The sequence below is a fragment of the Streptomyces sp. NPDC001220 genome, assembly GCF_053597895.1.
Map to the genome: position 1 here is coordinate 355136 of NZ_JBSFJE010000005.1, position 170098 is coordinate 525233.

Sequence of the window (170098 nt, forward strand, 5' to 3'; positions counted from 1 at the left end):
GCTCGGTGCCGAGGGCGTCTTCGTCGGCTCCGGCATCTTCAAGTCCGGCGACCCGGCCAAGCGCGCCGCCGCCATCGTCAAGGCGACCACCTTCTACGACGACCCGAAGATCATCGCCGACGCGTCCCGCAACCTCGGCGAGGCCATGGTCGGCATCAACTGCGACACCCTCCCCGAGACCGAGCGCTACGCGAACCGGGGCTGGTGATGACCACTCCCGTGGTCGGCGTACTCGCGCTCCAGGGCGACGTACGGGAGCACCTCGTCGCCCTGGCCGCGGCCGACGCCCTGGCCAGGCCGGTCCGGCGCGCCGAGGAACTCGCCGAGGTGGACGGCCTGGTCATCCCGGGCGGCGAGTCCACCACCATCTCCAAACTGGCCGTCCTGTTCGGCGTGATGGAGCCCCTCCGCGCGCGCGTGCGGGCCGGAATGCCCGTCTACGGCACCTGCGCAGGCATGATCATGCTCGCCGACAAGATCCTCGACCCGCGCTCGGGCCAGGAGACGATCGGCGGCATCGACATGATCGTGCGCCGCAACGCCTTCGGCCGGCAGAACGAGTCGTTCGAGGCGGCGGTCGACGTCAAGGGCGTCGCGGGCGATCCTGTAGAGGGCGTGTTCATCCGCGCCCCCTGGGTCGAGTCGGTCGGCGCCGCGGCCGAGGTGCTCGCCGAACACGAGGGCCACATCGTCGCGGTCCGCCAGGGCAACGCGCTCGCCACGTCGTTCCACCCGGAACTGACCGGCGACCACCGTGTGCACTCCCTGTTCGTCGACATGGTGCACGCGAACCGGGCGACGGAGTCCTAGTAGGATCTCTGGCGTTCGTTGCAGAGATGGGTTACGCGAAGGAGACAGGCAGATGTCCGGCCACTCTAAATGGGCCACGACGAAGCACAAGAAGGCCGTGATCGACGCCAAGCGCGGCAAGCTCTTCGCGAAGCTGATCAAGAACATCGAGGTCGCCGCGCGGATGGGCGGCGTCGACATCGAGGGCAACCCGACGCTTTACGACGCCATCCAGAAGGCGAAGAAGCAGTCGGTCCCGAACAAGAACATCGACTCCGCGGTCAAGCGTGGCGGCGGTCTCGAAGCCGGTGGCGCCGACTACGAGACGATCATGTACGAGGGCTACGGCCCGAACGGCGTCGCGGTGCTCATCGAGTGCCTCACCGACAACCGCAACCGCGCCGCCTCCGACGTCCGTGTCGCCATGACCCGCAACGGCGGCTCCATGGCCGACCCGGGCTCGGTGTCGTACCTCTTCAACCGCAAGGGCGTCGTGATCGTCCCCAAGGGCGAGCTGACGGAGGACGACGTGCTGGGCGCGGTCCTCGACGCGGGCGCCGAGGAGGTCAACGACCTCGGCGAGTCCTTCGAGGTGCTCAGCGAGGCCACCGACATGGTCGCGGTCCGCACCGCCCTGCAGGACGCCGGCATCGACTACGACTCCGCCGAGGCCAACTTCGTCCCGACCATGCAGGTCGAGCTGGACGAGGAGGGCGCCCGGAAGATCTTCAGGCTGATCGACGCCCTTGAGGACAGCGACGACGTGCAGAACGTCTTCGCCAACTTCGACGTCAGCGACGAGGTCATGGAGAAGGTCGACGCGTAACGCCGCCGTGGGCCGAGCGATTTCGGCGGGCCGGAGGGACACGTCCCACCGGCCCGCCGCTGTTGTCGGTGGCACCGGATAGCCTGCATGAACTGGGGGTACCGCCCAGCGGTGGCTGGGGGAGGACGACGGGAGGGGCGCGGTGCGTGTACTCGGGGTGGACCCCGGACTGACCCGATGCGGTGTCGGGGTCGTCGAAGGCGTCGCCGGACGGCCGTTGACCATGGTCGGTGTCGGAGTCGTCCGCACGCCCGCGGACGCCGAACTCGGCCATCGCCTGGTCGCCATCGAGCAGGGCATCGAGCAGTGGCTGGACGAGCACCGGCCCGAATTCGTCGCCGTGGAGCGGGTGTTCAGCCAGCACAACGTACGGACCGTGATGGGCACCGCCCAGGCCAGCGCCGTCGCCATGCTGTGCGCCGCCCGCCGGGGCATCCCGGTCGCCCTGCACACCCCAAGCGAGGTCAAGGCCGCCGTCACCGGCTCGGGGCGCGCCGACAAGGCCCAGGTCGGCTCCATGGTCACCCGGCTGCTGCGGCTGGACGCGCCGCCCAAGCCGGCCGACGCCGCCGACGCCCTCGCGCTCGCCATCTGCCACATCTGGCGGGCCCCCGCCCAGAACCGGCTCAAGCAGGCCGTCGCCCTGCACGCAGCCAACGCAACGAAAGGCCGTACGGCATGATCGCCTTCGTGAGCGGCCCGGTCGCCGCCCTCGCCCCGGACTCCGCGGTCGTCGAGGTGGGCGGGATCGGCATCGCGGTCCAGTGCACGCCCAACACCCTGTCCGGGCTGCGGATGGGCCAGCAGGCCAAGCTCGCCACCTCCCTCGTCGTCCGGGAGGACTCGCTCACCCTGTACGGCTTCGCCGACGACGACGAGCGCCAGACCTTCGAGCTGCTGCAGACGGCGAGCGGGGTCGGACCCCGGCTCGCCCAGGCCATGCTGGCGGTGCACAGCCCCGACGCGCTGCGCCGGGCCGTCGCCACCGGCGACGAGAAGGCCCTCACCGCCGTCCCCGGCATCGGCAAGAAGGGCGCCCAGAAGCTGCTCCTGGAGCTCAAGGACCGGCTCGGTGAACCCCTCGGCGCCCCCGCGATCGGCGCGCCGGTCAGCCAGGGCTGGCGCGACCAGCTGCACGCCGCGCTGATCGGCCTCGGCTATGCGACCAGGGAGGCCGAGGAGGCCGTCACCGCGGTCGCCCCGCAGGCCGACGCCGCCGGGGGGACCCCCCAGGTCGGCCAGCTGCTCAGGGCGGCCCTGCAGACCCTCAACCGCGCCCGCTGACCCCACCACCGCTGAGGCACATCACTTATGAACTGGGACGACACGACCGACACCGGCGCCGACGCGGAGCGGCTGGTGGGTGCTGTCGCCGACCGTGAGGACCAGGCCGTCGAGGCCGCCCTGCGCCCCAAGGACCTCGGCGAGTTCATCGGCCAGGAGAAGGTCCGCGAGCAGCTGGACCTGGTCCTGCGGGCTGCCCGCGCGCGCGGCGCCACCGCCGACCACGTGCTGCTCTCCGGCGCCCCCGGCCTGGGCAAGACCACCCTCTCGATGATCATCGCGGCGGAGATGGGCGCCCCGATCCGCATCACTTCGGGCCCCGCCATCCAGCACGCCGGCGACCTGGCGGCGATCCTCTCCTCCCTCCAGGAGGGGGAGGTGCTCTTCCTCGACGAGATCCACCGCATGTCCCGGCCCGCCGAGGAGATGCTGTACATGGCGATGGAGGACTTCCGGGTCGACGTCATCGTCGGCAAGGGCCCCGGCGCCACCGCCATCCCCCTCGAACTCCCGCCGTTCACCATGGTCGGCGCCACCACGCGGGCCGGCCTGCTGCCGCCGCCGCTGCGTGACCGCTTCGGCTTCACCGCGCACATGGAGTTCTACGAGCCGCGGGAGCTGGAGCGGGTGGTGCACCGCTCGGCGAACCTGCTGGACGTCGAGATCGACCCGGCCGGCGCCGCCGAGATCGCCGGCCGCTCGCGCGGTACGCCCCGGATCGCCAACCGGCTGCTGCGCCGCGTCCGCGACTACGCGCAAGTGAAGGCGGACGGACTGATCACCCGCGAGATCGCGCACGCGGCACTGGCCGTCTACGAGGTCGACGAACGCGGCCTCGACCGGCTCGACCGCGCGGTCCTGGAGGCCCTGCTCAAGCTCTTCGGCGGCGGCCCGGTCGGTCTGTCGACGCTGGCCGTCGCGGTGGGGGAGGAGCGCGAGACCGTCGAGGAGGTCGCCGAGCCCTTCCTGGTCCGCGAGGGCCTCCTCGCCCGCACCCCACGCGGCCGCGTCGCCACCCCCGCGGCCTGGGCGCACCTGGGCCTGACGGCCCCCCGGGGGACGGGACCAGGCCAACAGGACCTGTTCGGCACGTGACCCGGGCGGCCGCCCGGACGCGGACCCGCCCCACCAACGCCGCCCCCACACACGGCCCCGAACACACCGCCCCCGGCCGCCCCACCCACCACCGGATGCGCCGCGCCCGGCCGTCGGCTGTGCGGTGCCGGGGGCTGTGTGGCCGGCGTCGGACCTGATGTGTCCGGCGTCGGACATGCCGTGCCCGGTCTGCGTGTCTGCGGCGGGATGTGTCCCGTCTCTCCCTTACCCCTGGCCCCGGTACTGGGCCGCCCGCCCCGCGGGGCCCGTGGGCAGACGTGATCTCTTCGTGACGGCGGGGCATTGGCGGGCGCAGGAACCCAGGTGCCATGCTGAGCGTTGTTCCATGCGCGCGGACTCGCTTAGACTCCGCCGATGCTGCCTTTGCGGGCGGCGCCGACCACACCCCCATCATCCAGGCCGCTCACCGCCGCGGCTGCGCGAAGGAAATTCCGTCTCGTGAATACCTTGCCTCTTCTCTTCTTCATCGTCCTTATCGCAGCCATGTTCCTGATGACGCGTTCCAACCGGAAGCGCCAGCAGCAGGCGAAGCAGATGCGGAACGAGATGCAGCCCGGCAGTGGCGTCCGCACCATCGGGGGCATGTACGCGACGGTCAAGGAAGTCAACGAGGACACGGTCCTCCTCGACGCCGGCCCGGGCGTCGACCTCCTCTTCGCGAAGAACGCGATCGGCGCCGTGCTCACGGACGACGAGTACAACCGCATCGTGCACGGCATCGAGCACGACCTGAAGTCCGACACCGACATCGTTCCGGACGACGCCTCCTCCCTCACCGAGACCGACGACGAGCCCGCCGGCGCTGCCGCCGCCTCCGGCGACAAGGCCGTCGACTTCGGCAAGAAGGACGTGGCCGAGGAGAAGGCCGACGAGAAGGCCGAGGACACGGTGGAGGCCAAGGCCGAGGAGGCGGAGCCCACCGAGGCGAAGGCCGACGAAGAGCCGAAGAAGACCGACGGCGACTCCGACACGAAGTAGCCGTGTCCCGGGGAGCACGGCGCGCATCACTCGCGCCGGCCGCACCCCGGGCGCGTCTGTTTCCCGGACGGGATCCCGACACCATGTCATGGCCGACCGCGCCGACCAGGCGCGCGGCGGCCCGAGAGGGAGTACGAGAAGGTGGCAGCACCTAAGAGGGGCCGGAGCGCGAGCGCCCAGAGCAAGCCAGGGCGCTCGCTGGCCTTGATCCTGATCGCCATCGTGGCGCTCACCGGAGGGATGTTCCTCTCCGGCAACACCACCCCGCGCCTCGGTATCGACCTGGCCGGTGGTACGAGCATCACGCTGCAGGCGAAGGCCGACCAAGGGTCCGCGATCAACAAGGCCAACATGGACACCGCGGTCGAGATCATGAACCGCCGTGTCAACGGCCTCGGTGTCTCCGAGGCGGAGGTGCAGACCCAGGGGACGAGCAACATCATCGTCAACATCCCCAAGGGCACCAACTCCGAGGAGGCCCGCCAGCAGGTCGGCACCACCGCGAAGCTGTACTTCCGTCCGGTCCTGGCCAGCGAGGCCAGCGCCGGCGCCGCGGCGACCGGCTCCCCGAGCGCGTCCGCCAGCGGCAGCTCCACCGCCTCCCCGAGCACGAGCGCGAGCCCGTCGAGCAGCGCGTCGGGCTCCCAGAAGGCGTCCGGGTCGTCCTCCGCCTCGCCGTCGTCGTCCGCCACCTCCCAGGGCCGCGCCGTCACGGACGCCCTGAAGGCCGACTCCACGCCGTCCTCGTCGGCGTCCGCGAGCTCGTCGGCGAGCCCCTCCGCCTCCTCCTCGGCCGATGCGGGCGCTTCCGCCGCGGCCAGCAAGCTGGAGGCCGAGTACACCGCGCTGGACTGCTCCAAGGACGCCCAGCGCGCCACGGCCGGCAAGAGCGCCAAGCCCACCGACTCGACGGTGGCCTGCGGCAAGATCTCCGGCGTCTGGTACAAGTACGTGCTCGGCCCGGCCGCCGTCGACGGCACCGAGGTCAAGAAGGCCCAGGCCGTCTTCGACACGCAGACCGCCGCCGGCTGGCAGGTCCAGATGAACTTCAACTCCAGCGGAGCCAAGAAGTTCGCCGACATCACCGCCCAGCTGGCCAAGAACCAGCAGCCGCAGAACGAGTTCGGCATCGTCCTGGACGGCGAGGTCGTCTCCAGCCCGTACGTGAGCCAGTCGATCACCGGCGGCCAGGCGGAGATCTCCGGCAGCTTCACCCAGGAGGAGGCCCAGAGCCTCTCCAACATGCTGTCGTACGGCGCGCTCCCGCTCTCCTTCAAGGAGCAGAGCGTCACCACCGTCACCGCCGCGCTCGGCGGCGAGCAGCTGCACGCCGGTCTGCTGGCCGGTGCCATCGGCCTCGCCCTGGTCGTGGTCTACCTGGTGGTCTACTACCGGGGTCTGTCGCTGGTCGCGATGGCCTCGCTGCTGGTCTCCGCGATCCTGACCTACGTGCTGATGGCGCTGCTCGGCCAGGCCATCGGCTTCGCGCTGAACCTGCCGGCCGTCTGTGGTGCGATCGTCGCGATCGGTATCACAGCGGACTCGTTCATCGTGTTCTTCGAACGCATCCGGGACGAGATCCGCGAGGGCCGCACGCTGCGTCCCGCCGTCGAGCGGGCCTGGCCGCGGGCCCGGCGCACCATCCTGGTCTCCGACTTCGTGTCGTTCCTGGCCGCCGCCGTGCTGTTCATCGTGACCGTCGGCAAGGTCCAGGGCTTCGCGTTCACCCTCGGTCTGACCACCGTGCTCGACGTGGTCGTCGTCTTCTTCTTCACCAAGCCGCTGATGACGATCCTCGCCCGGCGTAAGTTCTTCGCGAGCGGCCACAAGTGGTCCGGGCTCGACCCGAAGGGTCTGGGCGCCAAGCCCCCGCTGCGCCGCACCCGCCGTCCCGCCGGTCCTGTCGCCGGCCCTGTCGACCCGAAGGAAGCGTGAGCGATGTCGAAACTCGGCAGCCTCGGCGCCCGACTCCACCGCGGCGAGATCAGCTACGACTTCGTCGGCAAGCGCAAGATCTGGTACGGCGTCTCCATCCTGATCACCATCACGGCCATCGTCGGCCTGGCGGTGCGCGGCCTGAACATGGGCATCGACTTCCAGGGCGGTGCCGTCTTCACCACCCCGAAGACCAGCGTCTCGGTCTCCCAGGCACAGACCTACGCGACGGAGGCGGCCGGCCACGACGCAGTCGTGCAGAAGCTCGGCTCCGGAGGTCTGCGTATCCAGATCGCCGGCATGGACACCGAGAAGTCGGACGCCACCAAGGCCGAGCTGGCCAAGGACATGAAGCTGGACCCCGAGTCCATCGCCGCCGACCTGGTCGGCCCCAGCTGGGGTGACCAGATCGCCAACAAGGCCTGGGAAGGCCTCGGCATCTTCATGGTCCTCGTGGTGATCTACCTGGCGATCGCCTTCGAGTGGCGGATGGCGATCGCGGCCCTGGTCGCGCTGATCCACGACATCACGATCACGACCGGTATCTACGCCCTGGTCGGCTTCGAGGTCACGCCCGGCACGATCATCGGTCTGCTGACGATCCTCGGTTACTCGCTCTACGACACGGTCGTCGTCTTCGACAGCCTCAAGGAGCAGACCAAGGACATCACCAAGCAGACCCGCTTCACCTACAGCGACATCGCCAACCAGTCGATCAACGGCACCCTGGTCCGTTCGATCAACACCACGGTGGTCGCGCTGCTGCCGGTCGCGGGCCTGCTGTTCATCGGCGGTGGCTTCCTCGGCGCGGGCACGCTCAACGACATCTCGCTGTCGCTGTTCGTCGGTCTGGCCGCCGGTGCCTACTCGTCGATCTTCATCGCCACGCCGCTCGTCGCCGACCTCAAGGAGGCCGAGCCGCAGATGAAGGCGCTGCGCAAGCGCGTCCTCGCCAAGCGGGCCCAGGCCGCCGCCGAGGAGGAGTTCGCCGAGGCCCGGGTCGGTGGCCCGGAGGGACCCGAGGACGCCTCTCCGGCCGTCGTCGGCCCGCGCAACCAGCCCGCCTCCCCCCGCAACCGGGGCGGCCGCGGGCGTCCGTCGGGGAAGCGCCGATGACGGACATCAGGGAGCTGCTGCTCAGCCGCATCCGGGACGTCGCGGACTATCCGGAGCCGGGCGTGACGTTCAAGGACATCACCCCGCTCCTGGCGGACCCGGCCGCGTTCACCGCGCTGACCGACGCCCTCGCGGAGATCGCCGGGCGCACCGGTGCCACCAAGGTCGTCGGCCTGGAGGCCAGGGGCTTCATCCTGGGCGCCCCGGTCGCCGTCCGGGCCGGCCTCGGCTTCATCCCGGTCCGCAAGGCGGGCAAGCTCCCCGGGGCGACCCTGAGCCAGGCCTACGACCTGGAGTACGGCTCGGCCGAGATCGAGGTGCACGCCGAGGACCTCGGCGAGCACGACCGGATCCTGATCGTCGACGACGTGCTCGCCACCGGCGGCACCGCCGAGGCCTCGATCCGGCTGATCCACCGCGCCGGCGCCGAGGTGGCGGGCGTCGCGGTCCTGATGGAGCTGGGCTTCCTGGGCGGCCGCGGCCGCCTGGAGCCGGCCCTGGACGGAGCGCCGCTGGAGGCCCTCCTCCAGGTCTGAGCGTCGTACAGCTGATCGAACGGCCGTCCCTGGGGGGCGGCCGTTCGCGTTTGCCCGAGGCTCTGGCAACCCCCAGGACACCCGGGTGGAATCCCTCGGCAGCCTCCCGTGTTACCGGGGTATACGGTTCTCGGTTCGGCCTGCAGGCGATGACATGGCGCAGGATCGCTACCATGGGCACTCCGGAGCCTGACCGGGGGACCCGGATCGCGCACGAGGAGCCCTCTTGCCAGACGAGGCCCAGCCACTGACCGCCGCCAAGCCCGAGCCTGCCTCGGCGCCCGCGGCCAAGCCCGCGCCGAACGTGTCGCAGACGAAGAACGACACCCGTGGGCCGGTCGAGCACGCCCAGTCCGCGCCCGCCGAGAAGTCGGCCGAGACCTCGCGCCCCAAACCGGCCCCGGCCGAGCGTCCCGCGACCCGCCCCAACAGCGGCCAGCCCGCGCGCACCGGCTCCTCCAACCGCGTCCGTGCCCGCCTCGCCCGTCTCGGCGTGCAGCGCGCCAACCCGTACAACCCGGTCCTGGAGCCGCTGCTGCGCATAGTCCGCAGCAACGACCCCAAGATCGAGAACGCCACGCTGCGCCAGATCGAGCGCGCCTACCAGGTCGCCGAACGCTGGCACCGCGGCCAGAAGCGCAAGAGCGGCGACCCGTACATCACCCACCCGCTCGCGGTGACCACGATCCTCGCGGAGCTGGGCATGGACCCGGCGACGCTGATGGCGGGTCTGCTGCACGACACCGTCGAGGACACCGAGTACGGCCTGGAGGACCTGCGCCGCGACTTCGGTGACGTCGTCGCGCTGCTCGTCGACGGCGTGACCAAGCTGGACAAGGTCAAGTTCGGCGAGGCCGCGCAGGCCGAGACCGTGCGCAAGATGGTCGTCGCCATGGCCAAGGACCCGCGCGTCCTGGTCATCAAGCTCGCCGACCGCCTGCACAACATGCGCACCATGCGCTACCTCAAGCGCGAGAAGCAGGAGAAGAAGGCGCGCGAGACCCTGGAGATCTACGCGCCGCTCGCCCACCGCCTGGGCATGAACACCATCAAGTGGGAGCTGGAGGACCTCGCGTTCGCGATCCTCTACCCCAAGATGTACGACGAGATCGTCCGGCTGGTGGCCGAGCGGGCGCCGAAGCGTGACGAGTACCTGGCCATAGTGACCGACGAGGTCCAGGCCGACCTGCGCGCCGCCCGTATCAAGGCGACCGTCACCGGCCGCCCCAAGCACTACTACAGCGTCTACCAGAAGATGATCGTCCGCGGCCGCGACTTCGCGGAGATCTACGACCTGGTCGGCATCCGCGTCCTGGTGGACACGGTCAGGGACTGCTACGCCGCCCTGGGCACGGTGCACGCGCGATGGAACCCGGTCCCCGGCCGGTTCAAGGACTACATCGCGATGCCCAAGTTCAACATGTACCAGTCGCTGCACACCACGGTCATCGGCCCCAACGGCAAGCCCGTCGAACTCCAGATCCGCACCTTCGACATGCACCGCCGCGCCGAGTACGGCATCGCCGCGCACTGGAAGTACAAGCAGGAGGCCGTCGCCGGCGCCTCCAAGGTCCGTACCGACGTGCCGAAGTCGTCCGGCAAGGGCAAGGACGACCACCTCAACGACATGGCGTGGCTGCGGCAGTTGCTGGACTGGCAGAAGGAGACCGAGGACCCCAGCGAGTTCCTGGAGTCCCTGCGCTTCGACCTGTCCCGCAACGAGGTCTTCGTCTTCACCCCCAAGGGCGACGTCATAGCGCTGCCGGCCGGGGCCACCCCGGTCGACTTCGCGTACGCCGTGCACACCGAGGTCGGCCACCGCACCATAGGCGCGCGGGTCAACGGCCGCCTGGTGCCGCTCGAATCCACCCTGGACAACGGCGACCTGGTCGAGGTCTTCACCTCCAAGGCACCCGGCGCGGGCCCGTCCCGCGACTGGCTGGGCTTCGTCAAGTCACCGCGCGCCCGCAACAAGATCCGCGCCTGGTTCTCCAAGGAGCGCCGGGACGAGGCGATCGAGCAGGGCAAGGACGCCATCGTCCGCGCGATGCGCAAGCAGAACCTGCCGATCCAGCGCATCCTCACCGGCGACTCGCTGGTCACGCTCGCCCACGAGATGCGCTACCCGGACATCTCCTCGCTCTACGCGGCGATCGGCGAGGGCCACGTGGCCGCGCAGAACGTCGTGCAGAAACTGGTGCAGGCGCTCGGCGGCGAGGAGGCGGCCACCGAGGAGATCGACGAGGCGGTCCCGCCGTCCCGCGGCCGCCGCAGCAAGCGGCGCAGCAGCCAGGACCCCGGTGTGGTGGTCAAGGGCGTCGACGACGTCTGGGTCAAGCTCGCCCGCTGCTGTACGCCCGTACCCGGCGACCCGATCATCGGCTTCGTCACCCGCGGCAGCGGTGTCTCGGTTCACCGCAGCGACTGCGTCAACGTGGAGTCACTGTCCCGGGAACCGGAGCGCATCCTCGACGTCGAGTGGGCCCCCACCCAGTCCTCGGTCTTCCTGGTCGCCATCCAGGTCGAGGCCCTGGACCGGTCCCGGCTTCTGTCGGACGTCACCCGCGTCCTGTCCGACCAGCACGTCAACATCCTCTCCGCGGCCGTCCAGACCTCCCGCGACCGGGTGGCCACCTCCCGTTTCACCTTCGAGATGGGCGACCCCAAGCACCTGGGCCACGTCCTGAAGGCCGTACGGGGCGTGGAGGGCGTCTACGACGTCTACCGGGTCACGTCGGCCCGCAACCGGTCGTAACGCCCGGCATACGACGAGAGGGGCCCCGTACGCCGTGTACGGGGCCCCTCTCGTCGTATGCGCTCGCGCTCAGCCGCCGAACTCCTGCAGGCCCTTCAGAGCCTGGTCCAGGAGCGCCTGGCGGCCCTCCAGCTCACGCTCCAGCTTGTCCGCCCTGGACGTGTTGCCCTGGGCGCGGGCCTGGTCGATCTGCGTCCTCAGCTTGTCCACGGCCGCCTGCAGCTGGCCGGTCAGACCCGCGGCACGCGCGCGTGCCTCCGGGTTGGTCCGGCGCCACTCGGCCTCCTCGGCCTCCTGGATGGCCCGGTCGACCGTGTGCATCCGGCCCTCGACCTTGGGACGCGCGTCGCGCGGCACATGGCCGATGGCCTCCCAGCGCTCGTTGATCGAGCGGAAGGCGGACCGCGCGGACTTCAGGTCCGTGATCGGCAGGAGCTTCTCGGCCTCGCCGGCCAGCTCCTCCTTCAGCTTCAGGTTCTCGGTCTGCTCCGCGTCCCGCTCGGCGAAGGCGGACCCACGGGCCGCGAAGAACACGTCCTGGGCGCCGCGGAAGCGGTTCCACAGGTCGTCCTCGTGCTCGCGCTGGGCGCGGCCCGCGGCCTTCCACTCCGTCATCAGCTCGCGGTAGCGCGCGGCCGTCGGGCCCCAGTCCGTCGAGTCCGACAGCGACTCGGCCTCGGCGACCAGCTTCTCCTTGGCCTTGCGGGCGTCCTCGCGCTGCGCGTCCAGCTGCGCGAAGTGCGCCTTGCGGCGCTTGGAGAACGCCGACCGGGCGTGCGAGAAGCGGTGCCACAGCTCGTCGTCCGACTTGCGGTCCAGGCGCGGCAGCCCCTTCCAGGTGTCCACCAGCGCGCGCAGCCGCTCACCGGCCGACCGCCACTGGTCGGACTGGGCCAGCTGCTCCGCCTCGACGACCAGGTCCTCCTTGGCCTTGCGGGCCTCGTCGGACTGCTTGGCACGCTGTGCCCGACGCTCCTCGCGACGCGACTCCACGGTCTTCACCAGCTCGTCGAGCCGGCCCCGCAGCGCCTGCAGATCACCGACCGCGTGGTGCGCCTCCACCTGCTCGCGCAGATGGTCGATGGCGGCCTGCGCGTCCTTCGCGGACAGGTCGGTGGTCCGTACTCGCTTTTCGAGGAGGCCGATCTCGACAACCAGGCCCTCGTACTTGCGCTCGAAGTAGGCCAACGCCTCGTCAGGGGAGCCGGCCTGCCAGGAACCGACGACCTGCTCGCCGTCGGCCGTACGCACGTACACGGTCCCCGTCTCGTCGACGCGGCCCCACGGGTCGCTGCTCACAGCGCCTCCTCCACATGATGCCCGCGAGGGGCCTCAGCGCCCCCGGGCATCGTCCACAGTTTCGTCACGGCCAACATAGGCGACCGGCGGGTTGCCTGTCCGCATCCCGCGCGACCGAAGTTTCGCAGTCGGACCTCAGGATTTCGTGACCGTCGCCTTGTTGATGACGACCGTCGCGTTCGGGGCTCCGTCACCGGCTCCGGTGCTCTCGCCTGCGGCCGCGATTTTCTTGAGGACCTTGAGTCCGGCGGCGTCCACCGTGCCGAACGGGGTGTAGCTCGCCGGCAGCTGGCTGTCCTGGTAGACCAGGAAGAACTGGCTGCCGCCGGTGTGCTTCTGACCGGTGTTGGCCATCGCGATCGTGCCCGCCGGGTAGACCCCGCCGGCCAGGCTTTTGTCCTTCAGGTTCTCGTCGGGAATCGTGTACCCGGGACCGCCGCTGCCGGTGGCCGTCGGGTCGCCGCACTGCAGGACGTAGATGCCGTTGGTGGTGAGCCGGTGGCACTTGGTGTGGTCGAAGTACCCCTTCGCCGCGAGGAAGTCGAACGAGTTGACCGTGTGCGGGGCGGCCGCCGTCTTCAGGGCGATGCCGATGTCACCGCAGGTCGTCGACAGCTTCATGGTGTAGTTCGCCGACGTGTCGATCGTCATCGCCGGCTCCTTCTTCCAACTCAGCTTCTTCACCGAGCCGGCGGCGGCCTTCTCGCACGGGTCCGGCGCCTTGCTGGCGCTGGGCGTGGCGCTGGGCGTCGTCTGCGAGCTGGCGTTCGCCTTGTCGTCGCCCTTCAGGAAATTGGTCGTGTACAGCAAGATGCTGCCGATCACGATCACGCCGAGCACGGACGCGATCACGGAGTTGCGCATGCGTGACTTGCGACGTGCGCTGGTACGCCGCTGCTGCTGCCGCAAGAACTTCTCCCGGGCGAGCTGACGCCGCCGCTGCTCCTGGGTGACCACCGGGTTCTCTCCTCATGCGTGTCGTATGTCGACCGGTACGCGTGCGTCCTGTGCGCTGTGTGAGCCGACCACTGCGTGTAGCCCCGTACCGTATATGGGTTCGCTGAGGAAACGGCAGCGCCGGTAGGCTCTGGACCACAGCTTGTAGCCACCCGAATCGACACAACGAAGGACGATCGTGCTCATTGCCGGGTTCCCCGCCGGGGCCTGGGGGACGAACTGTTATCTCGTCGCCCCCGCCGCCGGCGAGGAGTGCGTGATCATCGACCCCGGCCACCAGGCCGCCGAAGGCGTCGAGGAAGCACTCGAGAAGCATCGGCTCAAGCCCGTCGCCGTCGTCCTCACCCATGGCCACATCGACCATGTGGCCTCGGTCGTCCCCGTGTGCGGAGCGCACGACGTGCCGGCCTGGATCCACCCCGAGGACCGGTACATGATGAGCGACCCCGAGAAGGCGCTCGGCCGGTCCATCGGCATGCCGCTGATGGGCGAGCTGACGGTGGGGGAGCCGGACGACGTGTTCGAACTGGCCGACGGCGCGAAGCTGGAGCTGGCCGGACTCGAACTCTCCGTCGCGCACGCACCGGGCCATACCAGGGGGTCGGTGACCTTCCAGATGCCGGAGACGGACGACATCCCCTCGGTCTTCTTCTCGGGCGATCTGCTCTTCGCCGGCTCCATCGGACGCACGGACATGCCGGGCGGCTCCATGGACGACATGCTGGCCTCGCTGGCCCGGGTCTGCCTGCCGCTCGACGACTCCACCGTGGTGCTGTCCGGCCACGGCCCCCAGACGACCATCGGCCAGGAGCGCGCCACCAACGCCTATCTGCGGCAGGTGGCGGCCGGCCTCGGGAGCGCGGACGCTCCCCGACGAGGAATGTGACGAGAGAGCTTCGTGAGTACCTTCCAGGCCCCCAAGGGCACCTACGACCTGATCCCGCCGGAGAGCGCCAAGTACCTGGCCGTCCGTGAGGCGATCGCCGCGCCGCTGCGCGACTCCGGCTACGGCTACATCGAGACCCCCGGCTTCGAGAACGTGGAGCTGTTCGCGCGCGGGGTGGGCGAGTCGACCGACATCGTCACCAAGGAGATGTACGCGTTCGAGACGAAGGGCGGCGACAGGCTGGCGCTGCGCCCCGAGGGCACCGCGTCCGTCCTGCGTGCCGCCCTGGAGGCCAACCTGCACAAGGCCGGCAACCTGCCCGTCAAGCTCTGGTACTCCGGCTCGTACTACCGCTACGAGCGCCCGCAGAAGGGCCGTTACCGTCACTTCTCGCAGGTCGGTGCCGAGGCGATCGGTGCGGAGGACCCCGCGCTCGACGCCGAGCTGATCATCCTGGCCGACCAGGCGTACCGCTCGCTGGGCCTGCGCGACTTCCGCATCCTGCTGAACAGCCTGGGCGACAAGGAGTGCCGTCCGGTGTACCGGGCCGCGCTCCAGGACTTCCTGCGCGGTCTGGACCTCGACGAGGACACCCTCCGCCGAGCGGAGATCAACCCGCTCAGGGTCCTGGACGACAAGCGGGAGTCGGTCCAGAAGCAGTTGGGCGACGCCCCGCTGCTCCGTGACTACCTCTGCGACGCCTGCAAGGCGTACCACGAGGAGGTCCGCGAACTGATCACGGCCGCGGGCGTGGCCTTCGAGGACGACCCGAAGCTGGTCCGCGGCCTGGACTACTACACCCGTACGACCTTCGAGTTCGTCCACGACGGTCTGGGATCCCAGTCCGCGGTGGGCGGCGGCGGCCGCTACGACGGCCTGTCCGAGATGATCGGCGGTCCCGCGCTGCCGTCGGTGGGCTGGGCGCTCGGCGTCGACCGCACGGTCCTCGCCCTGGAGGCCGAGGGCGTGGAGCTGAACCTGCCCTCCGCCACCAGCGTCTTCGCGGTCCCGCTCGGCGAGGAGGCCCGCCGGGTCCTGTTCGCCAAGGTCACGGAACTCCGCCGGGCGGGCGTCGCGGCGGACTTCTCCTACGGGTCCAAGGGCCTCAAGGGCGCGATGAAGAACGCCAACCGCAGCGGGGCCCGCTACGCGATCGTCGCCGGCGAGCGCGACCTCGCCGAGGGCATCGTCCAGCTGAAGGACATGGAGTCCGGCGAGCAGACGCCGATCGGCGTGAACGAGATCGTGGCGGAGCTGGAGTCGAGGCTGGGCTGAGCGCGCGGGAGTGAGGGGGCGCGAGTCCCCTCACTCCCGTACGTCCTTATGTCCACCGAACGGTGGACAGGGCGCCTCGTGCGGCACAATGGCCCCTGCCCGAAGAAGTTCCAACTCTCAAACAGACGGAATCGGCGTGATGAGCAAGACGACAGTCAACGACGTCTCCACCGAGCCCGGGCCCGAGCACGCCTCCGCAGCACCGCGCACCGAGGGCGGCAGCATCGCCTTCGGACTGCTGCTGATCATCACCGGCGCCGCCGGCCTGCTGGCCGCCTGGGTCATCACGATCGACAAGTTCAAGCTGCTGGAAGCCAAGGTCGAGGGCAAGACGTTCACCCCCGGGTGCAGCCTCAACCCGGTCGTCTCCTGCGGCAGCGTCATGGAGTCCAAGCAGGCCGCCGCCTTCGGCTTCCCGAACCCGATGCTCGGCCTGGTCTGCTACGGCATCGTCATCTGCGTCGGCATGAGCCTGCTGGCCCGCGCCCGCTTCCCGCGCTGGTACTGGCTGACCTTCAACTTCGGCACCCTCTTCGGTGTCGGATTCTGCACCTGGCTGCAGTTCCAGTCCCTGTACCGGATCAACGCGCTGTGCCTGTGGTGCTCGCTGGCCTGGGTCGCCACGATCACCATGTTCTGGTACGTGACCTCCTTCAACATCCGCAAGAGCTTCCTGCCGGCCCCGAACTGGCTGAAGTCGTTCTTCGGCGAGTTCACCTGGGTGCTGCCGGTCCTGCACATCGGCATCATCGGCATGCTGATCCTGACCCGCTGGTGGGACTTCTGGACCAGCTGACAGCGCGCGCCGCGTTGTCAGTGCCGTGATTTAGGGTTTCAGCGTGGAACCCGACCTGTTCACCGCAGCCGCAGAAGAACGCCAGGAGAAGGACCCGACCGGCAGCCCCCTGGCGGTACGGATGCGCCCGCGCACCCTCGACGAGGTGGTGGGCCAGCAGCATCTGCTGAAGCCGGGATCACCGCTGCGCAGACTGGTCGGCGAGGGTTCCGGCGGCCCGGCCGGCCCCTCCTCGGTGATCCTCTGGGGCCCGCCCGGCACCGGCAAGACGACCCTCGCGTACGTCGTCTCCAAGGCGACCAACAAGCGGTTCGTGGAGCTCTCCGCGATCACCGCCGGCGTCAAGGAGGTCCGCGCGGTCATCGACGGCGCACGCCGCGCCACCGGGGGATACGGCAAGGAGACCGTCCTCTTCCTCGACGAGATCCACCGCTTCAGCAAGGCCCAGCAGGACTCCCTGCTCCCGGCCGTCGAGAACCGCTGGGTCACCCTGATCGCCGCGACGACGGAGAACCCGTACTTCTCGGTGATCTCCCCGCTGCTCTCCCGCTCCCTGCTGCTCACCCTCGAACCGCTCACCGACGACGACGTCCGCGGGCTGCTCAGAAGGGCCGTGACCGACGACCGCGGCCTGAAGGGCTCCGTCACCCTCCCCGAGGACACCGAGGAGCACCTGCTGCGGATCGCCGGCGGCGACGCCCGCCGCGCCCTGACCGCCCTGGAGGCCGCCGCCGGAGCCGCCCTCGACAAGGGCGAGACGGAGATCGGCCTGGGAACCCTGGAGGAGGTCGTCGACCGGGCCGCGGTCAAGTACGACCGGGACGGCGACCAGCACTACGACGTCGCCAGCGCCCTCATCAAGTCCATCCGGGGCTCCGACGTCGACGCGGCCCTGCACTACCTGGCCCGGATGATCGAGGCCGGCGAGGACCCGCGCTTCATCGCCCGCCGCCTGATGATCTCCGCCAGCGAGGACATCGGGCTCGCCGACCCCAACGCGCTGCCCACAGCGGTGGCCGCCGCCCAGGCCGTCGCCATGATCGGCTTCCCCGAGGCCGCCCTCACCCTCAGCCACGCCACCATCGCCCTCGCCCTGGCCCCCAAGTCCAACGCCGCGACGACGGCGATCGGCGCCGCCCTGGAGGACGTACGCAAGGGACTGGTCGGACAGGTGCCCCCGCATCTGCGGGACGGTCACTACAAGGGCGCCGCCAAGCTGGGGCACGCACAGGGATACGTCTATCCGCACGACCTGCCCGAGGGCATCGCCGAGCAGCAGTACGCCCCGGACCCGATCAAGGACCGCGAGTACTACACCCCGACCCGGCACGGCTCCGAGGCCCGCTACGCGGACGCGGTCGAGTGGACCAGGAAGCACCTCGGTCGCAGGCGGTCCTGAGCAGCCTGTAGAATCCCTCGCAGCGCTGAGCCCCGCGCTGTCAGAGCGGGACAGTCGGCCGGAGCCTCCGCAAGGGGGTTCCAGGAGCGTCGCGCACCGTCGAACGGTGTCGCGGGCAGCCCACCACCACTCGCCGCACGGCGGGACCGGCCGGTGGGCCACTCGCGTGCTGCACGTATGTGCCCAGACCAGGGGAGCGGCTGCCCACCAGGCCCGGCAACGGGTTCCGGCGGGTTTCCCCGGCTGCGGATTGCGACCTCCCTTAACCCTGACGAGCCGGATATCAGAAGGAAGAAAGAGACAAGTGGCGAACCAGTCCCGCCCCAAGGTCAAGAAGTCGCGTGCCCTCGGCATCGCGCTGACCCCGAAGGCCGTCAAGTACTTCGAGGCCCGTCCCTACCCGCCGGGTGAGCACGGCCGCGGCCGCAAGCAGAACTCGGACTACAAGGTCCGTCTGCTCGAGAAGCAGCGTCTGCGCGCGCAGTACGACGTGTCCGAGCGCCAGCTCGTCCGCGCCTACGAGCGTGCCTCCAAGGTGCAGGGCAAGACCGGTGAGGCCCTGATCATCGAGCTGGAGCGTCGCCTCGACGCGCTGGTCCTGCGTTCGGGCATCGCCCGCACGATCTACCAGGCCCGCCAGATGGTCGTCCACGGCCACATCCAGGTCAACGGCCAGAAGGTCGACAAGCCGTCCTACCGCGTGCGTCCGGACGACGTCATCCAGGTCCGCGACCGCTCGAAGGACAAGACGCTCTTCCAGATCGCCCGTGAGGGTGGCTTCGCCCCCGACGGCGAGATCCCGCGCTACCTGCAGGTGAACCTCAAGGCCCTGGCGTTCCGCCTGGACCGCGAGCCCAACCGCAAGGAAGTTCCGATCATCTGTGACGAGCAGCTCGTCGTCGAGTACTACGCCCGCTGATCCCAGCCCCGGCGCAGCACTCCAGCGTCAGCCCGTCGTCTCCCCGCCCTTGCGGGTGGGGGAGGTGGCGGGCTTTCGCATTGCGGCACCGTCCCCCCGCTGCCGTACCGGCCCGCGCGGCGACGGCAGCCCGTCCAGCGGCCGTACCCCGAAGTACTCCAGCGCCCGGGCCACCGCCGCCTCCCGGTCCAGCCGGGCCCCCTGCCGTACGCACTCCGCGTACCGCTCCTCGCCCAGCGCCCGCCGGGCCGTCGCCTCGCACAGCTCGTGCGGGGCGTTGTAGTGGGCCGAGCCGAACAGCGGCAGCCCCACCGACGGCCACATCCGCCCCGCCGCGCCCTGCAGTACGGCCGCCTCCGCCGGATCGCCCTCGGCCACCGTCACCAGGGCCAGCAGCTCGATCGACAGCACCGAACCCAGCAGATCGTGGAAGCCGTGCGCATGGCCGAGGCAGTCGGTCAGCAGCTCGCGGGCGCCCGCGTGGTCGCCGTCCCGCCAGGCCGCGTACGCCAGCACGTACAGCGCGTACGACCGGGCCCAGTGCTCGCCGTGGTCCTCGCACACCCGGCGCACGTCCTCGCACAGCCGTACCGCCTCCGGCAGATCGCCGAGGAACGCCCGGGTCATCGCCAGCTCGACCTGGCCCATCAGGACGTTGCTGTTGAGCTCGCCGATCTCCCGGTAGCGGCCGAGCGCCGAGCGCAGCAGCGTTTCCGCGCGGGCCATGTCATCGGTGACCAGGGCCAGACAGCCGGTGCGGTGCTCCGCGTACGCCACCGCCGTGGGGTCGGCGACCAGCTCGGCCTCCTCCCGGCACTCCTGGAGCGCGGCCAGCGCGGGCACCGCGTCGCCCTGCAGGATCGTCACGTAGCCGAGCACCCACAGCGCCTTCAGCCGGGACCGCGGGTACTCCGAGTCCAGCTCCAGACTGAGCTCCAGCCAGCGCCGCCCCTCCGAGAGCCGCCCGCAGCCCGCCCAGTAGAACCACAGCGACCCCGCCAGATACTGGCCCAGATGCGCCTCGTCCGGCTCGGTCAGACAGTGGTCCAGGGCGGCCCGCAGGTTCGGCAGCTCGGCCTCGACACGCGCGGCCACCTCGCCCTGCCGCGGCGAGAACCAGTCCAGTTCGCACCAGGTCGCCAGCCCCATGAACCAGTCGCGGTGCCGGCGCCGCAGCCGCCCCGCGTCCCCCGTCGCCGCCAGCCAGTCGGCGCCGTACGCCCGTACGGTGTCGAGCATCCGGTAGCGCACCCCCGTCGGGGTCTCCTCCCGGGACACCACCGACTGTGCGAGCAGCTCCGCCAGCACGTCCAGGACGTTCTCGGACGACAGCCCGTCCCCGCCGCACACGTACTCGGCGGCCTCCAGGTCGAAGGTCCCCGCGAACACCGACAGCCGCGCCCACAGCAACCGCTCGGCGGGGGTGCACAGTTCATGGCTCCAGCCGATCGCCGTACGCAGCGTCTGATGACGGGGCAGGCCGTCGCGCCCGCCGCCGGTCAGCAGCCGGAACCGGTCGTCGAGCCGTTCCAGGAGCTGCCCCGGCGACAGCGCCCGCAGCCGGCCCGCCGCCAGCTCGATCGCCAGCGGGATCCCGTCAAGGCGCCGGCACACCTCCCGTACCTCCGCACGGTCCCGGATCTCCAGCCCCTGCCGCCCGGCGCGCTCGGTGAACAGTTCCACCGCCTCCTCCTCGCCGAGCGGTGCCAGCGACAACAGCCGCTCGCCGGCCACGCCCAGCGGCCGCCGCCCCGCCGCCAGCACGGTCAGGTCGGGCAGCCGCCGCAGCAACTCGGCCACCAGGTCCGCGCACCCGTCGACCAGGTGCTCGCACCCGTCGAGCAGCAGCAGGCAGCGGCGGCCGGCCAGGTGCGCCAGGAGCGTCTCGCGCGGCAGCCGGGTGGTGTGGTCGGTCAGACCCAGCGCCTCCACGACCGCGTACTCCACGAACTCGGGATCGCGCACCGCGGCCAGCTCCACCCGCCACACACCGTCCCGGGGCGCCGCCGCGGCGGCCGCCCGGGCCGCCAGCCGGGACTTGCCGACCCCGCCGACCCCGGTCACCGTCACCAGCCGGCCGGACTCCAGGGCCCGGGCCAGCTCGCCGAGTTCGGCCGAGCGGCCCACGAACGCGGTCAGTTCCAGGGGCAGATTGCCGTCCGCCGAAGAGCCGGGGCGCTGAGGACCTCGCATGGGACACGGAGCGTACTTAACCGTATTCAGTCCGTACAATCGATTCCCGGAACTCAGCCGCTCGCACGCGGTAATCCGGTACGGAGCCCGACGCCCCGCGCGATAGGCTCAGTGCTCAGTTGACTTTCGCGGAAGAGCGGGAAGCAGGTGCGCGCAGTGTCCGGTGGAGAGGTGGCCGGGATCCTGGTGGCCGTCTTCTGGGCGATCCTGGTCTCCTTCCTCGCGGTGGCTCTCGTGAGGCTGGCCCAGACGCTCAGGGCGACCACCAAACTCGTGGCGGACGTGACCGACCAGGCCGTCCCGCTGCTCGCCGACGCCTCCGCGGCCGTACGCTCCGCGCAGACCCAGATCGACCGGGTCGACGCGATCGCCTCCGACGTCCAGGAGGTCACCTCCAACGCCTCCGCGCTGTCGACCACCGTCGCCTCCACCTTCGGCGGCCCGCTGGTCAAGGTCGCGGCGTTCGGCTACGGCGTGCGCCGGGCACTGACCGGCCGCAAGGCGGACGTGCCCGCCCGGGAGGCCAGGCGTACCGTGATCGTGGGCCGGACCGTGCCCGCCGCACGGCGGAAGAACCGGGGAAAGTAGGAGCCAGGCAGATGTTCCGCCGTACGTTCTGGTTCACCACCGGTGTCGCCGCCGGTGTCTGGGCCACCACCAAGGTCAACCGCAAGCTCAGGCAGCTGACCCCCGAGAGTCTCGCCGCCACCGCCGCGAACAAGGCGCTGGAGACCGGCCACCGGATCAAGGACCGGGCGATCGGCTTCGCGCTCGACGTCCGCGAGAACATGGCTCAGCGGGAGGAGGAGCTGGGAGACGCGCTGGGCATCAACGCGGACCCCGAACTCCCCGCACCCCGGCGGCTCACCGCCATCGAGAACAACCGCAGCAACCCGAAGTACATCGAGAACACGACGTACTCGTACGACCGGAATGAGGACCACTGATGGAGTCGGCAGAGATCCGCCGCCGCTGGCTGAGCTTCTACGAGGAGCGCGGTCACACCGTCGTCCCTTCGGCGTCGCTCATCGCGGACGACCCGACTCTGCTCCTCGTCCCGGCCGGCATGGTGCCCTTCAAGCCCTACTTCCTCGGCGAGGTCAAGCCGCCGTGGGCGCGCGCCACCAGCGTGCAGAAGTGCGTGCGCACCCCCGACATCGAAGAGGTCGGCAAGACCACCCGGCACGGCACCTTCTTCCAGATGTGCGGCAACTTCTCGTTCGGCGACTACTTCAAGGAAGGCGCCATCAAGTACGCCTGGGAGCTGCTCACCACGCCCCAGGACAAGGGCGGTTACGGCCTGGAGCCGGACCGGCTCTGGATCACCGTCTACAAGGACGACGACGAGGCCGAGCGCATCTGGCAGGACGTCGTCGGCGTGCCGAAGGAGCGCATCCAGCGCCTCGGCATGAAGGACAACTACTGGTCCATGGGCGTCCCCGGACCCTGCGGCCCCTGTTCCGAGATCAACTACGACCGCGGCCCCGAGTTCGGCGTCGAGGGCGGCCCGGCCGTCAACGACGAGCGCTACGTGGAGATCTGGAACCTGGTCTTCATGCAGTACGAGCGCGGCGAGGGCATCGGCAAGGACAACTTCGAGATCCTCGGCGAACTGCCCAGCAAGAACATCGACACGGGCCTCGGCCTGGAGCGTCTCGCCATGATTCTGCAGGGTGTGCAGAACATGTACGAGATCGACACCTCGATGGCGGTCATCGAGAAGGCCACCGAGCTGACCGGCGTGGCCTACGGCGACGCCCACGGCTCGGACGTCTCGCTGCGCGTGGTCACCGACCACATGCGGACGTCGGTCATGCTCATCGGCGACGGCGTCACCCCCGGCAACGAGGGCCGCGGCTACGTGCTGCGCCGCATCATGCGCCGCGCCATCCGCAACATGCGGCTGCTCGGCGCCACCGGCCCGGTCGTCCTCGACCTGATCGACACCGTGATCCGGATGATGGGGCAGCAGTACCCGGAGCTGGTCACCGACCGCGAGCGCATCGAGAAGGTCGCCGTCGCCGAGGAGAACGCCTTCCTCAAGACGCTGAAGGCCGGCACCAACATCCTCGACACCGCCGTCACCGAGACCAAGGAGTCCGGCGGCACGGTCCTCGCCGGCGACAAGGCCTTCCTGCTCCACGACACCTGGGGCTTCCCGATCGACCTCACCCTCGAAATGGCCGCCGAGCAGGGCCTCGCGGTGGACGAGGACGGCTTCCGCCGCCTGATGAAGGAGCAGCGGGACCGCGCCAAGGCCGACGCCCAGGCCAAGAAGACCGGGCACGCCGGTGCCGGCGCCTACCGCGAGATCGCCGACAAGACCGGCGAGACCGACTTCATCGGCTACTCCGACACCGAGGGCGAGACCACGATCGTCGGCATCCTGGTCGACGGCGTCTCCTCGCCGGCCGCCACCGAGGGCGACGAGGTCGAGATCGTCCTGGACCGCACCCCGTTCTACGCCGAGGGCGGCGGTCAGATCGGCGACACCGGCCGGATCAAGGTCGACTCCGGTGCCGTCGTCGAGATCCGCGACACCCAGAAGCCGGTCCCGGGCGTCTACGTCCACAAGGGCGTCGTCCAGTTCGGCGAGGTGACGGTCGGCGCCAAGGCCCACGCCTCGATCGACCAGCGCCGCCGCACCGCCATCGCCCGTGCCCACTCGGCCACCCACCTCACCCACCAGGCGCTGCGCGACGCCCTCGGCCCGACGGCCGCCCAGGCCGGTTCGGAGAACCAGCCCGGCCGCTTCCGCTTCGACTTCGGCTCGCCGTCCGCCGTTCCGACGGCCGTGATGACCGACGTCGAGCAGAAGATCAACGAGGTGCTCGCCCGCGACCTGGACGTGCGCGCCGACATCATGGGCATCGACGAGGCCAAGAAGCAGGGCGCCATCGCCGAGTTCGGCGAGAAGTACGGCGAGCGGGTCCGCGTGGTGACCATCGGCGACTTCTCCAAGGAGCTGTGCGGCGGCACCCACGTGCACAACACCGCCCAGCTGGGCCTGGTGAAGCTGCTCGGCGAGTCGTCGATCGGCTCGGGTGTCCGCCGTATCGAAGCCCTCGTCGGCGTCGACGCCTACAACTTCCTGGCCCGTGAGCACACGGTCGTCGCCCAGCTCCAGGAGCTGATCAAGGGCCGTCCGGAGGAGCTTCCGGAGAAGGTCTCCACCATGCTCGGCAAGCTGAAGGACGCCGAGAAGGAGATCGAGAAGTTCCGCGCCGAGAAGGTGCTGCAGGCCGCCGCCGGTCTCGTCGAGTCCGCCAAGGACGTCCGCGGGATCGCCGTCGTCACCGGCCAGGTCCCGGACGGCACCACCCCGGACGACCTGCGCAAGCTGGTCCTCGACGTGCGCGGCCGCATCCAGGGCGGACGCGCCGCCGTGGTCGCCCTGTTCACGGTCAACAACGGCAAGCCGCTCACGGTCATCGCCACCAACGACGCCGCCCGCGACCGCGGCCTCAAGGCCGGTGACCTGGTCCGCACCGCGGCCAAGACGCTCGGCGGCGGTGGCGGCGGCAAGCCGGACGTCGCCCAGGGCGGCGGCCAGAACCCGGCCGCCGTGGGCGAGGCCATCGACGCCGTCGAGCGTCTCGTGGCCGAGACCGCCAAGTAAGAAACGGTAAGAAGATGCGCAGAGGGCGTCGGCTCGCCGTCGACGTCGGGGACGCCCGGATCGGGGTCGCCTCGTGCGACCCCGACGGGATCCTGGCCACCCCCGTCGAGACCGTCCCCGGCCGGGACATCCCGGCCGCCCACCGCCGGCTGCGGCAACTGGTCGAGGAGTACGAACCGATCGAGGTCATCGTCGGACTCCCGCGCTCTCTCAAGGGAGGAGAGGGCCCGGCCGCCGTCAAGGTCCGGGCCTTCGCCCAGGAGCTGGCCAAGGGCATCGGGCCGGTGCCGGTCCGGCTGGTCGACGAGCGGATGACGACCGTGACGGCCAGTCAGGGACTGCGGGCCTCGGGGGTGAAGTCCAAGAAGGGCCGCTCGGTCATCGACCAGGCGGCCGCGGTGATCATCCTCCAGCAGGCGCTGGAATCCGAACGGGTGTCAGGTAAACCACCCGGCGAGGGCGTCGAAGTAGTCATCTGATCGCGATACGGTAACGTTCCGCGCGATGCGATGGTTTTCGAACAGCCACCGCACAGCAAGAGGCGGAACGGTCAATCGGCCCACCAGCCGCGTGACGCGCCGCCTCGCGGCTCTAGGGGATCGATGACTGAGTATGGCCGGGGCCCAGGCTCCGAACCGTGGCATCCGGAGGACCCGTTGTACGGGGACGACGGATGGGGAGGACAGCAGGCCCACGTGGGTCAGCAGTCCCCCTACGGCGGCCAGCCGCAGCACTACCCGCAGCAGTCGCAGCAGCAGTACGGCGACTGGAGCCAGCACCCCCAGGGCGGGTACGACCAGCACCACGGCCAGCAGCAGTACGCGTACTACGACGAGCAGGGTCAGCTTCGGTACGCCGACGGGCAGGGTCAGCAGCAGTACGACCAGCAGTACGTCGGCCATGCCCAGCAGCAGTACCACCAGGGCGGCTGGGACGCGACCGGCACCCACGGCCAGGTGCCCTACGCCGCCGATCCGGGCGACCCCTACGGCCAGCAGCCGGTGGCGTACGGCGGGGAGCAGCCCGACTTCTACGGCACCGAGGACGCCTATCCGCCGCCGGAGCCGCCCGGCCGCAGGCGCCCGGAGCCGGAGCCGCAGCCGGAGCCCGCCGTCGAGGAGGAAGAAGAGCAGCACCCCTTCTTCACGGGTGCGGACGACGGTGACGACGAGGATGACGACGACCCGAAAGGGCGCCGCGGTGGTGGCCGCGGCAAGGAGGCGAAGGGCGGCAAGGGGGCCAAGAAACGCCGCAACGGCTGCGCCTGTCTGGTGGTCTGCCTGGTGTTCGGCGGCGGTGCGGCCACGGTCGGCTATTACGGCTGGCACTTCTACCAAAATCGTTTCGGCGCGGCCCCGGACTACGCGGGCGGCGGCAACGGTTCGGTGACTGTCGAGATCCCGAAGGGCGCGGGTGGCTATGACATCGGCCGGCGTCTGAAGGAGGCCGACGTCGTCAAGAGCGTCGACGCGTTCGTGGCCGCCCAGTCGCAGAACCCGGACGGAAAAACGATTCAGGCAGGCGCCTATCTCCTGAAGAAGGAGATGTCCGCCGCGAGCGCCGTGCAGCTGATGCTCGACCCGAAGAGCAAGGCCAATGTGGTGGTCACCCCGGGCGAGCGCGCGACGGCCGTCTACGTGGACCTCGACAAAAAGCTCGGCCTTTCCTCGGGCACCACCAGGAAGGTCGCGAAGGCCGAATACAAGAGCCTTGGTCTGCCGAGCTACGCGAACACCAACAGCAAGATCATGGACCCGCTGGAGGGCTTCCTCTTCCCGGGTACCTATCCCGCGGCCAAGGGCATGAAGCCCGACGCGATCCTGAAGCAGATGGTCGCCGCGGCCAAGGAGGAATACGCCACCTACGACCTCGCGGCGCAGGCCAAGAAGTACGACCTGGACAACCCGCTGCAGCTCATCACGGTCGCGAGCCTCGTCCAGGCGGAGGGCAAGACGCACGACGACTTCCGCAAGATGGCGGAAGTGATCTACAACCGTCTTGAGCCCACGAACACCGAGACGAACCGGTTGCTCCAATTCGACTCGACCTTCAACTACCTGAAGGGCACGAGCAACATCCACATCAGCGAGTCGGAGATCAACAGCAACCGGAACCCGTACAACACCTACACCCAGAAGGGCCTCCCGCCGGGTCCGATCGGCAACCCCGGCGACGAAGCGCTGAAGGCGGCACTGAATCCGACCGACGAGGGCTGGATGTATTTCGTGGCGACCGACGGCGTAAACAACACCGAATTCGCCAAGACCAATGCCGAATTCGAAAAGCTCAAGGAAAAGTTCAATGCCAACTCGGGCCACTGACGCCCGTCGGGCCGCCGTGCTCGGTAAGCCCATCGCACACTCGCTCTCGCCGGTGCTGCACCGGGCCGCGTACGACGAACTCGGGCTCACCGGGTGGTCGTACGAGCGCTTCGAGGTCGACGAGACCCGGCTGCCCGGCTTCCTCGGGCAGTTGGGGCCGGAGTGGGCGGGGCTGTCGCTGACCATGCCGCTGAAGCGGGCGGTCATCCCGCTGGTCGACGAGATCAGTGAGACGGCCGCCTCGGTCGACGCGGTCAACACGGTCGTCTTCACGGAGGACGGCCGGCGGCTCGGGGACAACACCGACATCCCGGGCATGGTCGCCGCGTTGCGTGAGCACGGCATCGAACAGGTCGACTCCGCCGCGATCCTCGGCGCGGGAGCCACCGCCTCCTCGGCGCTGGCCGCGCTCGCCCGGATCTGCACCGGCGAGGTCGTCACCTACGTCCGCAGCGAGGAGCGCGCCGCCGAGATGCGGCACTGGGGCGAGCGGCTCGACGTCGAGGTCCGCACCGCCGACTGGGCCGACGCCGAACAGGCCCTGCACGCCCCCCTGGTCATCGCCACCACCCCGGCCGGCACCACCGACGCCCTCGCCGCCGCCGTTCCCGAGCGCCCCACCACCCTCTTCGACGTCCTCTACCACCCCTGGCCCACGGCGCTGGCCGCACGCTGGTCCATGTTCGGGGGAGCCGTGGTGGGCGGCCTGGACCTCCTGGTGCACCAGGCCGTGCTCCAGGTCGAACAGATGACCGGCCGCGCCCCGGCGCCGCTGGACGCGATGCGCCGGGCCGGGGAGAAGGCGCTCGCCGAGCGCTGACCCGGTCCACCTCCGCGTCCGTCTGCTGGACCGGCGACCGGGTTCACCGCCCGGACGTGGGAGGATCGGAGACGGCGGACCGGGGCCGCGCACCCGGTCGGGCCGTCGCCGTACGCGAGGACGCGCGTACGCAGGGCAGTACCGGGGCGCGAGCACTGAGGAGCATCGTTGAGCAGGCTGCGTTGGCTGACCGCGGGGGAGTCCCACGGTCCCGCACTTGTCGCGACGCTGGAGGGCCTTCCCGCCGGCGTGCCGATCACGACCGAGATGGTCGCGGACCATCTGGCGCGGCGGCGGCTCGGTTACGGACGCGGTGCGCGCATGAAGTTCGAGCAGGACCAGGTCACGTTCCTGGGTGGTGTGCGGCACGGTCTGACGCTCGGTTCCCCGGTCGCGATCATGGTGGGCAACACCGAGTGGCCGAAGTGGGAGCAGGTGATGGCGGCCGATCCGGTCGACCCGGAGATCCTGGCGGGGCTCGCCCGCAATGCTCCGCTGACCCGTCCCCGTCCTGGTCACGCCGATCTGGCCGGTATGCAGAAGTACGGCTTCGACGAGGCCCGGCCGATCCTGGAGCGTGCCTCCGCGCGGGAGACGGCGGCCCGGGTGGCGCTGGGCGCGGTGGCCCGGTCGTACCTGAAGGAGACGGCCGGCATCGAGATCGTCTCGCACGTGGTCGAGCTGTGCTCCGTGAAGGCCCCCAAGGGTGTGTACCCCACCCCGGCCGACGTCGAGAAGCTGGACGCGGATCCGCTGCGGTGTCTGGACGCGGACGCGTCGAAGGCGATGGTCGCGGAGGTCGACCAGGCCCACAAGGACGGCGACACTCTCGGTGGTGTGGTGGAGGTGCTGGCCTACGGCGTGCCGGTCGGCCTGGGCTCGCACGTGCACTGGGACCGCAAGCTGGACGCCCGCCTCGCGGGGGCGTTGATGGGCATCCAGGCGATCAAGGGTGTCGAGATCGGTGACGGTTTCGAGCTGGCGCGGGTGCCGGGCTCGCAGGCGCATGACGAGATCGTCGGCACGGACGAGGGCATCCGGCGCGTCTCCGGCCACGCCGGCGGCACCGAGGGCGGCCTGTCCACGGGTGAGCTGCTGCGGGTGCGGGCGGCGATGAAGCCGATCGCGACGGTGCCGCGCGCCCTGCGGACCGTGGACGTGGCCACCGGCGAGGCCACCCAGGCCCACCACCAGCGCTCCGACGTCTCCGCCGTGCCGGCGGCCGGCATCGTCGCCGAGGCGATGGTCGCGCTCGTCCTCGCGGACGCGGTCGCCGAGAAGTTCGGCGGTGACTCGGTGCCCGAGACCCGCCGCAACGTCCGGTCGTACCTCGAGAACCTGGCGATCCGGTGAGCGGCGCACCGCTGGTGGTGCTGGTCGGACCGATGGGCGTGGGCAAGTCCACGGTCGGGGAACTGCTCGCCGGGCGGCTCGGCGTCGGCTACCGCGACACCGACGAGGACATCGTCACCGCCGAGGGCCGTGCCATCGCCGACATCTTCGTGGCGGAGGGCGAGGCCGTCTTCCGTGAGATGGAGAAGCGGGCGGTGCGGGTGGCGCTGGCCGAGCACGAGGGCGTCCTCGCGCTCGGCGGGGGCGCGATCCTCGACGCGGACACGCGTGCGCTGCTGGCCGGCCGGCGGGTGGTCTACCTCTCGATGGACGTCGAGGAGGCCGTGAAGCGCACCGGCCTGAACGCGGCCCGGCCGCTGCTCGCCATCAACCCCCGCAAGCAGTGGCGGGAGCTGATGGAGGCACGCCGGCACCTGTACGAGGAGGTCGCCTCGGCCGTCGTCGCGACCGACGGGCGTACGCCCGAAGAGGTCACCCAAGCAGCGCTGGACGCACTGGAGTTGAAGGAAGCATGAGCGAGGCAGTCACCCGGATCCAGGTGGGCGGCACGGCGGGCACCGAGCCGTACGAGGTCCTGGTGGGCCGTCAACTGCTCGGTGAGCTGGGCGGGTTGATCGGTGAGAGGGTCAAGCGGGTCGCGGTGATCCACCCCGAGGCGCTCGCCGAGACCGGAGACGCGCTCCGCGCCGACCTGGCCGGGCAGGGCTACGAGGTCGTCGCCATCCAGGTGCCCAACGCGGAGGAGGCCAAGACCGCCGAGGTCGCCGCCTACTGCTGGAAGGCGCTCGGCCAGTCCGGGTTCACCCGCTCCGACGTCATCGTCGGCGTGGGCGGCGGGGCGACGACGGACCTGGCCGGTTTCGTGGCCGCCACCTGGCTGCGCGGAGTCCGCTGGATCGCCGTCCCGACCACCGTCCTCGCCATGGTCGACGCGGCCGTCGGCGGCAAGACCGGCATCAACACCGCCGAGGGCAAGAACCTGGTCGGCGCCTTCCACCCGCCCGCCGGTGTGCTGTGCGACCTGGCCGCGCTGGACTCCCTCCCGGTCAACGACTACGTGTCCGGGCTCGCCGAGGTCATCAAGGCCGGCTTCATCGCCGACCCGGCGATCCTGGAGCTCATCGAGTCCGACCCCGAGGCCGCGCGCACCCCGGCCGGCCCGCACACGGCCGAGCTGATCGAGCGCTCCATCCGGGTCAAGGCCGAGGTCGTCTCCTCCGACCTCAGGGAGTCGGGCCTGCGGGAGATCCTCAACTACGGCCACACGCTCGGCCATGCCATCGAGAAGAACGAACGCTACAAGTGGCGGCACGGTGCCGCGGTCGCCGTCGGCATGCACTTCGCCGCCGAACTCGGCCGGCTGGCCGGACGCCTGGACGACGCGACGGCCGACCGCCACCGCGCGATCCTCGAATCGGTGGGCCTGCCGCTGCACTACCGCTACGACCAGTGGCCCAAGCTGGTCGAGACGATGAAGGTCGACAAGAAGTCCCGCGGCGACCTGCTGCGGTTCATCGTCCTCGACGGCCTCGCCAAGCCCACCGTCCTGGAGGGCCCGGACCCGGCCGTGCTGCTCGCCGCCTACGGCGAGGTCGGGCAGTAAGTCCGCAGCTGTTCCTTCCGCCCGATTCGCCGCCTGGCTCGGGCACTTCGTACCGCCCCCGGCCGTTTCACCAAACGACGACCGGGGGCGGTACCGTTCGGTAACGAGCGCAGCCGCACATGACGAGACGGAGTGGCACCGGATGCAGCACGCAGTGGGATCTCCGCTGCCGCCGCCCCATCAGCCGGGGCAGGGACCGACCGGCTGGCCGCCGGCCGCACACCATCCGGGAGCGCCGCAGGGCCCCGCGCCCGTGCCGCCGCCACCGGCCGCGCCCCCGCAGCCGTCGGTTCCGCCGCCGCCGACCCTGCCCTCGGCCCCGCCGCCCCCCGACGCCACGGGCCATGTCCCGCTGCCGCCGGGCGCCCCGGTGGGCATCCCCACCGCACCCCCGGCCGCGACCACCGCGCCCGACCCGACCAGCACCACCCTGGCCGTCCTGCTCATCGGCCCGGCGGGCGCGGGCAAGACCAGCGTGGCCAAGTACTGGGCCGACCACCGCAGGGTCCCCACGGCCCACATCAGCCTCGACGACGTCCGCGAATGGGTCCGCTCCGGCTTCGCCGACCCCCAGTCCGGCTGGAACGACAACTCCGAGGCCCAGTACCGCCTGGCCCGCCGCACCTGCGGCTTCGCCGCGCGCAACTTCCTGGCCAACGGCATCTCGTGCATCCTCGACGACGCGGTCTTCCCGGACCGCCCGGTCGTCGGCCTCGGCGGCTGGAAGCGGCATGTCGGCCCCGGCCTCCTCCCGGTCGTCCTCCTCCCCGGCCTCGACATCGTCCTGGAGCGCAACGCCGAACGCACCGGCAACCGCCGCCTCACCGACGAGGAGGTGGCCCGCATCCACGGCCGCATGGCGGGCTGGTACGGCTCGGGCCTCCCGATCATCGACAACTCCCAGCTGGACGTACCCAGCACGGCCCGCGTACTGGACGAGGTCCTGGCGAGGGCGATAGCGAGCCCCCCGAGCTGGTAGAAGGCGGCCCGGGCGCCGCATCGATCTGCGGGCTCCACCGGGAGCACGCGAACGCCCCACCGGTCCGCAGCCGAAGGACGACCGGTCACTTGAGGGGCGCGGGGGGCGCCGCATCGATCTACGGCTCCACCGGGTGGACGCGAACGCCCCACCGGTCCGCAGCCGAAGGACGACCGGTCACTTGAGGGGCGCGGGGAACTGCGCAAAGAAGTCCCACGGACCCGCACCCCACAATGGCGCCCCGCCACCCCACTCGGCCCCCCTCAACCGGCACAAACCGCCCGCGACTCCTACGCTCGACTCATGTCAGACGTGTACGCGACCCGCCGAACCAGGCTGAGGGAACGATGCAACGCGGCCGGCTGCCAGTCCGCCCTCGTCTCGCGCCCGGCCAACGTGAGATACCTCGCCGGCGCCGCCCCCGCCGGCTCCGTCCTGCTGCTCGGCCGACGCGAGGACCTCCTCGTCAGCCCCGGCCCGCAGGACGACCGCCCCATCGAGGCCCGCCCCGACGACGCCCTCCGGCAGCACCTCCTCGAAGGACCCGGCGGTGACCCCGCCGTGGCCGCCGCCGACTTCGCCGCCGCCCAGGACGCCGACGCCCTCGCCGTCGAGGAGCACCACCTCACGGTGACCCGGCACCGCGCCCTCTCCTCGGTCGCCCCGAGCCTGCGCCTCACCGACCTCGGCAGCGCCGTCGAGCAGCTCCGGGTCGTGAAGGACGAGGAGGAGATCTCGTACCTCCGGATCGGCGCCGAGATCGCCGACCAGGCCCTCGGCGAGCTGCTGGAGTCGATCCTCGTCGGCCGCACCGAACGGCACCTCGCGCTGGAACTGGAGCGCCGCCTGGTCGACCACGGCGCCGACGGCCCGGCCTTCCCCACCTCCGTGGCGACCGGACCGAACTCGGGCCGCCGCGGTCACCGCCCCACCGACCGGCGGGTCGAGGAGGGTGACTTCCTCTCCGTCTGCCTCGGCGCCACCTACCGCGGCTACCGCTGCGAGATCGGCCGGACCTTCGTCATCGGCACCTCGCCCGCCGACTGGCAGATCGAGCTCTACGACCTCGTCTTCGCCGCTCAGCGGGCCGGCCGCGAGGGTCTCGTACCGGGAGCCGCCTACCGCGACGTGGACCGCGCCGCACGCCACGTGCTGGACTCCGCGGGCTACGCCGAGGGGCTGCAGCCCCTCACGGGACACGGTGTCGGACTCGAAATCGACGAGGACCCGCAGCTCGCCCCGTCGTCCATGGGTAAACTGGACGCTTGCGTGCCGGTCACCGTCGAACCGGGGGTTCACCTCCCGGGCCGGGGCGGTGTCCGGATCGATGACACGCTCGTCGTACGCCCTGAGGCGGACGGCGGACCCGAGCTACTCACCATCACGACCAAGGAGCTGCTCGCGCTGTAGCGCGTGACCCGGGGTCGTACGTCAGTCCAGGAGATTCCGCAACCGTGGCTTCCACGAACGACCTCAAGAACGGCCTGGTGCTCAAGCTCGAAGGCGGCCAGCTCTGGTCCGTCGTCGAGTTCCAGCACGTCAAGCCCGGCAAGGGCCCGGCCTTCGTGCGCACCAAGCTGAAGAACGTGCTGTCCGGCAAGGTGGTCGACAAGACCTTCAACGCCGGCGTCAAGGTCGAGACGGCCAACGTCGACAAGCGCGACATGCAGTTCTCGTACATGGACGGCGACTACTTCGTCTTCATGGACATGGACACGTACGACCAGCTGCACATCGACCGCAAGACCGTCGGTGACGTCGCGAACTTCCTGATCGAGGGCTTCGAGGCCATGGTCGCGCAGAACGAGGGCCAGGTGCTCTATGTCGAGCTGCCGGCCGCCGTCGAGCTGACCATCGCCGAGACCGAGCCGGGCGTCCAGGGCGACCGCTCCACCGGCGGCACCAAGCCCGCCAAGCTGGAGACCGGCTACGAGATCCAGGTCCCGCTCTTCATCACCTCCGGTGAGAAGATCAAGGTCGACACCCGCACGGGCGACTACCTCGGCCGGGTGAACAGCTAACCGTGGCTGCCCGCAACACGGCCCGCAAGCGCGCCTTCCAGATCCTCTTCGAGGGCGACCAGCGCGGGGCCGACGTCCTGACCGTTCTCGCGGACTGGATCAGGCTCTCCCGGGACGACACCCGGCAGCCGCCGGTGAGCGAATACACGATGCAGCTGGTCGAGGGCTACGCCGAGCACGAGCGGCGGATCGACGAGCTGATCGCCCAGTACGCGGTCGGCTGGACGCTCGACCGGATGCCGGTCGTCGACCGCAACATCCTGCGCCTCGGGGCGTACGAGCTGATCTGGGTCGACGAGACGCCGGACGCGGTCGTCCTCGACGAGATGGTTCAGCTGGCGAAGGAGTTCTCGACGGACGAGTCGCCGTCGTTCGTCAACGGACTGCTGGGGCGGCTGAAGGAGCTGAAGCCGTCGCTGCGCCGGGAGGCGTGAGCCGACAAACGCCGGAGGGCCTGCAGCGTGCGCCTGCTGCGGGCCCTCCGGCGTTCGTGTGCCCAATGGGGTGGGTGGTGCGGTTGTAGGGCGGCTGCGGGCCGTGTGTGGCTTGTTGCGCCCATGCGGCGGAGCCGTATATCGATACAGCCCCGCGCCCCTGGGTACGTCCTGGTTCCGCGCCGGGAAGCTCGTGCCTCTGATCGCAAAAAGGAACCGCCGAGCCGACCGGAACCATCGGGTTCCGGTCAGTCCGGCGGCACGTTTCTGCTAAGGCGTTGTGGGGGTCAGGCGTCCTCGTGGGTGGCGACCGCGCGGCGCGCGTCCGCGTCCAGGACGCCCCAGCTGATCAGCTGCTCGGTGAGGACCGAGGGGGACTGGTCGTAGATGACGGCCAGTGTGCGCAGGTCGTCCTGGCGGATCGACAGCACCTTGCCGTTGTAGTCACCGCGCTGGGACTGGATCGTCGCCGCGTAGCGCTGCAGCGGGCCCGCCTTCTCGGCCGGCACGGTGGCCAGCCGCTCCAGGTCCAGGACCAGCTTCGGCGGGGGCTCGGCGGCGCCGCCAGGGGTGGTGCCCGGCAGCAGCTCCTGCACCGGAACCCCGTAGAAATCCGCCAACTCGGCAAGGCGCTGCACGGTCACGGCACGGTCGCCGCGCTCGTACGAACCGACCACCACGGCCTTCCAGCGACCCTGGGACTTCTCCTCGACACCGTGGAGGGAAAGGCCCTGCTGGGTGCGGATGGCCCGGAGCTTGGCCCCGAGCTGTTTGGCGTATTCGCTGGACATATAGCTCCCCGGACACTGTGTCGACGCGGCCGGCCTTTGGTTCCCGCCGCGCGGCTGGTAACTCACTGTGAGGTTACGCAGCGTTACTCTCTCGCGTCAAGCCGAATGGTCCGCACCGACTCTTCCGCGGTGGCGATGGCCGATTACGCCAAGGGGGTGATCGGGGGCCTCTCCGGCACCTGATAGCGTGGATGGCGCAAATCCGACGTCCTTTAAGGTCCGTCCCGTGAGGCGGAGAAGGGGGTCCGTTTCGTATGGACAAGCAGGTAAAGCCCGACCTTCCGGCATCCGATGCCCGGCCCGTGCTCGAAGGGCCCGACATCGCGCGGGTACTGACCCGCATCGCCCACGAGATCGTCGAGCGCGCCAAGGGCGCCGACGACGTGGTGCTCCTCGGCATTCCGACCCGCGGTGTCTTCCTCGCCCGGCGGCTCGCCGCCAAGCTGGAGGAGATCACCGACCGCAAGATGCCCGTCGGTTCGCTCGACATCACGATGTACCGCGACGACCTGCGCATGCACCCGCCGCGTGCGCTGGCCCGCACCGAGATCCCCGGTGACGGCATCGACGGCAGACTGGTCGTCCTCGTCGACGACGTGCTGTTCTCCGGCCGCACCATCCGCGCCGCCCTCGACGCCCTGAACGACATCGGGCGCCCGCGCGCGGTCCAGCTCGCGGTCCTCGTCGACCGCGGCCACCGCGAACTGCCCATCCGCGCCGACTACGTCGGCAAGAACCTCCCCACGTCGCTGCGGGAGACGGTCAAGGTCCTGCTCACCGAGGAGGACGGTCGCGACACCGTGCTGCTCGGTGTGAAGCCGACCCCGTAGCAAGCCCAGGGGCCCGCACCGCACCGGTGCGCCCACGCTTGCCCGTAACCTCCCGATATGTGAACTGCCTTACGGAGCCTGACAGATGCAGCGTCATCTCATCTCGGCCGCCGACCTCACCCGCGACGACGCCGTCCTGATCCTCGACACCGCCGAGGAGATGGCCCGGGTCGCCGACCGGCCGATCAAGAAGCTGCCGACCCTGCGCGGCCGCACCGTGGTCAACCTCTTCTTCGAGGACTCGACCCGGACCCGGATCTCCTTCGAGGCCGCCGAGAAGCGGCTGTCGGCGGACGTCATCAACTTCACCGCCAAGGGGTCCAGCGTCTCCAAGGGCGAGTCCCTGAAGGACACCGCCCAGACGCTGGAGGCGATGGGTGTCGACGCCGTCGTCATCCGGCACGGCGCCTCCGGTGCCCCCTACCGCCTCGCCACCTCCGGCTGGATCGACGCCGCCGTGATCAACGCCGGCGACGGCACCCACCAGCACCCCACCCAGGCCCTCCTGGACGCCTTCACCATGCGCCGCCGGCTCGTCGGCCGGGACGCCGGGATAGGGCAGGACCTGGCCGGCAAGCGCATCACGATCGTCGGCGACGTCCTGCACAGCCGGGTCGCCCGCTCCAACGTCGACCTGCTGCACACCCTCGGCGCCGAGGTCACCCTGGTCGCCCCGCCCACCCTGGTGCCGGTCGGCGTCGGGAACTGGCCCTGCGAGGTGTCGTACGACCTCGACGCCGTCCTCCCCAAGTCCGACGCGGTGATGATGCTGCGCGTCCAGCGCGAGCGCATGAACGCCGCGTTCTTCCCGACCGAGCGCGAGTACTCACGGCGGTACGGCCTCGACGGCGACCGCATGGCGCGGATGCCCGAGCACGCCATCGTGATGCACCCCGGCCCGATGGTCCGCGGCATGGAGATCACCGCCGAGGTCGCCGACTCCGACCGCTGCACCGTGGTCGAGCAGGTCGCAAACGGAGTCTCCATCCGGATGGCCGTTCTCTACCTCCTGCTCGGCGGCAACGAACCCGCCGTCAGCCACGCCCGCACCACCGAGGAGAAGTAAAGCCCATGAGCAAGATCCTGATCCGTGGTGCGAAGGTGCTCGGCGGTGAGCCGCAGGACGTCCTGATCGACGGTGCGCTCATCGAGGCGGTGGGCAGCGGGCTGTCCGCCGAGGGCGCCGAGGTCGTGGAGGCCGCCGGCAAGGTGCTGCTGCCGGGCCTGGTCGACCTGCACACCCATCTGCGCGAGCCCGGCCGCGAGGACTCCGAGACCGTGCTGACCGGCACCCGCGCGGCTGCCTCCGGCGGCTACACGGCCGTGTTCGCCATGGCCAACACCTTCCCGGTCGCCGACACCGCCGGTGTGGTCGAGCAGGTCTACCGGCTCGGCCAGGAGCACGGTTACTGCGACGTCCAGCCCATCGGCGCCGTCACCGTCGGCCTCGAGGGCAAGAAGCTCGCCGAACTGGGGGCCATGCACGAGTCGGCCGCCGGGGTCACCGTCTTCTCCGACGACGGCAAGTGCGTCGACGACGCCGTGATCATGCGCCGCGCGCTGGAGTACGTGAAGGCCTTCGGCGGCGTCGTCGCCCAGCACGCGCAGGAGCCGCGGCTGACCGAGGGCGCCCAGATGAACGAGGGTGTCGTCTCCGCCGAGCTGGGCCTCGGCGGCTGGCCGGCGGTGGCCGAGGAATCGATCATCGCCCGGGACGTCCTGCTCGCCGAGCACGTCGGCTCCCGCGTCCACATCTGCCACCTCTCGACCGCCGGATCCGTCGAGATCGTGCGCTGGGCCAAGTCCCGGGGCATCGACGTCACCGCCGAGGTCACCCCGCACCACCTGCTCCTCACCGACGAACTGGTGCGGTCGTACGACCCGGTCTACAAGGTCAACCCGCCGCTGCGCACCGAGCGCGATGTCCTGGCCCTGCGCGAGGCGCTCGCCGACGGCACCATCGACATCGTCGCCACCGACCACGCCCCGCACCCGCACGAGGACAAGGACTGCGAGTGGGCCGCCGCCGCCATGGGGATGGTGGGGCTGGAGACCGCGTTGTCGGTGGTGCAGGAGACCATGGTGGACACCGGCCTGCTGACCTGGGCCGGCGTCGCCGACCGGATGTCCGTCAAGCCCGCGCGGATCGGACAGGCCGCCGGACACGGCCGTCCCGTCTCGGCAGGTGAGCCCGCCAACCTCACGCTCGTCGACACGGAATACCGTGGCGAGGTGGACCCCGCGGGCTTCGCCTCGCGCAGCCGCAACACCCCGTACGAGGGACGCGAGCTGCCGGGCCGTGTCACCCACACGTGGCTGCGGGGCAAGGCGACGCTCGTGGACGGGAAGCTGACGTGACACCTCTGATCCTGCTGGCCGACGACAAGAAGTCGGCCGCGGTCACCGACTGGTCCGCGCGCATCGGCTGGCTCGTCGGGCTCGCCCTCTTCGTGGCGCTCGTCTACTGGCTGATGCGCGAGGGCTGGAAATGGCGCGGCACCCTCCAGGGGGACCTGCCCGAGCTGCCCAGCGCGCCGGACGACCCCGGCGCGGCCAGACTGACGATGAGCGGCCGCTACCACGGCTCCACCACCGCCGGGCAGTGGCTGGACCGCATCGTGGCCCACGGCCTCGGCTCCCGCAGCCGGGTCGAGCTCACCCTGACCGACGCGGGCCTGGACGTCGTACGCCCCGGCGCGACCGACTTCTTCATCCCCGCCGACGCGCTCCGGGAGGCCCTGCTCGGCAAGGGCATCGCGGGCAAGGTCCTCACCGAGGGCGGACTCCTCGTGGTGACCTGGGCGCACGGCGACAAGCTGATCGACTCCGGTTTCCGCTCCGACCACGCGGCCGAGCACACCGAGTGGGTCGACGCCATCAACTCCATGATCAAGACACCCAGCACGGAAGGCGCCGAACGATGACGACCTCCACAAGGGGAGCCGCCAAGGCTCCCGCCGTACTCGTCCTGGAGGACGGCCGGATCTTCCGCGGCCGCGCCTACGGGGCCGTGGGGGAGACCTTCGGCGAGGCCGTGTTCTCCACCGGCATGACCGGCTACCAGGAGACCCTCACCGACCCGTCCTACGACCGCCAGATCGTGGTCGCCACCGCCCCGCAGATCGGCAACACGGGGTGGAACGACGAGGACGACGAGTCCAGCCGCATCTGGGTCTCGGGCTACGTCGTGCGCGACCCCTCGCGCGTGCCCTCCAACTGGCGTGCCCGGCGCTCGCTGGACGACGAGCTGGTCGCGCAGGGCGTGGTCGGCATCTCCGGGATCGACACCCGCGCCCTCACCCGCCACCTCCGTGAGCGCGGCTCGATGCGCTCCGGCATCTTCTCGGGCGAGGCGATCGCCACCGACTCCGAGCTCCTCGCGCGCGTGCAGGCCCAGCCGCACATGAAGGGCGCCTCGCTGTACGAGGAGGTCGCCACCAAGGAGGCGTACGTCGTCCCGGCCGTCGGGGAGAAGCGATTCACCGTCGCCGCCATCGACCTCGGCATCAAGGGCATGACCCCGCAGCGCATGGCCGAGCGCGGCATCGAGGTACACGTGCTGCCCGCGACCGCCACCGTGGACGACGTCTACGCCGTCTCCCCGGACGGCGTGTTCTTCTCCAACGGCCCCGGCGACCCGGCCACGGCCGACGGCCCGGTGGCCCTGATGACCGCCGTCCTGGAGCGGAAGACCCCCCTGTTCGGCATCTGCTTCGGCAACCAGATCCTCGGCCGCGCGCTCGGCTTCGGCACCTACAAGCTGAAGTACGGCCACCGGGGCATCAACCAGCCGGTCCAGGACCGTACGACCGGCAAGGTCGAGGTCACCGCGCACAACCACGGCTTCGCCGTGGACGCGCCGCTCGACCAGGTCAGCGACACGAAGTTCGGCCGCGCCGAGGTGTCCCACGTCTGCCTGAACGACGACGTCGTGGAGGGGCTGCAGCTGCTCGACCAGCCCGCCTTCTCCGTCCAGTACCACCCCGAAGCGGCAGCCGGCCCGCACGACGCCGCCTACCTGTTCGACCGCTTCACGTCTTTGATGGACACAGTCCTGATGGAGGGCCAGCGTGCCTAAGCGCACCGATATCCAGTCCGTCCTGGTCATCGGCTCCGGCCCGATCGTCATCGGCCAGGCCGCGGAGTTCGACTACTCCGGCACCCAGGCCTGCCGCGTGCTGCGCGCCGAGGGCCTCAGGGTCATCCTGGTCAACTCCAACCCGGCGACGATCATGACCGACCCGGAGATCGCCGACGCGACCTATGTCGAGCCGATCACCCCGGAGTTCGTCGAGAAGATCATCGCCAAGGAGCGCCCCGACGCCCTGCTGCCCACCCTGGGCGGCCAGACCGCGCTCAACACCGCCATCTCGCTGGACGAGAACGGCGTCCTCGCCAAGTACGGCGTCGAGCTGATCGGCGCCAATGTGGCGGCGATCCACAAGGGCGAGGACCGCGACCAGTTCAAGGACGTGGTCGCGGAGGTCCGCCGCAAGACCGGGTACGGCGAGTCCGCGCGCTCGGTCATCTGCCACACCATGGACGAGGTCATCGCCGGTGTCGAGGAGCTCGGCGGCGGCTACCCGGTCGTGGTCCGCCCCTCCTTCACCATGGGCGGCGCCGGCTCCGGCTTCGCCCACGACGAGGAGGAACTGCGCCGGATCGCCGGCCAGGGCCTGACCCTCTCGCCCACCACCGAGGTGCTCCTGGAGGAGTCCATCCTCGGCTGGAAGGAGTACGAGCTGGAGCTGATGCGCGACAAGCACGACAACGTCGTGGTCGTCTGCTCCATCGAGAACTTCGACCCCATGGGCGTGCACACCGGTGACTCGATCACCGTCGCCCCGTCGATGACGCTGACCGACCGCGAGTACCAGATCCTGCGGGACATCGGCATCGCCGTGATCCGCGAGGTCGGTGTCGACACGGGCGGCTGCAACATCCAGTTCGCGGTGAACCCCGAGGACGGCCGGGTCATCGTCATCGAGATGAACCCGCGCGTGTCGCGGTCCTCGGCGCTCGCCTCCAAGGCCACCGGCTTCCCGATCGCGAAGATCGCCGCCAAGCTGGCCGTCGGCTACACGCTCGACGAGATCCCCAACGACATCACGCGGGAGACCCCGGCCTCCTTCGAGCCCACGCTCGACTATGTGGTCGTCAAGGCCCCCCGCTTCGCGTTCGAGAAGTTCCCGCAGGCCGACTCCACGCTGACCACGACCATGAAGTCGGTCGGCGAGGCGATGGCCATCGGCCGCAACTTCCCCGAGGCCTTCCAGAAGGCGCTGCGCTCGCTGGAGAAGAAGGGCAGCCAGTTCACCTTCGTCGGCGAGCCCGGCGACAAGGAAGCGCTGCTGCACGAGGCGGTACGGCCCACCGACGGCCGGATCAACACCGTCATGCAGGCCATCCGCGCGGGCGCCACCCCCGAGGAGGTCTTCGCGTACACGAAGATCGACCCGTGGTTCGTGGACCAGCTGTTCCTGATCAAGGAGATCGCGGACGAGCTGGCCGCCGCCGCCGAACTCACCCCCGACCTGCTCGCCGAGGCCAAGCGGCACGGCTTCTCCGACCAGCAGATCGGCGAGATCCGCGGGCTGCGCGAGGACGTCGTCCGCGAGGTCCGGCACGCGCTCGGGGTCCGCCCGGTCTACAAGACGGTCGACACCTGCGCGGCCGAGTTCGCCGCGAAGACGCCGTACTTCTACTCGTCCTACGACGAGGAGACCGAGGTCGCCCGGCGCGAGAAGCCGGCCGTCATCATCCTGGGCTCCGGTCCCAACCGCATCGGCCAGGGCATCGAGTTCGACTACTCCTGCGTACACGCGTCCTTCGCGCTGTCGGACGCCGGGTACGAGACCGTGATGGTCAACTGCAACCCGGAGACCGTCTCCACCGACTACGACACCTCCGACCGGCTGTACTTCGAGCCGCTCACCCTGGAGGACGTGCTGGAGATCGTCCACGCCGAGCAGCAGGCCGGTCCGGTCGCCGGCGTGGTGGTGCAGCTGGGCGGGCAGACCCCGCTGGGTCTGTCGCAGGCGCTGAAGGACAACGGGGTGCCGATCGTCGGCACGTCCCCCGAGGCCATCCACGCGGCCGAGGACCGGGGCGCCTTCGGCCGGGTCCTCGCGGAGGCGGGTCTGCCGGCCCCCAAGCACGGCACCGCCACCGAGTTCGCCGAGGCGAAGGCCATCGCCGACGAGATCGGCTACCCGGTGCTCGTCCGGCCGTCGTACGTCCTCGGCGGGCGCGGCATGGAGATCGTCTACGACGAGACCCGCCTCGCCGCCTACATCGCCGAGTCGACCGAGATCAGCCCCTCCCGGCCGGTGCTCGTCGACCGGTTCCTGGACGACGCGATCGAGATCGACGTCGACGCGCTGTACGACGGTCAGGAGCTGTACCTCGGCGGCGTCATGGAGCACATCGAGGAGGCCGGCATCCACTCCGGCGACTCGGCGTGCGCCCTGCCGCCGATCACGCTGGGCGGCTTCGACATCAAGCGCCTGCGGGCCTCGACGGAGGCCATCGCGAAGGGCGTCGGCGTGCGCGGTCTGATCAACATCCAGTTCGCGATGGCCGGGGACATCCTCTACGTCCTCGAAGCCAACCCGCGCGCGTCCCGTACGGTCCCCTTCACCTCGAAGGCGACCGCGGTGCCGCTGGCGAAGGCCGCCGCCCGGATCTCGCTGGGCGCGACCGTCGCCGAGCTGCGCGCCGAGGGCCTGCTGCCGGCCCGCGGCGACGGCGGCGAGCTGCCGTTCGACGCGCCGATCTCCGTGAAGGAGGCGGTCATGCCGTGGTCGCGGTTCCGCGACATCCAGGGCCGCGGCGTCGACACCGTGCTCGGCCCGGAGATGCGCTCCACCGGCGAGGTCATGGGCATCGACTCGGTCTTCGGCACGGCGTACGCCAAGTCCCAGGCGGGGGCGTACGGGCCGCTGCCGACCAAGGGCCGTGCGTTCATCTCGGTCGCCAACCGCGACAAGCGCTCGATGATCTTCCCGGCGCGTGAGCTGGTCGCCCACGGCTTCGAACTGCTCGCCACGTCCGGCACGGCCGAGGTGCTCAAGCGCAACGGCATCAACGCGACCGTCGTGCGCAAGCAGTCGGACGGCATCGGGCCGAACGGCGAGCGGACGATCGTCCAGCTCATCCACGACGGCGAGGTCGACCTCATCGTCAACACCCCGTACGGCACGGGGGGTCGCCTGGACGGGTACGAGATCCGGACCGCCGCGGTGGCCCGGTCGGTGCCGTGTCTGACGACGGTGCAGGCGCTGGCGGCGGCCGTCCAGGGCATCGATGCGCTGAACCACGGGGACGTGGGGGTGCGGTCGCTCCAGGAGCATGCGGAGACGCTGACGGCCGCGAGGGGCTGAGAGGCCGTGCTTTGGCTGCGGGCCGGTGGGGGCCGGCCGCGCCAACGCGGCGGAGCCGCATATTGAGTACCGCCCCGCGCCCCTTCGGGGGCGCGTTGCCCAGCTGTCGGTATGGGGGGCACCGTACATCGGTGTCCCCCTTCGCATGAGGACTCCATGTACAAGATCTTCTTCAACCTCGTCTTCCAGCGGATGGACCCGGAGCAGGCCCATCACCTCGCCTTCCGGTGGATCCGGCTCGCCGCTCGCGTTCCCGTGCTGCGTGCCTTCGTCGCCGCCGCGCTCGCGCCGCGCTACAAGGAACTGCGCACCGAGGCCTTCGGGCTGCGGATGCACGGGCCCTTCGGACTGGCCGCGGGATTCGACAAGAACGCCGTCGCGATCGACGGGATGTCGATGCTCGGGTTCGATCACGTCGAGATCGGGACCGTGACCGGTGAGGCGCAGCCCGGGAATCCCAGGAAGCGGCTGTTCCGGCTCGTCGCCGACCGGGCGCTGATCAACCGGATGGGGTTCAACAACGACGGATCGCTGACCGTCGCCGCGCGGCTGGCGACCCGTGAGCCCGTCTTCAGGACCGTCGTGGGCGTCAACATCGGCAAGACCAAGGCCGTACCCGAGGCGGAGGCGGTCCGCGACTACGTGAAGTCCGCCGAGCGGCTCGCGCCGTACGCCGACTACCTGGTCGTGAACGTGTCGTCGCCGAACACGCCGGGACTGCGCAACCTCCAGGCCGTCGACCATCTGCGTCCGCTCCTGACGGCCGTGCGGGAGGCCGCCGACCGTGTGGCGGCGAACCGGCGGGTGCCGCTGCTGGTGAAGATCGCGCCGGACCTCGCCGACGAGGACGTCGACGCGGTCGCCGACCTGGCCGTCGAGCTGGGGCTCGACGGGATCATCGCGACCAACACCACCATCGCGCGGGAGGGCCTCGGGCTGCGCTCCGACGCCGAGCTGGTGAAGGAGACCGGAGGGCTCTCGGGGGCGCCGCTGAAGGCGCGGTCCCTGGAGGTCCTGCGGCGCCTGTACGCGCGCGTGGGCGACCGGATCACCCTGGTCGGTGTCGGCGGCGTCGAGACCGCCGAGGACGCCTGGCAGCGCATCCTGGCCGGTGCCACGCTGGTCCAGGGCTACAGCGCCTTCATCTACGAGGGGCCCTTCTGGGGCCGCGCCGTCCACAAGGGGCTCGCGGCCCGCCTGCGCACCAGCCCGTACGCCACGCTCGCCGACGCGGTCGGCGCCGATGTGAGGAAGACCGTATGAGCCCGTTGGAACCCTTCGGCGCGCGGCTGCGCCGTGCGATGGACGAGCGCGGTCCGCTGTGCGTCGGCATCGACCCGCACGCCTCGCTGCTCGCCGAGTGGGGCCTGAACGACGACGTGGCGGGGCTCGAACGGTTCAGCCGTACCGTCGTGGAGGCGGTGGCCGACCGGGTCGCGGTCATGAAGCCGCAGAGCGCGTTCTTCGAGCGGTTCGGCTCGCGCGGGGTGGCCGTCCTCGAGCGGGTGGTGCAGGAGGCACGGGACGCCGGGACGCTGGTCGTCATGGACGCCAAGCGCGGCGACATCGGCTCCACCATGGCCGGGTACGCGGAGGCCTTCCTGAGCAAGGACGCGCCGCTGTTCTCGGACGCCCTCACCGTCTCGCCGTACCTCGGCTACGGCTCGCTCAGCCCGGCCGTGGCGCTGGCCCGGGAGAGCGGGGCCGGCCTCTTCGTACTGGCGCTGACCTCGAACCCGGAGGGCCCGGAGGTACAGCACGCGGTGCGCGGCGACGGCCGGACGGTCGGCGCGACCATGCTGGCCCACCTGGCCGCCGAGAACGCCGGGGAGGAGCCGCTGGGCTCCTTCGGCGCCGTCGTCGGTGCCACGGTCGGCGACCTGTCGTCGTACGAGCTCGACATCAACGGCCCGCTGCTCGCGCCGGGTGTCGGGGCGCAGGGGGCGACGGCCGCCGACCTGCCCGCGGTCTTCGGGACGGCGGTGCGCAACGTGGTTCCAAACGTGAGCCGAGGTGTTTTGCGTCACGGTCCCGATGTCGGGGCCCTGAGGGTGGCCGCGGAGCGGTTCGCGAGCGAGATCCGGGATGTCCTCGCAGGTCGGTGAGGGCTCCGAGAAGTGCTCCGGTGAGCACTTCGGCGAGGGCCGGAGCGTGAATACATCCTCAAATCCGGGGCAGTATGTCTGAAATGTCTGGCCTGACGGAGGCTGACCAGGACTTTTCCGCTGTTCTCGCTGACTCCGGCGGACTTGCCCGCTAGTCTCCGAGCAGAGTCAACGGGCAAGCGTGTTGCTCGTAGCTCCCCAGGTGTGGGCCGACTAGGTTCCTCACCGGTCCGTATCCGACAGTTCGACATCCGAGGTGACGTAGGCGTGGCTCTTCCGCCCCTTACCCCTGAACAGCGCGCAGCCGCGCTCGAAAAGGCCGCCGCGGCTCGCCGGGAGCGGGCCGAGGTCAAGAATCGACTCAAGCACTCCGGCGCCTCTCTCCACGAGGTCATCAAGCAGGGTCAGGAAAACGACGTCATCGGCAAGATGAAGGTCTCCGCCCTGCTCGAGTCCCTGCCGGGCGTGGGCAAGGTCCGCGCCAAGCAGATCATGGAGCGACTCGGGATCTCCGAGAGCCGCCGGGTGCGTGGCCTCGGGTCCAACCAGATCGCGTCCCTGGAGCGCGAGTTCGGCAGCACCGGCTCCTGATCACCGGGCCGCCCGGGACGCACGTCCCGGGCAACCTGCGATTGCTGGAATAATCGCTGCATGGCTGCAACATTCCGGGGGACGACCCCCGAGCCCCCGGACGTACGTCCGCGGCTGACCGTGCTCTCCGGCCCCTCCGGGGTCGGCAAGAGCACGGTCGTCGCCCATATGCGCAAGGTGCACCCCGAGGTCTGGCTCTCGGTGTCGGCGACCACCCGCAAGCCCCGCCCGGGCGAGAAGCACGGAGTGCAGTACTTCTTCGTCTCCGACGAGGAGATGGACAAGCTCATCGCCAACGGCGAGCTCCTGGAGTGGGCCGAATTCGCGGGCAACCGCTACGGCACCCCGCGGCAGGCGGTGCTGGAGCACCTGGAGTCCGGTGTGCCGGTGCTGCTGGAGATCGACCTCCAGGGCGCCCGGCAGGTCCGCGAGTCCATGCCGGAAGGCCGGCTGGTGTTCCTGGCGCCTCCCTCCTGGGAGGAGCTGGTGCGCAGGCTCACCGGACGGGGCACCGAGCCGCCCGAGGTGATCGAGCGCCGTCTGGACGCTGCCAAGATCGAACTGGCGGCGGAGCCGGAGTTCGACGAGACGCTGGTCAACACCTCCGTCGAGGACGTGGCGCGCGAGCTGCTAGCCTTGATGGACGTTGTGTGATCGTCTCTGATCATTCAGACTGAATCTTTCCCATCCATCGGAAGGCAGAGCGTGTCCTCTTCCATCACCGCGCCCGAGGGCATCATCAACCCTCCGATCGACGAGCTCCTCGAGGCCACCGACTCGAAGTACAGCCTCGTGATCTACGCGGCCAAGCGTGCCCGCCAGATCAACGCGTACTACTCGCAGCTCGGCGAGGGTCTCCTGGAGTACGTCGGTCCGCTCGTCGACACCCACGTCCACGAGAAGCCGCTCTCCATCGCCCTGCGCGAGATCAACGCGGGCCTGCTGACCTCCGAGGCCATCGAAGGCCCGGCGCAGTAGTGCTGCGGTAGTACTTTCGTATTGCAGGTGACTTATCCACAGGCCCGGCAGCCGACTGTCGGGCCTGTGGTGTGTGATGGAGTCGTGCGCCGGAGCCGGTGCACGGGAGCCGAGTGCGGGGAGAGACGGTGGACAAGCCGAAGGTCGTGCTGGGGGTCAGCGGTGGCATCGCCGCCTACAAGGCCTGCGAGCTGCTGAGAAGGTTCACCGAGTCGGGCCATGACGTCCGGGTCGTGCCCACCGCCTCCGCGCTGCACTTCGTCGGCGCCGCCACCTGGTCCGCCCTGTCCGGCAACCCCGTCTCCACCGAGGTCTGGGACCACGTCGAAGAGGTCCCGCACGTCCGGATCGGCCAGCACGCCGACCTGGTCGTGGTCGCCCCCGCCACCGCCGACATGCTCGCCAAGGCGGCCCACGGCCTTGCCGACGACCTGCTCACCAACACCCTCCTCACGGCCCGCTGCCCGGTCGTCTTCGCCCCCGCGATGCACACCGAGATGTGGGAGCACCCGGCCACCCAGGAGAACGTGGCCACGCTGCGCCGTCGCGGCGCCGTCGTCATCGAACCGGCGGTCGGCCGTCTCACCGGCGTCGACACCGGCAAGGGCCGGCTGCCCGACCCGACGGAGATCTTCGAGGCCTGTCGCCGCGTCCTCGCGCGGGGCGTGCGGGAGCCCGACCTGGCCGGCCGCCACGTCGTCGTCTCCGCAGGCGGTACCCGGGAGCCCCTCGACCCGGTCCGCTTCCTCGGCAACCGCTCCTCCGGCAAGCAGGGCTACGCCCTCGCCCGCACCGCCGCCGCGCGGGGCGCCCGCGTGACGTTGATCGCGGCCAACACCACCGGCCTGCCCGACCCGGCAGGCGTGGACGTCGTCCCGGTCGGTACGGCCGTGCAGCTGCGGGAGGCCGTGCTGAAGGCGGCTGCCGACGCCGACGCCGTGGTCATGGCCGCCGCCGTCGCCGACTTCCGCCCCGCGGTCTACGCGGCCGGGAAGATCAAGAAGAAGGACGGCCAGGATCCCGAGCCGATCGTCCTGGTGCGGAATCCGGACATCCTCGCGGAGATCTCCGCCGACCGGGCGCGGCCCGGACAGGTGATCGTGGGCTTCGCCGCCGAGACCGACGACGTCCTCGCCAACGGCCGCACCAAACTGGCGCGCAAGGGCTGCGACCTGCTCGTGGTGAACGAGGTGGGGGAGCGCAAGACCTTCGGCTCCGAGGAGAACGAGGCCGTGGTGCTGGGCGCCGACGGCAGTGAGACGCCTGTGCCGCACGGGCCCAAGGAGGCCCTCGCCGACATCGTCTGGGACCTGGCCGCGGCCCGATTGGGTTAACGTTTTCCGGCCATTTGTCAACTCTCCCCGACGCCGCATTAGGGTGTGGGGGCCCTGTTCAACGCCGCCGGTCATTGGGCACAATGCCCGTGCCGCAGGTCACAGCACTTCCGAGTGTCGAGACAGGTGGGCCGGCGGCGGAGTACGACCGATAAACTGTTCTCGGACGATGCCGGGCGCAGCTCCCCGTGTCGTCCGCCAATGATCAGCCAGCAGCCGCTGCAACCCCAGGGAGCGTTGTGTCCCGTCGCCTGTTCACCTCGGAGTCCGTGACCGAGGGTCACCCCGACAAGATCGCTGACCAGATCAGCGACACCATTCTCGACGCGCTTCTGCGCGAGGACCCGACCTCCCGGGTCGCCGTCGAGACGCTGATCACCACCGGCCTGGTGCACGTGGCCGGTGAGGTCACGACCAAGACGTACGCGGACATCGCGACGCTGGTCCGCAACAAGATCCTCGACATCGGCTACGACTCGTCCAAGAAGGGCTTCGACGGCGCCTCCTGTGGCGTGTCCGTGTCGATCGGCGCGCAGTCCCCGGACATCGCGCAGGGCGTGGACACGGCGTACGAGAACCGGGTCGAGGGCGACGACGACGAGCTCGACAAGCAGGGCGCCGGCGACCAGGGCCTGATGTTCGGTTACGCGACCGACGAGACGCCGACCCTGATGCCGCTGCCGATCTTCCTGGCGCACCGCCTGTCCAAGCGCCTCTCCGAGGTCCGCAAGAACGGCACCATCCCCTACCTGCGCCCGGACGGCAAGACGCAGGTCACCATCGAGTACGACGGTGACAAGGCCGTCCGCCTCGACACGGTGGTCGTCTCCAGCCAGCACGCCTCGGACATCGACCTGGAGTCGCTGCTCGCCCCCGACATCCGCGAGTTCGTCGTGGAGCCGGAGCTGAAGGCCCTGCTGGACGAGGGCATCAAGCTCGACACCGAGGGCTACCGCCTCCTGGTCAACCCGACCGGCCGCTTCGAGATCGGCGGCCCGATGGGTGACGCCGGTCTGACCGGCCGCAAGATCATCATCGACACCTACGGCGGTATGGCCCGCCACGGTGGCGGTGCCTTCTCCGGCAAGGACCCGTCCAAGGTCGACCGTTCCGCCGCCTACGCCATGCGCTGGGTCGCCAAGAACGTCGTCGCGGCCGGCCTGGCCTCCCGCTGCGAGGTCCAGGTCGCCTACGCGATCGGCAAGGCCGAGCCGGTCGGTCTGTTCGTGGAGACCTTCGGCACCGCCAAGATCGACGCCGAGAAGATCGAGAAGGCGATCGACGAGGTCTTCGACCTGCGTCCGGCCGCGATCATCCGCGACCTCGACCTGCTCCGCCCGATCTACGCCCAGACCGCGGCGTACGGCCACTTCGGCCGCGAGCTCCCCGAGTTCACCTGGGAGAAGACGGACCGCGTGGACGCCCTGCGCAAGGCCGCGGGCCTGTAGTCCCGGAGCCACCTCGACGAAGGCCCGGCTCCTCTTCGGGAGAGCCGGGCCTTCGTCGCGTCCGCGGGCGCGGAAATCGGTGGCCGCGGTGGCGGGGTGATCAGTACGGTGGTGCCGTCCCGGTGCGAGGGCTGCGGTTACTTCCGTGGAGTGTGCCTCTGGGCGCGCGGTGAAGCTGGTGTGTTACGACCGCTGCCGGGCTGATCTCGGGACACCGGCGCCGCCCGGTGCGCAGGTCTCGGATACTTTCTTCCGGGTGATCCCCCGCAGGTTCGAATCCTGCTGCCGGTTCTGGACCGGTATGGCCGAGTGGCCCAAGGCAGAAGACCGCCTTACGGCGGTCCGCGACCGGAACGATCTCGGGCGGCGTCGGTTGTCAGTGGCGTTTGGTAAGAATGCAAGCGTGAGCAGCGACAACGGGCAGGGGGGCGGGGGCGCCGAAGGGGCGCCGCCGGAGCAGCTCGCGCTCATTCGGGAGAGTGTGCGGGGGGCCAAGGTGCCCCGGGCCAAGCCGCGGACCTGGCGCGGGGCCGCGCTGGCCGAGCGGCTGCCGGTCGCCCGGGTGCTCGTGGACAAGGGCGTGCTTCATCTCGACCGGTACTTCGACTACGCCGTCCCGGCCGAGCTGGACGCCGACGCACGGCCGGGGGTGCGGGTGCGGGTGCGGTTCGGGGCCGGCCGGCACCGGGTGCGGGACGGGCGCCGGGAGGGCGGGGGGCTCATCGACGGGTTCCTCGTGGAGCGGCTCGACCAGTCCGACTACGCGGGGCCGCTGGCCGCGCTGGCCCAGGTGGTGTCGCCCGAGCCGGTGCTGAGCGAGGAACTGCTGCGGCTCGCCAGGGCCGTCGCCGACCGGTACGCGGGCAGCCTCGCGGACGTGTTGCAACTGGCCGTGCCGCCGCGCAGCGCACGGGCCGAGAAGCGGCCGTCCCCCGAGCCGTTGCCGCCCCCGCCGGTGCCCGAGGCCGGATCCTGGACGCGGTACGAGCACGGGGCCGCCTTCGTCGAGTCGCTGGCCTCCGGCGGCGCGCCGCGTGCGGTGTGGAACGCCCTGCCGGGGCCCGGGTGGAGCGGGGAGATCGCCCGGGCCGTCGCCGCCACGCTCGCCTCGGGACGCGGCGCGCTCGTCGTCGTACCGGACGGGCGGGCCGCCGCGCGGGTCGATGCCGCGCTGACCGCGGTGCTGGGCGAAGGGCGGCATGCGCTGCTCACGGCCGACGCCGGGCCCGAGAAGCGGTACGCGCAGTGGCTCGCCGTCAGCCGGGGTGCGGTGCGGGCGGTGGTGGGGACCCGGGCCGCCATGTTCGCGCCGGTACGGGACCTCGGGCTCGTCGCGATCTGGGACGACGGGGACGACAGCCACAGCGAGCAGCACGCCCCGCAGCCGCATGCCAGGGATGTGCTGCTGCTGCGCGCCGCCCTGGACAAGTGCGGCTTTCTGCTGGGGGGTTGGAGTTGCACCGTGGAGGCCGCGCAGCTCGTGGAGAACGGCTGGGCGCGGCCCCTGGTGGCGGGGAGGGAACAGGTGCGGCGGGCCGCGCCGCTGGTCAGGACGGTCGGTGACGGCGACCTGGCGCGGGACGAGGCCGCGCGCGCCGCGCGGCTGCCGACGCTCGCCTGGCAGGCCGTGCGGGACGGACTGCGGCACGGGCCGGTGCTGGTGCAGGTGCCCCGGCGGGGGTATGTGCCGCGGATGGCCTGCGACCGGTGCCGGGCTCCGGCACGCTGCCGGCACTGCGCCGGTCCGCTGGAGGCGCGGGACGCCGGGATGCCGGTGTGCGGGTGGTGCGGGCGGGCGGAGAGCGACTGGCACTGCCCCGAGTGCGGTGGCTCCCGGCTGCGGGCCCAGGTGGTCGGGGCCCGGCGGACCGCCGAGGAGCTGGGGCGGGCGTTTCCCGCCGTGCCCGTACGGACCTCGGGGCGCGAGCAGGTGCTGGACACCGTGCCGGAGACGCCCGCGCTGGTCGTGAGCACACCGGGCGCCGAGCCGGTCGCCGAGGGCGGCTATGCGGCCGCCCTGCTGCTGGACGGCTGGGCGATGCTCGGACGGCCCGACCTGCGGGCCGGCGAGGACGCGCTGCGGCGCTGGATCGCGGCCGGGGCGCTGGTGCGGCCGCAGGAGGAGGGCGGCACCGTGGTCGTCGTCGCGGAGCCGACGCTGCGGCCCGTGCAGGCGCTGGTGCGCTGGGATCCCGTCGGGCACGCGGTACGGGAGCTCGCCGAGCGGGCCGAGTTGGGTTTTCCGCCGGTGTCGCGGATGGCGGCGGTGTCGGGTCCGGCGGAGGCGCTCGCGGAGTTCCTCGCGTCGGCCGAACTGCCCCCGGACGCGGAGGTGTTGGGGCCGGTTCCGGTGCCCGAGGTGCGGACCGGGGCGCCTCGGCGGCCGGGGGCGCCGCCGCCCGGGGAGCACTGGGAGCGGGTGCTGGTACGGGTGCCGCCCGGGAGCGGTGCCGCGCTGGCGGCCGCGCTGAAAACGGCTCAGGCCGCGCGGATGGCGCGGGGTAACGGGGAGGCCGTACGGGTGCGGGTCGATCCGCCGGACATCGGCTAGCGGGAAAGCGAGCGACGCGGGGGCGAGGTGAGGGAGGGGCGAGTGCGGCGGCCGGGCAGACGGCTGCCCTCCCGGGTGTTCACCGGGAGGGCAGAGGGCGGGTCAGCGCCTTGAGGGCAGCCGTGGTGACCGGGGCAGCCGTTGTCCGGATCAGGTGTTGTCCGAGCCGGGTGTGGCTGAGCCGGGTGTTGTCCGAGCCGGGTGTGTCCGAGTCAGCCGTTGCGGGGGCCGGGGAAGGCGGTTGGCCTCGCCTCGTCGCGGAGGGTGGGGCTGCCCGCGGTCGGCTGGGTCGGCATGGAACGGGCGGCCGGGACCGTGGGCACCGAGGGCAGGCCGACGCCCATGTTGAGGGCGCGGGCGCCGGACGGCTCGGTCGGCCGTTCGGTCTCGGCGGCCGGCGCCGACTGGGCCGTGGCGCGGCGGGCGCCGTAACGGCGGTGCACCGCCTGCTTGGTCACCCCGAGCGCGGAGCCCACCGCGTCCCACGAGAAGCCGAGTGAGCGGTCGAAGTCCACGGCGGCCGTGACCAGGGTTTCGACACTGTCCCGGAGTTCCTGGGCGAGGCGGACCGTCGGGGCGGGAGCGCGTCCGTAGACGACGAAGCCCGTGGACGGGCCGGAGCGGCGCGGGCGGTAGACGTTGCCCAACTGGGCGGTGAGCGTGCGCAGTGCGTCCACCTGCCGGCGGACCCGCTCGATGTCCCGCACCAACAAGTGCAGGCTGGCCCGGGCCTGGGCGTCGTGGGTTGCGTGGTCGGCCATGAACAAGCCTCTCGAACCGGCGTTGAAAGGAATGGGCCGCGTATGCGGCCCGTTGTGGTCAACTCTTTCTTGACCAACGCGTGGGCGCGCCGCTGGTCACGGTGTGGGGGCGTATGGGCATATGCGTACGCCGTGTTCTCCCGCCCGCGCACCGGTCGTTCGGTCGGCAGAGAGGCCGGGTGACCCATGGGGGTGATCGCCGTCGGCGGCTCGCGGTTCGCGGCATAGACTTGTGTGTTGCCCGCGTTCGTCGTCTCCGAGAGGCCCTCAGTCGCCCATGAAGCTTGTCTTCGCCGGTACCCCCGAAGTCGCCGTTCCCGCTCTGGACGCCCTCATCGCCTCCGGGCGGCATGAGGTGGCCGCCGTGGTCACGCGGCCCGACGCGCCGGCCGGGCGGGGCCGCAGGCTGATCGCTTCGCCGGTGGCCGAGCGGGCGATGGAGGCCGGCATCGAGGTGCTGAGGCCGCTGAAGCCGCGCGATCCGGAGTTCCTGGAGCGGCTGAAGGCCATCGCGCCGGACTGCTGCCCGGTGGTGGCGTACGGAGCACTGCTGCCGCGGGTCGCGCTCGACGTGCCGGCCCACGGGTGGGTCAACCTGCACTTCTCGTTGCTTCCGGCGTGGCGTGGGGCGGCGCCCGTCCAGCACTCCCTCATGGCGGGCGACGAGATCACCGGCGCGTCCACCTTCCTGATCGAGGAGGGCCTCGACTCGGGGCCCGTCTACGGGACCGTCACCGAGGAGATCCGGCCCACCGACACCAGCGGTGACCTGCTGACGCGGCTCGCGTTCGCCGGGTCCGGGCTGCTCGCCGCCACCATGGACGGCATCGAGGACGGCACGCTCAAGGCCGTACCGCAGCCGGCCGAGGGCATCACCCTCGCTCCGAAGATCACCGTCGAGGACGCCCGGGTCGACTGGTCGGCGCCCGCGCTGCGGGTCGACCGGATGGTGCGCGGCTGCACTCCCGCTCCCGGTGCCTGGACCACCTTCCGGGGTGAGCGGCTCAAGCTGATCCATGTCGCGCCGGTGCCCGAGCGGACCGATCTCGCCCCGGCCCAGATCGCCGTCGGGAAGAACAGCGCGCACGTGGGGACGGGGTCGTACGCCGTGGAACTGCTCTGGGTGCAGGCCCAGGGCAAGAAGCCGATGCGGGCGGCCGACTGGGCGCGCGGCGTGCGCATCGGCGCCGGAGAGACCCTCGGCGACTGAGCCGCCCCTTCTCGGCAGCGGCTTTCCGGTGTGCGCGGCGTACGCTGGGAGTCGCATCATTCTCATACCCGGAGCACCTTTTTCGTGAGCCAGCAGTCCAGGGGGCCGCGTCGGCCCACCAAGCCCTACCGCCGTCCCCAGAAGGACCCCGTCCGTCTCCTCGCCTTCGAGGCGCTGCGCGCCGTGGACGAGCGGGACGCGTACGCCAACCTCGTGCTGCCGCCGTTGCTGCGCAAGGCGCGGGAGAAAGGCGACTTCGACGGGAGGGACGCGGCCCTCGCCACCGAGCTGGTCTACGGGACGCTGCGCCGGCAGGGGACGTACGACGCGATCATCGCCGAGTGCGTGGACCGGCCGCTGCGCGAGGTCGACCCGCCGGTGCTGGACGTGCTGAGCCTCGGCGCGCACCAGCTGCTCGGCACGCGGATCCCGTCCCACGCCGCCGTCTCCGCCTCCGTCGAGCTGGCCCGGGTGGTGCTGGGCGACGGGCGTGCCAAGTTCGTCAACGCCGTGCTGCGCAAGGTCGCGCAGGACGATCTCGACGGCTGGCTCGCGCGGGTCGCACCGCCCTACGACCAGGATCCCGAGGACCATCTCGCCGTCGTGCACTCGCACCCGCGGTGGGTCGTCTCCGCGCTCTGGGACTCGTTGGGCGGGGGCCGGGCGGGGATCGAGGAACTGCTGGCCGCCGACAACGAACGGCCCGAGGTGACGCTGGTCGCCCGGCCCGGGCGGGCCACCCCCGAGGAACTGCTCGGCGAGGAGGCGGCCGTACCGGGGCGCTGGTCGCCGTACGCGGTGCGGCTCAGCGAGGGCGGGGAGCCCGGCGCCATCGAGGCCGTGCAGGAGGGGCGCGCCGGCGTGCAGGACGAGGGCAGCCAGCTGGTGGCCCTCGCGCTCGCCAACGCCCCGCTCGAGGGCCCCGACGCGACCTGGCTCGACGGCTGCGCCGGGCCCGGCGGCAAGGCCGCGCTGCTCGCCGCGCTCGCCGCGGAGCGCGGGGCCGTGCTCCTCGCTGCGGAGAAGCAGCCGCACCGGGCCGGTCTGGTCGAGAAGGCACTGTCCGGCAATCCGGGTCCGTACCAGGTGATCACCGCCGACGGCACACGGCCGCCGTGGCGGCCCGGCACCTTCGACCGGGTGCTGATGGACGTCCCCTGCACCGGTCTCGGCGCCCTCCGCAGGCGCCCGGAGGCGCGCTGGCGCCGTCGGCCCGAGGACCTCGACAACTTCGCTCCGCTGCAGCGTGCGCTGCTGCGGACGGCGATCGACTCGGTGCGGGTGGGCGGGGTCGTCGGGTACGCCACGTGCTCGCCGCATCTCGCGGAGACGCGGGCGGTGGTCCAGGACGTGCTCAAGCAGCGGCCGGAGACGGAGCTGCTGGACGCGCGTCCGCTGCTGCCGGGCGTTGCCGCCCTGGGGGAGGGCCCGGACGTCCAGCTGTGGCCGCATCTGCACGGCACGGACGCGATGTACCTGGCGCTGATCCGGAGGACGGGCTGACGGCGCCTCCCGGGAGACGCGGACGGGCAGCGCCCCGGAAGGGGCGCGGGGAACTGCGCGACCAGCCCCCGCCGGCCCGCGGTCGACGGTTGTCCGCAACCAGCCCGAACCCCACGCGGCTCCACCCGTCAGGGCATGGCACGCTTGACGCATGGCCGCGCAGATCAACCCCAGCATCCTGTCCGCCGACTTCGCCCGCCTCGCGGACGAGGCCAAGGCGGTCGAAGGCGCCGACTGGCTCCACGTCGACGTCATGGACAACCACTTCGTCCCGAACCTCACGCTCGGCGTGCCGGTCGTAGAGTCCCTGGCCCGGGCCACGGACACCCCGCTGGACTGCCATCTGATGATCGAGGCCCCCGATCGCTGGGCACCGCAGTACGTCGAAGCGGGTGCCTCGTCCGTCACCTTCCACGTGGAGGCGGCGGCGGCCCCGGTGCGGCTCGCGCGCGAGATCCGTGCGAAGGGCGCCCGCGCCTCCATGGCGCTCAAGCCCGCGACGCCCATCGAGCCGTACGAGGACCTGCTCCCCGAGCTGGACATGCTGCTCATCATGACGGTGGAGCCGGGCTTCGGCGGCCAGGCGTTCCTCGACATCATGCTGCCGAAGATCCGCCGCACCCGGGAGTTGATCAGCAAGCACGGGCTGGAGCTGTGGCTGCAGGTCGACGGCGGAGTTTCGGCGTCGACGATCGAGCGGTGCGCGGACGCCGGAGCCGACGTTTTTGTGGCAGGTTCCGCGGTGTACGGGGCAAACGACCCGGCAGAGGCGGTACGTGCACTACGCACCCAGGCCGAGACGGCCACGGCTGCCGCGTCCTGGGCGTGCGACCACTGAGGTACGGGAACGTGAACGGCTCCGATCAGGGCTGATCGACTGCGCCGGATCTGCAAGGATGAACGGCGTATCCAGAGTGTGAACAGCAGTGAGGAGATGGCCGTGTCGGGTATGTCGGCGGGCCGGTCAGCCATGCGGATGGGACCCGCTGAGCTGGTGCAGGCGGCGGCCATGGCCCGCCGCTTCTACCTTGAGGGCAAGTCCAAGATCCAGATCGCTGAGGAGTTCGGCGTCAGCCGCTTCAAAGTGGCCCGGGTACTGGAGACTGCCCTCGAAAGGGATCTCGTACGCATCGAGATCCGTGTTCCGGCCGAACTGGACGCCGAGCGCTCCGACGCGCTCCGCGCCCGCTACGGCCTGCGGCACGCCGTGGTGGTCGAGTCCCCGGCCGAGGCGGAGGAGACCCCCGACCCCGAGAACCTCGGAGAAGTGGCCGCCGACCTGCTCGGCGAGCTGGTCAACGAGGGCGATGTGCTCGGCCTCGCCTGGGGCCGGTCCACCATCCACATGGCGGCGGCGCTCGACCGGCTGCCGCCGTGCACGGTGGTGCAGCTGACGGGTGTCTACGACGCCGGGACCTCCGAGCGCGGTTCGGTCGAGGCCGTCCGGCGCGCCGCCCAGGTGTCCGGCGGCGACGCGCACCCCATCTACGCGCCGATGCTGCTGCCGGACGCGGCCACCGCGGCCGCGCTGCGCAACCAGACCGGCATCGCCCGGGCCTTCGAGTACTTCGACAAGGTCACGGTCGCCTGCGTCTCCATCGGCTCCTGGGAGCGCGGCATCTCGACGGTGCACGACATGCTCAGCGACGAGGAGCGTGCGCACTACGCCACGCTCGGCGTCGCCGCCGAGATGGCCGCGCACCTCTTCGACGCCGAGGGCCGCCGGGTCGGACGCGACCTGGGGGAACGATGCATCACGGTCAAGGCCGACCAGCTGCGTCGTATCCCCGAGGTCGTCGCGATCGCGGGCGGGCAGCGCAAGGCGGCCGCGATCGACGCGGTGCTGAGGTCGGGGCTGGTCACCAGCCTCGTCACCGACACCTCGGCCGCCGACTACCTGATGACGGCGGGGCCGACGCCCAAACCGACGCTGAACCGTTCCGACCCCGACGGTTCCTGACGGGGATCGCCGCGGCGGCACCGCTGACAACGCTGCCGCGGTGGTCTCCGCTGCCCCGCTCCGTGTCGGGCGTCGGTCGTCAAACGGGCTCCGCGCAACCGGCGGCCAGCGCCGCGTCGACCAGGACGGCGGCGGCCTGCCGGGCGACCGCACCCGCCGACGGGTCGCGGTCCATCCGTGCGGACAGACCGCCCCCGTCGTACAGCAGGTGGAGCTGGCGGGCGAGGTTCTCGGGATCCGGGGCGCCGGCCTCCCGGGCGAGGTCGGTGAAGAACGCCCGGACCCAGGCGCGGTAGGTGTCGGAGACCTCTTCGATTGCGCTGCCGTGCTTGGCCTCCGCGCTGGCCGCCACGAAGGCGCACCCGTGGTAGCTCTGCTCGGCGAAGAGCGCGGCCTGCGCGTCGAAGACGGCCAGCAGCCGCTCCCGCGGATCGTCGGTGCCTTCGACGGCGCGCAGCAGGCGGGCGGACATCCGGGCGTACCGCGAGTCGAGATAGGCGCGGACGAGCTGTTCCTTGCCGCCGAAGGTGTTGTACAGCGAGGCCTTGGCGACCCCGGCGCGCTCGATGATCCGGTCGATGCCGACCGTCTGCACGCCCTCCGCGTAGAACAACTCGTTCGCGGCCGACAGCAGTCGCTCCCGGGCCGTGGGAGCCTTGGCAGTCGACGTCTTCGTCATGCCACCCACCTTCTCGACACTTCCACTCTACGACTGACCAGACCGGTCTACTCAGTCACCGGGACGCCGTGTCGGCACGCTCGGACTCACGGGCCTCGACGGCGGGCGAGCCTCCGGCCGCCACCAGGACCCCGGGCGCGCTCCGCGGGCCGCGGCGCAGCAGCAGAGCGGCGAGGGCCAGCAGCGCCAGGGCGATGACCACCGCGCCGTACTCCTCGGAGGTCGGGACCAGCCCGCCGCCGTGCACCACCAGCGTTCCGGCGACGACGGAGGGGACGCCCATGCCGAGGTAGGCGACGACGAACAGCAGGGACAGCACGCCCGAGCTCTCGTGCGGCCTGGTCAGCGGCAGCACGGTGCGGATGCCGCCCTGGAAGCCGCTGCCGAAGCCGAAGCCGGCGACGGCCGTACCGACGAAGAACAGCACCGGTGCGCTCTGGGCGACGGCCAGCAGGGTGACGGCGACGCCGACGACCAGCGCTCCGATGCCGGTGTACATCACGGTCGTCGCCGTGGCACTGCGCAGCACGAGGACGGAGGCGGCCGCCACGAAGGCGAGGACGAAGAGGCCGAGGCCGCCGTAGACGGCGGAGTCGGAGCCGACCAGGGTGCGGACCAGGGCGGGGCCGAGGGAGCCGTAGAACCCGGCGAGGGCCCAGACGGCGAAGATGACCGGGGCGGCCGCGAGGGCGGCGCCGCGGACCGTGCGCGGAAGCTTGATCTCGGGCACCAGGCTGGCCAGGGCGCCGGGCTCACGGGTGACGGTCTCGTCGATCAGGGCGATGGCCACGGCCTGGGCCACGAACACACCCAGCAGGCCCAGGTAGATCGTGTGGGTCGGGGCGGGCAGGTACTGCACCACGAATCCGCTGACCAGGGCGCCTGTCGCGGTGCCCAGGCCGGGGGCGAAGGCGTTCGCCACGGTGCCCCGGGAGCGGTTGATGTCCATCATCGCGGCGCCGACAGCGCCGAGCGCGGCGCCGGTGGACAGGCCCTGCACGACTCGGGCGGCGAGCAGTTCGCCGACGCCTCCGGCGGTGGAGAACAGCACCATCGCGACGGCCTGGGCGGCGATCGCGGTGATCAGGACGGGGCGGCGGCCGACGTGGTCGGACAGCTTGCCGAGGACCAGCAGACCGGAGAGCACGGCGATGGCGTAGATGCCGAAGACCACGGTGGTGGTGATCGGGCTGAAGCCCCATTCGGCCTGGTAGGAGGCGTAGAGGGGGGTGGGCGCGCTGGAGGCTGCGAGGAAGGAGACGACGACGGAGGCGAGCACGTAGAACGCCGCGCGCGGCGGGATCGGCTTGCTCGCCGGCTTGGTTCGCTCGTGCGGTGCGAGGTGGTTCATCGGGGAGATCCTTCGCGGGGCCGGGGCCGGAGACCGTCGGTTGACAGATGGTGAGTGGGTAGACCGGTCTGTCTACATGTCCTGGGCAACCGCATAGACAGGTCTGTCTATTCCGGCGCAGCGAAAAGATTTCCGTACCGCCGGAACTCTCGGTACCGCCGGAACTCTCGGCACCGCCGGATCTCCCGGTACCGCCGGAACTCTCGGCACCGCCGGATCTCTCGGCACCGCCGGATCCAGGAGGACGGCTCCCGCGTCGCGGACCTCCTCCGGACTCCGTAGCGCACTCCGCGCAGTGCACTCCGCGAGCCGATCTCGACGCCGTCGCGTGGAGCGTCTGCGCCGACCGGGCGCCGCCGACCCCGATTATGTGTACGACATACGTGTACGACCTACGCGCGCGGCTCATGTGTACGACGGGCCGAGCGCCGATCGCATCGGGAGGACGCGGTGAGCACTGAACCCCAGCCCGCACGGGAAGCCGAACCACAGCCGGTGCTAGGACCGTTGACCACCGCCGCGATCTTCCTGGTGGTCACCGTCCGCCCCGGACACGAGGAGCGGGTACGGGAGGTGCTGGGCGATCTGAGCTCGCTGCGGCGCAGTTTCGGCTTCGGTGCCCCAGAAGCCGCCCTGAGCTGTGTCGCGGGGATCGGCTCCGAGGCCTGGGACCGGCTGTTCGACCATCCGCGCCCGGCCGGACTGCATCCCTTCCGGCCCCTGGAAGGCTCCCGGCACACCGCGGTCGCCACCCCCGGCGACGTCCTCTTCCACATCCGGGCCGGCCGCTTCGACCTCTGCTTCGGGCTGGCCGCCGAGATCATGCACCGGCTGCGGGACGCGGTGACCGTCGAGGACGAGGTGCAGGGCTTCAAGTACCACGACGCCCGTGACCTGCTGGGCTTCGTCGACGGTACCGAGAACCCGGTCGGCGCCGCCGCCCGCGGGGCCGTCCTGATCGGCGCGGAGGACCCCGCGCACGCCGGCGGCAGCTATGTGATCGTGCAGAAGTACCTGCACGACCTGGACGCCTGGAACGCGCTGCCGGCCGAGACACAGGAGCGGATCATCGGCCGTACCAAGGCCACCAACATCGAGCTGGAGGAGCCGGGCTCGCACGTCGACCTGAACACCGTCACCGGACCGGACGGCGAGGAGCAGGACATCCTGCGCGACAACATGCCCTTCGGCAGCCCCGGCCGGGGTGAGTTCGGCACCTACTTCATCGGGTACGCCCGCACCCCGGACGTCATCGAACGCATGCTGCGCAACATGTTCCTCGGCACGCGGGACGCCACCCACGACCGGATCCTCGACTTCTCCACGGCGGTCACCGGCACGCTCTTCCAGGTGCCGTCCGGCGACTTCCTCGACGACCTGCCCCCGGCTCCCGGGAAGGCATGACGCCGGTGCGCATTGTCACGCGGCGCACCGGTGGGATCTACTACACCGTGATCCCTACAACTCCTCCCGGGCGGTGCTGAGATGACGACGAGTCCGCATCTGGTCGTAGTCGACCTCGCCGGGGTCGAGGACAAGGCCGGTCTCATGGACCGCGCCGTCTCCGCCCTGAGCCTGCCCGACTGGTTCGGCCGCAACTGGGACGCCCTGGCCGACAGCCTGCGCGACCCCTCGGTCTGGCCGCCGGAGGCGGTCGAACGCGGCCTCCTCCTGGTCGTGACCGGCTGGCAGGGCTACGCGGGGACCCGGCCGGACGAGTGGAAGACGGCCCTGGACGTGTTCGCCCAGGCCTCGGAGGGCGAACCGGGACTCACGGTGGCGCTCGCCCTCGGCTGAGGCGGGCAGCCGTGCGCACCGCCCTTGGAGGTTCCTCCTAACCGCCGCTGACCTGCCTGGACGTTCGTCCCGGGCACCGCATACCGGTCGCCATGGGACAATGAAGTACGTGCTTTTCCCCCTGGCCGGCCGGTCCGGGGGTCACCTCTGATCGACCGGGATGTGCGGCACGTGCGTTTCCTCAATGACATCCAGCCCGCGTACGACCTGACGTACGACGACGTCTTCATGGTGCCGAGCCGCTCCGCGGTCGGCTCGCGTCAGGGCGTGGACCTCGACTCGCCGGACGGCACGGGTACCACCATCCCGCTGGTCGTCGCCAACATGACCGCGATCGCGGGCCGGCGGATGGCCGAGACGGTGGCCCGGCGCGGCGGACTCGTCGTGATCCCGCAGGACATCCCGATCGACGTGGTCACCGACGTCATCACCTGGGTGAAGAGCCGCCACCTGGTGCTGGACACCCCGATCGTGCTGGCCCCGCACCAGACCGTCGCCGACGCGCTGGCCCTGCTGCCCAAGCGGGCGCACAACGCGGGTGTCGTCGTCGACGAGGACGGCCGCCCCGTCGGCGTCGTCACCGACCGTGACCTGAACGGCGTCGACCGCTTCACCCAGCTGGCCGAGGTCATGTCCCGTGACCTGCTCCTGATCGACGCGGACATCGACCCGCGCGAGGCGTTCAACAAGCTGGACGCGGCCAACCGCCGCTACGCGCCCGCCGTCGACCGGGACGGCAAGCTGGCCGGCATCCTCACCCGCAAGGGCGCCCTGCGCGCCACCCTGTACACCCCGGCCACCGACGCGCAGGGCAGGCTGCGGATCGCCGCCGCCGTCGGCATCAACGGGGACTTCGCCGACAAGGCCAAGCAACTGCTCGACGCGGGCGTCGACACGCTCGTCATCGACACCGCGCACGGCCACCAGGAGTCGATGATCAGCGCGATCAAGCTGGTCCGCGGCCTCGACCCGCAGGTCCCGATCGCGGCCGGCAACATCGTCTCCGCCGAGGGCGTCAAGGACCTCGTCGACGCGGGCGCGGACATCATCAAGGTGGGTGTGGGCCCGGGCGCCATGTGCACCACCCGCATGATGACCGGCGTCGGCCGGCCGCAGTTCTCGGCGGTGCTGGAGTGCGCCGCGGAGGCGAAGAAGTACGGCAAGCACGTGTGGGCCGACGGGGGTGTCCGGCACCCGCGGGACGTCGCCATGGCACTGGCCGCGGGCGCCTCCAACGTGATGGTCGGCTCCTGGTTCGCCGGCACCTACGAGTCTCCGGGCGACCTCCAGCAGGCCGCCGACGGGCGGCTGTACAAGGAGTCCTTCGGCATGGCGTCCGCGCGTGCGGTGCGCAACCGGACATCCGACGAGTCGGCCTACGACCGGGCCCGCAAGGCGCTCTTCGAGGAGGGCATCTCGACGTCCCGGATGTTCCTCGACCCGGCCCGGCCGGGCGTGGAGGACCTGATCGACTCGATCATCGCGGGCGTGCGGTCCTCGTGCACCTACGCCGGTGCGGGGTCCCTGGAGGAGTTCGCCGAGAAGGCGATCGTGGGGATCCAGAGCGCGGCTGGCTACGCGGAGGGCAAGCCGCTGCACGCGAGCTGGAGCTGACCGAAAGAGGGTGCCTCGCCGTCTTCGGGTGCGGGGCCGTTGTGGTTGCTCGCGCCCGCGCGGCGGAGCCGCATGCCGATACGGCCCCACGCCCCTGTAAGGGGCGCGTTGCACCCGGGGTGCAATGAATATGCACCCCGCGACCACACACGCAATGATCTTGCGTGTACGAGCAAGGTTGCTGCATTACGCCCGTGAAGGGCTGGCTCATAGGGTCATGCGCTGTACGTGGCGTGGCCGGGACCCCGCTCGGTGGGGCCCGGCGGGATGGGCGCCGCCGGTCCCGGCCGCCCAGACCCGCAGCGACGAAGGAGCCGCGCGTGCTTGACCAAGGCGCACCCCCACGAACCGACGTTTCCCCCTCCGTCGGTGCCCGACTGATGCGGCGGAAGCCCGTCGAGCGGCTGGTGGCCGAAGGCGGGCAGGGTGAGGGGGGCACGCTCCGGCGTTCCCTCGGGCTCTGGCAGCTGACGATGATCAGCATCGGCGCCACCCTCGGCACCGGCATCTTCGTGGTCCTCGGCGAGGCCGTCCCCAAGGCCGGCCCGGCCGTCACCCTCTCCTTCGTGATCGCCGGGCTGACCGCGCTCTTCTCGGCGCTCTCCTACGCGGAGCTGGCGGGCACCATCCCGGTCGCCGGCTCCTCGTACTCGTACGCATACGCAACGATGGGCGAGCTGATCGCCTGGATCTGCGGCTGGTGTCTGCTCCTGGAGTACGGCGTCTCGGTCGCCGCGGTCGCGGTCGGCTGGGGCGAGTACCTCAACGAGCTGCTCGCCGGGACCATCGGCGTCACCCTCCCGAAGGCCCTGTCCGCGCCGCCCGGCGTCGACGGCGGTGTCTTCAACCTGCCCGCCCTGATCGTCGTGCTCCTCGCGATGGCGTTCCTGCTCGGCGGCGCCAAGGAGTCGGCGCGCGCCAACACGATCATGGTGTGTGTGAAGATCGCCGCGCTGGTGCTGTTCTGCGCCATCGGCTTCATGGGCTTCAGGTCCGGCAACTACGCGCACTTCATGCCGCTGGGCATGGCCGGCGTCAGCGCGGCCGGGGCGACGCTGTTCTTCTCGTACATCGGGTTCGACGCCGCCTCCACCGCAGGCGAGGAGGCGAAGAACGCGCAGCGCGACCTGCCCCGGGCCATCATGCTGTCGCTGGTCATCGTGACGGCGCTGTACGTCCTCGTCGCGGCCGTCGCCGTCGGTGCGAAGCCGTGGCGGCAGTTCAACGACTCCGAGGCCGCCCTCGCCCAGATCATGCGGGACGTGACCGGCCAGAGCTTCTGGGGCACCCTGCTGGCCGCCTGCGCGGTCGTCGCCATCGCCAGCGTCGTCCTGACCGTGCTCTACGGCCAGACCCGCATCCTCTTCGCGATGTCCCGGGACGGCCTGGTGCCCAAGGTGTTCGCCAAGGTGCACCCGAAGACCGGCGCGCCCCGGGCCAACACGGTGATCGTCTCCGTCTTCTGCGGGGTCCTGGCCGCCGCGATCCCGCTGGGACAGCTGGCCGACGCCACCAGCATCGGCACGTTGTTCGCCTTCGGCCTGGTGAACATCGCGGTGGTGGTGCTGCGCCGGACGCGTCCCGCGATGCCCCGTACCTTCCGCGTCCCGCTGTCCCCGCTGCTGCCCGCGCTGGGCTTCGGCTTCTGCGTCTGGATGATGGGCAGCCTCTCGGCCGTCACCTGGGTGGTCTTCGGAGTCTGGATGGCGGTCGGGCTCGTGTTCTACTTCGTATACGGCTATCGCCGGTCCCGTCTTGCAACACCTGAAAGCTGAACGACCCCTTGCTGAACGATCTCGACGAACGCATCGTGCACGCCCTCGCCGAGGACGCCCGCCGCTCCTTCGCGGACATCGGACAACTGGTCGGCCTGTCCGCGCCCGCCGTCAAACGGCGCGTGGACCGGCTGCGCGCCACCGGAGCGATCACGGGTTTCACCGTGCGGGTCGATCCTGCGGCCCTCGGCTGGGAGACGGAGGGGTTCGTCGAGATCTACTGCCGGCGCAACACCTCACCGGAGACGATCCAGCGGGGGCTGGAGCGGTACCAGGAGGTGGTGGCCGCGTCCACGGTCACCGGTGAGGCCGATGCGGTCGTGCAGGTCTTCGCGTCGGACATGCGGCACTTCGAGAGGGTGCTGGAGCGGATCGCGGGGGAGCCGTTCGTGGAACGCACCAAGTCGGTACTGGTGCTGTCGCCGCTGCTGAGGAGGTTCTCCTCAGGGGCACCGGGGTGAGTGCGGGACCGGTCTCGGGGGTGCGGATGCGTTGCCGGGTGCCGGTGCGTGGGGATTGCTCGCGCAGTTCCCCGCGCCCCTGAAGGCAGCTCAGCTGGTCCCACCTAGAAGGGGCGCGGGGAACTGCGCGATCAGCCACGCACCACCGGCACCCGGCAACGCATCCGCACCCTCCGCCCCCTATCCCGCGGTCATCCGCGCCAACGCGTTGCTGTCGATGGAGTTGTGCACGCTGAAGCTGACCGCGTCCGACCGGTACCGGTCGTCCGACCACTCCACCGGGCGCCCTTCCCGTGTCGTCGTCACCCGCCGCACCCGCAGCAGCGGGCTCGACCGGCGGACCCCCAGCAGTTCGGCGTCCCGCGCGCCGCAGGCGACCGCGTCGATGACGTGCTCGCCGTACGCGAAGACCAACCCCGTGTCCTCGTACAGGCGTTGAGTCACCGACGGGCACTCCGGCTCTATCGCCGCCACCGCCGGCGAGATCCAGTCCGCGTACACCGTCCGCTCCAGCAACACCGGTTCGCCGTCCAGGCCGCGTACCCGGAGTACGTGCAACACCGGTGTGCCGAGGGGGAGTTGGAGGCGTACCACGTCCTCCTGGGTGGCGGGGCGGTACTCCTGGGACACCACGTGTCCGGTCGCCTCGCGGCCCATCGACCGCGCCCACTGCGCGAAGCTGCGCAGCTCCGCGAAGCTCTGGCTGCGGCGGCTGGCCAGCACCACCCGGCGGGCGCCCTGGCGGGAGCCGATCAGCCCCTCGGAGGTGAGCGCGGCGACGGCCTGGCGGACGGTACCGCGGGACACGCCGTACTGCGCCGCCAGCTCCGTCTCCGAGGGCAGCCGGCTGCCGACGGTGTACTCCTCACGGTCGATGGCGCGCCGCAACTCGTCGGCGATCTCCTCGTGTCGCGCCGTCATGCTTCCCCTCTGATCAGGCTGTTGTGCACAGCGTGACCAGCCTAATCGACGTTCTCGGGTGATTCGTGTCAGCCGTGAATGTGCAGGGAATCAGGGGTCGGTGTTTGTGCTGTGTTCATGAACAGGTCACTCACGCCGGGCGTACTGGGGCCGACTTGTTCAGACAAGTTCGGTCGGCGCCGGCCACCGCGCCGCCCACCGCGCCACCCACCCTCGTGCGTACTCCCTGGAGAGACCGTGACCGTGTCCCTGCCGAGAACCGCCGTCCTTGGCGGCTCCCTCGCCGTCGTTGCCGCGCTCGCCCTGAGCGCCTGCGGCGCCGCCCCCGACAACGCGTCGTCCACCACCTCCGACGGCAAGAACGCCGCCACCGCCACCTCCGCCGCCGACCTCGGCGGCATGGACAAGCTGGTCGCCGCGGCGAAGAAGGAGGGCACGCTGCACATCATCGCCGTGCCCCGCGACTGGGCCAACTACGGCGCCATCATCGACGGTTTCAAGAAGAAGTACGGCATCAAGATCGAGGACGAGAGCCCCGACGGCTCCAGCCAGGACGAGATCACCGCCGTGACCTCGCGCAAGGGCCAGGACCGCGCCCCGGACGTCCTCGACCTCGGTTCCTCCTTCGCGCTCAGCGCGGCCCAGCAGGGGCTGCTCGCGCCGTACAAGGTCACCTCGTACGCCGACATCCCCACCGGTCAGAAGGACCCGCAGGCCCGCTGGTACAACGACTACGGCGGCTACATCTCCATCGGCTGCGACGCCAAGCGCGTCAAGACCTGCCCGACCACCTTCGCCGACCTCCTCAAGCCGCAGTACAAGGGCCAGGTCGCCCTCAACGGCAACCCGACCAAGTCCGGCTCCGCCTTCGGCGGCGTGTACGCGGCCGCGCTCGCCAACAAGGGCTCCTTCGACGACATCCAGCCCGGCCTCGACTTCTTCGCCGAGCTGAAGAAGAACGGCAACTACACGCCCGTCGAGTCCACCCCGGCCACCGTCGAGAAGGGCGAGACGCCCATCTCGATCGACTGGGACTACCTGAACGCCGGGTACGCCGACGAGTTCAAGTCCAAGGGCGTGGACTGGAAGGTCACCATCCCGACCGACGGCCAGTACGCCCAGTACTACTCCCAGGCCATCAACAAGGACGCCCCGCACCCGGCGGCCGCCCGCCTGTGGCAGGAGTACCTGTACAGCACCGAGGGCCAGAACCTGTGGCTCAAGGGCTACGCCCGCCCGGTCCTGATGACCTCCATGGAGTCGGCCGGCTCGCTGGACAAGACCGCCGCCGCCAAGCTGCCCGCGGTCACCGGCACGCCGTCCTTCCCGACCGAGGCCCAGCAGGACAAGGCCAAGACGGTCCTCGCGACGGGCTGGTCGAAGGCCGTCTCCGGATGACGGCCACGCTCACGCGGGCCGACGTGGCGTCCGCCGCTTCCCAGAAGCGGCGGCGCCGCGCCCCCGGCTGGCTGGCCGTCGTCCCGCTGCTCGTCTTCACAGCCGTCGCCTTCGGGCTGCCGGCCGTGGCCATGCTGAACGGCGCCTTCACGGTCAAGGACCCGGCGAGCGGGGTGTCCTCGTACACCGGGCGGAACCTCACGGACTCGCTCCAGGGGCCGTACCTCACCGCCCTCGTCGGCAGCGTCAAGCTGTCCGCGCTCTCCGCCCTGATCGCCGCCCTGCTCGGACTGCCGCTCGCGCAGGCCGTGGTCAGCTCGCGCTCCCGGGCACTGCGCGAGGCCGTGCTCACCGCCTCAGGCGTGCTCGCCAACTTCGGCGGTGTGCCGCTGGCCTTCGCGTTCGTGGCGACCCTCGGCAACGCCGGTGTGCTGACCACGCACCTGCACCTCACGGACCACGGCTGGAACCTGTACAGCTTCTGGGGCCTGGTCCTCGTCTACCTCTACTTCCTGATCCCGCTGATGGTCCTCACCATCACCCCGGCCCTGGACGGACTGCGGACGCAGTGGCGAGAGGCCGCGCGCAACAACGGCGCCACCGGGTTGCAGTACTGGCGGTTCGTGGCGCTGCCCGTGCTCGCGCCCTCGCTGCTCGGCGGGCTCGTGCTGCTCTTCGGCAGCGCCTTCGCCGCCTACGCCACCGCCGCCGCGATGGTCGGCAGCGCGGTCCCGCTGGTCACCCTGCAGATCGCCGACGCCCTCTCCGGCAACGTTCTGGTCGGCCAGGAGAACGTGGCCCTCGCCCTGAGCCTCGACATGGTGCTGGTGGCGGGCGTGGTGATGGCCGTGTACCTGCCCCTGCAACGACGGAGTGCCCGATGGCTCGACGCCTGACCCCCTGGCGCTGGGCCGTCCTCGGCCTGGCCGCCCTGTACTTCCTGGTCCCGCTGGGCGCCTCCGTCGTCTTCACCGTCGACGTGCCCGGCCAGGGCGTCACCTTCGACGCCTACACCCAGATCCTGTCCGCCGACGGCTTCCTCTCCAGCCTGCTGCTCTCGCTGGAGCTGGCCCTCGCCACCATCGTCGTCGTGCTGCTGCTGATGGTGCCCGCCGTGGTCGCCCTGCGGCTGAGCGCGCCGAAGCTGCGCCCCGTGGTCGAGATCGTCTGCTCGCTGCCGCTGGTGGTGCCGCCGATCGCGTTCGTCGCCGGCATCGCCAGCGTGCTCAAGTGGGGGCCGGACCACCTCTCCCGGACCCCCCTGTTCGAGACGTTCGTCGCCATCCAGAACCCGGACTTCCCGGTCGTCCTGGTCCTCGCGTACGTCGTGATGGCGCTGCCCTTCGTCTACCGGGCGCTGGACGCCGGACTGCGCGCGATCGACGTGCGCACCCTCGTCGAGGCCGCCCGCAGCTGCGGTGCCAACTGGCCGCAGGCCCTGGTCCGGGCCGTGCTGCCCAACCTGCGCGGGGCACTGCTCAACGCGGCCTTCCTCACCCTGGCGCTGGTGCTCGGCGAGTTCACCGTCGCCCGGTTGCTCGGCTTCCAGCCCTTCGCCGTGTGGATCTACAACGTCGGCGGCTCGCAGGCCCAGATGTCCGTCGCCGTGTCCGTGCTCAGTCTCCTGGTGACCTGGGCCCTGCTCCTCGCGCTCGCCGGTGCCGGCGGCCGTGACCGTACCGCTTCCTCCCGGGGATGAACCATGAGTGTCAGCACGCCTGAGAAGGCCACCACCGCCGCAACCGTCGAATTCCGGTCACTGCGACGGGAGTTCGGCGCCACCGTCGCCCTCGACGGACTCGATCTGACCGTCCGCCCCGGGGAGTTCCTGGCCCTGCTCGGCCCGTCCGGCTGCGGCAAGACCACCGCGCTGCGCATGCTCGCCGGGTTCGAACACCCCGACTCCGGCGCGGTGCTGGTGGACGGCGAGGACGTCACCTCGGTCCCGGCCCATCGCCGTGACGCCGGGATGGTCTTCCAGTCGTACAGCCTCTTCCCGCATCTGAACGCCGTCGACAACGTGGCGTTCGGGCTGCGCATGCGCAAGGTGCGCACCAGTGAACGGCGCACCCGCGCCGCCGAGTTGCTGGATCTCGTCGGGCTCGGCGACAAGGGGGAGCGGTTCCCGCACCAGCTCTCCGGCGGTCAGCAGCAGCGCATCGCGCTCGCCCGCGCCCTGGCCCTGCGGCCCCGGGTGCTCCTCCTCGACGAGCCGCTGTCGGCCCTCGACGCCAAGGTCCGGCTGACCCTCCGCGAGGAGATCCGCCGCCTCCAGCAGGAGCTCGGCATCACCACCCTGTTCGTGACACACGATCAGGAGGAGGCGCTGTCCGTGGCCGACCGGGTCGCCGTGATGCGCGCCGGGCGGCTCGAACAGTGCGCCGAACCCGCCGAGCTGTACGGCCGTCCGGCCACCGCCTTCGTCGCCGAGTTCGTCGGCACGATGAGCCGGATCCCCGGCACGGTCAAGGACGACCGGGTCGAGGTGCTCGGGCAGCGGCTGCCGGTCGACGGACAGGCTCCGGACGCGAGCGAGGTCGACGTGCTCGTACGGCCCGAGGCGGTCCAGGTGCGCGCGGACGGCACCGGTACGGCCACCGTCGTCGCCACCGCCTTCCTGGGCGCGGTCGTCCGGGTCACCGTACGGCTCGCCGACGGCACCGAGGCCAAGGCCGATCTGCCCGCCCACGAGGCCGCGGGTCTGGGCGCCGGAGCCGCGGTGAGCGTGTCGCTGCCCGAACGGCCGGTGCTCGTGGCGGACCGTACCCAGAAGTAACGCTTCCGGAAGTCCGGAAGCGTCCAGAAGCCCAGCAGTAAGGAATGACGACAACGTGACCCCCCACCCCCGACTCCCGCTCCAGGCCGTCCTGTTCGACATGGACGGAACGCTCGTCGACACCGAGCGACTGTGGTGGGAGGCGGTGGAACGCGTTGCCGGGCGGGCGCTCGGCGAGGCCGACGAACCCGATGTGCTCGGCCGTCCGGTCGAGTACACCGCCCAGTGGCTGGCCGGCAGCACCGGCAGGTCCGGCGCCGATCTCGCGGCCGAGCTGCACCGTGAGTTCGCGGACCGCGTCCGCACCGGCATCGTGCCCCGCCCCGGCGCCCTCGACCTGCTGGACGCGCTCGCCGCGGCCGGCGTTCCCACCGCCCTGGTCACCGCGTCCCCACGCGCGGTCGCCGACCTCGTGCTCGCCGCGCTCGGCGCCGGCCGGTTCGCCGCCTCCGTCACCGCCGACGACACCGGCCGCACCAAGCCCGCCCCCGACCCGTACCTCGCCGCCTGCCGGGCCCTCGGCGTCGACCCGGCGGCCTGTGTCGCCGTCGAGGACACCGAGACCGGGGTGGCCTCCGCGGAGGCGGCCGGCTGTGCGGTGCTCGCCGTGCCCTCGCTCGCGCCGATCGGCGGCGCACCCGGCCGGACCGTCCGGGACACCCTCGTCGGGGTCACGCCGAAGCAGCTGAGCGACATGGCGGTACCCGAACTGCGGGTCATGTCCTGGAACCTGTGGCTCGGCGGCAGCCGGATCGACGACCACCGGGCCAAGCAGGTCAAGGCCGTCCTGGACGCCGGCGCGGACGTCGTCGGACTCCAGGAGACCGCCGGCACCTCGGCGCGGGAACTCGCCGAGGCCCTCGGCTGGCACCACCACACGGCCGGCGAGAACCTCGGGATCATCAGCCGGTACCCCATCACCGCCCGCCTCGGCGACCCGGAGGTCGGTTTCTACGGAGCCGCCGGGGCGCGGATCGCCCTGCGCCCCGGACTCGAGGTCGACATCTGGACCGCGCATCTGCACTACACCCCGTACGGGCCCTACGAGTTCCACTTCGACGGGCTCGGGGCGGCCGAGCTGATCGCCCACGAGGAGGTGCGGCTCGGGCAGCTGCGCGAGGCGCTGCGGCGGATCGGGGACGGTCCGGTGCCGGTGGTGCTCGTGGGGGACTTCAACTGCCCGTCCCACCTGGACTGGACGGACGTCGAGTGGCCGGTGACCAGGGCCGCCCAGCAGGCCGGGTTCCGCGACTCCTACCGGGAGGTCCACCCGGATCCGGTGACCGCGCCGGGACACACCTGGTCGCCGATCCACCCCGTGCGGGAGGACGGCAGCGGGCGGCCCGAGCCGCAGGACCGGATCGACTACGTGCTGCACAGGGGGCTGCGCGTACTCGACTCCCGGACCTACGTCAGCGGCATCCCCGCGCCCTGGCCCGAGGTGGCGGGCAACGACTGGCCGTCCGACCACGCGGCCGTCGTCAGCACCTTCGCCGTGGGGTCCTGACTCGGGGTTACCGGGGGCAACCATTGCGGTCATCGGGGGCATCCCGTAGGTTGTGCCGGGCTCCTTACTCGCTGGTAACACCGGTAGGCAACCCATGCGCTGGCCCTCCGCCACCCTCCGGCCGGGGGGACCCCGATCCCGCTTCGCGCGCCGACCCACCACCGTGCGCGCGCGGATCGTGGCGCTCGCCCTCGCCCCGGCCGTCGCGCTGACGGCACTGTGGAGCTTCGCCATGGTCTCCGTCACCGCCGAACTCCGCGCGCTGATCAGGCTCCAAGGGGTGTACGACGACTACGGCACCCCCGTCGACACCGCCGTCGGGCAGATCCAGATCGAACGGCGGCTGTCGGCGGCCTACCTGGGCGCCCGGCTCGACACGGCGACCGCCGCCGACCTGCTCGCCCAGCAGCGGCGCACCGACCGGGCGGTGGACGCCATGCGGGACGCGGTCCGCGGCGGTGACCGCGGCCGGCTCAGCGACCGGCAGCGCGCCGCCCTCGACGCGATGGTGACCGCCACCGGCAGGCTGGAGGGACTGCGCGAGCGGGTGCTGGCCCGGAAGATCACCTGGGACGGCGCCGTCACCGGCTACAGCGCCCTGGTGGAACCCGGCTTCGACGTCGAGTCCACCCTCACCGCCCTCCAGGCCGGACAGCTGGCCCGGGAGTCGCAGGTCGTCGTCGAGCTGGTGCGGGTACGGGAGTTCGTCTCGCGCGAGGACGCGCTGGTCGCGGGGGCCCGGGCCGCCGGAGGGCTCACCGAAAGGCAGTACGGCAGCCTCACCGCGACCATCGAGGACCGCCGTGTCTTCCAGCGGACCTACGTCCCCGATCTGCCCTCCGACTCGCGGGAGCTGTTCGAGCGGTTCCAGCGCGGCGGGCTGTACGGCTCGCTGGTGCGCGGCGAGGACGCGCTGCTGCGGGCCGGTGCGGACCGGGCCGGTGCGGCCGTCGCCGCGGACACCTGGCGGTCGACCACCGACCGGGCCGTCAAGCAGTACATGCTGCTGTGCACCGACTCGGCGCGGAACTCCGCCGCGCGCGGACGGGCCTTCGCCTACCGGGAGCTGACCAAGGCGGCCGTCGTCGGTGTGGTCGGGCTGGCGGCGGTGGGGCTCTCGCTGTGGTTCGCGGTACGCGGGGCGCGCCGCATCTCACGCCGTCTGGAGATGCTGCGAGACGCGGCCGACCTGCTCACCGCACACCAACTTCCCACCCTGATGAGCCGCTTGAGCGCCGGTGAGGACGTGGACGCGGTCGCCGAGGCGCCGCCGCTGGCCGCCGGGGAGGCCGGTCGCGACGAGATCGGGGACGTCGGCCGGTCGTTCAACAGGGCGCGGCTGGCCGCCGTCGAGGCCGCGGTGAAACAGGCCACGCTGCGCAGGGGCCTGTTCGCGGTCCTCCTCAACATCGCGCGCCGCAACCAGGCCCTCGTCCACCGCCAGCTGAAACTCGTCGACACCCTGGAGCGGCGCACCGACGACCCGGCCGTCCTGGGCGAGCTGTTCCGCATCGACCATCTGACCACCCGGATGCGCCGGCACGCGGAGAGCCTGATCATCCTCTCCGGCGCGACGCCCGGGCGGCGCTGGCGGCGGCCCGTTCCCATCGCCGACGTGGTGTCCTCGGCGGTGGGTGAGATCGAGGACTACCCACGGGTCGTGGTGCCGCCGATGCCCGAGGTCGGGGTCGCCGCGGACGCGGTCGCCGACGTCGTGCACCTGGTCGCCGAGCTGCTGGAGAACGCCACGGTGTTCTCGCCGCCGCACACCCAGGTCACCCTGCGCACCGGCCGGGTCGGCCACGGCTTCACCCTGGAGATGGACGACCGGGGCCTCGGCCTGGACGCCGACCAGCTCGCCGAGGCCCACCGCACCCTCACCGACCCGGAGGCCTTCGACCCGACCCGCCACGACCGCCTCGGCCTCTACGTCGTGGGCCGCCTGGCCGCCCGGCACGGCATCGAGGTGACCCTGCGGGAGTCGCCGTACGGGGGCACCACCGCGGTGGTGCTGCTGCCGGCGGCGGTGCTGGCGGAGGTGGAGCCGGAGAGCGGCCGGCGGGGAGGCGAGCGAGGGCGGCGGGCGTCCGCGGAGGACCACGGCAGCCGGCCCACGCGTCCGGAGGGCCGACCCGCGTCGGCGGTCGGCGTCCTGCCGCCCCACGGCGGCACGGCGGTCGCGGGGGAGGCCCCGGCGCCCGGCGGAGCGGCCGCGCCGGTGCCGGCCGGCGGGGCCGGAGCGGGCCACGACACGGAGCCCCGGCCGAGCCGGACCGAGGATCCCGCCCCCGACGTGCCCCCGGCCCTGCCCACCCGTACCCGCCAGGCCTCCCTCGCCCCCGAACTGCGCGCCGCCGGCCCGCCGGCCCCGGCCCCGCCCGCCGGGCGCGATCTGGACGCCGACGAGATGCGGGCGGTCTTCGGAGCCTTCCAGCGCGGCCTGGACCGAGGGCGCAGGGGGTTGCCGACCGGACCCGAGGAGCCGGACCACACCGAGGAAAGGACGCGCGCCGACCATGACCAGTGACCCCCAGCCCCAGCCCCCAGACCCGGCCGCCGCCCCCGACTCGGCCCCGACCCCCAGCTCGCCCCCGACCCCGGCCTCCGGCTCGGCCCCAGGCCCTGGCTCGGCTGCGGGCCTTGGTTCGGCTGTCGGCCCTGGCTCGGCCGCTGGTCCCGACTCGGCTGCCGGTTCGGGTTCGGTTGCGGGCCTTGGTTCGGCTGTCGGCCCGGACTCGGCCACTGGCCCGGGCTCGGCTGTCGGCCCGGACTCGGCCACTGGCCCGGGCTCGGCTGTCGGCCCGGACTCGGCCGCCGCCCCCAACCCGGCCGCCGGTTCCGGATCGGTCGTCGGTTCCGGATCGGTCGTCGGTTCCGGTGGCGCGGCCTCCGTTTCACGGGCCGGCGGCGGCCCGTCGGCTGCTGTCGGCTCAGGGCCCGGCGCCCAGCCCGGCAGTGATCTCGGCTGGCTTCTCGATGATCTCGTCGCCCGGACCGACCACGTCCGGCAGGCCGTGCTGCTCACCGCGGACGGGCTTCCGCTCAGCCACTCCGAGGGCATGCGACGGCGGGACATCGAGCATCTCGCGGCCGTCTGCTCCGGCTTCCACAGCCTGGCCCGCTCGGCGGGGGACCGGTTCGGCGCCGGCGAGGTACGGCAGACCATGGTGATGCTGGACGACGCCTACCTCTTCGTGACGCCGGCCGGGCACGGCAGCCGGCTCGCCGTCCTCAGCGACGTCCGTACCGACGTCGGCCAGCTGGCCCACGAGATGGCCCTGCTCGTCCGCCGCCTCGGCCGCCACCTGGACGCGGCCGCACGCTCGGCCCCCTGACCCTCCGGTGAGCGACGAGCACTGGTACGAGGACGAGACCGGCTCGCTGGTCCGCCCCTACACCGTGACCCGGGGCCGTACCGAGCCCTCCGGACGGCACACCATCGACCTGATGTCCCAGGTCACGGCGGTGGACGCGGACCCGGCCGAGCCGGATGTCGACCATGCCCGGACCGCCCTGCTCGCCCTGGTGCGGCGCGGCGCCCGGCCCGTCGTCGAGCTCGCCGCGGACGCCGACCTGCCGCTCACCGTCGTACGCGTCCTGCTCGGCGACCTCGCCGAGGCCGGCCTGGTCCGCATCGACCGGCCGCACCGCGTGGCGCCGGCAGGCCCGGGCGCCGACCCCGCGCTGCTGAAGGAGATCGTCGAGCGGCTGAGGGAGCTCTAGCGGTGCGTCCGGCGCAACGAATCGCCGCCGGACACCTGTATGACGCAACGAACCGCCCGGCCACGCGCAACGGCTCCTCCTTGTCCGGCCCGATCCGCCGACTTACCGTCTAAAGGGCCCCAGAGACCCCTTCCGTACCCGGTGAGGACCCGTATGCGCACCGCCCTGCTCCAGAGCTCCGGCCGCCCCGGCTCGACCGTCGAGAACCTCAAGGCGCTCGACGAGGCCGCCGGCCGGGCCGCCGCCGCGGGCGCCGCGCTGCTCGTCGCACCCGAGATGTTCCTGACCGGCTACGCGATCGGCGACGACATCGCCCGTCTCGCCGAGCCCGCCGACGGCGACTGCGCGGACGCGATCGCCGAGCTGGCCCACCGGCACGGGCTGGCGATCGCCTACGGCTACCCGGAGCGCGCAGGCGACGCCGTCCACAACTCCGCCCAGCTGATCTCCGCCGACGGCACCCGGCTGGCGAACTACCGCAAGACCCACCTCTTCGGCGGCTTCGAACGCGACCACTTCACGCCCGGCGAGCAGCCGGTCGTCCAGGCCGAGCTGAACGGCCTCACCGTCGGGATCATGATCTGCTACGACGTGGAGTTCCCCGAGCTGGTCCGCGCCCACGCCCTGGCCGGTACCGACCTGCTCCTCGTCCCCACGGCGAACATGCACCCGTTCCAGCTCGTCGCCGAGTCCCTGATCCCGGTGCGGGCCTGGGAGAACCAGATGTACGTGGCCTACGCCAACCGGGTCGGCCACGAAGGGGAGTTCGAGTTCTTCGGGCTCTCCACGCTGGCCGGACCCGACGGGGTCGCCCGCACCCGCGCCGGCCGCGGCGAGGAACTCGTCCTCGCCGACCTCGACCCCGCCCTCCTCGCCGCCTCCCGCGCGGCGAACCCGTATCTGAAGGACCGCCGCCCCGGCCTCTACGGGTCCCTGAGCTGACCTCCACCCCCCCCCGCTCTTCTCTACCTCTTTCAGCTTTTCGCAAGGAGCCCGTACCCCATGACGTCCACCGTGCCCAACGCCGTCGAGCACGCAGACGAGCAGCAGCCGCCGATCACCATGTTCGGGCCGGACTTCCCGTACGCGTACGACGACTTCCTCGCCCACCCGGCGGGCCTCGGCCAGATACCCGCGGCCGAGCACGGCACCGAGGTCGCGGTCATCGGCGGCGGGCTGTCCGGCATCGTGGCCGCGTACGAGCTGATGAAGATGGGCCTGAAGCCGGTCGTGTACGAGGCCGACCAGATCGGCGGACGGCTGCGGACCGTCGGCTTCGAGGGCTGCGACCCCTCGCTGAGCGCCGAGATGGGCGCGATGCGCTTCCCGCCCTCCTCCACCGCCCTCCAGCACTACATCGACCTGGTGGAACTGGAGACCCGGCCCTTCCCCAACCCCCTCGCGGAGGCGACCCCTTCGACCGTCGTCGACCTCAAGGGCGAGTCGCACTACGCCGAGACGGCCGCCGACCTGCCGCAGGTCTACCGTGACGTCGCCGACGCCTGGAACAAGTGCCTCGAAGAGGGCGCCGACTTCTCCGACATGAACCGCGCCATGCGCGAGCGGGACGTGCCGCGCATCCGCGAGATCTGGTCCCGGCTCGTCGACAAGCTCGACAACCAGACCTTCTACGGCTTCCTCTGCGACTCCGAGGCCTTCAAGTCCTTCCGGCACCGGGAGATCTTCGGCCAGGTCGGTTTCGGCACGGGCGGCTGGGACACGGACTTCCCGAACTCGATCCTGGAGATCCTGCGGGTCGTCTACACCGAGGCCGACGACCACCACCGCGGGATCGTCGGGGGCAGCCAGCAGCTCCCGGTCCGGCTCTGGGAGCGCGAGCCGGAGAAGATCGTGCACTGGGCGTACGGCACCTCGCTCGCGAAGCTGCACGCGAACGGCGCACCCCGCCCCGCCGTGACCCGGCTGCACCGCACCACCGGCAACCGGATCACCGTGACGGACGCGAACGGCGACATCCGCACCTACCAGGCGGCGATCTTCACCGCCCAGTCCTGGATGCTGCTCTCGAAGATCGCCTGCGACGACTCGCTGTTCCCGATCGACCACTGGACCGCGATCGAGCGCACCCACTACATGGAGTCCTCGAAGCTGTTCGTGCCGGTGGACCGGCCCTTCTGGCTGGACAAGGACGAGGAGACCGGCCGGGACGTCATGTCGATGACGCTCACCGACCGTATGACGCGCGGGACCTACCTTCTCGACGACGGCCCGGACAAGCCCGCCGTGATCTGCCTGTCCTACACCTGGTGCGACGACAGCCTGAAGTGGCTGCCGCTGTCCGCGAACGAGCGGATGGAGGTGATGCTGAAGTCGCTCGGCGAGATCTATCCGAAGGTCGACATCAGGAAGCACGTCATCGGCAACCCGGTGACCGTCTCCTGGGAGAACGAGCCCTACTTCATGGGCGCGTTCAAGGCCAACCTGCCCGGCCACTACCGCTACCAGCGGCGCCTGTTCACGCACTTCGTGCAGGACCGGCTGCCCGCGGACAAGCGCGGCATCTTCCTCGCCGGCGACGACATCTCCTGGACGGCGGGGTGGGCCGAGGGCGCCGTCCAGACCGCGCTGAACGCGGTCTGGGGCGTCATGCACCACTTCGGAGGCGAGACCGACCCGGCCAACCCGGGCCCCGGTGACGTCTACGACGAGATCGCGCCGGTCGAACTCCCCGAGGACTAGACCCCGGCCGCCCGGGCCTTCTCGTACACCTCCGCGGCGACTTCCTTGAGTTCCTGAGCGTCCCGCGGAGTGGTCTGGAGGTCGACCAGGATCTCCTCCAGGCCGACCGCCGCGTGCGCCACCAGGTCCTCCACGATCTGGTCGGCGCTGCCCTGGAAGGGCTGGCGGTCCGGGCCGTCGTAGGGCTTGGCCGTGTACACGGCGTTGACCCGCACGACCGTCCGGATCGGTTCCGTGCGGCCGCGTTCGGCCGCCAGTTCCTGCAACTCCCGCCACTGGGACGCCAGCTGCTCGGCGCCCATGCCCACCGGCAGCCAGCCGTCGGCGTGGTCCACCAGCCGCCGCCGGGCCTTCTTGTTGCCCGCGGCCAGCAGGATCGGGATCGGCCGGGCGGGCTTGGGACCGACCACGGCGGAGGCGATCTTCGTCAGCCGGCCGTCGTACTTCACCGGGTCCGGGCCCCACACCGCCCGGCACACCTCGATCAGTTCGTCGAGCACACTGCCGCGCTCCTCGAACGGCCGGATTCCGGCGGCCGCGTACTCGTCGAGCGACCATCCGGTGCCCAGGCCCGCGATCACCCGGCCGCCGCTCGCCGCGTCCAGCGAGGCCAGCGACTTGGCCAGCTGGAAGGGGACGTGCAGCGGCGCCACCAGCACACTGCTGCCCAGCCGCGCCCGCTCGGTGGCCGCGGCGGCGAGGGCGAGCGTGACCAGGGGCTCGGCCACGTCCCGGTACGCGTCCGGCCAGGCGAGGCCCTCGATGCCGTACAGGCCCTGGGTGGCGGGCTCCGGGAAGAGGGCCCGCTCGAAGACCCACAGGCTGTCGTAGCCGATCTCCTCGGCGGTACGGGCCACGTCGGGAACGTCCGTGCCGATGGAATACTGCCGCATCTGGGGGAGGCTGAGGCCCAGCCGAGTCGCCATACCGGTGCTCCTTCGCAATCGGGTGCGTGCCGTCAACGTAAGGCGATCACAAGGGGATCCCGAGGCGGCTCGCACAGGGATCGGATCAGGCCACCTCAGCCGCGCAGCGGGGTGAGCAGCATGCGGCCCGCCAGCCCCACGGCCGCGTCCAGCCGCTCGGTGAACTCCTCGGCCAGATCCCCGAACCGGCGCAGCGCCCACAGCGCCCGCGCCGCCGACCAGGTCGCGTCCCGGGCCCGCTCCAGGCTCCAGGAACCGAGCAGATGGGTCAGCGGATCGGCGATCTGGAGCAGGTCGGGACCCGGCATCAGATCCTCGCGGATGCGCTCCTCCAGCGAGACGAGGAGCTCGCCCACGCGGTCGAACTCGTCCTCCAGGTCCGCCGGTTCGCAGCCGAGCGTACGACAGCTGTCCACCACGGCCAGCGCCAGGTCGTGCCCGATGTGCGCGTTGATGCCCGCGAGCGCGAACTGCAGCGGCCGTACACCGGGATGCCGGCGGAGCTGGAACAGCGGCCGCCAGCAGGCCGGCGGACGGCGGTCGCCGGCGGCCGCGTCCACGGCGGCCAGGTACCGCTCGGCGAACCGCACGTCCAGCGTCGCCGCGGCTCTCGGGTCCCCGAACCGGCCCGCTTCCAGCCGCCGTTCGACCTCCTCCGTGACGGAGAGGTAGACACGGTTGAAGACCGCGACCCCGTCCCGCCCGGGCAGGGCCGCGTCCAGCGCGCGCATCCGGGAGACGACGGTGGCGACCGGGGCGGTGAGGTGTTCCGTCTGGGACATGGGGGAAGGGTCCCAGCCCTAGGCTGCCGAGCGCGCCGACGGGCCCGGCGCGTCCCCGGAACGGGGGACGGACCCGTCGCACGGGAGGGGGAGCGCAGCGTGCCTGGCTCACATGCGCGGCCCGGCGGTGAGGGCAGGCGGGCGGTCGTGCTCGCCGTCGCCTCGGTCGTGGCCGCCGTCGGCACCGCGACCGGGATGCTCTCGGCGCTCGGCGAGGACGGCGGCGGGAGAGCCGGTCAGGCCCGGCCGGCGGTGGTGCGTACGACGGGGGAGAGTACGACGGGGGAGAGTACGACGGCGGTGCGTACGACGGGGTCGGTGCCCCGGGACTCGGTGCCACCGGAGACGGCGTCGTCCCGTCCGCCGTCCGCCCCGCAGCCCGCACAGACTCCCCGGCGGACCACGGCGACCCCGGCCGCTCCCGAGGTGCGCGGGCAGCGGGCGCCCCGCCTGTACCGCCACCCCGACTCGCAGGTCGCCGACTGGGTCCGCGCCCACCCGGACGATCCGCGCGCCGCCGTCATCGCGAACCGCATCGCCGACCGGCCGGCCGCCGTGTGGTTCGCCGACTTCGCCCCGGCGACCGTCGCCTCGCGGGTCCGCGCCGTCACCTCGGCGGCCTCCGCCCAGGGCCGCGTCCCGGTGCTGGTGCCGTACGCGATCCCGGACCGGGACTGCGGCGGGGCCTCGCAGGGCGGCGCGCCGGATCTGCGTGCGTACGACCGCTGGATCGACGCCTTCGCGCGCGGGCTCGGCTCCGGCGAGGTGATCGTGATCCTGGAGCCGGACTCCGTCGCCCAGTCCGGATGCCTCTCCGCCGCCCGCCGCGCCGCCCGGTTCGCCGCACTGGCGCGCGCCGGCCGGGTGCTGAAGGCGGCCGGTCCGAGGACCCGGGTCTACTACGACGCCGGGCACTCCGGCTGGAACCCGGCCGCCCGGCAGGCGGCCCTGCTGCGGCAGGCCGGAGCCAGGTCGGGCGACGGCATCTTCAGCAACGTCTCCAACTTCCGTACCACCGCCGACGAGATGGCCTACGACCGTGAGGTGCTCGGCGCCCTCGGCGGCTCGGCCTCGCTCGGCGCGGTGATCGACACCAGCCGCAACGGCAACGGCCCCCCGGCGAACGGTGCCTGGTGCGACCCGGCGGGGCGGCGGATCGGGCAGGCGCCCACGCTCCACACCGGTCAGGCGCGGATCGACGCCTACCTGTGGGTGAAGCTGCCGGGGGAGTCCGACGGCTGCAAGGGCGCCGCCGGGACCTTCACGCCGTCGTACGCCTACGACTTGGCGTCGTCGTAGGAGCTGGTGCCCTCGTCGAGCAGCGGTTCCGGCCCCTTGAGGTGGGCGGGGGCGAGGGCGCGCAGGACGTGGTAGCCGACGATGACGACCAGCGTGCCGAGGGCGATGCCGCTGAGGGAGAAGCTGTCGGTGAACTTCATGCTGACGTTGCCGACGCCGATGATGATGCCCGCGGCGGCCGGGACCAGGTTCAGCGGGTTGCGCAGATCGACCTTGGCGTGCAGCCAGATCTGGGCGCCGAGCAGACCGATCATGCCGTACAGGATGACGGTGATGCCGCCGAGCACCCCGCCCGGGACCGCGGCCACCACCGCGCCGAACCTGGGGCAGACGCCGAAGAGCAGCGCGAAGCCGGCGGCGGCCCAGTAGGCGGCGGTGGAGTAGACCCGGGTCGCGGCCATCACGCCGATGTTCTCGGAGTAGGTGGTGTTGGGCGGGCCGCCCACGGCGGTGGAGAGCATGGAGGCGACCCCGTCCGCCGAGATCGCCGTGCCGAGCCGGTCGTCGAGGGGGTCGCCGGTCATCTCGCCGACGGCCTTGACGTGCCCGGCGTTCTCCGCGACCAGGGCGATCACCACCGGGAGGGCGACGAGGATCGCCGACCACTGGAAGGACGGTCCGTGGAAGGACGGCAGCCCGATCCAGTCCGCCTTGCCGACACCGGAGAGGTCCAGCCGCCAGTGGTCGGTGACCTTGCCGCCCGGGCCCGTGGAGTGGATCCTGCCGAAGATCCGGTCGAGGGCCCAGGACAGGACGTATCCGAAGACCAGGCCCAGGAAGATCGCGACACGTGACCAGAAACCACGCAGACAGACGACGGCCAGACCGGTGAAGGCCATCACCAGCAGCGCGGTCCACTGGTCCTGCGGCCAGTAGGTGGAGGCGGTCACCGGGGCCAGGTTGAAGCCGATCAGCATCACGACCGCGCCGGTGACGATCGGCGGCATCGCGGCATGGATGATCCGGGCGCCGAAGCGCTGGACGGCCAGACCGACCAGGAAGAGCGCGGCGCCGACCACGAAGACCGCGCCGGTCACGGTGGCGCTGGTGCCGCCCTGGGCGCGGATGACGGCCGCGACCCCGACGAAGGACAGGGAACAGCCCAGGTAGCTGGGGACCCGGCCACGGGTCGCGAGCAGGAAGATCACGGTCGCGACGCCGGACATCATGATGGCGAGGTTGGGGTCCAGGCCCATCAGCACCGGGGCGACGAAGGACGCGCCGAACATGGCCACCACGTGCTGGGCGCCGAGCCCGATCGTGCGGGGCCAGGAGAGCCGTTCGTCGGGGCGTACCACCGCTCCGGGCGCGGGCGTGCGCCCGTCGCCGTGCAGTTTCCAGCGCACGCCGAGATCCATGGTGGGGGTTCGCTTTCTTCGAAGTGCCGTGAGGACGGCTTCGTACGTGAAGACGGTCCGAACCATTGTCATGGCTACGTGGCGGTCCTACGCTCGCACGGTCCCACTCGTGAACCAAGTTCACATATCTGATTACCGGCTGCTTCCTGTCCGATCGGAGTGCTCGATGAGTGGAAGATCCCGCGCGGCCGTCGTCCTGACGGCTCTGGCGGCCATCGGGGCCGTCCTCGTCCCCTCCGCCCATGCGACCGCGAGGGCCCCGAAGGCGCCCGACACCGCCGTGCTCGACGGCGCTCGCCTCCAGCGGGCCAAGGCTGATCTCGACCACGGCGACCCCCGACTGCGCCGTGCTGTCAAGGACTTGACGGCCCGCGCCGACGCCTGGCTGGGCCAGGGCCCCTGGACGGTCGTCGACAAACCGAAGCCCGCGCCCGGCGGAGACGTCCACGACTACCTGAGCCAGGCCCCCTACTGGTGGCCCACCACCACCCCCACCGCCGACAACCCCTGGGGCTGCCCCTACGTCCAGCGCGACGGCCAGCGCAATCCCGAGGTCGACACCGGCACCGACCGCCAGGACGTCGAGAAGGTCTTCGACTCGACCTACGACCTCTCCCTGGCCTGGTACTACACGGGCAAGCGGCAGTACGCGGAGAAGGCCGGACAGGTCCTGCGCACCTGGTTCCTCGACCCGGCGACCCGGATGAACCCGAACCTCGACCACGCCCAGTTCATCCCGTGCAAGTACGACGGCCGGGCCATCGGCATCATCGACTTCTCCCAGTCGTACACGAGCGTGGTCGACGCCCTCGCCATCCTCGCCACCGGCGCACCCGGCTGGAGCGCCGGGGACCGTGCCGGGATGCGCAGTTGGAACACGGACTTCCGTGACTGGCTGGAGAACAGCGCCTTCGGCAAGGAGGAGGGCGCCGCCGCCAACAACCACGGCACCTTCTACGACATGCAGCTCGCCGCCCTCGCCTACGCGACCGGCGACCGGGCACTGGCGAGGAAGACCGTGCTGGACGCCCGGGCCCGGCGGATCGACCCGCAGATCGCGGCCGACGGGAGCCAGCCGCAGGAGCTGGCCCGGACCAGGAGCTGGCACTACTCGACCTTCGACCTGGTCGCCTACACCCGGCTCGCGGCCATCGGCCGGCATGTCGGGGTGAACCTCTGGACCTACCGGGGGCCGGACGGACAGAGCCTGTTCAAGGCCGTGGACTATCTGCTGCCCGCCGCGACCGGGGCCACCGCCTGGTCCCATCCCGAGCTGGAGTTCCACCGCTACGCGGCGTCCGACGTCGTCCACGCGGCGGCCGACGCCGGCGACAAGGCGGCCCAGCGGGCGGTACGACAGCTGGAGGCCCCGCCCGGCGGCGACCTCTGGGCGCTGCGGCCGGCCGCCGAGCAGCTGGACTCGATCGCGGGCTGAGGCCGCCGACGGGGCTCCTGAGCGCTCGCTTAGACTGGCGTCAGCTGAAGGTCAGCGAAATGCCAGCAACGCCCAGGAGCCCCACCCGTGACCGCCGAAGCCCCGACCGCCCCCGCCCTGTCCTACGGCCGGCTGATCCCCGTCACCGTCCACTTCGACGACCTCGACGCGCTCGGGCTGCTCCACAACGCCCGCTACCCGGTGATGGTCGAGCGGGCCTGGGCCGAGCTCTGGCAGGGGCACGGCTTCGCCTTCGAGGGCGACTGGGCCGCGGCCGAGGACGCCTGCAACGCGGTCAAAGAACTCCGGATCGGCTACGAGGCGCCGGTCACCCGGCCGGGCGCCTACGCCGTCCACCTCTGGCTGGAACGGCTCGGCAACACCGGCCTGACCTACGGCTTCCGGTTCTGCTCGGCGGACGGCGCGACCACCTACGCGCACGGCACCCGGGTCCTGGTCCGGCTGGACGCGGCCACCCTGCGCCCCGCCCCCTGGAGCGAGCGCTTCAGGGCCGCGGGTCGGGAACTGCTGCGGCCGGCGGGCTGACCTCCGCCCGCACCCCGCGTTCCCCTGCCCGCAGCACGCCCGCGAACACCACCAGACCGCAGGTCAGCGCCGTCACCACGCCGAACGACACCACCAGGCTGGTGGCCTGGGCGACCCCGCCGATCAGACTGGGTGCGACCAGCCCCGACGTGTAGGTGATGGTCGCGACGCCCGCGATGGCCTGACTCGGGTTGGGCCCGGCGTGCCCGGCCGCCGCGAAGCACAGCGGTACGACGACGGCGATGCCGAGGCCCATCAGCGCGAACCCGGTCATGGCCACCGCCGGATGCCCGGCGAGGACGATCAGCAGCCCGCCGAGCGCGGCCAGCACACCCCCGGCGCGCACGGTACGCACCGTGCCGAAGCGGTTCACCACCGCGTCCCCGCTGATCCGGGCGATCGCCATGGTCAGCATGAACCCCGTGGTGGTGGCGGCCGCGAGCCCCGCCGAACTGGCCATCCGGTCCCGCAGGAACACCGCAGACCAGTCCAGGCTCGCACCCTCCGCGAACACCGCGCAGAAGCCGACCGCGCCGATCAGCAGCGCCGACCGGGGCGGCAGCGCGAACCGCGGCGGCGGCTCCTCGTCCTCGGCGGGCTGTACGTCCAGCACCCAGCCGGCCGCCAGGACACCCAGCACGGTGAGGGTGACGGCGGCCAGCGCGAAGTGCAGCCGGGCGTCCGAGCCGAGATGCGCGGCGAGGGTGCCCGCCGCCGAGCCGATCAGGGCGCCCGCGCTCCACATGCCGTGCAGACCCGACATGATCGACTTCCCGAGCAGTCGCTCCACCTCCACGCCGAGCGCGTTCATCGCGACGTCGGCCATGCCCGCGCTGGCGCCGTAGGCGAACATCGCCAGGCAGAGCGTGTACAGGTTCGGCGCGAGGGACGGCAGGACCAGCGACAGCGTCCACATCGCGATCAGCCCGCGCAGCGCCGTACGGCTGCCGAAGCGATGGCTGATCCGGCCCGCCAGCGGCATCGAGCAGGAGGCGCCGAACGCGGTGAAGGCGAGCGCGAAGCCGAGCTGGCCCGCGCTCAGGCCGGCATGGTCCTGGATCCAGGGCACCCGGGTCGCGAACGAGCCGGTGACGGCACCGTGCACGGTGAACACGGCCGCCACGGCGTACCGCGCCCGCTTCACCTCGTGCTGCTCGTAGCCCACGTCTCTCATGGCTTTCATGGTCCTGCCCCTCCCCGGGTGGGTGCCGCCCCGCTGCCGCGCCGTAAACTATCAGGGACCCTGCCTGATAGATAGGTAGTGACGTGGCCGTCCTGGGCCGCGTCGATCTGGGAGGATGCCCGTCATGCCCGCATCACCGAGCACCGCCCGGGCCATCAACGACCGGCTCGCGCTGACCCTGCTCCAGCAGGAAGGCCCGCTGACGGCAGGGCAGTTGAAACAGCTGACCGGGCTGTCCCGGCCCACCGTCGCCGACCTCGTCGAGCGGCTCGCCGAGTCCGGCCTGATCGCGGTGGTCGGCGAGTCCGGCGAACAGCGCCGGGGGCCGAACGCCCGGCTGTACGGCATCGTCGCCGACCGGGTCTGTCTGGCCGCCCTCGACGTGCGCACCGAAAGCGTCTCGGTGCTGGTGTCCGACCTGGTGGGGCGGGTGCTGGCCGAAGGGGCGGTGCCGGTCGGGCCGGAGGCGGGAAAGGCGGCCGCGGGGGAGGCGGCGGCCGTCGAGCAGGCGGTGGAGCTGGTCGAGCGGGCGGTCAAGGAGGCGGGGGCCGCCGGCGGCGGGCGGTTGCACACCGTCGGCATCGGGGCGCCGGGGCTCATCGACCCGGCGAGCGGCGAACTCCGCGACTCGGCGGGCCTGCCGGCCTGGCACCGCCGGCTGGTCGCCGCCGTGCAGGAGCGGTTCCCGCAGGCCCGGGTCGGCGTCGAGAACGAGACCAATCTGGCCGCCGTCGCCGAACAGCGGGAGGGTGCCGCCCGCGACCGCGACACCTTCGTGCTGCTCTGGCTGGGACACAGCTGCGGCGCCGCCGTCGTCCTGGACGGCAGCCTGCGCCGGGGCGCCTCCGGCGGCACGGGCGAGATCGGCTTCCTGCCGGTGCCGGGCACCCGCGCCCTGCCCTCCGCGACGGACTGCGCCGGCGGCTACCACTCCCTGGTGGGCGCGGCGGCGATCGCCGAACTCGCCGGGCAACACGGTCTCCCCCCGGCCGAGTCGAGGGGCCCCGAGCCCGCGGCGGCGTGGCTGGTGGGGGAGGCGGTCCGGTTCGGGGGAGCGCTCCGAAGGGGCGCGATGAACTGCGCGACCAGCCCGATCGGACCCGCAGACGACCATCGAGGCCGCCCGGCGGACTCCGCCCTCTTCCTCGACGCCCTCGCCGACCGCATCGCCGTGGGCGTCGCTGCCGTCGTCGCCATCCTGGACCCCGGCTGCGTGGTCCTCGGCGGCGAGATCGGCTCGGCCGGCGGCGCCACGCTCGCCGCCGGTGTCGAGGAGCGGCTGCGCCGGATGTCCCCGCTGGCCACCGAGGTGCGCGCGAGTGTCCTCGGCGGCGGGGCCGTGCTGCGCGGAGCGCTTCTGACGGCACGGGAGCGCGCGCAGGACGAACTGTTCGCGCCGCAGGGCCGCTGACCCGACCGGCCCGGTGGGTGACCCGGCGACGGGCAAGGGCCGTCGTCACCGCCGCCGGGCTCGCTCGAACGATAAATGGACTAGACCAGTAGGGTCAATAGCTGCGGATCGAGTCAAGATGCCTGGTCCGAGGGCCCGTTGGGCGCCGCTCGTGCATATGACGTCCCGTCAGGCAAGTCCAGCGACCCGGTCTGTGAGGCAGCCCACACGGTTCCCCTGCATGGACCACTCCCGGGCGTGGCAGACTGGCCGTGTACCAGAAGCAGCGCACTCCGGGGTCGGTGAAACTCCGAACCGGCGGTTACAGTCCGCGACCCGTCCGCTTCCAGCGGCCGGTTGACCAGGTGAAATTCCTGGACCGACGGTTAAAGTCCGGATGGGAGGCAGTGCGCGGCGGGCGAGCATGTATCTGTGCGCGCCGCCGTATCTGGTCTCGTCCGTCACGGACGGGACCTTGTCGGCGTCGCTCCCGGTGTGCTCTTCCGTCCTTTCTGTCGTTCGTCGACAGGCCCCGGAGTCCGTGCCCCGTTGAGGCAGGAGGACCCGGGAAGTGTTCACCGGAATCGTCGAAGAGCTGGGTGAGATCACCGCCGTCGAGAACCTCGGCGACGCCTCCCGTTTCCGGCTCCGTGGCCCCGTAGTGACCGAGGGCGCACAGCACGGCGACTCCATCGCCGTGAACGGCGTCTGTCTGACCGTCGTGGAGCACGAGGGCGACGAGTTCACCGCCGACGTCATGCAGGAGACCCTCAAGCGCTCCTCCCTCGGCGCGCTGGACGTCGGCTCCCGCGTCAACCTGGAGCGCCCCACAGCCGTCGGCTCCCGGCTCGGCGGCCACATCGTGCAGGGCCATGTCGACGGCACCGGTCAGGTGCTGGCGCGCACGCCCTCCGAGAACTGGGAGATCGTCAAGGTCTCGCTCCCGGCCGACCTCGCGCGGTACGTCGTCGAGAAGGGCTCCATCACCGTCGACGGCATCAGCCTCACCGTCGTCGAGGCCGGCCCCGACTACTTCACCGTCAGCCTCATCCCGACCACCCTCGACCTGACCACGCTCGGCCGCAAGCAGCCCGGCGACCCGGTCAACCTCGAGGTCGACATCGTCGCCAAGTACGTGGAGCGGCTGCTCGCGAGCGCGCAGGGAGCGGGCAAGTGAACTCGCTGAACTCCGAGGCCTTCGTCCTGTTCGGCCAGCACATCCTCTGGTCGGACATGATCGGCAATATCCTCGGCCTGGCCGCCCTCGCCCTCGGCTGGCGCCGCAACCTGTGGAGCTGGCCGGTCCAGTTCGCCTCCGGCCTCATCCTCTTCGGCGCCTTCTACGGCCACCTCACCGGCAGCGCCGGCAAGCAGGCCGTCGTCATGGTCGTCGCGCTGTACGGCTGGTGGCAGTGGAACCGCAACAGGGGCCGGGCCGAGGACGGCGGTGACGGCCACATCGCCCCCCGGTTCGCCACCTGGCGCGAACGCGGCGCGATGGCCGCCGCCGCGGCCGTCGGCACCGTGGCCGTCGCCGTGCTCTTCAAGGCCTACCCGTCCCTGTCCTGGGACCCCTGGCCGGACGCCTACATCTTCGTCGGCACCGTCGTCGCCATGTACGCCCAGGCCCGCGGCATGGTCGAGTTCTGGATCGCCTGGCTGCTGGTCGACCTGGTCGGCGTCCCCCTCAACTTCGCCAACGGCTACGCCTTCTCCGGCTTCGTCTACGTCATCTACGGCGCGCTCGTCCTGTGGGGCATGCGCGACTGGTGGCTGCGCTCCCGCCAGGGCTCGCGGCCCGCTCTGGAAGGGGCACCCGCATGACCGCGGCACCGATTCTCTACCGCACCGACGGCGTCGAGGACCTCACCCTCGACCCGGTCGAGCAGGCCATCGCCGACATCGCGGCCGGCCGCCCGATCGTGGTCGTCGACGACGAGGACCGCGAGAACGAGGGCGACCTCGTCATCGCCGCCGAGAAGGCCACCCCCGAGATCATCGCGTTCATGATGAGCGAGTGCCGCGGCCTGATCTGCGCCCCCATGGAGGGCGCCGAACTCGACCGGCTCCAGCTGCCGCAGATGGTCGAGGACAACACCGAGTCCATGAAGACCGCGTTCACCGTCTCCGTGGACGCCTCCGCCGCGCACGGCGTCACCACCGGCATCTCCGCCGCCGACCGCGCCACCACGCTCCAGCTGCTGGCCAGCGGCGGCGCCGAGCCGACGGACTTCGTCCGCCCCGGCCACGTCTTCCCGCTGCGCGCCCGCTCCGGCGGCGTCCTCACCCGCAACGGCCACACCGAGGCCGCCGTCGACCTGGCCCGGCTCGCGGGCCTGCGCCCGGCCGGCGCCATCGTCGAGATCGCCGGTGAGGACGGCCGTATGCTCCGGCTCCCCGAGCTGATCCCGTTCGCCCGCAAGCACGGCCTGACGATCATCTCCATCGCCGACCTGGTCACCTACCGCCGCTCCGCCGAGCCCACCGTCCGCCGCGAGGCCGAGGTCAACCTGCCCACCAAGCACGGGACCTTCACGGCGTACGGCTACCGCTCCACCACGGACGGCGTCGAGCATGTCGCCCTCGTCCACGGCGAGATCGGCGACGGCGAGGACGTCCTGGTCCGGGTGCACTCCGAGTGCCTCACCGGAGACGTCTTCGGCTCCGCCCGCTGCGACTGCGGCCCCCAGCTGGACGCCGCCCTGGACCGCATCCAGGACGAGGGCCGGGGTGTCGTCGTCTACCTGCGCGGACACGAGGGACGCGGCATCGGCCTGCTGTCCAAGCTGCGCGCCTACGAACTCCAGGAGCGCGGCCGCGACACCCTCGACGCCAACCTCGAACTCGGCCTGCCCGCCGACGCCCGGGACTACGGCGCCGGCGCCCAGATCCTGGCGGACCTCGGCGTGCACAGCGTGCGCCTGATGACCAACAACCCCGACAAGAGCGACGCGCTGCTCAGCCACGGCCTCAAGATCAGCGGCCGGGAGCCGATGCCCGTACAGGCGGGCGAGCACAACCTCCGCTACCTGCGCACCAAGCGGGACCGGATGGGCCACGACCTGCCCTGGCTGGACACCCCTGCCGTGTCCGGCTGCGGCAACCAGTAAAGAAACAGCACTGAGGAGAGACGTGAGCGGCAAGGGTGCACCGGAGTTGTCCGTACGCAATGTCAGCGACCTGCGGGTCGCCGTCATCGCGGCCCAGTGGCACGAAAAGGTGATGGACGGTCTGGTGGACGGCGCCCTGCGCGCCCTGCGTGACCTGGGGATCGACGAGCCGACCCTGCTGCGGGTCCCCGGCAGCTGGGAGCTCCCGGTCGCCGCCAAGGTCCTCGCGGGCCGCGGCTACGACGCGGTGGTCGCCCTCGGCGTCGTCATCCGCGGCGGCACCCCCCACTTCGAGTACGTGTGCCAGGGCGTCACCCAGGGCCTCACCCAGGTCTCCGTCGAGACCGGTGTCCCGGTCGGCTTCGGCCTGCTCACCTGCGACAACGAGGAGCAGGCCCTGGACCGGGCCGGCCTGGAGGGCTCCAACGAGGACAAGGGCCACGAGGCGGTGACGGCGGCGGTCGCGACGGCGGCCACCCTCCGCTCAGTATCTGAACCCTGGCACTGAGCGACGCCGCGTTTGGCGTAGTCTGGCGCTCACCATGTCCAACAAGACTTTCGAGGAGCTCTTCACCGAGCTCCAGCACAAGGCCGCCCACGGCGACCCCGCCACGTCCCGCACCGCCGAGCTGGTCGGGAAGGGGGTCCATGCCATCGGCAAGAAGGTCGTCGAAGAGGCCGCCGAGGTCTGGATGGCCGCCGAGTACGAGGGCAAGGAAGCAGCCGCCGAGGAGATCTCGCAGCTGCTGTACCACGTCCAGGTGATGATGGTCGCCCGCGGAATCTCGCTGGACGACGTCTACGCCCACCTGTAGAATCTTTCCGACAAATCCCCCTTTTCGAGCAAAGGAAGCCGACCTCATGCTGCGCATCGCCGTCCCCAACAAGGGTTCCCTCTCAGGCCCTGCGGCGGACATGCTGCATGAGGCCGGCTACCGGCAGCGCAGGGAGTCCAAGGAACTCCGCATCGTCGACCCGGTCAACGACGTCGAGTTCTTCTACCTGCGTCCCCGGGACATCGCGATCTACGTCTCCTCCGGCCGCCTCGACATCGGCATCACCGGCCGGGACCTGCTCGTCGACTCCGGCGCCCACGCCGAGGAGATCCTGCCGCTCGGCTTCGCCCGCTCCACCTTCCGCTTCGCCTCCAAGCCGGGCGCGGCCGACGGCCTGGCGGACCTGAAGGGCAAGACGGTCGCCACCTCCTACGAGGGCATCGTCGCCAAGCACCTCGCCGACAGCGGTGTCGACGCCTCCGTCGTCCACCTGGACGGCGCCGTCGAGACCGCCATCGAACTGGGTGTCGCCGAGGTCATCGCCGACGTCGTCGAGACCGGCACCTCGCTGCGCAACGCGGGCCTGGAGGTCTTCGGCGAGCCGATCATGACCTCCGAGGCGATCGTCATCCGCCGGGCCGGCGCCGACATCGAGGAACCCAAGGTCCAGCAGTTCCTGCGCCGTCTCCAGGGCGTCCTGGTCGCGCGGACGTACGTGATGATGGACTACGACTGCCGGGTCGAGCAGCTGGAGAAGGCCGTCGCCCTCACCCCGGGCCTGGAGTCCCCGACCGTCTCCCCGCTGCACAACGAGGGCTGGGTCGCCGTCCGCGCCATGGTCCCCACCAAGGACGCGCAGCGGATCATGGACGACCTGTACGACATCGGCGCCCGCGCCATCCTGACCACGGCCATCCACGCCTGCCGCCTCTGAAACGCCCGCGAGAGATGTCCGAGCTTCCTTCCCTTCCCGTCACCTTCCGGCCGGGCCACACCCGCGTGATCCTGCTCACCGCGGGCGCCGCCATGTTCGCCACCATCTCCGGGGTCGCGCTGCTCCTCGAGCAGCTCGGCCCGGGGGAGCAGCTCAGCTTCGTCCTCACCGGCGCGCTGATCTTCTGGGTGCTGGCCCAGCTGGCCCGGGTGAAGGTGGTCGCCGACGAGTCCGGGGTCACCGTCGTCAACATCGCCAGCAAGCGGCGTCTGGAGTGGGCGGAGATCGTCCAGGTGAACCTCCGCCCGGGTGACCCGTGGGTGTTCCTGAACCTCAGCGACGGCACCAGCCTGCCCGCGCTCGGCATCCAGCCGGGCATCGCCAAGCAGCGCGCCATCGCCGACGCCAAGGCCCTGCGGGCCCTCGCCGAGGCCCACGCGATCCACGACCCCGAGCAGCACCAGGGCTGAAATCACGCAACTTCGGGGCCACCTCGGGGTCGCCCACTCTGCCGTTGTGGGCCCTGTCTTGATTAATCTGTTGGCGGAGGCTTTTCACGTCCCGCCTCCACCCCTGTCGCGCGCCCTGCGCACAGGGGTTCCTGCTACCCGAGGAGTGACCCTCTCCGGCGATGGACGGATCGTCCTGTAGTACCTGCGCCGCCCCCTCCCGACATACCGCGGACCCCCGATTCGGGGTCCGCGACGCATCGGAGGCGGCGGCATCATGACCACCCCCCTGCTGCTCCTGGCAGCCGCGTTCCTGCTCATCCTCGCCAACGGCTTCTTCGTGGCCGCCGAGTTCGGCCTGGTGACCGTGGAGCGACCCGAGGCCGAGAAGGCCGCCGCCGACGGCGACAAGCGCGCCGGTACGGTCGTCGAGTCGCTGAGGGAACTGTCCTTCCAGCTCTCCGGCACCCAGCTCGGCATCACCATCACCTCCCTGGTCGTCGGTATGCTCGCCGAACCGGCACTGGCCCAGCTGCTGCGCGGCCCGTTCACCGCTCTCGGCCTGCCCGAGGGCGCCGTCTCCGGTGTCTCGGTCGTCATCGGCATGCTGCTGGCCTCGGCGATCCAGATGGTGATCGGCGAACTCGTGCCCAAGAACTGGGCGGTCTCCAAGCCGCTCCAGGTCGCGCGCTTCGTCGCCGGCCCGCAGGCCCGCTTCTCGCGCCTGTTCCGCCCGGTCATCGCCGCGCTGAACACGGTCGCCAACCGGCTCGTCCGCGCCCTCGGCGTCGAACCCGCCGAGGAACTGGCCTCCGCCCGCACCCCGGGCGAGCTGGTCTCGCTGGCCCGGCACTCCGCGCAGGCCGGCGCGCTGGAGCAGGACACGGCCGACCTGTTCGTCCGCACCCTGTCCCTGGGAGAGCTGACCGCGCAGCACGTCATGACCCCCCGAGTGAAGGTCAGCGCGCTCCAGGACTCGGCGACCGCCGAGGACGTGGTAAACCTCACCCGGGCCACCGGCCTGTCCCGCTTCCCGGTCTACCGGGAGAAGATCGACGAGATCGTCGGCATGGCCCACCTCAAGGACGCCCTGGCGGTCTCGGTCCACGACCGGCTGCGCACTCCCGTCGGCCGCATCGCCCGCAAGGCGCTGCTCGTCCCCGAGACCCTGCCGGTCCAGCCGCTGCTCGCCCGGCTCCGCTCCGAGCAGCCCATCGCCGTCGTCGTCGACGAGTACGGCGGTACGGCCGGGGTGGTCACCCTGGAGGACATCGTCGAGGAACTCGTCGGCGAGGTCCGCGACGAGCACGACAGCCCGGACGCGCCGGAACTCGCGGCCGCCCCGCCGCAGGACGGCAAGCCCGCCTGGGACGTCGACGGCAGTGTCCGCGTCGACATCCTCCAGCGGATAGGCCTCGACGTGCCCGAGGGTCCGTACGAGACGGTCGCCGGCCTGGTCGCCGACCTGCTCGGCCGGATCCCGGCGCCCGGCGACCGGGCCGAGCTGCCCGGCTGGCGGCTGTCGGTCCGCCGGGTCGGCCACTACCGCGCCGAGCGGGTCCGCCTGGTCCGCACCGCCCCCGCCGTCGCGGAGGCCGTCCGATGAGCGTCCTCCAACTGGTCTTCGCCGCCCTGTTGGTGCTCACCAACGGCTTCTTCGTGGGCGCGGAGTTCGCCCTGGTCTCGGTCCGCCGCAGCCAGATCGAACCGCTGGGCACGGCCAGGGCGCGCCAGGTCCTCTACGGCCTGGAACGCCTCCCGCAGATGATGGCCGCGGCCCAGTTCGGCATCACCGTCTGCTCGCTGACGCTGGGCGCGGTGGCCGAGCCGACCGTGGCGCATCTGCTGGAGCCGGTGTTCGAAGCCGTGCACCTGCCCGAGGGCGTGATCCACCCGCTGGGCTATGTGATCGCGCTGGCCGGAGTCGTCTTCTTCCACCTCGTCATCGGCGAGATGGTGCCGAAGAACCTGGCGATGGCGGCGCCCGAGAAGGCGGCGCTGTGGCTGAGCCCCGGCCTGGTGGCGTTCGCCCGTGTGTGCCGGCCGATCACGGTCGCCCTGGGCGCCTGTGCCCAGGGCATCCTGAAGCTGTTCCGGGTGGAGCCGAAGGACGAGGTCGAGGCCGTCGTCACCAGCGAGCAGCTCAACCGGCTGCTCGAGGACTCCGGCCAGGCGGGCCTTCTCGATCCGGAGGAGCAGGAGCGGCTGGAGGACGCGCTGGAACTGGGCTCCCGCCCGGTGACGGACGTACTCCTGCGCCGCGAGTCCCTGATCACGGTCCCTCCGTCCGTCACCCCGGGCCAGATCGTCGAGCTCACCGCCCGCACCGGATACTCCCGCTTCCCGGTCTCCGCCGAGTCCGGTGCCTTCATGGGCTACGTGCATGTGAAGGACGTACTCGACCTGGAGGACTCGGACCGGGCGGTGCCGCAGCAGCTGTGGCGCCCGATGACGACCCTGCGGGCCGAGCTGCCCCTCGACGACGCGCTCACGGTGATGCGCCGTGCCGCGACGCACCTCGCGCAGGTGGCCGACGGCCACGGCAGGGTCCTGGGGCTGGCGGCGCTGGAGGACGTGCTGGAACTGCTGGTGGGCGAGGTGACGGACCCGGCACACCGGGAGGAACGGCCGACCAGGGCGCCCGAGCCCCGGGCCAGCGGCGAGCCGGAGGAAGTCGCGGTGGGCTGAGCATCACGGGGAGCCGCGTCCCGGCGACGGCCGGTCACGCGGCTCCCCGCGTCCCACAAGGGGCACCGCGCCTCGACGTCGTGGAGGTACCGACGTCGGGCCGCCCATGAGCGCTGCCGTCAGGGCATACGCGAGCCCGAACCGTCACCCGCCCCCTCCGTGGGCGCACGCAGGTATGCCGCGTTTGCAATTAACCGGCGTCTGCAATTAATGTAGTCATGTCTTCGGCACCCCCGAATGCGTCATCGAAGGCCTGCCGCCCGACGTCGCCGCAGGCTTCGGCCGCACCCCGCGCCGCCGCGCAGTCCGCGCTCCGGCCACGGGCGGACACCCGTCGCCGCGCACCACTGGCCGCGCGCCGACGACGAACAACACGGACCATCGACTACGTACCCACGGACGATCACCCCGGCGCCTTTGGCGACCCGTGTGATCGAAAAGGACAGGGAGAACATCGTGACCTCCATCCCCGCCGTCACCCTCAACAACGGCGTCACCATGCCGCAGCTCGGCTTCGGTGTCTTCCAGGTCCCCGACGAGGAGACCACCGCCGCCGTCGCCGGCGCCCTGCGGGCCGGCTACCGCAGCATCGACACGGCCGCGATCTACGGCAACGAGCGCGGCGTGGGACAGGCGCTCGCCGACTCCGGCATCGCCCGCGACGAGCTGTTCGTCACCACCAAGCTGTGGAACACCGACCAGGGCTACGACAGCACGCTCGCGGCCTTCGACGCCTCCCTGGACAAGCTCGGCCTGGACCACGTCGACCTGTACCTCATCCACTGGCCGACCCCGGCCCGTGACCTCTACCTCGACACGTGGCGTGCGCTGGAGAAGCTGTACGCCGACGGGCGCACCCGCGCCATCGGAGTCTCCAACTTCCAGCCCGCGCACCTGGAGCGCCTGCTCGGTGCCGCTACCGTCGTCCCGGCCGTGAACCAGATCGAGCTCCACCCGGGCCTCCAGCAGGCCGAGCTGCGTGACTTCCACGCCCGGCACGGCATCGTCACCGAGGCGTGGAGCCCGCTCGCCCAGGGCGCCGTCCTCGATGACGAGGCGGTCACCGCGATCGCCGCCGCGCACGGCAAGAGCCCGGCCCAGGTCGTGCTGCGCTGGCACCTGCAGATCGGCAACGTGGTCATCCCGAAGTCGGTCACCGAGACCCGTATCCGCGAGAACTTCGACGTGTTCGACTTCGAGCTCGGCCCGCAGGAGATCGACGCGCTCACCGCGCTCGACCGCGGCCTGCGCACGGGCCCGGACCCCGACACCCTCAACTAGCCGGCCACCCGGGCCGACGCCCCACCACCAGCGACGCCCCCGCTTCGTACCCCCCACGCAGCAACGCAGATTGAGGCACCACCATGAGCATCCGCTCCCTCCTGCCGGGCCGCATCGGCTTCGGCACCGCACCGCTCGGCAACATGTTCCGCGCCATTCCCGACGACGAGGCCGCCGCCACCGTGCAGGCCGCCTGGGACCAGGGCATCCGCTACTTCGACACCGCGCCCCTGTACGGTGCGGGGCTGGCGGAGATCCGGCTCGGCGGGGTCCTCGCCGACAAGCCGCGCGATGAGTACGTCCTGTCCACCAAGGTCGGCCGGGTCATCCTCGACGAGGTCGAGGACCCCGCGAGCCGTGAACTCGGCGAGAAGGGTGCTCTGTTCGAGCACGGCCGCCCCAACAAGATGGTCAACGACTACAGCGCGGACGCGACGCTGCGCTCCGTCGAGGACAGCCTGAAGCGCCTCAGGACGGACCGCCTCGACATCGTCTGGGTGCACGACGTCGCCCAGGACTTCTACGGCGACGACTGGGTCGGCGTGTACGAGAGCGCCCGCACCGGTGCGTTCCGCGCCCTGACCCGGCTGCGTGACGAAGGCGTCATCAAGGCCTGGGGCCTCGGCGTCAACAAGGTCGAGCCGCTGGAGATGACGCTGGACCTGGACGAGCCGCAGCCCGACGCGTTCCTGCTGGCCGGCCGCTACACGCTGCTCGACCACTCGCGAGCCCTCCAGCGCCTGCTGCCGGCCGCGGCCGAGCAGAACGTCGACATCGTGGTCGGCGGCCCCTACAGCTCCGGCATCCTCGCCGGCGGCAGCCACTTCGAGTACGCCGAGGCGCCCGCGCACATCGTCGACAAGGTCGGCCGGATCAAGGCGCTCGCGCAGCAGCACGGCATCGGCATCAAGTCCGCCGCGCTCCAGTTCGTGCTGGCCCACCCCGCCGTCGCCGCGGCCATTCCCGGCGCGACCCGGCCCAGCCGCATCGCCGAGGACCTCGCCGCGCTCGTCGAGCCCGTCCCGTACGGCTTCTGGAAGGCCCTGCGCGAGCAGAAGATCATCGCGCACGACGCGCCGGTCCCCCTGAAGGACGCCTCGTGACCGCCGCCCGCGCCACCCTCGACGTGCGGCAGTCCGCCGACCGGGTCTGGCAGCTCATCGGCGGCTTCCACGCCCTGCCCGACTGGCTGCCGTACATCGCGCGGAGCCGGTCGAGCGAGGGTGGCCGGCTGCGCACGCTGACGAACGCCGAGGGCGCCGTCATCGTCGAACGCCTCCAAGCCTTCGACGAGACAGCCCGCAGTTACACCTACTCGATCGAGCAGGCCCCCTTCCCCGTCACGGACTACCGTTCCACGCTGCAGGTCGTGGACCGCGGCGGCGACGGATGCCGGGTGGAGTGGTCGGGCACGTTCACCGCGGACGGTGTCACCGACGCCGAGGCGACCGCGCTCTTCGAGGGCATCTACCGGGACGGCCTGGCCGCCCTGGCGGAGACCCTCGCCGCCTGACCGGGGCGGGCGCCGGCCGCCGAGAGCAGCCGGGATCCCGGCGATCCCGGCCCTCCCGGTCGCACGCCCCGGCCGCGGCGGCGGAGCGAGGCTCATACCGGCGTGGCCGTGTCACCCGGAGGCCGGCGGAGCAGGTGCAGACAGACGACCGAGGCCACGACGGTCCGTCGGTCGGAGGCGTCCAGGCGGGCGTCCACTTCGACCACGTACTGCTGCAACCCGATCCACGAGTCGATGGTGCTCACCGTGACCCGGCCGAGGATCTCCGGCGCCGGGCCTCCTTCCGGATCGGACTCCGTGAGATGCCACTCGGCGTACAGGAGGCCGGGCCGCGCGAGGAGGAGCCGGCGTCCCCGCTCCGTCCGGAGGTCCAGTCGGCGGGACTTGACGAGTCCATGAGCGTCGACGGTGCCGACCTCCCGGTCCGCGGCATCGACGAAGCGGAACCGCGCCGGTCCGAACTGCTCGATACGGACGATGAACTCCCCGGACGTCCCGGTGAGGACGGAGCGCGCGTCGTCGGTGTACGTGACCTGGCCGAGCGGGGCCCCCGTCGCGGTGGACAGGACCAGCCCGGGCCCCGTGTATCTGCGCCACCACGACCGCTTCGGCTGCCCCACCACGACGGTCTCCAGCCCGAACAGACCGGCCGGCGGCATCGGTCCTTCTCCGCCCTCCACGGCATCCCCCTCGACCCGGTACGTCTCCCGCCACCCGGCAGCGCACCCCGAGCGGGCGGTGCCTGGGCGGTGGCGCAGGAGACGCGCACCTACATACCGGCCGGATCCTGCGGTCCCCGTCCCGACAGCACTTCCCCGTACGCCTGCATCAGGTCCGGCAGCCGCAACGTCGCCAGGTCGTCCCGCGACAGCACCCCCGGATACACCGACAAGCGCAGATCCCGGTACGCACAGCTCTTCTCGTACAGCGTCCGCAGGAACCGCCCGTTGCCCAGCTCGTCGATCCACCCCTGGTCGACCACGTGCCCGGCGATCGACCGCAGCTCCTCCAGCGCCTCCTCGTCCCACGCGTCACCGTTCTCCGTGGCCAGCACCTCGCCGATCGAGGTCAGCTCCAGGGGCCGGTAGGAGGGAAAGTCCACGCGGGTCGTGAAACGGGAGGAGAGACCTGGGTTGGCGGCCAGCAGCCGGTCCATGCCCTCCGGATAGCCGGCCAGGATCACCACCAGGTGGTCGCGGTTGTCCTCGGCCCGCTTCAGCAGCACTTGCAGGGCCTCGTCGCCGTACGCGTCCCCCTTGCCGTAGCCGGAGTTGGACAGCGAGTACGCCTCGTCCACGAACAGCACCCCGCCGATCGCGGAGTCGATCAGCTCGTTCGCCTTCACGGCGGTCTGGCCGAGGTACTCGCCCACCAGATCGGCCCGCTGCGCCTCCACCAGGTGGTCGCCGCCCAGCAGCCCCAGCGCGTAGAACACCCGCCCGAGGATCCGTGCGACGGTGGTCTTCCCGGTGCCCGACGGCCCGGAGAAGACGAAGTGGCGTTTCGGCGGCTGCACCGGCAGCCCCTGACCGGCCCGCAGCCGGGCCATGTTCAACTGTGCCGACAGCGCCTTGACCTGCCGTTTCACGGGCTCGAGCCCGACCATGCGCTCCAGTTCGGCGAGCGCCTCCTCGAGTAACGCGGGGTCGGTCGGCCCGGCCGGCAGCGGAGGCGAGGGCGCGACCTTCTCGCGCACCGCCGGATCGACCACCGACGGCATCGCCCCCGCCGGCGGCTCCGCCTCCCCGAACCGCAGATCGCGACCCTCCGCGCCGAAGAGCGGGTCGAGCATGTCCGGCCCGTCCACGACGTCCTGACCGGCGCCGGTGAGCGTGATCGCCGCGAGGTCGGCGCTGTCGTCGTACCCGTCGCCCTCGGCGATCGCGGCCAGCCGCGCCGAGGTGTCCATGAACGCGGGGTCGACCCGGTGCACGGCCCGGTAGAGGGGGAGCGCGGCGGCGCTGCGCCCGGTGCCCTCGTGCGCCCGCGCCAGCCAGTAGCGCAGTTCCTTGCGCTGCGGCTGCTCGCTGCGGCAGCGCATCAGCGCCGCCGACAGCAACGGCTCGGCCTGGCCGTACATTTCGAGGCGGACCCGGGCCATGCCGCCGAAGAGGCCCGCCTCGATGCCCAGCATGGGATCGTCGAGGAGCGGGTCGGTGTGCCGTACCAACTGCTCCCAGTCCTTGACCAGATAGGCCCGGCAGGCGTGCAGGAAGCGGACCTGGGGGTCGGCGTCCACGGGCGGCAGCCCGGCGAGGGCCCGGTCGAGTTCCGGGACGTGCCGGCCGTCCAGCCAGTGCGAAGCGTGGGCGAGCAGCAGATCGCGTGGGTTCTCCAGGACCGGCTGCACCCACCAGCCCAGCCAGTACCAGGAGTTGAGCGCGCGGCGGTGCCGGGCGCGCTGATCGCCGAAGCGGTCCCGGTGCCGGAACATTCTGAGCAGCGCGGTCGTCGTGTCGACGCGCAGCGCGTGCAGCCCGAGCCAGGCGTCGGCCATCCCGGGATCCATCCGTACCGCGGCCCGGAACTCCTCCTCCGCCTGCGGATAGGCGCCCATCGTGTAGGCGTCCACGCCTCGCAGCCAGGCGAGGTCGGCCGGGGCCTCGAGGCCCTGCGTGCCGAATTCCATCACGTCCCCCACAAACCGTGCCCCCGTGGTTGGCCCCCGGGCTCCCCCCGATGGCCGCCGTTGGTCGAACCGCTGTGCCGCGGACCGGAGTTGCAGATGCGCGAAGCAGCCGTTCGAAGGTCGCACCGAGGGCATCGTACCTGCGGTTCCACCGCCCGCCGAAGGGTGCCGCACAGGCCGTTTGGCGAGGTGGGAGCAGACCGGGTGAACGCCGCTCGGTGACCGAGGGTGAGCGAGGAGGCGCACGCGGCGCACACAAAAGGGGTAAAGGGCAGAACGAAGCCCCCGATCACGGGGGAACAACCGGGGGCTTCGCGTCTGTGGGGCGGCTCCCTAGGGCCGCTCATTCAGAACGTAAGTCCTGTACGGCCCTTGGGTCAAGCCGAGTTGAGGTACTGAGGCAACTTCTTCAGGGTGCGTCTTCACAAGTTCAGCACACCGCCGACGGCCCGTCACGGTGGGTGACCGACTGGTCCGGTCCAACGGTGTTCTCGTGTCCCGAAAGTACCTCGTACCCCTTCTGTGACTGTGTTACCAAGAGGTCGGCGTAGGGCCTGGAGGGGTCCTCGGCGAAGTGCGCGCGTTCCGCCCTGACCCATTCGACCCAGAAGTCCCGCTGTTCCGCCCCGTCCCGCAGCCTGCCCCGGGTCCAGGACTCCTCCGGCCGCATCTCCATCCACAGCAGCCGTGCCAGGAACGGGCGCAGCGCCCGGCGCCCGGCGCCGACGCCCTCGACGAGCACCACGGGGGCCGGCGGCAGCGGTCGGGGCGGCCCGAAGGCGCGGGCGCGCCAGTCGTAGGGCCGGTAGTGGGCGGTGTCGCCGCGGCCGAGCGGCTCGATCACCTGGGTCAGCAGCCGTCCGGTCCAGGCGAACAGCTCCTCGTGGCTGGCGATGTCGTCGAGGTGGAGCACCGGTGCCCCGCCCAGCGCGGTGGCCAGCCGCCCGGCGAAGGTGGTCTTCCCGGAGCCTGCGTGCCCGTCGACGGCGACGAGACGGACCGGGCCGCAGGAGGGCGGCAGGCTCTGGAGTGCGGCGGCGAGGCGGTGGATGACGATTCCCGGGGTGTGCTGAGGTGCTGTGTGGTGTGGTGTCGCGTGGTGTGGGGCGTTTTCCGGAAACATTCTAGTAGTGCGGCGCATAGCGGGCGTTTACGGCCTCCTGGAAGTAGCGGCTTGAACTAATTTCGAGCCGTTCTCCAGCATCCTCGTTAATATTTCCGACTCGCTGACCGATATGTCGAAATCGGACGTTCCCGGTGCGTCCGCCGCTGAGTAGGGTGCCTTCTGCGCGACTGCGAAGCGTCGAACGGGGACGGACAGGGGAAGATGGCCGCGGAGTTATTCGAGGGGCAGTACGTATGGCATCCGGCGGCCGATGACCGCTTGCTCGCGAGCGTTTGCGTGGATGTGCGCGCCGGGAGATATCGCAGCGCCCGCGAGGCCCTGGCCGAGACCCGTGCCGACTTCGCCCTGCGCGCCCACCGTTCCCTGGTCCTGGCCTCCGAGGCGGCCGGCACCGACCTGGTCGAGCGCTGGCTGGCCGAGGAGCCGAGCCCCGAGTCCGCGCTGATGTGGGCCCGGGTGGCCGTGCAGCGGGCGATCCGGGCGGCCGACGCCCGCGACGAGCGCGCCGAGGCGCTGGAGCGGATCGCCCTCGCCGCCTGCGACCGGGCCTCCACCATGAACCCCGCCGATCCCACACCCTGGGCCGCCAAGCTGGCCATGGCCCGGCTGCACCGCCCGCACGACCCCGCCCCGAGCGGCCTGCTGACCTCGCCGCCCGGGCCCTGGCGGCTGTTCGCGCACACGCTCGCCCTCGACCCCTGGCACCGCGAGGCCCACCACCGTTTCCTGTCCTTCTTCTTCACCCGCTACGGCGGTTCGGTCAACGCCGCCTGGGACGTCGCCGCCTTCCTCGCCCAGCGGGCCCCCGCCGACTCGGCGATACGGCTGCTGCCCCTGGTCGCGCTGGTGGAGAGCCACAACCCCACCCAACTGCTCGCCGAGCGGGTCTGGGAACAGCCGCAGTGGCGCGCCACCGCACTGTCCATCTACCACAACTGGCAGCCCGCGGCCGCCGGCTACCGGTTCACCCCGGTGCTCGACCTGGCCTACCTCGCGCACGCCCTGGTCATGGCCCAGCGTGAGTTCGAGGCCCGGGCGGTCTTCACGGCCATGGGGCGGTACGCCTCACGGATGCCCTGGAGCGTCTTCGGAGAGCCCGCCGAGCAGCTCTCCCGGGCCCGCCGAGCCTGCGGCCTGCCCACCCCCTCGTAGAGAGACCCTCACAGACCTCGCAGAGAGACCTTCACAGACCTCACAGAGAGACCCTCACCGAGAGAAAGGCCGGTACGTGTCAGAACGCACAGCGGACCCCGTCACCCTCGACGACGATGCGACCCTGCATGCGATGGGTTATCCGCGGAAACTCACCCGCCGATTCCAGGCGTTCGACAATTTCGCTATCTCCTTCACCATCATCAATATTCTCTCCGGGATCTTCTCGTCCTTCGGATTCGGTATGAACGCGGGCGGCCCCCGCATTCTCGTGTTCGGCTGGATCGGCGTCTGCGTGATGGTGCTGTGCATCGGCGCAGCCATGGCGGAAGTCGCCTCCGCCTATCCGACGAGCGGCGCGCTTTATTTCTCGGCCGGCAAACTCGCCAAACGGCACAAGGGCGCCTGGTCCTGGTACACGGGCTGGCTGAACTTCGTGGGCCAGATCGGCGGTACCGCGGCCACCGGATACGCGGCCGCCACCTTCATCCAAGCCTTCGTCGCCCTGCAGTGGTCCTCGTACACGCCGACCGCCCACCAGACGGTCCTGATCACGGCCCTGATCACCGTGGTCCAGGGGCTCGCCAACACCTACACCGTCCAGCTCGTCGCCGTACTGAACCGGATTTCCGTGTGGTGGCTGCTGATCGGACTCGTGGTGATCGTGAGCACACTGATCGTGATGCCCGCCCAGCATCAGTCGGCATCCTTCGTGACGCATTTCGTGAACAACACCGGCTTCACCAACGGCCTTTACGGCGGCATGCTCGGCCTGCTGGTCACCAGCTGGACCTTCACCGGCTTCGACGGCAGCTTCCACATGTCCGAGGAAACGGTCCGGGCGACCGTGAACGCCCCCAGGGGGATCATCCGCTCGATCGGCTATTCGGCGATCACGGGTCTCGTCCTGATGCTCGCGCTGGTGTACAGCATCGGCGACTACGACAAGGTGGCGAGCTCTTCCGCGCCGCCCGTCCAGATTCTCATCGACGGACTCGGCATGGGCTGGGCGAAGGCGATGCTGCTCGTCGTCATCGGTGCCATGCTCTTCTGCGGTCTCGCCAACCTCACCAGCAACACCCGGCAGATCTTCGCCTTCTCCCGGGACGGCGCCATGCCCGGCTCCCGCCTGTGGCACTCGGTCTCGCCCCGCACCCGTACCCCCGTCAAGGCCGTATGGCTCGCGGTGGCCTGCTCCCTCGCGCTGATCGTGCCGGGCTGGTGGTCGCACACGGCGTTCACCGCGATCGTCAGCGTCAACGTCGTCGGGCTGTTCCTCGCCTACGCCGTGCCGGTGTTCCTGCGGCTGCGCCTGGGCGACGAGTTCCAGCCGGGGCCGTGGAACCTGGGCCGCTGGAGCAGGCCGGTGGGCTGGCTGGCGGTCGCCTGGATCCTGCTGAGCAGCGTCCTGTTCATGCTGCCGCAGGCCTCGCCGATCACCGTCGACACCTTCAACTACGCGCCGATCGCCCTGGCCGTCGTCCTGGTCGTGGCCACCGCCTGGTGGTTCGCCACCGCCCGCCGCCGCTTCCAGGGTCCGGTCAGCTACGGCCGCCCCGACGAGGTCGCCGCGATGGACCTCATCTGACGGCGGTGCGGGAGGCCCCGGTGGAGGGGGCCCCGGCGCCGGGTGCCGGGCCCTTTCAGCGGACGAGACCAATATTGGTGGGCGTGGCATGGGCGGAAGTGCTGGCAGGGGCATGCCCCCTGCTCCATAGTTGGCGCACCGGACCAGCAGCGTCGCGCACACCTGGGGGTCTTCCACCCATGAGCAGAGCCGAACAGCCCTCCCGCAGAACAGTTCTGGCCGCCGCGGCCTCCGTCGCGGCGGCCGCCGTCGCCCAGGGAATGGTCCCGGCGGTCCCCGCGGCCGCGGCGTCGGACACCGACACCGAGGACACCGGCCGGGCCCGGGCCCGGCCGGTCGACTACCACTCGTGGACCACCTACAGCGACTGGCGGACCGGCACCGCCAAGGGCGTCCGCGCCGTCTCCGGGCGCCGTCCCGGCGTGGTGATCGGCACCCCGGCCGGCACCACCTCCTACACCGACCCGCACACCGGCACCACCGCCGACTGGGAGTACGGCACCTGGACCGGCCCGGTGCGCCGGCTCACCGTGCCCGCCACCGAGACCATCGCCTCCTGGAACGCGGACACCCCGGCCGGCACCTGGATCCAGGTCGAACTGCACGGCACCTACTCCGACGGCACCGCGACCCCCTGGTACGTGATGGGCCGCTGGGCGGCCGGCGACCAGGACATCAGGCGGACCTCGGTGGACGGCCAGACGGACGGCAAGAGCACCATCTGGACGGACACCTTCGCCATCGACGACGCCACCACCGGCCTGCGTCTGACCTCGTACCAGCTGCGCCTGACCCTCTACCGCAAGCCCGGCACCAAGCTCACCCCGACCGTCTGGCGGCTCGGCGCCATGGGCTCCGACATCCCGGACCGCTTCACCGTCCCGGCCTCCGTCCCGGGGCTGGCCCAGGAGCTGAAGGTCCCGCGCTACTCGCAGGAGATCCACAAGGGCCAGTACCCCGAGTACGACAACGGCGGCGAGGCCTGGTGCAGCCCCACCTCCTCGCAGATGATCGTCGAGTACTGGGGCGGCCGGCTCACGCCCGCGCAACTGGCCTGGGTCGACCCGTCGTACGCCGACCCGCAGGTCTGCCACGCGGCCCGCCACACCTACGACTACCAGTACGCGGGCTGCGGCAACTGGCCGTTCAACGCCGCCTACGCGTCCACCTACAAGGACCTGCAGGGCGTGATAACGCGACTCGGCTCGCTCACCGACCTGGAGACGCTGATCGCGGCCGGCATCCCGGCCATAACGTCCCAGTCGTTCCTGGCGAGCGAGCTGACGGGCGCCGGCTACGGCACCTCGGGGCACCTCATGACGGTGATCGGCTTCACCGCGGACGGCGACGTGATCGCCAACGACCCGTGCTCGGCCGACGACGACGCGGTCCGCCGGGTCTATCTGCGGCGGGAGTTCGAAAACATCTGGCTGCGGACCAAGCGGTACAACGCCTCCGGCAAGGTCGCCTCCGGCACCGGCGGCGTCTGCTACCTGTACTTCCCGGCCTGCCCGACCCCGGGCCAGCTCAAGGCACTCGCGGCGGTGGGCGTGCGCTGACCGGGCACGACGGCGGCCCCCGGACGGAGCGGGGGCCGCTTTCCTGTGACCAAGCTCTCCGCCGCAAAAGCCGCAATCGGTGGCATGGTGGACGGCATGACCACGCACTCCACCACCGCCGCCCGTGCCCGAACCGGCGGACCCGAGGACGACGGCCCGAAGGTCCTGGAACACGTCATGGGCTGGACCCTTGTCGTGGTCATCGCCATGTTGGTGACCCAACTCGGGCTGCTGTGACCTGACCCACTACCCGACCTGGCATACTGCGGATGTCCCGCAGCCTGCTGAGACCAGGGTCTAAATTGAATATTAGTCAACAACGTGCCGCCGCCCGTCCCCGGGCGCGCGGCACCGAGCGCTCCGTGGCCCGTCGTGCCGAACTCATCGCCATCGGGCGGAAGTTGTTCGCCGACACCTCGTACGACGCGCTCTCCATGGACGACATCGCCAGGCAGGCGCATGTCGCCAAAGGGCTGATCTACTACTACTTCCAGTCCAAGCGGGGCTACTACCTGGCGATCATCCAGGACTCGGTCGCCGACCTGGTCACCTATGCCGGGAGCGGCGTGGAGCTGCCCCAGGTGGACCGCGTCCACCGCACCATCGACAGCTATCTGCGCTACGCCGAGTACCACCAGGCCGCGTACCGCACGATCGTCAGCGGCGGCGTCGGCTTCGACGCCGAGGTGCACTCCATCCGCGACGGGGTGCGCGAGGCGATGGTCGGGACCATCGCCGAAGGCGCCTACGGCCGAAGCGACATCGCCCCGCTCGCCAGGATGGGCCTGCTCTCCTGGCTGTGCAGCGTGGAGGGCGCGACCCTCAGCTGGATCGAGCACCCCGAACTCACCCGCGACACCATGTGCGAGCTGCTGGTCAAGACGCTCGGCGGCACCATGCGCGCCATCGAGGAACTGGACCCCGCCTACCCCGCACCGGCCCCGGCCCGCCGGGACGCCTGACACGTACAAGGGGCGGAGGTCTCGTGGAACCCCCGCCCCAAGCCCCCCGTGGCGGGGGTCAGTTGACGGCCTTGATCAGCTCACCGCCTGCGGTGTCGCCGCTCAGCTCCCAGAGGAAGGTGCCGCCCAGGCCCTGCTGGTTCTTGTACGTCATCTTGGTCCCGATGGTCGCCGGGGTGTCGTAACTCCACCAGTCGCTGCCGCACTTGGCGTACGCCGTGCCGCCCACCTTGCCGGTCGCCGGGCACTTGGTCCTGAGCACCTTGTAGTCCTCGATGCCCTGCTCGTAGGTCCCCGCCGCCGGGCCGGTCGCCGTGCCGCCGGGCGCCGCCTGGGTCACCCCGGTCCAGCCGCGGCCGTAGAAGCCGATGCCGAGCAGCAGCTTGGACGCCGGGATGCCGAGGCCCTTCAGCTTGGCGATCGTCGCCGAGGTGGAGAAGTCCGCCTTCGGGATGCCGGAGTAGGAGTTCAGCGGCGAGTGCGGGGCCGTCGGCCCGGTCGCGTCCCAGGCGCCGAAGTAGTCGTACGTCATCGGGTTGTACCAGTCGACGTACTGCGCCGCGCCCGCGTAGTTCGCCGCGTCGATCCTGCCGCCGCTGGTCGCGTCGGCGGTGATCGCGGCGGTGACCAGGGCGCTGCTCCCGAACTTCGAGCGCAGCGCCGCCATCAGGTTCTTGAACGCGTCCCGGCCGCTGGTGTCACAGGTGTTCCCGCAGGCGTTCGGGTACTCCCAGTCGATGTCGATGCCGTCGAAGACACCCGCCCACTTGGAGTTCTTCACCAGGTCGTAGCAGGACTGGGCGAAGGCGGCCGGGTTCCTCGCGGCCTCGCCGAAGCCGCTCGACCAGGTCCAGCCGCCGAAGGACCAGAGGATCTTCAGGTTCGGGTGCTTCTTCTTCAGCTTCAGCAGCTGGTTGAAGTTGCCGCGCAGGGGCTGGTCCCAGGTGTCCGCGACCCCGTCCACCGACTCGGCGGCGGTGTAGGCGCGGTCGGTCGCGGCATACGAGTCGCCCATCGCGCACTTGCCGCCGGTGACGTTGCCGAAGGCGTAGTTGATGTGGGTGAGCTTCGCGGCCGAGCCCGAGGTCTCGACGTTCTTGACCAGGTACTTGCGGTCGTAGATGCCCCATTCCGTGAAGTAGCCGACGACCTTCGAGCCGGCCTGCACCTGGGGAGCGGACGGGGCGGCCGCGGACGCGGTGCCCGCGCCGGCCAGCAGCCCGGCGCCGAGGACGGCACAGCAGACCGCGGAGAGCAGCGCCCGGAACCGGGAGCGGTGAGGGGTGTGCATCGGGTGTCTCCTCCTGGGGGAGAGGGGAAACGCGCGCCGATTGGCATGAACGCGGTAAAGCGTTGGTCATGAACCCTAGGAGGACTAGACCACTCGGGTCAATGGTTCGGACCAATATCGGGGCGGTCGAATGTTGTCCTGGAATTAGAGAAGTAAGCGGTCGTTAACTGGTGACGGAAGGTCCCCGATCGGGCATACTCACTGCGCAGCCGCTGGTCAGCAGCTTCCGTGACCCGGAACGCCGACCGCGGCCGCACTTGAACGACAGGCGGAGCCGCCCCTACCCGACGGGCCGTGACCGCTGGTGCCCGACAGGGAGGAGACCGACGCCATGTCCGACCGCGACCCGCAGCCGGTGGAGCGTCAGCTGCCCACGGAAGAAGCGAGGGACCTGATCTCGCTCGTCCGGGAGATCGCACAGCGTGAGATCGAGCCCCGGGCGGCCGAGGAGGAGGACGCCGGACGCTTCCCGCGCGGAGTCTTCACGCTGCTCTCCGAGTCAGGCCTGCTCGGCCTGCCCTACGACGTCGAGTACGGCGGCGGCGACCAGCCCTACGAGGTGTACCTCCAGGTCCTGGAGGAGCTGGCCAGGGCCCGTCTCACCGTCGGCCTCGGCGTCAGCGTGCACACCCTCGCGAGCTATGCGCTAGCCGCCTACGGCACCAAGCAGCAGCAGGTCGAGCACCTGTCGGCGATACTCGGCGGCGGCCTGCTCGGCGCCTACTGCCTGTCCGAGCCGGCCGCCGGCTCCGACGCCGCCTCCCTGCGCACGAAGGCGGTCAGAGACGGCGACGACTGGGTGATCAACGGCACCAAGGCCTGGATCACGCACGGCGGCATCGCCGACTTCTACACGGTCATGGCCCGCACCGGCGGGGAAGGCTCGCACGGCATCACCGCCTTCCTGGTCCCCGGTGACGCCGAGGGCCTGAGCGGCGCGGTTCCGGAGAAGAAGATGGGCATGAAGGGCTCGCCCACCGCCCAGGTCCACTTCGACGACGTCCGGGTCCCGGACGAGCGGCGGCTCGGCGAGGAGGGCCAGGGCTTCGCCATCGCGCTGTCCGCACTGGACTCCGGCCGGCTCGGCATCGCCGCCTGTGCCATCGGCCTCGCCCAGGCGGCCCTGGACGAGGCGGTCGCCTACGCCACCGGGCGGCGGCAGTTCGGGCACCCCATCTCCGACTTCCAGGGCCTGCGGTTCATGATCGCCGACATGGCCACCCAGATCGAGGCCGGCCGCGCTCTGTACCTGGCGGCGGCCCGGCTGCGGGACGCGGGCCGGCCGTTCGCCAAGCAGGCCGCGATGGCCAAGCTGCACTGCACCGACACCGCGATGAAGGTGACCACCGACGCCGTCCAGATCCTCGGCGGCTACGGCTACACCGCCGACTTCCCGGTCGAGCGCTATATGCGCGAGGCCAAGGTCCTGCAGATCGTCGAGGGCACCAACCAGATCCAGCGGATGGTCATCGCCCGTCATGTGGCGGGACCGGAAAGTCGCTGAACTGCCCGCGTGAGACCGTCGGGGCCGCCAGCCTGACCCACTCCGGGTCGTGGCGGCCCGGCAGGGTGCGGCCCCGGTCGGCCCAGGTCCGCATCAGATCGCGGTAGATGGGCGGATCCTGCGGCGCGGGAGGCGGGGCCGATGCCGCGGGCGGGGGCACGAAGATACGGCGCTGACGGCCGAGGGCGGTGTAGGTGGTCGTCATGCCCGCCCAACGCGGGGGCGGCCGCCCTGGTCACCGATGCCCCGAATCGTGCGTGAGTTCGTGGACGTCCGCTCCCGGATCTGGCCTCCGCCTGTTTTCTGACGTACCGTCAGCCGGACCGTCTCCAGCCCCCGGGGAGGCCCGCCATGGCCGACGACCGTCCCGTACCGCTCGACGAGTACCCGGTGCACCAGGTCCCGCTCTCCATGAAGCACGTCGCCTCCGGGGACCGGAACGCCTACGACCGCTGCATCTTCCACGTCCTCGACCACAGCGGCCGTGCCCTGCTCATCCTCGGCCTCGGCGTCTACCCCAACGTCGGCGTGATCGACGCCTACGCCACCCTGCGCACCGGAGACACCCTGCACGCGGTACGCGCCTCGGACGCGCTCGGCGACGACCGGACGCGGCTGACGGTCGGCCCGCTGCGCATCGAGGTCGAGGAGCCGCTCCGGCGCTTCCGCCTGACCTGCGACGACTCGATCTCGTACGACCTCACCTGGACCGCCGGCTTCCCGGCCCTGTGGGAGCCGCACCACCTGCAACGCCGGGGCGACCGGCTGACGTTGGAGGGCCGCAGGTTCGTGCAGGCCGGGGGAGTGTCCGGGGTGATCAGGGCCGGCGGCGAGGAGTTCCGCGTCGACCCGGCCGGCTGGACCGGCACCCGGGACCGCAGCTGGGGCGTCCGCCCGATACCGGGGGAGGAGGGCGGACGGCTCGCCCAGGAGAAACCGACCGAGGGCTTCCACTGGATCTGGTGCCCGGTCCGCTTCGAGGACCGCTTCCTGATGGTCATCACCCAGGAGGACGCCGACGGCTACCGCACCCTGAACGACGCCACCCTGGTCCGGCCCGGCCACCGCGACCGCCAACTCGGCTGGCCGCGGGCCGAGATCGGCTACCGCTCCGGCACCCGCCATCCGGAGCACGCCGTCGTCCACCTCGGCGACGCGCGGGGGCCCCAGGAACTTGAGGTGGAGATCCTCGCCTCCTCGCCACTCGCGATCGGCGCCGGCTACCCGCCGGCGGACGACTGGCAGCACGGCACCTGGCAGGGCCGCGGCTGGACGGACCGCCGTACCTACGACATGACCGCACCGCACCCCCGCGCGGCCTACGGCGTCACCGACCACTCCGCCCGCTTCCGGCTGGACGGCCGGGTCGGCCACGGCATCTTCGAACACGGCTCGTTCGGCAGACACGATCCGAGCGGCTTCACCGGCTTCGACTCGGTGGCGCCCTGAAGGAGGAGTCCGGGATGACGACGAAACCGCGCCCGCGCACCACGACGCGCGACCCGGAGGACCTCACCCGCCGGCTGACCGCCTGGCTGGACGCCCGGCTCCCCGGCGCCGAGGCCGTCGGCGTGACCGTCCCCGCCTCCAACGGCATGTCCAGCGAGACCCTGCTGTTCGAGATCGAGCACCCGCACCCGCCGCTGCGTGGCTGCGCGTTGAGGCTGGCGGCCGACCCCGCGGCGTACACGGTCTTCCCCTCGTACGACCTCACCCGCCAGTACCGCACCATGCGGCTGGTCGCCGAACACACGGATGTGCCGGTGCCCCGCGTCCTGTGGCTGGAGGAGGACCCCGGACCGCTCGGCGCGCCCTTCTTCGTCATGGAACGGGCCGAGGGCCGCGTCCCACCCGACGTCATGCCCTATACGTACGAAGGGAATTGGCTGTACTCGGCAAGCGATACCGAACGCGAACGACTCGAAGCGGCGACCGTGGGGCTGTTGGCCCGGCTGCACGACCGAGTACTCCTCACCGAGGCGGAGTTCCTCGCCCTCCCCGGGGACGGCGACGCCCTGCACCGGCATGTCGATTCCCAACGCGCCTACTACGACTGGGTGGTGGCCGGACTCGCCCGTTCACCCCTGATCGAGGCCGCGTTCGACCGGCTTGCGGACCTGTGGCCGGACGAACCCGGGACACCGGTCCTCAACTGGGGCGACGCGCGTATCGGGAACGTCGTCTACGACGGCTTCGACCCCGTCGCGGTCCTGGACTGGGAGATGGCGGCACCGGCCCCGCGCGAGGTGGACCTCGGCTGGACCGTCTATCTGCACCGCTTCTTCCAGGACCTCACGGCCGCCTCCGGACAGCCGGGACTGCCCGGGTTCCTGCGCCGCGAACGCGTCGAGGCCCGCTACGCCCGGCTGACCGGCCACACCCCGCGCGACATGGACTTCTACACCCTGTACGCCGCCCTGCGGCACGCGATCGTCATGCTGCGCATCGCCTACCGGCAGGTGTACTTCGGTGAGGTCGCCGTGCCGGCGGATCCGGACACACTGATCCTGCACCACGGCAGTCTGCGCGCCATGGTGCAGGGCAGCTACTGGGATGCGGTGCGGTGACTCAGGCGGCCTGACGGCCGAGGTCACTGCCGCCGAGGCGCATCGCCGGTACGCGCATCGGGCGCGAGCCCGGGCCGCCGACGTGGGAGAAGGGCTGCGTCCGCCAGTCCAGACCCTGCGGGAGGGTGAGCAGGAGGGCGGTGTCCTGTTCCTGCGGCTCGACCGACTCGTCCGCGGACGGGGCCTCGGCCGCCGCACGGCCCGTGCCGGCACAGACCGTGAGACCGAACGGGTTCCACGGCGAGGCGCACAGCGCGTGCTCCGGCAGGAACTCCTCGTCCGCCAGCAGCGCGATCGGCTGCGCACAGTCCGGGCAGATCACCCGGTACATCTCGAAGGTGTCGTACGCGTCCGGTTCCTCGGCCTCGTAGAGGTCGGATTCGACGCCCTCCGGCTCGGGCTCGACGACCAGCTGCGGGCGCTTGGACGTGGTACGACCAGGGCGCTTGAGACTCTGCATGGGTAACTCCCCCTCGGGCTGGGCCGTGACGGCGCTGCGGCCTCGACCACAGCAAGCACTTCCCGTCCGGTCTTGGCCGTAATCACGAGAACATCACGAGGCCTGTTCGGGGGCTGTGGCGTTCGTCACATGCCGCCCGCAGGTGCCCGGTGCGGTGGATTTGTCCCTCAGCAGGCTTACAACCTGCCCTCCGTGACATCACGAACCGGCCATGACCTGGGTCGCCGAGGTATCCCGGGAGATCAGGCGCACTGTAGTTTTTGCGCCATGGAGGAGCTGGACCGTCAAATCGTGCAGCTGCTCGTCAAGGACGGGCGGATGAGCTACACCGACCTGGGCAAGGCCACGGGCCTTTCCACGTCGGCCGTGCACCAGCGGGTGCGCCGGCTGGAACAGCGCGGCGTCATCCGCGGCTATGCCGCGGTCGTCGACCCGGAGGCCATCGGGCTGCCCATGACGGCGTTCATCTCGGTGAAACCGTTCGATCCCAGCGCCCCCGACGACATCGCGGACCGGCTGGCCGGCGTCCCCGAGATCGAGGCGTGCCACAGCGTGGCCGGGGACGAGAACTACATCCTCAAGGTGCGGGTGGCGACCCCGCACGAGCTGGAGGAGCTGCTGGCCAGGCTGCGCGGCCTGGCGGGGGTGTCGACGCGGACGACGGTGGTGCTGTCCACGCCCTACGAGGCGCGGCCGCCGAGGATTTGAGCGCCGCGGCAGGGCCGCCGTGGGCCCGGCCCTCGTTCGCGGAGCGCGGGTGGTTCGTGGCTGGTCGCGCGGTTCCTCCCGCCCCTGGGGTGTCGGCGTCGCCCCCTGTCGAGAGCAGTCGGGGTGAGGCGCGAGACTGTTCCCCATGAGTGAGCGCACCGCCGACCAGCCCGAGACCGTCCTCCTCCGTCGTGGAGAGGTCCACAGTCCCGCCGATCCGTTCGCGACCGCGATGGTCGTGGAGCGTGGACAGGTCGCCTGGGTCGGGTCCGAAGGGGCCGCCGACGCCTTCGCGGACGGGGTCGACGAGGTCGTGGACCTGGACGGGGCTCTGGTCACCCCCGCCTTCACCGACGCCCATGTCCACACCACCTCGACGGGTCTCGCCCTGACCGGGCTCGACCTGTCCGGGGCCGGTTCCCTGGCCGCGGCGCTCGCCCTGGTACGGGACTTCGCCGCCGCCCGCCCGGACGACCGGGTCCTGCTCGGGCACGGCTGGGACGCCTCCCGCTGGTCCGACGGCCGCCCGCCGACCCGCGCCGAGCTGGACGCGGCCACCGGTCGACGCCCGCTCTACCTGTCCCGGATCGACGTCCACTCGGCCGTCGTCAGCACGGCCCTGCTGGACCTGGTCCCCGGTGCGGTCTCCCGGGAGGACGCCCCGCTCATCAGCGACGCCCACCACGCCGTACGCGCCGCCGCGTTCGCGGCCGTGACGCCCGCACAGCGTGCCGAGGCCCAGCGCACCGCCCTCGCGCACGCGGCCTCCCTCGGTATCGGCACCCTCCACGAGTGCGGCGGGCCGAAGATCTCCTCCGAGGACGACTTCACCGGCCTCCTGTGGCTCGCCGCCGAGGCACCCGGACCCCGGGTCGTCGGCTACTGGGCCGAGGAGGATGCCGACAAGGCGCGCGAACTGGGCGCGCTCGGCGCCGCCGGAGACCTCTTCGTCGACGGGGCCCTCGGCTCGCACACGGCCTGCCTGCACGAGCCCTACCGCGACGCCGGCCACACCAGCGGGGCCGCCTACCTGGACGCGGCCGCCGTCGCCGCCCATGTCACCGCCTGCACCGAGGCGGGCCTCCAGGCGGGCTTCCACGCCATCGGGGACGCCGCCGTGAGCGCCGTGGTGGAGGGCGTGCGCGCCGCCGCCGAGAAGGTCGGCCCGGCCCGTGTCCGCGCCGCCCGGCACCGCGTCGAGCACGCCGAGATGCTCACCCCCGAGCACATCGCCGCCTTCGCCGAGTTCGGTCTGATCGCCTCCGTGCAACCCGCCTTCGACGCGCTCTGGGGCGGCGCCGACGGCATGTACGCCCAGCGGCTCGGCGCCGAGCGGGCCCGCACCCTCAACCCCTACGCGGCGCTCCTCAAGGCCGGGGTCCCGCTCGCGTTCGGCTCCGACAGCCCGGTCACCCCGCTCGACCCCTGGGGGACCGTCCGCGCCGCCGCCTTCCATCACACGCCCGAGCACCGGGTCTCCGTACGCGCCGCGTTCACCGCGCACACGCGGGGCGGCTGGCGGGCGATCGGCCGGGACGACGCGGGCGTTCTGGTGCCGGGCGCGCCCGCCGACTACGCGGTCTGGCGCACCGAGGAACTGGTGGTGCAGGCCCCGGACGACCGGGTCGCCCGCTGGTCCACCGACCCGCGCTCCGGCACCCCCGGCCTGCCCGACCTGACCCCCGGCCGCCCGCTGCCGGTCTGTCTGCGCACCGTGGTGGGCGGCCGGACGGTGTTCGTACGACCGGGCGAGTGACCCGGCCGCATTCGTACGGCCGGGCGAGTGATCTCCCGGGGTGGCGCGGCCGCGATCGACGGCCGCCGCTCCGTCGCGCGACCTGCGCATCCTCCGCGCTGACCAGGGGTTTGATGCCGTTTGTGCAGGTCAAACGGCTGTTGACAGCCAACGGCAGCGGGCCGGTAGGTTCGGCCGAGTCCACCACCGGACGCCCGACCGGGGAGCAGTTCGCGCACTCGTCGCAGCGCCGCTGGGTCAGGGACGGGGCCTCGCACCGGGGCAGCGTCACTGGGAGCCAGGCTCAGCGCCCGCGCCGACGAGGGAACGTTCGTTCCGGCCGGTCGGGAGGTGTGACCCGGGTGGGGCCCGGACGCTCAGTAGACAACGGCTTTCGGTCGACCCGCAGCCAGCGGGTCCCAGGTCGGCCCGAAGGGCGCCGGGCCCCCATCCGTAGTCGAACGGGCTGGCGAAATCACGGATGAATGGCACCCGAAACGGGCATCCTTACCCCGTTCTTTCGGAATCGACACCACCACACGAACGAGCTGTCACGTCAGTGCAGGCTGTGGCCACTATGGTGGACCCCTGCGTACGACATGAAGGGGCAGCAGTGAACGACGGCGACGGGACCCTCGCGGCACAGGCCCAGGAGAGGCGGTTCGGCCCGCTCGGCACGGCCTTGGTGATCATCCCCACGTACAACGAGGCGGAGAACATCAAGTCCATCGTCGGCCGGGTGCGCCAGGCCGTCCCCGAGGCGCACGTCCTGGTGGCGGACGACAACAGCCCCGACGGCACCGGCAAGCTCGCCGACGAACTGGCCGCCGAGGACGACCATGTCCAGGTGCTGCACCGCAAGGGCAAGGAAGGCCTGGGGGCCGCCTATCTCGCGGGCTTCCGCTGGGGCATGGACAACGGCTACGGCGTGCTCATCGAGATGGACGCCGACGGCTCCCACCAGCCGGAGGAGCTGCCCCGCCTGCTGACCGCGCTGAAGAGTGCCGACCTGGTGCTCGGCTCCCGCTGGGTGCCCGGTGGCCGGGTGGTGAACTGGCCCAAGTCCCGCGAGTTCATCTCCCGGGGCGGTTCTCTCTACTCCCGCCTCGCGCTCGACCTCCCGCTGCGGGACATCACCGGCGGTTACCGCGCCTTCCGCCGCGAGACCCTGGAGGGCCTGGGGCTCGACGAGGTCGCGTCGCAGGGCTACTGCTTCCAGGTCGACCTGGCCCGCCGGGCGATCAAAGCCGGCTTCCATGTCGTCGAGGTGCCCATCACCTTCGTCGAGCGGGAGCTGGGCGACTCCAAGATGAGCCGCGACATCATGGTGGAGGCCCTGTGGCGGGTCACGTCGTGGGGTGTCACCGAGCGGCTGGGCAAGATCACCGGTAAGGGCAGGCGGTCCTAGCCGGTACGGCCAGGCGGTCCTAGCCGGTACAGCGGGCGCCGCCGCCACGTCGGGGGCCCGGGAACCGCACGGTTCCGGTTGATCATCCCCTTATCCCGCACTGAGCCGGGCCCAGGCACACTGGGAGCATGACGACTGGCGCGCAGATCCCTCCGCGGACCACCCGGCCCCGGCGTTCCCGGCTCGGCAGATATCTGCCGCTGGGTCTCGCCGCATGGCTGGTGCTGGAGATCTGGCTGCTGACGGTGGTCGCCGGCGCGGCGGGCGGTGCGACCGTGTTCCTGCTGCTGGTGGCGGGCTTCGTCGCCGGGGCCGTGGTCATCAAGCGAGCCGGGCGCCGTGCCTTCCAGAACCTCAACGAGGCGATCCAGCGCGGCGGCTCACCCGAGCGCGGCGGTGGCAACGGCCTGATGATGCTGGGCGGCCTGCTCCTCATGATCCCCGGCCTGGTCTCCGACGCCCTCGGCCTGCTGCTCCTGCTGCCGCCGGTCCAGAAGGCGGTCTCCCGCCTCACCGAACGCACCCTCGACCGAAAGCTCCGCGCGTCCGCACCCGGCACCCTGGGCGACGCCTTCCAGCAGGCCCGCATCCGCCGTCCCGACGGCAAGGTGGTCCAAGGCGAGGTGATCGTCCGGAACGACGGTCCGGGGCCGGGCGACGAGCCGACGGGGGAGCGGCCGCCGCTGACCCGCTGAGGGCGGTCGAGGCGCCGGTCGTCCCGGCCGAGACCGCGGAGCCAAAACCGAGGGCGCCGCACGTTCGGTGAACGTGCGGCGCCCTCGGTCTGTTGTGTCGCTATGCAGACTTACGGCTGTCCCTCGGATGAATCGCGATGTTCATCGCGCCGGAGCGCAGAACCGCCAGACGCTCCTCGAGGACCTCTTCGAGTTCCTCACGGGTGCGTCGCTCCATCAGCATGTCCCAGTGGGTACGCGCGGGCTTGGCCTTCTTCTCTTCAGGGCCGTCGCCGTCCACGAGGAGTGCCTGGGCCCCGCAGACCTTGCACTCCCACTCCGGCGGGATCTCCGCCTCGACCGAGAAGGGCATCTCGAACCGGTGCCCCTTCTCGCATGCGTACTCCACGGCCTGGCGCGGGGCCAGGTCGATACCGCGGTCCGTCTCGTAGCTGGTCACTACGAGGCGCGTACCGCGAAGAGCTCGCTCACTCATGAATCGTGCCTCCCGGGCTTGTCGCCCACAGGACAGGTGTCGCTGTCGTCGTCATCCGGTCAACGTCCGGTCGGCGGTAAAGATTCCCGTTCCGGGTCATGCGTCGCCGTCGTAGCCGCCCCTTGTTGTACCCACCAGCGCCCGGTTTGTCACATCTGCTAACAGATGTCACCCAGCGTTTCTGCATCTTTGACGCGCAGTAACGGTACGCCTGGCAGGCCAAACGCGTACACTACCGCTCTTCCGCGTTGAACGCTAAATCTTCCTGCTGGATCTTCCGCTAGACCTTCTGCGGAACCGGGTTGCCGGCCTCACCGATCGCCTGCCGCACCGGAACCCGCGCGAGCAGCGCGAACCCGATGACGAAGAAGACCACCAGCGAGATGATCGCCGAGCGGTAGCTCCCGGTGAGCTGGAAGGTGATCCCGAACAACAGAGGTCCCAGCCAGCTCATCCCCCGATCGCTCATCTCGTACGCCGCGAAGTACTCGGCTTCTTTGCCGGGCGGCACGAGATGCGAGAACAGGGAGCGGGACAGGGCCTGGCTGCCGCCGAGGACGAGACCGATACCGGCCGCGAGGACGAAGAACCACACCGGCGCCCCGGCCGGCAGGAAGTACCCGGCCGCCAGCGTCACCGTCCACGCCACCAGCGACCCGAGGATCGTGCGCTTGGCCCCGTACCGCCTCGCGAGCCGCCCCATCGTCAGGGCGCCGGCCACCGCCAGCACCTGGACCAGCAGGACGGCCCCGATGAGCGTCGACTGGCCGAGCCCGAGCTCCTCGGAGCCGTAGACGGACGCCTGGGAGATCACGGTCTGGATGCCGTCGTTGTAGACGAGGTACGCCAGCAGGAAGGAGAGCGTCAGCGGATGGCGGCGCATGTCCCGGACGGTCGCCCTGAGTTGACGCAGCCCCGGCGCCGTCGCCTCGGCCGCCCGGCCGGCCCGGTCGCGCAGCCGGCGCAGCGGTACGAGGGTGAAGACGCCCCACCACAGACCCGCCGCGGCCAGGCAGATGCGCACCGCCTCCGTCTCCGAGAGGCCGAAGGAGTCGTGCGCGGAGTACAGGACCAGGTTGGCTATCAGCACCAGGGAACCGGCCGCGTAGCCGAAGGCCCAGCCCCGGGAGGAGATCGTGTCGCGTTCCTCGGGCGGGGCGATCTGCGGGAGATAGGAGTTGTAGAGCATCAGGGCGACGGACTGGGCCGCGTTCGCCACGATCAGCAGCAGCCCGCCGAGCAGATAGCGGTCGCCGTCGAGGAAGAACATGCCCGTGGTCGCCAGGGCCCCGGTGTACGCGGCCGCGCCGAGCAGCCGCTTCTTGCGGCCCGTGCGGTCGGCCACGCTGCCCACCAGGGGCATCAGCACGACCGCCAGGATCACCGACAGGGAGACCGAGTAGGCGAAGAAGGAGCCTGACCGGACCGGGATGCCGAGCGGGTGCACATAGCCGTCCGCGTCGGCCGCGTGGTCGGCGACCGACGTGAGGTACGGGCCGAGGAACACGGTGAGCACGCTCGTCGAGTAGACCGAGCACGCCCAGTCGTAGAAGTACCAGCCGCGCTGTTCGCGCCGCAGCCCGGCGACCTCGTCCGAGGCCCCCGTCCGCACGGTTTCGGTGCCCACCCGTGCCCTCGCCTTTCCCGCAGCAGTGCCGTCGCGCGTCTCAGACCCAGACGCCGCGGTCCTGCATGACCTCACGCAACGTGTCGATGTGATCGGTCATGATGCCATCGACTCCCAGGTCCAGGAGCCGGTGCATCCGCTCGGGTTCGTTGATGGTCCACACGTGGACGTGCAACCCGCGCGCGTGGGCGGCGCGGACGAAGCGGCGGTCGACGACCGGCACACCCGACTGCGACTCGGGTACCTGCGCGGCGACCGCCGACCGGCGCACCGAGGCGGGCAGTCCCCAGGAGCGCAGCCGCAGTCCGACCACACCGCGGGTGCCGAACGAGGTGGCCAGCCGCGGCCCGGCGATGCGCTGCGCCCGCAGCACCCGCGCCTCGGAGAACGAGCCGACGCACACCCGGTCGTAGGAGTCCGTCCGGTCGATCAGGTCCAGCAGCGGCCGCAGCGCCGGCTCCGCCTTGGCGTCCACGTTCCAGCGGACGCCGGGGAATTCCTCGAGGAGTTCCTCGAAGAGGGGGAGCGGCTCGCGGCCCGCCACGCGCGCGTGCCGTACGTCCTCCCACGGCAGGTCGCCGATCCGGCCCGCCCCGTCGGTGACCCGGTCCAGGGTGTCGTCGTGGAAGGCGACGAGCCTGCCGTCCGCCGTGGCGTGCACATCGGTCTCGATGTACCGGTAGCCGAGCTCCACGGCGCGCCGGAACTGCGCCACGGTGTTCTCCAGGCCGTCCGCGGCCCCGCCACGGTGGGCGAAGGCGATGGGGCCGGGGTGGTCCAGGTACGGGTGGCGTATCAGCGTGCTCACGGGCGAAGTATGGCCTGCTCCGATGACCGCTTGGCAACGACGGTGCTGCCTGGGGATGCCACCGGAACGGCGAACACCTTCAGGAACAGCTGGGCGAGGGGCCCGATGGACACGGCGTAGAGCAGGGTCCCGACGCCGATGGTCCCGCCGAGCACGAAACCCGTGACGACCACCGCGACCTCGATCGCCGTCCGGATCAGCCGGATCGAACGTCCGGTACGGCGGTGCAGCCCCGTCATCAGACCGTCCCGGGGACCCGGCCCGAAGCTCGCCGCGATGTACAGCCCGGTCGCCGCGCCATTGAGTACGATCCCCGCCGCCATCAGCGGAATCCGCACGGCGAACGCGTGTGCGCCGGGGACGACGGCGAGTGTGGCGTTCATGGCGAGGCCGATGACGAACACGTTGGAGACCGTGCCGAGGCCCGGGCGCTGGCGCAGGGGGATCCACAGCAGCAGCACGGCCGCGCCCACGACGATCGACACCGTGCCGATGCTCAGCCCGACGTGCTCGGCGAGCCCCTGGTGGAGCACGCCCCAGGGCTCCAGCCCCAGGCCCGCCTCGACGAGAAGCCCGGAACTCACGCCGTACAGGGTGAGCCCCGCATAGAGCTGGATCAGCCGTCGCCCGAGCCGGCCTCGCGTGGACAAGAGGTACCCCCTGCTGGTGATGGTGGACTGGTTCATGTCACTCTGTGGCTTGGGAGCAAAAGCCATCCATGGCCAATTCGGGGAAGGTGGACTGATTCTCATGGCGCAGTGGACCTCGGCGGTGGGCGCCGCACAGCTCGGCCGGCTGCTCAACTCGCAGCAGGACCGCCCGGCCGGCGCCGGCACCCGACGCCCGCCCGCCTACCGCGCGCTCGCCGACGGCATCCGCCTGCTGGTCCTCGAAGGGCGCGTCCCGGTCGCCGCCCGGCTGCCCGCCGAACGCGAACTGGCCCTCGCCCTGTCCGTCAGCCGTACGACCGTGGCGGCGGCGTACGAGGCGCTGCGCGCGGAGGGATTCCTGGAGTCCCGTCGCGGCGCCGGCAGCTGGACCGCCGTCCCCGCGGGAAACCCGCTGCCGGCCCGCGGACTCGAACCCCTGCCGCCCGAGGCCCTCGGCTCGGTGATCGACCTCGGCACCGCCGCCCTGCCCGCGCCCGAACCGTGGCTGACCCGTGCGGTCCAGGGCGCCCTGGAGGAACTCCCGCCGTACGCCCACACGCACGGCGACTACCCGGCCGGGATCCCGGTGCTCCGCGCGATGATCGCGGAGCGCTACACCGCGCGCGGCATCCCCACGATGCCCGAGCAGATCATGGTCACCACCGGTGCGATGGGCGCGATCGACGCGATCTGCCATCTCTTCGGCGGCCGCGGCGAGCGCATCGCCGTCGAGTCGCCCTCCTACGCCAACATCCTCCAGCTGATGCGGGAGGCCGGCGCCCGGCTGGTCCCCGTGGCGATGGCGGAGGGCCTCACCGGCTGGGACATGGACCGCTGGCGCCAGGTCCTGCGGGAGGCGGCGCCCCGGATCGCGTATGTCGTCGCCGACTTCCACAACCCCACCGGGGCGCTCGCCGACGAGGACCAGCGCCGCCGGCTGGTCGACGCGGCCCGCTCGGCGGGCACGGTGCTGGTCGCCGACGAGACGATGAGCGAGCTGTGGCTGGACGAGGGGGTCGAGATGCCCCGCCCGGTCTGCGGCTTCGACCCGGCCGGTTCGACCGTGGTCACCGTGGGATCCGCCAGCAAGGCGTTCTGGGCGGGCATGCGCATCGGATGGGTGCGGGCGGCTCCGGACGTCATCCGCAGCCTGGTCGCCGCGCGGGCCTACGCCGACCTGGGGACGCCGGTGCTGGAGCAGCTGGCGGTGAACTGGCTGTTCGGCACGGGGGGCTGGGAGCACGCGGTCGAGCTGCGCCGGATCCAGGCCCGCCAGAACCGGGACGACCTGCTGACCGCGGTACGGCGGGAGCTGCCGAACTGGGAGTTCGAGGTCCCGCGGGGCGGCCTGACGTTGTGGGTCCGGGCGGGCGGGCTGTCCGGCTCGCGGCTGGCGGAGGCGGGGGAGCGGGTCGGGGTGCGGGTGCCGTCCGGGCCGCGGTTCGGGGTCGACGGTGCCTTCGAGGGCTATGTGCGGCTTCCGTTCACCGTGGGCGGAGCGGTGGCGGAGGAGGCGGCGGCCCGACTGGCCGCGGCGGCGCGGTTGGTGGAGGCCGGTGCCTCCGGCGGGGGCGAGGCGCCGAGGACGTTCGTGGCGTAGGCGGTTGTCCGGCTGCGGGCGGGTGGGGGCCGGTCGCGCAGTTCCCCGCGCCCCTGAAGGGGCGACTGCAGCGCGCCGTGAGGGGCGCGGGGAACTGCGCGATCAGCCCCCCGCGACCCGCAGCCGGACGACCACCGCCTGCCTCAGGCTTCGGAGACGGCCGCCTCCATCGATACCGGCTGCTCCGTCGGCTCACTCCGCGGCGGCAACAGGTCCAGCACCGCCTGCCGGTCCGCGTCGCTCGTCGCGTCGTCGTACGGGTCCGGTGTGGCCGGCACCTGGAGCCGCAGTACCGGACCGTGGCCCAGCCGGGCATAGCCCCGGCCCGGCGGCATGTGGGCCAACGGCGTCGTGTGCGGCGGTGCCCCCAGCGCCGCCTCCAGCTCGTCCGGCAGCGCCGGCCCGAGCACGACACGCGCGCGCGTGTGCTGTCGTAGCGCCTCGCTCACCGCATCCGTGCTGTCGAGGTGCTCGGCGACCACCACGGTGACGTTCGCCGCGCGGCCGTGCCGCAGGGGGGTCTGGAGCAGGGCCTGCGGATCCTGGTGGCCGTTCGCCGAGGCCAGGTGGACGAAGGAGCCGGGGCGGTCCAGCAGGATCCACAGCGGGCGCCGGCAGTCGTCCGGCGGCGGATGGCCGGCCTGCCGTGCGCCGTTGAGGGCGATCAGGCGGCGTTCCGTCTCGTGGGCGGCCCATTCGAGGCTGGCCAGCGCCCCGGCGAGACCGCACTCCACGGCGAGGACCCCGTCCCGGCCGGAGAGGCACGCGTACTCGCCGGTGCCGCCGCTCTCGATGATCAGCACGTCGCCGTACTGGAGCGCCTGCAGGGCGACGGAGCGCAGCAGGGTCGAGGTGCCGCTGCCGGGGCGGCCCATGACCAGCAGATGGGGTTCGGTGGAGCGGGCGCCGGTGCGCCAGACGACCGGCGGGACGTCCCGCTGCTCCTCGCCGTAGGTGAGCGGGAGCGTGCGCTGTACCTCGCTGGGGTCGGTGAAGCCCAGGACCGTCTCGCCCGGCGCGGTGACGAACCGCTGGGCCGCGATGTCGGTGGGCAGCGGGGCCAGGGCGGTCACCGTGAGCCGGTTGCCCTCCTCGTCCCACGAGAAGTGGTACTCGCGGCCGCGCCCGGACTTCGCGGTGAGCAGGTACTCGATCCGGGCCCGGGCGTCGGGCTCGCCGTCCGGGAAGTACGCGGGGTAGCGGATCAGCAGCTGGCCGATCCGGTCGGCGTCGTCGAACTCGTGGGAGAGGAAGGCCTTCTCCCACTCCCCGCCGTGCGCGTACAGCGGCGCCGGGTCCTCGGCGGCCGAGAAGTACGGCACCAGGGCCTCGTACAGGGACTGGAGCCGCTGGGTCTGCGACTCGTCGGGGCCCTCCGGCGGGGGTGGGGTGCGGTCGCGGCCGTGCCAGGCGCTCGCCGCCATCAGGGTGATGACGGCGAGCAGGGGTCCGTACGGCACCAGGGCCACGACCAGGACGACCGAGGCCACCAGGAACAGCAGCGGGCCACGCTTGTCCTTGGGGGTCTCCGCCCACCTGTGCCGTCCGGCCGAGGCCAGCCGGCCCAGTCCGCGCGTGACGGTGATGAGCGGATGGAGGACGTCGGTGGCGTTGTCGGCGGCCGTCCGGGCCAGCTCCCTGCTCCGGGCGAGCTGCGCGGTGCCGTTGCTCAGAATGCGGGGGAGAGGGCGCCGGGCCACTGCTGTCTCCTGAAGGTGCGTAGGGACGGGAGGGGCGTCGTCAGAACTTGATCCCGCCGAGCAGGCTCGCAAGGCTCTCGCCGCCTGCCTTGATGCTCGGTGCGATGGCCGTGCTGGCGAGATAGAACCCGAAGAGTGCCGAGACCGTGGCGTGCGACGGCTTCAGTCCGTCCTTGCGGAAGAAGAGGAAGACGACGATGCCGAGCACGATGACGCCTGAGATGGAGAGGATCATTTGAGATCTCCTGGTGTCGAAGGGGGACAGTCACCATGAGTTCTTCCAGGATCACAGCAGGTATCCATACGATTAAAGGTGCAAATGAGTGAATTCCGGCAGATTTCACTCGGTCGGCGGATCATTCCCGGCCCGAGCCGACCAGGTCGGACGCCTTCCGGGTGGGGTCCGGGTGATCGTCCGGCGGAACTGCGGTGATCTTTACCTCGGGCGGTTCCGGTCATGTGCACCCTGAAGCCAGTACGCTGACGATTCACTCGTACGGCCGCGCGGCCCGCCCGTTGCCGTACGCTCCACCCGTCCACGGAAGTCCCCGCAGCACACAGGAGAGGCGGTCCGTTCGATGAGCGAAGCCCCCGACCCCGAGGTCGTGGAGCTGGCGACCAAGATCTTCGATCTGGCTCGGCAGGGGCGGACCGAGGCGCTCGTGGCGTACCTCGACGCGGGTGTTCCGGCCAACCTCACCAACGACCGCGGCGACTCCCTCGTGATGCTCGCCGCCTACCACGGGCACGCCGACGCGGTGCGCGAGCTGCTCGCCCGGGGCGCCGAGGCGGACCGGATCAACGACAGAGGTCAGACCCCGCTCGCCGGAGCGGTCTTCAAAGGCGAGACAGAGGTCATCAAGGCGCTCATGGAGGCCGGCGCGGACCCCGCGGCGGGCACTCCGTCAGCCGTCGACACCGCGCGGATGTTCGGCAAGACGGAACTTCTCGAATTGTTCGGCATCCACTGAACCATCCTTCCGACCAGCGAAAACACACAAAACGGGGGAGGCGGTACAGGGCCGCCGAAATTTCGGTCGCGGCAGGTCGAAGTGCCGAGTCATCATGACGTCGTGATTCACGGACGCGATGGCTGGGCAGGTGTTGCCGCACCGCGCGGGCCGTGATGCGGTCCGCATGGGCCACTGACGAGAGGCAGAGAGAGATGGTCTACAGCAAGCAAGAGACGGCGGGCGCTCCGACGTTGTGTCACGCGGCCAGGTAGTGCGTGTTCTCCGGTTGCGTCGACGCTTGATGTGAGGCTGTTTCCCATGTTCGATCCGGTCATAGCGCCCAGCGGTACGCTGCTCGGCCTGCTCCAGCGGGGCCGTGGCGACGGCACGCTGCACGCGCTCACCGCCCCGCGCGCCGAAGCGCTCGCGGCCCTGAACCACTGCGTGCTGCGCGACCCCCGCCACGACTGGCAGGTGGAGAACCGCTCCCTCTACTACGCCCGCCTCTATCTCGACCTGAACGGCGAGCTGGACGCCATCGAGGCGCATCTCTTCGACCCCGACGACGTCCTCGACACCGAGGAGTCCCGCACCGGCCTCGCGCTGGCCGTGCTCGGGCACCTCGCCTCCTACGGCAGGCGGGACGCGCTCGCACTGCTGCGCAGGTACGCCGCCACCGGCACCAACTGGGCCTGGGCCCTGGACGAGCTGGCGCTGCGCGACGACGACGCGGGCCTGTGCGCCCTGGCCGCGCCGGTGCTCGCGCGCTTCACCACGGACGCCGAGGGCGAGGCCGAGCTGGCCGCCGCCGTGCGGGACGCCTTCGAGCCACGGCCCTGGCGGCTGTGGGCCGACGATCCCCGCGAATCGATCGCCACGCGTGTGCGTGCCGCACAGGAAACCGGCTGTTTCGACCGCTGGCAGCGCCAGATGCGACCTACCGGGCCCCGCCCGGGGTGGAGCGTGCGCGCGGTCTTCGAATGGGCCCAGCAGGGCGTCGAGCGGGGTGCGGCCCTCCATGTGCCGGCCGCCCGCTGCCTGGTCGCCGTGGCCGGTCCCGAGGACCGGCCGGAGATCCTCCAGGCGGCCAAGGACGGCACCGACGGCGCCCGCTGCACCGCGTTGCGCTACCTCGCCGACAGCAACGACTCCGACGCCCTGGGCCTGATCGAGGCCGCGGTGATCGACGGCACCGCCGCCGTCGAGGAGGCCGCCGTCGACGCCTTCGAACGCATGCGCAGTATCGCCGCCGTCGACCGCGCCCGCGGCTGGGCCCGCCGGCCCGACGCCCTCGGCGCCGCCGCCGGGCGGATGCTCGCCTGCCGGGGCGGCGCCCAGGACAGCGAACTGGTCCTCGCGGCCCTGCGGGAAGCCGTCCGCGGCGAAGGCCCCGACGCGCCGACCCTGTGGACCCTCGTCGACGGCACCGGACGCCTCGGCATCGCCTGCGCCGCGCCCGTCCTGCGCCACGTCTACCGCGAGACCGCCTCGTCCCATCTCCGTGGCCGCGCCGCCCGCGCCCTGGCCGCCACCGATCCCTCCTTCGCCGCCGGCTTCGCCGTCGAATGCCTCTGGGACTGCGAGGAGACCACCCGCGAGATCGCCGCCCGGCACGCCGAGACCGGTGACGCCCGGGTCGTCGAACAACTCCGCCGGCTCGCCGCCGACCCCGCCGAGGAGGACGAGGTCCAGACGGCCGTCCGCAGCCGTATCGGACCGGACACACCCGCCGTGTGAGACATCGCCACGGGGGACCACGGCTTCAACTCGGGAACCACGGGGGATCCCGCATACGTTCCATTCGCGGCAGACCGCCCGCCAAGTGAACGACCGGTGACCGGCGGACCAGTCGGATGTGGACGCGGTCTGGCCCGCTCGGGCGTGCAGGGCAACGCTCATGGGACGTTTAACCATCGGAAAGATCCACTTTGACGCGGCCACGTCCAGCGCGGCGACAACACCGGTATGCGTGTCGTCATCGTGACCGAATCCTTTCCCCCCGATGTGAACGGCGTGGCCCACTGCGCGCTTCAGACCGCCCGACACCTCGTCGATCGCGGTCACGCTCCCCTCGTCGTCGCTCCGGCTCCCGCCCCCGGAAACAGGCTCGCCGCGGCCGCCGCGCCGTGCCCTGTCGTCCACGTCCCCTCCCTTCCGCTCCCGGGCTATCCCCAGGTCCGCGTGGCTCTCCCCAGCCGCAAGCTCGCCGCGGCGCTGATCGAGCACCGCACGGACGTCGTCCACCTGGCCAGCCCCTTCATCCTCGGCGTCCGCGGCATGGCCGCCGCCGCCCGGCTCGGCATCCCCGCCGTCGCCGTCTACCAGACCGACCTGGCCGGATATGCCCGGACCTATGTGGGCGCCGGCGAGGCGGCCGCCTGGCGGCGGATACGGTCCGTCCACGGCGCCGCCGACCGCACCCTCGCTCCGTCCACCGCCTCGATCGGCGACCTGGAGTCGCACGGGGTTCCCCGGATCCAGCTCTGGCAGCGCGGCGTGGACACCGTCCGCTTCCGCCCCGAGTTCCGCGACGAGGCGCTGCGCCGCGAGATCGCCCCGAACGGCGAGGTCATCGTCGGCTACGTCGGCCGCCTCGCCCCCGAGAAGCAGGTCGAACTCCTCGCCGGGGTCTGCGGCCTGGAAGGCGTCAAGGTCGTGATCGTGGGCGACGGGCCCAGCCAGGCCCACCTCACCGAGGCGCTGCCCGGCGCGGTCTTCCTCGGCCGCCGCACCGGCCACGACCTCGCGCGGATCTTCGCCTCGTTCGACGTCTTCGCGCACACCGGCCCCTTCGAGACGTTCTGCCAGACCGTCCAGGAGGCCATGGCCAGCGGTGTCCCGGTCGTCGCGCCCGCCGCCGGCGGCCCGATCGACCTGGTCGACCACGGCCGCACCGGCTTCCTGGTCCCGCCGCGCGACGCGGGGGCCGTCCGCGAGGCCGTGGCCGCCCTGGTGGCCGACCCCGCGATGCGGGCCGGCTTCGGCGCCGCCGCCCGCGCGACCGTCGAGGGCCGCACCTGGGCCGCGGTCGGCGACCAGCTGATCCAGCACTACGAGGACGTGCTCGCGGCACGCCGACCGGTGGTGGCGGCATGAGCGTCTCGTCGCCGGCACCCCTGCGCATCGTCCGCCTGGCCAACTTCGTCGCCCCGTCCTCCGGCGGCCTGCGCACCGCCCTGCGCGAACTCGGGAAGGGCTTCGTGGCCGCCGGTCACGAATCGGTCCTGATCGTCCCCGGCGAGCGCTACTCGGACCGGGTCGAGGAGCAGGGCCGGGTCATCACCCTGCCCGGCCCGGTGCTGCCCGGCACCGGCGGCTACCGCGTCCTCGTCGACAAGACCCGCGTGCAGACCCTCCTGGAACACCTCGCCCCGGACCGCCTGGAGGTGTCCGACCGCACCACCCTGCGCTGGACCGGCCGCTGGGCCAGGCGCGCCCGGATCCCCGCCGTGATGGTGTCCCACGAGACCGCCGACGGCGTCCTGCGCACCTGGGGCCTGTCCGAGAACATGTCCCGGCGCACCGCCGACGCCCTCAACATCCGCACGGCGCACACGTACGCGCGCGTGGTGTGCACCACCGAGTTCGCCGAGCGCGAGTTCATCCGCATCGGCGCGCGCAACGTCGTACGCGCCCCCCTGGGTGTCGACCTGACGGGCCGCCACCCCTCGATGCGCGACCTCGACCTGCGGGCGCGGTACGCGAGCCAGGACGAGGCACTGCTCGTCATGTGCTCGCGGCTGTCCGTGGAGAAGCGGCCCGGCACCGCCCTGGACGCCGTGGAGGCGCTGGTCCGGCGCGGCCGCCGGGTCGTCCTGGTCGTCGCCGGCGACGGGCCGCTGCGGGCGCGTCTGGAACAGCGCGCGCGGGAGCGCAGGCTGCCGGTGACCTTCCTCGGGCACGTCTCCGACCGGGACACCCTGGGCGCGCTGCAGGCGTCCGCCGACGTGGCCATGGCGCCCGGCCCGGCCGAGACCTTCGGGCTCGCCGCCCTGGAGGCCATGGCCTGCGGGACGCCCGTGGTGGCCAGCGCCTCCTCCGCGCTGCCCGAGGTGATCGGGTCCGCGGGGGCGACCGCGGCCGACCGCGGCGACGCCTTCGCCGACGCGGTGGAGACGCTCCTGGAGCGGCCCGGCCCCGAGCGCCGGGAAGTGGCACGCGCGCGAGCGGAGTGCTTCGGCTGGGGAACGGCCGTTGAGGCCTTCCTCGCCGCGCACGACGCACCGGTGCTCTGCCGTCGCGACGAGAACGGAACGACGGCACCGGTCCGTCGTGTCGTGCCGGAGGGCGTGGCATGAGAACGGTTCGGTTCGTGGCGCTGGGGGACTCGCTGACCGAGGGCGTGGGCGACCCCGCCGGCGACGGGTGGCGCGGCTGGGCCGCGCTGCTGTCCGGCGGACTCGCCGCGAAGGACGTGGACTTCACCAACCTCGCGGTCAGCGGGGCGCAGACCCGGGACGTGCTGGAACGCCAGACCCCGGCCGCACTGGACCTGCGCCCCGACATCGTCGCCGTCGTCATCGGCGTCAACGACACCCTGCGCTGCACCTTCGACATCCACGCGGTGGCCGCTCGCCTCGACAAGGTCTACGCGGCCTTCACCGCATCGGGCGCGACGCTGCTCACCGCATGTCTGCCCGACCCCGGCTCGATGCTCGGGCTCCCGGGCGCCCTGGCCCGCCCGCTGGCCCGCCGGCAGCGTGCGGTCAACACGGTGGTGCACGCGTTGTCCGAGCGGTACGGGGCCGTCCATCTGCACGCGGCGGAGGGCGCCTGGCTGACCGACCGCGCGATGTGGAGCGCGGACCGGTTGCACCCGTGCGAGCGCGGGCACCGGCAGCTCGCCGCCCGCTTCCACGCCCTGCTCGCCCCGATGGGCAAGGCGACGGGGACGCCGCCGTCCCCCGAGCCCGAGTTCCCGGCGCCGACCAAGAAGGCGAGCCTGTTCTGGCTGGCCACGGCCGGCACCGCCTGGGTGATCAGGCGCTGCCGTGACCTGCTGCCCCAGCTGCTGCGGCTGGCCCTCGACGAGATGCGGCACCGCCGCAAGGGCACCAGCGCACGCCTGGACCTGAGCGCGTCCGCAGCCGTGTCCGCCGCACTGGCCGCCCTCCAGCCGCCGGAGCGGCCCGCCGACGCCGCGTGAGGACGATGACGTCGCACGCGGCCGAGGGCGCCGGACGCGGCGCGTGGGGCGTGGCGCCGGACGCGGCGCGTGGGGCGTGGCGCGTGGCGCTGGACGTGGTGTGTGGGGGGCCTGGCGCGCGACGCCGGACGCGGTGCGTGGCGCGTGGCGCTGGACGTGGTGTGTGGGGCCTGGCGCGCGACGCCGGACGCGGTGCGTGGCGCGTGGCGCTGGACGTGGTGTGTGGGGCGCGTGGGCGCGGTGCCGGAAACGGTGCGTGGGCGGTGGTGCCCGATGTGGGGCGTGGCGGGCGGTGCCGGAAGCGGTGCCGTGGTGCCGGATGAGACCGCCACGGAGACCGACACGGCGGCTCAGCGACGGCGTACCGCCACGAAGCGGACCGGGATGCCCGGGACCGCCTGGGCCGCGGCCGGGAGGTCGGCGGCGCGGACCACCGCGATCACCGGATAGCCGCCGGTGGTCGGATGGTCGGCCAGGAACACCACCGGACAGCCGTCCGGCGGCACCTGGACGGCGCCGAGGACCATGCCCTCGCTGGGGAGTTCACCGGGACGGGCCCGCTCCAGGGCGGGCCCTTCCGTGCGCAGCCCGATGCGGTTGCTCGCCGACGACACCCGGTACGCGCGCGAGGTGAACGCCCGGACGGCCGTGGGCGTGAACCAGCCGGCGCGCGGACCGAGCGTCACCCGCAGCACGAGCTCCGTGGGCGGGGACGGCTGCGGTACGACGTCCACGCGCGCGTGCGGAACCGCCGCTGTGCCCAGCGGGAGCACCGTGCCGTCCGCCAGCGGAGCCGGCCCGAGCCCGGAGAGCAGATCCGTGGCCCGGCTGCCCAGCACCGGCTCGACCGTGATGCCACCGGAGACGGCCACATAACTCCGTACGCCGGACCGGGCCGCTCCCACCTCCAGCAGTTCCCCGGCCGGAACCACCACGGGCGCGCCCCACGCGGCCGGGCGCCCGCCCACCGTGACCGGACCCGGCGCACCCCCGACCGCGACCACCACCGTCGAACGCGGTCGTACGGCACACCCGTTGAGGGTCGTCTCCAGAACGGCCGCATCCGGGGAGTTGCCGACCAGCCGGTTGACGAGCGCCGCGGCGGGCGCGTCCAGCGCCCCCGAGCGCGGCACCCCGAGATGCGCGTACCCGGGGCGTCCGCTGTCCTGCACGGTGGTCAGCGCCCCGGCCCGTACGACGACGAGCGCACGGTCGGTCATACGCCCCCCACCGGCACGAACCGCACCCGCGTACCCGGAGCCAGCAGCGCCGCCGGCACACGCGCGTGGTCCCACAGCACCGCCTCCGTCGTTCCGATCAACTGCCAGCCGCCCGGCGAGGCGCGCGGGTACACGCCCGTGTACGGCCCGGCCAGCGCCACCGCGCCCGCGGGCACCGCCGTGCGCGGGGTGGCACGGCGCGGCACGTCGTAGCGCACGGGGAGTCCGGTGAGGTAGCCGAAGCCGGGCGCGAAGCCGCAGAAGGCGACCGTGAACTCGGTTCCCGCGTGGATGCGGGCCACCTCCCGCTCGGGCACCCGCCAGTGGGCGGCGACCTCGGCCAGGTCCGGGCCCTCGTAGCGCACGGGCAGTTCGACGGCCGCACGCGCGTGAGGCGGAGCGGACGGGATCTCGGTGGCGGCCAGTTCGGCGGCCCAGCGCGCCGGGTCGTCGAGACCGTCGAGCAGGACCGTGCGGGCGGCCGGCACGATCTCGCGGACCCTCAGCGAGCCCTCCCCGCGCCGGCGCGAGAGCTCGGCGTGCAGGGCTTGGGCCTCCGCGCCGGAGCCGACCTCGACCAGGAGGGCGTCGTCACCGACGAGGTGGGTTGTCATGCGCGTGGCAGCCTCGGGTTTCGGGCTCGGGACGAGGCCCGGGCCCGCGCTCCTGCCGAGGTCCATGGCCGTGTTTCTGCCGGGGTTCACGTCCGCGCTCCTGCCGGGCTCCACGCCCGCGCTCCTGCCGGGGTTCATGTCCTTGTTCATGCTCATGCGAAGGCCGTTACGGTCACGCCCGCCTCCGTGAGCCGCGTGCGCACCCTGCGCGCCAGCTCCACGGCGCCCGGGGTGTCGCCATGCAGGCAGAGTGAGCGGGCGCGCACGGCGATGCGCGCGCCGGAGTGCGCGGTGACCGAGCCGGAGCGCGCCAGCTCCACCGAGCGCTCCACGACGGCCTCCGGGTCGCTCACCACCGCACCCTCGCGCCCGCGCGGGACGAGCGTCCCTTCGTCGGTGTACGCGCGGTCCGCGAACGCCTCGGTAACGGCGGGCAGTCCCGCCTTCCCGGCCAGCTCCAGCAGCCGTGAACCGGGGAGCCCGAGGACGGGCAGTGAAGCGCTCGCGAGGAGCACGCCGTCCACCACCGCGGCGGCCTGCTCCCCGTCGTGCACCACCCGGTTGTAGAGCGCGCCGTGCGGCTTCACGTACGCCACCCGCGCGCCGGCCGCGCGCGCGAAGACCTCGAGCGCACCGATCTGATAGGCCACCTCGGCCGCCAGCTCGGCGGGCGGCACGTCCATCGAGCGCCGCCCGAACCCCGCCAGGTCCCGGTAGGACACCTGGGCGCCGATCGTCACCCCGCGCGCGGCCGCCAGCTCGCACACCCGCCGCATGGTGGCCGCGTCCCCCGCGTGGAAGCCGCAGGCCACGTTGGCGCTGGTGACGACGGACAGCAACTGCTCGTCGTCGGTGAGCCGCCAGCGGCCGAAGCCCTCGCCGAGGTCGGCGTTCAGGTCGATCGAGGTCATGGATCAGCCGTCTTTCGTGTCAGGCGACGCGGTACTGCTCGTCGCGGGCGTCGCTGATGAACATCTGGCCCGGTGCGTGCGTGATGGCGAACGGCGGCCGGGAGGCCATCACCGCCGCCTGCGGGGTCACCCCGCAGGCCCAGAACACCGGGATGTCGTCGGGGTCGGCGTCCACCGGGTCGCCGAAGTCGGGCCGGCCGAGATCGTGGATGCCGAGCGCCGAGGGATCGCCGCAGTGCACGGGGCCGCCGTGCACCGCCGGGAGCCGACTGCTCTCCCGGATCGCCGCCGACAGCCGCTCCGGCGGGACCGGGCGCATCGACACCACCATCGGCCCGCTCAGCCGCCCCGCCGGACGGCACGGACGGCTGGTCACGTACATCGGCACGTTCCGGCCCTGCTCGACATGGCGGATCGGCACACCCGCCTCGGCCAGCGCCCACTCGAACGTGAAACTGCACCCGATCAGGAACGACACCAGATCGTCCCGCCAATAGGCTCTCGCGTCCGTCGGCTCGTCCACCAACTCGCCGTCCCGCCACACCCGGTAGCGCGGCAGGTCGGTGCGCAGGTCCGCGTCGTCCGCGAGCACGGTGGCCGTGGCGCCGGCGTCGGTGACGTCGAGCACCGGGCAGGGTTTGGGGTTGCGCTGGCAGAACAGCAGCATCTCGTACGCCCAGTCGGCGGGCACCGAGATCAGGTTGGCCTGGGTGTGGCCGGCCGCGACCCCGGCCGTGGCGCCCGTGAGGCCCTCCCGGAAGCGGGCCCGGGCGCTTCTCGGGCTCCACGCGCGCGCGTGCTCGTCGACGAGGGTGACAGGACGGTCTTCCGTGACGAGGGTGACAGGACGGTCTTCCGTACGGTTCACGTCAGTTCCTTCCCGCGCGTCTCCGGCAGTCCGAACAGGGCCAGGGCGGCGAGCCCGTACCCGGCCGCGCCGAAGACCAGCGCGCCGCCCACGCCCCAGCTGTCGGCCAGGTAGCCCACCAGGGTCGGGAAGACCGCGCCCACCGCGCGGCCCGCGTTGTACGTGAAGCCCTGCCCGGTGCCGCGCACCGCCGTCGGGTACAGCTCGCTCAGGTAGGAACCGAAGCCGCTGAAGATCGCCGACATGCAGAAGCCGAGCGGGAAACCGAGCACCAGGAGCGTGGTGTTGGCGCTGTCCGGGATGTTCGCGTACGCCAGCACACAGACTGCCGACAGCAGCGCGAACAGCCAGATGTTGCGGCGCCGGCCCAGCCGGTCGGTGAGGTAACCGCCGGTCAGGTAACCGAGGAAGGCTCCCGAGATCAGGAAGGTCAGATACCCGCCGGTACCGACGACCGACAGACCGCGCTCGGTCTTGAGATACGTCGGGACCCAGGTCGCCAGCGTGTAGTACCCGCCCTGGACGCCCGTGGACAGCAGGCCCGCGAAGACCGTGGTGCGCAGCAGACCCGGTGTCCCGGCGGTGCCCGGACGGAAGATCGCGGCGAACGAGCCGCGCTTGGCGCTCTGTTCGCGGACCGCGACCGCCTGCGGGGCGTCGTGCACGCGGCGGCGCAGCCACACCACGAGCAGCGCGGGCAGCGCGCCGGTCCAGAACATGACTCGCCAGGCCATGTCGTCGCCGACGAACGAGAAGACCAGCGTGTAGACGATCACGGCGAGCGCCCAGCCGACGGCCCACGAGCTCTGGATCGCGCCGAGCGTGCGGCCGCGGTGCCGGGCGCTCGCGTACTCGGCGACCAGGATCGCGCCGACCGCCCACTCGCCGCCGAAGCCGAGCCCCTGGAGGGCCCGGAACACCAGCAGCATCTCGTAGTTGGGTGCGAAGCCGCAGGCCACCGTGAAGACGGCGTAGGTGATGACCGTGATCATCAGGGCACGGACCCGGCCGACCCGGTCCGCGACCACGCCCGCCGCGGCGCCGCCGACCGCGGAGACCACCAGGGTGACGGTGGTGAACAGACCGGTCTGGCCGCTGTCCAGGCCGAAGTACGCCGCGAGCGCGACCATGCTCAGCGGCAGGGTGAAGTAGTCGTATGAATCCAGGGCATATCCGCCGAAAGCTCCGGCGAACGCCTGACGGCCTCGCGGACCGAGGGCGCGCAGCCAGCCGAACGCGCCGTCCTCGGCGGTGCGTTCGCCCTTGCCCGGGTGCGCGTCGGAGGTCAGGGCCTGCGGTGGAGGGGTCGTGCTCATGGGCACCTCGCTGAAGAGGGGACGAAGGGTGCGGGGACTGAGCCGTGCGGTGCCGTGCCAAGGTGAGCGTGCTGAGCACCGTAGAGGATCGTTCAACGATCCTTCAATACCCACGTTGTTTCGTTCCTGTGTCTGCGGTTGAATTCCGGGCATGGCAGAGCAGCTGACCGGACTGGCCGACGACCGCGCCCTCCTCGGGCGTACCAGCACCGCCGAACGGGTCTCCGACATCCTCAGGAGCCGTATCGCGGACGGTTTCTTCCCGCCGGGCACCCGCCTGTCGGAGGACGGCATCGGTGGTGCGCTCGGTGTCTCCCGCAACACCCTGCGCGAGGCGTTCCGGCTGCTCACCCACGAACGCCTGCTGGTCCACGAACTCAACCGGGGCGTCTTCGTCCGGGTCCTGACCGTCGAGGACGTCGAGGACATCTACCGCACCCGGTCCCTGGTCGAATGCGCCGTCGTGCGCGGCCTCGGCGAGCCTCCGTACGCCCTGGACGCGCTCTCGGCGGCGGTCACGGAAGGCCGGCAGGCGGCGGCCGCAAATGACTGGAAAGCAGTGGGTACGGCCAATATCCACTTCCACCGGGAACTGGTCGCCCTGGCCGGCAGCGAACGCACCGACGAACTGATGCGCAGCGTCTTCGCCGAACTCCGCCTCGCGTTCCACATCGTCGACGACCCGCACGCCCTGCACGAGCCGTACCTGGCCCGGAACCGGGAGATCCTCCAGGCCCTGGAGACAGGCGACAGGCGCGGTGCGGAGCGGCTGCTGGAGACGTACCTCACTGATTCACTGGAGCGGGTGGTGGAGGTCTACCGCCGCAGGGTCGGTGAGGACCCCACTCCGTAGGCGGCCGGGACCCCGCAGGACGCGGGGAACCGCGCGCTCGATCCCCACGGACCCGCACCCGGCGAACCGGCCTCAGGACCCCCGGCCCCACCGGCGGAGCCATCCGCGTCGTTTGGGTCGTTGTCAGACCAAGGACCTAGTCTGTGCACCGTGACTTCGCCTGCGACCACGGACAGCGTTCCGCCCCAGCTCAGCGCGGGGCCGCGCCCCGCGCCGGGGCCGGCCGCCGACGAGGGGCTGGCGCGGCGGCTGCGCGCGCTCGCCTGCACCGCGCCGCTGCACGACCTGGACACGCGCAAGGCGAACCTGGCGGGCGAGTACTCGGTGTACGGCATGGCCGAGGTGGCCCTCGCCGCCATCGACCTGGTCACCCTGAACATGGACTTCGACACCGGCGCCGACCACGAGCAGATCGTCGCCCGGCTGATCCCGCGCATCTCCGCGCAGACCCCGCGGCGTCCCGTCGCCGAGCACGAGCGCGTGGCCCGCTGGGTCCTGGAGAACCTGATCAACGTCGGCAGCGTCGACCGCGGCTTCCGCGCGGTGTACGGCACCTTCGCGCCCGACGGGTCGTATGTCCGCCGGGACTACGACTTCAAGCTGATCGAGGAGGTGCCGGGCCCCGGCGGCACGGTGTACCTCCGCACGACCGACGAGGCGGTCAACGTCCTGGTCGGCGCCCTCGACACGGACGTCACCAGCGCCCAGATCGCCGCCGAGGTCAAGCTGGAGGTGCTGATCAACCGCGGCCGCCTCGCCGACGCCCAGCTCGCCGCCGAGCAGGCCCGCTACCGGACCGTGCAGTACTCGGAGACCCTGCGCCGCGCCCTGGACGCCACCCGGCGCAACGTCCGCGCGGTGGACTGGCTCAACGCCGTCCCCGACATGATCGCCGAGGCCCTGGACCACGTCGCCGACCGCTACCGGCACGAGAACGCGATCCTCACCAACATCCGCAAGGCCCGCGACGAGACCGAGGACCCGGAGAACAAGCGGCGCGCCGCCGAGCTCGTCGACATCGTCAAGGACTGCATCCGACGCCACACGCAGTTGCAGTCCCGTCTGCTGGAGGCCGGGCCGCTGTTCCGCGCGGAGCAGGACCGCCAGGCGTTCGCGACGCCGATGACGACGTCCGGAACCGACCTGTACGGGCACCTGCTCGCGCCGCTGCTGCCGTTGCCGCTGGAGCAGGCGAGCCGGGTCACCGGGGCGTTCTTCGCGCGCGGGAGCGGGCTGCGGACACCGGTGTCGGTGCGGGTGGGTGACCTTGTCGACATATTGCTGACGCCGCCCGTGGAGCGGGAGCACCTGGGGGCGGAGATGCCGGAGCCGGACCTGATCGCCACGCCTGACGACAGCCGGTTCAGCGAGGAGCAACTGGCCGACGCCATGCGGTTGCTGGATCTTCCGGCCGACGCGCCTCGGCGGTTGTCGGGGCTGCTGGCCGAGGCGCGCGGGCTGGACGCTGAGCTGCCCTACCTGGTCGCTCTGCTGGCGGTGCACGCGGCCAGTCCGGCTGTCGGTACGGCCTATCGGCAGGGTGAGGAGAAGCTGCTGTTCGCCGTGGACGACGGGACGGAGCTGGACGATCCCGAGTTCGGCGGCGCCGATCTGATCGTCGGGACCGCTCTGCTGGACGCGGTGGGGATGGCTGCGGATCGGACCGAGGCCGCGTGATGTCGTGTGCCGGGTGCGGGTCGGTGGGGGCCGATCGCGCAGTTCCCCGCGCCCCTGAGGGGGTTGCCCATCCCTCTGTTCTCAGCACCAAGGAGTTTTCGTCGTGAACGAGTACGTCGAGGCCGAGGCGTCTGCCGGAGCGGCGCCTGCTGCCGTCACGCCCGCCGACGCCGCGGACGCGGCTCGGCTCGTCGCCTTCGGGCTGCAGCCCAAGCTGCAGCCCGCGCGTGATCAGGAGTACACCGAGCTGCTGCGGCGCTACCGGGAGGACCCGCCGTTCGCACGGCTCGCGGACGCCGTGGCCGCCGGGCTCGGGCTGGTGGTGCTGGAGGTGTCGCCCCGCGCCGGGATGGCCGTGACCGCCGCCGAGGACTCGGTGTTCGCCGTGCGCATGGGCGACTACGCGCGTCGTACGTCCGCGGACGGCAGCGACCGGTTCCTGCACGGGCTCGCGCATCTCGCCGTCGCCGCGCTGGCGTTCCCGCGCCCCGAGGACCTGGCCGACGACGGCTACATCGGGCGGATCACGGTCAACGGCGTCGACGCCTTCGTCCGGCAGGCCTGCCGCCGCCTGGAGGAGCGGGCCGACGAGCTGGGGGAGAACACCGACCCGGCCACCGACGCGCCCGGTCTGGAGGCCGCCTGGCGGATCTGGGCCAGACGCAGTGCGACCGGCGCCACCAAGGACGCCCGCCGGCTGGCCGGTTCCACCACCGGCATCATCGGCAAGGCGGTCGTCTTCCTCACCGACTCGGGGTTCCTCCAGCGCACCGGCGACGACCAGGGCGGCACCTACCGCACGACGGCCCGCTACCAGCTCCAGGTGCGGGACATGGCCGGCAGCGCCGCCATGGCCGAGCTGCTGGAACTCGGCGTCGTCCCGGTCACCGACGGCACGGCCAGCCTGCTGCCCGCCGACGACAGCGACGACCTGGTCGCCGACGCCGGGCTGCCGTTCCACTCCTGACCGTCCAGAACCACCGCACCTTTCCCCAGACTTACGAGAGTCCGCCATGTACGAGCTGTCCCGGGTCCGCCTCTACTCCATCGGGCCCGCCGGTGCGCGCTACGCCGACACCGTGCTGGACCTGCGGGGCGTCGGCCGGCCCGTGCCCGACCCGGCCCCCACCCAGGCGGAGTTCTTCGAGGAGGAGCCGGTCGGCCCGCCGCGCCGCCCGGCCCCCGCAGGCGTCCTCTTCCTGGAGAACGGCGGCGGCAAGTCGGTGCTGCTCAAGCTGATCTTCTCGGTGATGCTGCCGGGCCACCGCAACACCCTCGGCGGCGCCAGCTCGGGCGTGCTGCGCAAGTTCCTGCTCGCCGACGACTGCGGGCACGTCGCCCTGGAGTGGCAGCACACGCTCACCGGTGAGTGCGTGGTCGTGGGCAAGGTGAGCGAGTGGCGGGGACGGCAGGTCTCCAACGATCCGCGGAAGTTCGCCGAGGCCTGGTACTCGTTCCGGCCCGGGCCCGGGCTCTCCCTGGACAATCTGCCGGTCGCCGAGTCCACCGCCGTACGGCCGCCCGTGGAGGGCGCCTCCGGGGCCCAGGGGCGGCGGCGCACCATGAAGGGCTTCCGGGACGCCATCACCGAGGCGGGCAAGGCGTACCCGCATCTGGAGGTGCACTGGGAGGAGATCCACGACCGCTGGATCGAGCACCTCGGCGACCTCGGCCTCGATCCCGAACTCTTCCGCTACCAGCGGGAGATGAACGCCGACGAGGGCGAGGCCGCCGGCCTCTTCGCGGTCAAGAAGGACTCCGACTTCACCGACCTGCTGCTGCGCGCGGTGACCGACACCCGGGACACCGACGGGCTCGCCGACCTGGTCGGCGGCTTCGGCAACAAGCTGGGCCGGCGCGCCGAGCTGATCGCCGAACGGGACTTCACCGCCGGGTCGGTGGATCTGCTGGGGCGGATCGTCGAAGCGGCCGAGGCGCGGGCACGCGCGCGTGACATCCACGCCGGCGCCGAGCGCCGTACCCGCACGCTCGCGCGCCGGTTGTCCGCGCGGGGCGCGCAGGAGCGGATGCGCGCCGCCGACCTTGCCCAGCGCGTCACGGCCGCGGCGTACGCCGTCACGCACTCCGAGGGCGCCCGCGAACGCAGCGCGCTGATCGCCGCCGAACTCGCCTACCGGCACGCCTCGCTGGCACTGGCCGCCGGTGAGAAGTCCGCCACCGCGCAGAAGCGCGAGCTGGCCGAGGCCCGCACCCTGCACTCGGCCTGGCAGGCCGCCGAGGCCGTGCTGCGCCACCGCGCCGCCGCCGACCGCGTCGCGCGCGTGTCCGCCGCCATCCAGGAGGCCGAGCGGGACGCGGCCCCCGCACTCGCCGCCCGCGCCAAGGCCGCCGTCGAACTCGTCCGGGCCCTGCACGCGGCCGCCGGGAGCGCGGAGCAGCTCGCCAACGAGGAGGAGGAGCGGTCCGCCGCCCTCCAGGAGGTCAGCGACTGCGCCTACCGCGACTCGACCTCCGCCGCCACCGAGGCGCAGCGCGCCCGCAGCGAGGTCGGGCATCTGCGCCAGCGCCTCGGCGAGGTCGAGCAGGAGACCGCCGAGGCCGTCCGCGCGGGCTGGCTCGACGACAGCGCCCCGGACGCCGACCCGGCCCGCGCCGCCCTCGCGGCCAGCGACGCCGAGAAGACCGCCGTGGCCGCCTGGGACATCGCGCGCGAGGCCTCCCGCAAGGCCTCCGAACACGCACGAGAGGCGGCCTCCGCCGAGTCCCGCGCCGAACTCACGGCCGCCCGCGCGGCAGACGCCGCGACCGCCGCCGAGCGGACCTACGACGCCGAGAAACGCCTGGCGGAGGCCCTGGCGGCGGAGGAACGGCTCACCGAGCTGCTGGGCCTCACCGGTTCCCGTACGACCATTCCCCGGCCCCGGGGCGCCGACGCCGACGAGGCCCTCGGCGCCGAGGAACTCGACCGGTTCGCCGACGAGCTGCGCGAGCTGCTCGACGACGCCGTCGGCTCCGCGGAACGGCACCTGTTCGAACTGCGCACCGCGGCCGCCGACGACTCCCGGATTCTCGGCGCCCTCGGCGACGGCGGGCTGCTGCCGCCCGGCCCCGACGTGCTGGCCACCGTCGAGTACCTCGGCGAGCACGGCATCCCGGCGCTGCCCGGCTGGCGCTATCTCGCCCAGGCCGTCGACCCGACCGACCACGCGCGCGTGCTCGCCGCCCGCCCCGAACTCGTCGACGGCGTCATCATCACCGACCCGGACACCCACGCGCGGGCCCGCGAGGCGCTCGGCGAGGCCGCCCTGCTGCCGCGCTCCGCCGTCGCCGTCGGTACGGCCGCCGCCCTGCTCGCGCCGACCCCGGCCGCCGACGCCACCCCGGGCGACGTGTTCCTCGTACCGCCGAACCCGGCCATGCACGACGAGCACGCCGCCGACGAGGAGCGGCAGGCGCTGCGCGCCCGGGCCACCGAGCGGGACGAGGAGATCCGCGGCCTCGCCGCCCGGCTCGGCAAGGACCGCGAGCTGGCCGCGCGGCTCGCCTCCTGGCGCACCGGCTGCCCGGCCGGGCGGCTCGTGGAGCTGGCCCGGGCCGCGCGGGAGGCCCGCGCGTTCGCCGAGGAGTCCGAGGCCGAACTGGCCGAGGCACGGACCGTGCGGGCCGAGACCGAGGAGGCGGCCGCCGAGACCGCCCAGGTGCGCGACGAACGGCAGGAGGCCGCGCAGAAGGCCCGGCGCGCCGCCGACGCCCTCGCCGGCCTCGCGTTCCGGCTGCGCGAGCGGGCCGGCTGGCAGGTCAAGCTGCGGGAACTCGCCGACGAGGCCACCGAGTCGGAGGCCCGCGCCCAGTCCTGCCTGGAGCGCGCCCGCGTCGCCGACGAGGACCGGCGCGGCGCCCAGCGCGCCGCCGACGACGCCCGCCGCACCGCCCGCGCGCTGCGCGCCGAGCGGGCCGAGATCGCCGGTGCCCCCGACGACGTACCGGAAGCCGACGAGGACGCGCCCAAGTCCTCGCTGCCCGCCCTCCGGGAGGCCTACCGGGCCGCCTCACAGGTGTACGAGAAGGTCGGCGTCGGCGCCGACCTCCGTGCCGAGCAGGCCCGTTCGGAGAGCGACGAGAGCGCCGCGCTCACGGAGCTGGAACGGCTGACCAACAAGGTCCGCACCCGCGCGGAGCAGCTGCTGCAGTCGCCCGATGGCTCCGACGGGCCGTCCCGGCAGGCCGCAGCCGCCCGCGCGGAGGAGCTGGTGCAGCTCCTGGAGACCCGGATGTCCACCGCGAGCGAGCAGCTCGGACGGCTGCGCGGCGAGGCGGAACGGCACGCCCCCGAGGACGGTGAGGCGCACACCGAGCTGCCCGAGGAGCTCCAGCCGCGCGACGCCGAGCACGCACAGGCCCTGCTGCGTACCGCGACCGCCGAACTCGCCACCCGCACCGAGTCCCTGACCCAGGCCCGCGAGGCACACGCCGAACTGCTGGACGCCCACCGCGCGGCCGAGGACGCGGCCGGCGGCATCGACGAGATCGCCGCCATGCTCCGCGACCTGCTGCGCGAACACCTCACCGACGAGGAGCAGGAGGAGCCCGAGCCCTACCCCGGCACCCTGGAGGAGGCCCGGCAGTCCGCCGCCGAGGCCCGCCGGTCACTGCGCGGCTGCGCCGGCGATCTCTCCGCCGCCGAATCCGCCGTGCGCGAGGCGAGCGATGTGCTCGTACGGCACGCCAACTCCACGCGCTACGAAGCGGTCCGGACACCCGCACGGCAGCAGATCCGTGAACTGCCCGCCTCCGCGCTGCCCGAGCACGCCCAGAAGTGGGCGGACGCCTTCGCACCCCGACTGCGGGTGCTGACCGACGAGTTGGCCCAGCTGGAGCGCAACCGCGATTCCATCGTGGACCGGCTGCGCGGGCTCGTCGAGTCGGCCCTCGCGACCCTGCGGTCCGCCCAGCGGCTGTCCCGGCTGCCCGAGGGACTCGGCGAGTGGTCCGGGCAGGAGTTCCTCCGGATCCGCTTCGAGGAGCCCGACCAGGCCACGCTCACCGAGCGGCTCGGCGAGGTCGTCGACGAGGCGACCCGGGCCGCCGTGAAGAAGAACTCCGACCTGCGGCGGGACGGAATGTCCCTGCTGCTGAGAGGGGTCGGGGCGGCCCTGCAGCCGAAGGGGGTCGCCGTCGAGATCCTCAAGCCGGACGCCGTGCTGCGCGCCGAGCGGGTGCCGGTGGGGCAGATGGGGGACGTGTTCTCCGGGGGGCAGCTGCTCACCGCGGCCATCGCCCTGTACTGCACCATGGCCGCGCTCAGGTCCAACGACCGCGGGCGCGACAAGCACCGGCACGCCGGGACACTGTTCCTCGACAACCCCATCGGGCGGGCCAACGCGACCTATCTGCTGGAGCTGCAGCGAGCCGTGTCGGACGCGTTGGGCGTGCAGCTGCTCTATACGACCGGGCTGTTCGACACCACCGCGCTGGCCGAGTTCCCCCTGGTCATCCGGTTGCGGAACGACGCCGACCTCAGGGCCGGGCTGAAGTACATCAGCGTGGAGGAGCACCTGCGCCCCGGCTTGCCGCAACAGCCGCAGGCGGGGGAGGCCGGGCACAGCGAGATCACGGCGACCCGCATGTTCAAGAGGCCGTCCGCCTGAAGTGTTCAGGAGGCGTCAATCTGAAGCCCCGTCCTTTGACGGCGGTGCCGGTCTCAGGGGTGGGACAGCCGCCCGGCGTTGCCGCCGCGCCGCCGTATCCGCTCCTGTTCGCGCTCGGCGGCCCGCTGCCGCCGCCGGGCCGCGCGTCGCTCGCGGCGGAGTGAGCGTGCCGTGCTGCTCGGCTCCGAGACCACGCCGTAGCGCTGGTTCCACACCTGACGGGTCACCAGGACGTCCACCGCGCCCCAGGTGGCCACCACCGTGCTCGCCACGCTGCTGATCACCATCGGGAACGCCAGCCAGGACTCCGCCATCGTGCAGAAGAACGCCACCATGGCCTGGATCAGCGTGACGGCGATGATGATCAGCGCCCGTACCGCCGACGTACGCACCGGATCCGGCATCCGGTACCGCTTGGCCGGCTCCTCGACCCACAACGGCCGGTACTGTGCCTGCTGTTGCGTGCGCGAACGCGCCGCGGAGAGCTCCTCGACGCCGCCGCGTGGCGCAAGGCCACCGTCCGGCGCCTCGGGCACCGGACGCACCGCCGAGCGTGCCGCCGTGCCGTCCTCGGGCGCCAAGCGCCGCTGAGCCGTCCCCATCAAGGTGTCACTCCCCACCGCCGACAGACCCTCTCGCACCGGTGTCCGACGACCCCGGCTCCCCAGTGGCTGCCCGGCTTGCGCTGTTTTACGCTGCCCGGATGCGAGATACGGCTCCTGTGGCCGATTTCGCACCCATCGCCCATCAACAAGGACGAACGAACCCGCCCGATGATTCCCAACCAGTGAAAATTTCCGGCCAACTGATCCTTCGTGTCGTTCCCGCCCCGACGCGCGCGAAGTCGGCGCGATCGCGGTGGCAATCTCCCGCAATGCCCGGACATCGCTCCCTGTCCGGTCCCCATGTCCCGGCACCGAGGCGGAAGTTCGTCGTCCGGACGCGTCTTCGAGTTATCCATGTGGCGGTAGTAGGCTCGCGCCGTTTGTTGACGTACATGTGTACCCCCGGCCGGCGGGGGTCGAGCTGGGGGAGGCCATGCGCTTTCGCGGGAAGTCGATCCGCCGGAAGATCGTGGCGCTGCTTCTCGTGCCGCTGGTGTCCCTGACGGCCGTCTGGGGCTTCGCGGCCGTGCTCACGGGGCGCGAGGTCACCCAGCTGTTCCAGGTGTCGAGCATCGTCGAGGACATCGGCTACCCCACCGAGGACACCGCCCGGGTCCTCCAGCAGGAACGCCGGCAGACCCTCGTCTATCTCGCCGACCCGCGCGCCGCCGACGCGCTCGCCGCCCTGCACCGCACCCGCGCCGCCACCGACAGTGCCGTCGCCGATCTGCGGAAGAACGCCGGGAAGCAGAGCGCCCGCGACGGTATGAGCGCCGGCGACGCCGAACGCCTCACCGCCGTGCTCGACGCGTTCGAGGGCATCGACGCCCTGCGGCACAGCGTCGAACAGGGCACCGTCAGCCGCGCCCAGGCCCTCGACCTCTACAACCGCGTGGTCGACCCCTGTTACACGCTGCTCGCCTCCCTCGGCGGGATCGACGACGTCGAGATGGACAAGCAGGCCCGCGCGCTCATCAACATCACCCGCGCCCGCGAACTCCTCTCCCGCGAGGACGCCCTGCTCGGCTCCGCCCTCGTGGTCGGGAAGATCTCCCGCGCCGAGACCCGGGAGATCTCCGACCTCGTCGCCCAGCGCACCCTCCTGTACGACATCAGCCTGCCGCTGCTGCCGTCGTCGGAACGCGACCGCTTCGACCGCTTCTGGAAGAACGCCACGACCGCCCCGCTGCGGACCGCGGAACAGTCCGTGATCGACGCCGGATCCGGTGTGCCGAACGACGTCGGCGCCAAGAGCTGGGACACCGCCGCCGGCAATGTGCTCGACGAACTGCGCACCCTCGACGACCAGGTCGGTGACCGCTACCAGGAACGCATCCGGCCGGTCGCCGTCAGCGTGATCGTCCAGGCGGCCGTAGTCGGTGTCCTCGGCCTGGTCGCCGTGGTCTTCTCGCTGGTCGTGTCGGTCCGGGTCGGCCGAAGCCTCGTCCGCGACCTGCGGCTGCTGCGCCAGGAGGCGCACGAGGCCTCCGGGGTCCGGCTGCCCAGCGTGATGCGCCGGCTGTCCGCGGGCGAACAGGTCGACGTGGAGACCGAGGTCCCGCGCCTGGAGTACGACAAGAACGAGATCGGCGACGTGGGCCAGGCCCTCAACACCCTGCAGCGCGCCGCCGTGGAAGCCGCCGTCAAACAGGCCGAACTGCGCTCCGGCGTCTCCGAGGTCTTCGTCAACCTCGCCCGCCGCAGCCAGGTACTGCTGCACAAGCAGCTCACCCTGCTCGACACCATGGAGCGCAGGACCGAGGACACCGACGAACTCGCCGACCTCTTCCGCCTCGACCACCTCACCACCCGCATGCGCCGGCACGCCGAGGGCCTGGTGATCCTCTCCGGCGCCGCCCCCTCGCGGCAGTGGCGCCGCCCCGTCCAGCTGATGGACGTGGTGCGTGCCGCCGTGGCCGAGGTCGAGGACTACGAGCGCATCGAGGTCCGCCGGCTGCCCCGGGTCGCCGTCACCGGCCCCGCCGTCGCCGACCTCACCCACCTCGTGGCCGAACTCCTCGAGAACTCCACGGTGTTCTCGCCGCCGCACACCGCCGTCCAGGTCCTTGGCGAGCGGGTCGCCAACGGCTTCACCCTGGAGATCCACGACCGGGGCCTCGGTATGGCGGCCGAGGCACTTCTCGACGCCAACCTGCGGCTCGCCGAGACCCCCGAGTTCGAGCTCTCCGACACCGACCGGCTCGGCCTGTTCGTGGTCAGCCGCCTTGCCCAGCGCCAGAACGTCCGCGTCTCCCTCCAGCCGTCCCCCTACGGAGGCACCACCGCCGTCGTCTTCATCCCCGACGTACTGCTGACCGACGACATCCCCGACACCAACGGGGTCGGCTTCCGCCTCGACCGCCCCCGCACCGCCTCGGAGACCGGATCCGAGGAGAGCCGCGCCACCACCCTCACCCAGATGTCGGGGCAGCGCCCCGGGCTGCCGACCGCGCTCCTGGGCGGACCGGTCGAGCTGGAGGCCCCCGTCGACCTGGACGCGCTGGACGACTTCCCGGGCGCCCTCGGCGAGGAGGACAGCGAGCGCGGCGGTCTGTTCCGCCCCCGCCGCTCCCTCGCCCGCCCCGACGACGACACCGCGCCCGTCGTGAGCGAGCTGCGTCAGCCCGCCCCGGACACCGCGGACGGCTTCCGCGACGAGCGGCCCGGCGGGCCGGTGCCGCTGCCCCGACGGAGTACGCCCAAGCTGGTCAGCTCACACGGCAGGCCCGTCACCGAGCAGCGCTCCCGCCGCGCCGGACCGGACGACCGGGACCCGGCGGACGCGGGCCGGCCCGAACCGGGCGGACTCGCCCCGCTGCCCTCCCGCCGCCGCACCGAGCCGCCTCCGCAGCGCACCGGCGGCCCGGCCGACCGCGACGAGGCACGCACGGCGCCCGAGGCGGCCGGCCCGGCGGAACCCTCCGGGCCCCCCGCGCTGCCCAGGCGAACCCGCCGCTCCGCGATCACCTCCGGCAGCGGCACCGACGACTCCGTCCCGCCCCTTGGCAGCACACCCCCGGAGGCCGCACCCGGCACCCGGCCGCTGCCCCGGCGGGTACGGCAGGCCAATCTGGCCCCACAGCTGCGACAGGAACCCGCCCGCCCCGCCGGGCACGAGCCGGAACCCGTCGAGCGTGACGCCGACGAGGTCCGCAGCCGCATGGCCTCGCTCCAGCGCGGCTGGCAGCGCGGCCGGGCGGAGAACACCGCGGGCGACGGGTCCGGGGACGGCACAGCACAAGGAACGACTAAGGGGGACGGTCGATGACCGATCCGAAGGCGACCGGCCACACGGCGACGAACAAGGGCGAGCTGAACTGGCTCCTGGACGACCTGGTCGACCGGGTCGCCAGCATCCGCAAGGCCGTCGTGCTCTCCGGCGACGGCCTGGCCACCGGTGTCTCCAAGGACCTCACCAGAGAGGACGGCGAGCACCTGGCGGCGGTGGCCTCCGGCTTCCACAGCCTCGCCAAGGGCGTGGGCCGCCACTTCGAGGCGGGCAGCGTCCGGCAGACCGTCGTCGAGCTCGACGACGCCTTCCTGTTCGTCACGGCGGCCGGCGACGGCAGCTGCCTGGCCGTCCTCTCCGACGCCGACTCCGACGTCGGCCAGGTCGCGTACGAGATGACACTCCTGGTCAAGCGGGTCGGCGCACATCTGGTGGCCGCTCCGCGCACCGATCTGCCCTCGGGCGGGTAGTGGGATGACATGAGCGGAGACGGTCAGGGAAGAAGTCGCTGGTTCGACGACGAGGCCGGACCGGTCGTCCGTCCGTACGCCATGACGCGGGGCCGCACCACCAGTGCGGCCCAGCACCGCCTCGATCTGATCGCGGTGGTCGTCACGGAGGCCCACGCGGACGACCCGGAGGACGACCGGATGCTGTCCCCGGAGCACGTGGACATCGTCGAGCTGTGCCGTGACACCCCGCAGTCGGTCGCCGAGCTGGCCTCCGGACTCGATCTGCCCGTCGGAGTGGTCCGGGTCCTCGTCGGTGACCTCGTCGATGGTGAACTCGTCCATGTCAACCGCCCGGTCCCACCGGCCGAGCTGGTGGACGAGAGTATTCTGCGCGACGTGATCAACGGCCTCCGGGCGCTGTGACCGGCGCGGATGCGGAGTAGTGACGTGACAGGCTGGCAGTTCTGGGTCGACCGGGGCGGTACGTTCACCGACGTCGTCGCGCGGCGCCCGGACGGCCGGCTGCTCACCCACAAACTGCTCTCCGACAACCCCGCACGGTACGCCGACGCCGCGGTGGCAGGCGTGCGCGAGCTGCTCGAAGGCTCCGGCGACCAGGTCGACGCCGTCCGTATGGGCACCACGGTCGCCACCAACGCGCTGCTGGAACGCAAGGGCGAGCGCACCCTGCTCGTCATCACGCGCGGCTTCCGCGACGCCCTGCGCATCGCCTACCAGAACCGCCCGCGCATCTTCGCCCGCCGCATCGACCTGCCCGAGCTGCTGTACGAACGGGTCGTCGAGGCCGACGAGCGCATCGCGGCCGACGGCACCGTCCTGCGCGCCCCCGACCTGGACGCGCTGGCGGGCCCGCTGCAGGAGGCGTACGACGAGGGGATCCGTGCCGTCGCCGTCGTCTGCATGCACAGCCATCTCCACCCGGCCCACGAGCAGGCGATCGGCGAGCTGGCCGCCCGTACCGGCTTCCCGCAGATCTCGCTGTCCAGCGAGGTCAGCCCGCTGATGAAGCTCGTCCCGCGCGGCGACACCGCCGTCGTCGACGCCTACCTGTCGCCCGTGCTGCGCCGTTACGTCCGCCGGGTCGCCGACGAACTCGAAGGCGTCCGGCTGATGTTCATGCAGTCCAACGGCGGCCTCGCCGAGGCCGGGCAGTTCCGCGGCAAGGACGCCATCCTCTCCGGGCCGGCCGGAGGGATCGTCGGCATGGCGCGGATGTCGCAGCTCGCCGGCTTCGAGCGGGTCATCGGCTTCGACATGGGCGGAACCTCCACCGACGTCTCGCACTTCGCGGGCGAGTACGAGCGGGTCTTCACCACTCAGATCGCGGGCGTGCGGCTGCGCGCGCCCATGCTGGACATCCACACCGTCGCCGCGGGCGGCGGCTCGGTGCTGCACTTCGACGGCTCCCGCTACCGCGTCGGCCCCGACTCGGCCGGCGCCGACCCCGGTCCGGCCTGCTACCGGGGCGGCGGCCCGCTCACGGTGACCGACGCCAACGTCATGCTCGGCCGGATCCAGCCCGCCCACTTCCCCCTCGTCTTCGGACCCGACGGCGACCAGCCCCTCGACGCCGGCCTCGTCCGCGACCGCTTCACCGGTCTCGCGCGCGAGATCCGTGAACAGACCGGCGACGACCGGACCCCGGAACAGGTCGCCGAGGGCTACCTGAGCATCGCCGTGGCCAACATCGCCAACGCCGTGAAGCGGATCTCCGTCCAGAAGGGCCACGACGTCACCCGCTACGCCCTCACCACCTTCGGCGGGGCCGGCGGCCAGCACGCGTGCATGGTCGCCGACTCGCTCGGCATCCGCACCGTCCTGGTGCCGCCCATGGCGGGTCTTCTGTCCGCGCTCGGCATCGGCCTCGCCGACACCACCGCCATGCGCGAACAGTCCGTCGAGGCTCCCCTCGAGCCCGCCGCCATGTCCGGCATCCTCAAGACCGCCGACGACCTGGAGGCCACGGCCCGCTCCGAACTCCTCGCCGAGGACGTCCCCGAGGACCGCATCGAAGTCACCCGCCGCGCCCAGCTCCGCTACGACGGCACCGACACCACCCTCACCGTCGAGCTCACCGAGCCCGACACGATGAAACACGCCTTCGAGGAACGTCATCGCGCGACGTACTCCTTCACGCTCGACCGCCCGGTCGTCGTCGAAGCCCTCTCCGTGGAAGCCACCGGCATCACCCGCCCCCCCGATCTCTCCGCCCTCGCCCCGTACGAAGGCCGTCCCGCCGCCCCGGAAACCGTCCGCCTCCACACCGGCGGCGCCTGGCGCGACGTACCCCTCCACCGCCGCGAGGCCCTTCCCCCCGGCGAATCCGTCACCGGCCCGGCGATCATCGCCGAGGCGGGCGCCACGACCGTCGTCGACGACGGCTGGCGGGCCGCGGCGGCCGACGGCGGGCATCTGGTCATGGAACGCGCGGCGGTCACGCAGAGTTCCGATCTCGACACACAAGCGGATCCGGTTCTGCTCGAGGTCTTCAACAACCTCTTCATGTCGATCGCCGAACAGATGGGCGCCCGGCTGGAGTCGACGGCCCAGTCCGTCAACATCAAGGAGCGCCTGGACTTCTCCTGCGCCCTCTTCGACCCGGACGGGAACCTGGTGGCCAACGCCCCGCACATCCCGGTCCACCTGGGCTCCATGGGGACCAGCGTGCAAGAGGTCATCCGCCGCCGCGGCACCTCGATGCGCCCCGGCGACACCTACGCCGTCAACGACCCGTACCACGGCGGCACGCATCTCCCCGACGTCACCGTGATCACCCCGGTCTTCGGCACCGAGGGCACCGGCACCGGCACGGCGGACACGGAGGGTGACCCCGGCAGTGCCCCGGAGATCCTCTTCTACGTGGCCTCCCGCGGCCACCACGCCGAGATCGGCGGCATCGCCCCCGGCTCGATGCCCGCCGACAGCCACACCATCGACGAAGAGGGCGTCCTCTTCGACAACTGGCTGCTCGCCGAGAACGGCCGGTTCCGCGAGGCCGAGACCCGCCGGCTGCTCGCCGAGGCCCGCTACCCCTCCCGCAACATCCGCACCAACCTCGCCGACCTGCGCGCCCAGATCGCCGCCAACCGCAAGGGCGTCGACGAAGTCGGCCGCATGATCGAGGAGTTCGGCCTCGACGTCGTCCAGGCCTATATGCGGCACGTCCAGGACAACGCGGAGGAAGCGGTCCGCCGCGTCATCGACGCCCTGGACGACGGCGCGTACGCCTACGAGACCGACTCCGGCGCCGTGATCCGGGTACGCGTGCGCGTGGACCGCGACAACCGGCGCGCGACCGTCGACTTCACCGGCACCTCGGCGCAGCTGGACACCAACTTCAACGCCCCGTTCGCCGTCGTCAACGCGGCCGTGCTGTACGTCTTCCGTACCCTGGTCGCCGATGACATCCCGCTCAACGACGGCTGCCTGCGCCCACTGGACATCGTCGTACCGCCCGGGTCGATGCTCGCCCCGGAGCCGCCGGCCGCCGTGGTCGCGGGCAACGTCGAGACCTCCCAGGCCATCACCGGCGCCCTCTACGCGGCGCTCGGCGTCCAGGCCGAGGGCTCCGGCACGATGAACAACGTCACCTTCGGCAACGAGCGCCACCAGTACTACGAGACCGTGGCCTCCGGATCCGGGGCCGGCGACGGCTTCCCCGGCGCGAGCGTCGTACAGACCCACATGACCAACTCCCGGCTCACCGACCCGGAAGTCCTGGAGTGGCGACTGCCGGTCCGTCTCGACGAGTTCGCCGTACGGCGGGGCAGCGGCGGCGCGGGCCGCTGGCAAGGCGGGGACGGCGCGGTGCGCCGCATCCGGTTCCTCGAGCCCATGACCGTCTCCACCCTGTCCCAGCACCGGCGCGTCCCGCCGTACGGCATGGCGGGCGGCGCGCCCGGCGCGCTCGGCGCCAACCGGGTGGAGCGGGCCGACGGCACGGTCACCGAGCTCGCCGGCAGCGACAGCGCGGACGTCGGCACCGACGACGTACTGGTCATCGAAACCCCAGGTGGCGGCGGATACGGAAGCCCGTCACCCGACCCCATCAAGCGACCCTCATCAAGCAGGAGAAGAGATCGATGATCTTCGGGCGATCTGAGCGCGGCAAGCCCCCGGTCGAGCCCGTCACGCTCAAGATCCTCGTGGCCGGCGGCTTCGGCGTGGGCAAGACGACCCTGGTCGGCGCGGTGAGCGAGATCAGGCCGCTGCGCACCGAGGAGGTGCTCACCGAGGCCGGGCGGCCGGTCGACGACACCAACGGCGTCGAGGGCAAGCACACCACCACCGTCGCCATGGACTTCGGCCGCATCACCCTCCGCGAGGACCTGGTGCTGTACCTGTTCGGCACGCCGGGGCAGGAGCGGTTCTGGTTCATGTGGGACGAGCTGTCCGAGGGCGCGCTGGGCGCTGTCGTGCTCGCCGACACGCGCCGTCTGGAGGACTGCTTCGCCGCCGTCGACTACTTCGAGCGGCGCTCCATACCGTTCCTGGTCGGCGTCAACTGTTTCGAGGGCGCGGACCGCTACCCCGCCGAGGACATCCGCAAGGCCCTCGACCTCGACGCGGACGTGCCGGTCCTGCTGTGCGACGCCCGGGACCGCGAGTCGGTCAAGCAGGTGCTCATCGGCGTGGTCCAGCACGCGATGGCGTACGCGGCGGGCCAGCGCCAGACCGTCACCACCTGAGGCGCCGGCACGGCCCGTACCCCCGCCGACCGGGGTACGGGCCGTGGTCCCGGGGCGGGCGGCTACTCGCCGTCCTCCAGCCAGCCGAAGCTCTTCTCCACGGCCTTGCGCCAGTTCGCGTACTCCCTGTCGCGCACCGGCGCCTCCATGGCCGGCGTCCACTCGACGTCCTTCTGCCAGTGCGACTTGAGCTCGTCGAGGTCGTTCCACACGCCCGTCGCGAGGCCGGCCGCGTAGGCGGCACCCAGGCAGGTCGTCTCGGAGACCCGGGGCCGGATCACCGGCACCCCGAGGACGTCGGCCTGGTGCTGCATCAGGAGGTTGTTCTTCGTCATGCCGCCGTCCACCTTCAGGGTCGTGATCTGCACCCCGGAGTCCTGGTACATGGCGTCCACGACCTCCCGCGTCTGCCAGCTGGTCGCCTCCAGGACCGCGCGGGCGAGATGCGCCTTCGTGACGTACCGGGTGAGGCCGGTGACGACCCCGCGCGCGTCCGAGCGCCAATAGGGCGCGTACAGGCCGGAGAAGGCGGGCACGATGTAGGCGCCGCCGTTGTCGTCGACGCTCGCGGCCAGGGTCTCGATCTCGTCGGCGGTACGGATGATGCCGAGCTGGTCCCGGAACCACTGGACGAGCGCCCCCGTGATGGCGATCGACCCCTCCAGGCAGTACACCGGCGCCTCGTCGCCGATCTTGTAGCCCATGGTCGTCAGCAGCCCGTTCTTGGACGGCACCGGCCGGTCACCGGTGTTGAGCAGCAGGAAGCTGCCCGTCCCGTAGGTGTTCTTCGCCGTGCCGACGTCGTAGCAGGCCTGCCCGAAGACGGCCGCCTGCTGATCGCCCAGCGCGGACGCCACCGGCACCCCGGCGAGCTGGCCGACGGCCGTGCCGTACACCTCGGCGGAGGACCTGATCTCGGGCAGGACCGCCTCGGGGACGTTCATCGCGGACAGGATGGAGGCGTCCCACTGGAGGGTCTCCAGGTTCATCAGCATGGTCCGCCCGGCGTTGGTGACGTCGGTGACGTGCCGGCCGCCGTCGATGCCGCCGGTGAGGTTCCAGATCAGCCAGGAGTCGATGGTCCCGAAGGCGATCTCACCGCGCTCGGCCCGGTCCCGGAGCCCGGGCACGTTGTCCAGCAGCCAGGCCGCCTTGGGCCCGGAGAAGTAGCTGGCCAGGGGCAGTCCGGTCTGGTCGCGGAACCGGTCCTGGCCGTCGCTGCCCCCGAGTTCGCCGCACAGGGCGGCGGTGCGGGTGTCCTGCCAGACGATCGCGTTGTGCACGGGCTTGCCGGTGGCGCGGTCCCACAGGACCGTCGTCTCGCGCTGGTTGGTGATGCCGAGCGCGCTCAGCTGGTCGGCGCGCAGCCCCGCGTTGGCGAGTGCCCCGGCGACCACGGCCTGCACCTTGGACCAGATCTCGGTGGCGTCGTGCTCCACCCAGCCCGGCTTGGGGAAGATCTGGCGGTGCTCGCGCTGGTCGACGGCGACGATCGCGCCGCCGTGGTCGAAGATGATGCAGCGGCTCGACGTGGTGCCCTGGTCGATTGCGGCGACGTACCTTTCGGCGGTGTCCGTCATGGCTACCCCTTGGTCGCTGGGTCGGAAGGCTGCGTGGGATCGGAAGGCCGCGTCTCAGGAGGCGGCGTGTCAGAAGGCCGCGTTGTAGATGAGGCCCGCGAGCGCCCCGCCCACCAGGGGGCCGACGACCGGGATCCAGGCGTAACCCCAGTCGGAGGTGCCCTTGTTGGGGATCGGCAGGAAGGTGTGGACGATCCGGGGGCCGAGGTCGCGCGTCGGGTTGATGGCATAGCCCGTGGGCCCGCCCAGGGACAGCCCGATGCCGACGACGAGCAGCGAGACGATCAGCACGGTGGTGCCGGACTCGCCGAGCCCCTTGGTCAGCCCGAACGCGAGGATCGGCAGGACCAGCGCGACCGTCGCGATGATCTCGGTGATGAGGTTGGCGACCGGGTTCCGGATCTCCGGGATGGTGGAGAAGACGCCGAGCGTCGGCGTCGGCTCCTCCCCGGTGTCCTCGTCGGCCACGTTGGCCTGGAACTGGGCCAGGTAGACGAGGTACGTCAGTATGGCGCCGAGGATCGCGCCGACGAACTGACCGAGGAGATAGACCCAGACCTTGCCCCACTCGCCGGTGTCCACGGCGATGCCGATGGTGACGGCCGGGTTGAGCTGGCCGCCGGAGAGGGGAGCGGCGGTGTAGGCGCCGGCCAGGACGCCGAATCCCCAGCCGAACGCGATCACCACCCACCCCGCCGCTCTCGCCTTGGAGTGTCTGAGGGTGACGGCGGCGCAGACGCCCGCGCCGAACAGGATCAGGATGGCGGTGCCGATGACTTCGCCGACGAATATGTCTCCGTTGCTCATGGCGGCTCCTAGGGCGCTGGCCGGAGGATCGACCCCGGCGCATTGAGCAGGAACGGTTCCCTTGGCGACGTCAGCCGAAGGCAGGGAAGGTCCCGCGCCCCGCCCGGCGTCAGTGACGAGCGTGCCGTGACAGCCGAATCGCCCATGGGGGAGCGGGCCTCAGGACAGGAGCGGCCCATGGCGCGGTGCCTGATTACGCGGAGAATGTACGGCGATGTCGACCGACACCGGAAGTTTTCACCGGCACTCAGGGAGCGTCAAGGTCGCCGACGGCAACGATGACAGGCAACTCGCCCGGAGCCGGGTTTCACGGCTCCGCCGTCGCATAGCCGGCCTGGGCCGGATACGCGCCCGAGCCGCGCCGGATCTCGTGCCCGGGCAGTCCCGCCCGCCCCAGCACCCAACTCGCCCCGGGCAGCGCCTTGGCGGCCTTCTTGAGCGGCGTGAGACACGCGGCCGCCTCCCGGTGGTCGGCCACGCTGCCGGGCCCGCACACGACGGTGGCCAGGGAAAGCGTGACGGGACGGCCGCCCGCGGACCAGGGTGCGTCGAGCACGCCGGTCACCAGCCGGTCCAGCCCCTCCTCGTCGGCGAGCACCAGGAAGTCGTCCCCGCCGATGTGCCCCACGCGCGCGTGCCCGGTCACGGCCTGCTGCAGTGTGCGTCCCACCGCACGGATCAGCTCGTCGCCCGCGGCGAACCCGGCGCCGTCGTTCACCTGCTTGAAGTGGTCGATGTCCAGCCAGCTCAGGGCGAAGACCCGGCCCTCCGCGATCCACCGGTCCGCCTCGCCCGTGACCGCGTCCGAACCGGGCAGCCGGGTCAGCGGATTGAGCCCGGCCGCCTCCTCGACGCGGTTCTCGGCGAGGGCGCGTACCAGGTCGGCGAGGCGTACGACGCCCACGCAGCGCCCGAGTCGGTCGACCACCGCCACGTCGTCCGACGTGCGGTCCCGGTCGCCGACGGCGACCACGTCCAGCACCTCCCAGGCGGTCGCGTCGACGCCGACCGTGCGCGGTGCGTCGCCGAGCTTGAGGGCCGGGCGGTCGGCGTACAGGGCGTGTCCGTAGCGGCCGGACATCGACAGCAGGAAGCGGGAGCGGTGCACCGAGCGGACCGGGGCGCCCGTCTGGTCCACCAGGAGGACGCCGGAGACGTCCGGGGAGCCGGTCAGCAGGGCTCGCACCTGCAGCGCGGACGCGGTGACCGGCAGCAGGGCGGCGGGCCGGATGAACTCCCGCACCGACGGCCCGGAGCGCGGCGGCGGTACGGCGGCGGCCGAACGCGGCGGAACGTACACGTCCGCCACCGGGATCCGGGCCGGCGGCGCGAACAGCTCACCCTGGGCCAGCTGGGCCCCGGCCGACAGCGCGGCCGTGTACTGGAGTTCGGTCTCCACCCCTTCGACGGCCAGCAGGGCGCCCAGTTCCTCGCACAGGGTCCGCATCGCGCGCACCGCGGCCGGTCGGCCGAGCAGCGAGGCGTCCAGCTTGACCAGGTCGGGGGAGAGGTCGGTGAGCAGCCGCAGGGGGACGTCCCCGTCGCCGATGCCGTCCGCGCTGATCCGGAAGCCCTGGCCGCGCAGCGTCGCCACGGCCTCCAGCAGGGCCCGGTGCGGCACGTGCGTGTACGGCGGCACGATGTCCAGGGTCACCTCCCAGGGCATCCGTCCGGCTTCGCGGATGGCCCCGGGCAGCGGGCCGATGCCGCCCAGATCGGCGAGCGTGGCCGCGAACACGTTGATGTGCAGCGGCAGCAGCGTCTCCTGGCGGGCCGCCGAACGGAGGGCCAACACGGCCAGCATGGCGTCGAGTTCGGGGTTGCGGCGGGCTTCGGCGAGGATGTCACCGGTCTCGGGGCGGGCGAGGATCTCCAGTGCGGTGATCCCGCCGGTCGTCAGATTGACGACCGGCTGGAAGGCGAAACGGAGAGCATCCGTCCAGGAGCGCACGGGAGCATGATGACGCCATCGGCGTACGCCCAGGGGCAGTTCATAAGACGTTCACGCACCATTTCGAGGTGATCACACACGGTGTGCGACCCCTGCTGTCACATCTGTCCCGTCAGCGCACCGCTATCACGGACGAGCCGTGTCCGAACAGCCCCTGGTTGGCCGTGATCCCCACGCGCGCGTGCGCCACCTGCCGGTCGCCCGCAGCGCCCCTCAACTGCCAGGTCAGCTCACAGACCTGGGCGATCGCCTGGGCCGGTACCGCCTCCCCGAAGGAGGCGAGCCCGCCACTGGCGTTGACGGGTATCCGGCCGCCCAGAGCCGTCGCCCCCTCGCGCAGCAGCTTGGCCGCTTCGCCCTCGGCGCACAGGCCCAGATCCTCGTACCACTGCAATTCCAGTGCGGTGGACAGGTCGTACACCTCCGCCAGGGAGAGCTCCTCGGGGCCGATGCCCGCCTCCTCGTAGGCGGCCCGCGCGATCGACGCACGGAAGGGCTCCACCGGGGGCTCGACCGCGGCCGCGGAGTCGGTGGCGATGTCCGGGAGGTCCAGCACCGTGTTCGGATAACGCGGTGTGACCGTGGACACCGCGCGGATCCGCACCGGCCGGGCCGCACCGTGCCGGTGCGCGAACTCCAGGCTGGACAGCACCAGCGCGGCCCCGCCGTCGGAGGTCGCGCAGATGTCCAGCAGGCGCAGCGGATCGGCGACCACCTGGGAGGCGGCGACCTGCTCGGCGGTGACCCGATCGCGGTAACGGGCGTACGGATTGAGCGCGCCCAGGGCCGCGTTCTTCACCTTGACCAGCGCGAAGTCCTCCGGGGTGTCCCCGAACAGCGCCATCCGCCGGCGCGCGTACAGCCCGAAGTACGTGGGATTGGTCGCGCCCAGCAGTCGGAAGCGCAGCCAGTCGGGATCGTCGGGGCGGTCTCCTCCGGCGGGCCGGAAGAAACCCTTGGGCGCCGCGTCCGCACCCACCACGAGCACCACGTCCGCGAGCCCCGCCAGGATCTGCGCCCGCGCCGCGGCGACCGCCTGCGCCCCGGACGCGCACGCCGCGTACACGCTCGCGACGCGCGCCCCCTGCCAGCCCAGCGCCTTGGTGAAGGTCGCGCCCGCGACATAGCCGGGATACCCGCCACGCACCGTGTCCGCGCCCACGACCGAGCCGATGTCCCGCCACCGGAGTCCCGCGTCCGCGAGGGCCGCGCGGGCCGCCGCCGTCCCGTACTCGACGAAGCCGCGCCCCCACTTGCCCCAGGGGTGCATGCCCACGCCGAGCACCGCCACGTCCGCCGTCATGCCGTCACCCCCGTCGGCCTCCAGTGCCAGGTCGTCCATGTCGTCGCCGGGTCCTCGCTCAGCACTCCGGGGACGACCTCGACCTCCATGCCCACCGCCAGATCGGCGACGGTTATCCCGGGAACCGCCTGTCCCAGCACCACGATCCGCTCGGACTCCAGCTCCACAGCGATCAACGCGTACGGCTCCCACGGAAGTTCCGGATCGCTCACATAGGGTGACGGCGGTCGGTACCGGCTGTCGGTGTACGACCAGATCCGCCCGCGGCGGGAGAGCGGGACCTCCGCCAGGTCGCCGCCCGCGCATCCGGGATTACGGCAGTGGGCGTCCTCGCGCGGGAAGAAGACCGAGGCGCAGGCCGCGCAACGGGTGCCCAGGAGCCGGAACCCGTCCCCCTCGCCCGTGAACCAGCCCTCGACCGCAGGCGTGCGTGTACGCGACAAAGCTCCTCCAGGGCACGGGATCTGACGGAACGTCAGAAGTGTGCCACGAGTCGCCGCGATTGGGCAGGCCGTACCCTCGGGTCGCATCCCATCGCCCGGTCCCGCCGCCGATGTCGGTTCACTTCCGGAAGGAGGCGTTCCTGTGACCGTAAGACGTCGCTCCCGTGATCGGATAAAGTCCGCGCGTGTCCGAAAATCAGCACCCAATTGCCAACTCCGCTCCGGGCTCGCACTGTTCGAGCTGCGGAGCGCCCTACGGAGCGGGAGTCTCCGGCTGGCCGCGCACCTGCCCGGCCTGCGGCCACGTCGCCTACCGCAACCCGCTGCCGGTCGCGATCGCCCTCCAGCCCGTGTACGACACGAAGGGCACCGCCCTGGTCGTCATCACCCGGACGATCGCCCCCGCCCGCGGAGGCACGGCGCTGCCCGGCGGCTACGTCGACCACCGCGAGGACTGGCGGCACGCCGTCGTGCGTGAGCTCAAGGAGGAGACCGGCATCGACGTGGCCGCGCGGGACGTACGGCTCGTCGACGCGATGAGCTCACCCGACGGGCACCTGCTGCTGTTCGGACTCCTCCCGGAACGCCCGGCCGAAGGGCTCCCGACGTCCGCCGCGACGGACGAGACGGAGGGGTGGCACCTGCTGCGCAGGCCCGAGGAACTCGCCTTCCCGCTGCACAGCGTGGCCGTACGCGCGTGGTTCGAGGGCCGCTACTGAGCCCTCCGGCTCACCCCAGCCCCCGGACGCGCACCGGATACGGCGGTTCGCCCACGCCGCTGTCCCCCTCCCGTCTCACCACCACCCGCCGGCCCTCCCAGCGGGCGACGTAACGCTCGATCTCCGGCTCGTCCCAGCCGTCGCCCGCGTCCGGCACGAACAGCCCGCCCCCGGTCCGTCCCCGGGCGGGCGCCCACACCTCCAACCGCACACCGCCGTCCTCGTCCCGCACGGGAAGGACGGCACCCGCGCGCGCGAGCACCGGGATCCGCGACAGCGGGGCGTCCACGAGGACCTGCCCGGGCCCCTCGTAGACCCGCTCCGTCAGCGTGTCGTACCAGCGCCCCCGGGGCAGCTGCACCGCACGCCGGTCGGCGCCCGGACCCAGCACCGGAGCCACCAGCAGACTGTCGCCCAGCAGGAACGCGTCCTCGCAGTCACGCAGCGCCCGGTCCTCCGGCGCACCCCACCACAGCGGCCGCACATAGGGCGCGCCGGTCCGCCGGGCCAGGTGGGCCAGCGTCACGAAGTACGGCAGCAGGCGCCGACGTTCCAGGAGCGCCACGCGCGCGTGCTCAAGCACCTCGGCCCCGAACTCCCACGGCTCCCTGCGCCCCGCCCGCATGCTCGCGTGCGTGCGGAACAGCGGCAGGTAGGCGCCCAGCTGGAACCAGCGCAGAAACAGCTCCGGCGACGGGCTCCCGTCGAAACCGCCCACGTCCGGCCCGGAGTACGGCACCCCGCACAGCCCGAGCCCCAGGACCAGCGACAGGGAGGCGCGCAGCCCGGGCCAGCCGGTGGCGACGTCACCGGACCAGGTACCCCCGTAACGCTGCATGCCGGCCCAGCCGGACCGGGAGAACAGGAACGGCCGCTCCTTGGGCGCCAGTTCCCGCAACCCCTCGTAGGCCGCCCGCGCCATGCAGAGCGCATAGACGTTGTGCGCCTCCCGGTGGTCGCCGCCGCGTCCCTCCAAGGCGTGCCGTGACGAGCGTGGCAGTGTGGACTCCCCGAAGGCGTTGAAGGACGTCGGCTCGTTCATGTCGTGCCAGAACCCGGCGAAGCCCTGCGCGAGCCGCTCCTCGTACAGTCCGCCCCACCACTTGCGCACGCGCGCGTGCGTGAAGTCGGGATAGACCGCCTCGCCGGGCCACACCACGCCCTCCACCAGCCGCCCCGACGGATCCCGCACAAAGGCGTCGATCCCCGTCCCGCTGTCATGGACCGCGTTGCCCGACGCGGCCTTCACCGCCGGGTCGACGATCGACACCAGCCGGATCCCGTCCCGCCGCAGCTCCTCCGCCAGCGTCGGCAGCTTCGGGAAGTGCTCGTGGTCGACGGTGAACACCTGATGGGCGTCGTAATGGTCGATGTCCAGATGGACGGCGTCCAGTGGCAGACCCCGCTCCTGGTAGCCGCCGACGATCCGCCGGACCTCCTGCTCGCTGCCGAAACCCCAGCGTGCGTGGTGATGGCCCAGCGCCCAGGCCGGCGGCAGCGCGGGCGCGCCGGTGAGCGAGGCCCAGGTGTGCAGCACGCGCGCGGGCGTGCCCGCCATCACCCAGCAGCGCAGCGGACCGCCGTCCATCCGCAGCTCGCTCCGCCCGGTCCGGTCATGGCCGGACCCGGCACCCTCCTCGCCCTCCCGGAGGGTCACCGTGCCGTCGAAGGAGGTGTCGTGGAACACCAGGTGCGCGGCCGCGTCCGCCACCACCAGCTGCACCGGCATGGTGACGTACAGCGGATCGGTACCGGGCCCGAAGGCACGGCCGGGGTCGGTGTTCCACAGCCGGTACGTGCCGTCACGCAGCCGTGGCCCCGAGGCACGCCCGCCGAGACCGAAGAACCGCGCGTCCGCGGCGACCTCCGACCGCTGCACCCAGCGTGCCGGGCCGCCGTCCACCGGCTCCCACCAGCGGGGCGGCAGATCCCGCCGCAGCATCACGCCACCGGGCGTGCACACCTCCACCGCGCCGTGCCGCGAGACGCTGACCTTCACCCGCTCCGCCACGACCCGCCAGCCGCCGTCCGTGTCCGGTTCGAGGACCGCCCGCGGGTCAGGCTCGGGACAGCGCCCCGCGAGCGCGTACGAGGGCTCTGGACCGGCCCCGTCCCAGCCCCAGAAGACCGCCCCGTTCACGGCGACCGTGATCCGCAGCTCGGACCGGCTGAAGCGGATCACCCCGCCGCCCGGCCCCGGCACCGCCTCCTGCACCGGCCCCGGCACCCGGGCGCGCTCGGCCCCCCGCGCGGGCAGCCCGGCGGCGTCGATCCGCCTCCTGCGCCATGCCGCCCGTACGGTACGCAACCCCTGAGCCGCCTTCCTCGAACCGACCACTCTCACCGAACGCACCAGGTCACGACCGTCCATACTGCTCACCCTGCCACTCACCGCTCCACACACGCGTGCCGTTCAACTTCCGTTCACCCGTGCCGGGACCACATCTTCACGACACGGACTATGTGGAGCGCACCCTGGTGTAGAAGTCGATCACATGGCATCGTCCCTGTCAGCCGCGTACGCGCACACCCCAGCCCGTGCGCGTACGACGCACACCAGCGCAGAAGTCCGGGAGCCGCCCCATGTCGACCGCGAACCCCCAGCCGCTCTGGCAACCCGATCCGCAACGGATCGCCCAGGCACACATCACCAGGTTCCAGTCCTGGGCGGCGGAACACCACGGCGCTCCGGCCGAGGGCGGGTACCCGGCCCTGCACCGCTGGTCCGTCGACCATCTGGACACGTTCTGGAGGGCCGTCACGGAGTGGTTCGACGTCCGGTTCTCGACGCCCTACGCGCGCGTGCTCGGCGACCGCTCGATGCCCGGCGCCGAGTGGTTCCCCGGCGCGACACTGAACTACGCCGAGTACGCCCTGCGCGCCGCCGCCACCCGCGCGGACGAACCCGCGCTCCTGTATGTCGACGAGACCCACGAACCGCTTCCGGTCACCTGGTCCGAACTGCGCCGCCAGGTGGGCTCCCTGGCCGCCGAACTCCGCACTCTCGGCGTCCGCCCGGGAGACCGCGTCAGCGGCTACCTCCCGAACATCCCCCAGGCCGTGGTCGCCCTTCTGGCCACCGCCGCCGTGGGCGCCGTCTGGACCTCCTGCGCCCCGGACTTCGGCGCCCGCAGCGTCCTGGACCGCTTCCAGCAGGTGGAACCCGTCGTCCTGTTCACCGTCGACGGCTACCGCTACGGGGGCAAGGAACACGACCGCCGCGAGACCGTCGCCGAACTCCGGCGCGAACTGCCCACCCTGCGCGCCGTCGTCCACATCCCCCTGCTCGGCACGGCCGCCCCCGAAGGCGCCCTGGAGTGGTCGGCCCTGACCGCCGCCGACACCGAGCCCGCATTCGAACAGGTCCCGTTCGGCCACCCCCTCTGGGTGCTCTACTCCTCCGGCACCACCGGCCTGCCCAAGGCCATCGTGCAGTCCCAGGGCGGCATCCTGGTCGAACACCTCAAGCAGCTCGGCCTGCACTGCGACCTGGGCCCCGAGGACCGCTTCTTCTGGTACACCTCGACCGGCTGGATGATGTGGAACTTCCTCGTCTCCGGCCTCCTCACGGGCACCACGATCGTCCTGTACGACGGCAGCCCCGGCTTCCCCGACACCGGCGCCCAGTGGCGGGTCGCCGAACGCACCGGAGCCACCCTCTACGGCACCTCCGCCGCCTATGTGATGGCCTGCCGCAAGGCCGGTGTGCACCCCGCCCGCGACTTCGACCTCTCCAAGGTGGGGTGCGTCGCCACCACCGGCTCGCCACTGCCCCCCGACGGCTTCCGCTGGCTGCACGACGAGGTCGGCGACGACCTCTGGATCGCCTCCGTCAGCGGCGGCACCGACGTGTGCTCCTGCTTCGCCGGCGCCGTCCCCACCCTCCCGGTCCACACCGGCGAACTCCAGGCACCCGGCCTCGGAACCGATCTCCAGGCCTGGGACCCCAGCGGGAACCCCGTCATCGACGAGGTCGGTGAGCTCGTCGTCACCAACCCCATGCCCTCGATGCCGATCCACTTCTGGAACGACCCCGACGGCAGCCGCTATCACGACAGCTACTTCGACATGTATCCCGGCGTCTGGCGGCACGGCGACTGGATCACCGTCACCTCCCGTGGCTCGGTGATCATCCACGGCCGCTCCGACTCCACGCTCAACCGCCAGGGCGTGCGGATGGGCTCGGCCGACATCTACGAGGTCGTCGAGCGCCTGCCCGAGATCAGGGAATCCCTCGTCATCGGCGTCGAACAGCCCGACGGCGGCTACTGGATGCCCCTGTTCGTCCACCTGGCCCCGGGCTCGGTCCTCGACGAAGCCCTCCTGAACCGCGTCAAACAGGCCATTCGCGAACAGCTCTCGCCGCGCCACGTCCCCGACGAGATCATCGAGGTCCCCGGCGTCCCGCACACCCTCACCGGCAAGCGCATCGAGGTCCCGGTCAAGCGCCTCCTCCAGGGCGCGCCCCTGGAGAAGGCCGTCAACCCCGGCTCCATCGACAACCTCGACCTGCTGAGCTTCTACGAGGACCTGGCCCGCAAGCGCGCCTGATCCTCCCAGCCGGAGCGCTCACCCGCCGTAGGTGGCCTCGGACTCGCCCAGCACGGCGGCGAAGTCCGAGGCCAGCCGCACCGCGTCGGCCGGCTCCAGCCCGGCGGTCGAGATCCGCACTCCCGGGCCGGCCGACAGCCGGAACCGCGCCCCCGCGGCCACCCACCAGCCGTACGACCGCAGGCCGTTCACCGCGGCCGACTCGTCGCGCACGGGCACCCACAGATTCATCCCGCTCGCCCCGTGCGAGGCGATCCCGCGCTCGGCCAGCTCCCTGGCCAGCGTCTCGCGACGCAGCGCGTACGCCTCACGCGCGCGTGCCACCAACGCGCGCGTGCCGGCATCCGTCATCAACCCGAGCACCGTCTCCTGCAACAGGTGACTGACCCAGCCCGACGTCAGGAGCAGCAGCCCGTCGTGCCGGGCGAGCGAGACCGGATCGCAGGCGGCCGCCGCCCACCTCAGGTCGGTGCCCAGGAACTTGCTCACCGTCCGCACGTGCACCCATCGCTCGAGTCCCGCGGCGCTCAGCGAGTGCAGCGGGGCGTCGGCCACCGAGGACGCGTGATCGTTCTCGATCACCAGGACGTCGGGTTCCTCCCGCAGCACCTCGGCCAGGGCGTCCCGACGGGCCGCCGAGAAGCGGCCGCCGTACGGATTCTGCGCCCGGGGGCTGCACACCACGGCGCGCACGCCCGCGCGCCGCGCCATGCGCAGTGCATCCGGACGCATCCCCTCGTCGTCCACGGCCACCGGCACGATCCGCAGCCCCAGCGCCGGGACGAGGTCCAGCAGGTGGTGGTATCCGGGGTCCTCCATGGCCACGGCATCCCCGGGCCGCAACTCCACGGCGAGCAGCCGGCCGATCAGATCCAGTGCGCCGTGCGCGAACGTCACGTGCTCCACCGGCACGCCATCCGGCCTCAGCCACTCTCGGACGGCCTCCTCCAGCCGGGCGAGCCTGGGCGCCGAACGGTGCGACCGGGCGCCCGGGGAGAGCCGTGAGGGCGGCACCAGGCCGGGCAGCAGGGCGGGATCCGGATGCCCGCCGGCCAGGTCCCGGAGCCCGTCGGGGACCCGGGGCGGCCGCCGTGCCGCCACCGCCGGAGCGGGTGCCACCACGGTGCCGCCCCGCCCGCGCGTCACGACGATCCCGCGCCGTCGCAGCTCCTTGTACGCCGTCGCGACCGTGCCCGGACTCACCCCCAGATCCTCCGCGAGCCGCCGCACCGGCGGCAGCGCGGCCTCCGGGGCCAACGAGCCCTCGGCCACGCCCCGTTCGACGGAGGCGGCAATCCCCTTGGCCGTCGTACCAGTGATCCCATATTGTGTTACCACGTTGGCAAGTATGTATCAGTACATAATTTCCGGCAAGGGGGAGCAGTGACAACGAAACCCGGCGCGACCGTACGGCCCTCACGCATACCCGGCGGCCGCGACGGACGCAGAATGCTCGCCATCGCCCTCGTGGACCGCGTCGGCAGCGGGCTGTGGGCATCGGTCTCGGTCCTGTACTTCACCTACGTCTCCGGCCTCTCCCTCGCCCAAGTCGGCACCCTCGCCGCCGCGTCGGGTGCGATCGGCATCGCCGGAGCACCCCTGGCCGGCCGCGTCGCCGACCGGCTCCCCCTCACCCGTGTCCTGATCGCACTCCAACTCCTGCGCGCACTGGCCTCCTTCGCCCTGCTCACCACGGACGACTACACCCTGCTGCTCGCCGTCTCGGCCGTCGGGGCCCTCGGGGACCGCGCCGCCAACGTCCTCACCAAGCTGTACGCGACCCGCATCTCGGGACCCGACCGCGTCCGCTACCAGGCCCTCAACCGCACCATCGCCAACGCCGGCTGGGCTCTGGGCGGACTCGCCGCCGCAGCGGCCCTCGCGTTGGACAGCACCGCGGCCTACCGCTGGCTCCTGGCGGGCGACGCCCTCTCGTTCGTCGCGGCCGCGCTCCTGACCCTGCGCTGCGGCGAACCCCCGTCGCCCTCCCGGGTCGTGGCCGGCTCACAGGCCGAACCGCGGACCGCGAGGACGGCCAACCCCTGGCGCGACCGCACCTACCTCGCGTACGTCGCCACCGACACCGTCCTCTTCCTCGACGACGCCGTCTTCAAGGTCGGCCTGCCCCTGTGGATCGCCCACAGCGACCACGTACCGCACGGCCTCGCACCCCTGCTGCTCGTCCTCAACAACGTCATGGTCGTGGCACTCCAAGTCCCCCTGGCCCGGTTCGGCACCAGCAGCACGGCCGCCCGCCGGCTGCTCGTCCCGCTCTCCGCCGCGTTCGCCCTCGGCGGCATCACCATGGCCCTCTCCGCCACCGGTGGCACCCCCACGGCAACCCTCCTGCTCACCGTCGCGGCCGCCGCCTTCACCGCCGCCGAGATGCTGCACGCCACCATCTCCTGGGAACTCTCGGTCGCCCTGGCCCCCGACACCGCCCTGGGCACCTACCTCGGAGTCCACGGACTCGCCCAGGCCGCCCAGCGCAGCATCGGCCCACTCGCCGTCACCGCCGCCATCGCCACCGGTCCGCTCGGCTGGACAGCATTCGGCGCCGCCATCGCCCTGACCTGCGGAATTCAGCATCGTCTTGTCCGCGACCGGCTTCCGCGACCAGCATTGTCAGTGGCGCCGGTTACGGTGAGTGAGCATTGATCGACTGCTCACAGGGGGAACCATGGCGCACACCGACCACCGGGCCATGCGACGCGTCCTGCGCCGCGAGATCGCAGGCACCATCGGCCTGCTGACCGACGAACACGACTTCCGCGCCATGCGGCGCTACCGCACCTTCCCCTTCCACGACCACCCCACCTACCTGGGCCAGATCGAAGCCCTCCTCAGGACCCGCGCGGCGGAAGGCACCCACACCACGCTCGCCCTCTTCGACCCCGAGGAATACGCCGAGTTCTGCACGGACACCGGACTCGACCCGGACAACCCCGCGACCCGCACCCGCTTCACCGCGGAACTCGCGGCCACCGGCGCCACCGTCCCCTACGACGGCCGGCCCCTCACCGACCTCGTCCCCGCCCTCGTCGACGAAGCGGTACGCCAGGCCACCTGGGAGTACGCCAGCACCCTCCTGGCCCGCCTCGGCCCCTGCCCCACCTGTGGCGAGGACATCGGGCGCGCCGCCTTCGCCCGCGCCTCCCACCTCCTCACCCGCATCCTCGACGCCGCCCCACCGGGGGACCGGCACCTCGTGTGCAGCGTCTCCGGACCACCCGAAACGCTGGTCACCGCCCTCCACGCCGACCAGGACAGCGAGGGCACCACCCGCCTCGACGAAGCCGAAGCCCTCGAATTCACCAGCGTCCTCGCCCTCGGCCTCGCCACCCGCAGCCCCGGCGGACTCGTCATGCGCACCAGTGCCCCCGGCACCGCCGACCGCGTCTGCGGCTGGCGCCTGCGCGGCGACCGCCTCGCACCCCTCACCGCGGCCGAGGTCTTCGACGCCTACTGCACCGACGTCGAATCCGGCGACCTCATCTCCCCGGAATCCGACGTCGACTACTGCGCACCACCGGACCTCGGCGACCAGGAGGCGACACCGGGCCACCACCACTGAGACGCAGCGGGGGCGCCCCACCCGCAGGTGGGGCGCCCCCGGAAGGACAGCCGATCAGGCTCGCGCCCGGCTACTCGCCGGACAGCACCGCCTGCGCCGCCGCGCGGGCCTCGTCCGCGCTGTCGGCGGCACGCGCGGCCAAGGCGGCCCGCTCGCACTGGGCCAGCGTGTACTTGGCCAGCGTCGCCCGGACGTAGGGAATCGAGGCCGCACCCATGGAGAGGGAGGTGACACCCAGACCCGTCAGGACACACGCCAGCAGTGGATCGGAGGCGGCCTCGCCGCAGACACCACAGCTCTTGCCCTCGGCCGTCGCCGCCTCGGCGGACAGCGCGACCAGGTCGAGCAGCGCGGGCTGCCACGGGTCCTGCAGCCGGGACACCGCACCGACCTGACGGTCCGCGGCGAACGTGTACTGCGCCAGGTCGTTCGTGCCCAGGGACAGGAACTCGACCTCCTGGAGGATCGAACGCGCCCGCAGCGCGGCCGACGGGATCTCCACCATGGCGCCGAACTTGGCCCGCAGCCCCGCCGCACGGCAGGCGTCCGCGAACGCCTTGGCGTCGGTACGGTCCGCCACCATGGGCGCCATGACCTCAAGGTAGACGGGCAGTCCCTCGGCCGCCTTCGCCAGCGCGGTCAGCTGGGTGCGCAGCACGTCGGGGTGGTCGAGCAGCGTCCGCAGACCGCGCACGCCCAGCGCCGGGTTCGGCTCGTCCGCCGGAGTCAGGAAGTCCAGAGGCTTGTCCGCACCCGCGTCCAGCACCCGCACGACGACCCGGCCCTCCGGGAACGCCTCGAGCACCTGACGGTAGGCGTCGACCTGCTTCTCCTCGGACGGCGCGTTCTTGCTGTCGTCGAGGAACAGGAACTCGGTACGGAACAGACCCACACCCTCGGCACCGGCCGCCACGGCCGCCGGGACATCCGCCGGTCCGCCCACGTTGGCCAGCAGCGGCACCTTGTGCCCGTCCGCGGTGGCGCCCGGACCGGTCGAGGCGGTCAGCGCGGCCTTGCGTTCGGCCGCCGCGGCCTCCAACTCGGCCTTCTTCTCCGCACTCGGGTTCACGAAGATGTCGCCGGTGCTGCCGTCGACGGCGATGACCGTGCCCTCGACAAGTTCACCCGCGCCCGGCAGCGCGACCACGGCCGGCACCCCGAGCGCCCGCGCCAGGATCGCGCTGTGACTCGTCGGGCCGCCCTCCTCGGTCACGAAACCGAGCACCAGGGTCGGGTCCAGAAGAGCGGTGTCCGCGGGCGCCAGATCCCGCGCGACCAGCACGTACGGCTCGTCGCTGTCCGGGACACCCGGCATCGGAACCCCCAGCAGCCGGGCGACGATACGATTCCGCACATCGTCCAGGTCGGCCACGCGGCCGGCCAGGTACTCGCCGGCTCCGGCCAGCAGCTCGCGGTACGCGGCGAACGCGTCGTAGACGGCACGCTCGGCGGTGCTGCCGACGGCGATCCGGCGCTCCACGTCGGCCATCAGTTCCGGGTCCTGGGCCATCATGGCCTGCGCCTCGAGCACCGCCTGGGCCTCGCCGCCGGCCAGGTTGCCCCGCGCCATCAGGTCGGCGGCGACGGCCTCCACGGCCTGCCGGGCACGCCCCGGCTCCCGCGCCGCCTCTTCCGCCGGGATCTGCTTGGCAGGCGGCTCCAGCACCGCCGTTCCCATGTGCCGAACCTCGCCGATCGCCACACCGTGGCTCACGCCGACGCCTCGCAGCGTTGTCTCCATCTCACCCGTCTCCGATAGTGCGGCGGGTCCCGCCGCCGCGGTGGTTGTCGTGGTCGCCGTCCTCTCCGCCATACGACGGGACGGCGTCGGGGTCGTCAGTTCCAGACGAAGAGGCTGTCCCCGGCCTTCACGTCACCGTCGTCACGGACCTCGGACAGGGAGTCGGCCGTGGCCTCCAGGGCCACGACCGGGCACACCGGGGACTTGCCGGCGGCCTCGACCTCGGCCGGGTTCCAGCGGATGACGCCCTGGCCGCGGGTCACGGTGTCGCCCTTGTTGACGAGAAGCTCGAAGCCCTGGCCGTTGAGCTGCACCGTGTCGATACCGAGGTGGGTGAGCACGCCGTGGCCGCTCTCGTCGACGACGACGAACGCGTGCGGGTGCAGGGAGACGATGACGCCGTCGACGGGCGCCACGACCTCGGAAGGCTCACGCGCGGGGTCGATAGCTGTGCCCGGGCCGACCATGGCCCCGGAGAAGACCGGATCCGGCACGGCGGCCAGTCCAATAGCGCGTCCTGCCAGAGGGGACGTCACGGTGGTCATGGGAAGCCTCCCGGAGATGGAGCTGCTTACGGGCCGTCACTGCCTGTTCCGACGGCACTGAGCAGCAGCGTATGTCATATGAAGTGGCGGTTCCGCATGGAAGCTACCAGGTAGTGGTCTAGACCACCAGCCTAATGGATTTGCACGGGCTCCGAGGCTCCGTGTACAGTCGTACTCCTGCTTGAGGCCGAGCGGCGCTAAAAGGCGTCCTCGCTCAGCGGCACCCAAATTTGTCGGATCCTAACTCGGGATCATCTTCCGCATGTCTGCGGGAGGGTGGTCAGAGGGCCGGAAAAACACTGATAGAGTTTGGAACACCGAAGGGAAGCCCGGAGGAAAGCCCGAGAGGGTGAGTACGAAGGAAGCGACCGTTCCTTGAGAACTCAACAGCGTGCCAAAAGTCAACGCCAGATATGTTGATACCCCGTCTCCGGCCATCACGGCTGGGGCGAG

Annotated in this window: 145 protein-coding genes, 2 pseudogenes and 1 riboswitch (1 of these 148 only partly in view); of the genes and pseudogenes, 109 read left to right on the plus strand and 38 right to left on the minus strand. The window is 71.7% G+C overall.

The window, feature by feature from the left end:
* The 11 genes from pdxS to ACWDGI_RS15155 form a co-directional block, all read left to right on the plus strand.
* Positions 1 to 208 carry the 3' portion of a pyridoxal 5'-phosphate synthase lyase subunit PdxS gene (pdxS, locus tag ACWDGI_RS15105; RefSeq protein ID WP_450759042.1) on the plus strand. 698 nt of this gene lie to the left of the window's left edge, so 208 of the gene's 906 nt are visible here — the last part of the coding sequence; its start codon lies beyond the left edge, outside the window; the stop codon is at positions 206 to 208.
* Entirely contained in the window at positions 208 to 810 is a 603-nt protein-coding gene (gene pdxT / locus ACWDGI_RS15110; RefSeq protein WP_450759044.1) for a pyridoxal 5'-phosphate synthase glutaminase subunit PdxT, read from the plus strand. The genes pdxS and pdxT overlap by 1 nt, the downstream gene beginning before the upstream one ends.
* 52 nt (positions 811 to 862) lie before the next feature.
* Positions 863 to 1615 (plus strand): YebC/PmpR family DNA-binding transcriptional regulator, encoded by a 753-nt coding sequence (locus ACWDGI_RS15115; RefSeq protein WP_351707251.1) that lies wholly within the window; start codon positions 863 to 865, stop codon positions 1613 to 1615.
* Positions 1616 to 1757: 142 nt separating this feature from the next.
* Positions 1758 to 2297, plus strand: a complete 540-nt coding sequence (ruvC, locus tag ACWDGI_RS15120; RefSeq protein ID WP_450759046.1) for a crossover junction endodeoxyribonuclease RuvC — start codon at positions 1758 to 1760, stop codon at positions 2295 to 2297.
* The gene (ruvA, locus tag ACWDGI_RS15125) at positions 2294 to 2899 is read left to right on the plus strand and encodes a Holliday junction branch migration protein RuvA (protein ID WP_450759047.1); all 606 of its coding nucleotides are present in this window, start codon (positions 2294 to 2296) and stop codon (positions 2897 to 2899) included. Before ruvC ends, ruvA begins: the two co-directional genes overlap by 4 nt.
* A 27-nt stretch (positions 2900 to 2926) precedes the next feature.
* On the plus strand, positions 2927 to 3994 hold the full coding sequence (ruvB, locus tag ACWDGI_RS15130; protein ID WP_450759049.1) for a Holliday junction branch migration DNA helicase RuvB: 1068 nt from the start codon (positions 2927 to 2929) through the stop codon (positions 3992 to 3994).
* 459 nt (positions 3995 to 4453) lie between these two features.
* Positions 4454 to 4993: a preprotein translocase subunit YajC gene (yajC, locus tag ACWDGI_RS15135; RefSeq protein WP_450759051.1), complete on the plus strand. Its 540-nt coding sequence runs from the start codon at positions 4454 to 4456 to the stop codon at positions 4991 to 4993.
* A 141-nt stretch (positions 4994 to 5134) separates the two neighbouring features.
* Positions 5135 to 6928, plus strand: coding sequence for a protein translocase subunit SecD (gene secD / locus ACWDGI_RS15140; RefSeq protein ID WP_450759053.1), 1794 nt, complete (start codon positions 5135 to 5137; stop codon positions 6926 to 6928).
* A gap of 3 nt (positions 6929 to 6931) precedes the next feature.
* Complete coding sequence (gene secF / locus ACWDGI_RS15145) at positions 6932 to 8044, plus strand: protein translocase subunit SecF (RefSeq protein ID WP_450759055.1); 1113 nt, start codon at positions 6932 to 6934, stop codon at positions 8042 to 8044.
* Complete coding sequence (locus tag ACWDGI_RS15150; protein ID WP_450759056.1) at positions 8041 to 8580, plus strand: adenine phosphoribosyltransferase; 540 nt, start codon at positions 8041 to 8043, stop codon at positions 8578 to 8580. The genes secF and ACWDGI_RS15150 overlap by 4 nt, the downstream gene beginning before the upstream one ends.
* Before the next feature lie 226 nt (positions 8581 to 8806).
* On the plus strand, positions 8807 to 11335 hold the full coding sequence (locus ACWDGI_RS15155; RefSeq protein ID WP_450759058.1) for a RelA/SpoT family protein: 2529 nt from the start codon (positions 8807 to 8809) through the stop codon (positions 11333 to 11335).
* Between the two features lie 69 nt (positions 11336 to 11404).
* Here ACWDGI_RS15155 and ACWDGI_RS15160 read toward each other — a convergent pair whose 3' ends face one another.
* Positions 11405 to 12634 carry a DUF349 domain-containing protein gene (locus tag ACWDGI_RS15160; protein ID WP_450759059.1) on the minus strand — a complete coding sequence of 410 codons (1230 nt, stop codon included), beginning with the start codon at positions 12632 to 12634 and terminating at the stop codon, positions 11405 to 11407.
* A 135-nt stretch (positions 12635 to 12769) separates the two neighbouring features.
* Positions 12770 to 13591, minus strand: coding sequence for a peptidylprolyl isomerase (locus ACWDGI_RS15165; protein ID WP_450759061.1), 822 nt, complete (start codon positions 13589 to 13591; stop codon positions 12770 to 12772).
* A gap of 178 nt (positions 13592 to 13769) precedes the next feature.
* On the opposite strand from ACWDGI_RS15165, the gene ACWDGI_RS15170 reads away from it, so the two are divergent.
* The 5 genes from ACWDGI_RS15170 (at position 13770) to rpsD (ending at position 18866) form a co-directional block, all read left to right on the plus strand.
* Positions 13770 to 14477, plus strand: a complete 708-nt coding sequence (locus tag ACWDGI_RS15170) for an MBL fold metallo-hydrolase (RefSeq protein WP_450759063.1) — start codon at positions 13770 to 13772, stop codon at positions 14475 to 14477.
* A 12-nt stretch (positions 14478 to 14489) separates the two neighbouring features.
* Positions 14490 to 15752, plus strand: coding sequence for a histidine--tRNA ligase (gene hisS / locus ACWDGI_RS15175; RefSeq protein WP_450759065.1), 1263 nt, complete (start codon positions 14490 to 14492; stop codon positions 15750 to 15752).
* Between the two features lie 139 nt (positions 15753 to 15891).
* Positions 15892 to 16548: a vitamin K epoxide reductase family protein gene (locus tag ACWDGI_RS15180; protein WP_450759067.1), complete on the plus strand. Its 657-nt coding sequence runs from the start codon at positions 15892 to 15894 to the stop codon at positions 16546 to 16548.
* A 43-nt stretch (positions 16549 to 16591) separates the two neighbouring features.
* Complete coding sequence (locus ACWDGI_RS15185) at positions 16592 to 17947, plus strand: replication-associated recombination protein A (RefSeq protein ID WP_450759069.1); 1356 nt, start codon at positions 16592 to 16594, stop codon at positions 17945 to 17947.
* A 304-nt stretch (positions 17948 to 18251) separates the two neighbouring features.
* Positions 18252 to 18866, plus strand: a complete 615-nt coding sequence (gene rpsD / locus ACWDGI_RS15190; protein WP_351707197.1) for a 30S ribosomal protein S4 — start codon at positions 18252 to 18254, stop codon at positions 18864 to 18866.
* 27 nt (positions 18867 to 18893) lie between these two features.
* Here the strand turns inward: rpsD and ACWDGI_RS15195 are convergent, their stop codons facing one another.
* On the minus strand, positions 18894 to 21059 hold the full coding sequence (locus ACWDGI_RS15195) for an ATP-binding protein (RefSeq protein ID WP_450759071.1): 2166 nt from the start codon (positions 21057 to 21059) through the stop codon (positions 18894 to 18896).
* 147 nt (positions 21060 to 21206) lie between these two features.
* Between ACWDGI_RS15195 and ACWDGI_RS15200 the strand changes: the two genes are divergently transcribed.
* From ACWDGI_RS15200 to nusB, 13 genes are all read left to right on the plus strand, one after another.
* Positions 21207 to 21647 (plus strand): DUF948 domain-containing protein, encoded by a 441-nt coding sequence (locus ACWDGI_RS15200; protein WP_450759072.1) that lies wholly within the window; start codon positions 21207 to 21209, stop codon positions 21645 to 21647.
* A gap of 11 nt (positions 21648 to 21658) precedes the next feature.
* Entirely contained in the window at positions 21659 to 22006 is a 348-nt protein-coding gene (locus tag ACWDGI_RS15205; RefSeq protein WP_450759074.1) for a hypothetical protein, read from the plus strand.
* Positions 22006 to 24678 carry an alanine--tRNA ligase gene (gene alaS, locus ACWDGI_RS15210; RefSeq protein WP_450759076.1) on the plus strand — a complete coding sequence of 891 codons (2673 nt, stop codon included), beginning with the start codon at positions 22006 to 22008 and terminating at the stop codon, positions 24676 to 24678. Before ACWDGI_RS15205 ends, alaS begins: the two co-directional genes overlap by 1 nt.
* A gap of 14 nt (positions 24679 to 24692) precedes the next feature.
* The gene (gene ruvX / locus ACWDGI_RS15215; protein ID WP_450759078.1) at positions 24693 to 25157 is read left to right on the plus strand and encodes a Holliday junction resolvase RuvX; all 465 of its coding nucleotides are present in this window, start codon (positions 24693 to 24695) and stop codon (positions 25155 to 25157) included.
* 123 nt (positions 25158 to 25280) lie between these two features.
* A complete protein-coding gene (mltG, locus tag ACWDGI_RS15220; protein WP_450759080.1) occupies positions 25281 to 26999 on the plus strand; it encodes an endolytic transglycosylase MltG in 1719 nt (572 codons plus the stop codon).
* Complete coding sequence (locus tag ACWDGI_RS15225) at positions 26980 to 27819, plus strand: shikimate dehydrogenase (RefSeq protein WP_450759082.1); 840 nt, start codon at positions 26980 to 26982, stop codon at positions 27817 to 27819. Before mltG ends, ACWDGI_RS15225 begins: the two co-directional genes overlap by 20 nt.
* Positions 27820 to 27987: 168 nt before the next feature.
* Positions 27988 to 29172 carry a chorismate synthase gene (aroC, locus tag ACWDGI_RS15230; RefSeq protein ID WP_351707176.1) on the plus strand — a complete coding sequence of 395 codons (1185 nt, stop codon included), beginning with the start codon at positions 27988 to 27990 and terminating at the stop codon, positions 29170 to 29172.
* A 32-nt stretch (positions 29173 to 29204) separates the two neighbouring features.
* The gene (locus ACWDGI_RS15235) at positions 29205 to 29687 is read left to right on the plus strand and encodes a shikimate kinase (RefSeq protein WP_450759312.1); all 483 of its coding nucleotides are present in this window, start codon (positions 29205 to 29207) and stop codon (positions 29685 to 29687) included.
* A complete protein-coding gene (gene aroB / locus ACWDGI_RS15240; protein WP_450759084.1) occupies positions 29684 to 30775 on the plus strand; it encodes a 3-dehydroquinate synthase in 1092 nt (363 codons plus the stop codon). Before ACWDGI_RS15235 ends, aroB begins: the two co-directional genes overlap by 4 nt.
* Positions 30776 to 30917: 142 nt before the next feature.
* Positions 30918 to 31754 (plus strand): Pro-rich N-terminal domain-containing protein, encoded by an 837-nt coding sequence (locus ACWDGI_RS15245; protein ID WP_450759086.1) that lies wholly within the window; start codon positions 30918 to 30920, stop codon positions 31752 to 31754.
* A 303-nt stretch (positions 31755 to 32057) separates the two neighbouring features.
* On the plus strand, positions 32058 to 33164 hold the full coding sequence (locus ACWDGI_RS15250; RefSeq protein ID WP_450759088.1) for an aminopeptidase P family protein: 1107 nt from the start codon (positions 32058 to 32060) through the stop codon (positions 33162 to 33164).
* Between the two features lie 44 nt (positions 33165 to 33208).
* Positions 33209 to 33775 carry an elongation factor P gene (efp, locus tag ACWDGI_RS15255; RefSeq protein WP_360497746.1) on the plus strand — a complete coding sequence of 189 codons (567 nt, stop codon included), beginning with the start codon at positions 33209 to 33211 and terminating at the stop codon, positions 33773 to 33775.
* Positions 33776 to 33777: 2 nt separating this feature from the next.
* Positions 33778 to 34209, plus strand: coding sequence for a transcription antitermination factor NusB (nusB, locus tag ACWDGI_RS15260; protein WP_360497743.1), 432 nt, complete (start codon positions 33778 to 33780; stop codon positions 34207 to 34209).
* Positions 34210 to 34496: 287 nt separating this feature from the next.
* Here nusB and bldD read toward each other — a convergent pair whose 3' ends face one another.
* Complete coding sequence (bldD, locus tag ACWDGI_RS15265) at positions 34497 to 35000, minus strand: transcriptional regulator BldD (RefSeq protein ID WP_020938842.1); 504 nt, start codon at positions 34998 to 35000, stop codon at positions 34497 to 34499.
* Positions 35001 to 35254: 254 nt separating this feature from the next.
* Here bldD and pyrR point away from each other — a divergent pair, with 254 nt between their 5' ends.
* The 14 genes from pyrR (at position 35255) to ACWDGI_RS15335 (ending at position 52219) form a co-directional block, all read left to right on the plus strand.
* A complete protein-coding gene (pyrR, locus tag ACWDGI_RS15270; protein WP_450759090.1) occupies positions 35255 to 35830 on the plus strand; it encodes a bifunctional pyr operon transcriptional regulator/uracil phosphoribosyltransferase PyrR in 576 nt (191 codons plus the stop codon).
* A gap of 85 nt (positions 35831 to 35915) precedes the next feature.
* On the plus strand, positions 35916 to 36896 hold the full coding sequence (locus ACWDGI_RS15275) for an aspartate carbamoyltransferase catalytic subunit (RefSeq protein WP_382545873.1): 981 nt from the start codon (positions 35916 to 35918) through the stop codon (positions 36894 to 36896).
* A 5-nt stretch (positions 36897 to 36901) separates the two neighbouring features.
* On the plus strand, positions 36902 to 38188 hold the full coding sequence (locus ACWDGI_RS15280) for a dihydroorotase (protein ID WP_450759092.1): 1287 nt from the start codon (positions 36902 to 36904) through the stop codon (positions 38186 to 38188).
* Positions 38185 to 38754: a PH-like domain-containing protein gene (locus tag ACWDGI_RS15285; protein WP_450759094.1), complete on the plus strand. Its 570-nt coding sequence runs from the start codon at positions 38185 to 38187 to the stop codon at positions 38752 to 38754. The genes ACWDGI_RS15280 and ACWDGI_RS15285 overlap by 4 nt, the downstream gene beginning before the upstream one ends.
* A complete protein-coding gene (gene carA, locus ACWDGI_RS15290; protein ID WP_450759096.1) occupies positions 38751 to 39908 on the plus strand; it encodes a glutamine-hydrolyzing carbamoyl-phosphate synthase small subunit in 1158 nt (385 codons plus the stop codon). The genes ACWDGI_RS15285 and carA overlap by 4 nt, the downstream gene beginning before the upstream one ends.
* Entirely contained in the window at positions 39901 to 43212 is a 3312-nt protein-coding gene (carB, locus tag ACWDGI_RS15295) for a carbamoyl-phosphate synthase large subunit (RefSeq protein WP_450759098.1), read from the plus strand. Before carA ends, carB begins: the two co-directional genes overlap by 8 nt.
* 156 nt (positions 43213 to 43368) lie before the next feature.
* A complete protein-coding gene (locus tag ACWDGI_RS15300) occupies positions 43369 to 44475 on the plus strand; it encodes a quinone-dependent dihydroorotate dehydrogenase (protein WP_450759100.1) in 1107 nt (368 codons plus the stop codon).
* Positions 44472 to 45317: an orotidine-5'-phosphate decarboxylase gene (gene pyrF / locus ACWDGI_RS15305; protein WP_450759102.1), complete on the plus strand. Its 846-nt coding sequence runs from the start codon at positions 44472 to 44474 to the stop codon at positions 45315 to 45317. Before ACWDGI_RS15300 ends, pyrF begins: the two co-directional genes overlap by 4 nt.
* A 267-nt stretch (positions 45318 to 45584) precedes the next feature.
* Entirely contained in the window at positions 45585 to 45908 is a 324-nt protein-coding gene (locus tag ACWDGI_RS15310; RefSeq protein ID WP_003977346.1) for an integration host factor, read from the plus strand.
* Positions 45909 to 45968: 60 nt separating this feature from the next.
* Positions 45969 to 46562, plus strand: a complete 594-nt coding sequence (gene gmk, locus ACWDGI_RS15315; protein WP_360495430.1) for a guanylate kinase — start codon at positions 45969 to 45971, stop codon at positions 46560 to 46562.
* 51 nt (positions 46563 to 46613) lie between these two features.
* The gene (rpoZ, locus tag ACWDGI_RS15320) at positions 46614 to 46886 is read left to right on the plus strand and encodes a DNA-directed RNA polymerase subunit omega (RefSeq protein WP_005319902.1); all 273 of its coding nucleotides are present in this window, start codon (positions 46614 to 46616) and stop codon (positions 46884 to 46886) included.
* A gap of 128 nt (positions 46887 to 47014) precedes the next feature.
* The gene (gene coaBC / locus ACWDGI_RS15325) at positions 47015 to 48220 is read left to right on the plus strand and encodes a bifunctional phosphopantothenoylcysteine decarboxylase/phosphopantothenate--cysteine ligase CoaBC (protein ID WP_450759104.1); all 1206 of its coding nucleotides are present in this window, start codon (positions 47015 to 47017) and stop codon (positions 48218 to 48220) included.
* Positions 48221 to 48459: 239 nt separating this feature from the next.
* A complete protein-coding gene (gene metK, locus ACWDGI_RS15330; RefSeq protein ID WP_450759106.1) occupies positions 48460 to 49668 on the plus strand; it encodes a methionine adenosyltransferase in 1209 nt (402 codons plus the stop codon).
* Positions 49669 to 50071: 403 nt separating this feature from the next.
* On the plus strand, positions 50072 to 52219 hold the full coding sequence (locus ACWDGI_RS15335) for a primosomal protein N' (RefSeq protein WP_450759108.1): 2148 nt from the start codon (positions 50072 to 50074) through the stop codon (positions 52217 to 52219).
* A gap of 212 nt (positions 52220 to 52431) precedes the next feature.
* On the opposite strand, the gene ACWDGI_RS15340 is transcribed toward ACWDGI_RS15335, so the two are convergent.
* Positions 52432 to 52980 (minus strand): hypothetical protein, encoded by a 549-nt coding sequence (locus ACWDGI_RS15340; RefSeq protein WP_450759110.1) that lies wholly within the window; start codon positions 52978 to 52980, stop codon positions 52432 to 52434.
* Between the two features lie 277 nt (positions 52981 to 53257).
* Here ACWDGI_RS15340 and fmt point away from each other — a divergent pair, with 277 nt between their 5' ends.
* The 4 genes from fmt to ACWDGI_RS15360 all read left to right on the plus strand — a co-directional run bounded on the left by fmt (position 53258) and on the right by ACWDGI_RS15360 (position 57653).
* Positions 53258 to 54190, plus strand: a complete 933-nt coding sequence (gene fmt, locus ACWDGI_RS15345) for a methionyl-tRNA formyltransferase (RefSeq protein WP_450759112.1) — start codon at positions 53258 to 53260, stop codon at positions 54188 to 54190.
* Positions 54191 to 54274: 84 nt separating this feature from the next.
* Complete coding sequence (locus ACWDGI_RS15350) at positions 54275 to 55693, plus strand: RsmB/NOP family class I SAM-dependent RNA methyltransferase (protein WP_450759113.1); 1419 nt, start codon at positions 54275 to 54277, stop codon at positions 55691 to 55693.
* A 151-nt stretch (positions 55694 to 55844) separates the two neighbouring features.
* Positions 55845 to 56531, plus strand: coding sequence for a ribulose-phosphate 3-epimerase (gene rpe, locus ACWDGI_RS15355; RefSeq protein WP_450759115.1), 687 nt, complete (start codon positions 55845 to 55847; stop codon positions 56529 to 56531).
* Positions 56532 to 56609: 78 nt separating this feature from the next.
* On the plus strand, positions 56610 to 57653 hold the full coding sequence (locus ACWDGI_RS15360) for a sugar-binding transcriptional regulator (protein ID WP_360495407.1): 1044 nt from the start codon (positions 56610 to 56612) through the stop codon (positions 57651 to 57653).
* Between the two features lie 79 nt (positions 57654 to 57732).
* Here ACWDGI_RS15360 and ACWDGI_RS15365 read toward each other — a convergent pair whose 3' ends face one another.
* Together ACWDGI_RS15365 and ACWDGI_RS15370 are read right to left on the minus strand one after the other, a co-directional pair.
* The gene (locus ACWDGI_RS15365; RefSeq protein WP_450759117.1) at positions 57733 to 58332 is read right to left on the minus strand and encodes a TetR/AcrR family transcriptional regulator; all 600 of its coding nucleotides are present in this window, start codon (positions 58330 to 58332) and stop codon (positions 57733 to 57735) included.
* A 55-nt stretch (positions 58333 to 58387) separates the two neighbouring features.
* Positions 58388 to 59683, minus strand: a complete 1296-nt coding sequence (locus ACWDGI_RS15370; protein WP_450759119.1) for an MFS transporter — start codon at positions 59681 to 59683, stop codon at positions 58388 to 58390.
* Positions 59684 to 60133: 450 nt separating this feature from the next.
* On the opposite strand from ACWDGI_RS15370, the gene ACWDGI_RS15375 reads away from it, so the two are divergent.
* From ACWDGI_RS15375 to ACWDGI_RS15395, 5 genes are all read left to right on the plus strand, one after another.
* Positions 60134 to 61087, plus strand: coding sequence for a Dyp-type peroxidase (locus ACWDGI_RS15375; RefSeq protein WP_450759121.1), 954 nt, complete (start codon positions 60134 to 60136; stop codon positions 61085 to 61087).
* Between the two features lie 81 nt (positions 61088 to 61168).
* Positions 61169 to 61480 (plus strand): barstar family protein, encoded by a 312-nt coding sequence (locus ACWDGI_RS15380; protein WP_450759123.1) that lies wholly within the window; start codon positions 61169 to 61171, stop codon positions 61478 to 61480.
* A gap of 171 nt (positions 61481 to 61651) precedes the next feature.
* A complete protein-coding gene (locus ACWDGI_RS15385) occupies positions 61652 to 63094 on the plus strand; it encodes a GuaB1 family IMP dehydrogenase-related protein (RefSeq protein ID WP_450759125.1) in 1443 nt (480 codons plus the stop codon).
* Positions 63095 to 63414: 320 nt separating this feature from the next.
* Positions 63415 to 64869: an amino acid permease gene (locus tag ACWDGI_RS15390; protein WP_450759127.1), complete on the plus strand. Its 1455-nt coding sequence runs from the start codon at positions 63415 to 63417 to the stop codon at positions 64867 to 64869.
* Positions 64870 to 64877: 8 nt separating this feature from the next.
* Positions 64878 to 65330: an Lrp/AsnC family transcriptional regulator gene (locus ACWDGI_RS15395; RefSeq protein WP_403373727.1), complete on the plus strand. Its 453-nt coding sequence runs from the start codon at positions 64878 to 64880 to the stop codon at positions 65328 to 65330.
* Positions 65331 to 65510: 180 nt separating this feature from the next.
* Here ACWDGI_RS15395 and ACWDGI_RS15400 read toward each other — a convergent pair whose 3' ends face one another.
* Positions 65511 to 66251, minus strand: a complete 741-nt coding sequence (locus ACWDGI_RS15400) for a GntR family transcriptional regulator (RefSeq protein ID WP_450759129.1) — start codon at positions 66249 to 66251, stop codon at positions 65511 to 65513.
* A gap of 237 nt (positions 66252 to 66488) precedes the next feature.
* Here ACWDGI_RS15400 and ACWDGI_RS15405 point away from each other — a divergent pair, with 237 nt between their 5' ends.
* The 10 genes and pseudogenes from ACWDGI_RS15405 (at position 66489) to ACWDGI_RS15450 (ending at position 78355) form a co-directional block, all read left to right on the plus strand.
* Positions 66489 to 67649, plus strand: coding sequence for an ABC transporter substrate-binding protein (locus tag ACWDGI_RS15405; RefSeq protein ID WP_450759131.1), 1161 nt, complete (start codon positions 66489 to 66491; stop codon positions 67647 to 67649).
* Positions 67646 to 68545, plus strand: coding sequence for an ABC transporter permease (locus ACWDGI_RS15410; RefSeq protein ID WP_450759133.1), 900 nt, complete (start codon positions 67646 to 67648; stop codon positions 68543 to 68545). Before ACWDGI_RS15405 ends, ACWDGI_RS15410 begins: the two co-directional genes overlap by 4 nt.
* Entirely contained in the window at positions 68530 to 69348 is an 819-nt protein-coding gene (locus ACWDGI_RS15415; protein ID WP_450759135.1) for an ABC transporter permease, read from the plus strand. The genes ACWDGI_RS15410 and ACWDGI_RS15415 overlap by 16 nt, the downstream gene beginning before the upstream one ends.
* Positions 69349 to 69351: 3 nt before the next feature.
* Positions 69352 to 70425, plus strand: a complete 1074-nt coding sequence (locus ACWDGI_RS15420) for an ABC transporter ATP-binding protein (protein WP_450759137.1) — start codon at positions 69352 to 69354, stop codon at positions 70423 to 70425.
* A 55-nt stretch (positions 70426 to 70480) separates the two neighbouring features.
* Positions 70481 to 71932: an HAD-IA family hydrolase gene (locus ACWDGI_RS15425; protein ID WP_450759139.1), complete on the plus strand. Its 1452-nt coding sequence runs from the start codon at positions 70481 to 70483 to the stop codon at positions 71930 to 71932.
* Between the two features lie 163 nt (positions 71933 to 72095).
* Positions 72096 to 74459, plus strand: a complete 2364-nt coding sequence (locus ACWDGI_RS15430) for a nitrate- and nitrite sensing domain-containing protein (protein WP_450759141.1) — start codon at positions 72096 to 72098, stop codon at positions 74457 to 74459.
* 415 nt (positions 74460 to 74874) lie between these two features.
* Positions 74875 to 75267, plus strand: a pseudogene (locus ACWDGI_RS15435) (roadblock/LC7 domain-containing protein); the annotation flags it as partial.
* Between the two features lie 7 nt (positions 75268 to 75274).
* On the plus strand, positions 75275 to 75655 hold the full coding sequence (locus ACWDGI_RS15440; RefSeq protein WP_450759143.1) for a DUF742 domain-containing protein: 381 nt from the start codon (positions 75275 to 75277) through the stop codon (positions 75653 to 75655).
* A gap of 153 nt (positions 75656 to 75808) precedes the next feature.
* Positions 75809 to 76597, plus strand: a complete 789-nt coding sequence (locus tag ACWDGI_RS15445; RefSeq protein ID WP_450759145.1) for a carbon-nitrogen hydrolase family protein — start codon at positions 75809 to 75811, stop codon at positions 76595 to 76597.
* 60 nt (positions 76598 to 76657) lie between these two features.
* Positions 76658 to 78355 carry a flavin monoamine oxidase family protein gene (locus ACWDGI_RS15450; protein ID WP_450759147.1) on the plus strand — a complete coding sequence of 566 codons (1698 nt, stop codon included), beginning with the start codon at positions 76658 to 76660 and terminating at the stop codon, positions 78353 to 78355.
* On the opposite strand, the gene ACWDGI_RS15455 is transcribed toward ACWDGI_RS15450, so the two are convergent.
* Both ACWDGI_RS15455 and ACWDGI_RS15460 read right to left on the minus strand, forming a co-directional pair.
* On the minus strand, positions 78352 to 79281 hold the full coding sequence (locus ACWDGI_RS15455; RefSeq protein WP_450759149.1) for an LLM class F420-dependent oxidoreductase: 930 nt from the start codon (positions 79279 to 79281) through the stop codon (positions 78352 to 78354). The two genes, ACWDGI_RS15450 and ACWDGI_RS15455, sit on opposite strands and share 4 nt — an antisense overlap.
* Positions 79282 to 79376: 95 nt before the next feature.
* Complete coding sequence (locus tag ACWDGI_RS15460) at positions 79377 to 80063, minus strand: DUF5995 family protein (RefSeq protein ID WP_450759151.1); 687 nt, start codon at positions 80061 to 80063, stop codon at positions 79377 to 79379.
* Positions 80064 to 80162: 99 nt separating this feature from the next.
* On the opposite strand from ACWDGI_RS15460, the gene ACWDGI_RS15465 reads away from it, so the two are divergent.
* A complete protein-coding gene (locus tag ACWDGI_RS15465; protein ID WP_450759153.1) occupies positions 80163 to 81362 on the plus strand; it encodes a glycoside hydrolase family 6 protein in 1200 nt (399 codons plus the stop codon).
* Here the strand turns inward: ACWDGI_RS15465 and ACWDGI_RS15470 are convergent.
* Positions 81341 to 82720, minus strand: coding sequence for a uracil-xanthine permease family protein (locus ACWDGI_RS15470; protein ID WP_450759155.1), 1380 nt, complete (start codon positions 82718 to 82720; stop codon positions 81341 to 81343). The two genes, ACWDGI_RS15465 and ACWDGI_RS15470, sit on opposite strands and share 22 nt — an antisense overlap.
* 166 nt (positions 82721 to 82886) lie before the next feature.
* On the opposite strand from ACWDGI_RS15470, the gene ACWDGI_RS15475 reads away from it, so the two are divergent.
* Together ACWDGI_RS15475 and ACWDGI_RS15480 are read left to right on the plus strand one after the other, a co-directional pair.
* Positions 82887 to 84155: an alginate lyase family protein gene (locus ACWDGI_RS15475; protein ID WP_450759157.1), complete on the plus strand. Its 1269-nt coding sequence runs from the start codon at positions 82887 to 82889 to the stop codon at positions 84153 to 84155.
* Between the two features lie 87 nt (positions 84156 to 84242).
* Positions 84243 to 84701, plus strand: a complete 459-nt coding sequence (locus ACWDGI_RS15480) for an acyl-CoA thioesterase (RefSeq protein ID WP_450759159.1) — start codon at positions 84243 to 84245, stop codon at positions 84699 to 84701.
* Here the strand turns inward: ACWDGI_RS15480 and ACWDGI_RS15485 are convergent.
* On the minus strand, positions 84661 to 85875 hold the full coding sequence (locus ACWDGI_RS15485; RefSeq protein WP_450759314.1) for an MFS transporter: 1215 nt from the start codon (positions 85873 to 85875) through the stop codon (positions 84661 to 84663). The two genes, ACWDGI_RS15480 and ACWDGI_RS15485, sit on opposite strands and share 41 nt — an antisense overlap.
* 133 nt (positions 85876 to 86008) lie before the next feature.
* On the opposite strand from ACWDGI_RS15485, the gene ACWDGI_RS15490 reads away from it, so the two are divergent.
* The 13 genes from ACWDGI_RS15490 (at position 86009) to ACWDGI_RS15550 (ending at position 98025) form a co-directional block, all read left to right on the plus strand.
* Positions 86009 to 87295, plus strand: coding sequence for an ROK family transcriptional regulator (locus ACWDGI_RS15490; protein ID WP_450759161.1), 1287 nt, complete (start codon positions 86009 to 86011; stop codon positions 87293 to 87295).
* 263 nt (positions 87296 to 87558) lie between these two features.
* Positions 87559 to 87689, plus strand: a riboswitch (FMN riboswitch).
* A gap of 156 nt (positions 87690 to 87845) precedes the next feature.
* Positions 87846 to 88451, plus strand: coding sequence for a riboflavin synthase (locus ACWDGI_RS15495; protein WP_450759163.1), 606 nt, complete (start codon positions 87846 to 87848; stop codon positions 88449 to 88451).
* Positions 88448 to 89098, plus strand: a complete 651-nt coding sequence (locus ACWDGI_RS15500) for a nicotinamide mononucleotide transporter family protein (protein ID WP_450759165.1) — start codon at positions 88448 to 88450, stop codon at positions 89096 to 89098. Before ACWDGI_RS15495 ends, ACWDGI_RS15500 begins: the two co-directional genes overlap by 4 nt.
* The gene (locus ACWDGI_RS15505; RefSeq protein WP_450759167.1) at positions 89095 to 90384 is read left to right on the plus strand and encodes a bifunctional 3,4-dihydroxy-2-butanone-4-phosphate synthase/GTP cyclohydrolase II; all 1290 of its coding nucleotides are present in this window, start codon (positions 89095 to 89097) and stop codon (positions 90382 to 90384) included. Before ACWDGI_RS15500 ends, ACWDGI_RS15505 begins: the two co-directional genes overlap by 4 nt.
* Positions 90385 to 90406: 22 nt before the next feature.
* Positions 90407 to 90892: a 6,7-dimethyl-8-ribityllumazine synthase gene (gene ribH / locus ACWDGI_RS15510; RefSeq protein ID WP_351933793.1), complete on the plus strand. Its 486-nt coding sequence runs from the start codon at positions 90407 to 90409 to the stop codon at positions 90890 to 90892.
* Between the two features lie 34 nt (positions 90893 to 90926).
* A complete protein-coding gene (locus tag ACWDGI_RS15515; protein ID WP_030946750.1) occupies positions 90927 to 91199 on the plus strand; it encodes a phosphoribosyl-ATP diphosphatase in 273 nt (90 codons plus the stop codon).
* 46 nt (positions 91200 to 91245) lie between these two features.
* Positions 91246 to 92094: an ATP phosphoribosyltransferase gene (gene hisG, locus ACWDGI_RS15520; protein ID WP_450759169.1), complete on the plus strand. Its 849-nt coding sequence runs from the start codon at positions 91246 to 91248 to the stop codon at positions 92092 to 92094.
* Between the two features lie 14 nt (positions 92095 to 92108).
* The gene (locus ACWDGI_RS15525; protein WP_450759171.1) at positions 92109 to 92564 is read left to right on the plus strand and encodes a PH domain-containing protein; all 456 of its coding nucleotides are present in this window, start codon (positions 92109 to 92111) and stop codon (positions 92562 to 92564) included.
* 256 nt (positions 92565 to 92820) lie between these two features.
* Positions 92821 to 94149, plus strand: coding sequence for a hemolysin family protein (locus ACWDGI_RS15530; protein WP_450759173.1), 1329 nt, complete (start codon positions 92821 to 92823; stop codon positions 94147 to 94149).
* Positions 94146 to 95231, plus strand: coding sequence for a hemolysin family protein (locus ACWDGI_RS15535; protein ID WP_450759175.1), 1086 nt, complete (start codon positions 94146 to 94148; stop codon positions 95229 to 95231). The genes ACWDGI_RS15530 and ACWDGI_RS15535 overlap by 4 nt, the downstream gene beginning before the upstream one ends.
* A 498-nt stretch (positions 95232 to 95729) precedes the next feature.
* Positions 95730 to 96512 (plus strand): aldo/keto reductase, encoded by a 783-nt coding sequence (locus tag ACWDGI_RS15540; protein WP_450759316.1) that lies wholly within the window; start codon positions 95730 to 95732, stop codon positions 96510 to 96512.
* Between the two features lie 83 nt (positions 96513 to 96595).
* Positions 96596 to 97615 carry an aldo/keto reductase gene (locus ACWDGI_RS15545; RefSeq protein WP_450759177.1) on the plus strand — a complete coding sequence of 340 codons (1020 nt, stop codon included), beginning with the start codon at positions 96596 to 96598 and terminating at the stop codon, positions 97613 to 97615.
* A complete protein-coding gene (locus tag ACWDGI_RS15550; RefSeq protein ID WP_450759178.1) occupies positions 97612 to 98025 on the plus strand; it encodes an SRPBCC family protein in 414 nt (137 codons plus the stop codon). The genes ACWDGI_RS15545 and ACWDGI_RS15550 overlap by 4 nt, the downstream gene beginning before the upstream one ends.
* 92 nt (positions 98026 to 98117) lie before the next feature.
* Here the strand turns inward: ACWDGI_RS15550 and ACWDGI_RS15555 are convergent, their stop codons facing one another.
* From ACWDGI_RS15555 to ACWDGI_RS15565, 3 genes are all read right to left on the minus strand, one after another.
* Positions 98118 to 98684 (minus strand): hypothetical protein, encoded by a 567-nt coding sequence (locus tag ACWDGI_RS15555; RefSeq protein WP_450759180.1) that lies wholly within the window; start codon positions 98682 to 98684, stop codon positions 98118 to 98120.
* 110 nt (positions 98685 to 98794) lie between these two features.
* Positions 98795 to 100654, minus strand: coding sequence for an AAA family ATPase (locus tag ACWDGI_RS15560; RefSeq protein ID WP_450759182.1), 1860 nt, complete (start codon positions 100652 to 100654; stop codon positions 98795 to 98797).
* Positions 100655 to 101084: 430 nt separating this feature from the next.
* The gene (locus ACWDGI_RS15565; RefSeq protein ID WP_450759184.1) at positions 101085 to 101777 is read right to left on the minus strand and encodes a uridine kinase family protein; all 693 of its coding nucleotides are present in this window, start codon (positions 101775 to 101777) and stop codon (positions 101085 to 101087) included.
* 204 nt (positions 101778 to 101981) lie between these two features.
* Between ACWDGI_RS15565 and ACWDGI_RS15570 the strand changes: the two genes are divergently transcribed.
* From ACWDGI_RS15570 to ACWDGI_RS15590, 5 genes are all read left to right on the plus strand, one after another.
* On the plus strand, positions 101982 to 102932 hold the full coding sequence (locus ACWDGI_RS15570) for a hypothetical protein (protein ID WP_450759186.1): 951 nt from the start codon (positions 101982 to 101984) through the stop codon (positions 102930 to 102932).
* Positions 102933 to 103065: 133 nt separating this feature from the next.
* Positions 103066 to 104520 (plus strand): amino acid permease, encoded by a 1455-nt coding sequence (locus ACWDGI_RS15575; RefSeq protein WP_450759317.1) that lies wholly within the window; start codon positions 103066 to 103068, stop codon positions 104518 to 104520.
* A gap of 179 nt (positions 104521 to 104699) precedes the next feature.
* Positions 104700 to 106079, plus strand: a complete 1380-nt coding sequence (locus ACWDGI_RS15580; protein ID WP_450759188.1) for a peptidase C39 family protein — start codon at positions 104700 to 104702, stop codon at positions 106077 to 106079.
* A 96-nt stretch (positions 106080 to 106175) separates the two neighbouring features.
* The gene (locus ACWDGI_RS15585; RefSeq protein ID WP_450759190.1) at positions 106176 to 106316 is read left to right on the plus strand and encodes an SCO1431 family membrane protein; all 141 of its coding nucleotides are present in this window, start codon (positions 106176 to 106178) and stop codon (positions 106314 to 106316) included.
* Between the two features lie 65 nt (positions 106317 to 106381).
* Positions 106382 to 107041 (plus strand): TetR/AcrR family transcriptional regulator, encoded by a 660-nt coding sequence (locus ACWDGI_RS15590; RefSeq protein ID WP_450759192.1) that lies wholly within the window; start codon positions 106382 to 106384, stop codon positions 107039 to 107041.
* 58 nt (positions 107042 to 107099) lie between these two features.
* On the opposite strand, the gene ACWDGI_RS15595 is transcribed toward ACWDGI_RS15590, so the two are convergent.
* Positions 107100 to 108332, minus strand: a complete 1233-nt coding sequence (locus ACWDGI_RS15595) for a glycoside hydrolase family 18 protein (RefSeq protein ID WP_450759194.1) — start codon at positions 108330 to 108332, stop codon at positions 107100 to 107102.
* A 331-nt stretch (positions 108333 to 108663) separates the two neighbouring features.
* On the opposite strand from ACWDGI_RS15595, the gene ACWDGI_RS15600 reads away from it, so the two are divergent.
* The 3 genes from ACWDGI_RS15600 (at position 108664) to ACWDGI_RS15610 (ending at position 112403) form a co-directional block, all read left to right on the plus strand.
* Entirely contained in the window at positions 108664 to 109836 is a 1173-nt protein-coding gene (locus tag ACWDGI_RS15600) for an acyl-CoA dehydrogenase (protein ID WP_450759195.1), read from the plus strand.
* A gap of 351 nt (positions 109837 to 110187) precedes the next feature.
* On the plus strand, positions 110188 to 111285 hold the full coding sequence (locus ACWDGI_RS15605) for a hypothetical protein (RefSeq protein WP_450759197.1): 1098 nt from the start codon (positions 110188 to 110190) through the stop codon (positions 111283 to 111285).
* A gap of 14 nt (positions 111286 to 111299) precedes the next feature.
* Positions 111300 to 112403 carry a phosphotransferase family protein gene (locus tag ACWDGI_RS15610; protein ID WP_450759199.1) on the plus strand — a complete coding sequence of 368 codons (1104 nt, stop codon included), beginning with the start codon at positions 111300 to 111302 and terminating at the stop codon, positions 112401 to 112403.
* 1 nt (position 112404) lies between these two features.
* Here the strand turns inward: ACWDGI_RS15610 and ACWDGI_RS15615 are convergent, their stop codons facing one another.
* Positions 112405 to 112863, minus strand: coding sequence for a hypothetical protein (locus tag ACWDGI_RS15615; protein ID WP_450759201.1), 459 nt, complete (start codon positions 112861 to 112863; stop codon positions 112405 to 112407).
* A gap of 267 nt (positions 112864 to 113130) precedes the next feature.
* Here ACWDGI_RS15615 and ACWDGI_RS15620 point away from each other — a divergent pair, with 267 nt between their 5' ends.
* From ACWDGI_RS15620 to fxsA, 4 genes are all read left to right on the plus strand, one after another.
* Entirely contained in the window at positions 113131 to 113571 is a 441-nt protein-coding gene (locus ACWDGI_RS15620) for an Lrp/AsnC family transcriptional regulator (protein WP_450759203.1), read from the plus strand.
* Between the two features lie 145 nt (positions 113572 to 113716).
* Positions 113717 to 115327 (plus strand): amidohydrolase, encoded by a 1611-nt coding sequence (locus ACWDGI_RS15625; RefSeq protein WP_450759205.1) that lies wholly within the window; start codon positions 113717 to 113719, stop codon positions 115325 to 115327.
* A 592-nt stretch (positions 115328 to 115919) separates the two neighbouring features.
* Positions 115920 to 116714, plus strand: coding sequence for a polyprenol monophosphomannose synthase (locus tag ACWDGI_RS15630; RefSeq protein ID WP_450759206.1), 795 nt, complete (start codon positions 115920 to 115922; stop codon positions 116712 to 116714).
* Positions 116715 to 116842: 128 nt separating this feature from the next.
* Positions 116843 to 117409: an FxsA family membrane protein gene (fxsA, locus tag ACWDGI_RS15635; RefSeq protein WP_450759208.1), complete on the plus strand. Its 567-nt coding sequence runs from the start codon at positions 116843 to 116845 to the stop codon at positions 117407 to 117409.
* 100 nt (positions 117410 to 117509) lie between these two features.
* On the opposite strand, the gene ACWDGI_RS15640 is transcribed toward fxsA, so the two are convergent.
* From ACWDGI_RS15640 to yczE, 4 genes are all read right to left on the minus strand, one after another.
* Positions 117510 to 117884 (minus strand): RNA polymerase-binding protein RbpA, encoded by a 375-nt coding sequence (locus ACWDGI_RS15640; RefSeq protein ID WP_010046329.1) that lies wholly within the window; start codon positions 117882 to 117884, stop codon positions 117510 to 117512.
* 280 nt (positions 117885 to 118164) lie between these two features.
* Positions 118165 to 119511: an MFS transporter gene (locus ACWDGI_RS15645; RefSeq protein ID WP_450759210.1), complete on the minus strand. Its 1347-nt coding sequence runs from the start codon at positions 119509 to 119511 to the stop codon at positions 118165 to 118167.
* Between the two features lie 40 nt (positions 119512 to 119551).
* Positions 119552 to 120319 carry a glycerophosphodiester phosphodiesterase gene (locus ACWDGI_RS15650; protein ID WP_450759212.1) on the minus strand — a complete coding sequence of 256 codons (768 nt, stop codon included), beginning with the start codon at positions 120317 to 120319 and terminating at the stop codon, positions 119552 to 119554.
* Positions 120316 to 121005 (minus strand): membrane protein YczE, encoded by a 690-nt coding sequence (gene yczE, locus ACWDGI_RS15655; protein ID WP_450759214.1) that lies wholly within the window; start codon positions 121003 to 121005, stop codon positions 120316 to 120318. Before yczE ends, ACWDGI_RS15650 begins: the two co-directional genes overlap by 4 nt.
* 64 nt (positions 121006 to 121069) lie before the next feature.
* Between yczE and ACWDGI_RS15660 the strand changes: the two genes are divergently transcribed.
* Positions 121070 to 122569 (plus strand): SCO1417 family MocR-like transcription factor, encoded by a 1500-nt coding sequence (locus tag ACWDGI_RS15660; RefSeq protein WP_450759216.1) that lies wholly within the window; start codon positions 121070 to 121072, stop codon positions 122567 to 122569.
* Between the two features lie 143 nt (positions 122570 to 122712).
* Here ACWDGI_RS15660 and ACWDGI_RS15665 read toward each other — a convergent pair whose 3' ends face one another.
* A complete protein-coding gene (locus ACWDGI_RS15665) occupies positions 122713 to 124269 on the minus strand; it encodes an ATP-binding protein (protein WP_450759218.1) in 1557 nt (518 codons plus the stop codon).
* A 40-nt stretch (positions 124270 to 124309) separates the two neighbouring features.
* On the minus strand, positions 124310 to 124504 hold the full coding sequence (locus ACWDGI_RS15670) for a hypothetical protein (RefSeq protein ID WP_189268091.1): 195 nt from the start codon (positions 124502 to 124504) through the stop codon (positions 124310 to 124312).
* 343 nt (positions 124505 to 124847) lie between these two features.
* Here ACWDGI_RS15670 and ACWDGI_RS15675 point away from each other — a divergent pair, with 343 nt between their 5' ends.
* The 5 genes from ACWDGI_RS15675 to ACWDGI_RS15695 all read left to right on the plus strand — a co-directional run bounded on the left by ACWDGI_RS15675 (position 124848) and on the right by ACWDGI_RS15695 (position 130368).
* A complete protein-coding gene (locus ACWDGI_RS15675; protein ID WP_450759220.1) occupies positions 124848 to 125240 on the plus strand; it encodes an ankyrin repeat domain-containing protein in 393 nt (130 codons plus the stop codon).
* 300 nt (positions 125241 to 125540) lie between these two features.
* Positions 125541 to 126959, plus strand: coding sequence for a HEAT repeat domain-containing protein (locus ACWDGI_RS15680; RefSeq protein ID WP_450759222.1), 1419 nt, complete (start codon positions 125541 to 125543; stop codon positions 126957 to 126959).
* Positions 126960 to 127187: 228 nt separating this feature from the next.
* On the plus strand, positions 127188 to 128318 hold the full coding sequence (locus ACWDGI_RS15685; protein WP_450759224.1) for a glycosyltransferase family 4 protein: 1131 nt from the start codon (positions 127188 to 127190) through the stop codon (positions 128316 to 128318).
* Positions 128315 to 129520, plus strand: coding sequence for a glycosyltransferase (locus ACWDGI_RS15690; RefSeq protein WP_450759226.1), 1206 nt, complete (start codon positions 128315 to 128317; stop codon positions 129518 to 129520). The genes ACWDGI_RS15685 and ACWDGI_RS15690 overlap by 4 nt, the downstream gene beginning before the upstream one ends.
* The gene (locus tag ACWDGI_RS15695) at positions 129517 to 130368 is read left to right on the plus strand and encodes an SGNH/GDSL hydrolase family protein (RefSeq protein ID WP_450759228.1); all 852 of its coding nucleotides are present in this window, start codon (positions 129517 to 129519) and stop codon (positions 130366 to 130368) included. Before ACWDGI_RS15690 ends, ACWDGI_RS15695 begins: the two co-directional genes overlap by 4 nt.
* A 350-nt stretch (positions 130369 to 130718) precedes the next feature.
* Here the strand turns inward: ACWDGI_RS15695 and ACWDGI_RS15700 are convergent, their stop codons facing one another.
* The 5 genes from ACWDGI_RS15700 to ACWDGI_RS15720 form a co-directional block, all read right to left on the minus strand.
* On the minus strand, positions 130719 to 131588 hold the full coding sequence (locus ACWDGI_RS15700) for a 5-oxoprolinase subunit C family protein (protein WP_450759230.1): 870 nt from the start codon (positions 131586 to 131588) through the stop codon (positions 130719 to 130721).
* Positions 131585 to 132202, minus strand: coding sequence for a 5-oxoprolinase subunit B family protein (locus ACWDGI_RS15705; RefSeq protein WP_450759319.1), 618 nt, complete (start codon positions 132200 to 132202; stop codon positions 131585 to 131587). The genes ACWDGI_RS15700 and ACWDGI_RS15705 overlap by 4 nt, the downstream gene beginning before the upstream one ends.
* Positions 132203 to 132354: 152 nt before the next feature.
* Positions 132355 to 133113, minus strand: a complete 759-nt coding sequence (locus ACWDGI_RS15710; protein ID WP_450759232.1) for a LamB/YcsF family protein — start codon at positions 133111 to 133113, stop codon at positions 132355 to 132357.
* Positions 133114 to 133132: 19 nt separating this feature from the next.
* The gene (locus ACWDGI_RS15715; RefSeq protein WP_450759234.1) at positions 133133 to 133981 is read right to left on the minus strand and encodes a putative hydro-lyase; all 849 of its coding nucleotides are present in this window, start codon (positions 133979 to 133981) and stop codon (positions 133133 to 133135) included.
* Positions 133978 to 135297 carry an MFS transporter gene (locus tag ACWDGI_RS15720; RefSeq protein ID WP_450759236.1) on the minus strand — a complete coding sequence of 440 codons (1320 nt, stop codon included), beginning with the start codon at positions 135295 to 135297 and terminating at the stop codon, positions 133978 to 133980. The genes ACWDGI_RS15715 and ACWDGI_RS15720 overlap by 4 nt, the downstream gene beginning before the upstream one ends.
* A 151-nt stretch (positions 135298 to 135448) precedes the next feature.
* On the opposite strand from ACWDGI_RS15720, the gene ACWDGI_RS15725 reads away from it, so the two are divergent.
* The 4 genes from ACWDGI_RS15725 (at position 135449) to ACWDGI_RS15740 (ending at position 143436) form a co-directional block, all read left to right on the plus strand.
* Positions 135449 to 136150 (plus strand): GntR family transcriptional regulator, encoded by a 702-nt coding sequence (locus ACWDGI_RS15725; RefSeq protein ID WP_450759238.1) that lies wholly within the window; start codon positions 135449 to 135451, stop codon positions 136148 to 136150.
* A 150-nt stretch (positions 136151 to 136300) separates the two neighbouring features.
* Positions 136301 to 137827, plus strand: coding sequence for a hypothetical protein (locus ACWDGI_RS15730; protein WP_450759240.1), 1527 nt, complete (start codon positions 136301 to 136303; stop codon positions 137825 to 137827).
* Between the two features lie 103 nt (positions 137828 to 137930).
* Entirely contained in the window at positions 137931 to 138794 is an 864-nt protein-coding gene (locus ACWDGI_RS15735) for a hypothetical protein (RefSeq protein WP_450759242.1), read from the plus strand.
* 46 nt (positions 138795 to 138840) lie between these two features.
* Complete coding sequence (locus ACWDGI_RS15740; protein WP_450759244.1) at positions 138841 to 143436, plus strand: hypothetical protein; 4596 nt, start codon at positions 138841 to 138843, stop codon at positions 143434 to 143436.
* 53 nt (positions 143437 to 143489) lie between these two features.
* Here ACWDGI_RS15740 and ACWDGI_RS15745 read toward each other — a convergent pair whose 3' ends face one another.
* Positions 143490 to 144038, minus strand: a complete 549-nt coding sequence (locus tag ACWDGI_RS15745; RefSeq protein ID WP_450759246.1) for a hypothetical protein — start codon at positions 144036 to 144038, stop codon at positions 143490 to 143492.
* A gap of 436 nt (positions 144039 to 144474) precedes the next feature.
* On the opposite strand from ACWDGI_RS15745, the gene ACWDGI_RS15750 reads away from it, so the two are divergent.
* From ACWDGI_RS15750 to ACWDGI_RS15770, 5 genes and pseudogenes are all read left to right on the plus strand, one after another.
* A complete protein-coding gene (locus ACWDGI_RS15750) occupies positions 144475 to 147309 on the plus strand; it encodes a nitrate- and nitrite sensing domain-containing protein (protein WP_450759248.1) in 2835 nt (944 codons plus the stop codon).
* Positions 147306 to 147740 carry a roadblock/LC7 domain-containing protein gene (locus tag ACWDGI_RS15755; protein ID WP_360496758.1) on the plus strand — a complete coding sequence of 145 codons (435 nt, stop codon included), beginning with the start codon at positions 147306 to 147308 and terminating at the stop codon, positions 147738 to 147740. Before ACWDGI_RS15750 ends, ACWDGI_RS15755 begins: the two co-directional genes overlap by 4 nt.
* Positions 147741 to 147749: 9 nt before the next feature.
* Complete coding sequence (locus ACWDGI_RS15760; protein WP_450759250.1) at positions 147750 to 148145, plus strand: DUF742 domain-containing protein; 396 nt, start codon at positions 147750 to 147752, stop codon at positions 148143 to 148145.
* A gap of 24 nt (positions 148146 to 148169) precedes the next feature.
* A pseudogene (locus ACWDGI_RS15765) lies at positions 148170 to 151845 on the plus strand (hydantoinase B/oxoprolinase family protein).
* Complete coding sequence (locus ACWDGI_RS15770; protein ID WP_450759252.1) at positions 151826 to 152431, plus strand: GTP-binding protein; 606 nt, start codon at positions 151826 to 151828, stop codon at positions 152429 to 152431. The pseudogene ACWDGI_RS15765 and the gene ACWDGI_RS15770 overlap by 20 nt, the downstream one beginning before the upstream one ends.
* A 62-nt stretch (positions 152432 to 152493) precedes the next feature.
* On the opposite strand, the gene glpK is transcribed toward ACWDGI_RS15770, so the two are convergent.
* The 5 genes from glpK to ACWDGI_RS15795 form a co-directional block, all read right to left on the minus strand.
* Complete coding sequence (gene glpK, locus ACWDGI_RS15775) at positions 152494 to 154011, minus strand: glycerol kinase GlpK (RefSeq protein WP_450759254.1); 1518 nt, start codon at positions 154009 to 154011, stop codon at positions 152494 to 152496.
* Positions 154012 to 154080: 69 nt separating this feature from the next.
* Entirely contained in the window at positions 154081 to 154818 is a 738-nt protein-coding gene (locus ACWDGI_RS15780; RefSeq protein WP_450759256.1) for an MIP/aquaporin family protein, read from the minus strand.
* A gap of 307 nt (positions 154819 to 155125) precedes the next feature.
* The gene (locus tag ACWDGI_RS15785; RefSeq protein ID WP_450759258.1) at positions 155126 to 156769 is read right to left on the minus strand and encodes an EAL domain-containing protein; all 1644 of its coding nucleotides are present in this window, start codon (positions 156767 to 156769) and stop codon (positions 155126 to 155128) included.
* Positions 156770 to 156881: 112 nt separating this feature from the next.
* The gene (locus ACWDGI_RS15790) at positions 156882 to 158072 is read right to left on the minus strand and encodes a lipid-transfer protein (protein WP_450759321.1); all 1191 of its coding nucleotides are present in this window, start codon (positions 158070 to 158072) and stop codon (positions 156882 to 156884) included.
* Entirely contained in the window at positions 158069 to 158515 is a 447-nt protein-coding gene (locus ACWDGI_RS15795) for a Zn-ribbon domain-containing OB-fold protein (protein WP_450759260.1), read from the minus strand. The genes ACWDGI_RS15790 and ACWDGI_RS15795 overlap by 4 nt, the downstream gene beginning before the upstream one ends.
* Positions 158516 to 158700: 185 nt before the next feature.
* Here ACWDGI_RS15795 and ACWDGI_RS15800 point away from each other — a divergent pair, with 185 nt between their 5' ends.
* Positions 158701 to 159234, plus strand: a complete 534-nt coding sequence (locus ACWDGI_RS15800) for an NUDIX domain-containing protein (RefSeq protein ID WP_450759262.1) — start codon at positions 158701 to 158703, stop codon at positions 159232 to 159234.
* Positions 159235 to 159244: 10 nt separating this feature from the next.
* On the opposite strand, the gene ACWDGI_RS15805 is transcribed toward ACWDGI_RS15800, so the two are convergent.
* Positions 159245 to 161605, minus strand: coding sequence for a glycoside hydrolase family 31 protein (locus ACWDGI_RS15805; protein ID WP_450759264.1), 2361 nt, complete (start codon positions 161603 to 161605; stop codon positions 159245 to 159247).
* Between the two features lie 212 nt (positions 161606 to 161817).
* On the opposite strand from ACWDGI_RS15805, the gene ACWDGI_RS15810 reads away from it, so the two are divergent.
* Positions 161818 to 163785, plus strand: coding sequence for an acetoacetate--CoA ligase (locus ACWDGI_RS15810; RefSeq protein WP_450759266.1), 1968 nt, complete (start codon positions 161818 to 161820; stop codon positions 163783 to 163785).
* An 18-nt stretch (positions 163786 to 163803) separates the two neighbouring features.
* On the opposite strand, the gene ACWDGI_RS15815 is transcribed toward ACWDGI_RS15810, so the two are convergent.
* Entirely contained in the window at positions 163804 to 165123 is a 1320-nt protein-coding gene (locus ACWDGI_RS15815) for an aminotransferase class I/II-fold pyridoxal phosphate-dependent enzyme (protein WP_450759268.1), read from the minus strand.
* 45 nt (positions 165124 to 165168) lie between these two features.
* On the opposite strand from ACWDGI_RS15815, the gene ACWDGI_RS15820 reads away from it, so the two are divergent.
* Both ACWDGI_RS15820 and ACWDGI_RS15825 read left to right on the plus strand, forming a co-directional pair.
* Positions 165169 to 166443 (plus strand): MFS transporter, encoded by a 1275-nt coding sequence (locus ACWDGI_RS15820; protein ID WP_450759270.1) that lies wholly within the window; start codon positions 165169 to 165171, stop codon positions 166441 to 166443.
* A 22-nt stretch (positions 166444 to 166465) separates the two neighbouring features.
* Positions 166466 to 167359: a hypothetical protein gene (locus tag ACWDGI_RS15825; RefSeq protein ID WP_450759272.1), complete on the plus strand. Its 894-nt coding sequence runs from the start codon at positions 166466 to 166468 to the stop codon at positions 167357 to 167359.
* 70 nt (positions 167360 to 167429) lie between these two features.
* On the opposite strand, the gene ptsP is transcribed toward ACWDGI_RS15825, so the two are convergent.
* Positions 167430 to 169100, minus strand: coding sequence for a phosphoenolpyruvate--protein phosphotransferase (gene ptsP / locus ACWDGI_RS15830; protein ID WP_450759274.1), 1671 nt, complete (start codon positions 169098 to 169100; stop codon positions 167430 to 167432).
* Between the two features lie 95 nt (positions 169101 to 169195).
* The gene (locus ACWDGI_RS15835; RefSeq protein ID WP_450759276.1) at positions 169196 to 169645 is read right to left on the minus strand and encodes a PTS sugar transporter subunit IIA; all 450 of its coding nucleotides are present in this window, start codon (positions 169643 to 169645) and stop codon (positions 169196 to 169198) included.
* Positions 169646 to 170098 lie beyond the last annotated feature (453 nt).

Bases quoted from the DNA above. Each gene is read 5' to 3' on its own strand.
- pdxT (WP_450759044.1), top strand. From the start codon at position 208: ATGACCACTCCCGTGGTCGGCGTACTCGCGCTCCAGGGCGACGTACGG.
- ACWDGI_RS15115 (WP_351707251.1), top strand. From the start codon at position 863: ATGTCCGGCCACTCTAAATGGGCCACGACGAAGCACAAGAAGGCCGTG.
- ruvA (WP_450759047.1), top strand. From the start codon at position 2,294: ATGATCGCCTTCGTGAGCGGCCCGGTCGCCGCCCTCGCCCCGGACTCC.
- ruvB (WP_450759049.1), top strand. From the start codon at position 2,927: ATGAACTGGGACGACACGACCGACACCGGCGCCGACGCGGAGCGGCTG.
- secF (WP_450759055.1), top strand. From the start codon at position 6,932: ATGTCGAAACTCGGCAGCCTCGGCGCCCGACTCCACCGCGGCGAGATC.
- ACWDGI_RS15150 (WP_450759056.1), top strand. From the start codon at position 8,041: ATGACGGACATCAGGGAGCTGCTGCTCAGCCGCATCCGGGACGTCGCG.
- ACWDGI_RS15180 (WP_450759067.1), top strand. From the start codon at position 15,892: ATGAGCAAGACGACAGTCAACGACGTCTCCACCGAGCCCGGGCCCGAG.
- ACWDGI_RS15195 (WP_450759071.1), bottom strand. From the start codon at position 21,059: ATGCGAGGTCCTCAGCGCCCCGGCTCTTCGGCGGACGGCAATCTGCCC.
- ACWDGI_RS15205 (WP_450759074.1), top strand. From the start codon at position 21,659: ATGTTCCGCCGTACGTTCTGGTTCACCACCGGTGTCGCCGCCGGTGTC.
- alaS (WP_450759076.1), top strand. From the start codon at position 22,006: ATGGAGTCGGCAGAGATCCGCCGCCGCTGGCTGAGCTTCTACGAGGAG.
- ruvX (WP_450759078.1), top strand. From the start codon at position 24,693: ATGCGCAGAGGGCGTCGGCTCGCCGTCGACGTCGGGGACGCCCGGATC.
- mltG (WP_450759080.1), top strand. From the start codon at position 25,281: ATGACTGAGTATGGCCGGGGCCCAGGCTCCGAACCGTGGCATCCGGAG.
- ACWDGI_RS15225 (WP_450759082.1), top strand. From the start codon at position 26,980: ATGCCAACTCGGGCCACTGACGCCCGTCGGGCCGCCGTGCTCGGTAAG.
- ACWDGI_RS15235 (WP_450759312.1), top strand. From the start codon at position 29,205: ATGGGCGTGGGCAAGTCCACGGTCGGGGAACTGCTCGCCGGGCGGCTC.
- aroB (WP_450759084.1), top strand. From the start codon at position 29,684: ATGAGCGAGGCAGTCACCCGGATCCAGGTGGGCGGCACGGCGGGCACC.
- ACWDGI_RS15245 (WP_450759086.1), top strand. From the start codon at position 30,918: ATGCAGCACGCAGTGGGATCTCCGCTGCCGCCGCCCCATCAGCCGGGG.
- ACWDGI_RS15250 (WP_450759088.1), top strand. From the start codon at position 32,058: ATGTCAGACGTGTACGCGACCCGCCGAACCAGGCTGAGGGAACGATGC.
- bldD (WP_020938842.1), bottom strand. From the start codon at position 35,000: ATGTCCAGCGAATACGCCAAACAGCTCGGGGCCAAGCTCCGGGCCATC.
- pyrR (WP_450759090.1), top strand. From the start codon at position 35,255: ATGGACAAGCAGGTAAAGCCCGACCTTCCGGCATCCGATGCCCGGCCC.
- ACWDGI_RS15275 (WP_382545873.1), top strand. From the start codon at position 35,916: ATGCAGCGTCATCTCATCTCGGCCGCCGACCTCACCCGCGACGACGCC.
- ACWDGI_RS15280 (WP_450759092.1), top strand. From the start codon at position 36,902: ATGAGCAAGATCCTGATCCGTGGTGCGAAGGTGCTCGGCGGTGAGCCG.
- carA (WP_450759096.1), top strand. From the start codon at position 38,751: ATGACGACCTCCACAAGGGGAGCCGCCAAGGCTCCCGCCGTACTCGTC.
- ACWDGI_RS15300 (WP_450759100.1), top strand. From the start codon at position 43,369: ATGTACAAGATCTTCTTCAACCTCGTCTTCCAGCGGATGGACCCGGAG.
- pyrF (WP_450759102.1), top strand. From the start codon at position 44,472: ATGAGCCCGTTGGAACCCTTCGGCGCGCGGCTGCGCCGTGCGATGGAC.
- gmk (WP_360495430.1), top strand. From the start codon at position 45,969: ATGGCTGCAACATTCCGGGGGACGACCCCCGAGCCCCCGGACGTACGT.
- ACWDGI_RS15340 (WP_450759110.1), bottom strand. From the start codon at position 52,980: ATGGCCGACCACGCAACCCACGACGCCCAGGCCCGGGCCAGCCTGCAC.
- fmt (WP_450759112.1), top strand. From the start codon at position 53,258: ATGAAGCTTGTCTTCGCCGGTACCCCCGAAGTCGCCGTTCCCGCTCTG.
- rpe (WP_450759115.1), top strand. From the start codon at position 55,845: ATGGCCGCGCAGATCAACCCCAGCATCCTGTCCGCCGACTTCGCCCGC.
- ACWDGI_RS15365 (WP_450759117.1), bottom strand. From the start codon at position 58,332: ATGACGAAGACGTCGACTGCCAAGGCTCCCACGGCCCGGGAGCGACTG.
- ACWDGI_RS15370 (WP_450759119.1), bottom strand. From the start codon at position 59,683: ATGAACCACCTCGCACCGCACGAGCGAACCAAGCCGGCGAGCAAGCCG.
- ACWDGI_RS15380 (WP_450759123.1), top strand. From the start codon at position 61,169: ATGACGACGAGTCCGCATCTGGTCGTAGTCGACCTCGCCGGGGTCGAG.
- ACWDGI_RS15400 (WP_450759129.1), bottom strand. From the start codon at position 66,251: ATGACGGCGCGACACGAGGAGATCGCCGACGAGTTGCGGCGCGCCATC.
- ACWDGI_RS15410 (WP_450759133.1), top strand. From the start codon at position 67,646: ATGACGGCCACGCTCACGCGGGCCGACGTGGCGTCCGCCGCTTCCCAG.
- ACWDGI_RS15415 (WP_450759135.1), top strand. From the start codon at position 68,530: ATGGCTCGACGCCTGACCCCCTGGCGCTGGGCCGTCCTCGGCCTGGCC.
- ACWDGI_RS15420 (WP_450759137.1), top strand. From the start codon at position 69,352: ATGAGTGTCAGCACGCCTGAGAAGGCCACCACCGCCGCAACCGTCGAA.
- ACWDGI_RS15445 (WP_450759145.1), top strand. From the start codon at position 75,809: ATGCGCACCGCCCTGCTCCAGAGCTCCGGCCGCCCCGGCTCGACCGTC.
- ACWDGI_RS15450 (WP_450759147.1), top strand. From the start codon at position 76,658: ATGACGTCCACCGTGCCCAACGCCGTCGAGCACGCAGACGAGCAGCAG.
- ACWDGI_RS15455 (WP_450759149.1), bottom strand. From the start codon at position 79,281: ATGGCGACTCGGCTGGGCCTCAGCCTCCCCCAGATGCGGCAGTATTCC.
- ACWDGI_RS15460 (WP_450759151.1), bottom strand. From the start codon at position 80,063: ATGTCCCAGACGGAACACCTCACCGCCCCGGTCGCCACCGTCGTCTCC.
- ACWDGI_RS15470 (WP_450759155.1), bottom strand. From the start codon at position 82,720: ATGGATCTCGGCGTGCGCTGGAAACTGCACGGCGACGGGCGCACGCCC.
- ACWDGI_RS15475 (WP_450759157.1), top strand. From the start codon at position 82,887: ATGAGTGGAAGATCCCGCGCGGCCGTCGTCCTGACGGCTCTGGCGGCC.
- ACWDGI_RS15485 (WP_450759314.1), bottom strand. From the start codon at position 85,875: ATGAGAGACGTGGGCTACGAGCAGCACGAGGTGAAGCGGGCGCGGTAC.
- ACWDGI_RS15490 (WP_450759161.1), top strand. From the start codon at position 86,009: ATGCCCGCATCACCGAGCACCGCCCGGGCCATCAACGACCGGCTCGCG.
- ACWDGI_RS15505 (WP_450759167.1), top strand. From the start codon at position 89,095: ATGACCGCGGCACCGATTCTCTACCGCACCGACGGCGTCGAGGACCTC.
- ACWDGI_RS15515 (WP_030946750.1), top strand. From the start codon at position 90,927: ATGTCCAACAAGACTTTCGAGGAGCTCTTCACCGAGCTCCAGCACAAG.
- hisG (WP_450759169.1), top strand. From the start codon at position 91,246: ATGCTGCGCATCGCCGTCCCCAACAAGGGTTCCCTCTCAGGCCCTGCG.
- ACWDGI_RS15525 (WP_450759171.1), top strand. From the start codon at position 92,109: ATGTCCGAGCTTCCTTCCCTTCCCGTCACCTTCCGGCCGGGCCACACC.
- ACWDGI_RS15530 (WP_450759173.1), top strand. From the start codon at position 92,821: ATGACCACCCCCCTGCTGCTCCTGGCAGCCGCGTTCCTGCTCATCCTC.
- ACWDGI_RS15535 (WP_450759175.1), top strand. From the start codon at position 94,146: ATGAGCGTCCTCCAACTGGTCTTCGCCGCCCTGTTGGTGCTCACCAAC.
- ACWDGI_RS15540 (WP_450759316.1), top strand. From the start codon at position 95,730: ATGCCGCAGCTCGGCTTCGGTGTCTTCCAGGTCCCCGACGAGGAGACC.
- ACWDGI_RS15545 (WP_450759177.1), top strand. From the start codon at position 96,596: ATGAGCATCCGCTCCCTCCTGCCGGGCCGCATCGGCTTCGGCACCGCA.
- ACWDGI_RS15555 (WP_450759180.1), bottom strand. From the start codon at position 98,684: ATGCCGCCGGCCGGTCTGTTCGGGCTGGAGACCGTCGTGGTGGGGCAG.
- ACWDGI_RS15560 (WP_450759182.1), bottom strand. From the start codon at position 100,654: ATGGAATTCGGCACGCAGGGCCTCGAGGCCCCGGCCGACCTCGCCTGG.
- ACWDGI_RS15565 (WP_450759184.1), bottom strand. From the start codon at position 101,777: ATGTTTCCGGAAAACGCCCCACACCACGCGACACCACACCACACAGCA.
- ACWDGI_RS15570 (WP_450759186.1), top strand. From the start codon at position 101,982: ATGGCCGCGGAGTTATTCGAGGGGCAGTACGTATGGCATCCGGCGGCC.
- ACWDGI_RS15575 (WP_450759317.1), top strand. From the start codon at position 103,066: ATGGGTTATCCGCGGAAACTCACCCGCCGATTCCAGGCGTTCGACAAT.
- ACWDGI_RS15580 (WP_450759188.1), top strand. From the start codon at position 104,700: ATGAGCAGAGCCGAACAGCCCTCCCGCAGAACAGTTCTGGCCGCCGCG.
- ACWDGI_RS15585 (WP_450759190.1), top strand. From the start codon at position 106,176: ATGACCACGCACTCCACCACCGCCGCCCGTGCCCGAACCGGCGGACCC.
- ACWDGI_RS15595 (WP_450759194.1), bottom strand. From the start codon at position 108,332: ATGCACACCCCTCACCGCTCCCGGTTCCGGGCGCTGCTCTCCGCGGTC.
- ACWDGI_RS15600 (WP_450759195.1), top strand. From the start codon at position 108,664: ATGTCCGACCGCGACCCGCAGCCGGTGGAGCGTCAGCTGCCCACGGAA.
- ACWDGI_RS15605 (WP_450759197.1), top strand. From the start codon at position 110,188: ATGGCCGACGACCGTCCCGTACCGCTCGACGAGTACCCGGTGCACCAG.
- ACWDGI_RS15610 (WP_450759199.1), top strand. From the start codon at position 111,300: ATGACGACGAAACCGCGCCCGCGCACCACGACGCGCGACCCGGAGGAC.
- ACWDGI_RS15615 (WP_450759201.1), bottom strand. From the start codon at position 112,863: ATGCAGAGTCTCAAGCGCCCTGGTCGTACCACGTCCAAGCGCCCGCAG.
- ACWDGI_RS15620 (WP_450759203.1), top strand. From the start codon at position 113,131: ATGGAGGAGCTGGACCGTCAAATCGTGCAGCTGCTCGTCAAGGACGGG.
- ACWDGI_RS15625 (WP_450759205.1), top strand. From the start codon at position 113,717: ATGAGTGAGCGCACCGCCGACCAGCCCGAGACCGTCCTCCTCCGTCGT.
- fxsA (WP_450759208.1), top strand. From the start codon at position 116,843: ATGACGACTGGCGCGCAGATCCCTCCGCGGACCACCCGGCCCCGGCGT.
- ACWDGI_RS15640 (WP_010046329.1), bottom strand. From the start codon at position 117,884: ATGAGTGAGCGAGCTCTTCGCGGTACGCGCCTCGTAGTGACCAGCTAC.
- yczE (WP_450759214.1), bottom strand. From the start codon at position 121,005: ATGAACCAGTCCACCATCACCAGCAGGGGGTACCTCTTGTCCACGCGA.
- ACWDGI_RS15660 (WP_450759216.1), top strand. From the start codon at position 121,070: ATGGCGCAGTGGACCTCGGCGGTGGGCGCCGCACAGCTCGGCCGGCTG.
- ACWDGI_RS15670 (WP_189268091.1), bottom strand. From the start codon at position 124,504: ATGATCCTCTCCATCTCAGGCGTCATCGTGCTCGGCATCGTCGTCTTC.
- ACWDGI_RS15675 (WP_450759220.1), top strand. From the start codon at position 124,848: ATGAGCGAAGCCCCCGACCCCGAGGTCGTGGAGCTGGCGACCAAGATC.
- ACWDGI_RS15680 (WP_450759222.1), top strand. From the start codon at position 125,541: ATGTTCGATCCGGTCATAGCGCCCAGCGGTACGCTGCTCGGCCTGCTC.
- ACWDGI_RS15685 (WP_450759224.1), top strand. From the start codon at position 127,188: ATGCGTGTCGTCATCGTGACCGAATCCTTTCCCCCCGATGTGAACGGC.
- ACWDGI_RS15690 (WP_450759226.1), top strand. From the start codon at position 128,315: ATGAGCGTCTCGTCGCCGGCACCCCTGCGCATCGTCCGCCTGGCCAAC.
- ACWDGI_RS15695 (WP_450759228.1), top strand. From the start codon at position 129,517: ATGAGAACGGTTCGGTTCGTGGCGCTGGGGGACTCGCTGACCGAGGGC.
- ACWDGI_RS15700 (WP_450759230.1), bottom strand. From the start codon at position 131,588: ATGACCGACCGTGCGCTCGTCGTCGTACGGGCCGGGGCGCTGACCACC.
- ACWDGI_RS15705 (WP_450759319.1), bottom strand. From the start codon at position 132,202: ATGACAACCCACCTCGTCGGTGACGACGCCCTCCTGGTCGAGGTCGGC.
- ACWDGI_RS15710 (WP_450759232.1), bottom strand. From the start codon at position 133,113: ATGACCTCGATCGACCTGAACGCCGACCTCGGCGAGGGCTTCGGCCGC.
- ACWDGI_RS15720 (WP_450759236.1), bottom strand. From the start codon at position 135,297: ATGAGCACGACCCCTCCACCGCAGGCCCTGACCTCCGACGCGCACCCG.
- ACWDGI_RS15725 (WP_450759238.1), top strand. From the start codon at position 135,449: ATGGCAGAGCAGCTGACCGGACTGGCCGACGACCGCGCCCTCCTCGGG.
- ACWDGI_RS15740 (WP_450759244.1), top strand. From the start codon at position 138,841: ATGTACGAGCTGTCCCGGGTCCGCCTCTACTCCATCGGGCCCGCCGGT.
- ACWDGI_RS15745 (WP_450759246.1), bottom strand. From the start codon at position 144,038: ATGGGGACGGCTCAGCGGCGCTTGGCGCCCGAGGACGGCACGGCGGCA.
- ACWDGI_RS15750 (WP_450759248.1), top strand. From the start codon at position 144,475: ATGCGCTTTCGCGGGAAGTCGATCCGCCGGAAGATCGTGGCGCTGCTT.
- ACWDGI_RS15755 (WP_360496758.1), top strand. From the start codon at position 147,306: ATGACCGATCCGAAGGCGACCGGCCACACGGCGACGAACAAGGGCGAG.
- ACWDGI_RS15760 (WP_450759250.1), top strand. From the start codon at position 147,750: ATGAGCGGAGACGGTCAGGGAAGAAGTCGCTGGTTCGACGACGAGGCC.
- ACWDGI_RS15770 (WP_450759252.1), top strand. From the start codon at position 151,826: ATGATCTTCGGGCGATCTGAGCGCGGCAAGCCCCCGGTCGAGCCCGTC.
- glpK (WP_450759254.1), bottom strand. From the start codon at position 154,011: ATGACGGACACCGCCGAAAGGTACGTCGCCGCAATCGACCAGGGCACC.
- ACWDGI_RS15780 (WP_450759256.1), bottom strand. From the start codon at position 154,818: ATGAGCAACGGAGACATATTCGTCGGCGAAGTCATCGGCACCGCCATC.
- ACWDGI_RS15790 (WP_450759321.1), bottom strand. From the start codon at position 158,072: ATGACGGCGGACGTGGCGGTGCTCGGCGTGGGCATGCACCCCTGGGGC.
- ACWDGI_RS15805 (WP_450759264.1), bottom strand. From the start codon at position 161,605: ATGGACGGTCGTGACCTGGTGCGTTCGGTGAGAGTGGTCGGTTCGAGG.
- ACWDGI_RS15810 (WP_450759266.1), top strand. From the start codon at position 161,818: ATGTCGACCGCGAACCCCCAGCCGCTCTGGCAACCCGATCCGCAACGG.
- ACWDGI_RS15825 (WP_450759272.1), top strand. From the start codon at position 166,466: ATGGCGCACACCGACCACCGGGCCATGCGACGCGTCCTGCGCCGCGAG.
- ptsP (WP_450759274.1), bottom strand. From the start codon at position 169,100: ATGGAGACAACGCTGCGAGGCGTCGGCGTGAGCCACGGTGTGGCGATC.
- ACWDGI_RS15835 (WP_450759276.1), bottom strand. From the start codon at position 169,645: ATGACCACCGTGACGTCCCCTCTGGCAGGACGCGCTATTGGACTGGCC.